The following is a 230686-nucleotide window of genomic DNA, read 5'->3' as shown; positions in this document are numbered from 1 at the left end:
GATCCATCACTGCTGTCGCTGCAGCGCCAACCTGACACCAAAGCCCAGCAACACCGTGCCGCACACGCGGTCCAGCCACTGCCCAAAGCGCGGGCGTGTCGTGAGCAGGCGATGGATATGCCCGCCGAGCAACGCCAGCATCATCGACCAGACCATACCGGTGCCGATGAAGCTCAGACCCAACACCAGCAAGCCGAGTTGGGGATGAGGCGCCTGCATCGATACGAACTGCGGCAGGAAAGCGAGAAAGAACAGCGCCACCTTGGGATTGAGCACATTGGTCAACATGCCCTGGCGGAAAGCGGCGCCCAGTCCCCGGCCGCGCGTCACAGTCGATTGCCGCGCGGTGGCGCGCGACAGCAGCATGCGCAGGCCGATCCACACCAGATACGCCGCGCCGAGATACTTCAGCACACTGAAGGCGATAGCCGATGTCATCAGGATCGCTGAAATGCCCAGCACTGCTGCCAGCGTGTGCACGATGCAGCCGGCATTGATGCCCAGTGCAGCGGCCACGCCGACGGAACGGCCTTCGCGGCCGCTGCGCGTGAGGATGTAGAAGGTATCCAGCCCGGGCGTCAGGTTGAGCGCGATGCAGGCGAGCAGGAAGGCGTCAAAATGCTGGATGCCAAGCGCAGTCATGTGATCCCGATCCCCATCAAGAGTGCAGCCATGGATGGCTGCTTTTGGATTCTCGCGATCAGGGATGATCGCACTCACTAAGCATTGCGATGCTTGCCGCGATACGGCGTGAACAATGCGCGAATCCGCACCATGTCGGCTTCATGATCCTCGGTGGTGCGCACCACGGGACCTAGCGTGAAGGTCTTGGTGGGATAGTCGATAAACAACGTCTGGATCGGCACGTTCGCGTCTTGCGCGATGCGCAGGAAGCCTGACTTCCAGTGCGTCACCTTTTTGCGCGTGCCCTCCGGCGTAATGCCCAGCCACATCCGCTCGCGCTCGGTGAAGCGCACCACCATCTGATCAACCACATTGAGCGCAGCCTTGCGGTTGATCGGGATCATGCCGATCGGGCGCAGGATGATACCCAGCGGTCCATCCAGCACCTCGCGCTTGATCATGATGTTGATGTCCACGCCCAGGCCGATCTTCATCAGCAGACCCCACACACCGTCCCAGTACGAAGAGTGCGGCGCGCCGATCAGAATCAGTTTGGGCACATCCGGCAGCTCGCCGACCAAACGCCAACCGGACAAGCGCAGCAGACTGCGCGCCAGCCACGGCCAGAATCGGCTGTTGAGCCGGGGTGCCGACGGTGGGGAAGGCGGCAGGATGGCTTGGCTCATTCGGGGCTCCATGAACGCGAACGCGTCTGCTTGATCTTGCCGCGTTGCTGCTTGCCGGCGAGGCGGCGTTCTTTTGAGGCGCGCGAGGGCTTAGTGGCGACGCGTGCCTTGGGGACCACCAGTGCGGCGCGGATGACCTCAACCAGTCGGTCGCGTGCATCCTCGCGATTGCGGCTCTGGTCGCGAAAGCGGCGAGCCTGGATCACCAGCACGCCATCGTCGGTCAGACGGCGGTCGCGCCTCGCCAACAAGCGTTCGCGCACAGCGTCCGGCAGCGACGGCGAGCGCGCTACATCAAAGCGCAGTTCCACCGCGCTCTCGGTGCGATTGACGTGCTGGCCGCCCGGACCGTCGGCACGCAGGAAGCGCTCGGTCAGCTCGGTTTCGGGCAGGACAATGGATCGGCTGATGGTGAGCATGGCGCGCAGTTTAGCGGGGGCATGGCCCGCCGCGCTTGCCCGGGATCACTCAGCGGAAGGCAGGGACCAGCCGAAGCGCTCCAGCACCCCGGTGAACGCCGGGTCTAAAGGCGCTTCGATCAGCATCGGCGCACCGCTTAGTGGATGACGGAAGCGCAGGCGCCAAGCATGCAGCAGCATGCGATGGCAGCTGAAATACTGCTTGTACAGGCGATTGTGATCACCGCGGCCGTGCTGGCAATCGCCGATCACCGGGTGATGGATGTGTGCCATGTGCTTGCGGATCTGACGGAATCGCCCCGTTTCCGGTTCGGCCAGCACCAGCGCATAGCGTTGCTGCGGATAGCGGCCCAGTGCGATGGGAACTTCCACCGTATCCAGCCGACGGAAACGGGTGCGGGCATCGCGACGCGGACCGGTTTCGCGGGAGCCGGGTAGGGCGTAGTCGATCAGTGCTTCCTCCGGCTCCGGCCAGCCGCGCACGACCGCGAGGTACTGCTTATGCACGTCGCGGCCCATGAACTGCTCACCCAGCGCGGCGGCGATCTCGCGGGATCGCGCTATCAGCAGCACGCCACTGGTCGCGCGATCGAGCCGGTGTGCCAGATAGGTGATGCCACCGACCTGCTCACGCAGCATGTCGATGAGGAATTCCTCTGCGTTACCGACCATCTTGGAGCGATGCACAGCGAGACCCGCAGGCTTGTTCACCGCGATCAGCGCGTCATCCTGATAAAGGATCGGTAGGAGCGCACCTTGTGCGCGACTGGAGCTGGTGTCGTCGTGGTCGCGCACAGGGTGCGCCTCTATAGGCTCAATCACGTTGCCGAGGCCAGCCGGCAACGAAGGCCAGCACGCCGGCCGCACCCAGACACAAAGGTGGCCATGCGCCATGTTGTGGCGCCATTGACCACAGCAGCGTTGCACTCACGATCAGGGCACTACCAAGTAGGCCGGTGCCGATCACGCGCTGTTGCCGGCGCGCATCCTCGCGCATCTGCGCCAGCGCCAGCGGGTCGCCAAGCTGCCGTTGCTCACCGCGCGCCACCTGGCGCAAGGCATCGCGGATCAGCTCAGGGAACTGCGGCGCGGCATGGAACCACTCCGGCAGGCGCTTGCGCACCTCGCGCAGCGTGCGGCGCGGACTGTAGCGTTCGAGCAGGATGCGCTTGAGTACCGGATGCGCCACCGCCCAGATATCGATCTGCGGGTCGAGCATGCGGCCCACGCCTTCGATGTTCAGCAGGGTTTTCTGCAGCAGGATCAGCTGCGGTTGCAACACCAGCTCGAAGCGGCGCGCGGTCTGGAACAGCTTGACCACGAGCTCGGCCAAGGAGATCTGCGACAGCGGTCGGGTGAAGTACGGCTCGCATACCGTGCGCACGGCAGCTTCCAGCTCATCCACCCGCACCGTGCCCGGCATCCATCCGGCATCGATATGCAGCTGAGCGATGCGCGCGTAATCGCGCTCGAACAAAGCGATGAAATTCTGCGCCAGCCAGTACTGGTCGGCCTCCGGCAGCGAACCCATGATGCCGAAATCGAGAGCGATGAAGCGCGGATCGCTGGGCCGGGTGATGTCGACCCAGATATTGCCGGGGTGCGCGTCCGCATGGAAAAAATTGTCGCGGAACACCTGTTCATAGAACACGCGCACGCCCTTGATCGCGAGCGCCTTGCGGTCGATGCCGGCAGCATCGATGGCAGGGATATCGTCGCAGCTCACCCCGCTCACCCGCTCCAGCGTCAGTACGCGCTCGTTGGTCAGTTCCCAATGCACCTCCGGCACATACAGGTCGACGCCGCTTGCGAAGTTGCGCCGGAGCAGGCTGGCGCTGGCGCCTTCGCGCTGCAGATCCAGCTCGTTCTCCAGCATCTTCTCGACTTCGGCCACCACGTCGAGCGGGCGGATCTTGTCGGCATTGGGATGCCAGCGCTGGGCCAGTTCGCCCAGCGAATGCAGCAAGCGGATATCGCGCGCAATGCGAGCATCGATACCGGGCCGCAGCACTTTCACCACCATCTCGCGGCCATCGGGCAACACTGCAGCGTGCACCTGGGCAATGGAGGCGGAGGCTAGCGGTGTCTCGTCGAAACGCGCGAACAGTTGCGTGACCGGCGCCTTCAGCGCGCGCTCCACGATCGCGCGCGCTTCGCTGCCGGGAAACGGCGGCACCTGGTCCTGCAGCAGCGCGAGTTCGTCGGCGATGTCCGCCGGCACCAGATCGCGCCGAGTCGACAGCACTTGCCCGGCCTTGACGAAGATCGGACCCAGTTCGGTCAGCGCCAGGCGCAAGCGTGCGCCGCGCGGCAGTTTGCTCACGTCCTCTCGCGGACGCGCCAGGAACGGACGCAGCAATTTAAGCGGGCGGAACAGATGCGCGGCATCCACCAGCTCGTCGAGCCGATAGGCCAACAGCACCGAGGCGACGCGCAGCACGCGCGGCACGACTTTCAGCGGCGTCACGCGGCGTTTCCTTTCAGTTTCTGCTCGAGTCGGGCCAGGCGGGATTCCAGGCGCTCGCTGCGTTCGCGCAGGGTGTCGACGCCGTCGAGGAAGCCTTCCACTTCACCCGGTGCCATGGCGACGCGCGCTTCTTCGCGCAGCCAGTCGGCGGTGTCCTCGGTCAGATGACCGGCGCTTTCGCGTGCATGAGCCAACCCCTTGCGCACCGCTTTGGCCAGCGGCACGCCGAGCACGTCGCCGAAGCTGCGCGCGAACGCTTCCTCGAAATCCGGTGCGAACTTGCTCGCAAGTTTTTCCAGGCGTCGGGCGAGCTCCGCGTCGCCGGCGATATCGACCTTGCCGGGCGCGACGCCGTCGTCATCGCGCTTCAGCAGCATCGCCAGCAGACTGCCCGGCGTCGCGCTGACGCGCAGATGGCTGTCGTCTTGCGCAGGGCCGACTTTGAGTCGGTTGTCTTCCACGCTGATTGCCAGCGTCAGGTTTGGCCCCTGCAAGTGCAGCTGCACACTGCGCCCATTCAGCGCGGCCAGGCGCTGCACTGTGTCGGGATCGAGCGAAAGGACATGGTTCAGCGCGGTCTCCAGCGCGTGGCCTGCGATAACCCGCAAGGGACGCGGCAGGAAAGAGCGGGAAGCGGGATCAGTCATGCCCGCATTGTAGCGGCAGGGCGGTGCGGGTCACTCGTCGATGCTGGTTTGCGTGACCTACAGGCCGACCAGATAAGGGCTGGGGTCGACCCGCTCGCCGCTGCGATGCACTTCGAAATGCAGGTGCGAGCCGGTGGAGCGACCGGTCGAGCCGACCCTGGCGATCGTGTCGCCGGCATGGATGACCTGGCCGGCCTTCACCAGCAACGTCGAGTTGTGTGCATAGAGCGTTCGGTAGCCATGCTCATGCTTGATCACCACCACCTTGCCGTAACTGCGCTGGGTGGTTGAAGTGACCACCACGCCGTCGGCGACGGCGCGCACCGGTGTGCCCCTCGGCGCGCCGAAATCGATGCCTGCATGGAACGCACGCTTTTGTTTGAAAGGATCGGTGCGATGGCCGAATTGCGAGGTGATGTGCGCGAGGTCGACCGGCATCAGGGTCACGATGGGATCGAGTCCGCCCAGGCCGTCGATCGCCAGCGGCTCGCTCGCGTCCTCGTGCCCATCGTCGCCCGGCACGATCCCGGCGAGCGCGGCCGGGCGGACCACCAGGATGTCGGTGCCAGTCTGTTCGCTCATGCTGGTCGGCTCGCCGGTCATTGCAGCCGCTTCCCGCAGTGTCGAGGCATTCGCGATCGCCAACGACACCAACAACAGCATGCCGAGGTGGAAAAGGGTGGATTGCGTCGGAGTGGCGGAGCGATGCAGGCGTTCGATCAAAGACATGGCGTTCTCCGCGCGCACGCGGCCGGTGCCCGGCATGGCCGGACAAGTGACGGTTCTCGATGAATGAGCTGTGCGGCGCCCCGGTTCCCGAGGGCCAGCGCCGGCCAAAGACCATCCCCGGCGCGCTAAGTATTTGAGCCGGAAAGGGCTCAGAGGGCTATGAGAAGAATCTCAAAAGACCGGCAGGCTTTCAGGCCGTGCCGGTGAAACCCAGCTGGCGCCACGCTTCGTAGACGGCCACGGCGACGGTATTGGAGAGATTGAGGCTACGGCTGTCCGGCCGCATCGGCAGGCGCAGGCGCTGCGCTTCGGGAATCGCATCGAGTACCTGGCCCGGCAGGCCTGCGGTTTCGCAACCAAACAACAGGGCATCGCCTTCGGCGAAACGCGCGTCGACATGCGCTACGCGTCCCCGTGTGGAGAAGGCGAATACACGCGGTTTGCCGATGCTTTCCAGGCAGCTGGTCAGATCGTCGTGCACGGCCAACTGCGCGTATTCGTGATAGTCCAGGCCGGCGCGTCGCAGGCGCGCATCGTCGAGCTCGAAGCCCAGTGGCCGGATCAGGTGCAGCGAGGCGCCGGTATTGGCGCACAGGCGGATCACGTTGCCGGTGTTCGGCGGTATCTCGGGGCGGAAAAGAATGACATGCAGCATCGGGCCATTATCAGGGCATCGTGGGCCGATGCGAAAACGGCGTATCGGCGATCAGCCGCCGATACGCGGGCAGACCACACCGTCCGGCGGCAGCATGCATTGTGCATGGGCCGCCATCACCACTTGGCCGGCGCTGCCATTGGCGGCCAGGCGAATTGCGTCGGGCGAGGCGGTGACCATCGCGCCCAGGATCAGTCCGCATACCAGCAGGCAGGCAACGAACAGGCCGCGCAACATCAAGGCTTCGAATTTCATGATCATGTCTCCGATGAATGAGTGGGTCCTACACCCCCTCTATGGCAAGCGCCGTGCCAACCCATTCGGTGATCACAAGGCATTGATTTGGCGACGATTGGCGTAAAGGCGTCGCCGCACTTGGCTGTCCGCGGACAGCGGCCGGCGCCGAGCGGACAGTGTCCGGACGCCGCCTTCATCCCTGTCGATCGTCATTTGCGGTTCCCCAACGCGACCACTAGCCTCGGGGGTTCCGTGAAACAGGAGGTTCCCATGCGCAAGCCCCTTGCCATGCTTATTGCCGGGCTACTGACGTTCGGTGGTGTGGTCTCGGTGCCGGCTGTCGCCGTGCCCGCGTCCGCCACCCAGACCACTCCCGAGATCGCTTTCACCCGCTTCACCTTGCCCAACGGTCTGACCGTGGTGGTGCACGAGGATCACAAGGCGCCAGTGGTGGCGGTCAGCATCTGGTACCACGTCGGTTCCGGCGACGAACCCAAAGGCAAGACCGGTTTCGCACATCTGTTCGAGCATCTGATGTTCTCCGGTTCGGAGAACCACAAGGGCACTTATTTCGCGCCGTTTGAACTGGCCGGTGCCACCGACATGAACGGCACTACCTGGTTCGACCGCACCAACTACTTCGAGACAGTGCCGACCACTGCGCTGGACATGGCGCTGTGGATGGAATCCGACCGCATGGGCCACCTGCTCGGCGCCATTGGTCAGAAGGAACTGGATACGCAGCGTGGCGTGGTGCAGAACGAAAAGCGCCAGGGCGAGAACCGCCCGTACGGCCGCGTAGACCAGAACATCCTCTCCAACACCTATCCCGGCAATCACCCCTATCAGCACGACACCATCGGTTCGATGGCTGATCTCGATGCGGCCTCGCTGGGCGACGTGAAGCAGTGGTTCCACGACTATTACGGCGCCGCCAACACCACCATCGTGCTGGCCGGTGACATCACCGTGGCCCAGGCCAAGGAAAAGGTAGCCAAGTACTTTGGCGATATTCCGGCGGGCCCGCCGGTGCCGCGCCAGCAGGCGTGGATCACGCCGTTGGAGAAATCCTCTCGCGGCGTCCAGCACGACCACGTTTCGCAGCCGCGCATCTATCGCACCTGGGTCGTGCCGCAGCTGGGCACCGACGATATGATCTCGCTCGACCTCGCCTCCACCGCGCTCGGCGGCGGCAAGACCTCGCGTCTGTATCAGCGTCTGGTCTATCAGGACAAACTGGTCGATGACGTCTCCGCCAGCGTGTCACCGTTCGCGCTGGCCAGTCAGTTCCAGATCCAGGCCGATGTAAAGGAAGGCGTGGATCCGGCCAAAGTCGAGGCAGCCATCGCTGACGAACTGAAGAAGTTCCTCGCCGAAGGCCCGACCCAGGACGAACTCGATCGCGCCAAGGTGGGCAACCGTGCCTCCTTCGTGCGCGGCCTGGAGAAGGTTGGCGGCTTTGGTGGCAAGGCGGTGATCCTGGCCGAAGGTCAGGTTTATCGCGGCGATCCGGGCGCGTACAAAAAAGATCTGGAGCGCATCGATACGGCGACCATCGCCAGCGTCAAGGCGGCCGCCGAGAAGTGGCTGAGCAAGGGCGACTATCTGCTCACCGTGCTGCCCGCGGGCAAGGACTTCAATCCCGAGTCGGAAGACGCCAAGGTGGCCGCGCTGGGCGATGCCACCGGCCGTCCGCAGGCGAAGCTGCCGGCCGCGCAGAACTACAGTGTCGGCAAGAACGACGTCGATCGCGCCAAGGGCGTGCCCGAGGTCAATCAGTTCCCTGACCTGAGCTTTCCCAAACTCGAACGCGGCAAGCTGAAGAACGGCATCGAAGTGGTGCTGGCGCAGCGTCATACCATTCCGGTCACGCACGTGCAGCTGCAGTTCAACGCCGGCTACGCCGCCGACCAAGGCCACAAGCTCGGCACGGCCAGCTTCGCCACCACGTTGATGAACGAGAGCACCAAGAGCCTCGACTCGGTGGAAGTGGCCAAGCGCAGGCAGCGCCTTGGCGCCATCACCAGCGTCGGTTGCGGCCTGGATACCTGCACGGCATCGCTCAACGCGCTCAACGATCAGTTGAAGCCGTCGCTGGAACTGTTCGCCGACATCGTGCGCAACCCGGCCTTCAAGGCGGACGACATCGAGCGCGTGCGCGGCCAGTGGCTGGCTAACATTGCACAGGAAAAGACCCAGCCCACCGGCCTGGCCCTGCGCACCTTGCCGCCGCTGCTGTATGGCGCAAACCACGCCTATGGCATTCCGTTCACCGGCAGTGGCACCGAGGCCGCGATCAAGTCGCTCACCGCGGCGGATCTCGCCGCGTTCCAGCATGCCTGGTTGCGCCCGGACAACGTGAAGATCCTGGTCGCCGGCGATACCACGTTGTCGCAGATCATTCCGCAGCTGGAAGCCGTGTTCGATGACTGGAAGGCACCGGCCACCCCGCTGCCGAAAAAGAACATCGCCACGGTGGCGGCACAGCCGAAGCCGCGCGTGTTCCTGATCGACCGCCCGGATGCACCGCAGTCGCTGATCCTGGCCGGCCTGCTGGCACCGTCGAGCAAGGCGCCCAACGACATCGACATCGATGTCGCCAACGGCGCCTTCGGCGGCAGCTTCACCTCGCGCCTCAATATGAATCTGCGTGAGGACAAGCGCTGGGCCTACGGCGCAGGCAGCTTCCTGCGCGATGCCCTCGGCCAGCGCCCGTTCCTGATGTTTGCACCGGTGCAGACCGACAAGACCGCCGAATCCGCCCATGAAGTACTCAAGGAATCGGTGGCCGTGGTCGGCGACAAGCCGCTGACCCAGCAAGAGGTGGACAAGATCAAGGCCGCCAACATCCGCGGCCTGCCCGGCAGCTTCGAGACCGCCTCGGCGGTGCTCAGCGCGGTCAGCGAGATCGTGCAGTACGGCCGTCCCGACGATTACGTGCAAACGCTCAAGCAGCGCACCGAAGCGGTGGAGCAGCCGTCGGCGGAAGCGGCGATCAAGGAGATTGTGCATCCGCAGGCGCTGACCTGGGTGATCGTGGGCGACCTGAAGAAGATCGAGCAGCCGGTGCGCGCACTGAAGCTCGGTGAGGTGCAGGTGATCGACGCCGACGGCAAGCCGGTCAAGGCGAAGGCCAAGTCCGGTAAGTAAGCAGGGCGACAGGCTCGGGATCGCGCCTGTTCAGCCGTGCTTGGGTTGTCGATGCATCCTCACGCTAGGATGTGGGCCGGGCAGGGAACTGCCCGGCTTTTCTTTATGGCTGATATCCGGAGTGACTCATGCGCAAGACCCTGCTGCTGCTCGTTCCCATCGCGCTGCTCGGCGCCTGCACCTGGGGTATCACCCTCGACGATGCGGCCAAGAACGTGCGCACCGCCTGGAGTGGCGACGTGTCCTCCTGCAAGGAGCTAGGCAAAGTCACGGTGTCGGTGATGAACCGCGTCGGCCCGGTCAATCGCAACGACATTACGGTGCGCGACGAGCTGGAAGTGATGGCCCGCAACGAGGCCGCCAAGATGCACGCCGACACCGTCAAGCCGCTGGCCGAGCCCTCCGAAGGCTCGCAGCCGTGGGGTGCTTACCAGTGTGGCGCCAACCGTCCGGCGCCGAGTCACCCGGCACCGCCGCCGGCAGGGCAATCGGCCACGCCGGGGAATGCGGAGACTTTCCCCGTAAAGGGCTAATGCCTGCTTCCGCTGGTCACCTATAGATCCAGGCAACGCAAAAGCGCCCCGCAAGGGGCGCTTTCTTTTTGCGCGCTTGCGAGCCGGCTTCGATCGGCATAATATTCACAAATTGATTGTACATTTATGTACTAAATACACAGTCGTCACCCAGGCCCATTCCCATGAGCAGCTTCCTCCCCACCGAACAGCGACTGGCGATCACCTGCCGGCAATACCCGGCCTTTCCGCGCGACCCGGCGGTGCTGGTGCGCCTGGTCAAGCACATCTACAAGCGTGTGCACGATGACGCCAACGCCATGCTCAAGCCCTGGGGCATCAACCACCCCGAGTACAACATCCTGATGATGCTGTACGGCACCGAGGGCTACACGCTCAACCCCTCGCAGCTGGCCGATGCGGCCGGCGAGAAGTCGGCCAACATCACGCGGCTTACCAATGAGCTGTGCGATAAGCGCCTGATCGAGCGCACCGCCAGCGACGAAGATCGCCGCAAGGTCACGCTCACCCTGACGGCGGAGGGGTTGGCGATGATCGAAGGCTTCCTGCCCGATGTCTGCGCTCTGCTGGAGCGACAGGCCGGCGGCCTGCAGCCGCGCGAAGCAGCGCAGCTGGAAAAACTGCTCAAGAAATTCCTCGATCACCTCGATCAGGCCTGAGCCCTATGTCCGCCGCGACACAAGCAACTCCGGCATCCGCACCGCGCTGGCCATGGCTGGCCGCGTTCATGGCGGAAGAGCGGGTCGCGTGGATCTTCGTCGCCAAGACCGTGCTGGCGATGTACATCACCTGCTGGCTCGCGATGTTGTTCCAGTTGGAGCAGCCGGCCACGGCGATGATCACCGTCTCCATCGTCATGCACCCGCAGAGCGGCATGGTGCTGGCGAAGAGTTTCTATCGCGCGCTGGGCACACTGGCCGGCAGCCTGTTCGGGCTGACGCTGATGAGCCTGTTTCCGCAACAGCGCGAACTGTTCCTGCTGAGCCTATCGCTGTGGGTGGCGCTATGTGCCGGCGGCGCCACGCTGTATCGCAACTTTGCTGCCTACGGCTTCGTGCTCGCGGGTTATACGGCCGCGATTGTCACGCTGCCGGCGGTAAGCAATCCGCTGGCGGTGTTCGACTCGGCGGTGATGCGCGTGAGTGAAGTGCTGCTCGGCATCATCGTCTCCGGCGTCGTCAGCGACGTGGTGTTGCCCGAACGGCTGCGCCTGCTGCTGCGGCGGAGCGCGCGCGAATACTTCGCGCATTTCATCGATTTCGCCCGCGGCAGCACCGGCGGCAGCATTCCCCGTCGCGAGATGGAGCAGGCGCACATGCGCTTTGTGCGCGCCGCCGTGCAACTGGAAGACCTGCGCGCATCGGTGATCTTCGAAGACCCGGAGGCGCGCGCCCGCAGCAGTCGCATGCGCCTGCTCAACCAGCGCTATATGGCGGCTTCGACCAGCTTCCAGTCCGTGCATCACTTGATCAACCGTCTGCAGCGCAGTGACCACGACAAGGTGGCGGCCGCGCTGATCGCTCTCTACGCACCCATCGGCGAAGCATTGTCGCCAGAGCCGGCCATGCAGCAGGATCCCGCCTCGCTGGCGCCGCGCTTGTTGGCCTGCGAAGAAGTATTGCCGCCACTGGCCGCGAACTTGCGAGCGAATCTGCCGCAAGCCACCTGGCTGGAATTCGACACCGGCGCCAACCTGCTGCGCCGCTTTGCCAGCGAGATGCGCGACTTCACCTCGCTCGAAGCCTCGCTGCGCGCCGGCAACCTGAGCGGCAGCGTGGAGACGGTGCACTTCCGTCGTGGCAACGATTATCTCGGCGCCGGCGTCAGCGTATTGCGTACCTTCCTGACCATGTCCGCGCTGAGCGTGTTCTGGCTGATGAGCGGCTGGCCGTTTGGCTCCAGCGCGATGCTGTTGGCGACCATCTTCAGCGGCCTGTTCGGTGCGTCGGCGCATCCGATGACGGGCATCGTCAATACCCTGATCGGTTATGTCGCCGGCATGGTCGCGGGTTACGTCGTCACCTTCTGGCTGCTGCCAGGCGGCGACGGCTTCACCATGCTGATCATCGCCACATTGCCGTTCCTGCTGATCGGCCCCTATCTCACCACGCGCAACGCACTGCCAGGCGTGGGGGCGGGCTACACGCTGGGTTACGTGTACATCCTCGCCCTGAAGAACCCGATGGTGTACGACCCCACCCACTTCCTCAACGACGCCATCGCGCAGGTCGTGGGTCTTGGTCTGACCGCGGTGGCGTTTGTGTTTGTACCGGCAGTGACAGGTTCAGGCTGGCAGCGCCGCCGCCAGCTGGTGCAGTTGCGCCGGCAAGTGGTGCAGGCCGCCACGGCGCCGCTGGAAGGTCTGCTTTATCGCTTCGAGAGCGTCAATCGCGACATCTTCCAGCAGGTGGTTGCGTATACCCGGCAGGACAGCGACGAGTCGCGCAGCCTGCTGGCCTGGGCCTTGTCGGTGCACGAATGCGGCCGCGCCGTGATCGAGCTGCGCCGGGACATGGCCCACGTGAATTTCCCAGCTGCCGTCGGCACGGTGGTGAGCGGCGCAGTGCAGGCGATTGCGCGCCTGTATCAGCAGCCTGGTGCGGAAGCCTGGCGGCAGGCGGATGCCGCAGTCGATCGTGCCATCGCCGTCACCTCGCAGCATCTGGAGCACGCGCGCGGCAGCTGCCAATCAGCGCTGGCGCATCTGCATTTGCTGCGCAGCGCGCTGCGCGATGACGAATCGGCCATGGCGCCTTACATCCAGTCCTCAGCGGAGCCTAACCATGCCTCGTGAAATCGCCCTTGCTGACGCCCTGGTGCCCGGCCTGCTGCTGGTGTTCGGGGCCTGCCTGCTGTTGCTGTGGCTGGTGGACACCCTCGTCGGCCGCTTCGGTCTCTATCGCTTCGTCTGGCATCCGCCGCTGTTCCGGCTTGCCTTATTCGTCTGCATGTTCGGCGCCGCCGGACTATGGCTATTCCATTGAGCTGCGTTACTGAGTCACGATCATGAAGATCCAATCACTGCTCCGTTTTATCGTCACCGCCGTTGTAGTTGTGGTCGCGCTGTTGCTCGGCCACGCGCTATGGCGTCACTACATGTATTCGCCGTGGACCCGCGACGGCCGCGTGCGCGCTGAAGTCGTGCGTATTGCGCCGGATGTGTCCGGGCTGGTCACCCGCGTCGCGGTAGTCGACAACCAAGTGGTAAAGAAGGGCGATCTGCTGTTCGCCATCGACCAGGAGCGTTTCAGGAACGCCGTCGCCCAGGCTGAGGCCAATCTCTCCGCCTCCGAAGCGAGCGCACGCGCGGCCGGTGCCAACATCAATGCCGCGTTGGCGAGCGCCGCCGCACGCAAGGCCGATTACGACATGCTCGCCGAGCAGGCGCAGCGCCGCCAGAAACTGGGTGACGTGGTGTCGATGGAAGTGCGCACCGATGCGCTGTCATCGGCCAACGCCGCTCGCGCCACCTGGCAACAGGCCCAAGCCGGCGGCAACCAGGCCAGCGCCTCGAAGCAGCAGGCCGAGGCGGCGGTGGAACAGGCACAGGTTGCGCTCGACCGTGCCAATCTTGATCTGCAACGTACCGAAGTGCGCGCGCCCGTAGACGGCTATGTGACCAACCTCGATGTGCGTGTGGGTGACTACGCCGCTACCGGCAGCCCGCGCCTCGCGCTGATCGACAGCCATAGCTACTACATCTACGGCTATTTTGAAGAAACCAAGCTGCCGCACTTGCGCGTGGGCGACCCGGTGACGATCCGCCTGATGGCCGGCGGTGTGCATCTCAAGGGCCAGATCACCGGCGTGGCGCGCGGCATCACCGATCGAGACAACCCCACCGGCAGCGACTTGCTTGCCGACGTCAATCCCACCTTCAACTGGGTGCGGCTGGCGCAGCGTGTGCCAGTGCGTATATCTATCGATACGTCCGATCTACCTACCGATGCGGTGTTGGCGGCCGGCATGACAGCGACGATCGAAGTGCAGCCGCGCGACGACGGCCGCAAGCAGGTGAACTAATACGCCGTTGTAGGAACGCACTCTGTGCGCGACAAACCGGCAGGACTGCCGGTTTGCACGGCGAAGCCGCCCGAAGGGCGAGGGCCATGGATGGCCCGAGTGAAAGCCCTGCGTAGTGGTGTGCGATCAGCCGGGCTGCCGCAACGTGCCGAGCCGCTCCAGCCGCATCCCCAACCAGCGCGAGACATCCGGCCACTCGCCTGCAAGGATGCTGTAACACACCGTGTCGCGCAGCGTGCCGTCGGGGCGGCGCTTGTGGGCGCGCAGTACGCCGTCCTTGTGCGCGCCGAGGCGTTCGATAGCGCGCTGGGAATCCTGATTTCGGCCATCGGTGTGGAACTCCACCGCCACGCAATCCAGGGCTTCGAAAGCATGTCCCAGCAACAATCGCTTGCAGGCGGTATTGAGATGGCTCTTCTGCCAGCGCCTGGCGTACCAGGTGTAGCCGATGGCGATGCGCGGCAGCTCAGGCGCGAAATCGTAATAGCGCGTGGTGCCGACGATCTCACCGGTGCTTTTTTCGCGCACCGCGAACGGCAGCATCACGCCTTTGGCCTCGCCTTCCAGCGCCGCGTCGATATAAGCCGCGGCTTGACCGGGTGCCGGGGCGCTGGTGAACCACAGCTTCCATAGCTCACCGTCAGCTGAGGCGGCTTCCAGGGCGGGGGCGTGTTCGGGGCGCAGGGGTTCGAGGGAGACGTAACCGTCTTCCAGGCGAGTCGGGACAAGAGCGGGCATGGGGAGTCCGGAGCGGAGACGCGTCAGGCGTCGAGATCGGGGATCAGCCTGCTTTCCAGGCGCGCGATGGCGTCTTTAAGCAGCAGTTTGCGCTTCTTCATGCGGGTGAGCTGCAGCTCGTCGCGGCCAATGATATTGGCCAGATGTTCGATGGCCACGTCCAGGTCGCGGTGTTCGACGCGCAGTTCGGCCAGCAGATGGGCAATCTCGGCGGGATCCTGGACCTGCATGGGCGACGGGCTGTCAGTCAATGGACGGACCCTGAGTGTAGCGCCGCCAGACCCCGGCCGGTCAGCCCGTTACAATGGGCAGTCTTTCAGTACGATTCACGCCCCATGTCCGCGCCGCCCGACCCCGCCCGCAAGCAGCTGTACGAAGCCGGCAAGCTGGCCAAGCGCCTGCGCCATCTGGTGGGCCAGGCCATTGCCGACTTCAACATGATCGAAGAAGGCGACAAGGTGATGGTCTGCCTGTCCGGCGGCAAGGATTCCTACACCTTGCTGGACTTGCTGCTCCAGCTGCAGGCGAAGGCGCCGGTGCGCTTCGAATTGATCGCGGTGAACCTGGACCAGAAGCAGCCGGGTTTTCCGGAGCACGTACTGCCGGATTACCTGAGCGCGCGCGGCATTCCGTTCCACATCATCGAGCAGGACACCTACAGCACGGTCACGCGGGTGATCCCCGAGGGCAAGACCATGTGCAGCCTGTGCTCGCGCCTGCGGCGCGGCGCGCTGTACCAGTGGGCGGCAGATAACGGCGTCACCAAGATCGCGCTGGGCCATCACCGCGAGGACATCCTCGGCACCTTCTTCCTCAATCTGTTCTATCAGGCGCAGCTCAAGGCCATGCCGCCCAAGCTGCGCTCGGACGATGGCCGCCATGTGGTGATCCGTCCGCTGGCGTATAGCAGGGAAAGCGATATAGCCGTCTATGCCGAGCAGCACCAGTTCCCGATCATTCCCTGCAATCTGTGCGGCTCGCAGGAGAATCTGCAGCGCAAGGCAGTCAAGCGCATGCTGGAGGATTGGGAAAAACAGCAGCCGGGCCGCAGCGAAAATATCTTCCGCGCGCTCGGATCTGTGGCACCCTCGCAGCTCGCCGATCGCAAGCTGTTCGACTTCGCTTCGCTCGGCACCCGCGACGGTATTTCCCGCGTCGATGCACACGACTGGCTCGCCGGCGCGCCGGACGAGTCGTAGCTTCACTTACTACCCCCTCCTTCACTAACCCCAATGAGTAACGCCGTGTCTCACTTTGCATCCGTTGAAATGACCCCGGGCGATCCGATCCTGGGACTCACTGAGGCCTATCTGGCCGACTCGCGTCCGGGCAAGGTCAACCTGGGCGTGGGCATCTATTACGACGAACAAGGCCGCATCCCGCTGCTCCGCGCGGTGCGCGAAGTGGAGCAGGCGCTGGCGCTGGAAGCCAAGCCGCGCGGCTATCTGCCGATCGATGGCCTGCCGGCTTACACCCAGGCCACGCAGAAGCTGGTGTTCGGTCCGGAGTCGCCGCTGCTGGCCGCCGGCCGTGTGGCGACCTCGCAGACCATCGGCGGCAGCGGCGCGTTGCGCATCGGCGCTGACCTGCTGAAAAAAGTCCTGCCCAAGGCCAAGATCGCCATCAGCAACCCGAGCTGGGAAAACCATCGCGTGGTGTTTAGCGCGGCCGGTTTCGAGGTGGTCGATTACGCCTATTACGATGCCGCCACGCATGGCCTGGACTTTGCCGGCATGCTTGCCGACCTCGGCAAAATGGAGCCGGGCACCGTGGTGCTGCTGCACGCCTGCTGCCACAACCCGACCGGCGTGGATCTCACCGCCGAACAGTGGAAGCAGGTGGTCGCACTGGTGAAGGACCGCAACCTGCTGCCCTTCGTCGATATGGCATACCAGGGCTTCGACAAGGGCATCGACACGGACGCGACGGCGGTGCACCTGTTTGCCGAATCGGGCATCGAGTCGTTCGTGGTGGCCAACTCCTACTCCAAGTCGTTCTCGCTCTACGGCGAGCGCGTGGGTGCGCTGTCCGTGGTCGGTGCCAATCGCGAGGAGGCACTGCGCGTGCAGTCGCTGGTCAAGCGCACCATCCGCTCCAACTACTCCAGCCCGTCCACGCACGGCGGTGCGCTGGTGGCCGGCGTACTCAACAGCGTCGAGCTGCGCGCCATGTGGGAGCAGGAGCTGACCGAGATGCGCGAGCGCATCCACGCAATGCGCGCCGGCATGGTGCAGAAGCTGGCCGCGAACGGTTCACCGCAGTTCGGCTTTATCCAGCAGCAGGCCGGCATGTTCTCGTACTCGGGCCTGAGCAAGGCGCAGGTGGACAAGCTGCGCGAGGACTACGCGATCTACGCCATCGGCACCGGCCGCATCTGCGTGGCTGCGCTGAATCGCGCGAACCTCGACACGGTGGTGTCTGCCGTAGCCGCGGTCAGCAAAGCCTGACCGACAGCGACAAGCGTCAAGCAGAAGGGCGGCCTTGGCCGCCCTTCTTTTTTATGCCGCGCTGTCGCGTACTCAGTAGTCGTAACTCACACTCAAACGCACATACCGCGGCAACTGCCGCGATGTCGGTGTTCCATACAACGGATTCGCCTTGTTCGGTGAGGACTCCGCATTCGGGAAAATCCCGATCACGCGCTGTTCGTTGAGCACATTGAACACGTTCGCATTGAGCGCCAGCCGGCTTGCAGCAAACGCCGGCCGATAGCTAACACCCAGGTCGATCTGGCGGACCCACGGCAGGCGGCCGTGGCTGCCGGGCGGTGACGGTTCGCCCAGGCAGTAGTGGTAGCTATTGCCATAGCCGGCCGGATCGGCGTGCGTGGGGCCGTAGTAGCCCAGGCAGGGCTTGGGCGCGCCGGAGATCAGGCTGAGATTGGCTGATGCCAGCCACTCGGGCGTGATCTGGTAGTAGCCGAACAACTTGATCTGATGTTTATGATCGTTGTTCTGCACACCATTGGTGTATTCCATGATGTACGAGTTATCCCAGTCCTGCGTGGTCGATACCGCGGTCTGGCCGGTGCCGCGCGACTCGCGATACAGGTCCGAACGCAGCTGCCCTTCGGTGTTGCCGTAGCTGCGTGAGAACACATAGGTGAGTTTGCCGTACCAGCGACCGTCGAACGGATGCTCGAGGAAACTCTCCAGGCTGTAGTAGCGGCGCTTCAGCTGCTCGAAGCCGAATTCCTTGTTGTTGAGCGGCACGTTGACGTAATGCCCGGAGGTGTCCACCAGCGTGAAGGTGTTGGCCTTGCCGGGGTTGAACAACCAGCAGCTCACCGGATTGCTATCGGTGGTGACGTCGTAACCCAGCGCCTTGGACTTCGCCAGTACCAGATCGATATCGCAGTAATCGTCGATCGCATTGCGCAGGATGCGCTGGGTCAGCTTGGCACCGTAGACCCAGTTCGGGCCGGCAGTCTTGGTAAAGCCGAGGATGAACTCGTCCTGGTATTCGGATTTCAGATTCTGCGCCGACACGGTCTTTGGATCAGGCAGGACACCGAACGCGTTGTTGGCCGAGACCGGTCCGGACATCTGGGTGAGTCCGGTCGGCGTACCGTCCGCGGCGATGCCGCTATAGGTGTAGTACTGCGAGGTGCTGACATAAGCGCCCGCCGCGTTGAGCGAGGGATTCAGCGGCAGGCCCAGGTAGTAGCGGCCGGCGTTGCCATACACCTTGAAGCTGGAATCGCCATTCACGTCCCACGCAAAGCCCAACCGCGGCGCCCACTGCGGCTTGTGCTGGGTGATGTAAGCGTTGCCGTCGCTGTTGAAATTCTTGAACTGGTCGTTGCGCACGCCGATCGAAACCAGCCAGCGGTCGCTCACCTGCCATTTGTCTTCGATGTACTGCGCGCGCTGGCTGGAGCGCACCGTGGCCAGGCTGGTGGCGACGTTCTTCACCACGTAATAGCCCTGCGCACCGTTCGGAAAGCCGATCGTGGCCGGCACACCCAGGCCGGTGGAGATCGGCGTGTTCGGATCACCTTGGCCGTAGCCCCAGTAATAGCCCGGACCCGACGTGGCCGAACCCTGGTTGATCGCCTTCGTCATCTGGTTATCGATACCCGCGCTGAGCGTGTGATCGCCCAGCTTGTAGCTCAGGTCGATGCGGGTGCTGCTGGTGCGGTTGCTGCGACCCGGATCGAACAACGACACGATGGTCTGGCTGTTGCCGCGACCCACGCCGCCGTTGAGCGCGGGATTCTGCGTGGTCAGGCCATCGACATAAGTGAGACTGGGGTCGTAGCCACCGGGCACATCGTAAGACGTGGTCTCCATCTTGCCGTACTGCGCGGTCAGGGTCAGCGCGTCGGTGAGATAACCGGTGTACTTCGCGGAGTAGGCATCGCCACCGTTCTTGATGTTGTCGTCCGCACCGATGAACGCGCCCCGCGTGTGATGCACGTAGTCGTAGCGATAGATCGAGCCCGACGTCTTGGCTTTGTCGGAAAGCCCGGTCAGTTCAAGGATGTGATTGTCCGTGATGTTCCAATCCAGCTTGGCGTACCAGCGCGGATCGTTCTGGCGGTACTGCACGTAGGGCTTACCGGAGAGGAAGCCACTGACCGGGTTGACGGTGTTGCCCTCCTGACGCTCATACTCACCGGCGAGGAAGAAGAACAGCTTGTCCTTGATCAGTGGGCCACCCGCGTAAGCGCTGACGGTAGTGGTCCATTGGCGATCCGCACTGTCCGGCGCGTACAGGTTGCCTGCGGTGGGCGTGGCCGGCAGGCCGTTGGCGTAAATACGGTCGCGCTGGCGTGCGCGGGCGAACGCCGGTTCCCACAGCACCTGTGTGCCGAAATGCCACTCATTGGTGCCGCGCTTGCCCACCACGTTGATCACGCCGCCGTCGGAGCGGCCGTACATGGCGCTATAGCCGCCGGTGTAGACCTCCTGCTGATCGATCGCACCGTACGGCAGGCTGAGGCCGCCGAAACCGCGCAGCGGATCGGTGGTGTTGAAGCCGTTGACGTAATACGCGTTCTCGCTCGCCGATGAACCGCCGAAGCTCACCAGCGAATTGCCGGTGGGTCCGGTGAAGCTGCCGCCGTTGTTGACCACGCCCGGCGCGAGCAGCGCGATCGCTTCCGAACTGCGGCCCAGCGGCACCTTGGCCAGCTGATCGGCGGTGACCACGGTGCGCGAGTCCACGCTGGACACGTCGATCGCCGGCAATGCGTTGGCGGTAACGCTGACACCCGTGAGATTTTTTGCAGCCTCCGCCTTCACGAAGGACACCTCGGTGCCCGCGCCCAGCTTGATGCTGATGTTGTCGCGCGTTTCCACCGGGTTGCCGCCACGCTGCAGGCTGACCGTGTAAGTGCCCAGCGGCAATTGCCCGACGCTGTAGCGGCCTTTGTCGTCCAGCGGCACTTCGCGGCTGAGGCCGGTACTGCTCTTGATCAACACGCTGTCGCCCTGGCCGGAAGCGACCTGGCCGAAGATGCTGCCGGTGGTGGACTGTGCCAGCGCGGTGTTCCCCAAACCCAGCGCGACGGCGAATGCCAGGCTATGCCTGACCCATGTGCTGCGGTTCTTCATGTGGTCTTGTTCTCCCCGTGATGGCTCGCCGAAAGGGGCTGACGCGGACAGTGACGCACCGCGGCATATCCTGCGGTTCGCGCAAGTGCCTGTAAGAGTCGTCAGATGCTTGGTGGAGTCGTCAGAACGCTACCGTAGGGCCTCTGGAGGCACGGTGCGCTCGAAGGAGCATGTCGCCGCAACTCGTTCCCTTCGATGCTGCAATGCGGCATGCAGGTCTGTTATAGCGAAATCTTTTTTGGATGTATAGATGTCCAAAACAGTTTCTTGCGAAACGCTTGGATCGCCTGGCGAAGATCCCGGTCGGGTGTCGAAAGTCGTTGCCGGGAGATTCCACCAGCGCCGCCGGCCGCCCGGGCAGGGGCGGGGCATCCGGTATGATGGTCGTTTCGCCGTGCCCGCTCCGCGGACATGGACCGACGTGGACCCGGATAAAAACCATCTATGTTTTTTCGCAATTTGACGCTGTTCCGCTTTTCCCCTGCCGTTGCCGAAGATCTGAACCGTCTCGATGAAGTCCTGGGCGAACACCGCCTGCGGCCGTGCGGCCCACTGGAAATGGGCACCAAGGGTTTCGTGCCCCCGGTGGGCCGCGGCGAAGAGGCCGCGCTGACCCACGCCGTCAAGGCCTGCACCCTGGTCACCGTGGGCAGCGAGGACAAGCTGCTGCCTGCCGCCGTGGTCAACGACGAGTTGTATCGCAAGGTGCAGAAGATCGCCGAGGAAGAAGGTCGCAAGGTCGGCGGCCGCGAGCGCAAGCGCATCAAGGAAGACCTGCTCACCGAACTGCTGCCGCGCGCCTTCGTGCGCAGCTCGCGTCTCTCAGCCTATGTGGATAAGCGCCACGGCTGGCTGGTGCTGGACAGCTCCAGCCGCAAGTCCGCCGAAAATGCCCTGACCCAGATGCGCGAAGCCCTGGGCAGCTTCCCCGCGGTGCCGCTGGCGCCGGAGGAAGGCCCGCGCGTGCTGATGACTGATTGGCTCGCCACCGGCAACCTGCCGGCCGGTCTGGCCCTGGGTGACGAGTGCGAACTGCGCGATCCCGCCACCGCCACCGGCGCTATCGCGCGCTGCCGCCGGCAGGAGCTGGACAGCGAAGAAGTCAAGGAACATCTGCGCAATGGCAAGCAGGTGTTCCAGCTGGGTCTCACCTTCGACGACCGCATGTCGTTTGTCCTGGGCGAGGACCTAGTGGTACGCAAGCTCAAGTTCCTCGACGTGGTGCTGGACGAAATGGGCGACAGCCACCAGGACGCCGCCGCCGAGATGGACGCCCGCTTCGCCCTGCTGACGCTGGAACTGGAGCGCCTGCTGGGCAAGCTGGAAGAGTGGTTCGGCCTGCCGCGCCCCGCCGACGCCTAAGTTCGTCTGTAGGAGCGCACCTTGTGCGCGAAAGCCCTGCAAAGCAGGGCCGCTTTTGCCACACGGGAAGTGAAAGACAGCCCTGCTTTGCAGGGCTTTCGCGCACAGGGTGCGCTCCTACACCCCTGATACCCGGGTGTTATTGCTCCTGAATAGCCTGAACAACACCTCGAAAAACGTCGAAGTGTCACCTGCCAGCCCCCGCCACTGCGTGTGTGCCGCCCCGCATCCCGCGCCACGCCTGATTCGGCCGCACTGAAGCCAGTCTGCAGGCGGCCTGCCACAGAAACCCCTGTTTTTACGGCCTCTGGTGATCGGCGCGTCACCGGAGAGTCTTGCTAAGTCTGCATGCTCTCCCCACATTGGCGGGGGGAGAATGGCGGCAGGAAGCGCCGGCAGAACCGACAGATAGCACACGGATAAGAGTAGGCAGGCGGTACCAAGTAGTAAGGCGGAATCATGGCGCAGCACCTGGAAGGCGATTGGCTGGAATTGGCGACAGCGAGCGGCGGCACGATTCGTGTGCTGAAGTCCGCGCATCCGCGCGCGCGCCGCTTGCGACTGACGGTGACGCCGAAAGGTGCGCGCGTGTCGTATCCGCATGGCACGCACCCCGCGCAAGTCAGCGCATTTCTGCGCAGCCATGTCGATTGGCTGGAAAAGAAACTCGACGAACTCAATCTCATCAGCAAGCCGTTACCGCCGTTGCGCGTGGGCTTCGCCACCGAGTTTCCGTTGCGCGGCGAACTCACTTTGCTTGACTGGGCCGAAGGTCCGTATCCCAAAGTGGAACACTACGACGGCGGCATCACCCTGGTGATACCGCGTCCGCACACGCGTGCCGTGCCGGTGGCGCGCGGCTTGCTCGCATCGCATTTCGAATCACTGATGCGTCGCGATGTCTCGCGCTGGATGGCGACCTACGTGCCGCAACTCGGTCTTGCACCTACCGCGCTCAAGATCCGTCCCATGAAAAGTCTGTGGGGCAGTCTCGATACACGCGATCGCATCAATCTCGATCTTGCCCTTGCGCTGGCACCGCCCGCGGCGTTGCGCTACGTGCTGGCGCACGAGCTGTGTCATCTGCGCGTGCGCAGTCATGCGCCGCGTTTCTGGGCGCAAGTGGAGAATCTCTTTCCCGACTGGCGCGAGCAGCGCGACTGGTTGCGGCAGAACGGTGCGATATTGAAAGCAGAGTTGGATCGTTTAGTGGCTGACGTCGCCGATTGATGATCAATCGTCGCTCTTTCGACGATTGAGACGGCTGATTCATGGTGGCCAGGGCAAAAGCAGTCATACTGCCTTGTGAACACTTCCCCCGATCCCTACGCCGAGCGCGTGGACCCTTCCGTCAGTTGCGATCGTTGCGAGGCAGTTTGCTGTCGTCTCACCGTCGTATTGATGCCCGACGACAACGTTCCCGACTGGTTGATCGACCGCCACACGCACGGCATGGAAACCCTCGCCAAAGGTGATGATGGCTGGTGTGTCGCCGTCGACCGCAACACTTTTCGCTGCACGATCTACGACCAGCGCCCCGGCATCTGCCGCAAGTTCACCACGGGCAGCCCAGGCTGCCGTTACGAGCGCGAGCAATGGTTCGACCGCCCGGCTCCTGTTGGGTCGTGGCGGACATAAAACGCCCGCTGTAGCGCGTTCCAGTTTCCCTCTTTGACGAAATCCTTTGACGATTTCCCTCTTTGACGAAATCGCGATGCGCTTCGCCCGGGTGGCCTGTTCGTGATCATCGATCACGCGGCCGAGGCCAGTTCGGACATGCGCGATACCTACGCTGCATCGCATCGATCCGGCCATCGTCAAAAAGCATGTCGAGGCGGCGGGATTCGTGTTCGATGGTGAGTCGACCGTGCTGCACCATCTGGCGGATACCCACACCAAGATGGTGTTCGACAAATCCATTCGCGGCCAGGCCGACCAGTTCATCTATCGCTTCCGCAAGCCGGCGACCTGACGGCACTCCGCGATGACCTTGTAGGAGCGCACCCTGTGCGCGACAAACCGGCAGGATCCCGGTTTGCACGACGAGGTCGCCCACAGGGTGGGCTCCTACAGAGGCGCGCCATCAAGCAGAACTCATGTTGTCCAAATCCCGGACGCTCGCGCGTCATAGGATAGGCGGCGCATCATGCCCGCCGAAACTCTATCGAGGAGAAGGCACATGCAGTACCTACTGATGACCTATGTGAACGAAGGCGGCTGGACCCAGCTGACACCGGCCGAGCAGGAGCAGGGCGTGGCGTCGTATAGAGCCTATGTCGAAGCCCTGGTAAAGGCGAATGCCTTCGTAGGCACCAATCGCCTGCAGCGCACGTCAGCGGCCACCACGGTGCGTGCCGTGAACGGCAAGACCCAGGTGCTGGATGGACCCTATGCGGATTCCAAAGAGCAACTCGCCGGCTATTTCCTCATCGATGTGCCCGACCTCGATGCCGCGCTGGCGTGGGCCGCGCGCTGTCCGGCGACGAGCCACGGTGTCGTCGAAGTGCGTCCTATCTGGGACATGACGGCGTAAGCCGATGAGCCCGCGTGCGAACGATGCGCAACGTACGGCGGATGCAGTAGCGCGCCACAGCTACGGCAAGCTCGTCGCCTTTCTCGCGGCACAGACCAGGGACGTCGCGGCGGCCGAAGATGCCTTGTCGGAAGCGTTCGCCGCGGCGCTGGCCACCTGGCCGCAAAGTGGTTGCCCATCGAATCCGGAGGCGTGGCTGATGACGGTAGCGCGCCGACGGCTGATCGACGGCGCCCGTCACCGTCGTAGCGGCGAGACGGTGGCTGCGCAATTACAGATTCTCGCAGGCGAACCGGAGGCGGTGGCGGCCCCGGAGATTCCGGACCACCGCCTCGCACTGATGTTTGCCTGCACCCATCCCGCCATCGAAGAAGGCATTCGCGCGCCGTTGATGTTGCAGGTGGTGCTGGGACTGGATGCCAAGAGCATTGCCTCGGCCTTCCTCACCTCACCGGCCGCGATGAGCAAGCGTCTCGTACGCGCCAAAGAAAAAATCCGTCAGGCCGGCATCTCGTTCAATATCCCTGAGCGCGAAGAACTTCCCAGCCGGCTCGATGCCGTGCTCGACGCCATCTACGCTGCCTTTGCGGAAGGCTGGAGCGATCCGGGCGGCACCGATGTGGCGCGCCGCGATCTCACTGAGGAGGTCATCTATCTCGCCCGCTTGATGACCGAGCTGTTGCCGCAATCCCCCGAAGTGCTCGGCCTGCTTGCGCTCATGCTCCATGCCGATGCGCGACGCAGCGCAAGACGCGACGCTTCCTGCGAGTACGTACCGTTTACCGAGCAGGACATCGCACGTTGGGATGCGTCGATGATCGCCGAAGCCGAAACCTTGTTGCGGCGTGCCTGTGCCATGGGCTCCATCGGCCGCTACCAACTGGAAGGCGCCTTGCAGTCGGCTCATGTCGATCGCCGTCGCACCGGCAGGGCCAACTGGGCGGAAGTCGTGCAGCTTTACGATGCGTTGATTGCACTCGCCGACTCGCCAGTGATGGTGGTCAATCGTGCGCTGGCTATCGCGGAACTGCACGGTGCCATTGCCGCGCTTCAGTCGATGCAGGCGCTGACGGCGGATACGCGCCTTGCCGAATATCAGCCCTACTGGGCCGCACGCGCTGAGTTGCTGGCCAAGACCGGCGCCTACGACGAAGCGCGCGATGCCTATGGTATGGCGATAGGTCTGGAGCGCGATCCGGCCGTCCGAAACTTCCTCCTGCAACGCCAGTCAGCATTACCCAACTGATTTATTTCAACGACGACGGTGCTGAGAGAGGCTTCGATCACCTCACCTCCCGCTGATCGCGTGGTCTGAAGCTCCTCCACTCACCTGCAAAAAGCCCCTGACGGTATCCAGCCGTCAGGGGCAAGGCTCGCTTGTTGCAAGCGATCAAGGCACGTTGATGAATTTCTTCCATGCCGTGAAGAGGTTCGAGGCGTTCACCGAGCCAAGGCCGGTGGCAAAACTCCAGCCCGGCTGGGTCGCATACGCTTCGGTCTTGGGTGTGAACTTGGTGGCGCTGGTGGACGTCAGGCCGACCTGGACCGGGCCGAAAAAGCCCAGGTAGTTGTTGACGGTGCCGTAGAAGTAGCAATCAGGCGTGACCATGCCAGGCAGCTGCTGGATGCACTGAGTAGTGATGCCGCTGGTCGTAATGTTGTGGAACACGCATTTGCCGGTTCCCTTGGGGCCGTTGTCGGCACTGCAGGTTTCGAGACTGGGCGGTGTGCTGCCCGTAGCGCCGCCGTATTCCTCCGCGGCCAGCGCATACAGCGTGGGTGCCGCATTACCCTGGCTGGCGGGCAATCCCTTCGCGGCGAGTCCCTGATCGATCAGGGCCTGGATGCCCGCAAACATGGGCGAGGACAGCGACGTGCCGCCGACCAGATACACCGGCGCGCTGAAGCCGGAGGTGCATGGGTAGGACGCCGTGCAGATGATCACCCAGGTGTAGGAACCATAAGAGCCTGCAAACAGCGATACATCCGGCACGTCACGTGACTGATCTTTGGCCGCGCCATGGACCTGACGCTGCCAGGCCGGCTTGCGATCGACGGAGGAGGGGCCACCGCTGCCGGCTTCCGAGGTGATGTAGTAACCGTACGGGTCGTACTTGAGGTACTCCTTGCAGAAGGCGAGCGCGGTGGCAAAGCCCATCGATTTGGCTGCCAGCGTGTTGCCGCAGGATTGGTTCCACGGGATTTCCGGCACGTATGAAAGTGCTGAGCCGTAGGCCGGGTTCAAGATCTGGCTGAAGTATTTTTTGCTGGTGCCCTGGAGTACATCGGCCGTATCCGTGCCACCTACCACGGTGACATTCGGCGACGTGCCGAACGAGTTGGCATCAACGCCGGCACCGCCAATCACGCTGCCGTTGAAGCTCGGATTGGAGCCCGAGTCACCACTGGAGACGAAGACCGAGATGCCTTCCGCATCGGCCTGTGCCCACATAAGGTCGATCGCCGTCTTGCTGGCCGCATCGGTGAAGCCCTCGCCGTAACCGTAGCTGGCACTGATCACATTCGGTCGCGACGTACCGTTGATCAGATTGGTGGCTGCGGTAAAGACGCCGCCGAAGAAGTTGGTGCCATTGGAGTCGTCGCAGCTGGCGACCTTGATGTTGGCGCCGGGCGCGATAGCGGTCGACCATTCCGCGTCGAGCAGCGTTTCAATGCCGTCTTCACCAGGGTTGGCGATGGTCGGGTCGATGCAATTGGTGAAGCCTGTGGCTTGCGGCTGGATCTGCGCAAACGTGCCGCCATAACTGCCGAGGCTGAACTGACTGACGAAGTTGTCCCAGTCGCCGGGCACCATGGAGGCGTCCTCGACCACGGCGATGGTGATGCCAGTGCCGGTGAGGCCGCTGGCGTAGAGCTGTTCGACGCCGTAGATCTTTGCCAGGTCATAGGGCACCAGGCCGCGCACGCCGCCGGTAAAGGAAACGGCCTCGGGGTTGGCGATCGAAGAAGCGGCTGCGGTAGCCGGCTGTTTGACCTTGAATTTCTGCTTGGAGGCGTCGAACTGGGCCACCTTGGGCGGTATATGCATGGCCTTCGGGTGCACATCGTTGAGGCCGGCAACGCCAGTGACGACGTCGCGCAAAGCGGCTGGAATGCTGATGTCGCTGGCGTTGGCGATGTGGCTGACCTGGTTGATCGTGTAATGGTTCTCCTGGGTGTGGAACGCGGCCTTCACCTGACCTGCGGTGCCACTGAAGTCGATCTGCATCTTGTTTGGATACACGCCATTCACCGTGAAACCCTGCGAGATCAGCCACGTTTTCGCCGCGGCGATATCGGCATCGGCAACACCGAATGCCTGGCCGTACTGCGCTGGCGTGAGCCAGCGATGGAACTTGACTGAGCTGGGATCGTGCTGTTCGGCAATCAGGGCTTCGAGCGCGGTCTGGCGCAGGGCGCTGCGCTTGAGCACGAGCTGCATATGGTTCATCGCTGTGTTATCAGCAACGGTTCCGGTGGATGCTGTCCGCGTAAGGAGAGGGAGGTGGCTTTGAGGGAGTGTTGTAAGAATTTTTGCATCGATCGTTTGCGCTACGCGCGGTGCTTCGGTGGTGTTGATGCCCGCGATGGCCGTGTTGTCCTCGGCAGTGGAGGTGGCATACACGGAGGCAGCAGTAGCGAAACCCAGAGCGATAACCAAGGCCTTGATAGGAAGATGGCTCGGCATGGCTGATTCCTCGAAAAGCAGGGACGAACGACCCCGATGAGGTCGCATGTACCCCATGACAGATCACGCCGCGCTCGCGCGCGGACCCGTTTGCTTCGATGGTTGCCCAGCGATCCCTCGAGCTTCGGCGAATGCTGCTCCCCCTGCATCTCCCTATGGCGGGCAATGCCGACGCAACGCTCGGACGACGCACGATTCCCACATCAAACGCGTCGTCGTGGAATCATTCGCCGCGTGCTCCCTGCAGCGAATGTCCTGGACCATATGCCTCGGCGTTGATAGACGTCAAGGCGAACAACATGACGCAGTTCATGAGTTCATCAAATGCCATGGCGTGAATGTTGCAGACGTTTAGACGTCTAAATGTTGATCATGTTGCGCATGAATATGCGGTGGCTTGTCGATGAAACTTGCGATGATCCCGCCGCAACGCGGCTGCGGAGCCTCTTATTTTGAGTGGGCGCCCGCGTCCGGTGCCTCGCGATGGTCACGCCATCGCCGTGGCAGCCGCACGTCGCTTCGCCTTGTGGCGCCGGAAGAAGCGATACACCCCATAGCCGATACCCGCCAGCACCGCGAGCGCGCCAACGAGCAGCGCCAGCAACACCCGGTTCTGGTTCATCATCACGAACATGCCGTGGGTGCTGTAGAAGCCGTTGAAGTCGGCAACGATGGCAGGCAGATCGAGCAGATCCTGCTTGCTCATGGGCAAGGCGCGTTCATCGGGATGGTAGGCCGTGCCCAGGCCGCTCAGTGCACCGTTTTTGTCCAGTTCGATATGGCCGCCCAGCACATAGCTGACCGGGCGATCCTTGAAGAAGTCCGCGACGCGGTGGGCGCTGGCCAGATCCGCCGCGCGATCTTCGATCAGCAGGCGTCCCGGCAATAGAAAGTCGCCGGAGAAAACCAGTCCGGTCTGACGATCGTAGTAGAGAACATGTGAGGCGTAGTGGCCGGGCGTGGGCAGCACATCAACCACGCGACCACCAAGGTCGAGTTGAGCCGCGCCGTTGGGCCAGTCGGTAAAGCCGAAGAATTGTTTGACGTGATCGAGATCCGTGCCGACGACCTGAGTATTCGGCTGCTGCGCAAACTGGCTATCGCCGGTGCGGTGATCCAGATGCCCGTGGGTGTGCACCACGATCAGGGGCAAGGTCGAGCCGTTCGCCTGTGGCAACAACGACATCACCGTGTTGCCCAATGGCACCCGTTGCGATTCGGCAACGTCGCCGGTGTCGATCAACAGAGCCTTGTCCGTACCGACCAGCAGGTACATGAAAGGCGCCTCAACGGTTTCGCACAGGCTTTCGCGCAGCACGAAGGTTGTAGCGTTGTACCGGTGTACCTGGAGCGAGGGTGGCGCCTTGGTCTCGCAATGCGTGGTGGCCGTACTCCACTGGACATCCATCGAGCCCGGCGCAAGCTGCGCGCGGGCCGGCGACATGAAACACAGCGTACTGATGACCAGCCCGGCGCAAACCAGTGACTTCATATGGATCTCCCCCGAACGATGGATGATGCGCGCATTCGGATGCGCGGATCATGGGGAGGGTATAGCGTCGTGGAGAAGTGTGAGTAGTACTGGTTCAAAGTGCCAGCGCATCTGCTCCTAGGGCAACCAATGCGCGAAGCAGGCAAGTTCTTGCGCGCGAGGAAAGCCTCCCCGACGATCAATGGGACAGAGCGAAACTCATCAGGATGCGCTCGGTTTCTTCCGGCTTTTCCACGATCGGCAAGTGGTTGCAGCCGTTGAGGATGGTGGAGCTGATCGCGCTGGCACGGGTAACACCATTACGCAAGTTGTCCAGGGCGAAAATGTGGGTGGCTTAGGCACCTTGCTGCAGAGGCCCAAGTTCTTAGCATGCGCATGGAAAGACACGGATTCATGACGTTAGCTGCCACTCCTTGGCAGTGCAATGCGCTACAGCGCAACATTACAGCGCTGTAATAAAAGTCTCATGGCATTCGCAAGCTTCGCGTATGCGAGGTGCTGCATATTTCCCCGAAATACCTCCTCTTGATCTCTCTAGCGGCTTTACCGGTGGATACGCGTCGCATGTGAGCGTTGGTCCGCTAACGTAAGAACTCCTGATCGTTCTTTTGGAGGGCTATGGGAGGCTTACGTAATGGAAAGGTAGATGCCCGTGGAAATAAGTCGTCGCCAGTTCCTCCGCATGAGCGGAGCGGTTGCCGCTGCATCGGTTTTGGGGTCGTGCGGTAAGGATAGTGGTCTCGTAAGCGGGGCGCCTCCAAATATCATCTTCTTTCTCGCTGATGATCAGCGGAACGATACGCTGGGTTGTACCGGCGATCGCATAGTGAAGACACCTCGCATCGATGCGCTTGCGTCTGCGGGCACCATCTTCGAGAACATGTTTGTTACCACGTCCATCTGCCCATCCAGTCGCGCCACGATATTCACTGGTGTGACCGAGACGAAACATCGCTTTACTTTTGGCACGCCCCCACTTTCGAAATTTTTATGTCAGTCGAGCTACCCAGCGCTTCTGAAAAAGGCCGGATATCACACTGGCGTTATCGGCAAGTTTGGTGTGGCGATGGATGGCGATATCCAGAAGACGTTTGTCGATCAGTTCGAGGATCGTGACCGGCCTTACACGCAAATCATGCCGGACGGCACAAAGAAGCACATTGACGAAATCAATGTGGAAAGCGCGCTGAAGTATCTCAAAGGATGTCAATCCGGCCAGCCCTTCTTGTTGTCACTTAATTTCAGCTCTCCACATGCTGAGGATAGCGATAGGGAGCATCAGTACCATCCGATAGATTGGGCCAAGGATATGTATGCGGATGTTGTTTTTCCGCCGCCAAAAATTAACGACAAAGAATACTTTGAAACCCAGCCGGATTTTCTGAAGCACTCTATGAATCGCGAACGCTATATGTGGCGCTTCGATACGCCGGAGAAGTATCAGAAAAACATGCGCGACTACTATCGGATGCTAAGCGGCGTTGATCACATGGTCGGCATAGTCATTGATGAACTGGCGCGCCTGAACTTGCTCGACAATTCGGTTGTTTTCTATGCCGCAGACAATGGCTACTACATGGGTGATCGAGGCTTCGCTGACAAATTCACTCACTATGAAGAATCACTGCGTGTGCCTTTGATCATGGCAGACTTCAGGCCTCATAGGGCGGCACCCACGAAGGTCGGGGAGATGGCACTCAATGTGGATATCCCAGCCACATTTCTTGAGCTGGCTGGAGTAGATCGTCCGGCCCATTATCAAGGGCGTTCATTGCTTTCGCTCGTCAACAGAACGTCGATGCAAGGATGGCGGAAAGACTTCTTCTGTCAGCACACGATGAACGAGCCGACGATTCCCAAGTGGGTTGGGGTTCGCAGCGAACGTTATATGTATGCTTGTTACTACGAGCAATCGCCACCCTTTGAATTTCTGCATGACCTCGTTAAAGATCCCACGGAGTTCAAGAATCTAGCCAGCGATCCCGCCTATGCTTCTGCTCTGAGTGAGCAGCGTGCGCGTTGCGATGCATTGCGGCAAAGCTTGAGCTGACAGACGCAATTTTTGACGATTGTCGGGTCGAGTCGATGAGTCTTGCTTCAGGAGGGTAAGTAACGTCGACTTGGCTGTGCCCGCGTCTCAATGCGACAGCGCGAAACCCATCAGGATGCGCGCGGTCTCCTCCGGCTTTTCCACGATCGGCATGTGGTTGCAACCGTTGAGGGTGGTGGCGCTGATTGCGCTGGCATGGCTGAGGCCGTTGCGCAGGCTGTCGAGTGCGGAGATGTCGGTAATCTTGTCGTCATGGCACCACACGCCCATCACCGGCATCTCGAGTTTGTCGAGGCGATTCTGCAGCGAGAGGTATTGCGAGGGATCGCGCAGCTCGTTGAAGGTGCGGTCGATGAAGGTGCGGTCCTTCTGGTTCTTCTTCACCAGCACATCGATGAAGCGCCCCGGAATCGGTGGGACCTTCTCAAAGGCCAGCGCAGTGGCGCGGGCGAAACCTTCGCGATTATCGAAGGTGAAGGGGTTCTTGCCGGCCAGCGCGTCGCGCGCAAAGCCGTTCTCGTTGGCCTTGAGGCCGAAGGAGTCGATCAGCACCAGCTCGGCCACGTGTTCCGGATGCTCGGCGGCATAGACGCCGGCGATGGCACCACCCATGGAGTGGCCGACCAGCACCACGCGCTGCAGGCGCAGCGCGGTGATGAAACCCTGCAGGCGCGCGACCTGCGCATCGACGTTGTAGCTGGCGCCCTCCACGCGGGTGGAGTCGCCCCAGCCCGGCAGGTCAGGTGCGATCACGTGGAATTGCGGCGTCAGCAGCTTGGCCTGTTCCAGCCACACATTCTTGTCGGCGGCGAAGCCGTGCAGCAGCAACAGCGTGGGACCCTGGCCGCCTTCGTAGTACGACCAGGTGGTGTCGCCCACCTGCACTGAGTGCTTCTCTACGTGTGCGGTCATTGCCTGCCGCGCGATCTCCGCGTGCAGCAGCCATTGCGGCGCGAACAGATAACTGCCGCCCAGCGCCACACCGATCACCGCCGCGACGATGGCGAGGAACTTGAGGCGACGGATCAACAGGCGCTGCCACAGCGGGCGGGCGTTCGGGGCGGTGGGCGTAGTCATCGGCACGGTTCGCTCTGGAGTGACACAGGCATGTCGGGTCGTGTGCCGCTCCGATCAAGAGCGGAGCGGCACACGCAGGCTTACTTCTTGGCCTTCTTCGCCTTGGCGAAAATGCCTTCGACGGCATCCTGGGTCATCGGGTGATAACCGGCCTTGGCTTTGGTGTAGACCTGCTCGGCATAGGCGAGACCTTCCGGTGTCTTAGCGAAGGCCTTGTACAGCGGTGTGGTGAGGTACAAGCGGCCGATGCGCGTCATGTGTTCGGCGGCGGCGCTCCACACATCCTTGTCGCCAGCGGCAATGGCGTGGCTATACCAGCGCATGCCAATCTCCGCGTTCGGCGTGCCGGTGAGATGCCATGCTGCATCGAGCTGCTTGAGCTTGTCGAGCGGAGCGACATCGGGCATGCCGTCGAGGAAGTACATCCACTCCTGCGTGTTCCAGCCCTTGGCGTCGAGCTTGTCGGCGACCAGCGTGCCGCCGAGGAAGGCGGTGCGTTCCTTGTCGATGGCATCAAAGCGCGGTGAATCCGGCAGCGGCGCATTCTTCGGAACGCCCGGCTGGTACACCCAGGCCTTCACCTCTTCCCAATCCATCTTGCCCGGGTTCTTGTCGAACAGATTGGCCTTGAGATAGTCCAGCATCTGCTCGGTGGTGATGCTCTGGAACGCGAAGTGGGCGAAGTAGCCCTTCAGGTAGGCATCGAAGGTTTCGCGGCCGAAGCGCTGCTCCAGCGTGCGCAGGAACCATGAGCCCTTGTCGTAGGCCACGCTGGACAGCGCGTCGTCGGCGTCAATGCCGCGCGGCTCCGGCGCGAGGCGCTGCGCGTTGGGCGACATGGTGCCGAGCTCTTTCTGCAGCGCGCGTGCGGAAAGCAGCGCTTCCTCGTCGGCCAGTGCCTTGCCGTACACGGCTTCGGTGATGCGGCCCTGCACGTAGGTGGTGAAGCCTTCATTGAGCCAGATGTCACGCCAGGCGGCGCTGGTCACCAGGTTGCCCGACCACGAATGCGCCAGCTCATGCGACACCAGCGAAACCAGGCTCTTGTCGCCCACCAGCACGGTCGGCGTGGCAAAGGTCATGTTGGGGTTTTCCATGCCGCCGAACGGGAACGACGGCGGCAGCACCAGCAGGTCGTAGCGATCCCAGGCATACGGGCCATACAACTTCTCGGTGGCCCCGATCAGCTTTTCGGTATCTTCGAATTCATGCGCGGCCTTGCCGACCACGCTGGGTTCCGCGTACACGGCCGAACGCGGGCCGGTTTCTTTCACCGCGAGATCGCCAGCGGCGATGGCCAGCAGATACGATGGAATCGGATGCGGCTGGTTGAAGCTGAAGTCACCATCCAGCGGATGCTTGGCGTCGTTGATGGCGCTCATCGTCACACGCACGTCCGTGGGTGCCGTGACGTGTGCTTTATAGGTAAAGCGGATAGCTGGGGAATCCTGCAGCGGCACCCACGAGCGCGCATGGATGGATTCGGACTGCGAGAACATGAAGGGCAGTTTCTTGTCCGCCGTCTGCTCCGGTGTCAGCCACTGCAGGCCAGATGCCGTCGGCGCGGTGGTGTAGACGATGCGCACCTGCGCCGGATGCTGCGGTGTGGCGATGGTGAGCTTGCTGCCGAGCTGCTTGTCGCGCGGCGCCAGCGCGTACTTCAGCGTCGTGGCCTTGCCGTTCGCGTCGAGCGCTTCGACCTTGGCGATCTTCAGGTCGCGCGTATCCAGCACCAGCGACTGCGCCTTGGGGTTCTTCCAGTCCAGCTTCAGCGTGGCCTGGCCGTCGAGCTGCTTGTGCGGGAAATCGACCTTCAGGTCCAGATCGAGATGCGTCACGCGCACCTGGTCGGGCTGGGCGTAGGAATGCGGGTCGGTGGCGAAGGCGGTCAGCGGCAGCGTGAACGCGCCGACGGCAAGGGCGGAGAGCAGGCGCATGAGGAAGCGACTCCAGAAACGGGAATGCCGAGTATGCCATCGGCGTTGCCGGGGAGGCTTGTGGCGGTGGTCACTGGGGCGCCCGTTGTGTTCTGCCTCCATGAGAGGTCACTGCTACTGGATTCCGGCCTACGCCGGAATGACGATAGATAGGCAGCTAGCACTTTTTGCTCGTCATTCCGGCGCAGGCCGGAATCCAGTAACGAAAACCTGCACTTGTGTGAAGCGCCTCAGCGCAACTCCCTGCCCGCATGCGGATCGATTGAATATGGGTACATCGTCGCCAAAAACTCCGGTTGCCCCTCCACCCGCGCCATCCACGCACGAAACTGCGGATAGAGCCCCAGCGCAAAGCCAGCTTCCTCCGCTCGGCTGGCATAGGCGAACACCGCGATGTCCGCGATGGTGTAGCTGTCGCCAGCAAGGAAAGGCCGCGTCGCCAGTTCGGATTCCAGGATGTCCAGCGCGCGCTGCCCCTGTCGGCGTTTCAGGTCGATCAACGCCTGCGGCCGGTGCGGCAGCTTGCCGGTGAGGGTCCAGAAGCGCAGCGAGCCGATCACTGACTCCACCCGTTCCTGTTCAAAGCACAGCCATTGCAGAACTTTAGCGTGTCCGAACGCATCGGCGGGCAGGTAAGGCGTGCCTTCGGCCAGATAGGCAAGGATCGCGTTGGACTCGGCCAGTACGCGGCCATCCTCCAGCCGGATCGCAGGCACGGTACCGGTAGGGTTGATGCGCAGATACTCCGCAGTCTGTCCCTCACCTTCGAAGATGCTGATTTGCACACTCTGGTAGGGTCTGCCGAGTTGTTGCAGCAACTGGCGCACCTTCCAGCCGTTCTGCGAGGGCAGGTAGTCGTACAGGGTCAGCATTGGGGGACTCCGCATGAAGAAACACAGTCAGTCTGACGAAAACACATGCCACCCGCTCTCCGTTTCTTGCGGCCTGGTGTCAACCGGATCGCGCCCGGCGCGTCATCTTTTGGACATCCGCTTGCACGACACCTCCATGCCGCCACGTTCTGTCGCGATTTTGAAATCCTGCCTCGGCCTGGCCGTGTTCCTGATGCTGCTTGGCGCCTGGCTGGCCTCCACCGCCCATGCGCAAACCGCGCAGCCGGCGAACTACAGTGGTGCATGGCGGCTGGATGATCGCAACAGCGACAGCGCCGACACCGTCACCGGCCTGATGCGCGACGCGGCACGCAAGGAAGCGCCGCCGTCAACGGACAGCACCCCGGCGACAACGCCCTCAGCCGATCACCCGCAGGGCGGGCACCGGGGCGGTGGTATGGGCCATGGCGGGATGGGCGGCGGTGGCATGGGTGGTGGTGGCCATGGCATGCGCGGTGGCAAGGGCGGCAAGTCCGCATCGACAGACGACAGCAGCGGTGAAAGCTTCCACAAGGACTATCCGCTGCCGCCGTTGCTGAAGACCGATTCGGTGCTGCTGGTGCAGCAGGATGCCAAGGCCATCCAGCTGCGGCTCAACGATGGCCAGGTACTGGACGTGAAGCTGGACGGCCAGACGCGCCAGGCCTTGAACGGCAACGCCATGGTCAGCGGCCGCCGCGAGGGTGATCAGCTGCTGATCTCATTCCGTTTCGCCGACGGCTCGCAGCTCAACCAGAGTTGGGCGATGTCGCCTGATGGCAAACAGCTGACCGTGTCCGCCGAGTGGCGCGTGCCGGATCTGCAACCGGTGAACTTCAAGCGCAGCTACGTCGTGCTGCGCTGAGATTACTTACTGTAGGAGCGCACCCTGTGCGCGACAAACCGGCAGTCCGTGCCTCAGCAGTAGCGGTCGGCCAGGTGGTCGGTGGCCTGCACCAGCACGTCGACGATCGCCGGCTCTGAGGCCGCATGACCCGCCAGCACCACATGGAAATCCGCCTCGGGCCATGCTTCCGCAAGGTCATAGGCGTTTTTCACCGGACAGATCAGGTCATAGCGCCCATGCACGATGGTGGCGGGGATGTGGCGTAGCTTGGCCGCGTCGCGCAGCAACTGGTCCGGTTCGAAGAAGGCGCCGTGGCGGAAATAGTGCACTTCAGCGCGCGCTTTGCTGATCGCCGAGGCTTGCGTATCGGGCTCGCTGGTGTCGTAGGGCGTGTCCTCCAGCGCGATGCAGCTGCTCTCCCACGCATCCCAGGCCAGGGCGGCGGCGAGGCGCACCTGCGTGTCTTCGCTATCGAGGCGCCGCCAATAGGCCTCCACCATGTCGCCGCGTTCCGCTTCGGGAATATGCGCTACATAGCGCTGCCATTCGGCTGGCCGGATTCGCGCGGCGCCGGCCCCCAGCTCGTTGAACCACAGGGTTTCTTCCGGACGCGCCAGATAGATGCCGCGCAGCACGAGACCCAGCACGCGCTGCGGATGCGTCTGCGCGTAAGCCAGCGCCAGCGTGGACCCCCACGAGCCGCCAAACACCACCCAGCGCTCGATACCCAGCGCTTCGCGGATGGTTTCGATATCGGCCACCAGATGCCAGGTGGTGTTGTCGCGCAGCTCGGCGAACGGCGTTGAGCGGCCCGCGCCGCGCTGATCGAACAGCACGATGCGATAGCGCTGCGGATCAAAGAAGCGGCGGTGATAAGTAGAGATGCCCGCACCCGGGCCGCCATGCAGAAAGATCACGGGCAGGCCGCTGGGATTACCGCATTCCTCCACATGCAATGTATGCAACGCATCGACGGCGATGCGTTGAGTGCGGTAAGGCTCGATCTCGGGATATAGCTCGCGCATGCTCAAACTCCGTGTGGCCTGCGCGAGCATAGCAATGCATGGCGCGCTCAGGCGCCGGGCGATACGCGGTGCCACACCGAAATCGCCGTGGCGGGATTGCCCGGTGTCGGCGGTACCTGGTAGCTGAGATCGTCGCCGTTAAGGGTGTAGGGCCGCGTTTGCATCGTGCCGTTCCAGTTCGGCGTGTAGTTGCCGCTCTCGTTCGAATGCGGCGAGTACGCCGCGTCGATGCTGAAAGTGAGCAGATGCTGCTGCGGATCCAGCGTGATGTGGCCGTAGTGCGCGCTCACCAACTGCGCGGCCTTGAATACCTTCGCGGGTTGTTCCTTGTCGGCTGGCTCGGCGCTGCCGCGATAGATCTGCAGGGTGTAGCGGCCGTTGGCATCCACGATGAGCCGTCCCTCTGCATTCGGGCCGAAGGCGGGCACGTGCTTGCCGTCGCTGGTGATCGATCCGGCGGCGGTCAGTGTCCAGGTGCCCTGGAGTGGTGATGCTTCCGCTGCGAGTGCGGGTCGCAGGGTAGCGAGGCCCAGAAGCAGGGCGGACACGGCGAGCGGCAGACGCATGGGGGGAGTTCCTCGGTGGGGTGATGACCGGGAACATCTAGCCAGTATGGAACGCACGCCGACAGGTCGTGGATTGAATATCAGTGATGACAAAAAGCCATCGTGCGGCGAAGCGGTGTTTCAAGGGCTTACCCCTCCCCAGCCCTCCCCTGCGAGCAGGAGAGGGAGTGCGTTATCGCGAGCTCTAGCTCCTCCCCCTGCTTGCAGGGGGAGGCTGGGAGGGGGTAAGCCCTTGCGACAACCTCTCCCCTCGACAAACTATCGCCCTGCCACCGCCGCATTCCGCATCGCCAGCGTCAACGGCCGGTTCTCATGCGACGTCTGCAACACGATCAAGGTGGTCGTGCTGATGCTGGAATGAATCTTGAGCAGGCGATCGAGCACCGTTTCCAAGTGTGGAATGGACATCGCCACCACCCGCAACAAAGCCGAGTCCTCACCCGCAAGGCGACGGCAATCCAGCACTTCGGGCACGTCCGCCACCAGCGCGCCGACGCGGGCACAGGTACCGCCGTCGCAACGCAGGCGGATCATCGCCTCGATCTCATAGCCGAGCCGGCGCGGATCGATAGCGGCTCGGTAGCCGGTAATCACGCCGGCCTCTTCCAGTCGCTTGACCCGCTCGGCCACCGCCGGCGCTGAGAGACGCACCTTGCGCCCCAATTCGGCGTAGCCCTGGCGGGCATCCTGTTGCAGGGCCTCCAGCAGCTGCCAATCCTTATTGTCCCATATGGGTTTCGATTCAAAGGTCAGTGCGTTCATTTTATCCTTCGATCGTTAGCGAAACATCCCCATCGTACGCTGATTCAATATTCCTGCATGCTCCTGCCAGAGCTACGATTTCGCACGTTTATTCCTACGGAATCATCCCTAATGTCCTCCCCGGAACGCCTCGACGGGCGTGCCCTTACCTATATCGGCATCGCCCTGCTTACCTGGTCGTCGGCTTATGCCGCGATCGCCTATGCGTTGGCTTCGTTCACCCCAGGCGAAGTGGCGCTGGCGCGTCTTTCCATTGGCACGCTGTGCTTCGCCGTGCTGCTCACCGTGAAGCGCGTTGCACTGCCGGCCCGTCGCGACTGGCCGCAGCTGATCGTGCTCGGTGTGATTGGCCTGACTACCTATCACCTGTGCCTCAATATCGCGGAGACACGCGTGGCCAGCGGCACGGCAGCCATCCTGATTTCGCTGGTGCCGGCGGCTACTGCCGCGGTGTCCGCGATCTGGGTGCGCGAACGTTTGTCGCCGCGCACCTTGACCGGACTTGGCGTAGCGCTAGTGGGTGTGGTGATGGTGGTGCTGGCCAGCGGCAAAGACGTGAAGTTCGAGCCGATGGCGGCGCTAGTGCTGGTGAGCGTGATGGCCTCAGCGATCTTCTTCGTCGGCCAGAAGCCGTTGTTTGCGCGTAACAGCATGCTGGGCGTCACCGGGTTTACTTTCCTTGCCGGCACGCTGGGCGCACTGCCGTTCGGGTTGGGTCTGCCGCATGCGCTGGCTGCGGCGCCGGCTTCGCATATCGGTGCGCTGCTGTGGCTGGGCATTGCGCCCACTTTTATCGGCTACATCGCCTGGAACGCCGCGTTGCAGCGCGCTACCGCCTCGCAGGTGAGCAGCTTCATCTACTTCTCGCCGCCGATCGCGGTGCTGATCGGCTGGGTGTGGCTGGGCGAGCGGCCGACCGTGCTGACCCTGATCGGTGGTGCGATCACCGTGGGTGGCGTGGTACTGGCCAATGCGCGCCGCCGTCCTCCGGCTCCCGCCGCGGCGGTGGTGGCGACGCCCGTCAAGCAGAGCTGAGCCATGGCGTTGATCCGTTTGAGCGAGGCGGCGGCACAGCTGCCGCAGGCCTGGTCATCCAGCGTGCTCGCACAGTTCGGCGAGGGGCGGCTCAAGCTGCTGCGCATGGACGCGCGCGCCTACCTGGAGGAGTGTCACGGCTACGCCGAGGGTCTGCTGGTATTGGACGGCGAAATGGTGCTGGAGATCGAGGGCGGTACCCAGCGGGTCGGCGCCGGCGAGATCTATCTCGTACCTGCAGGCGTGCCGCACAGCGTGGGCGAGGGCAGCTACGGTACGCTGTTGATCCTCGACACCTGACCGTGACGGAGCCCGTCGATGTACAAGCTCTACATCGCCAACAAAAACTACTCGTCATGGTCCATGCGGCCCTGGGTACTGATGAGCGAGCTGGGCATTCCATTCGAGGAACGCCTGGTGCCGTTCGGGCAGGGCAGCAATTGGGAAAGCTTCCGCACGTTCGCTCCCAATGGCAAAGTGCCGTGCCTGCATGACGGCGACACCGTGGTGTGGGATTCCCTTGCCATTACCGAATACCTGGCCGAGCGCCATCCCGGCGTATGGCCAGCCGACGCCACGGCGCGCGCCTGGGCGCGTTGCGCGGCGGCGGAAATGCATTCGGGTTTCGGTGCGCTGCGCCAGCATGCGTCGATGAACTGCGGCGTGCGCGTGCGGTTGCATCACATCGATGAGGCCTTCCGCACGGAACTGGCGCGCCTAGGTGAGCTGTGGAGCGAAGGCTTGCGGCGTTTCGGCGGCCCCTTCCTGGCCGGTGCTGCGTTCACCGCTGTTGATGCGTTCTACGTACCGGTGGCGTACCGCATCCAGACCTACGGTTTGCCGGTGTCATCGTCCGCCGCCGACTTTGCGCGACAGTTGCGTGAGCTGCCATCCGCTCGCCGTTGGTACGCCGACGCCTTGCGCGAAACCTGGCGCGATTGCGCGCACGAAGACGAAGCTCATCTCGCTGGCGAATGGCTGGAAGACCTGCGCAAAAGCTGACGGCTTACTTGGTCACTCGCGCCAGTGTCGCCATCGCCTGCACTGGCGCATCCGGTGACACTGCCGTGGTCAGGGTAAACACCAGCTTGGTGCTGTCGCCAGAACGCGCCCACGCATAGCTCAGCGTATGGATGGGACCGGTCGGCGCCATACCGTGATCGTCCTGCTCGCGTGATGACGTGAGTGGCGCAGGACTGGTAGCGACAAGCGCAGTGAACTGCTGCTCGACATTAACGGTGTCGGCGTACTGCGCGAACACCGCGCAAACACCATCGTCCCGCAGCGACACCACGAACTTGCCCTCGCCCGGCCCACGCTGCGGCCACGCCTTGCCTGGCATGCCGCCGAGGAAAGCGCGCGCAGTTTTGTCCGGCAGGGTCGGCGTCTTCGCGGCGGTGAACTCCGCACTAAGCGCTTCCGGCTTGGCGTAGTGCTTCATGCAGGTCGTGGTGTAGAGCTTCATGAAGAACGCGGAGACTTCAGCGTCCTGTGTCTTGGCGTTGGCCGATACCAAGAGCAAAGCGACAACAGCTGGCAGCGAATAGACACGCATGGCGATTCCCGTGGATGGCGATGGCCGCATCGCATTTTGCCGCAAGCCCATGACGACGTGTTTCAGGCTGGCTGCACGACGGTCCGCCGCGCCTGCCAGCGACCCAGGCTTACCAGCACCAGGGCCACTGCGATAAAGAACAGCAGTACCAGCAGGGCATCACCCACCACGCTGGCGTAGCCCAGCGCGGTCACGTCGAGAAACGGATAGGGATACCAGCTGTTGAACGCCCCGCGCACCAATACATACGCAAAGTAGCCTGCTGGATAAACCTGCCACACCAGCACCTGCGACCAGCGCAGCGACTGCTTGGGCACGGCCAGCCACCAGTACAGGAGGAAGATCAGCGGCATCGCGTCATGCAGCGTCATGTCGGCAAACAACTGCCAGCCTTCCGGGTTCCACAGCTTGCGTAGCAGCACGTTATAAATGACACCCACCACAGCGATGCTCATCGCGATAGCGGTGTTGACGCCGGGGCGGCCAAAGAAACGCGTGACCGCGCCGCGCGGCCCAATTGCGCCTGCGGTGAAAGCAAGCGCCACCAGGATATTGGTAAGCACCGTATAGAAGCCGAAGTAAGTCCACACGCCAGCCATCGCACCCTGACCGTTGGACTGGGTCAGCTGGATCGACAACAGCAATTGCAGAACAAGTGCGAACCAGCCGAGCACGGCGGCGCAGGTGGCGAACCAGCGATAACGCGTAGGCATATCGGCTCCGGAATTCAGGCGTTGTCGGGCGCCGTCTGCAAACGCAGCGCATGACGCCGGCCCGCCGCAGCATACAGCCGCACCAACACTGGAATCCCGAGAAACAGGAAGTCATTGAAGCCCGGTGCGAACCACGCCGCAATCAACGCCAACGCCGCCGTGGTCGGCATGCCCCAGGCACGCCAGCGCGTGGCGGCGACTTCTTCCGGCGGCACGCCTTCGCGCACGTAAGGGGCGCGCAGCGCCACCGCAAACAGCCACCGCTGCAACAACCCGGCCAGCAGCAAACTGCCTGCGTAGAAAAGCTGCGGCACCCGCGCCAACGGATTCGAACTCATCAGCGCCGTAACGAACGGCATGAATGCCACCACCATCAACAGCAGCATGTTCGGCCACATGATCTTCGGGCTGTAATCCGCCAGCATGCCGAACACCCGGTGATGCGCCATCCACAACGCGCCGATCACCAGAAAGCTCAACATGAAACCCATGATGTTCGGCTGCAGCTCCCGCAACGCCTGCCAGTAGGCCGCATCGTCCCGCACGCTCAGATGCGGCACATGCACCTCGATGATGAGCAGGGTGATGGCGATGGCGAAAACCGCGTCGGAGAAGAAGGTGAGGCGCTCGAGTTGTGAGGCGTTGGTGCTCATGGAGAAGGGCTGCTCCTAAGTTCGACACAGGATGCTGCGTTAGCTTGGGTGGGTTGTCTAGGGGATGATGGGCAGGAGGGATTTAACTACCTCCGTCCCATTTTCGGTCCGTTTTTGAATGCCAGCGTCGCTACGCCGCATTGCCTGAAAGTGGCTATTGGGTGCCAAGCCTTAGCGGGTGCATGATGCCGCCGGGAGGACCGACAAATGCATGGGATACCTCGTGTCAGGGTAGCTCGCGGCAAATCCGTAGCGATCCACCGCGCTGCCATCGCATGCATGTTGTGGCTGGTCTGCGCAGCATCGGCCGTCCATGCGCAGTCGGCCGAAGCATGGCGGGCACAACAGACTGCCGCCATGGAAAAGGCCGACGATATTCTGGCCCAGGCAGGCCGCCAGAAGGGCTTGCTGACGCAGTACCTGGTGATGCGCCGGGCCGCCGCGAGCAATGATTCGGCAGCGTTTCGCCTGATCTTTGGGCAGTACTTGAGTTGGTATCAGAGCTTTTTGGGCGACTATCCGGCTGCCGTAAGGAGCTTCTCGATCGCGCAGATCCCGCAAGCGGATGACCTGCCTTCGCCATTGACTGAAGGCGGCTATACGGCTCGTCCGGCGCTGGACGCCATTCCCGAGCTGGCCAGGAATTACCAGATCGTACTTCTCAACGAAGCGCACAACGTGGCGCTCACGCGCAGCCTGAGCGTGCAGCTGCTCAGCCGCCTGTATGCGGAGGGCTTTCGTTATTTCGCTGCCGAAACGCTGATGCAAAGCGATACTGGTTTGCAGGCGCGCGGTTACCCCACCGAAGACAGTGGCTTCTACACCGAAGAACCCATCTACGGGGAAATGGTGCGCATGGCGCTGAAGCTCGGTTTCAAAGTGATCGCCTATGAAGCGACTTCGGATGCCAGCAGCGCCGATGCGCGCGAGGCGGAACAAGCGCGGCACCTCTACGAGAGCGTATTCGCGCACGATCCGCGCGCGCGGCTGGTGGTCCAGGCCGGCTACGACCATATCGTGAAATCGGGCAGCTACCTCGGTGGCCGATCCATGGCAGAGCATCTGCACAAGCTCACGGCCGCACCGATGCTATCGATCAATCAGACCGCGATGTATCCGCGGCCCAAGAGCAAGAATGATCATCCCTACTACACGGCGGTAATGAAGCAACTGCAACCCGAGGCACCGATCGTCTTCATCGATGCGGAAGGCAAGCCGTGGTCGCTTGGCGCTGCTTATGACGTCACCGTGTTCTTTCCGCCGGAAAAGCTGCAGCGCGGACGCCCTACCTGGCTGAGCCTGGGCGGCTTGCGCCGTACACATCAGGTGAATGCCAATGCTTGCCACGGGCGGTACCCCTGCCTAGTCGAAGCGCGTTACGCCGGTGAAGGACCGGATGCGATACCCGCTGACCGCCTGCTGCTGGACTTGTCACGGGTCGCGCTGTCCATCGGCCCGATGGATGTGTACGGCAGCACGCAAGAGGCGCCTTCCGGCGAGCTCTATCTTCGCCCTGGTGGCTATCAGTTGAGCTTCATCGTCGACAAGGACAAGGCGCCGCAGCGGGAAACCATCGTGGTGCAGGACGCACCATCAAGGGAACCCGAGCAGCGCTAGTGCATCGCGCTTAAAGCTTGTACGCCCGATGGATCGCCACGATGCCATTGGTGAGGTTGCGCACCTCCACCTTGCCGAAGCCCGCACGCTCCATCATGCCCTTCAGCGTTTCCTGATCCGGATGCTTTCGGATGGATTCGGCGAGGTATTGGTAGCTGTCGGCATCACCCGCAAAGAGCTGGCCGAGTTTCGGCAGCACTTTGAAGGAATGGAAGTCGTAGAGCTTGCTGAAGAGGTCGCTCTGCACCTTGGAAAATTCCAGCACCAGCGCGCGGCCGCCGGGCTTGAGCACGCGGCAGATGTCGGCGAGCGCTTTGTCTTTATCGGTAACGTTGCGCAGGCCGAAGGCCATGGTGACGGCGTCGAAGCTGTTGTCGGGGAAGGGCAGTACTTCGGCGTTGAGTTGGGCCCAGCGCAGGCCGGAGACGAGGCCACGGTCGGTCATGCGATCACGGCCGACGCCGAGCATGGCGGCGTTGATGTCGCCGACGACCACTTCACCTTCGGCGCCGACGACGGGCTTGAGCAGCGCGGCGATGTCGCCGGTACCACCAGCCAGGTCGAGCACGCGGTCGCCTTTGCGCACGCCGCTGATGGCGACAAAGTGACGCTTCCACAGGCGATGCACGCCGAACGACATCAGGTCGTTCATCAGGTCGTAGCTGCGCGCCACCGAGGTAAACACCTGGCCGACCAGCTTTTGCTTGTCGCTGACGGGGACGTCGCGGAAACCGAAATGGGTGGTTTTGGGTTGCTGTTCGCTCATGCGCACATGCTACAGGATGGCCCTTGCCGGCGCCCTGGCCTGCGGTGATAGGCCGCCTATTCGCCCACTGTTGCGCCGTTCTGTTTGTAGACGACACCGTCCTTCATGACGAAGCTCACCCGCTGCATGGCGGTGATGTCGTCCAGGGGGTTACCGGGCACGGCGATCACGTCGGCATGGCGGCCGACGGCGATCTGACCCAGCTCGTTCGACTTGTGCAGCAGTTCGGCGGCATGGGTGGTGGCGGACTGCAGCGCCACCATGGGCGGGATGCCGGCCTCCACCATGTACTGGAATTCGCGCGCGTTCTGGCCGTGCGGATAGACCGCCGCATCGGTGCCGAAGGCGATCTTCACACCAGCCTTGTAGGCCTTGCCGGCGGTGGCCTGGATGATGGGGCCGACCTGTTTGGCCTTGGCCGCTACCTGGGGCGGGTAGTAGCCCGGTTTTTCGGCCATTTGCTGCACATATTTGCCGGCCACGATGGTGGGCACGTACCAGGTGCCGTGTTCCTTCATCAGCTTCATGTCTTCGTCGTTCATGAAAGTGCCGTGCTCGATTGAGTCGACGCCGCCGATGACGGCGCGGCGGATGGCTTCGGCGCCGTGCGCGTGGGCGGCCACGGTGTAGCCGTAGTCATGCGCGGCGGTGACCACCGCCTTGATTTCCTCGATGGTCATCTGGGCGTTGTCCACGCTGGCGCTTTCGTCCAGTACGCCGCCGGAAGGCATGATCTTCAGCAGGTCTACGCCTTCCTTGTAGTGCTGGCGCACGGTTTTGATCGCGTCTTCCGGGCTGTTGATGATGCCGTCCTTGCTGCCGGGGTCGCCGGCCAGATCCATGCGATAGCCGTCGGTGGGGTCGGCGTGGCCGCCGGTAGAGCCGATGGCTTTGCCGGCGGTGTAGATGCGTGGACCGGGGACGATGCCGGCGTTGATCGCGTTGCGCAGCGCGATCGATTCATTCTGGTTGTCGCCGAGATTGCGCACGGTGGTAAAGCCGGCCAAAAGGGTGCGCTTTGCGTAGACAGTGGAGCGGATGGCGTAGTCGGCGGTGTTCCAGCGGAACTGGTCGGTGTAACCAGTGGGGCTGGTTTCGGAGGTCAGGTGGGTATGCGAGTCGATCAGGCCGGGCAGGCAGGTGGCGTCGGTGAAATTGACGTAGCTGAAGTGGCCGCCGGTGGCGGCCTGGCGATAGGACTCGGGATCGACGGCGCCTGCGCGGATTTCCTTGATGCGATCGCCCTCGACGATCACCGTGGTCTCGCCCAGCATTTTTCCGGCCGAGGGGTCGAACAGGCGTGCGCAATGCAGCACGCTGATGTCATGACTGCTTGGAGCATCTGCACCCGTCGCGACAACGGGCAGGGCGGCGGCTGCGACAAGTGCAATGGCGAGACGTGCGGACATGGCGACCCCCTTGGCGGAAGCCGCATCCTAGGCAGACTCGCGGGCCGCCGTCACCCGTGACGAAAGTCAGCGTGCGTGGAATTTCATCTGCGTGGGCCGTTGGCCCCCTCCCCTGCTCGCGACGCGAAGCTAGTCCCGTGGGACAGGGGAGGGATGGGGGGGTGAGTACTTGAGAAAGCGTTTCAGGAGAGGCTTTCTCAAGGGCCTACCCCCTCCCGGCCTCCCCCTGCGAACAGGGGGAGGAGAAAGTCATTCGGCGCTAATCAGACTGCGTGGACTTAGGACCCGGGCGTTTCGCGCTCACCGTCTTTCGATTCGGCAGACGCCACATGATGCGCATGCGCTTCGTGCTCGGCGCGCACGTGGCGCTCGTGCAGGGCTTCGCTGGAGATGTCTGCTGGCAAGTGGTCAGCCTCGGGTGCCGGCGCGGGCGTTTCTTTCTCGCCGTCGCCGCCCGGGGTGATCTTGAGGATCGAGTGGCGCACTTCGCGGGCAAGGATCACGCGCGCATCGCGCACCATCACTTCCAGTGCGCTGTCGTAGTCGAGCTTGCCGGCTTCGTCGGTCCACACGATGCGGCTTTCGCGCAGCTTCTGGATGAAGCCGCGGAACAGCGCCTTGTCGAAAAATTCCGGTGCCGACAATTCGTTGAGCAGGGCCAGGCGCTGCGCGGTGAGCGTGCAGGCGTTTTCCAGCTCGGCGCCGGTGAGGGTGTGCGGGCCGTTCTTCACCAAGGCGGCGATGGTGATGTAGTAGCGCTCGAAGGCCTGGATCAGGCTGCGTGCGATCACCTTGAGCTGATACGCCGCATCGTCCTGGCCGGGGCCGCGTTCCAACAGGCGGCCTTCGCCGCCGGATTCGAGCAGGCCGCGGCGCACGAAGAAATCGATGGTGGCTTGTAGCTGTGTACCGAAACCTTCGGCATCCCACGGCAGGAACAACTCACCCTGGATGAACGGGTAAATGATCTTGCCCAGGCGCAGCACCGAGGCGCGCGACATGCGGCGGTTGTTGAGGAAGCAGCAGGCTACCCACGCCGCGGTGGCGGTGAGATGCAGCACGTTGTTGCGGAAGTAGCTGAGCAGTACCGCCTGCTCGCCTTCGGTCACCAGCACATCGCCGAGCGGGTGGCGCACGCGGCGGATCCAGCCCATCTGCTCGCCGTAGGCGATGACGCCGGCCGGGTCCATCGGGGTGAGCGTCATGCGGTCGGAGTAGGGCAGCTCTTCCAGCAGCGCCTTCATCAACTCGATCTGCGCGAGCAGGTCGTTCTCCGCCATCGCATGCTTGGGTGTGGCCAGCAGGGCCAGTGCGAGCAGGTTGATGGGGTTTACGTCGGCGGCGCGGTTGATGTTGATCTGGATCTTGTCGGCAAGATCGTCCACCACGCGGCCGAGCCATTCGGGCTTGGCATCCGGATCGGTGGTGGTCGCACGCCACTCGGCACTGGCCGCATCGAGCAGGGGGTTCAGTTCGATCGGTTCGCCGAAGTTGAGTGCGACGTGGCCGTAGCGCTGACGCAGCACTTTGAGGCCGCGCAGCAGTCCGATCAGCGATTCCTTTTCCTTCGGTTTGCCGGAGAGTTCGCCGGCGTAGCTCTTGCCCTCCATCAGCTTTTCGTAGCCGATGTATACCGGCTGGAACAGCACTGGTCGGCGCGGTGCGCGCAGGAAGGCGCGCACGGTCATCGCCAGCATGCCGGCGCGTGGCGCCAGCAGGCGGCCGGTACGCGAACGGCCACCTTCGATGAAGTACTCGATCGGCACGCCGCGGTCGATCAGCTGCGCGAGGTATTCGTTGAACACCACCGAATACAGCGCATTGCCCTTGAAGCTGCGGCGCAGGAAGAACGCACCGCCACGGCGCAGGATCGGGCCAATGCCGGGCAGGTTGAGGTTCACGCCGGCGGCGATGTGCGGCACCACCACGCCGGCCTGATGCAGCTGGTAACTCAGCAGCAGATAGTCGGCATGGCTGCGGTGGCAGGGCACGTACACCACTTCATGACCCGGCGCCGCGGCGCGGGCCTTGTCGAAGTGGTGCATGGCGATGCCGTCGTACAGCTTGTTCCAGAAGTTGGAGAGCAGGAACGACACCGAGCGCACCACCGGGTGCGAGTAGTCGGCGGCGATCTCCATCACCAGGCCCTGCGCCTTGCGCCAGGCTTTGGCGTGGCTGATGTTTTCTTTTGCGGCGGTGGCGGCAATGGCTTCGCGCACCGGCTCGGCGTTGAGTACGGCGTCGACCATGGTGCGGCGATGCGAGAGATCGGGGCCGATCACCGCCGCGCGGATGCGCCGGAAGTGGGTGCGCAGCACGCGGGCGATCTTGCGCGCGAAACGTTCGGGGCGAACGTCGCCGGCTTCGTTCAATACAGTGCGCAACGACACCGGCGCAGAGAAATGCACCACCGTGTCGCGGCCGTTGAGCAGCATGGCAAGCATGCGGCGGAAGCGGCCCACCATTACCCAGTTTTCGGAGAACAGCACGCTGAACCAGCCGGATTCGCGGTTGGGCGCGCGGCCGACATAGATGGAGACGGGCACGATCTGGATATCGCGCTCCGGATCGCCTTCCAGCGAACGCACCAGTTGCCCCAGCGGTTCGTTGGGCGCGCGCTTGCGGTTGCGGCCAAACAGCCAGCCGTCGCGGCGGGCCAGGGCGAACACCGAGCGCTTGCGGCGCGTGCCGCTGAGCGGCTGCATCGGGCTAGGCAGGCCAGCTTCGCGGCAGGCGCGCTCCAGGATCAGCGCGTCGGAAAAACCGTCGCGCTCGATCACGTAGCAAATGGGCGCGCCCGGCTGCAGCAAAGTGGCGGGCTCGGCCGGATCGCGCCGGATGCGCACCCAGGGTTCAAGCAGTTGCCCGGCCAGGTTGAACCACCAGGGCGCGCGGCTGCGGGCGGGAGATTCCGCGGTCGACATATTCAGCATCCGCGCATTGTACTGGGTGGGCTTAGCGCTTCGCTGCCGCCGCCGGTTTGGCTGTGCTGCTGGCGGTAGCCGGCGCCTGGGCGATCACGTGCGTGCTGCTGGCCGGGGCAGGTGTGCTGCCGGCGGATGCGGGTGCCATCAGCCGCGCATGCGCTTCTCGCACGTTTTGCAGCATGTCCTCGCTGTACCAGCGGCCGTCCTGCTGGATCAGGGTGGATTCGGTGCTGACCGGCTTGCCCAGCAGGGTGTAGTCGATCTTCACCCGGGCGTGGCCGTTGGCGTTTTCCAGGGTGCTGACCTTGACCGAGTTCAGGGTGTCGTCCACTGATAGGCCATAGATATTCAGCATGTCTTTCAAGCCGAGGTAGCCGACGTTGTACTTCTGCATGGCGGTGTCGAAATCCATCGCGCGCAGCTGGTCGGCACTCTTGAGATCGAGCTTGCGGGCGGTGGCGACGAAGATGCCGATCGATTGCTTGGCTTTGGCCTGATCGAACCACGGCACCTGCTGTGCCCAGGGCGCGACGATATTGAGGATGTCGGCGGCCTGCTTCTTCTGCGGAGCGCTCATGTCCTTGCCCTGCTCGATGCTGGCGCGGGCGATGCCTTGCATGATGCCGATCATCACCGGCAGCTGGTCGCTGTATTGCTGCTGCAGCTGGGTCAGCTTGACCTTGGCCTGGGCGGACAGCTTGTCCTCCGCGCCCGGCTCGGTGAATTCCTTGAGCTTGGCGGCGAAGTCGGCGCGGTCTTCAGCGCTCAGCGGCGGCTGGTCGGGACGCTCGCGCGGCCAGTCGGTGCGCAGGGTGGCGTAGTCGGCCGGTGGCAGGGCGTGCTTCCAGAAGCCGGCGAAATCGCCGGCCTTGATCAGAGCCACCGACTGCTGCACGGCAGCCTCCGGCGTTTCGCCGCCGGGCTGTGCGGCTTGCTGCTCTTTGTCCTTGTTGTGGCAGGCGGCCAGGGCCAGCAGGGCGAGCAGCACGTACAAGGTGCGGCGAAAGAAAGTGGGACGCATGGGGCGGATCTCGCGATAGGTGGCGGCAGACGCCAGGCGGGATAGGCGTGCGGTGAGCGGCGGAGCGTAAGCGGCGCGGCTGATGACAGACAAGGGCCACGCATCCGAGGTTCGACCGGGGCCACAAAAAAGAAAACCCCGCGGGCGTTTGGCCTCACGGGGTAATCCGGCAGAGCCGGAAGGGAAATGGCCTTGCCCGCAGAATTTTGAAGGTCAGCAGGTGTTGGCGGGGTCGATCTTAACCGCACCCGCAAAGCTAAGGCAATACTTTATGTTCTATCGCATAACTTATTGATTTATATGAATTGTAAATGTCAGTCGAAGCGTAAGCCATTGACCTTCAAGCGGTGACGCTCGTCGCGCGGCGCGCTCCAGTCGTTGTTGAACATGGCCGGCTCCCACGAGCCATAAGTGGCATTGGGTAGCACGAACCAGCGGCTGCCGATCCACGACATGTAGGGGGCCATGGCCTTCTGGCGGCCTCCAGCGTTATTGGCCAATACGGTCACAAAATCGCCGATCTGGTCGCCAAACTGCATCAAGACGCGGTATTTGCGGCTAACCAGCTGGCGGCGGCAACCCTTCTCGGTGCCGACCTGTTCGCAGTCCTGCACAAAGGTGCCCAGGCCTAGGAAGGCTTCGGGACCGGAAACCGGCAGGCCGGCCTTGCGCAGATTGCCCAGGGTGGCCTCGTCCAGATCTTTGGCGCGGTTGGAGATGTAGATGACGGCGATGCCGTGCTTGGCGGCGAACTGGGTGAATTCGACCACGCCGGGCAGGGCGCGGGCGTTTTGTTCCTTGCACCAGGCGGCCCAATCGGCTTCGTTGAATTCACCGCCGCTCTTGATCAGGCGGGCTTGATAGGGTGAGTTGTCCAGCACGGTCTCGTCGATATCCAGTACCACGGCGGGCTTGAGGCCCTTGGCCGGGGCGACGCGGTCGTCTTTGGGCAGGGCGTCCCAGGCCTTGTCCTTCATCGCGGCCAGCAAGCGGGCCTGGGCATCGCGATAGGTCTGCAGGTAGATCAGGTCATGCTCGATCGCGGTCTGGCTCCAGGCCACCGCGTTGAGATTGTCGTCCGCCACGGGCGCGGCTAGTGCGGTCGCGCTGGTCTGAGCGGCGGCGGCCGGCTTGACCGGCGTATGGGCCGAACAGGCGGCGAGCAGGGTGAAGGCGAGCAGCGTCGCCGGCAGACGTAGATGCATGAGGGTCCCTGTAGATGCGTGCAGACAAACAGAATCGCGGAAGTTTACGACAGGGCCATGTCCAGGGCGCCCGCCCCTGAACGTGCAATCGATAGGGGTAGCGGCTGCCACACGCTGCTGACAGACTGCGGGCTCCCCGGACTGCCGCAAGATTTCATGGAATCGTCGCTGCCCTTACCGCGCCAGCCCACGCCGGTGATTCGCGCCGTCACCTACGCACTGATGGCGCTGGCCCTGCTGCTGGTGTTGCACCTGCATCTGCTGCCGGCGCTGCTGGCGGGTTTGCTGGTGTATGAGTTGGTGCAGTCCACCGCGCCGCTGCTTGGCAAACGCGTGCCCAGCGACCGCGCCCGTGTGCTGGTGGTGGCGCTGCTGGCGGCCATCGTGGTGGGTCTGCTGACCTTGCTGATCCTTGGTGCGATCAGCTTCTTCCGCAATGAACTCGGCAACCCGGAACTGCTCTGGCAGCAACAGTTGATGCCGCTGGTGGAGAAGGCGCGCCAGCAGCTGCCGGCCGCGGTGGTCGGCTGGCTGCCGGACAGCGTGGACGATCTGCGCGTGATGGCGCTGGAGCTGACCCGCAAGCATTCGGTGAGCCTGCAATCGCTGGGCAAGGAAGCCGCGCGCGTGTTCGTGCACATCATCATTGGCATGGTGCTGGGTGCCATCGTGGCGCTGAGCCGGGCGCGCCCGCCGCATCAGGTGGGGCCGCTGGCCGCGGCGCTTGGCCAGCGTTGCCAACGACTGGCTGAGGCCTTCCACAACATCGTGTTCGCGCAGATCAAGATCTCGCTGATCAACACCGTTTTCACCGCGATCTTCCTGCTCGGCGTGTTGCCGCTGATGGGCATCCACATTCCGCTGGCCAAAACACTGGTGGTGATTACTTTCATCGTCGGCTTGCTGCCGGTGATCGGCAATCTGATTTCCAACACCGCCATCACCATCGCCGGCCTGTCGGTATCGCTGGGCGTGGGCGTGGCGGCGCTGGGCTTCCTGATTCTGATCCACAAGCTCGAGTACTTCCTCAACGCGCGCATCGTCGGCACACAGATCAAGTCGCGCGCGTGGGAACTGCTGATCGCCATGTTGCTGATGGAGGCCGCCTTCGGCCTGCCCGGCCTGGTGGCGGCGCCGATCTACTACGCGTATCTGAAGAGCGAACTGGAAGCGGAAAACCTGCTGTAGGTCTGCCGCCTCCTGCGCCTAGAGGACTGGCGCGGCTTCAGGAATGTAGCGGTGGTGGCGTGCCCGCGGCGGCGCCACGCCGCACGCTGCGATAGAAGACATGCATCCACAGCCCATAGCTGCCGACGATGCCGGCGAGCAGCACGATCACGCACAGCGTTGCCGCCACGCCGCCCGACAGGCCGAGTTGGGGCACCAGCAGATCCGAAGTCAGCACGAAGCAGCCATAGGACAGCAGGCCGGCAGACACCATGGCCGCCAAGGTGGCGCCTAACATGCGCCCGCCGTACACGGCATGCACGCCGCTACGCAAGCCAAGCAGCGCACCCACGAACGCGAGGACCACGGGCAGGATGGCGCTGCTCCAGTAAGCAAGCAGGCTCATGCCGGCATCGGGGATGGCGAGCGTAAGGGTCGGCAGCGCGAAAGACGTGGCGCAGAGCAAGACAACAGCCAGGCCCAGCGCGGCGAGACCGGCGATGCGCGGGGCCATGTTCGGCTGCGCCAGTGGCGGCAGCACATCGTTGCGCAGCAGTCGCGTGGCGATCGACCAGGCCAGCCAGATCCCGAGGGTGTTCAACAGCGGGGTCAGCAGGGTCGACACCACATTCATCAACGAGATGCTGCCGCCGGATCGATGCAAGGCCACAAAGGCGACCTGGTAAAACAAGGTGGTCAGCGCTATCCACACCAACAGGCCGACGGCGAAAGCGAGCATGAGGAGCGCGGGCCGGCGAAAAGCCAGTTCACCCCGCCGCTCACCCCTCCATTGGGCGATCAGAAAGGCGACCCACCCTTTGAACAGCAGGCCGCTGCCGAACGTTGCCAGCATGATCCACAACACCGCTGGATCCTGGCCTTCAGCGCGCCGGGCCAGCATGAATTTCAAGGTAAACAGGAACGGCAGTATCGCGATCAGTACAGCCGTAGCGGCGGCGAGCCAGGGCAGGTTGGTGCGTTGGAGCTGTGCGCGATTCATTGAACTTCCTTGTAGGGGCGAGTCGCCAGTGTCACATCAACGTGGCTGTGCGATCAGGGTTGTGTGTCTGCGATGGCATCGAGCAAGGGCGTATCCAGCAAGGGCTCGCCCCAGCGATTGCCGTGCATCAAGCTATCCAAAGGCAGGCGCGAGCGCCATCCGGCTGTTTCAAGTTCGGGGCGTGGCAGGAATTCCGTAACGTAACCGATGCACAGATACGCCACTGGGACGACGTTCTCGGGCAGACCAAGCAGATCGGCCAGCCGCGCGGGCGAGAGAATGCTGACCCAGCCCACGCCGATGCCTTCGGCACGTGCGGCCAGCCACAGGTTCTGCACCGCGAGGCAGGTGCTGAACAGGTCGGCGTCGAGCACGGTATCGCGCCCCAGTACATGCGGGCCGCCACGTGTACGGTCGCAGGTGATGCAAAGGTTGATCGGGCTGTCGACGATGCCTTCGAGCTTGAGGCGCCGATAAAGCGCGGCGCGTTCGCCGTCGTAATGGCCCGACGCTTCGGCGTTGGCATGGTCGTACAGCGCCTTGATCGCCTGCTTGGTCTCCAGGCGATCGATCACGATGAAATCCCACGGCTGCATGAAGCCGACCGAGGGTGCGTGATGCGCCGCGCGCAGCAGACGCGCAAGAACGTCGGGCGGGACTGGGTCGGGCAGAAATTGCGAGCGCACATCGCGGCGTGCGTGGATGGCGCGGTAAAGACCTTCGCGCTGCGGCTCGGGAAAAGCGTGCTTGCTCATGGGGTGTCCTCGCCGCGAGGGTTCAACCGCCCGCCAGCATCGCGGCGATCTTCGCCATATGCGATTCGGCGGTTTCGCGCACCACTTCCTTGTCCGCTTCGGGATCCTTGCCCTGCCAATGCAGGTCGTCCTGCGGCAGTTCGTGCAGGAAGCGGCTGGGCTGGTTGCTGTGCACTTCGCCGTAGCGCTTGGTCTTGGCTGACCACGACAGGGTGAGCATTTCCTTGGCGCGGGTGATACCTACGTACATCAGGCGGCGTTCTTCATCGATGCGGCCTTCGTCGATGGCGCCTTCGTGCGGCAGGGTGCCTTCTTCGCAGCCGACGATGAAGACGAAGCGGAACTCCAGCCCTTTGGCCGCGTGCATGGTCATCATGCGCAGCGCGTTGCCGGGTTCGTCGCGGTCGGCATGGCTGAGCAGTGCCAGCTGCGCGGCGAGGTCGCCGGCGTTGTTGCCCTTCTGCATGGCGCGGAACCAGTCGGCCAGTTCGCGCAGATTGCCCAGGCGGCGTTCGCGCATCGCGGCGTCGGTGGTGCTGGCGGCGATCTGCGCCGCGTAGCCGGTGCGCTTGAGCACGGTTTCGACCAAGTCGGCGGCGTTCTCGTGCAGCGAGGCACTGCGCAATTCGTCGAGCAAGGTGGTGAAGGATGCGAGCGCGGCGGCGGGGCGCGGCGTGAGCTGGCGCAACACGGCATCGCTGCGCGCGGCGTCGAGCAGCGATGCATTGCGCGTCTGCGCGATCTGGCCGAGCTTTTCCAGCGTGGTGGCGCCGATCTCGCGCTTGGGCACGTTCACCACGCGCAGAAAGGCGGCGTCATCGCTCGGGTTGGTAAGCAGGCGCAGGTAGCACAGCAAGTCCTTCACTTCGGCGCGATCGAGAAAGCTGAGTGCGCCGGTGAGGTGATAAGGAATGCGCGCCAGGCGCAGCGCTTTTTCCAGCGGGCGCGCCTGGAAGTTGCCGCGATACAGGATGGCGATGTCATGCCAGCGCGCCTTGTGCTTTTCCGCGAGCGTGGTGGCGATGGCGGCGACGCGCTCGGCCTCGTGTTCGTTCTCCTTGCACTCCAGTACGCGGATCTGCGGGCCTTCCGGGTGCTCGCTCCACAGTTTCTTTTCGTGCAAATGCGGATTGTTGGCGATCAGCTTGTTGGCCGCGCGCAGAATGCGCTTGCCGCAGCGGTAGTTCTGTTCCAGCTTGATCACGCGCAGGGTCGGCCAGTCCTTACCGAGCTGGTCGATGTTTTCCGGGTTGGCACCGCGCCAGGCATAGATGGACTGGTCGTCGTCGCCCACGCAGGTAAAGCCGCCGCGCGCGCCGGTCAGCGCCTTGAGCAGACGGTACTGCGCGTCGTTGGTGTCCTGGTATTCGTCCACCAGCAGATAGCGCAGGCGCTCCTGCCAGATGGTGCGGCACTCCTCGTCGGTTTCCAGGATGCGCAGCGGCAAGCGGATCAGGTCGTCGAAATCCACCGCGTTGAACGCAGCCAGGCGCGCCTGGTAGAGCTGGTAGATCATCGCCGCGTCCATCTCGCGCGGACTGCGCGCGGCGGCCTGTGCTTCTTCTGGCGACAGGCCCGTGTTCTTGGCGCGGCTGAGCAGGTTGCGGATGCCGAACAGCACGTCCGACTTGGCGCCCTTGGGGGCCAGTTCCTTGACGATGCTTTCGCTATCGTCCGCATCCAGCACGGAGAAGCCTTTGCGCAACCCTGCGCGTGCATGCTCCATCTGCAGGAACTTCAAGCCCAGCGCATGGAAGGTGGACACCGTGAGTGCGGCCGCGTCTTCCGTGCTGATCAGCTTGGCCACACGCTCGCGCATCTCCTTCGCCGCCTTGTTGGTGAAGGTGATCGCGGCGATCTTGGACGGCGACAGCTTCCGGCGCTGGATCAGGTACGCGATTTTCTGCGTGATCACGCTGGTCTTGCCGGAACCGGCACCGGCCAGCACTAGCAGGGGGCTGTCGCAGTGCTCGACTGCGGCCAATTGTTGGGGGTTGAGCATGGAGCGTGCGTGCGGTGAAGTGCGGTGCGTGATGGTAGCAGGGCCAGCTCTGACATAATCCCGCTGGGGGACGCTTCAGGGTTCGACCACTTAACGGGGAAGGGTATGACGGAACATACGGTCCAGGCCGCACAGGAATGCGACGTGGTGGTGATTGGCGGCGGCCCGGCCGGCAGTACGGCGGCGGCCATGCTGGCGCGCAAGGGCTACAAGGTGATCGCCTTGGAGAAAGACCGCCATCCGCGCTTTCACATCGGCGAGTCGCTGTTGCCGATGAATCTGCCGCTGTTCGAGCGGCTGGGCGTGATGGACAAGGTGCGCGCCATTGGGGTGTTCAAGCCTGGCGCGGATTTCGAAGCGGACAACGAACGCGGCTACAACACCTATGCCTTCGCGCGTGCGATCGGCAACAGCCCGCCGCACGCCTATCAGGTGTGGCGGCAGGATTTCGACAAGATGCTCTACGACCACGCGCGCGAATGCGGGGCGGATGCGCGCGAGGGGCATGAGGTAAAGCAGGTCGCGCAGGCTGGCCCGCGCGAGTCGGTGATCGATGTGGCTACCGATGCTGGTGAGAGCTACCGCATCCATGCGCGCTATGTCGTCGACGCGAGCGGGCGTGACGCCTTTCTGTCGTCGAAGAAAAAGCTCAAACGCAAGAACGACGAACATCAGAGCGCAGCCATTTTCGGCCACTTCCGCGGCGCTGAACTGCGTCCGGGTGAGGACGCCGGCAATATCAGCATTTACCGTTTCGAGCACGGCTGGATGTGGATGATCCCGCTGCCGGAAGGCGTGATGAGCGTGGGGGCGGTGTGTCGTCCCGAATTTCTCAAGCAGCGCAAGGGCCGCACGGTTGAATTTCTGCTCGAAACGCTGCGCCAGAACACTGACTTGTGGAAGCGCATCGAGCAGGCCGAGCTGATCGGCAACGAGGTGCGCGTCACCGGCAACTACTCGTATGACTCCAGCTGCATGGGCGGCCCGGGTTGGGTGCTGATCGGCGACGCGTTCGCGTTTCTCGATCCGGTGTTTTCCTCCGGTGTGTACCTGGCCATGAGCGGAGCCGAACAGGCGGTGACGCTGGTCGATGAATCCTTGCGTCACCCGCAGCGCGAGGCCGGCCTGTTGCGCCGGCTGGAGCGTCGTCAGCGCCGCGGCATGCGCCGTTTCGCCTTCTTTATCTATCGCTTCAACGGCCCGGTGATGAGCCAGATGTTCCGCTCGCCGCGCAATACCTGGCAGATCGAGCAAGGGGTGATCTCCATGCTGGCCGGCGATGTGTTTGATTCGTTCAAGGTATGGAGCCGTATCCAGGCGTTCAGGCTGGTGTATGCGGCGTGCGCGCTGCGCGACTGGCGGCGCTGGTGGAATGAGCGGCGGTATCGGCTGGGCCAGGCCCGGTCCCAGTTCACTGGCGGCAATACCCCGCTGGATCGGGCTTGAAGCACTGGGCGGGGTGACCGAGTAACATCGTCGCCCCGCCGAGAGAACGACCATGGCCAAGCTCTATTTCTATTACTCGGCAATGAATGCCGGCAAGACCACCACGCTGTTGCAGAGCGCCTACAACTATCACGAGCGCGGCATGCGCACGGTGATCCTTACGCCGGCGCTGGATAACCGCTTTGGCGACGGCGTGGTGGCCTCCCGCATCGGCTTGAAGGCGAACGCGCGGCGCTTCGGGGCTGAGGAAAACCTGTTTGCCCTGGTCGAGGCAGACATCGCGGCGCGTGGCCCGCTGCATTGCGTGTTCGTGGACGAGGCGCAGTTTCTTACCAAGGCTCAGGTGTGGCAGATCAGCGATGTGGTCGACCGGCTGAATATCCCGGTGCTGGCCTACGGCCTGCGCACCGATTTTCGCGGTGAGCTGTTCGAGGGCAGCAAATACCTGCTGGCCTGGGCCGATAACCTGGAAGAGATCAAGACCATCTGCCATACCGGCCGCAAGGCGACCATGGTGGTGCGCGTGGATGGGCAGGGGCGGGCCGTGACCGAGGGCCCGCAGGTTGAGATCGGCGGCAACGACCGCTATGTCTCGGTGAGCCGGGCCGAGTTCAAGAAAATTACCGAAGGACGCGGCCGGATCGAACTGCAGCAATCCGTTCTGCCGCTGGGCGAACACTGAGCCGCGGTGGAGGTGGCATGGCCGCTTCCGCGCTGCCCAAGCACATCACAAGGAAACCCCCGCATGGCCAACCCGATCACCATTCCCGCCTGGCAGCGCCCGCATTGGCAGCCCAGTGATGAAGAGATCGTTCTGCAGTTCTATGTGTTCGGCCAGTTCGAGGCAGTGCGCGTGCCCTCGGCCGATTACGGCAGCGATGGCCTGCCGCACGGCGTCGAGCTGACCAGCCATCACCATGCGGCGCTGCGCCAGTGGGAGGGCTATCCGCTCAAGGGCCAGATCGGCGACATGTTCAAGGAAGACGCGCCCGAGGCTTATCAGGCCGCGCTGGGCGCGCCGCAGGTGCTGGTGGTGCGCGGGCGCATCAAGGACAGCGGTGACGTCGGCTATTTGCGCGACACGCTGGGTGTACTGGCTGGCCTGCTCGATATCGGCGGCGTCGCCATCCTCGATCCGCAGATCCTGACCATGTTCGACGCGGTCACCTGGCGCCGTCATTACCTGGTGCGTGACGGTGCGCCGATCCGCAATCACGTGCTGATCCTGCGCGACGCTGAGGAAGCGGAAGGCCGCAACTGGATCCACACCCGCGGCATGCGCAAGTTCGGCCGCCCCGACGTGAGCATCCGCAACGTACCGGATAGCGATACCGACCGTGCCGGCATCCTCGGCGAACGGCTGGTGGAATTGCTGGCGTTGGGTTCGCATTTCAACGACGGCCAGCAGCTGGATGCAGATGGTGTGCTGGGTGGGCTGACCGCGAAGCTGGGCGGCGGCGAAGCCGATCCGGAGTTCAACAATACCTACGTCGAGTTTCGCTGGCCGGACTGAGCCTGGACGGCGAACAAAGGCGAGAGTGAAATGCGCGCTGGTGTCTGACGCCAGCGCGTTTTTATTTCTGGCACTTCGAGCACCAGAATGTTGAGCGCTGCCCCAGCACCACCTGCCGTATCGCCGTATCGCATACCTTGCACGGCTCGCCTTCGCGTCCGTACACCATCAATTCCCGGAAAAAATAACCGGGCAGGCCATCCGGTTTGATGAAGTCGCGCAGCGTGGTGCCGCCGCGCTCGATGGCCCAGGCCAGAATGCGCTTCACCTCAGCGGCCAGCCGCGCGTAACGGGCGCGGGACACTGAGCCGGCCGGGCGGCGTGGATCGATGCCAGCGGCGAACAGCGCTTCGCTGGCGTAGATATTGCCCACGCCCACCACGATCGCGTTGTCCATCAGGAACAGCTTCACCGCAGCGGTACGGCTACGCGATGCATGCCATAACAAGTCGCCATCGAAATCGTCGGTGAGTGGTTCCGGGCCAAGGTTCGCCAGCAATTCGTGCACCTCTCCCGGTGGCTGCCACAGCAGGCAACCGAAGCGGCGGGCATCGGTGAAGCGAAGCACGCGCGGGCCTTCGACTTGGGTGGGCTCGAGTTCGATATCGACATGGTCGTGCTTGCCGATCAGTGCATCCGGCGGCAACACTCGCAGCACGCCGGTCATGCCCAGATGCAGCAGCGCGCTGCCGATCTGCGTATGTAGCAGCAGATACTTGGCACGGCGCTCGACTTCTTCGATGCGCTGGCCGGGCAGCAGCTCGCTCACCTCCGGCGGGATCGGCCAGCGCAGATCCCGTCGGCGCAGGGTGACACCAGTGATGCGGCGGCCGATCAGGTGCGGAGCGATACCGCGGCGGGTGGTTTCGACTTCGGGGAGTTCAGGCACGAAGCATCGGCTCCTTACGCCCACTCCGCGTGGAAACTGCCCGGCTTGTCGACGCGCTCGAACGTATGTGCGCCAAAGTAATCGCGTTGTGCCTGCACCAGATTTGCCGGCAGCTGTTCCGCGCGATAGCTGTCGAAATACGCGATGGCGGAGGCAAAGCCCGGCACCGGGACGCCGGCCTGCACGGCCGCCGACACCACGTCGCGCAGGGCTTGCTGATATTGCGCGGCGATATCGCTGAAGTACGGATCGAGCAACAGATTGGCCAGTGCCGCGTCGTGCGCATAGGCGTCGGTGATCTTCTGCAGGAAGCGCGCGCGGATGATGCAGCCGGCGCGGAAGATCTTCGCGATCGTGCCGTAGGGCAGGTTCCAGTGGTACTCACTGGAAGCGGCACGCAGTTGCGCGAAACCCTGCGCGTAGGAAACGATCTTGCTGAGATACAGCGCGCGCCGCACGGACTCGACAAATGCCGTGCGGTCGCCGGCGAACGGTTTGCTGGCGGGGCCGTTCAGCACCTTGCTCGCGGCGACACGCTCGTCCTTCAGCGCGGACAGCAGTCGCGCGAACACCGATTCCGTAATCAGCGGTAGCGGTACGCCGAGGTCCAGCGCACTCTGGCTGGTCCATTTGCCGGTGCCTTTCTGCGCGGCGCGGTCGAGGATGATGTCGACCATGTCCTTGCCGGTCTCCGGGTCCTTCTTGCCAAAGATGTCGGCGGTGATCGAGATCAGGTAGCTATCCAGTTCGCCCTGGTTCCACTCTGTGTAGACCTTGGCCAATTCCGCGTTGGAAAGCCCCAGCACCTGCTTGAGCACGGCATAGCTCTCGGCGATCAGCTGCATGTCGCCGTACTCTATACCGTTATGCACCATCTTCACGTAATGGCCGGCGCCGTTCTCGCCCATGTAGGCCACGCAGGGCTCGCCATCAGGTGCGCGCGCGGCGATCTCGGTGAGGATCGGTGCCACCAGGTCGTAAGCGTCACGCGGGCCGCCTGGCATGATCGATGGGCCATGCAGCGCGCCCTCCTCGCCACCGGAGACGCCGGTGCCGATGAAATGCAGGCCGGCCGCGCTGAGTTCGCGCTCGCGACGGATGGTGTCCTGGAAAAAGGTGTTGCCACCGTCGATCAGGATGTCGCCCTTGTCGAGCAGCGGCTTGAGTTCGGCGATGGTGGCGTCGGTGGGTTCACCGGCCTTGACCATGAGCAGGATGCGGCGCGGCTTCTGCAGGCTGTCGACGAACTCCTTCAAGGTGTAGCCCGGTATCAGGCGGCGACCCGGATGCTCGGCGAGCACTTCGTCGGTTTTTTCGCGGCTGCGGTTGTAGATGGCCACCGTATGCCCGCGGCTCTCGATGTTGAGCGCGAGGTTGCGGCCCATGACGGCCATGCCGACGACGCCGATGACGGGGTGCTCGCTCATTTGGGTGCTCCGGGGGCGGATAGGGATTTCTTGAATATGGGGAAAGGGGGTGGTCATGCAAGGTGTTTTCTTCTTCTCCCTCTGGAAGAGGGCTCGGCCTTTGCGACATCCCCACCTACCCGTCATCCCTGCGTAGGCAGGGATCCAGTAGTGAAGCGCTTCGATGGTCGCGTCTGCGTGCCCTGGCTCGCCTGCCGCGGGCTTCCGAACCGCTGCCGCGGTCCGGGTCACTTTCTCTTTGCTGGCCCAAAGAGAAAGTAACCAAAGAGAAATGGCCTGAAGAGCGGGCGGTGTGCTCTGTAGCTACGCCTTTTCCAGTGTCAGACGTCGGGATAGTTCTCTTTTGCTCTGATCGTCTATTTCCCCATCGAAGCGCCACGCCTCCCGCTCCCCTCCGGGGAGAGGGTTGGGGTGAGGGGTGGGTGCTCGGGATATGGCGGCTACGTAGCGTTGTTGCTTTGAAGGACTGAATAGAGCGGCGTCCCGGCGATTCATTTCTACAACTACTGGGCCTTCTTCGCCTCGCTCTGCATGGGCCGTGGCGTATACCGCACGGAGACCAGTGCAACACGGTTGCCGCTGCGCACATAGCGCTGGGGGCCGGTCACCGCTGTTTCGCCGAATTCGAGGCGTTGGCCATCGAGGGTGAGGATGGCTATGGGTGGGTTGAGGCCGATTTTGGCGGGGTCGAAGTCGCTGGCGGGGCGCCAGCTCAGGACGTTGGCGGCGGCGATTTCGGTCAGCTCGGTGAGGCGGCCGTTGTCGGCGGGGGCGCCTGCGAGGGTTTGCCAGTGGCCGTCGTGTTTTGCGTAGTGCTCGACGGCGGCGCCTGCGAGTTGGAGGTCGATGCGCTGGATGGAGGCCGGCTCGGAGGAGAGCAGGGTGCCGGGGTCGGTTTGCTGGTCGTTGTGCCATTGCCAGCCGGCCAGTGCAGCCAGGGCGATGGCGCCGGCGATCAGGACCAGGTGCTGGCGCGTCGCGCGTTTCATGCGCGGCGACGGCGCCAGACGATGACGCCGCCGATGATCAGCAGCAGCAAGGGTAGGCCGATGAGGAAGCTGAGGGAGACGGCGTTGAGCTGGCCTTGGCTGATTTGCAGCATGCGGTCCGGTGCGCCGCGTGGCGGCAGGTTGACCAGAGCGTCGTCGCCGAGCAGCCAGTCGAAGATGCGTTCGCCCAGCGCGCGATTGCCGCCGTTGCCGAGGAAGGTGTTGGAGAGGAAGTCGCCGTCGCCGATCACCACCACGCGCTGTTCGCCTTTGTCGGGGCTGGGCGAGAGGCGGGTGAGGGCGAAGCCGAAGTCGAGCGGGCCTTTCAGTTCGCCGGCATCGGCGTTGTAGCGGATGTCGGAGGCGTGCGCATTGTCGATGGACTGGAATTCGGTCCAGCTCTGCGGGCCGGAGCGCAGGAAGGCGTTGACCTCCCAGCCGCTGCGGTTGACCTGGGCCAGCGCGGAGACCTGTGGAAACAGGGTGGTGAGGTTGAAGCCGCGCGTGATGGCGTGCCCCGGATAACCACCCAGCGCGATCATGCGTGGATCCTGCAGGCCCAGCGCCGCGCCCTGGCCGTCCACCAGCACGCCGGGCAATACACGCACGCCGAGGGCGTCGGCGAGCGGCTGCAGGCCGAGATCGTCGTTGGCGGGCTCGGTGAGCCACAGCAGGTTGCCGCCGTTGGCAACGTAGTCGGTCAGTGCTTTCACTGCGCCGGGCGGCAGCGCCAGCGTGGGGCTGGCGAGTACGACGAGGTCGGTGTGCTGCGGCACCGCGGTGACCTGCGAGAACACCAGCGGCACAGCGCGCATGCCCCGTGCTTCCAGCTGCGTCATGAAGGTGCCGAGATCGGCATTGGCCTTGCCATCGGCGCGACGCTCGCCGTCGCCACTGACGAAAGCGACGAGACGCTCACCGCTACGCGCGAGGCGTTCAAGCGCGTTGGTGAGGCTGCGTTCGGAGAGCTCGTCCAGCCGCTGTTCGCGCTTTTGGTAGTGGAGGATCAGTGCGCCGTCGACCGTGATCCCCAGTTCGCGCATGGCGGCCGGGTCCTGCTGCGGGTCGACGAAGCGCAGGCTGAGGTCGGGCTTCACCCGGCGATAGCGCTCGATAAAGCTGCTGACCGTCTGGCGCAGGTCGCCCTGCGGGTTGGCGTAGCTAACTATCTCGACCGGGCCGGCGAGCGTGGCGAGCACGGCCTGGCTTTCCGGTGACAGGCTGGCGCGGCCATCGTGTGTCCAGTCGGCCACATGATCGTGGCGCGCGGTGAGATAGCCGATGGCGCCCGCGCCCACCAGCAAGGCCAGCGCGAACAGCCAGCCATCCAGACGTTTGAATCCACGCGCCATCAGTCGCGCTCCTTGTCGGCCGCGAGACGGCGTGTGGCTAAGGTCAGTGCCACCGCGATCACCAACAGAAACCAGATCACGTCGGAGCTGGAGACCAGTCCGCGCAGCAGGGCTTCCAGGTGGGTGCTCAGCGCCAGTTCGTTGATCAGGCCGTTGTCGACGCCGGCCTTCTGCGCGGCAAGGTTCACCGTGAACAAGGCCAGCCCCAGCGTCAGCGCGGCGGTGGCGGCGATGGCCGGCAGCGAGGCGAAGGCGGAGCAGGCGATACCGATGGCACCCAGGGTGGCCAGTGTCAGCAACAGGCCGAGCGTGGCGGCGGCGAACTTGCCCCAATCCAGATGTGTGCCGTGGGCCAGGCTCAACGGCATGGCCACGGTGAGCACCAGCCAGAGCATCAGCCACAGCAGTACCGCGAGGTATTTGCCGAGCACGATCTTCGATGGTGCCAGGCCGCTGGCATACAGCAGCGGCAAGGTGCCGTTGACGCGGTCGCCGGCCAGCGACGACATGGTGAGCAGCGGCACCACCAGCAGCGCCAGTTCGGTCAGGCCAAATGGCAGGATGCCCACGGTGAGCGTGCTGCTCAGCAACGGCACGCCGACCAGATCGGTATAGCCCGGGCCGCCCGGCAGGGCGGCGAGCTTGATCTGGTTATCCAGAAAATTGCCGAGCAGCAGCACGAAGCGCCACGCAAGCTGGGCCAGGGTCAGTGCGGCGAGTACCCAGGCCAGGGGGCGGACGAACAGCCGGCGCAGCTCGAGCCGGGTCACCGCGAACATCGAACTCATGCGGCCTGGTTCCTTCCGTCATTCATGGCGATATCGAAGAAGGTGCGCTCCAACGCCTTGTGATCGACGTCGGTCACGGCGGCATCGTGGCGCAGGCCGCCCTCATGCAGGATCGCCACGCGATCGCACACGGCGGTGACTTCGGCCAGCAGATGCGTGGAAAGAATCACTGCGGTGCCGGTGGCGGCTTCCTCGCGAATCACCTTGCGCAGCGAGGCGACCTGCACCGGATCGAGCGCGTTCGCCGGCTCGTCCAGCACCAGCAGCGCCGGGCGATGCAACAGCGCGCAGGCCAGGCCCAGTCGCTGGCGCTGGCCTTGCGACAGCACACCCGCCAGGCGGCGCAGCAGCGGCGTCAGTTCCAGGCGCTGGACGATGGCGTCGCACGCCGGCTTGAGTGCGGCGCCGCGCAGGCCGTGCAGGCGGCCGTGCGTCACCAGATGTTCGTGGACGGTCAGTTCCGGCCACAACGGGGCACGTTCGGGCAGCCAGCCGATCAGGCGGGCCAGCTCCGGATGCTCCAGAAAGTCTTCGCCATTCAGCTGAATGCTGCCGCTGTCGGGGCGCAGCGCGCCGGCAATCATTGACAGGGTGGTGGACTTGCCGGCCCCGTTGACGCCAAGCAGGCCAAGGATCTGGCCCTTGTCCAGCGTCAGGCTGAGACGCTCCACGGCGGGTCGCCCGGCACGCTGCCGGCGAAGCTGATCAAGCTTTAACAGGGGTTGTGGCAAAGTCATTGCTTGATTGTCACGGTGCCCCCATGGTTAAACAACCAGTGGGGCCTGTTCCTGCGTGCGAAGACACGTTCCGTTCTGTCGCGCGAGGGAGTAGTGCGGCCGTGCTGGTGGGTATGGAAACCCTCAATTAGACTCGCTTTCAACCTATCTGAGTGTCTCTCATGCTCGACACAGTGCTGAACTTCCTGTCCAACGGCCTGACCGGTGCCAGTTGGGTCACCATGCTGGTCTACGTGCTGGTGATGACGCAGATCACCATCTTCACGGTGACGCTGTACCTGCACCGCAGCCAGACCCATCGCGGCGTGGATTTCCACCCGGCGCTGGCCAACTTTTTCCGTTTCTGGGGCTGGCTCACCACGGGCATGGTCACCAAGGAGTGGGTGGCGATCCATCGCAAGCACCACGCCAAGGTAGAGACCGAGGAAGATCCGCACAGCCCGCAGATCTTCGGCATCAAGAAGGTGTTCTGGGACGGCGTGTCGCTCTATCGCGAGGCCAGCTACAACAGGGCCGACATGGAGAAGTACGGCCGCGGTACGCCGGAAGACTGGTTCGAGCGCAAGCTGTTCAGTGGTCACCCGTACTGGGGGCCGACCCTGATGCTGCTGATCAACCTCGCCCTGTTCGGTGTGATCGGCGCCGCCATCTGGGCCGTGCAGATGATCTGGATCCCGTTCTGGGCGGCCGGCTTCGTCAATGGCATCGGTCACTGGTGGGGCTACCGCAATTTCGAGAGCGCCGACACCGCGCGCAATCTCTCGCCGTGGGGCGTGTGGATCGGTGGTGAAGAGCTGCACAACAATCACCACGCTTTCCCGAGCTCGGCGAAGTTCGCCCTGCGCAAGTGGGAGTTCGATATCGGCTGGGCGGCCATCTGCGCGCTGCGCGCCGTTGGTCTGGCCAAGGTGCTGCGCGTGGCGCCGACGCTCGACGTGCGCCCGAACGTGCACCTGCCGGATGCCGAAACGCTGAAGGCCGTGCTCACCCATCGCTTCCAGGCGATGACCGACTACTACCGCGGCGTGATCGTGCCGACCCTGCGCGACGAAGCGCAGCATGCCGGCGAGAACATCAAGTCGATGCCGCGTCGCCTGCGTCGCTCGCTCGCCGACGGTGGTCGCTGGCTCGACAGCGAAGGTCGCGATCGCATGCAGGCCGTGCTGGCCAAGCGTCCCAACCTGCGCGTGGTATGCGATTTCCGCACCCGCCTCGCCGACCTGATGGAACAGCGCGGTGCCGACCAGGCGCTGAAGGGTCTGCAGCAGTGGATCGCCGAAGCCGAGCAGAGCGGTATCCGCGCCCTGCAGGAGTTCGCCCAGCGCCTGAAGACCTACGCGGTCAGCAGTGCCGGTGCCAGCGCCGCCTGATTCACGACGCTATCAGTACGAACGAAAAGCCCGCCTTCATGGCGGGCTTTTTCTTTTGGTCGAGCGCTCAGTCGATAAAGCGCCACGCCTGTGTGGGATCAGGCAGCCGGCATTGAGCGCGCTTGCCGAACAGGCGGTAGCGATGCCGTGCGGTCCATCGATAGCCTGCATTGCGCAAGGCGCGAGGGACGGCCCGCATGGTGATGCCCGCCACACGCCAACCTGGCCCTAGCTGGCTCAGTACGCGCGCGATCGCATCGGTATCCGTATAACCGCGTTGGCCCTGCACCAGCAGGAAAGACGACGGGTCATCCGGCGAGAGGCCATGCGCCAGCAATAGCGCGCGCCCGTGCTCGCCTTGCATGGCGGCGAGGCGGAAGCGTCCCTCGCGATCGTGTTGCAGGATGAAATCCACCCAGCGGCTGCACAGCACGCATACGCCGTCGAACACGATGACGGGCGCGGCGTCAGCGCTCATCGGTGATCTCCAGCCAGCCGCGATACGCGATCAGTTGGCCGAGCAAAGGCAGTCGCGTGTCGATATGAAAGACATAGCGACCTTGCTCCGCGGTGCTGCGCGAAAGCACCTGGCCAAGCAGCGCCCGCGGCACGGGCAGGCCAAGAAAGCGCCCCTGTCGCAGTTGCCAGTCGATCGCTTCGCCGTCCCGGTGCAAGGTGAAGTACAAGGCTATTGGTCCCAGCTGTTCGCGCAGGCTCGCGCCGTCGGCGGTGCGTTCAAGTGTTGAGCGCATGCGTCCGTGTTCGAAATGCCGCGTCCAGATTTCGCGGGGTCCGTCGCGCTCGATCGTCAGTGCGAGCGGCTGGTCATCTCCTGGTTCGGGAAGTCCCAGCAAGCGTCGCAGCATGCGAGCAGGCCAATGATTCGCACCCTCGACCTTTGCGATGCCTCTGGCGTGGAGCAAAGGCGTGTCGTCATGCATGCGCTGCACGGCGGGCGCCAGGCAGGGCCAGTCGGCCGTGCCGATAAGGGCGGGGAACAGCGCAAGGGGTCGCATGAGGCGATCATGCGTGGCGGGCATGGTCCGGGCAAGTCGGATCCCGGCCACAAAAAAACCCGCCACAAGGGCGGGTTTCTCGGTAAGGCATGGATCAATTACTTGATCTTGCCTTCCTTGTAGATCACATGCTTGCGGACGACCGGATCGTACTTCTTGAACTCGAACTTTTCCGGCGTGTTCTTCTTGTTCTTCTGCGTGGTGTAGAAGTGGCCGGTACCGGCCGACGAGATCAGGCGGATCTTGTCTTGCTTGCTGTTAGCCATGACTTACTCCTCAGACCTTTTCGCCGCGGGCACGCAGGTCGGCGATCACGGCCTCGATGCCCTTCTTGTCGATGGTGCGCAGCGCCTGGTTGGAGACGCGCAGTTTCACCCAGCGGTTCTCGCTGGCGACCCAGAAGCGACGCTCATGCAGGTTAGGCAACCAGCGGCGACGGGTCTTGTTGTTAGCGTGCGAGACGTTGTTGCCGGTCTGCACACCTTTTCCGGTGACTTGGCATACACGGGCCATGATGACCTCCGTAGATTCGTTTACCGCCCGTTGGCCAGGGCGACATCGGCCCAGCGGCGCCTTGCGCCACGCGATGCTGGAGGGTGCTGCTTTCGGGGGCTGCCGTAAGGTCCGCATCGCGTCGCGAACGTGCCCGAAGAGTCGGGCCGGCATGGCCGAGCCGTGCATTCTCCCAGAAAAACAGGTCTGTGCGCAATCTTTGACCAACTGAGCTGCCAGGTCAGGGGGGCCTTTCCGCATGGCGGCTGGCGGGGATGTATGGAACAATCGGCCTCTTTGTCGTTTCCGCATACATAAGATAGCGAGGGGTTTCCGATGGCAGACGTCACCGCCAATGGCCAGGCTGGCCAGCCGCAGCTCGTGCTGCAGAAGATCTACGTCAGGGATGTGTCGTTCGAGGCGCCCAACGCGCCGCAGATCTTCCAGGAGATTGGCGAGACCAACGAGCAGCCGCAGGTGCAGTTGAACCTAGGCCAGAAGGCCACCGATCTCGGCAACGATATGTACGAGGTGGTGCTGAGCCTCACCCTGACCTGCACCCTGGGCGAGCGCACCGCTTACCTGGCCGAAGTGCAGCAGGCTGGCGTGTTCGGCGTGTCCGGTTTCAACGAGGCCGACCATGCCGGCATCATCGGCAGCTACTGCCCGAACCTTCTGTTCCCGTATGCCCGTCAAGTGATCTCCGCGCTGGTGATGGAAGGTGGTTTCCCGCCGTTCCTGTTGCAGCCGATCAACTTCGACGCACTCTACGCCGAGCAGGCACGCCGCCTGACCGACGGCGGCGAAACTCCGGTGCTCAACAGCTAAGTCCCCGACATGGCTGCATATCCGACTCTGGCGGTGCTGGGAGCCGGTTCGTGGGGCACGGCGCTCGCGGCGCTGGCCTCACGCAATGGGGTGCCTACTCGCCTGTGGGGACGCGACGCCAGTGCGCTGGCGGCGATGGCTGATGCTCGCGAGAACCAGCGCTATCTGCCGGACATTCAATTGCCGGTAGAGCTGCAGTACCAGAGCGATCTCGCCGCCGCCGTGCGCGGCGCCGGGATCGTGCTGCTGGTGGTGCCCAGCCATGCCTTCGCCAGCATGCTGGACGAGATCGCGCCGATGCTCGATCCCGGCACCAGCATCGCCTGGGCCACCAAGGGCTTCGAGCCGGGCACCGGCCGCTTCCTGCATGAACTGGTCGCGGAAAAGCTGCCCGGCCGCGCCGCGGCGGTAGTCACCGGGCCGTCCTTTGCCAAGGAAGTCGCCCTGGGCCTGCCCAGCGCGGTCACCGTGCATTCGGACGACGATGCCTTCGCGCACCAGCTCGCCCTGATGCTGCACGCGCCGAACTTCCGCGCGTATTCCGGCAGCGATGTGCTGGGCGCGGAACTGGGCGGTGCGATGAAGAACGTGCTGGCGGTCGCCACCGGCGTCGCCGACGGCATGAATCTGGGCCTCAACGCCCGCGCCGGCCTGATCACCCGCGGCATGAACGAGATGCTGCGTCTTGGCGTTGCCCTGGGTGCTCGCCCGGAAACGCTGATGGGCCTGTCCGGCCTCGGTGACCTGGTGCTGACCTGTACCGGCGACCTGTCGCGCAACCGCCGGCTTGGTCTGGCGCTAGGGCGTGGCATCGCCATCGACGAGGCCGTGCGCCAGATCGGTCAGGTAGTCGAAAGCGTCGTTACCGCCGATGAAGTCGCGCGATTGGCCGCCAAACACGGTCTGGACCTGCCGATCAGCAACGGCGTGCGCGCCGTGCTGCACGGTGAGGTCACACCGGTGGAAGGCCTGAAAGCGCTGATGGCGCGCGAGCAGAAGCCGGAATACCCGCAAGGCCTGTTCGGCCCGTTCTGAACCATCCCGAGCATCCCTGGCTGCCCGGTGTGAAAAACCGGGCGGCGAGACGCGCATCTGTGCATGGGCCTTGCTAAGCTCGGTCTTTTGGTTGCCCCGGCGGACCTCACGCGCATGCAGCAACCCGACGAGAAACAGCTTGGCGATCCCATGCCGCCGCGTCGCGACGACAGCGGTGAGCCGCTGCCGCCCGTGTGGTGCAAGCTGCTGGCCGAAACCGCGCTCGCTGCAGCGCATGAGCGTGGTGTGCTCGGCTTTTTCCTCGATGTGATTCCGGAAGAAGGTGTGCCCTTCGTGCGCATCGATGTGGCGCCGGTGTTGCTGGCCGTCGCTGAGCAGGGCCGTTTCGTGCGGCCGGCGCCGCTAGACAGCCGCCATCTCGCACAACTGCCGCTGGAGCCGCACGAACAGCGCCTCGCCGCCACCATGCTCGGCCTGCCGCAGTCCGTGCGCAAGAGCCGCAGCTATGCGCGGCTCGCCGGGCACGTCGGCGATACCTTGCTAGCGGAAATTCTCGACACCGCACCATGCTTTCTCGGCGGCCTCGCCGGCCTGCGCCTGTCGCGCGGCAAATCGCATCAGCTCAACTGGCACTGGCAACTGGAGAAGGACGGCAGCCAGCGCCTGCTGCCGTCACTGCCGCAAAATCAGCGCCTGCTGCGCGTCGATTCATTGTGGTATCTGGATCCCGAGCGCGCCGAACTCGGTCATCTCGAAGCGCCGGTGGAAGAAACGCACTGGCTGGATCTGCCGGCGCTGAAGCATGAGCATGGTCGCCGCCTGCGTGACGCGTTGCCGGGTAGCCGCTTGACGCATCGCATCCCGCTGCCGCAAGTCTTTGCCGAATTACGCCGTGCCGAGCTGGCGCCCAAGCCGATACTCATCCTGCATGCGCTGACTCGCCACGCGCGCCTCGCTGCGGGCACGCCGCCACTCGCTTATGCACGCCTGGCCTTTGATTACGCCGGCGAACGCCTGCCCGGTCGCGGCGGCGAGCCGCTGGTGCGCCGCGTGCGCAACGGTGTCCTGGTGGAAATCGCGCGCCGTCGTGCGGAAGAACTCACCGCGATGGAGCAGCTTGAACGCGCCGGCCTCACCCCCGGCGTGGATACCGAAGGCCTGCCGTGGGATCTCGCTGACACCTTGCCCGAAGACGCGTGGCTGTTCCCCGGCAAGGGCTACGCCGGTGCACTTGAAGTGAACACCCCGGCCCGCTGGCTCTCGCTGCGGCCGAAGCTCGAAGTCGAAGGTTTTCAGCTCGAATACGCGCCCAGTTTTCCATTTGAAGTATTGGAAGGCCCGGTGCGCTGGTATGGCAACGCGGTGGAAGACGCCGACGATCATGCCTTCGACCTGGAGATCGGCATCGAGGTCGAAGGCAAGCGTCACAACCTGTTGCCCGCGGTGGCGCAGGCATTGGCCGAACATCAGCTCAATCTCAGCCCCGCGCCGAACGAGCCGGAAGACGCCGTGTGGTACGCGCCGGTGGACGAGCGCCGCCGCGTGCCGGTGCGTCTGAAAGAATTGCGTGGCCTGCTGGCGCCGTTGGCGGAATACCTGGAAAAACCCAAGAAGAAGTTGCACCTGCCGCGCGTGCAGGCGGGTCGTCTCGAAGAAATCGTTGAAGCGCTGCCCGCTGGCGGTGCGCTGGAAGCGCCGGAACAACTGCGTGGTTTTACCGCGCGACTGCGCGACGCCGCGGAGCGCGCCAGCGATGCGGTGCCCGACGGAATCACCGTGGAGCTGCGTCCTTATCAGCGCGAAGGTCTGCGCTGGTTGAACGCGCTCGCCGAAGCAGGCGTCGGCGGAGTGCTCGCCGACGATATGGGTCTGGGTAAAACGCTGCAGCTGATCACGCACTTGCTTGCGCTGAAAGAGCGCGGCGCGCTGACACGCCCGGCCCTGATCGTGGTGCCGACCAGCCTGATCCCGAACTGGCAGGCCGAAGTCGCGCGCTTCGCCCCGTCACTGAAAGTGCTGGCCCTGCACGGCCCGCAGCGCGGCGGCGATTTCTCGCAGCTGGGTGCGCAGGACATCGTGCTCACCAGCTACGCGTTGTTGCCGCGCGACGTGGTGACCTTGCGCAAGCAGGCGTTCGAACTGATCGTGCTGGACGAAGCGCAGCAGGTGAAGAACCCACGTACCCAGGCCCGCCGTGCGGTGTTGAGCCTGCGCGCGCCGCGTTGCGTCTGCCTCACCGGCACGCCGCTGGAAAATCATCTCGGCGAACTGTGGTCGCAGGTCGATCTGGCCGTGCCCGGCCTGCTCGGCGATGAAGGCGCGTTCCGCCGCCACTATCGAGTGCCGATCGAAAAGCAGCGCGACACCGAATGCCAGGATCGCCTCAACCATCGCCTCGCACCGTTCATCCTGCGCCGTACGAAAGCCCAGGTTGCTTCCGAGCTGCCGCCGAAAACCGAGATCACACGTCGCGTGGTATTGGAAGGGCGCCAGCGCGAACTCTACGAAGGCCTGCGCCTGTCGCTGGCTGAAGAGTTGCGCGAAGTGATTTCCCAGCGCGGTATCTCGCATAGCGGCATCGTGGTGCTCGATGCGCTGCTCAAACTGCGCCAGGTTTGCTGCGACCCGCGTCTGGTGAAATTGGAAGCCGCGCGCGGTGTGCGCGATTCCGCCAAGTTCGAGCTGCTGATGGACATGCTGCCCGCGCTGTTGGCGGAAGGGCGCAAGGTGCTGCTGTTTTCGCAGTTCACCGAAATGCTCAAGCTGATCGCGCACGAACTCGATCGTCACCGCATTCCGTACGTCACCCTCACCGGCGAGACGCGTGATCGCGCCGAACCGGTGCGCCAGTTCCAGGAAGGCGACGTGCCATTGTTCCTGTTGTCGCTCAAGGCCGGCGGCGTGGGTCTCAACCTAACCGCCGCCGATACAGTGATCCACTACGACCCATGGTGGAATCCAGCCGCCGAAGCGCAGGCCAGCGACCGCGCGCATCGCATCGGCCAGGACAAACCGGTGTTCGTGTTCCGCCTGATCACCTCAGGCACGGTCGAGGAACGCATCGAGGAACTGAAGGCGCGCAAGGCCGAACTGGCCGAAGCTGTGCTGGAAGGCGGCGGTACGCGCGAGCGGTTGAGCTTCGATCAGGAGGACCTCGACGCGCTGCTCGCACCAGGCTGAATTCGTCCCCCTGCGGCGCTGCCTGATGCGCGTATTCTTTGCGGATACGTAGCTAGGTGATCACCATGGTCGACATCACGCGCAAACAACATTGGGAACACGCCTACGAAACCAAGGCGTCCGATGCGGTGAGCTGGTATCAGCGCCGGCCCGACGTTTCGCTGTCGATGATCCGGGACGCTGGCCTGCCGCTGGAAGCTCCGCTCATCGACGTTGGCGGTGGCGCGTCCACCTTGATCGATGCCTTGCTGGATGAGGGCCGCGACGATCTGTCGGTGCTGGATATTTCATCTGCCGCGCTGAGCACGGCGCAGGAGCGTCTGGGGTCGCTGGCATCCCGCGTCGACTGGATCGTGGCTGACGTACTCGGCTTTGCTCCGTCGAAGCGCTATGCCTTGTGGCACGACCGCGCGGTCTTCCATTTCCTGGTCGACGCGCATGACCGTAAGCTCTATCTGGAAACGTTGCAGCGCAGCCTGCTGCCGGATGGCCAGATGGTTATCGCCACCTTTGCGGAAGACGGCCCCGAGAGTTGCAGCGGATTGCCGGTGGCGCGTTATGGCGTGGCGAGTTTGCAGGCGATATTCGGTGCCGCCTTCGGGCTGGTAGAGAGCACCAGGGAAACGCATCACACTCCCGGCGGTGCGGAGCAGCACTTCACCTACGCAAGGCTGCAGCGGATCTGAGTCGCTCAGTGCGACTGGACGCGTGTGCGCAGCAAGGCATCCACCGCCTGCTGCCACTCGGGTGAACCCGGCTTCGACTGTGGCGCTTCCTGTCCCAGCTTGTGCTGCACGGCGAGGTTCCATTCGTCGGAACCAAAGTCCGGGCCATGCGCCTGGTCGTCGCTGACGCCAAGGCGCTGATCGACCCATTGATACCATTCGTGCGAGCCCAGTGAGGCATTGGCCGGTGCCGCGGCGGCGGCCTGTGGTTTGGGCGGCTGATCCGGTTGCGGTGCCTGCGGTGACGAACAGGCAGCAACGATCACGGCAAGCGGAAGACTGATAAGGGCGAGTCGGCGCATGATGCGGCTCCGGCCATCGGGTGGGGTCTTCGAGACTAGCGCGAGCCCGTGCTTCCGCGCTGAATCGCGCCTGACACGTGACGCGCGAACCACGCCGCGGCCGGGCTCAGGGCCTCGCCGCGACTTCGTCGATATGGCGCAGCAGGTCAGCCGGATCGTCATACACGCGGAATGCGCCGGAACGGGCCAGCTCGTCCTCGCCATAGCCGCCGGAAAGCAGACCGACACCCAGCGCGCGTGCACGCTGCGCGGCGAGCATGTCCCAGATACTGTCGCCGATCACCAGCGATTGCTGGATATCCACGCCAAGACGCTCGGCGGCGGCGAGGAACAGGTCGGGATCGGGTTTGGCATGCTTCACCTGGTCGCGCGTCACCACCGGTACTTTGGTCGGATCGACACCGAGCGCGGCGATATTGTGCGCGGCGGTCTGCATGCGGCCACTCGTGGCAATGGCCCAGGGATAGCCCTGCTCAGTGAGATAGGCGAGCAACTCGCGCGCGCCGGGCAACGGCCGCACCAATCCCTGCGTGTGCTGTCGGTTGAACGCTTCCGCGTGTCGCTGATGTAGCCGCGCCAGCCGTTCCTCCGTGATCTCCAGGCCGGTTTCACGCAGCAGGATGTTGGTGAACAGCCCGCCGCTCATACCGATCTTGCGATGGATGCGCCACACCGACAGCTCCACGCCCTCGGAGTCCAGTGCTTCCTTCCATGCCAGTACGTGCTGATAGACGCTGTCGACCAGCGTGCCGTCGAGATCGAACAGGAAGGCCGTGCTGCTGCGGGGCATGGGGAATCTCCAGATCAGTCGAACGCGAAGTGTCGCTTATCCCGCGTGACGGTAGCGACCACGTACTGATGATGATGGTAGGAGCGCACCCCCGGATCGAGTCCGGGGCAGGCTCTGCGCGCGACAAACCGGCAGTCCCGCCGGTTTGCACGGCAGAGAACGAGGGTATGGATGGCTCTGCGAACACCTGCGAGGCGTTTTGCCATGCCGGTCGCGCACAGGGTGCGCTCCTACAGGCTTCCGCCGAGGAAGCGATAACCCACACCGGGCTCGGTTTTCAGCCAGCGTGGCGCTGCCGGATCGTCACCCAGTTTCTGTCGCAATTTGCCGAGCACGATGCGCAGGTAGTGCGTGTCCTGCACATGGGTGGCGCCCCAGATCTCGCGCAGCAGTTGCTGCTGCGTCACCACGCGGCCGGCGTGGCGGAACAGCATGGCCAGCACGGCGTATTCCTTGCGGGTGAGCGAGAGTGGCTGGCTATCGAGATGCACTTCGCGTCGCGCCAGGTCGATGGCGAGGTGGCCATCGTCGTAGCGTTGCGGGGCCGGCTCGGGCTCGTCGGGACGATTGCGCAGCAGCGCGCGCAGGCGCGCCATCAGCTCCTGGATACCAAACGGCTTGGTGACGTAGTCATTGGCGCCGGCGTCGAGCGCGCGCACCTTTTCGCTCTCCGAATCGCGTACCGACAGCATCAGCACCGGCACCTGACTCCACTGGCGCAGTTCGGCCAGCACCTCATGGCCTTCACGATCGGGCAAGCCGATATCCAGGATCACCACGTCGGGCGTGCGCGTGGCAGCCTTGGCCAGACCCTCGGCCGCGTTCGCCGCCAGCACGACCTCGTAACCCTCGGCGCGGAGACCGATATCGAGAAACTTGCGGATCTGCGCTTCGTCGTCGATTACCAACACGCAGGGGGCGGCGGCAGTCATGGGGTTTCTTCAGGAGGTGGTGGCAGGGGCAGGGTGATGCGAATGGTGGTGCCGATGCCATCTCCGGGCAAGGCCTCCACGCTTCCCCCATGCGCGCCGATCATGCCGCGGCAAATCGCCAGCCCCAGTCCGGTGCCCTGTGGCGCGCGGTCACCGCGTGCCACCGAATAGAACATATCGAAGATAAGCGCACGCTCATCCTCGGGAATGCCCGGGCCGCGGTCGATTACATCGATCTGGAGTTTTTCCGCCGCGCTGCGCACGATCACCCGCACCGCCTCGCCCGGCGGCGAGAAGCGCGCGGCGTTCTCCAGAATGTTGAACAGCGCCTGCTCGATCAGTGCGGGGTGCACATAGAGCAGTACCGTGCCCGGCGGCAGCATGGTGTCCACCTTCAGCTCCGGGAACAGCTTGTGCAGGCGCGTGACGGCGGCGGCGACAATCTCGGCGACATCGGTCCAGTCGCGGTTGAGCTTGAGTGTGCCGTGCCCCAGCTTGGTCATGTCGAGCAAGTTCTGGATATAGCGATCGAGACGCTGTCCTTCGCCAAGGATCGCTTCGAGCAGCTCCTTCCGCTCGCCCGCCGGCAACTGATCGCCATAGCTGGCCAGCGTGCCGGCGGAACCGATCATCGAAGCGAGTGGTGAGCGCAGGTCGTGCGATACCGATGAAAGCAGCGCGTTGCGCAAACGCTCGGTCTCGCCCTGCACGCGTGCGCCTTCCAGTTCGTCGGTCAGGCGTGCGCGCTCCAGCGCCTGGCCGATGTCCTGCACCATCGCCAGCGCCAGGCTGCGCTGATCGGGCGACAGGTCGTGCGCTTCAGCCGGAAAGCGCAACGCGGCGACGCCGAGCCGATGATTTTCGCCGCCCAGCGGCAGCGCCCAACATGGCGCGGCATTCAAGGTGTCGGTGTAGCGGCCCGCAGGTTCAGCGTGCTGCTCGCACCAGTCGGCAGCGGCCAGATCCTGCGGCGTGAGCCGCACATCGCGCGGCGACGTGGCAACGGCGTGCAATACCCGGCTCGGGTCGCGCATCAGCACGGCCACGTCGCAACGCAGGGCGTGCGCCAGTGCACCGGCTCCAACATCGCGGATACCGGCCGCATCAGTACTGGTGGCCAGCCGCTGCCCGAGCGCAAGCAGGGCGCGTGCATGCGCGTGCGCCGCGCGCATCGATTCCACCTGGCTGGACAGCTGGGTTGCCAGCCGGCTGCACACCAGTGCAGCGACAAAGAACAGGCACACCGCCAGCACGTCGTCGAAGTTGGCGATGACCAATGTGTAGCGCGGCGGCGCGAAGAAAAAGTTGTAGCCGAGGAAACACAGCGTCGCGGTGTATACCGCTACCGCCATGCGTGTGCGCACCGCCACCACCAGTACGGCCGTAAGGAAGATCAGCGACAGATTGGCCACCGACAGATAGCGGTCGGCAACAAAGGAAAGGCCGAACGCCACCAGCGTGGCAAGGGTGGCGTAGATGTACTCGCTGCGTCGCCCGCGTCCACCCGGCATGCGCAATCGACGACGCGACTGCGCGCGTTCCGCCGGCGTCGCGATGATGGTCAGTTCCAGGTGCGCGCCACGGCGCAGCAACAACTGCGTCAGCGAGCGCCCCAGCATGCGCGCGAGCGGCCGCTCGCGTGTGCGGCCCAGGATGATCTGGCCGATGCCTTCACGGTCCGCGTGCGCAATCAGCTCGTCCGCGACGGCATGGCCGCGCAGCACGATGGTGTCGCCGCCCAAGCGGCGCGCGAGCCGCATGGCTGCATCGAGTTGTTCGCGGCGGGTCTTGTCCAGGGTGGCGCCGGTGTCGACAAAAGCCACGCTCCATGGCGCGCCACGCCGCTCGGCGATGCGTCGCGCCACGCGTACCAGGTATTCGCTCTGGCTGTGGCCATCGATGGCGGCGAGCACGCGCCGCCGCACCGGCATCGCGCCGCCACGCGCCAGCATGTGATCGCGCAGATCGCTGTCTACATGGCCGGCAACCGTGTCCACCGCCAGCTCGCGCAAGGCGGCAAGGTTGGTCGGAGAGAAAAACGCATCGAGCGCTGCGGCCGCGGTTTCCGGCACGTAGACCTTGCCCTGCTTCAAGCGCTGGATAAGCTCGCGCGGCGGCAGGTCGACCAGCACGATATCGCGCGCACGATCCAGGAACGCATCCGGCACCGTCTCGCGCACGGTGACGTTGGTGATGCGCCGCACCTGATCGTTGAGGCTCTCCAGGTGTTGCACGTTGAGTGCGCTATACACCTCGATGCCGGCGTCCAGCAGTTCGGCGATGTCCTGCCAGCGGCGCTCGTGCCGCCCCCCTGGCAAATTGCGGTGCGCCAGTTCGTCGACCAGGATCACCGCGGGCCGTCGTGCCAGCGCGGCGTCCAGATCGAACTCAGTGAAGTCGCGCCCGCGGTAGTTCACTTGCCGGCGCGGCAGTACTTCCAGTCCTTCCAGCAGTGCCGAAGTCTCGGTGCGGCCATGCGTCTCCACCAGGCCGACCACCACATCCACGCCTTGCCGCTTCAGTTCGCGGGCGGCGGAGAGCATGGCAAACGTCTTGCCCACGCCGGGCGCGGCGCCGAGGAAAATCTTAAGGCGGCGATGGCGCTCTTCCTGCACGCTGTCGAGCAGAGCGTCGGCGCGTGCTTCCCGGTTAACGTCGGACATGCTTCTTTGCCTGTGGAGAGCGTGCGTACTATCCCCGAGTAACCACCTGGAGACCAGTGTAGGAGCGCGCCCTGTGCGCTCCTACGGGAAGTCTCGGTTCAATGGGGCTGCAGCGCGTCCAGCGCCAGATTCAACTGCAGCACATTCACGCGCGACTCGCCGAGCATGCCCAGCTGCCGTCCCGACGTAGCCTCCGTCACCAGCTTCTGCACCTGCGCCGCATCGAGGCCGCGCGCTTTTGCCACGCGCATCATCTGGTACTGCGCGGCGGCCGGGCTGATCTCTGGATCCAGGCCACTACCCGAGGCCGTCACCAGATCGACGGGCACCGGCGCGTTGTTGCCGGGATCGGCAGCGCGCAATGCGTCGATGCGCTGTTTCACAGCATCGGTCAGCGCCGGGTTGGTCGGACCCTGGTTGGAGCCTGTGGAAGATGCACCATTGTTGGCCATCGGTGTGGTCACCGACGGCCTGCCCCAGAAGTACCTGGATTCCGTGAACGACTGACCGATCAGGCTTGACCCGACCGTTTTGCCGTCCTTGGTAATCAGGCTGCCGTTCGCCTGCGAAGGGAACAGCACCTGGGCCAGGCCGGTCGTGACCAGCGGATACAACACACCGGTGATGGCGGTCATCAGTACCAACATGACCAATGCGGGACGAATCAACTTGCTCATGGCCGTTGCCTCAGTAATGCAGGATCGCGTCGACGAGCGCGGTCACCTGATGGTTCTTGGTGCCGCCGTCGTAGGCGGGGAAGTCGTAGGCATGCTCGTAGCGCAGCTCCGGACGGATCTCCAGGTCCGGCGATACCCAGTGCGTCATGCCGATCGTGTGGCTCGTATAGCGCGTGGCGAAACCGGTGCGCTGTCCCTGCGCGTCCTTATAAAACTCGTTCCGGATCGACAGCATGTTGTTCGGGTTGAGTTCGATATTGAAATAGTTGACGACGCCATAAGCCGGGTTGTTGCCCAGCGGAAAGTTTGGCGCCTGACCCAGCGGGTAGCCCGGCACGCCAGTCGGAGCGTGTGACTGCGACGGGTCCGTGGCCAGGGCCTGGTCACGCACGTAAATGCGGTAGGCCTCGGTCAGCATGTGCACATCGGGGCTGAAGCGATGGCCCCAGGTAAGCACGAATTCCTGCAGGTTGTTGTAGGTCTGCTTGGAGTGGTTGTACGACTCCACGCAGGGATACAGCATGTCGTTGTTGGACTTGGACACCCAGCGCACGCAGCCCTGCACGGAGAGCCGGCTGGTCTTGTCCCAGATCGCCGAATCGTCGCCGCCATGCACACCCAGCTGTATCGTCCACTGATCGTTGAGCTTGGTAGTGGTGATGACGCCCATGTTGGTATAGGCATCGACGGTGTACAGGATCGAGTGCGTCAGCAAGTAGTTATTGGGCGAGAACTGCGCCTCGATGTCCGGCAGCGACAGATAGCGGCCCGCCGTGATCACCATGCCCTGCGCCACCCACGGAATGTACAGGTCGACGTAGGCAATCATCGGATCGTTGCCATAGACCTTTCCGTTCAACGCGCTGTTCGGTCGCGGGTTGTGCAGCAGCTGGTCGCTGGTGATGCCCTTCATGGTCGTGTAGTGGTAGTCGTAGCCATACAGATCGTCGAAGTGGAAGCCCCAGTCGATGTGATCCGTCTGCACCGTGTCGGGCACGCGCTGGATGCGGAACAGGAACTGGTCGAACTCGACCCGGTTCGGCCGCGTGGCGTACGACAGCGGGTAGTTCGTATGGCTCGACGAGCTGATGTTCATCGAAGGATTGATCCAACCGTACGTCTCAATGCGGTTGTCCTGCATCCAGTGGCCGAGCTTGGTGCAGGCGAGCGCTTTCTCCAGCGGGTACTGCGAGTTCTCGTTAGGCACGCCGATCGGGTAGTCGACGCCACCGAGCTGCCATTCGGCGGAGGGGAACGGTGGCGAAGAGAACGGCGAATCCATCCCACGGCGCTTCGCCGCCGGAGCATTCGGGTCGGCCGGCTGTGCATCTTCGCGGTAAGCCGCGGCCAGGCGCGAGAAGAAGCCACTGGAGCAATCGCCGCTGGCGACGGGTGACGGTGTCGCCGGCAACTCTGCCGCCGCGGGAATGGCTACCTGGTCGATCGCCGCCATGGCCTTGCCGGCCGGAGCCAGGGCAAGAAGAACGGCAAACGTAAGCGCCTTTTTGTATTGCATGACTATTCCTGAAATCCGGTCCGGGGCGGACCGCCTTATTGTTGATAACCGATAGATGAGAGGGTCGTGACGCCGGTCAGATGCCGGCGTAACCCCCAAGCACGTAGTCGTCGCTCTCGCCGCCCTGCGCCTTGGTATCGCCAGGTTGCTGGGTCACTTGAACTGTCCTGTTCGGCTGCATAGGCAGGGCGATGATCACATCGCACGCCGAATCATTCGCTGACAGCCGTAGCTCCATGTCGGGATGCGTGTCGTCAGGCAGTGAAACGGAGAGCTTGAGCGTCTGCATAGCGAAAACCTCTCTTAGGCCAAACCGCAAAGGACCAGCAGCATGTCGATCAGCTTGATGCCGATGAACGGCACCGCGATGCCGCCCAGGCCGTAAACCAGCAAGTTCCGGCGCAGCAGCGCACCTGCGCCCAATGCGCGGTACTTCACGCCCTTCAGCGCCAACGGAATCAGGAAGATGATGATCAGCGCGTTGAAGATCACCGCCGACAGGATCGCGCTCTGCGGCGTCGCCAGCTTCATTACGTTGAGCGTGTTGAGCGCCGGGTAGGTGGTAGCGAACGCGGCCGGGATGATCGCGAAGTACTTCGCGATGTCGTTGGCGATGGAGAAGGTGGTCAGCGAACCGCGCGTGATCAGCATCTGCTTGCCGATCTCCACTACCTCGATCAGCTTGGTCGGATTGGAATCCAGATCGACCATGTTGCCGGCTTCTTTCGCCGCCTGCGTACCGGTGTTCATCGCCACTGCCACGTCGGCCTGGGCCAGCGCGGGAGCGTCGTTGGTACCATCGCCGCACATCGCCACCAGACGGTTCTCGGCCTGGATGCTGCGGATCAGTTTGAGCTTGGCTTCCGGCGTCGCTTCGGCGAGGAAGTCATCCACGCCCGCTTCGGCAGCGATGGCGGCAGCAGTGAGCGGGTTGTCGCCGGTGATCATCACCGTCTTGATACCCATGCGGCGCATCTCGGCGAAGCGTTCGCGGATGCCGCCCTTCACGATGTCCTTCAGCTCGATCACGCCCAGCGCGGTGGTGCCTTCGGTGACGATCAGTGGGGTGGCGCCGCGGCGGGCGACATCCTCGGCCATGCGCTTCACCAGCGGCGGCAGATGGCTGCCGCCGCTTTCCAGGTAGCGCTCGACCGCATCCAGCGCGCCCTTGCGGATCTGGCGGTCACCGATGTTCACGCCGCTCATGCGGGTTTGCGCGGTGAACGGCACGAATTCGGCGTGGCCTTCTTCCAGCTGGCGCTCGCGCAGGCCGAAGCGCTCCTTCGCCAGGATCACCACGCTGCGGCCTTCCGGTGTTTCGTCGGAGAGTGAGGCGAGCTGCGCGGCATCGGCAAGGATCGATTCCTCCACACCCGGGGCCGGCATGAACGCCACGGCCTGGCGGTTGCCGAGGGTAATGGTGCCGGTCTTGTCGAGCAGCAGCACGTCGACGTCACCGGCGGCTTCCACCGCGCGGCCCGACGTGGCGATCACGTTGGCGCGGATCATGCGATCCATGCCGGCGATGCCGATGGCCGAAAGCAGAGCGCCAATCGTGGTCGGGATCAGGCACACCAGCAATGCAACCAGTACGGTCAACGTGATCGGGCTGCCATGACCGGTCACCTGCACGCTGTAGATGGAATACGGCAGTAAGGTGGCGCAGGCGAGCAGGAAGATCAGCGTGAACTTGGCCAGCATGATGGTCAGCGCGATCTCGTTCGGTGTCTTGCGCCGCGCGGCGCCTTCCACCATCGCGATCATGCGGTCCAGGAAACTCTCGCCCGGGTTGGCGGTGACGCGCACTACCAGCCAGTCCGACAGCACACGGGTGCCACCGGTAACGGCACTGCGGTCACCGCCGGATTCGCGGATCACCGGCGCGGATTCGCCAGTGATGGCGCTTTCGTCGACGCTGGCGGCGCCCATCACCACTTCGCCGTCGCCCGGCAACTGCTCGCCGGCTTCAACCAGCACAAAGTCACCGGTGCGCAGTTCGCTGGAGGGGGTGAAGGTGATAGCCGCGTTGCGATCGGCCTCGGTGAGCTTCTTAGCGATCACGTCTTTACGCGAGCTGCGCAGTGCGGCGGCCTGCGCCTTGCCGCGGCCTTCGGCCAAGGCTTCGGCGAAGTTGGCGAACAGCAGGGTGAACCACAACCACAGCGTGACCCAGAAGATGAAAGCGGTGGGCGCTTCGCCGTGACCGGCGAGGGCCTGAGCCCATAGCAGCGTGGTCAGCACGCTGCATACGAACACCACGAACATCACCGGGTTGCGAAACTGCTGCCGCGGCGAAAGCTTGCGGAACGAGTCCGCGATGGCCTTGAGGATCAGTTCGCGATCGAAACTGCGAACTGCATGCGTATGAGTCGTCATGAATCTATGTCCCGAAGGGTGCGATGGGCCGGATCAATGAGCCGACATCAGGAATTCGGCGATCGGGCCGAGAGCCAGCGCGGGCAGGAAGGTGAGCGCGCCCACCACAATCACCACGCAGGCCAGCAGGGTCACGAACAGCGGCGTATGCGTCGGCAGCGTGCCGGCCGACGGCGGCACATGGCGCTTGGCGGCCAGTGAGCCGGCCATGGCCAACATCGCGATGGCGAGCAGGAAGCGCGAGAAGAACATGCACACGCTCAACAGCACATTCCAGAACGGTACGTTGGCCGAGATGCCGCCGAACGCACTGCCGTTGTTGTTGGATGCCGACGAGACCGCGTAGAGGATTTCGCTGAAACCATGCGCGCCAGGGTTGGCGACCGCCGCCGTGCCGGCCGGGACCATCACCGCGATGGCGGTGCACACCACCACTAGGGCGCAGGGCACCAGCACGGCCAGGCTGGCCATCTTCATCTCGTGCGCTTCGATCTTCTTGCCGAGGTATTCCGGGGTGCGGCCCACCATCAGTCCGGCGATGAATACCGCGACCACGGCAAAGGCCAGCATGCCGTAAAGGCCCGAGCCGACACCGCCGAAAACTACTTCACCGAGCTGCATCAGCCACATCGGCACCAAGCCGCCCAGCGGAGTGAGCGAATCATGCATGTTGTTCACCGCGCCGCAGGACGCAGCGGTGGTGATAGCGGTGAACAGGCCGCTGGCAGCGATGCCGAAGCGCGTTTCCTTGCCTTCCATGTTGCCGCCGGCCTGCAGGGTGCTGGCTTGCTGGTCGATCGACAGTCCATGCAGCGCCGGGTTGCCGGCCTGCTCGGCGGCGACGGCGCCGATGGTGAGCGGGATAAAGATCAGCAGCATGGTGGCGAGGATCGCCCAGCCCTGCCGCCGGTCGCCCACCATGCTGCCGAAGGTGTAACAGAGACCGCCGGGGATCAGGAAGATCGCCAGCATCTCCAGAAAATTGCTGAAAGGCGTCGGGTTCTCGTACGGATGCGCAGAGTTCGCGTTGAAGAAACCGCCACCGTTGGTGCCGAGCTGCTTGATCGCGATCTGCGACGCGGCCGGGCCCATCGGCAGGGTCTGCGTATCGACCGGGCTTTCCTTGGTCACGTCGTGACCCTGGGCATCCTTGAGCACATTACCCGCGGCGTCCTTCATCTGCTCGACCTGAGTGATGTGCTGCGTAAGCGGCACGTCGACATAGGCCTTGAAGTTCTGCACGACGCCCTGCGAGGTCAGCAGCAACGCCAGGATCAGCGAGAACGGCAGCAGGATGTAGAGCGTGCTGCGCGTCATGTCGACCCAGAAGTTGCCGATCGACAGCGAGCTGCGCCGCGTAAAGCCGCGCACCACCGCGATCAGCACCGCGATACCGGTAGCTGCCGACAGGAAGTTCTGCACCGCCAAACCCAGCATCTGGGTCAGGTAGCTCATGGTGCTTTCGCCGCCGTAGCCCTGCCAGTTGGTATTGGAGATGAAGCTGATGGCGGTGTTGATGGCCGAGTCCGGCGTCACCGCACCGAAGTGCTGCGGATTCAGCGGCAGCCACTGCTGCGTGCGCTGCAGGATGTACACCGCCAGCATGCCGGTCATGTTGAATAGCAGCATGGCCAGCGCGTAGCGGCGCCATGTCATGTCGTCATCCTGGCGCACGCCGGCCACGCGGTAGAGCACGCGCTCGATGCCGCCGCCGAAACGCGTGACGCGGTTCGGCGTATCGGCGAACACGAGTGCCATATAGCTGCCGACCGGCTTGATCAGCAGCAGGAGTACGACCAGATAGAGGGCTATCTGGAGAAAGTCATTGGTGGTCATTCGAACCACTCCGGCTTGAGCAGGGCCACACACAGGTAGCCCAGCAGGGCTACCGCGATGACGGCAGCCACGGCGTAGAAAATGTTCATGGTGAGATTCCCGCGAAACGCGTGATCGAGAGAGGGCCGCCGCAGTGCGCGGCGGCAGTCGTCAGGGGCGCCGGCCCAGGCGGTCGCAGATCATCAGAAAGCCGATCGACGCCCCGCAAAGCACGAACGAGAAGAGTAGGTAGATGACATCCATAGGTCGCGAAACACCGTCATTGCAACGATGCGTATTGTCGAAACCGGCCTATAAGAAAGGGGTAGCGAATTGGGGTGGGGGCGTATAGAACGCGTAAATTTTGGAGAGCGTCGCAAGGGCTTGCCCTCTCTCAACCTCTCCCTGCAAGCAGGGGGAGGAGTTAAAGCTCGCGACACCCTGCTCCCTCCCCTGCTTGCAGGGGAGGGTTGAGCCCTTGCGACCCCCTTCATGCCAAAGGCTCTCCGCGCAACACATCTCCACTACGCTCCCCGCATGACGGAACCCGCCTACACGCCGATCCGACGTGCCCTCGAGGTCTTCGGCGTCTTCCTCCGCCTCGGCCTCACCTCCTTCGGCGGCCCCATCGCACACCTCGGCTATTTTCGCCGCGCCTTTGTCGAGCAACGTCGCTGGCTGGACGACACGCGCTATGCACAGTTGCTGGCGTTGTGCCAATTCTTGCCGGGGCCGGCGAGCAGCCAGCTTGGTTTCGCGCTGGGCCTGCAGCGCGCTGGATGGCTGGGTGGCCTGGCGGCCTTTATTGGCTTCACGCTGCCGTCGGCGTTGTTGATGTTTGCCTTCGCGGCCTGGGCGCCTTACTTGCAGGGGCGCATCGGCGAAGCGGTATTGCACGGTCTCAAGCTGGTCGCTGTCGTCGTGGTGGCGCAGGGCGTGCTGGGTATGTGGCGAACGCTTGCGCCGGATGCGCCACGCCGCGGCATGGCAGTCGCCACCGCAGTCTTGTTGCTGTGGCAACCCCACGCGTGGCTGCAGTGGCTGGCGGTGGCCACGGCGGCGCTGGCGGGGCAGTGGTTGTGCCGCGGCGTACCGACGATGCCTGCCGGCGATACTGGCGTCGCCTACGGTAGGCGCACAGGTGCCTCGTTATTGCTGGCTTATGTGTTGGTGTTAGTCATGGCACTGCTGGTCGGCGCGGATGGGTCGCCGTTGGCGCGCACGGTAGCGGCCCTGGCACGCGCGGGTGCGCTGGTGTTCGGCGGTGGGCACGTGGTGCTTCCGCTGCTCAAGCAATCGCTGGTGACGCCGGGTTTGATTGATGAGGGTAGCTTCCTTGCCGGCTATGGCGCGGCGCAGGCACTGCCCGGACCGATGTTTTCGCTGGCGGCCTTTCTCGGCGCGCATGTGGGTGGTGCGATGGGTGCGGCGGCTGGTCTTGTTGCCTTGTTCCTGCCAGGCCTATTGCTGGTCGCTGGTGTATTGCCGTGGTGGCAAACGCTGGCTGCGCGCGAAGGCGCCGTGTGCATGATCGCCGGCATCAATGCTGCCGTGGTGGGCCTGCTGGCGGCGGCATTCTGGGATCCGGTATGGCGCGGCGCGGTGCGTGCGCCGCTGGACATCGCCATCGTCGCGCTCGGCTTGCTGCTGATGATGCGGGTGCGCTGGCCAGCCTGGGCCATCGTGGTGTACTGCGTGGCTGCGGCGGTAGGTGCCGCAGCATTTACGTGAAGTTCTGTAAGAATCATGAACCTTTAGTGCCAGGCGTGGGTCCGAGACCGGTCCCCCACGCCGCGCCACCCGGAGCTTCTCCCATGCGTTTTGTCCCCGCTGTCTTGTGGCTGGCCCTATGCGCCGCCTCGCCGGTTTTTGCGCAGACCGCGCCAGCGCCGGCTACCTCGGTTACCAATCTCGAATCGGTGGTCGTCAGCGGCGTGCAACCCGGTCCCGGCCTGTGGAAGGTGAGCAAGGGCGATCACGTGATGTGGGTGCTTGGCACCTTGTCGCCGCTGCCGGATCACATGCAGTGGAAAACGGATGAAGTCGAACAGACCATTGCTGCTTCGCAGGAAGTGCTGAGCGCACCGTCAATCAGCATCAAGCCCAAGGCGGGCTTCTTTGGACGCATGTTCCTGTTGCCGTCGCTGATCGGCGCACGCAAGAACCCGGATGGCGTGACCTTGCAGCAGGCCTTGCCGGCGGCGGAGTACGCGCGCTGGGAGACGCTCAAGCAGCAATACATCGGCAGCGATCGCGGCATTGAAAGCTGGCGTCCGCTGTTTGCCGCCGTTGAGCTTTACGAGAAGGCGGTGAAGCGCAGCGGCATGAATGCATCGGGCGGGGTGAAAGACACCGTGCGCGAGCTGGCCAAGAAGCATGGCATCAAAATGACTTCGGCCCGATACGAAATGCTGATCGAGCAACCGCGTGCCGCGGTGAAGACGTTCAAGACCTCGACCATGGAAGACAAGGAGTGCTTCAGCCAGACCCTCAACACGGTTGAGCATGGTCTGGGTCAGGTGGCGGCGCGCGCGAATGCGTGGGCGGTGGGTGACATCGAGGCGCTGCGCAGTCTGCCGATGGGCGATCAGCGCGAGGCGTGCATCCAGGCGATTACGGGTGCGGGTTTTGCGGAGAAGCTGGGCTTTAAGGATGTGCCGCAGAAGGTGGAGGCGATCTGGATGAGTGCGGTGGATCGCGCGATGGGGAGTAATGCGCAGACGTTTGCGTTGTTGCCGATGGAGGAGGTGTTGTCGGCTAAGGGGTATTTGGCGAAGTTGAAGGCCAAGGGGTATGTGGTGCAGTCGCCTGAGGAGCAGGATGCGGCGGCGCCTTGAGCTTTTGCTTTGCTCCCTCTCCCTTTGGAAGAGGGTTTGTTCTAGCGATACCTTTTCCTACTCTGTCATTCCGGCGCAGGCCGGAATCCAGTGCCTTGTCGCTCGGTTGTCGCGTTATCGCGACCGGGCTCGCCTGCCGCGGGCTTCCGAACCGCTGCCGCGGCTCGGGTCACTTTCTCTTTGCTGGCCCAAAGAGAAAGTAACCAAAGAGAAATGGCCTGAAGAGCAGGCGGCGGGCTTTGTAGCTGCGCCTTTTCCAGTGTCAGGCGTCGGGATGGTTTCTTCGGGGCCTGATCGTCCGACCCTCACCGCTCCGAGCTTTTGCTCCCTCCCCTGCTTGCAGGGGAGGGTTGGGGAGGGGTGTGGGTGCTCGAGATAACGCTCCTACGGGTGTTGTCTGTCAGGCGCTGGCTTGATCCAGTTTCGCGATTTCATCGCGCGTGAGTTGCAGCTTCACCGCACCAAACAAATCGCTCAGCTGTTCGACGCTGGTTGCGCTGGCGATGGGGGCGGTGATGCTGGGGCGGGCGATGAGCCAGGCGAGGGCGACTTGTGCGGGTGTGGCGTGGTGGGTGGTGGCGACTTCGTCGAGGGCGGCGAGTACGCCGAGGCCGTGGGGGTTGAGGTATTTCTTTACGGCGCCGCTGCGTGCGGCGCTTTTGCCGAGGTCGGCTTCCGTGCGGTATTTGCCGGTGAGGAAGCCGCTGGCGAGGGCGTAGTAGTTGATGACGCCGATGTTTTCGGCGGTGACGAGAGGCTCGAGGTTGTTCTCGTAGTCGCCGCGGTTGACCAGGTTGTAATCGGGCTGCAGGGTTTCGTAGCGGGGCAGGTGGTGTTTGGCGGAGACGTTGAGGGCTTCGGCGAAGCGGTCGGCGTTGTAGTTGGAGGCGCCGATGACCCGCACCTTGCCTTGTTCGATCAGACGGCCGAAGGCACCAAGGGTTTCTTCCAGCGGCACGCTCGCATCATCCTCATGCGCTTGATAGAGGTCGATGTAGTCGGTCTGCAGGCGTTTGAGTGAGGCGTCGACGGCTTGCAGGATGTTGACTGGGGAAAGGCCGGGGTGTTCGGCCCATTTCGCCACCTTGGTCGCGAGCACGACCTTGTCGCGCTTGCCGCTCTGCTTCAGCCATTTGCCGATGATGGTTTCGGATTCGCCACCACGGTTGCCGGGCACCCAGGCGGAGTAGACGTCGGCGGTGTCGATCAGGTTGAAGCCGGCGTCGACGAAGGCATCGAGCAGTTCGTGCGAGCGCTTTTCATCCGCGCTCCAGCCGAAGACATTGCCGCCGAACGCGAGCGGGGCGACGGAAAGGGATGACTTGCCAAGTTGACGCAGTTGCATGAGGCGGTTCCTTGCGGGTGGATCAAAGCGTGTGAATCAAGCCGGGTTGGCGACGCGCACCAGCAGCTTGCCGAAGTTGCGGCCCTTGAGCAGACCGATGAAGGCCTCTGGCGCGTGTTCGAGGCCGTCGACGATGTCTTCGCGGTAGCGCACCTGGCCATCGCGCAGCCAGCCGCCCATCTCGCGCAGGAATTCCGGATAGTGCTGCACGAACTCGCGCTGGATGAAGCCGCGCAAAGTAAGGCTGCGCGTGAGCACGCTGCGCATCAGTGCGGGCAAGCGATCGGCGGCCACCGGCAGTTCGCCGTTGAAGCCGCTGCGGTAACCGTCATCGTTGTAGTGCGCGATCAGGCCGCAGACGGGGACGCGTGCGTATTCGTTGAGCAACGGCCACACGGCTTCCCAGACGGCGCCGCCGACGTTTTCGAAGTACACGTCGATGCCGTTGGGGCAGGCGGCTTTGAGCTGTTCGGCGAAGTCGGGCGCGCGATGGTCGATGGCGGCGTCGAAGCCGAGTTCATCGCGCAGGTAGGCGCATTTCTCCGCGCCACCCGCGATGCCTACGGCGCGAGCGCCGCGCAGCCGCGCGATCTGCCCCACGGCAGAGCCGACCGCGCCGCTGGCGGCAGCAACTACAAGTGTTTCCCCGGGCTTGGGCTTGCCGATCTCACGCAAGCCGGCCCACGCAGTGAAGCCCGGCATGCCATAGACGCCCAGCGCCGTGCTGAGTGGTGCGATGGCGGGATCGAGCCGACGCAGGATCTGTTTCGGCGTGACCACTGCATGGGTCTGCCAGCCAGAATGGCTCAGCACAAATTCGCCCGCGCGGTAGTCCGGGTGATTTGAGCGCAGCACCTGCGCGACGGTGCCACCTTCCATCACGGCGCCCAGCGCCACCGGCGCGGCGTACGACTTGGTCGCACTCATGCGGCCGCGCATGTAGGGGTCCAGCGACAGATAGAGCACGCGCAGCAGCATCTCGCCGTCGCCGGGCTCGGGTATGCGCACCGATTCGAGACGGAAGTTTTCCGGCGTCGGCTCGCCCAGCGGGCGCGCCGCGAGCACCCAGCGCTGCGCGGTGGTATCGGTCATCGGGTTCCCTGCCTGCTATACCCCCGCTGCAACAGCGCAGCGGTGTTGTCAGTTCGACGTGGTAGCAGGCCGGGACGGAATCAAGTCGGGACGCAGGCTTTCCCGCAAGGCGTGATCGGCGGCAGCACGCTGGCGGCGGCGTGCACTTTGAGCGGTGTGGCGCTGCGCTCGCGGCGGCCGCGCGGCTTGTCTTGCGGCATCGGCGCGTCGGCCAGGCGACGCGCCAGTTCGGGGCTGGCGATATGGCCATGCAGAAACAGCAAGTCGGTCCAGAGCGAACTCATGACGGCCTCCCAAGTAGTGTCTGCCATCAGGCAGGTGGCTCAAGATAAGAGCCTTGGATGGCGCCAAAAAGCGATATATTCGCAAGCCAGACTTGAGGATTATTCAAGATGGCGCGGATTTCCCTGGACCTCCTTCAACACTTTGTCGCGGCTGCCCGGCTGGGCAACCTGTCGCGTGCGGCGGAGCAGGCCAACCTTACGGTGAGCGCACTCAGCCATCAGATCCGCCAGCTGGAGCAGCGGGTGGAGCGCAAGCTGTTCGATCGTGGTCCGCGCGGCGTGCAGTTGACCGCCGAAGGGCGCCGGTTACTGGAAGCAGTGGGTCATCATTTCGAGGGCATCGATCGCGCGATGTCCAGCTATCGCTGTCGCCGCGAAGAGGCGCTCACGCTCAGCACGATTCCGGGCGTGATGTCGAGCTGGCTGGTGCCGCGCCTGGCGCGCCTGGTGGCGGCGCATCCGGAGTTGGAACTGAATCTGCAATCCAGCGTGACCCTGGTCGATTTCGAGCGCGATCCGGTCGACGCCGCCGTGCGTTACGGGCGCGGGGTATGGAGCGGTGTGGAAACCGAGCAGTTGTTCGGCGAATGGATCGCGCCGGTGGTTTCCACCGCCTTGCTTGAACGCATGCGCGACGCCGATTCCGGCGATCTGGGCAGCTGGCCGCTGCTTGGTGATCCAGGCAACCGCTGGCGCGACTGGTTTGAGACGTTCGGCGGCACGCCGCCGCGCCGCTACGTGGCGCAGTTCGACACGACGGATGCGCTGCAGCGCGCGGCATTGGAAGGCATGGGCGTGGCGCTGGGCCGCATGGTCACCGCGCGGCCGCTGGTCGAGGCAGGGTTGCTGCATGTGCTGGGCGAGCGCTACATGCATATCCCCGAGGCGTATTACCTGGTGTATCCGCCGCGCTCGCGCGATCACGCCGGGCTGCGCGTATTCCGCGACTGGATCCACTGCGAGGCGGAGGCGTATGCGCAGAGCATGGCGTACGCGGCGGGACAGCACGCCTGATTTCGGATCAATAGTACGGGCACATACCGTAAAATCGGCCGGCTGGCCGCCTATGGGCCGGCGTTTCCCCATGTATCGATACGCACGACTTTAAGGATTTCCTATGTCCAGTACCGCCATCCTGGTCGACGGCGCGTTTTTTCTTGCCCGCTATCGCAAGGTTTGGGGTGAGCGCGACGCCAATGACGCACGCACGGTCGCCAAGACCGTTTTCGGCATGGCGCTGGAACATCTCAAGGCGCTGGATCGCCCGCGCGAAGCGCTTTATCGCATCTTTTTCTACGACTGCCCGCCGCTGGAAAAAAGCTTTATCCGGCCGGTGAGTGGCGATACGTTCGATTTCTCGCGCACCGGTGCGGCGACCTTCCGCCGCGAGCTGCACGATCAGCTGCGCCGGCAGCGCAAGATGGCGCTGCGGCTGGGGCGTCTCGCCGAGCGCGGCGAGTGGAAGCTGAAGTACCACGCTTATCAGCAGCTGCGCGACGGCTCGCTGCAATGGGACGCGCTGGGCGATGAACACTTCGAGCCCGACATGCGCCAGACCCAGGTGGACATGAAGATCGGCATCGACATCGCCGCGCTCACCTATAAGAAGCTGGTCGATCAGATCATCCTGGTGGCGGGCGACGCCGACTTCATTCCGGCCGCCAAGCTGGCCCGCTATGAAGGCATCGATTTCATTCTCGACCCGATGTGGCAGGGCATCGCGCCGGATCTGCACGAACATATCGATGGTTTGCAGTCGGTATGCCCGCGGCCGTTCTGATCCGCGTCGGGCTGTCTATCCACCAAACGTATACGTGGCGACCACAAAATGACGTGTTAGCCTGCGCGGGCATTTGGGGAAGAGAACTGCAGATGAAACGCCATGTTGTCTTTGGCTTGACCGCCTTTTTGCTCGCCGCATGCAGCGGTAATTCCGTCCCGGCCAGCACCCTCGCCGCGCAGGACCAGCCCGTCGGCGGTCTGGTGCCGCCCACCAGCGCCAGCGATTTCACCTCCAGCCAGCTCGACACTGTGCTGGCCGGCAGCTGGCGCTCGGAAAAGAATCGCGCACGCGATACGTACCGCCACCCCAAGGCGACGCTGCAATTCTTCGGTGTGCGCCCCGACCTCACGGTGATCGAGATCACCCCGGGCGGCGGCTGGTACAGCGAGATCCTGGCGCCGCTGTTGCAAGACAACGGCAGCTATATCGCTGCGATCCAGAAGCCCGCCGACGTTGGCGAGGCGCGTCAGGACGCCAGCGGTCTGCATGCCAAGTTCGCTGCCGATCCGGCGCATTACGGCAAGGCGCAGATTGTGGAGTTCGACCCCAAGGCGCCGGCATTCGGCAAGCCTGGCGCGGCCGACATGGTGCTCACCTTCCGCAACGTGCATAACTGGGTGATGGCCGATACCGCGCCGGCGATGTTCAAGGCGTTCTACGCCGCGTTGCGTCCCGGCGGCGTGCTCGGCGTGGTCGACCATCGGGCCAGCGAAGGCGTCAAGCTCGATGCCATCAAGCAAAGCGGCTATCTGCCCACCAGTTACGTGGTGAAGCTCGCCACCGATGCCGGCTTCAAGCTCGATGGCGAAAGCGAGGTCAATGCGAATTCGAAGGACACCAAGGACTATCCCAAGGGTGTCTGGACCTTGCCGCCCACCTTGACCCTGGGCGATCAGGACAAGGCCAAGTACCAGGCCATTGGCGAGTCCGATCGCATGACGCTGCGCTTTGTGAAGCCGGAGACGCCGGCCGCGGCCGCGCATTGAGCGGCCCGCGCCGCGTATGCTGATCGCGCTCAACAAACCCTTCAACGTGCTGTGCCAGTTCACCGCCGAAGGCGGCAAGCGCACGCTGGCGCAGTTCATCTCGCAGAAGAACGTATATCCGGCCGGCCGGCTGGATTACGACAGCGAGGGCTTGCTGCTGCTGACCGACGATGGCCGGCTCGCGAACAAACTCACCGATCCGCGTCACAAGCAGCCGAAGACGTATCTGGTGCAGGTGGATGGCGCGGTTACCGATGAGGCGGTGGCGGTGTTGTGCCGCGGCGTGGTGTTGAACGATGGTCCGACGCTGCCTGCCGGTGTCGAGCATGTGGTGGAGCCGGAGTGGCTGTGGCCGCGGGATCCGCCGGTGCGGTTTCGTAAAAATATTCCGACCAGTTGGTTGAGTGTCACTTTGCGTGAGGGGCGCAATCGGCAGGTGCGGAGGATGACGGCGGTGGTGGGGTTTCCTACGTTGCGGTTGATTCGGGTGAGGGTGGGGGGATATGGGGTGGAGGGGCTTGCGCCTGGTGATATGCGGGTGCTTTTGCCTTGATTTTCTCCCTCTTCTTTAGGGGAGAGTTTGGCTCTTGCGACATCCCTTCCTACTTCGTCATCCCTGCGTAGGCAGGAGGCGCTTCACAACAGCGAAGCTGGTCATCCAGTGGCGTTATCGCTCGGTTTTGGCGTCTGCGTCCCTGGCTCGCCTGCCGCGGGCTTCCGAACCGCTGCCGCGGTCCGGGTCACTTTCTCTTTGCTGGCCCACGCACCCGCAGGAGCGGGTGCGAACAGCGCAGCTGGCCCGAAGGGCGGAGGGCATGGATGCCCGGAGTAAAGAGAAAGTGACCAAAGAGAAATGGCCTGAGAGCAGGCGGTGTGCTTTGTAGCTACGCCTTTTCCAGTGTCAGGCGTCGGATCGTTTTCTTCGAGGTCTGATCGTTATTCCCCGTCGAAGCGCCACATCTCCCTCTCCCTTCCGGGGAGAGGGTTGGGGTGAGGGGTGGGTGCTCGGGGTTGCGCTGCCACGGAAGTGGGTTGCGCACTACAACCCAAAAAACGCTTCCGCCGTCGCCGTGCTATTCGCCGCAGTGATTTCCACCGGCTCGCCACGGTCACGCGCGACTTCATAGCAAATGTGCCGCAAATACATCGGCTCATTGCGCCTATGGCTTGGTTGCGGTTTGACGGTGCGCGGTAGCAGGTAGGGGGCGTCGGTTTCGATCATCAAGCGGTTGGCGGGGATGTCGCGGACGAGTTCGCGCAGGTGGGTGCCGCGGCGTTCGTCGCAGATCCAGCCGGTGATGCCGATGTGGCAGTCGAGGGCGAGGTAGTCGCGTAGGGCTTCGCCGGTGTCGGTGAAGCAGTGGACGACGGCGGCCGGGACTTTGTCGCGGTAGCGGCGCAGCAGGGCGATGAAATCCTCGTGGGCGTCGCGCTGGTGGAGGAACAGGGGTTTCTGTACGTCCACGGCGATCTGCAATTGGCGCTCGAATACGGCGAGTTGCACGTCGCGAGGGGAGTAGTTGCGGTTGTAGTCGAGGCCGGTTTCGCCGACGGCGCGAACTTCCGGCTGCTGCGCAAGTTCATGCAGCAGCGTATGGGTGGTGTCGTCGTAGTCGATGGCGTGATGAGGATGCACCCCGGCGGTGGCGTAAAGCTCGCCGGGATGGCGGCGGGCGAGGTCGAGCGCGTGGGTGCTGCCGTCGCGGGAGGCGCCGGTAACGACCATGCGGGTGACGCCATGGTCGCGTGCGCGCTGCATCACGGCGTCAAAGTCGTGATGGAACGATTCGTGGGTGAGGTTGGCACCGATGTCGAGCAACTGCATGGTCTGGCCGATGGGGCAAAACATGCATTGTCCCAGAGCGCCGGGATCGATCAAACCGCGCTTGCGGCAGGCTCGCGACAGGGACGGTGACGTGGTTGTGATGACCGCGTGAATTTGCGAATGGCGCCGTTATTTCATGCGAGGATGAATTGCTGGCGTCAACTAGGGTGGGATCGACCAGGGTTACCCGGCATTCCATAGAAGGTCCACCTCTGGGGGTGGTGGCCGGTCCGTGCTCTGGGGAGGGCACGCTGGTTGGTTCCTGACGGATGACGGTGAGGGACGCCTTCGCTCAGCCAATCCATGTAGAGGGAGTTCGAATGAAACAGCGTTCGCAAGTGAAGTTGCTCGCCGCCTCGATGCTGCTGGCCTTGAGCCTGCCGGCCGCCGCCGCGGATATCTCGGGCAATATCAGCCGCTTCGATCTGAGTTCGGTCCAGGAAGGCGAGTCGTATAACCGTTTCATCGTGGTCTATCGCAATGGCAGCACGGAGCACGCCAATCCGTCCGCCGCCGTGCAGGCGGTGACGGTTGCCGCCGGCAAGGCCCAACTGATGGAACAGAGTGGCACCACGCTCTCAACCAACGCGCTGCGCTCAGGCGGCCGCATGCTGGGAGTGAACTACAATCGCAAGCTGGCTATCGGTGGTGATCTGGTAACCACCTCGCGGCGTCTATCCGCCACGGAAACGCGCCAGTTCGTGCAGCGGATCGCCGCCGATCCGGCGGTGGAATTTGTGCAGCCGGACTACATGCGTCATGCGTTGAGCAAACCGGTGCAGGCACAGCCGGCTGGTGCGGCCACCTTCACCACGCCGAATGATCAGTACTACGCCGCCTACCAATGGGATTACCTGGCGGCGAACGGTACGGCGTTCAGTGACAGTAGCCTCGGCACCTCGGTGGCCAACTGGGGCGGCGCCAATATCCAGCAGGCCTGGACCTTGGCCGACGGCACCGGCATCACCATTGCCAGCCTCGATACCGGTGTGACCAATCACCCGGATCTCGACCTGACCCTGGCTGCCTCCGGCTACGACTTCATCAGCACCGCGCTGGTCTCCGGTCGTGCCGCCGACGGCCGTGCGGCTGGCGGTTGGGATACCGGCGACTGGACCACCGGCAGCAAGTACCTCGCCAGCAACGGCGGCTGCGTGGATTCCACCCATCCGGCGGAGAACAGCAGCTGGCATGGCACGCATGTGTTCGGCACCGCTGGTGGCGAGAAGACCAACAACGGCACGGGCATGGTCGGCACGGCGTTCGGCGCCAAGGTGTTGCCGGTGCGCGTGCTTGGCCACTGTGGCGGCTACGACAGTGATATCGCCGACGCCATCACTTGGGCCTCGGGCGGTCATGTGAACGGCGTGCCGGACAACACGCATCCGGCGCAGGTCATCAGCATGAGCCTGGGCGGCAGTGGCACCTGCACCTCCAGCACCATCACGGGCAAGGCGATCTCCGGCGCGATCAGCCGCGGCGCCACCGTGGTGGTAGCGGCGGGCAACAGCAACGCCAATGTGTCCGGCTTCTCGCCGGCCAGTTGCCCGGGCGTGGTCGCGGTGGCTGCCACCGGCATCACCAGCCGTCGTGCGTACTACTCCAACTACGGCGCCGGCATCACCCTGGCCGCACCGGGCGGCGGTGTGTATGCCAACGACGGTTCCAGCGGCACGCAGGCGACCACCGGCTTCATCTGGTCGACCATCGACTCCGGCACCACGTCGCCATCGGGTTCGACCTATGGCGGCATGGCCGGTACGTCGCAGGCCACGCCGCATGTGGCCGGTGCCGTGGCACTGATGCAAAGCTATCGCCTCGCTCTCGGCAAGGCCCTGCTCACCTCGGCGCAGATCACGTCGCTGCTGAAGTCTTCGGCCACCAAGCCGCACGTGGCGGCCAGCCAGACCAAGCCGATCGGCGCAGGCATCCTCAATACCTATGCGGCAGTGCAGGCGGCGGGCGCGCAGCCCTGATCGCCATGGTTTGATCGGTGTACCAGGCAACCGGCGCCCTTCGGGGCGCCGGTTCTTTTTTCTTTCATATGGCGTGCCACCGTAACTTCACACGCCGGCAAATATCGCCCTTCAGAATCGGGCTTTCATGTGTATCCGCCGTCCAGTCTCGCAACCGTATTGGAGGATGTGCTACCAATGTGGGCTGATGCGCCCTCCAGGGGCGGTACCTCAGGTACCGTGGGCGAATATGGACTTGAGAAGTGCGGGGTGAGTGCATGTCGGCAGCGGCAAGGCCGGCGGCCAGCGAGGCAGGGATAGCAGGACAGGATCGCGAAACGGCGGTCTGCAATCTGCTGGTTGCGCGCGGACGCTTGAAAGACAGTGACCTGGCACGAGCCCGGCGGCTGCACGAGGAGTCGCCCGAAGGCACGTTGACGGCGCTGATGGCACGGCTTGGCCTGGTTTCCGAGCGAGACCTGGCCGAAGCCTGGTCCGAATTGCTGCACACGCCACTATTGGCCTCGCGCGAAGCGCCGGAGCTGCCGCCCGCCGAACTCGATATGTCGGTGCGCTTCCTCAAGATGCACCACGTGGTGCCGGTGCGCGACGGCGAGGATGGGGTGGCCTTGCTGGTCGCCGATCCGGCCGATGCGTATCCGCTGCAGGCGGTGGAGCTGGCTGTCGGTCGCCCGGTAACGCTGCGCATCGGCCTGCGTTCGGAGATCGATGATCTGATCGAACGCTATTACGGCTCCGGCCGCTCCGCCATGGGCACCATCGTCGAGAACCTCGACGGCAGCGCCGCGGTGGAGGATGACGTGGAGCATCTGCGCGACCTCGCGTCGGAGGCGCCGGTCATCCGCCTGGTCAACCTGATCCTGCAGCGTGCGGTGGAACAGCGCGCGTCGGACGTGCATATCGAGCCGTTCGAAAATCGTTTGAAAGTGCGCTACCGCATTGACGGTGTCTTGCACGAGGTGGAAGCACCGCCATCCAGCTCCACCGCTGCGGTGATCTCGCGCGTGAAGATCATGGCCAAGCTCAACATCGCCGAGAGGCGGTTGCCGCAGGACGGCCGCATTCAGTTGCGCGTGCAGGGCAAGGAGCTCGACCTGCGCGTATCGACGGTGCCGACCAGCTTCGGCGAGTCGGTGGTGATGCGTATCCTCGATCGCGAATCGGTGGTGTTCGATTTCGCCTCGCTCGGCTTCACCGACAATTTCCAGCAACGCTTCGTGGATGTGCTGGAGCGCCCGCACGGCATCCTGCTGGTGACCGGCCCCACCGGCTCGGGCAAGACCACCACGCTGTATACCGCGCTGTCGCAGATCAATACGCCCGACGTGAAGATCATTACCGTCGAGGATCCGGTCGAATACCAGATCGAAGGCATTAACCAGATCCAGGTGAAGCCGCAGATCGGCCTGGACTTCACCGGCGCCCTGCGCTCGATCGTGCGTCAGGATCCGGACGTGATCATGATCGGCGAAATGCGCGATCTGGAAACCTGCCGCATCGCGATCCAGTCCGCGCTCACCGGCCACTTGGTGCTGTCTACCCTGCATACCAACAGCGCCGCCGGTGGCATCACCCGTCTGCTCGACATGGGCGTGGAGGATTACCTGCTCGGCTCTACCGTCAACGGCATCCTGGCGCAGCGCCTGGTGCGCCGTCTCGATCAGGAAACGGCGACGCCGTATGAAGCGCTGCCCGAGGTGATCGAGCAGTTCGAGTTGCACAAGTACACAAATGAGCGGCCTATTCGCCTGTGGAAGCCGGGTAGCAGCACGGCCAATCCCACTGGCTATCGCGGCCGCCGCGCGATCATGGAATTCCTGGTGATGAGTGACCCGCTGCGCCGACTGGTGATGCAGCGCGCCGACGCCGGCGAAATCGAACGCCTGGCGCGCGCCGAAGGCATGCGCACCATGTACGAAGACGGCATTGCCAAGGCCGTGGCGGGCATCACCACCATTGAGGAGGTCCTGCGCGTTACGCAGGAGAGCTGATGCAGTTTCATTACCGCGCCGTCAGCGACGCCGGCGAGTTGCTTCACGGAGAGATGGAAGCTGCCAGCGTCGAGGAAGTCATCGCACGCCTGCAGGATCAGGGCCACACCCCGCTGGAAGCCAAGCCGGCTAACGAGGCAGTCAGCGGTAGCGGCTTGGCCGCCTTGTTCAAGCGTGGCCCCTTCACTGGCGATCAGCTGGCGCAGTTCACCCATCAGCTGGCGACCCTGCTGGGCGCCGGCCAGCCGCTGGATCGCGCACTTGGCATCTTGCTGGATCTGCCAGAAGGCGAACGTGCCAAGCAATTGATCGAGCGGGTGCGCGATCGCGTGCGTGGCGGCACGCCGCTGTCGCAGTCGTTCGATGAAGAACACGGCGTCTTCCCCAAGCTCTATATCAGCCTGGTGCGCGCGGGCGAAGCGGGCGGGTCGCTGGAAGATACCTTGCGCCGCCTGGCGGATTACCTCGAGCGCAGCCAGCAGCTGCGCGGCAGCATCGTCAATGCGCTGATCTATCCGGCCTTCCTGATGGTGGGCGTGTTTGGCTCGCTGGTGCTGCTGCTGGCCTATGTGGTGCCGCAGTTCGTACCGATTTTCGAAGATATGCAGGTGCCGATCCCGTGGATCACCCAGGCGGTGCTGGCGCTGGGCAACCTGTTGCAGTCGTGGTGGTGGCTGATGCTGGGAGTGCTGGTCGGCGGCATTGCTATGTGGCGAGCCCGCCTGCGCGATCCGGTAGCGCGGCTGGCCTGGCATGCCCGCCTGCTGCAGATGCGTCTGATCGGGCCGCTGCTGCTGAAAGTGGAGACGGCACGTATCGCCCGCACCCTGGGCACCCTGCTCAAGAACGGCGTGCCGCTGTTGTCCTCCCTGACCATCGCCCGCCAGGTCACCTCCAACCGCGCGCTGGACGAAGCGCTGGCCCATGCCGCGGAACAAGTGAAGGGTGGTTCGGGTCTCAGTCTGGCGCTGGCGCAGTCGCAGCGGTTCCCGCGACTAGCCCTGCAGATGGTGCAGGTGGGTGAGGAGGCTGGCCAGCTGGACACGATGTTGCTGAAAGTGGCGGACACCTTCGAACTGGAGAGCAAGCGTGCCATCGATCGCCTGCTCGCCGCCCTGGTGCCGGCGCTGACCATCGTGATGACGATTCTGGTGGCCATCATCATGGCCGCGATCCTGCTGCCGCTGCTGAGCCTGACCAGCAACATCCAATAACAACGTGGCCTGCCACTTCCATTCCACTTTGCCGATGACCAGAGGTTTCGCTATGCAACACAGGCACATCCGACTCCAACGCGCCGCCCGCGGCTTCACCCTGCTCGAAATGCTGGCGGTCATCGTGCTGATCGGCATCATCGGCGCGGTGGTGGTGACCCAGGTCGGCAAGAACGTGGACAAGGGCAAGTACGGTGCCGGCAAGGCGCAGCTCACCACGCTCAGCCAGAAGATCGAGAACTACGCGCTCGACAACGGGGCACCGCCGGCCCAGCTCAGCGACCTGATGGCCAAGCCCGCGAATGCGCGCAACTGGCAGGGTCCGTATGCGAAAGAGTCGGAACTGAAGGATCCGTGGGGCCATGCCTTTGGCTACAAGTACCCGGGCGACCACGGCAGCTTCGATCTGATCTTCTACGGCCAGGATGGCCAGCCCGGCGGCGATGGCTATAACGCCGACATGGGGAACTGGCAGTAATGAAGCGGGAGCGGGCCACGGCGAACGGGGAACGGAGGGCTGCCGCAGCGACGCAGCTTTTCGTTTTGCCCCGTGCTCTGTTCCCCGCTCCCTGTTCCCGGCGCGCTTCGCGCGCCCATGGCTTCACCCTGCTCGAAATGCTTGCGGTGATTCTGCTGATCGGTATCGCGGCGGCGGCGGTTTCCGTCTCCGTGTCGCAGGGATTGGCCAGTGCGCGCGTCAACGCCGCTAGCGGCGAACTGGCTGCCGCGCTGCGCGCCACGCGCGCGCAGGCGATCGTGCGTGGGCAGGAGCAAGTGTTTGACGTGGACACGCGCAAGAACACCTATCGCGGCAGCGATCAGCGCGACGTGCGCTTACCGCAGGGCATGCGCCTGAGCATCACCAGCGCCAAGGAAGATCAGCCCAACGCCACCACCGGGCGCATCCGTTTCTTTCCCGATGGCAGCTCCACCGGCGGGCATATCACGCTGCAGCGCGAACAGCGGCGCTGGCAGGTCAATGTGTCTTGGCTCACCGGCGCCGTGAGCGTGGTGGTGTCGTGAATCCCCGACAGGCTGCGCGAGCCAGGGGCTTCAGCTTGCTGGAGGTCATCGCCGCGATCCTGTTGCTGGCGATCACTTTTACGGCATTAATGCAGGTCGCGGGCGGTTCCATCGGCCTCACTAACAACGCTGCCGATTACAGCCGCGCCGCGATGTGGGCGCGTAGTGTGCTCGACACCGCGGACGTCATGGCGCCATTGCGTCCCGGTCACAGCGAAGGGCGCTTCGATGAGCAATACCGCTGGCGCCTCAGTGTCACGCCGTGGCGTCCCGCCGACGCCAGCCAGCAACCCTCGCCGCTGCAAATGGTAAAGCTCGACCTCGACGTGCTGTGGGGTAAAGGCAGTCGCGAACGCTCTGCGCATTTCAGTACTTTGCGGCTGATCGGGCAGAACAGCGGTAACCCGCCGGTGGTGACGCCGTGAACGGCGAGCGCGGCTTTAGCCTGCTTGAAGTGCTGGGCGCACTCGCGCTGATGGCGCTGCTGCTGCTTGGCGTTTACTCCGGTGTGCGCACGGCGACGCACAGTGTTCGCTCCGGCACGGCATCGGTCGAACAGCTCGACAAGCTGCGTTCCACCCAGCAATTCATGCGGCAGGAGCTGGCGCAGATCCAGGCGGTGCCGTTCGGGCGCGACGGCAATGGTGACAATCTTTATTTCAGCGGCGATGCGCAGACCATGCGTTTTGTCGCGCCCTTGCCCGGCTATCTCGGCAAGCTGGGGCCGCAATTGCAGGAATGGAAGATCGTCTCCAACGGCAAGGGTGGTTCGCAGCTGGAGGCAAGCTTCGCGCTGCTGCCGCCGGATGGCAGTCCGCCGCATGCATTGAGCGAGCCGGAAGTTTTGCTCGATAACGTGCGCGAAGGTCACTTCAGCTATCGCACGCCGGATACGCAGGAACAGCTCGGCACCTGGCAGGGCAAGTGGCAAGACGAACGCCTGCTGCCGCGCGTGGTGCGGGTTGAACTGAAACTGGATGGCCGGCAGGAGTGGCCGCGTCTGGATGCGCCGCTGCGCATCGATCCCACCGCCGCGCTCGGTCAGCAGATGGATCTGCTGCAAGGCATCCGCCGCCCGCAGGTGGTGCGATGAAGCGCAGCTTGCATCGGGCTGGCACGCACGCCCAGCGCGGCGTGGCACTGCTGGTGGTGCTGTGGGCCTGCACCTTGCTGGCCATCCTGCTCGGCGGCTACGCCACGCTTGCGCGCACCGAAGGCATGCAGGCGCGTTACCAGTTCGCGCAGGTGCGCGCGCACTACGCCGCGGAGGCGGGTGTGATGCGCGCGATCTATGCGATGCAGGATCCGTCCATCCGCAACCGCTGGATACCGGACGGACGCAACTACGATTTCCAGTACGACGACGCCAAAGTGAAGCTGGCTGTGGTCGACGAAAGCGGCAAGGTCGACATCAACGCGGCTTCGCCGGATGTGCTGCAGGCGTTTTTCCGCGCCGCCGGCCTCAACGACAACGCCGCCAACGAGCTGGCCAAGCAAGTGGTGAACTGGCGCAGTTTCGGCCGTGGGCCGGACGATCTGAACCGGGCTGCGGCCGCCTATACCTCGGCCGGGCGCGACTATGCTCCGCGCCATGCACCGTTCGCCAGCATCCAGGAACTGCAAATGGTGCTGGGTATGGACCCTGCCATCTATCGCAAGATCGCGCCGCAGGTCACTCTGTGGTCGGGCCGCAACGCGCCAGACCCGACCTTTGCGCCGCCGCTGGCGCTGCAGGCGATCCCCGGCATGACGCCGGAACAGGCAAACGCGCTGTATGCCGCAAGACAACAACGACAAGGGCCGACAGGCCTAGGCGGGAGTCAGGGAGTGACGCATAGTATTCGTTCGGAGGCGACATTGCCGGATGGCACGCGTGCGATTTTGCGCGCCACGGTACGTCTGCAAGGGGCCAGGGCGGGGGCACAGCCCTACGCGGTGCTTCGCTGGCAGGAGGGAGACGGGGAATGACCATGACGAGCTCGCTGCGACCGCAGCTCGAACGCGTACGCCGCGCATGGCGCGCTTCGCCGTTGCCGCGATTCTTTGCGTGGTGGGGTGGCGAGCTCGCCTTCCTGGTGCCCACGCGCTGGCATGCCCTGTTTGGCGGCGGTGCCGCGTGGCATTTACTGGAACGCGCCGGCGATGACTGGCGGCTGCGCCGCGCCGGCTCGCACGACACGCTGGCGCAATGGCCGGACAGCCTCGACGCAGCCAGTCAGCAGGTAGCGCTGGCCGATGGTCTGCGCGGGGTGGATCGTGAGGACTTGCGTCTGGCGCTGTGCCTGCCGGCGAGTGCCGTGCTGCGGCGCCCGCTGATGTTGCCGGCGGCGGCGCGCGACACCTTGCAGCAAGTGGGCGCGTTCGAGATGGATCGGCAAACGCCGTTCCGTGCCGAGCAGGTGCGCTACGACATCCGCGAACTCGACGCGCCCGCACCCGCCGGCCGTCTCGCTGCGGAACTGGTGGCGGTGCCGCGCACCACACTCGATCCTTTGCTGGCGCGCCTGGGCCAACTCGGCATCGCGGTGGATGCAGTGGACCTGGGTGTGGACGGTGGCCGCCTCGGCGTCAACCTGCTGCCGGCGGAACTCGCGCCGCGCCGCACGCATCCGCGGCAACGCTTGAACCTGGCACTGGCGGCGGCGTGCGTACTGCTGCTGGCGCTGGTGCTCGGCCAGTGGCTGCACAATCGCGAAAGCGCGCTGGCGCAAATGCAGACCCAGGTCGAAACCATGCGTGCCGAAGCGCAGGAAGTCGGCGGCTTGCGCCAGCAATTGCAGGACAACGCCGGCGCGGCCGGTTTCCTGGCCGCGCGCAAGAAGAGCACGGTTTCCGCACTGGCCGTATTGCAGGACATCACGCAGCGCCTGCCCATCACCGCCTGGCTCGAACGTCTCAGCATCGACAACGCGGGGCAGGTGGGTTTTCAGGGGCAGAGTCCGCAGGCCGCGCGACTGGTCGATGCGCTGAAAGACTCCACCGTCATCAGCAATCCCAATTTCCAGGGCACCATCCAGGCGGACCCGTCGACCGGCAAGGAGCGTTTCTACATGGTGGCGCAGATGCGCAAGCCGACAGCCGCCAAGGCCGCTCCCGCCGTGCCGGCGAGCAATGGGGGCAAGCCGTGAAGCTGGTCGCGCTGAAGCCGCGCGAATCACGCATCGCGGCGATCCTGTTGCTGTTGCTGGCACTGGTGATCACGTATTTCGTGCTGCTGCATTGGTGGTTCGTCTCGCCATTGCTCAATGTCCGCTCGCAGATGGCCGACCTGCGCGACACGCAGGCGCGCTTTGCTTCCGCCATCGCGGAAAAGCCGGCGCTGCAGCAACGCATCGCCACGCTCGGCCAGGGCCAGGCGGCGAGTAATGCATTCCTTCCCGAAGACGATCCGAACGCCGCGGCCGCTGGTCTGATGCAGCGCGTGGTGGACGTAGTGGCGGCGCATCCCGATGGCGGCAGCTGCGAAGTCAGTCAGAAGATGCCGGTACCCAATCCGCCTGCCGCCGATGGCGAGCCCTATCGCAAAGTGGCGGTGAGTATCAGCCTGCGCTGCGATATGCAGCCGCTGGCAGCGGTGATGCAACAACTGGAGCAGGGTACGCCGTACTTGTTCATCGATGACCTCAGCGTCTATCGCAATCCGGTCGCCGCACAGCAAGCCAGCGCACCGCCGCTGGAAGTGCAGTTCACCCTGAGCGGCTACGTGCGCCAGTCGCGCGGTGCCGCACCGGCTGCCGCCGCACCCGCGGGAGATGCCTCTTGAACGCCGCCGCGCAACGTCGACTGACGCCCGTGCTGGCCGGCGTAGCGATCGCATTGGCCGCGCTGCTGATGGTGTTACTCGCCGGTGTAGGTCGTGGTGTGCACTGGGATCCCTCGCGCCCCACGCCGCCGCTGCCGGACACCCGCGAAGGCAGCAACCTGCCGGTCCCGGTACCGCTCGCGCAGTTCGCTACGGTGTGGCAGCAGCCTGTGTTCAATCCCGATCGCAAGCCAGCGACGCGATCGGCCAAGGGTGGTGCCAGCCTGGGCGAGATGCAGCTCACCGGCATCATCCTTACGCCCGCGTTGCATATGGCCCTGCTGCATACGCGCGGCAGCGACAGCGATGTGCGTGTACGCGAAGGCAGTAGCCTGCCGGACGGCAGCTGGAAGCTGGTGGAACTGAAATCGCGCTCAGCGATCTTCGAGTCCTCCAGCGGCCGTACCGAACTGGAGCTACCCGCCGGCGCGCCGATCGACGCGCCGAAGAGCGACGCGCAGGCGCAGGCACCAAATCCGAATCAGGGCAGCGCCATGCCCGGACCCATCACCGTGCCCGCGGGCGCGATACAGCGTGTGGGTCCGGCGGGCAGCAATCCCGCCATACGCATGCCATTGAAACCCGGTGGCGAAGGCACGCCGCCGCCCAACGCCGACAGCAACGCGCCGCGTCCGCAGCAGGACGACGGCGCGCTGCAGGCCGAGCGTATCCGCCAGCTCAAAGCCGCCATCCAGAAGCGTCGCGCCGAACAGGCCGCCGGCACCCCCGAAGGAGCACACTGATCCATGTCCCGTCATCTCACCAAGCCGACGTTCCGCTACGGCACCCTCGCGCTGGCGCTCTGGATGGCCGGTTGCTCCACGCTGCCGGCACCACACGATGACGGAGCGCTGCAGCGCGAAGCCATGGCGGGGACGGAGAAGCCCGCGCCGGAGCCGCAGCCGCTCAACGGCGGGATCAATGCGCCCTCGGATACCCTGTCCCAGCCGCAGATCAGCCAAGGCAGCGGGACTTTCATTCATCCCTCCGCACTGGCCACGCCGCGCGCACCGGCGACCGGCGACGGCGCCGTGACCTTCAACTTCGAAAACCAGCCGGTGCAGGCCGTGGTGAAGGCGATCCTCGGCGACCTGCTCAAGCAGAACTACACCATCGCACCGGGCGTGCAGGGCAACATCTCCTTCGCCACCGCGGAGCCGGTGGATTCCAGCCAGGCCATGCCGATTCTGGAGACGCTGCTGTCGTGGACCGGCAATGCGCTGGTTAAGCGCAACGGCGGCTACGTGGTGATGCAGGCGAAGGAAGCCGTGGCCGGCAACCTCGTGCCGAGCCTAGGCGCTTCCGCGCCGCAGGAAGGTATGCAGGCGCGCCTGTTCCCGCTGCGTTACATCTCGGCTACCGAGATGCAGAAACTGATCAAGCCGTTCGCGCGGCCGGAGTCGATCCTGCTGGTCGACCCTTCGCGCAACGTGATCGTGCTGGCCGGCTCGCCGCAGGAATTGGCCAACTACCAGCGCACCGTCAGCACCTTCGACGTGGACTGGCTGCGCGGCATGTCGGTCGGCGTATTCAATCTGCAGCACGCCGGTGTCGCCGAGCTGATGCCCAAGCTCGACAGCATGTTCGGCGCCAAGGGCGATACGCCGCTGGCCGGCATGTTCCGTTTCATTCCGATCGAGCGCACCAACGCGCTGGTGGTAATCAGCACCCAGCCCAACTACCTGCAGGAAGTGGGGCAGTGGATCGAGAAGATCGATCGCGGCGGCGGCAACGAGCCGCAGTTGTTCGTGTATGACGTGCGCAACATCAAGGCGTCCGATCTGGCGCAATACCTGGGGCAGATTTACGCGAGCGGCAACGGCGGCAGCAACGCAGGTGCCAAGGTGGGGCCCGGTTTGAATTCCGGCACCCTGGGCAACGCCGACAATGCCTATGGTTCGGGTAGCGGCATGGGCAGTACGGCCGGCAGCTTCGGCAGCAGCACCACCGGTGGAATCGGTGGTGGAATCGGCGGCGGCATCGGTGGCAACTCGGGTCTCAATTCCGGCATCAACAGCGGCGCGGGCTTCGGTAACGGCACCGACAAGAGCAGCGGTTTCGGCGGCCCGGGCACCAGTATCGGCAGCACCTTTGGCTCCAATCCGAGTAGTGGTGGCGGTGCGCAAAGTCCGCAGCAGTTCGTCTCCGAAGACGGCAGCGTGCGCATCAGTTCGGTGGATGCCAACAACCAGTTGCTGGTACGCGCGCGTCCTTCGCAGTGGGCGGAGATCGAGTCGGCCATCCATCGCCTGGACAACACGCCGCTGCAGGTGCAGATCGAGACACGCATCCTGGAAGTAAAGCTGACGGGGGCGTTCCAGTTTGGTGTGCAGTGGTATCTGGAGGGGTTGCGCAACCTCAACCAGACGACAGACGCCAATGGCAACACCACTTACACACCGGTCGATACCTTCCGTCATCGGGCAATCGGCCTGGGCGGCGGTGGCAACAAGTTCAATGGCGAGCCGTTCTTCTATTCGTTCATGAACAGCAATATGCAGGTCGCCGTGCGTGCGCTGGAGACCAATGGCAACACCAAGACGCTGTCGGCACCATCGCTGGTGGTGTTGAACAATCAGGTCGCGCAGATCCAGGTCGGCGATCAGGTGCCGATCAACCAGACCAGCGTCAATCCCGGTGTCGGCACCGCGACCTACAACCAGGTCAACTACCTCAACACGGGCGTGATCCTCAACGTGCAGCCCCGCGTCAATCCGGGTGGACTGGTGTACCTCAGCGTCCAGCAGCAGGTGAGTCAGCCGAACTACCCCAGCGGTCAAACCAATCCCACCATCTCACAGCGTTCGATGGGCACACAGGTAGCTGTGCAGAGCGGGCAGACGGTGCTGCTCGGTGGTCTGATCCAGCAACAGAACACCGATGGCGACTCGGGCATTCCCGGACTGAATCGCGTACCGATACTCGGGCGCCTGTTTGGTACCACCAGCAAAAACCGAACGCGCACCGAGCTGATCGTGCTGATCACGCCCAAGGTGATCAGCAGCAGCGAGGAAGCCAAGCAGATTACCGACGAGTATCAGCAGAAGTTCGAGTCGCTGAAGCCGTTGCACGAAGGTATGGTGCCGCCTGCTCCAGCTCCAGCTCCGGCGCGCACATCGAAGGTCACGACCACGCCGATCAAGTGAGTCCCGCTGCGCTCCGCCGCCGACTGGCGGCGGAGCGCAGCTTTCGTTTAGAGGCAACAGCCGGCCCGGTATCATCGCCACGATGAATACCGCCGCCCCTTCCTTCCCCATCACCCCGTTGTTGCCGGATATCTGCGCCGCGCTTTCGGCGCAGCCCCGCCTGGTGCTCGAAGCGCCACCCGGCGCTGGCAAGACCACCCAAGTCCCGCTGGCACTGCTCGATCAACCCTGGTTGGGCACTGACAAAATCCTGATGCTTGAACCTCGGCGCATTGCCGCGCGCGCGGCAGCGCAATTCATGTCGCGCCAGTTGGGTGAAGAGGTCGGGCAGACCGTTGGCTATCGCATCCGCTTCGAGTCGAAGGTGAGTGCGGCGACGCGGATCGAGGTAGTGACGGAGGGCATTCTCACGCGCTTGATCCAGGATGACCCCGAACTCACCGGCATTGGCGCGATCCTGTTCGATGAGTTCCACGAGCGGCATCTCGCCGGCGATCTCGGCGCGGCGCTGGCGCTGGATGTGCAGGCGACGTTGCGGCCCGAACTGCGCATTGTGGTGATGTCGGCCACGCTGGATGGTGAGCGCATCGCCCAATGGCTGGATGCGCCGCGCATCAGCAGCCCAGGGCGCAGCTTTCCGGTGCGCGTCGAGTATCCGCCGGCGCGCACGCAGGAGAACGTGGAGCATCAGCTTGCCCGCATCGCCCGACAAGCGCTGGAGGAAAATGGTGGCGACGTGCTCGCCTTCCTGCCAGGACGGCGCGAGATCGCGCGCACCGAGGCGGTGCTGGCTCAGACGCTGCAAGATGATCATGTGGAAGTCGTCGCGTTGCATGGCGAACTGTCGCTGGCCGAGCAGCAGGCGGCCTTGAATCCTGCCGAGCCGGGCATGCGACGCATCGTGCTCGCCACCAATGTCGCCGAGTCGAGCGTGACCTTGCCAGGGATTCGCGCGGTGGTGGATAGCGGCCTAGCGCGCGAGCCGCGTTTCGATCCCAACTCCGGTTTTACGCGGCTGGAAACGGTGAATATTTCACAGGCCTCCGCCGATCAGCGTGCGGGTCGCGCGGGTCGCGTCGCGGAAGGCACGGCGTATCGCCTGTGGCCGCAAAGCAAGCGATTGGACGCAGCGCGTACAGCGGAGATCACGCAGGCCGAGCTGTCGGGGCTGGCGCTGGAACTGGCGGCCTGGGGCATCACCGCGGATAGCCGCAACGATCTGCCGTGGCTGGACACGCCGCCCAGCGGCGCGCTGGCGCAGGCACGCGAGTTGCTGATGGTGCTGGGTGCGCTCGATGCCGGTGGGCGCATCACCGCGCTCGGCCGCCGCATGCTGGAACTCGGCGCCACCCCGCGTCTCGGCGCAGCGGCCTTGCGTGCACCGCCGGAGCTGCATGCGTTGGTGGCCGATCTGCTCGCCTTGATGGAGGCGCGCTCGCCACTGCGTGGCGAGCAGGCGCGCAGCGACGATTTCCGCGCGCGCGTTACGGCGCTGCATGCATGGCGCGATCGCCGTACTGCTGGTGCGCGCGGCGGTGCCGACGCAGGTGCGCTGGCGGTGATCGAGCAGGCCAGCAAAGGCTGGCGCCGCCGTCTGGACGTGCGCACTGCGGCAAGTGGTGTGCCGGATAGTCATGCCGTGGGCGATCTGCTGTTGCATGCCTATCCCGATCGCGTGGCGCGCCGCGATGACAACAATCCGCTGCGCTACACGCTGGCGAATGGCCGCGGCGCACGTCTGCACGAAAGCACGGCCTTGCTTGGCGAGCCGTGGCTGGTCGCGCTGGATTTGCGCTTCGAGGCGCGCGATAGCCTGATCCTCGCTGCGGCACCGCTTGATTCGAGAGTCCTTGAGCGCGACTACGCCATGCAATTCCGGCGCGAACGCACGCTGCGCTGGAATGACGAACGCAACGCCGTCGAAGCTTTCGAAGAGCAGCGCTACGCCGCCATCGTGCTGTCGCGCCGCAGCGTGCCGGTGCAGCCTGAAGATGCCTTGCCCGCACTGCTCGCGGCGGTGCGCGCGAAGGGACTGGACGTGCTGCCGTGGAGCGAGAACGCGCGCCGCCTGCGTGCGCGCATGCAGGCGCTGCGCGCGTGGATGCCGGAACTGGGGCTGCCCGATATCTCCGACGAAGTCTTGCTGGATTCGCTCGAAGCGTGGCTCGCGCCTTACCTCAACGGTAAACGGCGACTGGATGCCTTGAGTGCCGAAGAGCTCTCGCAGGCACTGGCCGCACTGTTCGACTACGAGCAGCGCCGTTTGCTCGACGCGCAGGTACCCGAGAGCATCACGGTGCCCAGTGGCATGGCACGCCGCATCGAATATGTGGCGGGCGAGCCGCCGGTGCTCGCGGTGAAGTTACAGGAGCTATTCGGCCTGGCCGACACGCCGCGTGTGGGTGGCGGGCGTTTTCCGGTAACGCTGCATCTGCTCTCGCCGGCCGGCCGCCCGATCCAGGTGACGCAGGACCTCAAAGGTTTCTGGGAGCGCACCTATCCCGAGGTGAAGAAGGAATTGAAGGGCCGCTACCCGCGGCACCCATGGCCCGATGATCCGTGGAGTGCGACGCCCACGCATCGCGCGAAGCCCCGCGGCACGTAACGTCTCGAAGGACCTGTAAGAGCGCACCCCCGGATCAAGTCCGGAGCAGGCTCTGTGCGCGAAAAACCTACGAAGCGAGAACTCCGCAGCGTCTGTCGCCCACAGAGTGGGCTCCTACGCGTTGCTGCTGGGTAGCAGTGACTTGCCGCTTTCCAGCACCGCAATCGCCGCCGCACCCAGCAGGCCAGGCTCCGGATGCATCATCGCCACCGTCGGTACCTGCTGCATGGTTTCCTTGAAGCGACCCTTGGACTCGAACCGTTCGCGGAAGCCGCCGTGCTGCAGCCACGGCAGCAGGATCGGCAGCACGCCGCCAGTGAGGAATACGCCGTCCCAGCCGCCAAGGCTCAGCACCAGATCGCCAGCCACGCTGCCGAAGATGCCGGCCAACGTTTCCACCGTGCGCACGCACAGCTTGTCAGTGCCTTCGACCGCGCGCGCGGTGATGTCTTCCGGCGTGAATTCCTCGGCCGGCAGGCCTTCGATATCGGCCAGTGCGAGATAGAGATTCACGATGCCGTTGCCGCAGATCATGCGCTCGTTGGACACGCGGCCGAAGCGCGCGTTGAGGCGGTGCAGGATCTCTACATCCTCAGCGGTATGCGCAGCGAAGCCGGCGTGGCCGCCCTCGGTTTCCAGCACGGTCCAGCGGCCGTCGCGCAGCAGCAAGCCAGCAACGCCGAGGCCGGTACCGGGGCCCATCACCACGAAGGTCTGCGTCTGGTGCTCACCGGTGTTGGGCAGCTTCTGCGGGCCCACCGCCTGCAACTGTTCGTGACGCAGCAGCGGCACGGCCATGCCTTGCGCGGCGAAGTCGTTGACCAGGCGTACCGAGGTCAGCCCCAGCGCGTCTTGCAAACCATGCGCCGAGACCAGCCACGGATTGTTGGTCACCTTCACCGTTTCGCCGTCGACGATGCGGCCCGCGGCGGCAATCACCGCGCGCGAGGCCGACAGGCCGGTATCGGCAAAGTACTGGCGGATGGTGTCCGCCATCGAAGGAAAGTTGCTGACCCGGTAGCGCTTCACGCTGTCCAGCAGTAGCGGCGAAGCGAGCGAAGGATCGGCAAGGGCGAAGCGGACATTGGTGCCGCCAAGGTCGGCGAGCAGGGTCGTAGCGGCGCTAGAGGTAGAGCTCATGAACAATCCTGGCAACGGGTCACGCAAGCCTGCCGGTGGGGGGACTTATTCGTCCAGCACCGTACCGTTGCTCTCGATGACCTTGGCATAGAGTTTCGCCGTCGCCTTGGGCGTGCGCTTCTGCGTGGCGAAATCCACATGGTACAGGCCAAAGCGCTTGGAGAAACCCAGTGACCATTCCAGATTGTCCATCAGCGACCAGGCGTAGTAGCCCTTGAGGTTCACGCCGGCCTCGATGGCCTTGTGCAGCGCCCTGAGATGCTTGCGCAAGTAGTTGGTGCGCAAGGGGTCGTCGAGTACATCGCCTTCGGCCACCGGCGGATCGTAGAAGGCCGAGCCGTTCTCGGTGATGTACAGCGGGATGTCGCCGTAGCGCTCCTTGAACCAGGTGAGGGTGTCGGTCAGGCCCTGCTCGAACACTTCCCAACCGGTCTCGGTGTAGGTCTTGTTGGGCTGGCGCACCGGCGAGGCCTTCAGCGGGTACTGCGCCGGGTCGTTCTTCACCACGGCGCGGGTGTAGTAGTTGATACCGACGAAGTCGACCTTCTGCTGGGTCAGCTTGAAGTCGTCCGCGGGGAAATCCGGCCACGCGTCACCGAAGATTTCTTTCAGTTCGGGCGGGTAGCTGCCGAGCAGCGCCGGGTCCGCGAACTGCTCGTTCATGTAGGCATGCGCGCGGCGGGTGGCGGCCAGGTCTTCCGGACTCTGTGAGTGCGGGTACTTGGGCTCGATGTTGAACACCACGCCGATCTGATGTTTGCCGTGCGCGCGGTACGCCTGGATGCCGGCGCCGCTGGCGCGCATCAGGTTGTGCGCGGCGATGGGCGCCTCGTACTTGCTACGGTGGCCGGGGGCCAGCGCGCCGTGCAGATAGCCGCCGTCCGTCACCACCCACGGTTCGTTGAGGGTGGCCCAGCGCTGCACGCGGCCGTCCAGCGCCTTGAACATCACCTCGGCGTATTCGGCGAACCAGTGCGCACTGTCACGGTTGAGCCAGCCGCCGCGGTCGTCCAGCGCCGCCGGCATGTCCCAGTGGAACAGGGTGGCGTTCGGCGCGATGCCGTTCTCCAGTAGCTCATCGACCAAGCGCCTGTAGAAATCCAGACCCTTCTGGTTGATGCGGCCGGTGCCCTCGGGCAGCACGCGTGCCCACGCGATGCTGAAACGGTAGCCGTGCAGGCCCAGCGCCTTCATCAGCTGCACGTCGCCCTGGTAGCGGTTGTAGTGGTCGCAGGCGATGTCGCCGGTGTCGCCGCCCACCATCATCCCCGGCGTATGCGCGAAACGTTCCCAGATGCTGGGGCCGGCCCCATCGGCCAGCGGCGAGCCTTCGATCTGGTAGGCGGAGGTGGCAGCACCCCAAAGAAAGCCTTCGGGAAAACGGTAGCTACGAGTCATGGCGGGAATCTCGATATGCCGCATCGCGGCTTGATGTAAACGTTTACATTGGAGAATATCCGAATGTTTCCCGCTTGTGCAGCCCGGTTGGTCACAAGCTGGCCCCACCCCCGCCGATGTGGTTCGATCCCGCCGGCCCCAGGAGAGAAATCCGCATGGCCCAGGTCCGCCTCGACAAACTGCGCAAGGTCTACCCGAACGGTCACGTAGGCGTGGCCGAGGCCAGTTTCGAAATTGCCGACGGCGAACTGCTGGTGCTGGTGGGGCCGTCCGGCTGCGGCAAGACCACCCTGCTGCGGATGATCGCGGGGCTGGAATCGATCAGCGGCGGCACGCTGTCCATCGGCGATCGCGTAGTGAACGACGTGGCGCCGAAGGATCGCGACATCGCCATGGTGTTCCAGAACTACGCGCTGTATCCGCACATGACGGTGGCCGAGAACCTCGGCTTCGGCTTGAAGCTGCGCGGCCAGGCCAAGGAGCAGATCGAACGTCGCGTGGCCGAGGCGGCGAAAATGTTGGAGCTCGACCAGCGGCTGGATTCAAGGCCCGCCGCGCTGTCCGGCGGCCAGCGCCAGCGCGTGGCGCTTGGGCGCGCGCTGGTGCGCGACCCCAAGGTGTTCCTGCTCGACGAGCCACTGTCCAACCTCGATGCCAAGCTGCGTCTGTCGATGCGCGTGGAGATCGCGCGCATCCACCAGCGCCTGAAAGCCACCATGGTCTATGTCACCCACGACCAGATCGAAGCGATGACCCTGGGCCAGCGCATCGTGGTGCTCAACGGCGGCGTGATCCAGCAGATCGACACGCCGATGAACCTGTACGACAAGCCTGCGAATCTCTTCGTAGCCGGCTTCCTCGGCAGCCCGGCGATGAACCTGCTGCGCGGCACCCTGCATGTGGATGGCGGCTGGAAACTCGCTACGGCACAGGGTGTGCTGACGCTCGGCGAACTGCCGCAGAGTGAGGCACTGGAAGCGTGGCGCGATCGCGAGATCGTGATGGGTGTGAGGCCGGAGGATTTGCTCGCGCGGGCGGACGTCGGCAGTGCCGTGCTCAGTGCCGAACTGGAAGTGGTCGAGCCGGTAGGCAACGAGATCTTCCTCAACCTGCGTCACGGCGATCAGGCGCTGGTATCGCGTACGGCATCGCGCCATTTACCGGCGGCGGGCAGCACGCTGCATTTTGACTTTGTGCCGGAGCGGCTGCATTTCTTCGATGCGGAGAAGGGGACGCGCATCGTCGCTTAGAGCTAGCTCAATATTTCCTGAGCATCGCTGTGAGTCGCACACTTCGACGAACGTGGTCAAACCGTCCAGTCTCGCCTGATGCTTTGGTTTCCTGACCAATAACACCACTGCTTATTTGCCAAGCATGACCATCTCTGGCGGCACCTCGTCTGACGAGCAGACGTGTTGCTCCTGGAGAATTCTTGCGGATATTGCAAATTGTGGGAGGGAGGCGAGGGAGGCTATGGTCGGTCAAGCGATGGCTCGCTGCACCTCACGTCGCGAGCCATTGCTTCCAAACCAAGCAAATGCCAGGAGATGCGTCATCGCGGCCAACTCAAAGTGCATCAGAACGGCGTAGGCAGGTTTGGCTTGGTGTTTGCAGTTAGGAACAGCGATTGATCAAGGAGCTATCCGTAAAAAAACAAACTGTTTTCACCTCTCTGTTGGCAATATCCTCCCTCGCCATCCCTTCTTTAACTTTGAGCGAAACGCCAGCCTCAAAGGCTCCCGCCACCAGCTCGTACAACCAGAAAACCATAGTCTTTAGTCCAGGAGCAACTGGCTATGAGGCATGGAAGACTTGGATCGACGCGCAGAATCAAAAGAACCCCACCCTGAGGCGCGGCGATGGGACCACCGCAGTCGGTCCTGTCGGACAGATAACAGTTAATTCTGGGATAGAGGCTTCCACAAGCATCGATCAAGTTTCGGCACTATCAGTTCCCCCTGACAATGGCCCTCCCACTCCTCTCCCTACGACAGGTAGTCCGGGACAGAAGCTCACCATCAAAAATCAAACAGAAACCCTCTATCAGCAGTGGACATTTGTTTGGGTGGCTGGTGACGCTGGTTTTGGCGGTTGGGATCAACAAGGCTATTTCGCGAATACCTGCGCACCAAAACCTGGAATGACTGGAGTCTTATGTGCTCCGTCGATAAATTGAGCGCGATAATCCAATCAAGGAAGCAATGGCGCTCGGAGGCGCCATTGCTTCCTTGGGCGCGCTGAACACCCCTTTGTGCTGACGCCCTCTCGCCGATCGGGCAAGTGTGAAATACGACGTGAGCAGGCGGAACTCGCGCAGTGACAGGTAGAGATCGCCATCGCCATCGTCACGCGGCGGGCTGCAACGCCTTCAAGGCCTGAAGCATCGCCTGTCCATTCGGCGTACCGAGTCCGGTGCAGGCATCCCAGCCCGGGCCCGCCTGATACGCGCCGTTGTCGCCCTCCGTGATATCGCGGAACGCGCCGCCATTCACCTGGTACAGCGCTGCATGCGCATCGCCTAGCGGCGCGCCGAGGGATTGGTTGAAACACGCCACGAGCGCCGCCCACAACGGTGCTACCGCACTGGTCCCGCCGATCACTTGGTCCTGGCCATCCACGCGCACCTGATAGCCGGTCATCGGATCGGCGTTGCCGGCGACATCCGGCACGCCGCGGCCGACGAAACCGCCGGGCGCGGTCGGCACACCGGCATTCTGCTGAAACGCGGGCCGCGCATAGTCCATGCTGACGCCGCCGCCGGTGGCGCCCTCGTTGGTTGCGGTTTCATTCCACACCGTTTCACTGGCGATGGTGGTGCCGCTGGCGTCGAGGCGGGTGCCGCCGCAGCCGAGCGTGTAGACGCTGGAGGCGGGGTAATCCACATGCGGCTGTCCATCCGTTTCGCCATCGCCTGAACCGCTGTCGCCGCTGGCCGCGGTGATGGTGACGCCGAGTGCGGCGGCATCCTGTAAGGCCGTCTCCATCGCGGCAAGGGTGGAGGCGCTCCAGCTGTCTTCCGGGCCGCCCCAGCTGATCGAGATCACCGAAGGGTTGTGCGTGGTGTCGTGCGCCGCCTGCGAGATGGCTTCGTAGAAACCTTGGTCGGTGTTCGGTGCGAAATAGATGACGATGTTTGCGCCGGGCGCCAGTGCGCCGATCACTTCGGCATCCAGCATCACCTCCGCATCGGCAGCGCCCGTGGTGCTCTTGCCGCCGGCTACCGAGACGATGGTGACCGAGGGTGTCTTCGTGACGCCGAGTGTTTTGAAGTACTGCGTGAAATCAGTCTGGTTGAACGCGCCGCCCAGCTCGATTACTGCAATGGTCTGGCCCGTGCCGTCGGCACCATTGGGAAATTGGTAAAGCTGGCCGACCTGCATGGGCGTGTAAGTGGTGCCAGGCTGAGCCATGGGGCGCAGGAAATGCGGGCGCGCCACCGGACGATGATCGAGGCCCAGCACGGCGATGACAGAAGAGGAAATGGCGCCAGATAGCGCGGGTGGATGACGACAACCCATCACGGTGTCGCCGGAAGGCAGCAGCTGGTACCGCCCCAGTTCGACGCCGAAGGCCCGCTGCATCGCCTGCGGCGTGCCACGCAGATGCATGACGCGGCGGCAGGTATTGCAGCCGGTTTCCTGCAGTCCGTGTTGGCGGGCAAAGCCGCGCAGCTCGTCGACTTCTTGCGTGTCGGCGCCGTAGGCGCTGTCGAAGTCCTTGCGTTGCACGGCTGCCGCATGCGGCCACACCGCTGCCTGCGGGTGGGCGCCTTTGCGGCGCATGACCAGGGTGACATCGATCGGGCTCGTATCTTCGTGCGGTCCGAGGTAGCGCGATTCGGTGGCCAGCGGCCAATGCGTGCGCCGGATGAAATGAGTGCCTGCGCTCATGGTGCGCTCCTTCTGCAAGGGGCTGCAGGCTGCACCGTCCGACGTTTCGAGAACGTGTTGAGCGCGCTAAGCGTTTGCCAACGCCGCGGCAAAGTGACCGGGCACGCGGCGCCACGCCGGTGTGGCGCTAAAATGCCGGTTATTGCCCCGAGAGAATCCGCCATGAGCTTCCCTGCCATCCGCATGCGCCGCATGCGTCGCGATGCCTTCTCCCGCGCACTGATGCGCGAACATACCCTGTTGGCGAGCGACCTGATCATGGTCGCGTTCGTGATCGAGGGCGAAGGGCAGCGCGAGCCGGTGCCGTCGATGCCGGGGGTGGATCGGCTTTCCGTCGATGAGCTGCTGAAGCTGGCCGGCGAATGCGTGCGTCTGGGCATTCCGGCGCTGGCGTTGTTCCCGTCGCCCGGTGCGTCGGTGAAGACCGAGGATGCGCGCGAAGCGTGGAATCCGGATGGCCTGATGCAGCGCGCCACCCGTGCATTGAAGGCGAAGTATCCCGAGCTGGGCCTGATCGGCGACGTGGCGCTGGACCCGTACACCACGCACGGCCAGGACGGCCTGATCGACGAACACGGTTACGTGATGAACGAACCCACTGTCGAAGCGCTGATCAAGATGTCGCTGGCGCAGGCCGAGGCCGGCATGGATTTCGTGGCGCCGTCGGACATGATGGACGGCCGCATCGGCTCGATCCGCGATGCGCTGGAAGAGGCCGGCTATATCCACACGCGCATCCTGGCTTATTCCGCCAAATATGCCTCCGCGTTCTATGGCCCGTTCCGCGATGCGGTGGGCTCGGCGGCGAATCTCGGCAAGGGCAACAAGCACACCTATCAGATGGATGTGGGTAACAGCGACGAAGCCTTGCGAGAGGTGGAGCTGGATATCACCGAGGGTGCGGATGCGGTGATGGTGAAGCCGGGGATGCCGTATCTGGATGTGTTGCGACGGGTGAAGGATGCGTTCGGGATGCCGACGTTTGTGTATCAGGTGAGTGGTGAATACGCGATGTTGAAGGCGGCTTCGCAGAATGGGTGGTTGGATGAGCGGGCGGTGGTGTTGGAGTCGTTGACGGCGTTCAAGCGGGCGGGGGCGGATGCGATTCTTACTTACTACGCGGTGGATGCTGCGCGCTGGTTGCGCGGGGAGTAAGTACGCGCTTTTCTTCCTCTCCCGTCGGGAGAGGGCGGGGTGAGAGTCTGGCCCTTGCGATATCTCTTCCTACTTCGTCATTCCGGCGCAGGCCGGAATCCAGTGGCGTTGTCGCTCGGTTGTTGCGTCTGCGTGTTCTGGCTCGCCTGCCGCGGGCTTTCGTCCTCCTGCCGGAGGCCGAGTCACTTTTCTTTGCTTGCCCACGCAGCCGCAGGAGCGGCTGCGAACAGCGCAGCTGGCCCGAAGGGCGGAGGGCATGGATGCCCGGAGTAAAGAAAAGTAACCAAAAGAAAAGTAACCAAAAGAAAAGGCACCCCTCTTGCGCGCCCTCCGGCTACGCCTGCGGGTCCGTGAGGCTTGGCCGGGCTTTTCGACACGACGTCCCTGTCGTGTCGAAAAGGGATCGGCATCCATGCCGATCCCCCTGCGGGCCTTTTCGTCCAACCCTCACCGCTCCACAGGGGACCCGTGCACGGCTCGCTTCGCATCGCCCTGCAAGAGCAGAAAAGCCGTGCTCCCTCTCCCCTCCGGGGAGAGGGTTGGGGTGAGGGGTGGGTGCTCGGCATAGCGTTGCTACTTGCTGGGTTGATGCACCTGCACGCATCAGTCAATCACTCACACGTACTGCGCAATCCCATTCCCAAACGACCAGTTCTCTTTTGCCGTCTCAAGCAGATTGATGAAGAGATCTTCCGGCCTCAGCCCCGGCTCTTCCGCAAGCACTTCCGCCATGCGTTTGTAGAACGCCTGTTTCTGTTCGACGGTGCGGGTGTTGTTGCAGGCGATCTGCACGATCACGAGCTTGTCGCTGCGTGAGATGCCGAGGTAGTTGGGGTCGTAGTCGAATTCGTCGGGGTCGTGTTGGTTGATGAGGATGAAGCGGTCGTTTTCAGGGACGTTGAAGGTTTCGCGCATGGCGCGGTAGATGCCGTTGCGCAGCGCGGCGAGGTATTGCGGGGACTGGCCGCGGCGGAGGGCGATGCGAACGAGTGGCATGGAAGAGGACTCCTAGGGTGTGAGTTCAGCGAGTGTGCGCTGGGGCAGGGAGACGTGGCCGACGTCGTAGAGCTGGCGATGGTCGCGTGCCAGTTCGGCGCGCAGTTCGCCCCACAGGCGAAAGCGGATCAGGTTCCACTGGGTGGGTTCGAAGGCGCTGACGGCGGCGAGTGCGCCGTCAGCGATGTCGTTTTGCGCGAGCTGGCGTTCCTGTTCGCGCAGTTCATCGAGATCGGTATAGGGCGGGATCGCGACGATGTCGCGCGAGGCGCAGATGGCCTGGGTGGCATCGGGCGAAACGTGGGCATGCCATACCGACCACATTTGTATGGTGGGCCAGCCGAAGGCCTGGGTGAGGCCGGCGAAGCCGCTGCTGCCGAGGAAAGCGTTCATGCCGTCGCTGTGGTTCCACAGATAGAACGGGGCATACAGGTTGTGCCGGGTGCTCAGTCTGCCGCCGCGCCGGTCGGCGCTGAGGTAGGCCTTGAAGCCAAGGCCGGGGAAGTGGTCGAGTAGATGGCCTTTGTCCGCGATGCGCTGGCGGATGACCGCCATGTCGTAGTCGGCGGGCAGGACGAAGCTGTATTGCATGGCGAGCATGGGGAAGCCCTTTCGCGGCATTGACGAGGCGTACCGTAGCGCGGCAATGTTGTCCTGAAAATCGGGAAATATGGGATTGATAATCCATTAATTTGGGATGGTCATGACACGGCGGATTCATTTCGACCTTGACGTACTGCGCAGCTTCGCGCTCGGCGTGGAGCTGGGCAGTTTCGCCAAGGCGGCCGATCGGCTTGGCCGCTCCACCTCGGCGGTGAGCGCGCAGTTGAAGAAGCTGGAGGAGCAGGCGGGTACGCCGCTCTTGCGCCGGCAGGGCCGCGGCATGGCGCTGACCGACGCGGGCGAAACCATGCTGGGTTATGCGCGCCGCCTGCTCGAACTCAATGACGAAGCCGCGGCCGCGATTCACGGTGCGGAACTCGAAGGCTGGATACGGCTGGGTCTGCAGGAGGATTTCGGCGAGTCGTTGTTGCCGGATGTGCTCGGCCGTTTCGCACGCGCGCATCCCAAGGTGCGCATCGAGGCGCGCATTGCGCGCAATGCGGAATTACTCGATCGGGTGACCACTGGTCGGCTCGATCTGGCGCTGGCATGGGATGCGGGCGTCGCTACTCCGTATGTCGAGTGTCTCGGCGAGACGCCGATGTGCTGGATCGGTGCGGCGGATGGTGAGCCTGGCTGGTCGCGCGATAGCGGTGAACCGTTGCCGCTGGTTTCGCTGGATGCGCCATGCCTGATGCGGACGGCGGCGACGGCGGCGCTGGATCGCGCGGGGGTGCCTTGGCGGATTGCGTTTACCAGTGCGAGCCTTGCCGGGATATGGGCGGCGGTGGCGGCGGGGTTGGGGGTGGCGTTGCGGACGCGGGTGGGGTTGCCGGGGGCGGTGCGGGTGTTGGAGGTGGGGGAGGTGGGGCTTCCTGTGATGCCGGTGCTTGGGCTTTGTTTGCATCGGGCGGAGGCGGAGTTGGCGCCTGCGGTGGCGCGGTTGGAAAGTATTTTGAGGCAGCGGTTGGACGGGTTTCCTTTGCACGGTTGAGCGGTGCTGGCGATAATCCAGTGGCGTTGTCGCCTGGTTGTCGCGACCGGGTTCGCCTGCGGCGGGCTTTCGTCCTCCTGCCGGAGGCCGAGTCACTTTTCTTTGCTTGCCCAAAGAAAAGTAACCAAAAGAAAAGGCACCCCTCTTACGCGCCCTCCGGCTACGCCTGCGGGTCCGTGAGGGTTGGCCGGGCTTTTCGACACGACGTCCCTGTCGTGTCGAAAAGGAACCGGCATCCATGCCGGTTCCCCTGCGGGCCTTTTCGTCCAACCCTCACCACTCCACAGGGGACCCGTTACGGGCTCGCTTCGCATCGCCTTTTAGAGCCGTGCTCCCTCTCCCCTCCGGAGAGAGGGTTGGGGTGAGGGGTGGGTGCTTGGGATGACGCTTCTACCTGGTCATTCCGGTGTGCAACGGAATGACACGCGGCGCGCAATTTCATGCGCCCTCGGCGTTCGCTGTGCGCAGCCGCGTGGAATAATCACCTTATCCCTCCGCTGTCGGGCGAGTACGTGGAAAGCCATTCTTTTCTCAATGCCGCGCTGGTGTTTTTGCTGGCGACGGTGATTGCCGTGCCGCTGACCAAGCGCTTCCGTTTGGGCGCGGTGCTGGGCTTTTTGTTGGCGGGTATGGCGATCGGGCCGCAGGTGCTTGGGTTAGTCAGTGACACCGAGGGTGTGGCGACGATCTCTGAGTTTGGTGTGGTGCTGATGCTGTTTGTGATCGGCCTGGAGTTGTCGCCGCAGCGTTTGTGGGTGATGCGGCGTTCGGTGTTTGGTGCCGGTGTATTGCAGGTGCTGTCTTGCGGTCTGGCGATTGGCCTGGCCTGTTTTTATCTGTTCGGCCTCACGGCCAATGCCTCGGCTATTGTCGGCGGCAGCCTGGCGCTGTCGTCCACCGCGTTTGGTTTGCAGATTCTGGCGGAGCGCAAAGAGGCTGGTTCGGCTTATGGGCGGCAGACCTTCGCCATTCTGCTGTTTCAGGATCTCGCCGCTATTCCGCTGATCGCGATGGTGCCGCTGTTGGCGAGCTCCGCCTCGCCGCACGGTTTGGACTCGCGAGCGATCCTGCAGACGATCGGTGCGATCGTGGCGGTGGTGGTAGGTGGCCGTTATCTGCTGCGTCCGGTGTTCCGCTTCGTGGCGCGTGCGAATGCGCAAGAGGTCTCCACCGCGACAGCCTTGCTGGTGGTGTTGGGCACGGCGTGGTTGATGGAAGAAGTTGGCGTGTCGTCGACGCTGGGCGCGTTCCTGGCCGGCGTGCTGCTGGCGGATTCGGAGTATCGGCACGAGCTGGAATCGCATATCGAGCCGTTCAAAGGCCTGCTGCTTGGTCTGTTCTTTATCAGCGTCGGCATGTCGATGGATGTGGCGACGCTGCTGCACAAACCCTTGCTGGTGCTGGGCCTGACCCTGGGCGTGCTGGCGGTGAAGGGGCTGCTGCTGTGGCCGCTGGGGCGCATCGTCGGCGCGCTCAATAACGCCGATACCCTGCGCATGGTGGTGTTGCTGGCCTGCGGCGGCGAATTCGCTTTCGTGGTGTTAAAGCAGGCGGCGGAACAGCGTTTGATCGGCGAGTCGCTACAGAACCTGATCGTGCTGGCGATCACCTTGTCGATGGCAGTGACGCCATTGCTGGTGGTGATGATCGCCAAGCTGATCGACGTGAAGGCGAAGAAGCCGGAGCGCGAGTACGACACCATCGAAACCGACGCGCCGCGTGTGATCATCGCCGGCTTTGGCCGCATGGGGCAGATCGTCGGCCGCGTGCTGCGCGCGCAACGCATTCCGTTTGTGGCGCTGGAGTCGTCGGTGGAGCAGATGGATACGCTGCGCCGCTTCAACAATACGTCACTATTTTTCGGCGATCCGGCGCGACCTGACCTGCTGCGTGCGGCGCAGGCCGATCAGGCCGAGGTGTTTGTGCTGGCGACGGATGATCCGGAAGCCAATCTGCGTATCGCGCGCCTGGTGCGCCGCCAGTATCCGCACCTGAAGATCATCGCGCGGGCACGCAATCGCCAGCACGTGTTCCGTCTGATGGACCTGGGGGTGGAGGAGCCGGTGCGCGAGACCTTCCACTCCAGCCTCAAGATGACGCGCAAGACCCTGGAGGCGCTGGGCCTGTCCAGCGAGCTGGCGGCCGACCGCGTGGAGCGCTTCCGTCAGCACGATGTGAAGCTGCTGAAGGCGCAGTACTTGGTTTACGACGACGAGACCCGTCTGGTGCAGACCTCCAAGGAAGCACTCAACGACTTGCTGCATCTGTTCGATGCCGACGAGGAACCCACTGCCAAGCAGGAACTGGAGCAGCCGCCGGCGGAGCTACTGCGGGATCAAAGCTGAGCGTGAATCCGCGCTGATGGCGCGGCAAATTGCGTTATTTCCGTAACTCATTTCGACACATAACGGGTAAACATAGCGGGGTCGCGAAGCCGTGCTGCCGGGGGGTAGGCCGCTTCCGGGTCGGGCCGGTCCCGATGCTTGCATGTGTCCCGTGTGCCTATGCCTGCAACCCAATCTCCGGTAGTCATCCGGTTCGGTCGCCTCGGCGACACGGTGATGTTGCAGCCGCTGTTGCACAAGCTGCGCCAGCGCTACGGCGCGCCCTGCCGCCTGGTGGCGATAGGCGATTGGTCTCGGGTGTTGTACGAACCCAATGACGACGTGGGTGAAGTGCTGCATTTTCCGAGTCAGCACGGATCGCTCTGGTTACATCCGCAGCGTCTGCGCGTCGCCCTGGCATTGCGCCAAGTGAGTGACGCGCCGTTCTATATCTGCGAGCCCGATGTGCGCACTCGCACCAAGGTGCGTCCCATGCTGGCCCTGGCGCGCGTGCCGCCAGAGCAATGCGTGTTCATCGAGGACATTCCAATGCAGGAGGGCGAGCATTGGGTGGACTGGCTGCTGCGTTTCGCCGATCGGACACCTGCGGCTTTCGAGGGCACCGCGATGTGCCAGGCTGTTTTATCGGCTGCGCCACAGCTCCTTCCCACGGCAAGTGAGCGTGCCGACGTACGCGTCTGGCTGCGCGCGCAGGGTATCGACGGCCGCCCGCTGGTGCTGCTGCAACCCGCGAACAAACGCACCATGCGCTGGAACGGCGTGCGTGCCGCTAACGACGACGACAAATCATGGCCGGTCGAACGCTGGGCGGGGCTGGCGCGCGCCATCCTGCAATGGCACCCGGAGGCGCGCGTGTTGCTATGTGGTTCGGCGGCGGAAGCGGGTTATCTGGAGACGATCCGCTACGCGACGAATCACCCGCATGTGATCGCACCCGCCGGCGGCCTGCCGCTGGGCCATTTGCGAGGCCTGCTGGAAATCGCGCACAGCATGGTTTCGGTGGATACCGGGCCGGCACATCTTGCCGCGGCCGTTGGCTGCCCCTTGGTGGTGCTATTCGGCAATCGCTGGCCTTGCACGTGGGCGCCACGCAGTGGACGCGGCAGTGCCGTCACGGTTATCGGCGGCCTGCCGAAGACTGGCCGGATCGATCAGATCGACATGGAAACCGTCGTACAGGCCTGGTGGCACCTACCTGTGGGAGCGCACCCAGTGCGCGATGCGGCCCCCCGTGAGGGCCGTGCTCTTGCCTCGTAATTGCATCCAACACAGCGGCCCTGGCGGGCCGCATCGCGCACAGGGTGCGCTCTTACCTTAATCGGCTGGTTGGGCCGGCTGACGCAGGGTCTGCCGCACGCTGGGCATCGCACCGCTGCGCGCAGCGAGTTCGTGCGCGATATCGACAAAACCAAGCTGGCGCGCCACGTCCGCGGCAGAGCGGCCGAACGCATCGACTGCCGCGCGGTCGGCGCCGCGCGCAAGCAGCACGCGGGCCGGCGGCAACAAGGCGTGCATGGCACACGCGTGTAGCGCGGTGACGCCGCGCTGATCGGCGTGCTCAAGACGCGCGCCGGCATCCAGCAGCACCGGCACCAGGGCGCCGATGTGGGTGGCATCGCAGTCGCTGCCCGGGCGCATATGCGCACCGAGCAGCAACAGCAGTGGTGTCTTGCCTTCGGCATCGGCGCGGTTCACGTCGGCGTCGCGCTTGAGCAGCGTGTCGAACAGGCGGCGCGCGCGTAGGCTGTCGTTGTGTTCAAAACCGAACTGCGCCGCGGCATGCAGTGCGCTATGGCCGCGCGCGTCGACGGCGTTGACGTCGGCACCGGCATCCAGCAATTGCTCGGCGATCTCGGGGTAGCCCATCGCCGCGGCCACCATCAGTGCGGTGGCGTCGCCGGGCAGGCGCTGGTCGGCGGCTACGTCATGCGCCATGAGCAGGCTGACCAGGGTGTCACGACGGGCGGCGACGGCAGCGGCCAGCGGCGTCATGCCATTGGCGGCAGCGAGCGTGGTATCAGCGCCGGCATCGAGCAGGCGTGCGGCGATGTCGCGATGGCCGGTGCCGCAGGCGTGCAGTAGTGCGCTGGCGCCCTGGCGATCCTGTGTGTTCACCGCGTAGCCGAGATCGAGCAGGCGTTCTACCGCGGCCAGAGCGCCAACGGCAGCCGCGGCCGGTAGATCGTCCGCGCGTAGCGGTCGGCGCGGGCGTGTCCAGTCGCCCCAGTCCAGCCAGCGCTCGATTTCGTCGTGTTCAAAGGCCAGGCCCAGCGGCGTTTCGCCGTTGGCGTCGGTGGCTTCTGCGTCGGCGCCATGCGCCACCAGTGCGCGCACCAGCGGCAGGGCCTTTTCACCATGCTCCAGCGCGGCGAACAGTGGCGTGCGGCCTTGCGTGTCGCGCGTGTTTGGATTGCAGCCGCGCGTGAGCAGCGCCTGTAACACCGGCAACTGTCCCTGCGCGGCGGCGAGATGCACCGGTGTGCGCTCGCGCGTATCGGTGCCGAAGGGATCGGCGCCGCGTTCGAGCAGATTCAGAGCCAGCGCGATAGTGGCCGCGCTGTTGTTGTCGAGGCGTTGCAGTGCCTGGGCCAGCAGTCCCGTACCCGCCGGCGTGGCGCCGGCATCGAGCAAGTCCTCGATGGCTTCGCTGGATGCGGGCAATTGCAGCAGCAGGGCATCGAACAGGCGGCGGCCGAGTGGCGGCAGCGCGGCGTGCGGCACGCCTTCGGCGACTTCGGCATCGTCGACCAGTTGCGGTTGCAGGCGTGCCTCCGGCGACAGTGCGTGGTCGAGCAGCCAGCGGCGGGCGCTGCCGAGACCGGGGCCGGCCAAATCCAGATAAAGCTGGGCCAGCTGCGATTGCGGCCATTCGCGCACGCGCTGGGTAAAGGTGGACACCACCGCCCAATGGCCAAAGCGCAGCGCGTCGAGCAGATGTGCCGGCGTGTCGGCGCCTTCGGGCATGGCTTCGTCGAAGCGCAAGTTGGTGGGCAGCGGCGTTTCCGGATCGAGCAGCGTCACCAGATCCCAGCGACCCGCGGCGGCAGCGTGGTCGAGCGCACTGCGGCCGTCGCTGCCGACCGCCTTGGGCTCGGCGCCCAACGACAGCAGCGCGCGCACGGTTTCCGCATGCGCGTGCGGCGACTGGCAGGCCAGGGTCAGCGCGTCGCGTCCGTGGCTGTCACGCACGCGCGCATCGGGCTGCGCTTCGGCCAGCAACTGCACGATGCCGACGGCGCCGGCACGTGCGGCTTCCATCAGCGCGGTGCTGCCGCGATGGTCGGCCAGTACGACGTCGGCACCGGCGCCGCGCAATACGCGGGCGATCTGTTCGTGGCCTTCGGCGGCGGCTTCCATCAGGGCGCTGCGATGGCGCGCATCGACCGCATTCACCGCGGCGCGATGCTTGAGCAACAGGCGCACGCCTTCCACGTCGTCATCGGCGATGCCGGCGGCGGCGACCAGAGCCGGCTCGCCATCCGGCGGTGTCGGCTTGGCGCCGTGTTCGAGCAGGAATTTCACCAGCGGCCAGTTGGCCGCGCGGCAGGCGGCAGCGAGTGGGCTGACGCGGCTGCGATTGAGCGCGTTCACCGGCGCGCCGGCGTCCAGCAGCATTGCCGCGACCATGGGCTCGCCGGTGAGCACGGCGCCGTGCAGCGCGGTGTTGCCGTCGGCATCGGTGACCAGCGGGCTGGCGCCGTTGGCGAGCAAGGTCATGACGGCTTCGGCGCGGCCGTGCCAGCTATCCCGCGTCACTGCGAGCAGCGGCGTGAAGCCGCCACTGGTGCGGTTGACGTCGGCGCCCTTGGCGATGAGCGCGCGCAGCAGCCGGGTGTCGGGCAGCAGCGCGGCGAGCATCAGCACCGGGCGCTGGTCGCGGTCGCTCGTGGGTGGGGCGGTGTTCGGATCGGCGCCGGCTTCGACCAGCGCAAGTGCGCGTTCGATGTCGCCGTCGCGCGTAGCGGCAAGCAGGGCCTGCGCCTGTTCGGGCGTACCGGCGGTGCGTTCCTGCTCATTCAATACGGGCGGAGCGGGCTTCGGTTTCGGCGCTGGCGTAGGGCGGGCCTCTTCGACGCCCGCGGCCGGCTGGCGCAGCGGACGCCGGCCTTCGCACAGCAGCGCGCGCAACGTGCGGTTGGCGATGACCAGGCAACCCAGCGGCAACAGCACGACGCCGTAGATGGCCAGCGCGGTGATGCGCAGCTCCGGCGGCAGCACGCCATACAGGCCGGACAGTACGATGGCGGTGAAGGCCAACACCAGCAGCGCGAACGCGGCCGGCAGGTAATGGGTGAAGAAACGCTCTTCGCGCGACAGATGGCGGCCAAAGGCCACGCTGCGCGCGGTCGCGGTGAAGATCCACGAACCGTCGCTCTGCGGCGGGTAGGCATCGTCCCAGACATAGACCAGTCCGAACGCGGGCCAGACGCGCCATAGCGCGGTCAGCGCGATCACCAGTGCCGCGGCCAGCATCAGGGTCGCGCCGAGGCTGTGTTCCTGGTTCAACTTCAGCATCGGCCAGGCGATCAGCACGAACACCAGCACGACATAGCCGGTGAACATCACCAGATGCGCCGCGCCCCGCCGTAGCACCGTGCGCCCGTACTGCGGCTCCGGATCGAAGCCGATCGCGTGGCACACCGCCGCCATGGTCAGCGCATTCGCCAGCAGCAGCGGTATCAGCGAAAGCGGATGCGCGCTGAGGGCAGCTACCGCCACGGCCAGCAGACCGGGGACGAACCAGAGCAGGGCCTGCAGGAAAGGCGGCGGGCGACGCGTTTTGGAATAGGACATAGGCGGGGAGTATAGGAATCGTCAAAACGGCAGAAGGTAACCCGGCGTTAACGGCGGCCGGATACGGACGAATTCATTCGTCGTCGCTGTCGTGCGGTGTGTGATGCGTGTAGGCCGGATGGTTGGCGGCGGCCAGCGTTTCCGACGGCGGTAGCTGCAAATGCCAGCCTTGCGCAACGAGGTGTTCGACTACGGTGCGGGTGTCTTCCATCGGCAGGCGGCGCCCGGGGTGCAGCTCCACCTCCAGCACAAAGCGCAGGTCGCCCAGCATTAGCACCAGGGATTCGGGCAGCACGCCGAAATCGTCGCGGCGCGCCAACCATAGATAGGTATCGACCTTGCGCAGGCTAGCGTAGACAAAACAATGCATGGGACACCCGGCGACTAAAACTAGGAAAGGCGCACGTGTATCGGCGCAAACGGCAGACCGACATAGTCCTCAGATAAGTCACTGCGGTCAACGCGTGGCGTCGTTATCTCCCGGCATTGGATGGCAAACGGTGGGTAATGGCATGTATCGCCTCGCAGATTGCTGCGACCGCACTTGCAAGCCCTCTATCGAGCCGGCACAGTGCCGGCCGGGGATGTCAAACGCGCGTATGAATTTTCTTGCCGGTCAGCCCCTTACTGTGACCCGATTCGGACCAACGATAAGCAGGAGCTATCCGATGCAGAAGTCTTTCCGTTCCTTTTCGCGTGCGGCGCGTCCGCTCGCGTTCGCCGCGCTGAGCCTGGCCGTCGTCGGTGCCCTGACCGCACCGAAGAGCGCCGAAGCCAGCGCGTTCCAGCTGCATGAGAACAGTGTGAAGGGTATGGGCCGTGCCTATGCCGGTTCGGCGACAGCCGGTGACGATGCTTCCGTCGTGGTGAACAATCCCGCGGCGATGAGCGACCTGAAGGGCACCTACTTCCAGGCAGACATCACCGCGATCAATTTCGGTGCCAAATTCAGTGGCTCCGCGCACGACGCGCTGGGTCGCCCGATCAGCGGCGGCAACGGCGGCGACGCCGGTACCACGCTTCCGGTTCCCTCGCTGTACTTCGCCACCCAGGTCGGTGACCGCTGGCACGTCGGCGGTGGTTTCTCGGTGCCGTTCGGTTTCCAGACCGAGTACGACAAGAACTGGGTCGGCCGCTACAACGCCGTCAAGACCAAGCTCGAATCCCTGGATGCCACGCTATCGGCGTCGTATGACGTCACCGATACGTTCGCTTTGGGCGCCAGCGTGGTCGCGCAGCGCACCAGCGCGACGCTCACCAGCGCCATCAACTTCAATAGCGTGGGCCTTGGCGTGGTCCAGCAAGCCGCTGCGGCCGGCAAGATCACCCCGGCGCAGGCGCAGGGGCTGGCTCAGCAGGTCAGTGTCATCGTGCCCCCGGGTTCGGACGGCTACGCCACCATCAAGGGCGATGACTGGGCCTATGGTTGGCAGTTGGGTGGTTACTGGAAGCTCAGCCCGAATGATCGGCTGGCGCTGAACTACCACTCCAAGATCTCGCACACGATCCAGGGCACCGCCAACTTCACCGTCCCGACCAACGTGCAGGCCCTGCTGGCCAGCCCGCAGGTCGGCGCGCTGCTCGGCGGCGCCGTGCCGTTCCAGCACACCGGCGGTACGGCCGCGCTGACCACGCCGGCTTCGGCGACGGCCAGCTATTGGCATCAGGAAGAGAAGTTCGGCCTCGGCATGGACGTGGCATGGACCAAGTGGGATGTGCTGAAGCAGCTCACCGTGAAGTACGACAACCCGGCTCAGCCGCCGACGGTCGAGCCGTTCAACTGGCGCAACACCTGGTACATCTCGGTGGGTGGCGATTACTACGTCAACGAAAAGCTCACCCTGCGCGCCGGTGTTGCGGTGGATACCACCCCGACCCGCGCCAGCAACCGCGATCCGCGCGTGCCTGACTCGACCCGTCAGCTGGTTTCGCTGGGCGTTGGCTACAAGGCCAGTGAGCATTTCGAGATCAATGCCGGCTATACGCATATCTTCGTCAATAGCGCGCACGTCAATGGTTCGGTCAGCTCGACCGGCGATGTGTTGACGGGTAGCTATGACGATTACGGTAACTTGCTGGGTGTTTCGGCGCAGTACAAGTTCTGATCGCGATTTAGCGGTTGGAGTTTTGGATGGATGAAGCCTCCCCGCGAAAGCGGGGAGGTTTTTTTGTGCTGTGTGAAATGTTGTGGATTTCGTGGTGGTGCTTTGCCTTCGCCCACCGGGAGAGGGTCGTGAGGGTTCGGTCTTGAGCCATTCCCCCTACCTCGTCATTCCGGCGAAGGCCGGAGGAGCTTTTCAACAGCGAAGCTGGTCATCCAGTGGCGTTATCGCTCGGTCTTAGCGTCTGCGTGCCCTGGCTCGCCTGCCGCGGGCTTCCGAACCGCTGCCGCGGCTCGGGTCACTTTCTCTTTGCTGGCCCAAAGAGAAAGTAACCAAAGAGAAATGGCCTGAGAGCAGGCAGTGTGCTTTGTAGCTGCGCCGTTTCCAGTGTCAGGCGTCGGGATGGCTTTCTTCTAGAACTGATCGTCGAACCCTCACCGCTACGCAAGGCGTCGGTCACGGCTCGCTTCGCGTTTCAGTGCTTTTGCTCCCTCCCCTGCTTGCGACGCGAAGCTAGTCCCGTGAGACAGGGGAGGGTTGGGGAGGGGTGATGGGTGCTCGAGACGGCGTTTTGCTCAACCGCGTTTGAGCATGATGCTCAGCATGTGCTTGAAGCGCTCGCCATATGGCGGGTTGAGTAGACCGGCGCCGTTAAGGCGCGCCTGGTGGAAGACGGGTTTCATATGCGAGAAGGTGCGGAAGCCGGCTTCGCCGTGGTAGCCGCCCATGCCTGAGGGGCCGACGCCGCCGAAGGGGAGTTCGTGCTGGGCGATGTGATACAGCGTGTCGTTGATGCTGACGCCGCCGGCGAGGGTGCGGGTGAGGACGTTGTCGATGATGCGGCGATCCTGTTCGAACAGATATAGCGCCAGGGGATGGGGGTGCGCGGCGACGTAGGCGATGGCCTGGTCGATGGTGTCGTAGGGCACCAGCGGCAGTAACGGGCCGAAGATTTCTTCCTGCATCACGGTCATGTCGTCGTCGACATTAGTGAGCATGACGGGCATCAGGCGGCGGCGCGCGGGTTGGTCGTTGCCTTCGCCGAGCGGTTCGGCGCGGGCACCGTCGCGCAGGGCGTGGTCGCGCAGCGTGGCGAGTCGTTCGTATTGGCGGTCGGAGACGATGCTGGCGTATTGCGTGTTGTCATGTAGCGCTGGATAGAGACGCGCGACGGTGTTGCGCGCGGTGGCGACGAACGCTTGCAGGTGTTCGCGCGGCAGTAGCACGTAGTCGGGGGCGATGCAGGTCTGGCCAGCATTGAACAGTTTGCCGAGCAGGATGCGTTCCACCGCATGGTCGAGCCGCGCGCCGGGACCGATGATCGCCGGTGATTTGCCGCCGAGTTCGAGGGTGACGGGCGTGAGGTTCGCGGACGCTGCGCGCATCACGTGGCGGCCGACGGCGGTGGAGCCGGTGAACAGCAGGTGATCGAAGGGCAACGCGGAAAAAGCCTGCGCGACGCTGGCGTCGCCGTTCACCACGTGCACTTCGTCGGGCTGGAAATAACGCTCGACCAGCTTGGCGAACAAGGCCGAGAAGTTCGGCGTGAACTCACTCATCTTCACCATCACGCGATTGCCGGCGGCAAGCGCGTCGACCATCGGGCCGATGGCGAGATAGAGCGGGTAATTCCACGGCACGATCACACCCACCACACCCAGTGGCTGTGGGCGTACTTCATTGCGCGCGGGCATGAACAGCAGGCCGGGCAAGCTGCGCTTCGGTTTCATCCAGCGACGGCCGTGGCGTAGCGCATGGCGAATCGCGGACAAACTGGGAAACACTTCCAGCAGATCGGTTTCTTCCGCCGGCCGGCCGCCGAAGTCGTCATTGATCGCTTTGGCGATATCGCTGCGATGCTCGGTGATCAAGGCTTGCAGAGCACGCAGTCGCGCAGCCCGCGCGGACCACGCGGGCATGGGGTCGCGCGCATGGGCATCGCGCATGCGTTGCAGCGCGCTGGTGAGCATCGGAGTGGTCTGGTCGATATCGTTCATCGTGTTTTAGAACTTGGCCCGGAGTTCCACGCCCCACATGCGCGGTGGCGTGATGCTGGCGTAGGGGGTGCCGAATACGGTAGAGCTGATGTTATCCACGCCCCTCACGTAGCGGTTGTTGAACAGGTTGCTGGCAAACAGCGCGACGCCCCAGCGATCGCCGGCCGAACGCCAGTCGATCCGCGCGTCGGTGCGCTGCTGGCTTTCGCCGATCTTGAAATTGGGGCTGATCTGGCAGGTGCCTTGCAGCAGTGAATCGTTATTGCAGCGGGTAGGGCCGCGGTAGGCATAGTTGAGGTCGAATTCCAGCGAGCCGTTCGCCACGTTGCGTATGGTGTAGGCGAGGCCGGCGGTGTACGAGAAACGCGGTTCGCCGGTGGGCTGGCCAGTCAGGTCAGCGCCGGAATCCGCCACCGCTTTACGATACGTGGCGTCGATGTAAGCACCGGTGAAATTGAGGCGGAGATCGGTGATGGGCTGCCACTGTGCTTCCAGTTCCAGGCCCTTGGCCTCCTGGTTGGTGCTGTTGACCAGGTAGCGCGGTACGCCGGAGCCGGCGCTGTTCGGATCGAGCGTGAGCGACTGCTTGTTGTCGTAGCGGTAGTAGTACACCGAGCCGTTGAGCAGCAGGTTGTATTCGGGAAGCGTGGTCTTGAGGCCCGCTTCGTAGTTGATGACCTTTTCCGGCGCGAAGCGCGAACCCACCTGCACGCTGTTGTAGCCGCCGGCCTTGTAACCCTTGGTCACCGAGGCGTAGCCCATGATGTCCGGCGTGAACTTGTAGTCCACCACCACACGCGGGCTGAAATTGTTCCAGGTGTTCTTGAATCGCACCGGCACACCGACGGCGTCGGTGAAGATGATGTTGTTGCCGAACGCGGCCAAAGCCATCTGCGCTTCCGGCGGCAGTGCGGCGAGGATGCCGGCCTGGTCCAGAGCCTGCACGGTGCCGTCGAACTGCGGCGCGCTGCGCGGCATGTTGTACCAGCTGAAGGTCTTCTGGTCGCGCGTGTAGCGGATGCCGGTGGTGACATTGAAGCGGTCGTTGATATGCCAGATCACGTCGCCGAAGGCCGCGTAGGCTTTGAACTTGCCGACGTTGCTGATCGCTTCGTGCCACGGGTCGCCGAGCAGCGTATAGGGCAGGCCCATGCCGGCCAGCGCATTGCTGATATCGGTAAGCGGCGTGCCCACGCCCATCACGTTGTTGGCGAGCGTGTCGAGGCTGTCGGTGAAGATGTTGGTCTGGCTGGTCTGGCGCGCCTGCTCCTGGTAGTAGCTGACGCCACCGACCCAGTCGGCGATGCCGGTGGTGCCCGACAGTTTGAACTCCTGGTACCAGCTGTTGTTGTGCTCGATGTTGGTGGTATCGAGATAGCTGACGATGTGGTTGGTGCCGTCGTAATCGCCGCGGTTGAACGTGTCGAAGCCACGCCATGCCGTGGTGGAAACCAGGCTGCCCCAACTGAAGGAGTGATCCAGCGACAAGGTCACACCGTCGAAGGTGCGTGACTCGCGACCGCCCACTGCGTCGTTGTATAGCGGTGCGTGCAGCGGGTTGAGATAGGTGGTCGGATCAGGCGGGAAGGGCGGCCGCTGGTTGGTGTCGTTGGAGAGCGGAATCAGGCCGATCGCCGGTTTCGGCGGCTGATTGAGCTTCTCGTGATCCCACGACAGCAGCATGCGGGTATCCGGCGTGATGTTCCAGCGGAACACGGCGCGAGTGCCCCAGTCATTGTCTTCGCCATAGCGCTTGCCGGTGGTGGCGTCTTTGATCCAGCCGTCGCTCTGGTTGTCGTAGGCGCTGACGCGCAGGGCCATGTCCTGGTTGATCGGCAGGTTGATCAGCGCGTCGCCGTAGACCTTGCCGTAGTTGCCGACGCGCAGGCGCGCCTTGCCTTCGAAGCGGTCGGTGGGTTCGTTGGTGATGATGGAGATGGCGCCGGCTGCCGCGTTACGGCCAAACAAGGTGCCCTGCGGACCCTTCAGCACTTCCACGCGTTGCAGGTCGTTGAAGGCGAGCAGTGCGCCGCCGGAGCGCGCGGCGTACACACCGTTGATGTACACACCCACGGCCGGTTCCGTACCGACGCCGAAGTCGCTGGTGGAGATGCCGCGCAACTGATAGTTCGGCTGCGTCGGCTGATCCGCGCTGACCACCAGGCCGGGCACGAACAGATCCATCTTGCTGAGGTCGGTGGCCGCCAGCATGTCCACCTGTTTCGCAGTGATGATCTGCAAGGGGATCGGCACCGACTGCATTTCCTGGTTACGGCTTTGCGCGGTGACAGTGATGTTGCCGAGCAGCTTGGCCTTGGCCGGGTCGGCGGTATCGTTCGGGTTGGCCGGTGGCGTGCTCTGCGTCTGGTCGTCAGCGAACGCGGGTTGCATGCAGAGCAGCAGGGCGGTGCCGCCCAGCAACTGACGAAGGCTGATGGACAGCGGACGTGGACGGATGCTCATCACCGGTTTCTCCCCTCGATGGTGAAGCCGTGGCAAGACGGCCTCGATGCGTTTTTCGTTAGTGGTGCTGCAGGCCTCGCCCGTGGTTGGGCGAGGCATCACTTCAGTGAATCGCGACGCAGCTCCCCGGCTGCGCAGCGATCCATGCCTTGATCAGTTCAACGCCTTCGCGATGCACCGTGCTGCGTCCGATCTCCGGCATCATTTCGCCGGGGTCGGCCGAGTTCATGCGGTACGACAGGATCGAGTCGTCGGGCTTGCCGGGCACGATGTCGAACATGTGGTCACCGGTACCGCGGCCCGCGGCCACCGGCGGTTTGCAGATACCCAGGTGGCGGTCTTCCGGCGCGCTGGCGTCCAGCGTCAGCGCGGTGGTATTGGCCGCGCCTTTCGGGTTGTGGCAATGCCCGCAGTTGATGTCGAGGTAGGCACGCGCGCGGGCGTCGAGCGATGCGTGCTCATCCGACCAGTTCGCGTTGCTGGGTGCCTGCGCGGGCGCCGGGGCGCCAGTCAGGTAGCCCACCTTCATCAGGTGCTCGAGCTGGTTCTCGTCGCCACTGGCGTAGTGATAGTTGCGATTGAGATGGCGCGCCTTGGGGCCGATCGGGTGGATCTTGCGCGTGACCCAGTCTTGCGCGTGGCAGCTGGAGCACTGGCTTTCGTCAGGCACGACGTAGTTGAAGTCCTCACGCGAACTGTCCGTGGCGACCAGGGTCAGCGGCAGCACGGCGCCGGTGCGTGCGAGGTCGGCTTCGGTCTGTGCGTCGTTCCACACATAGGGAATCGCGGCCCAGCCATCGGCGCGACGCACCAGGATGCGTGTTTCGACCAGATGGACCTGGACGAGATCCAACCCTTCACCGGCGAAGTCGTGCGAGCTGTCGTAGGTGCGGGCAACATCGCCGGCTTTGCCGTCGGCAGTCTTCGGGTAATAGAACGTCTTGCTGATCACCGTGCCGACCGGGAAATCAAACGTGTCGTTCGAGTCGTACTTCGCCGCGACGCCCTTGGGCATCCAGATCGTGCGCAGTTTGTGGGCGTAGTCGGTGAACAGTGGCGTGTTGAGGTCGTAGGGCACCACGCCCTGGTTGAGTTGCAGCTTGCCGTCGCGCACTTCCACCACATGCCAGTCGCTGAGTTTCGGTGGCCGTCCATCAGCGTGGAAGGCCACCGGATCCATGCCGCTATGGCAGGCGCTCAGGCAAAGCACGGCGAGCAACGCGGTGACGCGTATCAAGAACTTCTTCGACATCGATACGCGCCTCAGGCTTTCGGTGCTGGTTCAAGTACGACCGGCGGCAGCTTGGGCAGGGTGCACTCGTAGGCCTTGGTGTCGGTGCTGGGATTCTTGTAGTCGTTGGGGCCGTCGGCGTTGATCACACCGTTGGCGCCCTGGATGCAGATGCGGTCCTCGGCCGGCAGCTGGCCGTTCACCATCGACTTGGCGTCGGTGTAGCCATCCCACAGCACGTCCGGGAATTTGCCGCTCATGCCGTACACGGCGGTCTTGAGCATCTTCAGCTTCATACCGTCCGGCGATTCGCCGCCGCCCTTGAAGCGGTTGTCGTAGACATAGATGCCCTTGGGGTACGGGTTGTAATCCGCCGCAACGCCCTTGGTGTTGTAGTAGTTGGTGGAGAAGTAGCTGGAGATGATTACGTTTGCCGTCTGGTGGTTGGCGACGTCGTTGTCGAAGATCTCCACCTTGTCGTTGGAGTTCACCACCACGCCCGAGCCGGCCGGCACGCTGGCTACCGCCGCACCCTTGGCGGCGAAGTTGCCCAGGTTGTTCTCGATCACCTGGTTCTTGAACACGCGCGTCGCTTTGCCCGCTTGCGACAGGTTGGGCATGTTGAACACCAGGATGCCGCCGGTGTTGTGGGTGGCGACGTTCTCGTAGACATCAGCGTTGATCGAGTTCTCGATCTCGATGCCGGCCACGTTCTGCTCGGCGCGGTTGTGGCGCACGATGATGTTGCGCGACTGGCCGACGTAGATGCCTGCATCGGAGGCGCCGATCACCACCGAGTCTTCGATCAGCACGTTCTCGGTCTTCACCGGGTACAGGCCGTAGGCGCCGTTGGTGGTCTGCGGGCCGCCGGTCCATTCCACGCGCACGCCGCGGATGGTGATGTTCTTGCCCTGGTTGATCTTGAGCGCGTCGCCCTTGGTGTCTTCCAGCGCGAGGTTCTCGATGGTGAAGTCGTTGGCATTCACCAGCAGGCCTTCCGGCCCCACCACCTGGCCCTTGAACGACAGTACGGTTTTGTCCTTGCCGGCGCCGCGGATGGTGACGCCGTCGGTACGCAGGCTCAGCCCACGCTTGAGCGAGTAATGGCCGGCGGGAATCTCGATGACGCTACCGGGCTTGGCGTCCAGCAGCTGCTGCTGGAGCTTGGCCTGGAAAGCGTTGTCGGCTTCGCTCTGTGGTGCGCCTCGATCGTGGCTGCCGCAACCGGCAAGAGCCGCGCCCAGCGCGGCGGTGAGTAGCAATTTGCGCATGTCCGGTGAACCTCCCCAGGAACCGAAAACATAAGGTGCCGCGCGGATGCGGCCCAGCTGTCACTGTTGCGCATCGCGCCCGGGGGAGGGAGGGCAAAACGGCCAACCACAGGGGGGCAAATCGGCCAGATTCGTCCCGATGGGGGCTTTATGCGGCAGCCCTTCGCGCCGCCTGTGGCGGCATGCCGGTCCAGCGCTTGAAGGCACGGCGGAACTCGCGCGGGTCGCTGAAACCCAGTTCGCTGCCGATATCGGCCACGCTCAGTGCACCGGCTTGAAGCAGTTCAAGCGCGCGCTCGGCGCGCACGCGATCGTGGATCTCGCGGAAGATGCGCCCGCTCTCGGCGAGTTTGCGGCGCAGTGAGCGCTCGCTGAGGTTGAGTGTGCGTGCCACGTCCTGCAGCTTGGGCTGCTCGCGCAGCTGGCTGCGCAGCAGGCGTTCCACCGCGGCCACGATCTCCTGGTGCGGCTCGCCACCGTCCGGTGTCATCTGCTGCGCGCACAGCGCCAACGCCTGTCTGGCGGTAAGCGGGTTGTGGCCGGGCAGCGGGCGGGCCAGCCATTGGGTATCGATCACCAGGCGGTTCTGCGGCATGCCAAAACGCACGTCGCTTTCGAACAGCCGCTCGTATTCGGCGGCGTAGGACGGCCGCGGATAGCTGAATTCCACGCGCACCGGGTGCAGCGCGGGGCCGACCAGCTCGCGCGCGATCATCAGGCAACTGGCGAACAGCTCCTCGCAGAAAAACGGCAGCAGTTCGGTGTCGCCGAAGCGCGGCCATGCGACCAGCGCCACCTCGCGCTCGCTCAGCGCCTCAAAGTTCAGATCCAGCAGGCAGCCGCAGATCTTGTGATGCGCGACGCCGGCCATCATGGCGTCGCCCAGCGTGCGCGACGTCATCATGGCCAGCCCGAGCAGGCCGAAACCGCCGATGGTGCCCTCGCGGCCGATGCGCAGGCCGGCGTCCGGTACATCCAGTGCCTGCAGCGCGCGCCGCACGAAAAGGCAGGCCTGGCGATACGACACGCGCAGCGCCGGGTCCGCGATCTGCGCACGCGTCAGCGCGAGCCCGCCGTACCAGGTGCGGCTGTCGATGCCACGGGCGTCGGCCAATTGCACCAGATACAACAGCTTGTTCGGCGGAAACTCGGCCGCGGTATAGCGGGGGTCGTCCGCGAGCAACGGATGACTGTCGGTCGGCGTTGAGCCGACCAGGGCGGCGGGACGTGCCATCGTGCCTTGAGCTCCAACGCGATGCCGGCGGGCGCCGGCGAGGAAGCCGTTTCTATAGCACGCATACTGCGCTGCTGTTTGCGCGATGCACAACAGGCATCCTGCTGCTGGCGCGTTTTGCCTCTTGTGAGACAGTCGCTAGGGCTGCTGTCATAACCCTCACCATAGACGGAGCAGGCCATGCGCAAGAACACGTTCTTATCCACGCGCCATGGCGCGGCGGTACTTTTGGCATTCGCCCTCGTGGGCTGCGCCGCGCCGCAGGCCAGGGCGCCTGCGCTGGCCGCCACAAAGAGCGACGACAAGGGCTATCTCTCCGATGCCAGCGCGCTGCGTATGGCTGAGGTGTTGCCGACAGCGCCCAAGCCGGGGTCTGCGCGTTACGAAGCTGATCGCCGGGTGTTCCGTGAGACACGCAAGCTGGAAGGCACGCCACGCTGGGCGCTGGCGACCAGCGACGTGAATCTGGACGTGCCCGACATGCTGCACGACTTCAGCTGTGCGATGGGCGTGTCGATGGATGCAGCCCATCTGCCTCGATTGGCCGCGCTGCTCAAGAAAGTGGACGACGATGGCGTGCGCGTCACCGAGCCTGCCAAGAAGGCCAACCAGCGGCAGCGTCCGTTTCTGATCGACGAGGGTGCGGTATGTCAGTCGAAGGAAAAGCTGGCGCGCAGTTTCGATTACCCCTCTGGTCACGCCACCTGGGGCTGGACCGTGGGCCTGATCATGACCGAGCTGGCGCCTGATCGCGCCAACGACGTGCTGCTACGCGCGCGGTCTTTCGCCGACAGCCGCGTGGTGTGCGGCGCGCATAACCTCAGTGCGATTCAGGCGGGGCAGATCAATGCTTCGGCCATTGTGGCGAGGCTGCATGCGGAGCCGGCGTTTGCGGCGGATATGGTGGCGGCGCGCAAGGAGCTGGATGCCTTGCGTGCATCTGGTGCGCCGGTACAAGGTGCGCAGTGCACGGCGGAGCGGACTTTGATTGAGCAGGCGCCGTACTGAGATGGTGTTTTCATGCTGGGGAGGGGGTAAGCCCTTGAGCTAACCTGCCCGTAAAACGAAGACATAAAAAAAGCCCCGCGCGGATCCGCGCGGGGCTTTCTTCCATCAGCGTTTATTCGCCGATCGTCAGCAACGATGCGTTACCGCCCGCCGCCGTCGTATTGATGGTGAGCGTGCGCTCGCCGGCGAAACGGAACAGGTAGTGCGGGCCACCGGCTTTCGGACCCGTACCCGACAGACCTTCGCCACCGAACGGCTGCACGCCGACCACCGCGCCGATCTGGTTGCGGTTGACGTAGCAGTTACCGACGCGGGCACGGCTCTGGATGAATTCCACGGTGTCGTCGATACGGCTGTGGATGCCCAGGGTGAGGCCGTAGCCGGTGGCATTGATGTCGTCGACGACCTTGTCGAGCTCATTGCCGTTCCAGCGGATCACATGCAGCACCGGGCCGAACACTTCGCGGGTCAACGTGGATAGCGACGGGATCTCATAAGCGCGCGGCGCGAAGAAGGTGCCGTTACCGGTGGCGGCGGGGTCGAGCGCGACTTCGCCGATCTTCTTCGCTTCCTTGTCCATACGCGCGGCGTGGTCGACCAGGATTTTCTTCGCATCCTCGTCGATCACCGGGCCTACGTCGGTGGACAGCTGGGCCGGGTCGCCCACCTTCAGCTCGGTCATCGCGCCGGCCAGCATCGCGCAGACCTTGTCGGCGATGTCTTCCTGCACGAACAGCACGCGCGCAGCGGAGCAGCGCTGGCCGGCGGACTGGAAGGCGGAGGAGATCACGTCCTTGACGATCTGCTCGGGCAGGGCGGAGGAGTCGGCGATCATCGCGTTCTGGCCACCGGTCTCGGCGATCAGCGCGGCGATCGGGGCGTTGCGAGCGGCGAGCGCGCGATTGATCGCCCAGGCGGTTTCGGTGGAGCCGGTAAAGGCGACGCCAGCGATGCGCGGGTCGCGGGTCAGCGCGGCACCGACGGTGGCGCCGTCGCCCGGCAGGTACTGCAGCACGTCAGCCGGCACACCGGCGTCGTGCAGCAGCTTCACCGCGGCGTGGCCGATCAGGCTGGTCTGCTCGGCTGGCTTGGCAATCACGGCATTGCCGGCAGCCAGTGCGGCGCTGACCTGGCCGAGGAAGATCGCCAGCGGGAAGTTCCACGGGCTGATGCACACGAACACACCGCGGCCGTTGAGGAAGAGCTGGTTGCTCTCGCCAGTCGGACCAGGCAGCTGCTCCGGCTGGCCGAAGTAGCGGCGCGCCATGGTGGCGTAGTAGCGCAGGAAGTCGGCAGCCTCGCGGATTTCGGCGATGGCGTCGGGCAGACTCTTGCCGGCTTCGCGCACGCACAGGGCGATGAATTCGCCGCGACGCGCTTCGAGCTGCTCGGCGGCGTGCTCAAGGATGGCGGCGCGGCTGGCGGCCGGCAGGCGATCCCAGCCATGCTGCGCGGCGACCGCGTTGCTCAATGCCTTCTCGACGGTGGCGCTGTCGGCGGTGACATAGCTGCCCACCACCTGGCGGCGATCGGCCGGGTTGGTCACCTGCACGGAAGCGCCGGTGCTGTTAGCGCCTGGCACCAGCGGTGCAGCCGTCCACGGACCGGACTTCGTGTTGACCGCCTCGGCGAGGGCCTTCAATTCGTTGTCGTTGGAGAAGTTAACGCCCATGGAATTCTTCCGAAGTTCACCGTAGAGATTCACCGGCAGCGGAATGCGCGGGTGGGGGATGGAGGCGAAGGAACGCACCGTTTCGCAGGGATCGGCGACCAGCTCGCGCACCGGCAGGGTTTCGTCGACCACTCGATTGACGAAGCTGGTGTTGGCGCCGTTCTCGAGCAGGCGACGCACCAGGTAAGGCAGCAGGTCTTCGTGCGTGCCGACCGGTGCATACACGCGGCACGGCACATCGAGATTCTGCTTGCCGATCACTTCGGCATACAGATCCGTGCCCATGCCGTGCAGGCGCTGGTACTCGTAAGGACGGTTCTTGGCGAGGTGATGGACAGCGGCAATGCTGTGCGCATTGTGCGTGGCGAACTGCGGGTAGATCAGTTCGATGCCGGCGTCGAACAGTTTGCGTGCGCAGGCCAGATACGAGACGTCAGTGTTCGGCTTGCGCGTATACACCGGGTAGCCGGGCAGGCCGTTTTCCTGCGCGCGCTTCACCTCGGCGTCCCAGTAGGCGCCCTTCACCAGGCGCACGTACCAGCGGCGGTTGGCGGCGCGCGCGGTTTCGATCAGCCAGTCGATGACGAACGGGGTGCGCTTGGAATAGGCCTGCACCACGATGCCGAGACCGTTCCAGCCTTGCAGTGAGGGATGCGCGAATACATCGCCGAGGATGTCCAGCGAGAGTTCGAGGCGGTCGGCTTCTTCCGCGTCCACCGACAGCGCGATGCCATACTTCATCGCCAGCTGCGAGAGCTCCAGCAGCTTGGCGGTGAGGTCGCGGCGGGCGATCTCGCGCTTGGCCACTTCATAACGCGGATGCAGCGCGGAGAGCTTGACCGAGATCGACGGCGCGTCGGTGTGATTGGCGAACGGGCCGCGCGCACCGATGGCGGCGATGGCGTTGCGGTAATCCTGCTGATAGCGCTCGGCCGTCTCGCCGGTCAGCGCGGACTCGCCGAGCATGTCGTAGGAATAGCGATAGACCGCGTATTCCTTTTGTGCGCAGCGGTCCAGCGCTTCGCCGATGGTGCGACCCATCACGAATTGGTGGCCCATGATGCGCATGGCCTGGCGTACCGCGAGGCGGATGGCCGGCTCGCCGGCGCGGCCGACCAGGCGGCGCAGCGCGCCGGTGAAGTCGTGGCGGGTTTCTTCGGACAGCGTGACCAGCTTGCCGGTCAGCATCAGGCCCCAGGTCGACACGTTGACGAACAGCGACTCGCTCTGGCCCAGGTGCTTCTTCCAGTTGGCGTCACCCAGCTTGTCGCGGATCAGCTTGTCGGCCGTGGTGTTGTCCGGAATGCGCAGCAGCGCTTCGGCCACGCACATGAGAAGCACGCCTTCCTCGCTGGAAAGATCGTACTGGCGCATGAAGGATTCGACCGCGCTCTGGTCCTTGGCGCGGGCGCGCACGCGGGTTACCAGGTCGGCGGCAAGGTCGATCACCTTTTCGCGCTCGGCCGGCGGCAGGGTGGCCTGGGTGAGCAGGTCGTTGACTGCTTCGGTCTCGTCGCGCAGCCAGGCGGCAGTGATGCGCGCGCGGGCCGGCTCGGCGCCGGTGGGGAGTTCGGGGCTGAGAATAGGCTGGGTCACAGGGGCGTCAACAAGGTGGGAAAGCGCGGAAATTTCCGGATTGTACGCGCTCGCCAAGAGCGGACGCACCCGTACGTGAGGTTTTGCGCTGGCCACTGATGTTGTGTCGGTGCGATGTCAAGCACCTGCGTCATTCTTGCCCGTTCGGACGCTGCGGCCTATCATTCGCGGGTTCCAGGCACGCCGGTATTCCCATGATCGTGCTTCGACCAGCTGCGGCCGGCCTGCCGTGCGCGACGATGTGGCTCAAGCCCAATCGCGCTCTGAGCCGGCGTGATCTGCGTCGGCTGATCGGGGTACTGGCGGCTTTGGCGCTGACGACGGCCGGGTTGGGTGCGTGGCAGGGGAATGTGTTCGCCCCGTTGTTCGCCCTGGTCGAGTCCTCCGCGGTGGCTTTCGCCTTGGGCGTGGCCTGGCGGGCTGGCGATCGCAGCGAGCGCATCACCCTCGACGCTTCGTCGCTGGAGGTGCAATCCCTGCCAGGCCGGCGCTGCACACGCTTCCAGTCGTATTGGGTGCGGGTGCAGCTGAAGGACGGGACGGATCGCCGTCGTCTGCTGCTGACGTCGCATGGGCGCGAGCTGGAGATCGGGGCCTTTCTCGCCGATGAGGAGCGCGCCGAGTTGTCGAAGAAACTCATGGTGCTGCTGGCCGATCTCAACCGCCAGCCGCGCAGGTAGGTTCAACAAAGGTGCAAGACATGACATCTGGCGGCATCAAGCGAGCAGTCACAGCGTTGGCAACGATCGCCTTCGCGTTGTTCGGCGGCGTGGTTCAGGCGAACCCCGAGCCCGGACAACTGAACATGCCACGCGGCGTGACCACGTATTCACACGTGCCGTATTTCCTCAATAACGTCGCCCTTGGCGTCTGCGTCGTCATCGGCATCCTGGTGTTCGGCGCGATGTTCATCGCCATGTTCCGCTTCCGCAAATCGCGCGGCGCGGTGGCGGAGAAGTGGTCGCACAACACCACGCTCGAGATCGTGTGGACCACCATCCCGGTGATCATCCTGATCGTGCTGGCCTACCTGGCCACCGGCGGCCTCAAGACCTTCGCCGACACCACCGGCTCGCAGATGACCGTCAAGGTCACCGGCTACCAGTGGAAATGGCGCTACGACTATGTGGACTATCAGGGCAAGGCGATCGACAAGGTCGGCTTCATGTCCAAGCTGGACCGTGAGAGCGACGAGACCCGCCAGCTGAAGTCGGGCCTGGACCCGAGCGCGGTCAAGGTCGACGGCTACAACACCTACCTTATTAATGTGGATGAGCCGCTGGTCGTGCCCATCAACACCAAGATCCGCTTCGTGATCACCGCTGGCGACGTTATCCACTCCTGGTGGGTGCCGGCGCTGGGCTGGAAGATGGACGCCATCCCGGGCATCGTCAATGCGGCCTGGACCAACATCAATGAGCCGGGCGTGTACCGCGGCCAGTGCGCCGAGCTGTGCGGCCAGGATCACGGCTTCATGCCGATCGTGGTGAAGGCGGTGCCGAAGGCCGAGTTCGAGCAGTGGCTGGCTTCGAAGCAGCAGCAGTCGGCGCCGCCGGCTCCGGCCGCTGCTTCCACCGCCGCTGCGCCTGCCACGGCTCAAGTTGCTCCCGCCCCGGCCCCCAAGGGTTGATCCGGCTGCTCACGCAGTTTCACGTTATTCGCATTAGGTAGAGGTGCAAGGCCATGGCCCACGCAGCCACTCACGATCACCACGACGACCATCACGGCGCGCCGAAGAATTTCTTCGTGCGTTGGTGCATGTCCACCAACCACAAAGACATCGGCACGCTGTACCTGGTCTTCTCGCTGCTGATGTTCTTCATCGGCGGCAGCTTCGCCATGGTGATCCGCGCCGAGCTGTTCAAGCCCGGCCTGCAGCTGGTGCAGCCGTACTTCTTCAACGAAATGACCACGATGCATGCGCTGGTCATGATCTTCGGCGCGGTGATGCCGGCCTTCGTGGGCCTCGGCAACTGGATGATCCCGTTGATGATCGGTGCGCCGGACATGGCGCTGCCGCGCATGAACAACCTGTCGTTCTGGATCCTGCCGTTCGCCTTCGCGCTGCTGCTGTCCACCCTGTTCCTGCCGGGCGGCGGCCCGGCCGGCGGCTGGACCATGTACCCGCCGCTGTCGCTGCAGGGTGATTCGGTCGCCTACGTGGTGTTCGCGGTGCACTTGATGGGCATCAGCTCGATCATGGGCGCGATCAACATCATCGCGACCATCCTCAACATGCGCGCGCCGGGCATGGACCTGCTGAAGATGCCGGTGTTCGTGTGGAGCTGGCTGATCACCGCCTTCCTGCTGATCGCCGTGATGCCGGTGCTCGCCGGTGCGGTGACCATGCTGCTCACCGACGCCTACTTCGGCACCAGCTTCTTCAATGCCGCCGGTGGCGGTGACCCGGTTCTGTTCCAGCACATCTTCTGGTTCTTCGGGCACCCCGAGGTCTACATCATGATCCTGCCGGCCTTCGGCCTGGTCTCGGAGATCATCCCGACCTTCGCCCGCAAGCCGATCTTCGGCTACAAGGCGATGGTGTACGCGATTGCCTCGATCGCCTTCCTGTCGTTCATCGTGTGGGCGCACCACATGTTCGCGGTGGGTCTGCCGCTAGGCGGCGAAATCTTCTTCATGTACGCGACGATGCTGATCGCGGTGCCCACGGGCGTGAAGGTGTTCAACTGGGTCAGCACCATGTGGGGCGGCTCGATGACCTTCGAGACGCCGATGCTGTTCGCGGTCGCCTTCGTCATCCTGTTCACCATCGGCGGCTTCTCCGGCTTGATGCTGGCGCTGGCCCCGGCCGACTTCCAGTACCACGACTCGTACTTCGTGGTGGCTCACTTCCACTATGTGCTGGTGACCGGCGCGATCTTCGCCATCATCGGCGGAACGTACTACTGGCTGCCGAAGTGGACCGGCCACATGTACAGCGAGTTCTGGGGCAAGGTGCATTTCTGGAACAGCGTGATCTGGGTGAACGTGCTGTTCTTCCCGCAGCATTTCCTGGGTCTGGCCGGCATGCCGCGCCGTATCCCGGACTACAACGTCGCGTTCGCCAACTTCAACATGATCAGCTCCATCGGCGGTTTCCTGTTCGGCGCCGCGCAGCTGATCTTCCTCGGCGTGATCGTCCACGCGGTGTGGTTCTCCAAGAAGAAGGCCGCCGACCGTGTGTGGGAAGGCGCCAAGGGTCTGGAGTGGACCGTGCCGTCGCCGGCGCCGTATCACACCTTCGAGCTGCCGCCGGTGATTCACGACGACGAGCTGGCTCACGGCCACGTTGAAGACTGATCAATGAAAGATGCTCCGGCCCGGGCCGGAGCATCCGGAAACTGCGTTCCATGACTCAGCAACATCTGGATTCGATCAAGGAAGCACGCCGAAAGGGCGTGAAGCGCACCGCCCTGGTGGTGGGTGCCATCGCCTTCGCGATCTTCCTGCTGTCGATCTATCAGGCGCTGCGAGTCAGGTAAGCCAGTCATGTTTTGCATTTCCCCGTGCTGTACGGCGGGGTGGAAGTAACAAGAGAAAATCCACGGGGATTTCACCATGGGTCATCAGCAAGGCGCTTATTTCGTTCCGTCCAAGAGCTATTGGCCGATCGTGGCCGCGGTCGTCATGTTCATCACCGTGTTCGGTGCCGCGCACTGGCTGAACGCGCAGCCCGGTGAGGCCGGCTTCGGCAAGACCGCGCTGACGATCGGTTTCGTCGGCATCCTGCTGATGTTCTTCGGCTGGTTCCGCTCGGTGATCCGCGAATCACTTGCCGGCAGCTACAACAGCCAGGTGGACACCTCGTTCCGCATGGGCATGATGTGGTTCATCTTCTCCGAGGTGATGTTCTTCGCGGCCTTCTTCGGCGCACTGTTCTACGCGCGCATGTTCTCGGTGCCATGGCTGGGTGGCGAAGGCCACGGCGTGCTGACCCATCAGTTCCTGTGGAGCGAATATGCCGCGGCATGGGGCGCCAACGGTGGTGGCGGCCCAGCCAAGATCGGTGGCGATTTCCAGACGGTGCTGCCGTGGGGCCTGCCGCTGCTGAACACGCTGATCCTGCTCAGCTCCAGCGTCACCGTGACCATCGCGCACCACGCGCTGAAGGCCGGCCATCGCGGCAAGATCCTGGTGTTCCTGGGCCTGACCGTGCTGCTGGGCGCCACCTTCCTGTACTTCCAGGCCCACGAGTACATCGAGGCCTATAAGGACCTCAACCTGACCCTGCAGAGCGGCGTCTACGGTTCAACGTTCTTCATGCTCACCGGCTTCCACGGCATGCACGTGACGCTGGGTACGATCATGCTGGCGATCATCTGGCTACGCTGCGCCAAGGGCCATTTCACCAAGGAACACCACTTCGCCTTTGAAGCGGTGGCCTGGTACTGGCACTTTGTGGACGTGGTATGGCTGGGCCTGTTCATGTTCGTCTACATCCTCTGAGGCGCCTGGGCGCCACAGCAAAAAGCCCGCCTTCCGGCGGGCTTTTTTGTTCCTGTAGGAGCGCACCCTGTGCGCGAACCTCAGGCCATCGCTTCGTAGGTTTTTCCGCGCACAGGGTGCGCCCCTACAAGGGCGCCTTGGCCGCGACATCGCGTGCGAGGCGCTGGGCCTGACGGCCCGCTACAATTACTGACCCACGCCGTGCGGGTGCAGCCAGCCCATCCAGATGCCGAACACGACCATCAGGATGAGCAGCAGCGAGAGTCCGATACGGCGGGTCAACGCCCATACCGTGCGCTTGCTGCCGTCCTTGTCGGTCATCATGAAATACAGCGCTTGACCGAGATTGAACAGCACCACCAGCAGCAGGATCACCAGCGCATATTTGTAGATGGTTTCCACGTGATTGGTCCAAGCGACGACGATATCCGCAGTATAGCGTTCGCCTGTGGTGGCTCTGTATGAGCCTGCTGCGGCGTCCTGCCTGGTGGGCCGTGCTGCTGACGCTGGCCGGAACCTTGCTGTTCCTGCGTTTGGGCGTGTGGCAGCTCGATCGCGCGAACGAGAAAGAGCAGCTTCTGCGTCGCTATGCCACGTCGGCGACTGCCCCTGTGCGCGAATTTGCCGCAGCGGTGGATACGTCGACGGCAGACGCTTATCCGCACGTGCAAGTGCATGGCGAATACCTCGCCGATCGCATCTATCTGCTCGACAACCCCAAGCACGATCAGCGCGGTGGGGTGGAGGTCTACGTGCCGTTCCGGATGTCCGGCCAAAGTCGCCTGCTGCTGGTCGACTTGGGCTTTCTGCCAGGCAATGGCACGGATCAGGCGCCGCAACTGCCGCCGCTCCCCACGGGTGAGCGCGAACTGCAAGGTCTCTATCAGCCGCCGCCGGGTGTGGGTTTCGAGATGGGCGGTGATGCGCTCGCGCGCCAGTCGAGCTGGCCCAAGACCACGGTTTATCTGGACGTGCCACAACTGTCCAAAGACCTCGGTGCGCTGCTCTATCCGCACGTGCTGTTGCTCGATGCCGATCCTGCCGCGATCTACGTGCGCGAGCACACGCCCGACTTCAGTTCGATGCCGCCGGCGCGACACCGGGCCTATGCCTTCCAATGGTTCACCTTCGCCGTTGTGGCGGTGGTGATGTTTTTCATCCTGCATCGCAGGCGCAAACCGAAAGCCTCGGACTCGCCATGACCCAGCCAGCCAGCGCGGCACAACGCAGTAGCCGCATGAAACTTCTTTTGATCATGGCGGTGTTTGCCGCGCCGATCATCGCCGCCGGGCTGCTGACTTTCAGCGGCTGGCAGCCGACCGGCAAAGCCTATGGCGAACCGATCATGCCGCAGCGCAACTTCGCGGACGAAAATCTGCGGGTGCAGACGGCGGACGGCCAAACCTGGACTTGGCGTGCCGCCGAACCGAAGCTCACCCTGATCGCGCTGCCGGGTCCGGGTTGCGCCAAGCAGTGTATGGATACGCTGACCAAGATGGCCGCCGCCCGTATCACGCTCAATCGCAACGCACCGCGCCTGCGCCTGCTGTTCATCGGCACGCCGCCTGCCGATGCCGACAGTGACGGCATGAAAACCTTCTGGCAGATCGGCAACGACAGCGACGGCAAACTCGCCAACTGGCGCCCGGCCACGCCGGACAGCGTGAGCGCGCTGCTGGTCGAATCCAACGGCACCGCGCTGGCCTTGTATCCTGCCGGCTTCGATCCGACCGGTCTGCGCAAGGATCTGCAGAAGGTGATCCGCTGATGTCGTCCCGTTCCGTGAAAATCCTGCGCGGCCTGGCGCTGCTCGCCGCTGTGTTCGCGTTCGGCGTGGTGATGTTCGGCGCCTTCGTGCGCCTGTCCAACGCCGGTCTGTCCTGCCCGGACTGGCCGACCTGCTACGGCAAGGTCAGCTGGCCGGAACACCAGCATGAAATCGCCCAGGCCAACCAGGCCTTTCCCGATCGCCCGTTCGAAACGCATAAGGCCTGGCGCGAACAGGTGCATCGCTTCCTCGCCGGCACGTTAGGTGTGCTGGTGCTGGCCTTGGCGCTGATCGCAAGCTGGCGGCGCCCGTGGGCGCGCTATGCGGTGATTCTCGGCGCGATCTTCGCGGCTGGCGGCATCAGCTTCTATATGCATGGCGAGCACATGTGGTCGTCGGTGCTGTCAGCCTTCGCCATCGGTTTGCCATTGTTGGCTGCCATCGGGCTGGATCGCCCCGGCGCGTGGCGCATCAGCGTGCTCGCGCTGGCGGTGATCATCTTCCAGGCCATGCTCGGCATGTGGACGGTCACCCTGTTGCTGAAGCCCATCGTGGTGATGGGCCATCTGCTGGGCGGCATCACTACATTCGCATTGCTCGCTTACGCAGCGATGCGTTTTGCGGGCGTCGGCGCACAAAGCGATAGTCACGCTGCGCTGCGTCGCCTGGTAGCGATCGGTATCGTGCTGTTGATCGCGCAGATCGCTTTGGGCGGATGGACGTCCGCCAACTACGCCGCGCTGGCCTGCGGCACGGATTTCCCCAAATGCCTGGGCCAATGGATGCCGCCGACCGATTTCAAGGAAGGCTTCGTGCTGTGGCGCGGCATCGGTGTGAACTACGAAGGCGGCGTACTCGATATGGCCGCGCGCAGCGCGATCCAGATCGCGCACCGCATCGGCGCGCTGGTGGTGTTCTGCTATCTCGCCTGGCTGGCGCACAAGGTGTCGCGTCGCGGGCTGCGTGGTTTCGGATTCTCCATTGCGGTGGTGCTGGTGTGCCAGGTACTGCTCGGCGTGAGCAACGTGCATTTCGGCCTGCCGCTACCGGTGGCGACGCTGCACAACGGTGTGGCGGCACTGCTGTTGTTTGTATTGCTGGCCACCCTGGCGCGCACGCAGCGCAAACCGAGCGACACCATGTTCCAGAACCTGGGACGACCCGTATGAGCCGTTTCAACGAATACCTGGAATTGACCAAGCCGCGCGTGGTGGCGCTGCTGGTGTTTTGCGCCGTGATCGGCATGTTCCTCGCCGTGCCGGGCATCCCGCCGTGGCGTGCATTGGTGTTTGGCACGCTGGGCATCTGGCTGGCGTCGGCTTCGGCGGCGGCGTTCAATCATCTGATCGATCAGCGTATCGACAAGCTGATGGCGCGTACTGCTCATCGGCCGCTAGCCACTGGGCATCTCACGCCGAATCAAGTGATGACTTTCGCGTTGGTGCTGGGCGTCGTTTCCATGCTGGTGCTGGTGTTCCTGGTGAACCCGCTGACCGCGTTGCTTACCTTCGGCGGGCTGATCGGCTATGCGGTGGTCTATACCGCCTACCTCAAGCGCGCGACGCCGCAGAACATTGTGATCGGCGGCCTCGCTGGTGCGATTCCGCCGGTGCTCGGCTGGACTTCGGTGACCGGAGAGATGCACGCGTTCGCGTTGCAGCTATGCCTGATCATCTTCGTGTGGACGCCGCCGCATTTCTGGGCGCTGGCGATTTTCCGTCGCGACGATTACTCGCGTGCGCAGGTGCCGATGTTGCCGGTGACGCATGGCGTGGTGTACACGCGCTGGCATGTGTTGTTCTACACGATCCTGCTGGTGCTGGTGACCTTGTTGCCGGCACTCACGGGTTATAGCGGGATGGTTTATCTCGGTGGGGCGGTGGTGCTTGGCGCGGGCTTTCTTTATTACGCGATCCGGTTGCTCAATCCGCCGGATGAGTTGTTTGCGATGAAGGTGTTCAATTATTCCATCGTGTATTTGATGGCGTTGTTTGCTTTTCTGTTGGTGGACCACTGGGTGGTGGAGCCGTTGGTGCAGCAGGGGTTGGCGTTTCAGCGCGCGGTTTGAGGTCGGTTGTCGTATCCAACTTTGGGTTGGCATTCGTCATTCCGGCGTAGGCCGGAATCCAGTGGCGTTGTCGCTTCGATGGTCGCGTTGTCGCGGCCGGGCTCGCCTGCCGCGGGCTTTCGAACCGCTGCCGCGGTCCGAGTCACTTTCTCTTGTTTGCCCAAGAGAAAGTAACCAAAGAGAAGGGCACCCCTCTTACGCGCCCTCCGGCTTCGCCTGCGGGTTCGTGAGGGTTGGCCGGGCTTTTCGACAGGACATCCATGTCCTGTCGAAAAGGCATCGGCATCCCTGCCGACGCCCCCTTCGGGGCCTGATCGTCCAACCCTCACCGCTCCACAGGGGACCCGTCACGGGCTCGCTTACGCATCGCCTTTCGGAGCAACTGCTCCCTCTCCCCTCTGGGGAGAGGGTTGGGGTGAGGGGTGGGTGCTTGGGATCGCGTTGCCTTGAGAAGTTGGGTTCACCAACAACACTTCCCGCAAAAACTTTCGTCACCCAATTCAGTCGCTTTGGGTTGACACTCCCGCAATGCAGCAAGACAATGCGCGCGCCACTCGGCGCGCTGCGTCCCGTGGCATCCCTGTCCGACCAAACCAAGGCATATGGACGTTTACCCTAGTCGCAACGTCGACATCCGCGAGCATCGGGTGCCGGCATTGCATAACAAGCTGATTGCCTGCGGCGACCGCCTGCGGTCGGCTGGTGCTTTCCTAGACTAGGGAAGACCGGCCCACTCCTGACGGCTGCCAACGGCGCCGTTACGAGGAGATGGGCTATGAAGCTCCTTCGCGATTTTTTCCGTCTGCGCACCGCGGGTCGTGCTCTATTGGGCCGCCGTGATGCTTCCCGTCGTTCCTGGACCATCACCGTGCCCGAGCCGCTGGTGAAGCCGGTGCCGAATAACGTGATCGACATGCACTGGAACGCCGACCCGGCCCGTGGCCGCCCGGTCGCGCATTGGCATGACCATGCCGCGTCGCAAGCACGCGGTCATCTGCAGCTGGTATCTAGTCACTGATGTCGACATCAGCGATCAGCAAGGCTGCGCCCCGCAAGGGATGGCCCCCGCCAGTGCCCTGGTGTGGACCGCAAGTGCGGTCGTAGCAAGGCGTCAGTGCACGCGGGCGAGGCCCGCCGACTCGCTGATCTGCCCCAGTACCAGGAAATCCACGGAAGCGAGTCATGATCAAGCATTCCACCCAGACCGTCGCCAGCAAGACGGCCGGCAAAGGCGCAGCCGCACCGGTTCGCGTCTCCGTTGCCATGGAAGCGTTCCGCCACAACGAGGCCTTGTTCGCCGCGTTGGATACGAGTGCCGCCGGCCTCAATGAAGAGCAGATCGCTGAGCGGCTGGACCGCGACGGCATCAACGAGGTGTCGCACGAGAAGCCGCCGCACTGGTCGTACCAGCTGCTGCGTGCATTCAAGAACCCCTTCATCATCGTGTTGTTGGTGCTGGCCGCCGTGCAGTTGTTCACGGATGGCGAGGACCTCACCGGGCCGATCATCATCGCGGTGATGGTGAGCATCAGCGTGCTGCTGAGCTTTACCCAGGAGTACCGTTCCTCGAAGGCCGCCGAGAAGCTCAAGGCGATGGTGCGCAATACCGCCACGGTGACGCGCCGTGCTTCGGACGGCCATAGCGAGCGCATCGAGGTGCCGGTAGGCGAGCTGGTCGCGGGCGACATCGTGCACCTCGCCGCGGGCGACATGGTGCCGGCTGATCTGCGTCTGTTCAGCGCGAAGGACCTGTTCATCAGCCAGGCCATCCTCACCGGCGAATCGCTGCCGGTGGAGAAGTCCGCACCGACGCCAGCGCAGACCAGTGACGAAAGCGCGCACAACGCGCTGGACAATCCGCTGGACCTGCCCACTGTCTGCTACATGGGCACCAACGTGGTCAGCGGTACTGCCAGTGCTGTGGTGGTGGCGACCGGCTCGCGCAGCTATCTCGGCTCGCTGGCGCGCACCATCGTCGGTCAGCGCGTGCAGACCAGCTTCGACCGCGGCGTGAACAGCGTCAGTTGGCTGCTGATCCGCTTCATGGCGGTGATGGTGCCTATCGTTTTCCTGATCAACGGCCTCGACAAGCACGACTGGCTGCAGGCGTTCCTGTTCGCACTTTCCGTGGCGGTGGGCCTTACGCCGGAGATGTTGCCGCTGATCGTCACCGCCAACCTCGCCAAGGGCGCCTTGGCGATGTCCAAGCGCAAGGTGGTGGTGAAGCGCCTCAACGCGATCCAGAACTTCGGCGCGATGGACGTGTTGTGCACCGACAAGACCGGCACACTGACGCTGGACAAGATCGTGCTGGAACGCCACCTCGATCTGTACGGCGAGGAGTCGGATGAAGCACTGGAGTACGGCTACCTCAACAGCCGCTTCCAGACCGGCCTGAAGAACCTGATGGACAAGGCGGTGCTGGAGCATCGCGACCTGGAGCAGGCGGCCGCGCACTACCGCATCGTCGACGAGATCCCGTTCGACTTCCAGCGCCGCCGTATGTCGGTGGTGCTGGGTAACGGCGACGGCAACGATCTGCTGGTGTGCAAGGGTGCAGTCGAGGAAATGCTGTCGATCTGCGACTACGCCAAGGCCGGTGACGAGATCCTGCCGATGACCGACGCGCAGCGCGCCGACATCAAGGCGATGACGCGCGGCCTCAATGAAGACGGTCTGCGCGTGCTGGTCGTGGCGATCAAGCATCAGCCGCCGGCCGGCCGTGCCTACGGCGTGGCCGACGAAAGCGGGCTGACCGCGATCGGCTGCCTGGCCTTCCTCGATCCGCCGAAGGACTCGGCCGCCACCGCGATTGCCGCACTCCACCACCACGGCGTGGAAGTGAAGGTGATCACCGGCGACAACGAAGCGGTGACGCGCAAGATCTGCCGCGAGGTAGGCCTGGACGTGGAGCATTCCGCACAAGGCAAGCACATCGAGCCGCTGAGCGACGAAGAGCTGGACGTGCTGGTCAAGCGCACCACCGTGTTCGCCAAGATGTCGCCGCTGCAGAAGGCGCGCGTGGTGAAGTCGCTACAGCGCCAGGGCCACACCGTGGGCTTCCTCGGCGACGGCATCAACGATGCGCCCGCACTGCGCGAAGCCGACGTCGGCATCTCGGTGGATACCGCCACCGACATCGCCAAGGAGTCGGCGGACATCATCCTGCTCGAAAAGAATCTGATGGTGCTGGAGGAGGGTGTGATCGAAGGCCGCATCACCTTCGGCAACATCATCAAGTACATCAAGATGACCGCCAGCTCCAACTTCGGCAACATGTTCTCGGTGCTGGTGGCGAGCGCATTCCTGCCGTTCCTGCCGATGCTGCCGCTGCAGATCCTGGTGCTGAACCTGTTGTACGACATCTCGCAGCTGTCGATTCCGTTCGACCGCATGGACGATGACTATCTGCGCAAGCCGCGCAAATGGGACGCCAGCGACATTGGCCGTTTCATGGTGTGGATCGGCCCGGTGAGCTCCATCTTCGACATCACCACCTTCCTGCTGCTGTGGTACCTGTTCGGCGCCAACAGCACGGGTCACCAGTCGTTCTTCCAGTCCGGCTGGTTTGTGGAAAGCCTGCTTACGCAGACGCTGATCGTGCACATGATCCGCACCAAGCGCATCCCGTTCCTGCAGAGCGTGGCGGCGGCGCCGGTGCTGGCGCTGACTACCGCGATCATCATCATCGGCATGCTGGTGCCCTATAGCGGGCTCGGCGCGAAGATCGGCATGGAGCCACTGCCCGGCGTGTACTACGTATGGCTGGCTGCCACGGTGCTGACGTATTGCGTGCTGACCCAGCTGGTGAAGCTGATCTACATCCGCCGCTACGGGCGTTGGCTTTAATCTCGCCTACCTGTCGACTTGGCATGGCTTAGCGCCAAGTCGCGGCTACAGAAGCGATCGGCTCCCTCCCTGCATGCAGGGGGAGGAGTAAGTCGCGCCATAGGCATCTACTTTTCAAGGAGCGGCACATGAAAGGCACTTTCGCCTTGCTCGACATTGCCGGCTACGTCGCCCTGCTGCTGTGGGGCACGCACATGGTCACCAGCGGCGTGCTGCGTGGCTACGGCAGCATGCTGCGCCGCTGGCTGGGGCGCTACCTCGGGCATCGTCCCGCGGCGTTCGCTTTTGGCATTTGCATCACCGCGCTGTTGCAGAGCAGTACCGCGGCCGGCCTGATGGCCACCTCGTTCGCCGCCAGCGGCTTCCTTGGCCTGGCGCCGGGGCTGGCGGTGATGCTCGGCGCCAACGTCGGCACCACGCTGATCGTGCAGGTGATGTCGTTCGATATCTCAGTGGTGGCGCCGATGCTGATCCTGCTCGGCTTTGCGATTCATCGCCGCAGCGATGACGCGCGCTACGAAAACCTGGGCCGCGTGGCGATCGGGCTGGGCCTGATGCTGCTCTCCCTGCATCTGCTGGTGACTTCGCTGGCGCCGGTGGAGAACGCGCAAGTCATGCGTGCGATCGTGCAAAGCCTGGCTTCCGAGCCGGTGCTGGCCGTACTCGTGGCGGCGCTGCTGACTTGGCTGTTCCACTCCAGCGTCGCCATGGTGCTGCTGATCGCTTCGCTGGCCAACGCGGGTGTAGTGGACGCGGCCGGTGCGCTAGCGCTGGTGCTTGGCGCCAATCTCGGCGGCACGCTTCCGGCACTGCTGGAAGCGCACACGCCGATGGCGCGGCGCCTGCCGCTGGGTAACCTACTGGTGCGCGCGTTTGGCTGCATCGTCTGTCTGCCGCTGTTGCATCCGTTGACGCAGTGGCTGGCACCGCTCGGCGCGTCGCCAGCGCGCATGGCCGTGAACTTCCACACCGCCTTCAATCTCGCTCTGGCGGTGTTGTTCATCCTGCCGGTCGAGCGCATGGCGCAGTTGCTGGTGCGTCTGCTGCCCGATCCGCCGCGTCCGGATGATCCGGGTGTGCCGCAGTACCTCGACGAAGGCGCACTGGAATCCGCCAACGTGGCGCTGGCCAACGCCGCGCGCGAATCGATGCGCATGGCTGACATGGTCGAGGGCATGCTGAAGGGCTTGGTGGAGGTATTCGGCAAGGACGACCGCGCCCGCGCGGCCTCGATCAGCCGCATGGACCCGTGGCTCGACCGCCTCGGCATGGCCATTCGCGAATACCTCGCGGACCTGGGCAGTGAAGCCTTGAACGAAGAGGACGGCGAACGCAGCCAGGAAATCCTGGCCTTCGTGATCAACATCGAACACATCGGCGACATCACTGCCAACAACCTGATGGAGTTCGCCGCCAAGAAGGCGGAGCGCGGACAGGATTTCTCCGCCGACGATATCCAGGACCTGGCGGCGATGTACAACCTGGTGATGGAAAGCCTGCGCCTTGGGCTCACCGTGTTCCTGCGCGGCGACCTGCGCGCGGCGCAGCAGCTGGTGGCACGCAAAGAGGCGCTGTGGCGGCTGGAGAACGAAGCTTCCGAGCGGCACATCCGCGCGCTGCGCGAGCGCCGCGATGGCGGCGGCGGTGGCGATGTCTACCTGCGCATCCTGCGCGATCTCAAACGCATTCACTCGCATCTGGCGGCGCTGGCTTATCTGCCGCTGGAACGTGCAGGCCTGCTGCAAGACCGGCTGGTGCGTGAATCCGTCACACCGCGCGCAGCCGTCTGAGCGGCCCCGACGAACAAGGAGAGATCCGACCTTGGACTCAGACTCTACAAGTAGCCATTCAAGCCTGAATCACCGATCGCACTGAACGTCGCCTCCGCGCAGCTCTCATGAGCCATCGCTCATGAATGCAGCCCGGACGCGGCGGCCGGTGACGGTCCGACCGCGGACGGGTAGCGCCCGCAGCCTGAATCGGGCTGCCAGCTTTCCCTTCTGCACGCATGCCTTGTGGTCATACGGCCACGGCAGGCTTGCGCGTGCCATATGCCTATAGGGGAAACCCCATGCTGTTCCGCTCAAAGAATCATCCGGCCCGCCCGATTTTTGCCCTCGCACTGTCTGTCTTGTTGAGTGCGTGCGGGCACGGTGACAAGCATCAAGAAGCCGCTCCCGCGGTAGTCGACGATCACGGTGTGCTGCGCGTGCCGGAGAAATCGCCGCTGCGCGCGCGCCTGAAAATACAGCCGGTGGAGCAGCGCGACCTCGCGCATCCGCTGTCAGCACCCGCCATGGTCGAGGCCGATCCAGCCCACACCGTAAACATCCTGCCGCCCGTGACCGGACGCATCGCGGAGTTGAAAGTAGGGCTGGGCGACCGCGTGACGCGCGGCCAGGTGCTCGCGGTGATCGCTTCGGGTGACTACGCGCAGGCGATGTCCGACCGGCAGAAGGCGAGCGACGCGCTCGCATTGGCAAAGAAGACGCTGGATCGCGCGGAAGGCGTGAAGCAGGCCGGCGGCGCGGCGCAGAAGGATCTGGAAACCGCACGCAGCGCGTTCGTGCAAGCACAGGCCGAATACGACCGTGCCGACACGCGCCTGACCTCGCTGGGTGCGCTGGCCCTGGGCAAGGGTACGGCGCATTGCATGGTCGTGGTCGCGCCAACCGACGGCAGCATCACCGCGCTGTCCGCGGCGGCCGGCGCATTCGCCAACGATCCAAACGCGCCGCTGATGACCATCACCAACCTCGACCACATCTGGGTCACCGCCAACGTTGCCGAGAACGAAGCCCGGCAGATCGCGCCGGGGCAGCAGGCCGACGTCGTGCTGCCGGCCTGGCCGGGTCGCAGCTTCCACGGCACGGTGCAATCGGTCAGCGACGTGCTCGACGCCGATTCGCGCCGCGTCAAGGCACGCATCGTCATGCCGAATGTCGACGGCGCGCTGAAGACCAACATGTTCGCCACGGCCACCTTCCAGGTGCCGCAGCCGAAGGTGCTGCTGGTGCCGCAATCCGCGCTGCTGATGAACAACGACAGCGTCACCGTCTTCGTCGAAATATCGCCGTGGGCGTTCCAGCGTCGTACTGTCGAGCTGGGTCAGGACGAGGGCGGCGAGACACGCATCACCAAGGGCCTGCAGCCGGGCGATCGCGTGGTCGCGGCGGGCGGAGTGCTGATCAATGATTGATAAGCTCATCGCATGGTGCCTGCACAAGCGCACGCTGGTGTTCGGCGTGGCGATCCTGGTGATGATCTACGGTCATTACGCCTGGACCCAGCTTGCGGTGGAGGCCTATCCCGAACTCAGCGACGTCACCGCCCAGGTCACCACCCAGGTGCCGGGCCTCGCCGCGGAAGAGATCGAACAGCAGATCACCATTCCACTGGAGCGCGCGCTGGCCGGCACGCCCGGCGTGGTCTCGACACGTTCGAGCAGCACCTTCGGCCTGTCGCTGATCACCCTGGTATTCCGCGACGGCGCGGAGGACTACTGGTCGCGCCAGCGCGTGATGGAACGCATCGCTGGTGTCACCCTGCCGGCCGGTGTGACACCTACACTGGATCCGGTTTCTGGCCCGGCCGGCGAGATCTATCGCTACACGCTCGAGTCCGATACCAGGAACCTGATGGAGCTGTCGGAAATCCAGCGCTGGAAAGTGATCCCAGCGCTGCAGCAGGTGTCCGGCGTGGCGAATGTCGACAACTTCGGCGGTTTCACCAAAGAGTTCCAGCTCGAGGTGGATCCGCAGAAGTTGTTGCAGTTCGGCGTCGGCATGAACGACGTGATCACTGCGATCAGCGCCAACAACACCAATGCTGGTGGCGGCCGCGTGACACGCGGCGAGCAGTCGTACGTGATCCGCGGCGAAGGTCTGATGCGCACGCTCAAGGACATGGGCGACATCGTGGTGACGCAGCACAACGGCAACCCGATCCGCGTGAGTGACCTTGGCAAGCTGCAGTACGGCCACCAGATCCGCGAAGGCATCCTGGGCAAAGACAACAACCCGGATACCATCGAAGGCATCGTCAACCTGCTCAAGTACGAGAACCCCTCACTGGTGCTCAAGGGCATCCACGCCAAAGTGGATGAGTTGAACAAGCGGCTGGACGCGCAGGGCGTGCGCATCGTGCCCTTCATCGATCGCGACGATCTGGTGCAGGCCACGGTGAGCAAGGTCTCGCACACCGTGATCGAAGGCGTGGGCCTGGTCTGCATCGTGCTGATCCTGTTCCTGGGCAGCCCGCGCAGCGCGCTGGTGGCGGCGGTGACCATTCCGTTCGCGCTGATCACTGTGTTCATCGTGATGCATTTCACCAAGATGCCGGCAAACCTGTTTTCGCTGGGCGCGATCGACTTCGGCGTGATCGTGGATGGTGCGATCGTGGTCACCGAGGCGATCCTGCGCAAGCGCGAGGCGCGCCCGAATGCCTACCTGCACGAGGCTGACGTACTCGGCGCGACCAAGCAGGTGGCGCGGCCGATTTTCTTCGCCACGCTGATCATCATCACGGCGTATGCACCACTGCTCGCGTTCGAGCATGCCGAAGGCAAGCTGTTCTCGCCGATGGCGCATACCGTGGGCTATGCCTTGCTTGGCGCACTGCTATGCGCGATCACCCTGGTGCCGGCACTGGCCTGGCTGGCGCTGCGCAAGCCGCGCAAGATGTTCCACAACAAGCCGCTGGAGCGTTTGCAGGCCGCTTACCGGCGCATGCTGGAACGCCTGCTCGGGCGTCCGCGCATCACCTATGGCATCGCCGGCATTGCCCTGGTCGCGGTGATCACGCTGGGCATGAGCATCGGGCGCGAATTCCTGCCCGAACTCGACGAAGGCTCGCTGTGGGTGCAGGTGCAGCTGCCCAGCGGCCTGTCGCTGGAGAAGGCGAGCGAGATGGCCAGCGAGTATCGCCGCGTGGTGGGCGAGTTTTCTGAGGTGAGTTATGTCGTCACCCAGCTTGGCCGCAATGACACGGGCAGCGATCCATGGACGCCGTCGCACATCGAATCCGGCGTGGGCCTCAAGCCTTACGACGAATGGCCGTCGGGCGAGAGCAAGGCCGAGTTCGTGCGCCGCCTCAACGCGCGTCTGCAACAGATTCCCGGCATCAGCGTAGGCATCAGCCAGCCGATCATCGACGGCGAGAACGACATGGTCGGCGGCGCGCACAGCCCCCTGGTGCTGCGCATCTACGGCGATGACTTCAAGGAACTGCGCCGCATCGGCGGCGAGATTGTCGATGTGCTGAAGAGCGTGCGCGGCACCGCCGACGCGTCGATCTTCCAGGAGCCGCCGATCCCGCAGCTGACGGTGAAGGTGGATCGCGATGCCGCCGCGCGCTATGGCATCAACGTGGCGGATATCAACACGCTGATGCAGACCGGTGTGGGCGGCTCGCCGATCACCCAGGCTTATGTGGAAGATCGTGTGTACAACGTCACGGCGCGGGTGCCGCATCAAGTCGCCGCCAATCCCGAAGCGCTCGGCAAGCTGGTGCTCACCGCGCCGTCTGGCGCACGGGTGCCGCTGGCTATGCTGACGCGGATCACCCTGCAGTCCGGCGAAAGCACCATTGCGCATGAGAGCGGGCATCGCCAGATCACCGTGCGCATCGACAACCGCGATCGCGCGCTTTCCGAATACCTGGCCGACGCGCAGGACAAGATTGCCAGCACGGTGCATTTCGACGCGCAGCAGTACCGCCTGGAGTGGGCCGGCCAATTCGAGAACCAGCAGCGCGCGCAGTCGCGCCTTGTACTGGTGATGGGGCTGGTGCTGGCGGTAATGGCGGTGTTGCTGTTCGCCGAGTTTGGCAATCTGCGTCAGGCCTTGCTGGTGCTGGCGGTAGTGCCGTTGGCGACGCTGGGCGGCCTGATCTCGCTGCACGTGAAGGGCGAGACCTTGAACATCGCCACGGCGGTGGGCTTTATCGCGCTGTTCGGCGTGGCGGTGCAGAACGGCATCATCATGGTAGCCAACTTCAATCGCATGCGGCGCGAAGGCCATGGCGTGCGCGACGCCGTGCTGCTCGGCGCCACCGAGCGTTTCCGCCCGGTGCTGATGACCGCCACCGTAGCAAGCGTTGGCATGCTGCCCGCCGCGCTCGCCACCGGTATTGGTACCGATGTGCAGCGCGGTCTCGCCACGGTAGTGGTGGGCGGCCTGGTGATCGCCACCTTGCTCACGCTGTTCATTCTTCCCGCGTTCTATGACGTGCTGGAGCGCTTCGTCGAGCGCCGCCTGCGCCGTCACTCGCATCCGGCCAAGGAGATCTGACCATGCGTATCGCATCCATGACGTCGAACGGATGGCAGGGCGGTCGCGCCCTGCTGGCGCTGGGCATCGCCATCGCGCTCGGCGGCTGCGCCGTCGGTCCCGATTACCGCCGGCCGGAGGCGCCCAAGGCGCAGACCTACGCAGCCACGCCGCAGGCGGAGACAACAGCTTCCACTTCCGCGCCGGGCGGTGAGGCGCAGCGGCTGGTGAAGTCGATGGACATCCCAGGCCAGTGGTGGACGCTGTTCCATTCCGAACCGCTCAATGCCTTGATCGCCGACGCGCTCAAGCACAACGCGGATGTCGACGCGGCGCATGCCGCGCTGCAAGTGGCGTGGGAGAACGTCTATGCACAGCGCGCCGCGTACTTCCCGTCGGTGAGTGCGGGCGTCAATCCGACACGGCAGGACATCGCGAAGGATCTGGCCAGTCCGGCCGCGTCGGGCGCGAGCCTGTATAGCCTGACCACGGCGCAGGTGAGCGTGTCCTACGCACCCGACCTGTGGGGTGGCAATCGCCGCCAGGTGGAATCACTGGTGGCCGACGCCAACGCGCAGCGCTTCCAGCTGGAAGCTACCTATCTGACCCTGACCAGCAACTTGGTCAACGCGGCGATCGGAGAGGCCTCGCTGCGTGCGCAGATCGACACCTCGCAACGGATCATCGATCTGCAGACGCAAGTGCTCGACACGCTGAAGCGACAGTACGCGCTCGGCGATGTGGCAGAGACGACGGTGGCCGCGCAGGTGGCCACGCTCGAGCAAAGCCGCGCCACCTTGCCGCCGCTGCAAAAGCAGCTGGCCCAGCAGCGCGATCTGATGGCGGCGCTTAGCGGACGCACGCCGGACCAGGCGATCGATGCGAGCTTCACCCTGGACAGTCTGCAACTCCCCGCCGAGCTGCCGATGAGTCTGCCGGCGCAATTGGTCGAGCAGCGCCCCGATGTGCGCGCGGCAGAAGAGCAACTGCACGCGGCCAGCGCGGATGTCGGCGTCGCCATCGCCAACCGCCTGCCGAATGTGCAGATCAATGCGAGCTTCGGCCGTGCTTCGGAGAAGGCCAGCCAGCTGTTCTCTGGCGGTGCCGGTTTCTGGAATCTTGGCGGCAGCATCACCCAGCCGCTGTTCGACGGCGGCGCGCTGAAGCACAAGCAACGTGCCGCTGAAGCCAGTTACCGGCAGGCGGCGGCGCAGTACCGCGGCGCGGTGCTCGGTGCGGTGCAGAACGTGGCCGACACGCTGCATGCGATCCAGGCCGATGCGGACGCACTGGTAGCAAACGAACGGGCCGAGCGCGCGGCTGCACGCAGCCTGGACATCGCCAGGCGCCAGCTGGCGCTGGGCGATATCAGCGAAAGCGCCATGCACACCGCCGAGCTGACCTGGCAGCAGGCCAGCCTGGCGCTAGTGCAGGCCAGGGCGGCGCGTTATGCCGATACGGTGGCGTTGTTTCAGGCGCTGGGTGGCGGCTGGTGGCATCGGGATGATGCGACGGCGTTGACGTCAAAGGCAGAGTGAGTAAGCAAGGTGTCCGGCCTACGGGCCGGGCACCTTCGCCTGCTGCGCCGTCGAGGGCAAGTCGGTGAACTCCTCGTTGATCCAGGCCGCCAGCACTTTCATGTCCTGCGGGCGGCCAAGGAAGTTTTTCACCAGCTCAGCCGCGGGTCGCGTCGCGCCGGGCTCGATCACGGTTTGCCGGTAACGCGCGGCGACCCAGCTGTCGAAGGGATGGCTGGTGTCGAACTGCCGGAAGAAGTCCACGGCGATGACCTTGTCCAGCAGATAGGTGTAGTAGTTGGAGGTATAGCCGGTTAGATAGGTAAAGCTGGCATAGGGATGCGCTGCGGGCAGGCTCTCATACGAGGCGAAGCGCTTCTCGTCGTCCATCCAGACCTTGCCGAAATCGATCTTGTTCGCCGGCAGATCGTGCATCTGCAACGAATAGGTGGCGTAGACCATTTGTTGTTGCAGCCATGATCCGCGCCCGTAGGCCGTCGAGCGATTCATGGCCTGGATGCTGGCCAGTGGCAGCACTTCACCGGTCTTGTAGTGCCTGGCGAAGCCTTGCAGCACGGAGGGTACGCGCAAGAATTCCTCCAGCATCTGCGACGGTGCCTGGATGAAATCACGCTCGACATAGAAGGCGGACTGCGCGGACCAGCGCGTCTGGCTGCCGAGGATATTCTGCATCTGCAGGCCGACGTCGTGGAAGAACGCGACTACGTCGCCATAGTCCATCAGCCCGGGGTCGTCCGCGTTGCCGCCGGCAACATTTCCAACCACGACTCCTTCCGGCGGCTGCCGGCCGCCGATGCCCGGTACGAGGGCCCAGGCGGAGGCTCCCTGATACTTGCCGTCACGCGGGTGCATGTCGAGATAAATGCGGCCGATCTTTTTCTGGCCATCGAGCACATCGAAGGCAGTCACGCTTGGGTGCCACACGATGGCATTGCTCACCGGATGGAAGCTGACATGGAAGATGCGCGAGGCGGTGTCGAGCACGCCCGCCTGTACGGCCTGGAATGGGAAGTACGGTCGCATCGTCTGCGCGTCGAAGTCGTACACGGCTTTGCGATACTGCTCCTGCCAGTAGCTGAAATCGGCGCGGGTGATGTGGGCGTCCGGTTTTTTGCCATGCACGAAGTCGCGTAGAAGCTTGGCTTCGCGGTCAGCGGCGGGACCGGCTGCCGCCTGCAGCCGGTCGAGAAACTGCATGGCTCCGGCCTTGCTGCCGATCATCTGATCCGCCATCGCCAGGTCGGCATACGTATCGAACTTCAGCAGATGAGCCAGCGCTTCGCGTGATTGCAGCAGCTCGCGCAGCACCTTGTCGTTGGCTGGCCAGCCGCGATTGAGATAGGCGGTAGTCAAATCGTTGCGCAGCTGCGCATGACTGGCGAACTTCGCTACGGGCACCACATCGGGCTGGTCAGTGGTGAGGATGACGTGGCCGCTGGCATCCGGCTTGTGTTGAGCGATGAAGTCGCTGGGCATGCCCGCCAACTGGTCTGGAGTCACACTCAGCGTGCGTTTGTCCTCCTGCACATGGCGGCTGAAGCTCAACTCCAATGCGGCGATCCGGTCGCGCAGTTGCCTGATGTGTTCGCGGGTGGCGGCATCGCGATCGACGCCGGCCAGCCGGAACTCGAGCAGGCTGTGATCCAGATAGTGCCGCGTCGCGGGATCGGCGGCTTTGCCCTCACTCGATTCCGATAGCGCGCGCAATGCCTGGTAGATGGCGACGTCGAGCGTGATGTCGGTATCGACCGACGAGAGGGTTTGCTGCAGTTCCTCCCCCTTGTCGCGCAGGGCCTTGTCGGCGCTCAGGGCGTTGAGCATATGCGCCTGCCCAAAGGCGAGGGCGAGCTGATTGAGTGCCTCGTCATAAGGCACCAGCGTGTTGTCGATCGTGCGCTGGCCCTGCACGGCATGCAGCTTCGCGATCTGCGCCTTGATGCCGTCCATCCGGGCGTGCACCCACGCATCGAGACTGGCGCTGTCGCCGCCAGTCCAGCCGTGTAGCGGGTCGGTGGAAGGAGCCGCCTGTGCGCCGGCGGTAACAAGCAGCGCAAAGGTTGCGCCAAGCCACGGCCTCGTTTTCATCCGGCGGAGCCTAGTGCGCGGGCGACGGCCAGTGCCATGTGTCCAAAGACATGGGCGGCTTGATGCGCGCAAGTTATAGCGATCTGCATCAAATGGACTTCCAGACGTCCAAACCAGCGAAACTTTCGCGAGACTGTCGCAATAACTTTCGACACCTCTGTCCCCGTTATGTGCGCCCTGTCACGGGTAGAGAGGCCCCCGGTCATACCCTTGTCAGCTGGGCAAGGAAGATAAGCCCGGGGGAATTCTTCATACGACTGGGGAAGGGTACATATGGAATTGAAGCGAATGATGGTGGGCGGTCTGCTGGCCGCCGGCATGATGGTGCTCACACCGGTGATGGCCGGCTCACTGCCGGATCACGAGGAGTTCGAAGCGGCGCTGCATGTGCCGTTCAACGCCACCGGGGCACGCAATATCACTTTGCACTTCTCGTATCCCGGTGCGGCGCAGGGCACGCCGGTAGCCTGGGAAGTCGAGCTGCTCAGCCCTAACGGCGCCGTGGTACGCAGCTGGCAGGGCCAGGGTGCGATCCGCGCGGGCGGCACGCAGGCGCAGGTGGCCTGGGACGGACGCGATGCTTCGGGCCACGCGTTGGCGCCGGGCTACTACACGGTGCACATGCGTGCGGTTGCGCTGGACACGAATGCGGTCGGCGCCATTGGCACCGGCTTGCCGCAGAACGCGCTGGCCGCGGCTCGCAGCAAGGCGCCGCAACTGATCGAAGAGCAGCGCTACGACATCCTGATCGGTTCGGTCGCCGCACCGCAGATGCCGCACTTCACTGCGCTGCGCCACGCCGGCAGTGCCAGTGCGGGTCCGATGATCCAGGCGCAATCGGTGGGCGCGGGCGGTCTGCCGTACACCATCTACTACGGCAACCTGCACAGCCAGACCAACCACAGTGATGGCGGCGGCGACCTCTCCACTTGCGTGGGTGCGCAGAACCCGCAGAGCTCGGCCTATGGTCCGGCGGATGCTTACCAGTACGCCTTGAACGACGGCCTGGACATCCTGATGACGTCTGAGCACAACCACATGTACGACGGCTCGACCGGCACCAACACCTCGGCCAGTCCGACCACCGCGCACAACCTGTTCCAGTCCGGCCTGCAGGCCGCCAGCACGTTCAACGCCGCGCACTCGAACTTCCTGGCGATCTATGGCCTGGAGTGGGGCGTGATCAGCAACGGCGGTCACCTCAATATCTTCAACACACCGAGCCTGCTGGAGTGGGAATACAACAGCTCCAATCAGCTGATCGGCGACGTGTTTACCGCAAAGAGCGATTACGGTTCGCTGTATACGCTGATGAAGAACAACGGCTGGGTCGGCCAGTTCAACCATCCGGCCAGCAGCGGCCAGTTCAACGTAGGCGGCACGGATCTTGGTTATTCCGCCGACGGTGATCAGGTGATGGCACTGGCGGAAGTGCTCAACAGCTCGGCGTTCTCGCACAACACCACCGAGACCGAAACCAGCCACACCAGCTACGAGACGGCCTTCAACATCCTGCTCGAGCGCGGCTATCACGTGGCGCCCAGCTCCGACCAGGACAACCACTGCGCCAACTGGGGCGCCAGCTACACCAACCGTACCGGTGTGCTGATTCCCAACGGCACCACGCTCAGCCTCAACGCCTTCCTCGACGCCGTGCGCGCCCGTCGCGCGTTCGCCACCGAGGACAAGACCGGCCAGATCGTGCTCACCGCGAATGGCCATGTGATGGGCGAGCGCTTCAGCAACAGCGGCACGCTGACGCTCACTGTCAACTACGCCAGCAGCGCCGGCCATACCGCCCAGCGTGTGCAGGTGTTCGAAGGCGTGCCGGGCAGCAACGGTACGGTGGCGACCACCTCCAGCACGGCGACCACCACCATCACGCCGAGCAACGGCGATCACTTCTACTACGCCAAGATCACCCAGGAAGACGGCAAGCAGTTGTGGTCCGCGCCGGTATGGGTGACCCAGGGTGCGGGCGGTGGCGATACCACACCGCCGACGGTGAGCGCTTCGGAAAGCGGCAGTTCGGGCACCATCACGCTATCGGCGAACGCGACCGACAACGTGGGCGTGACCAAGGTGGAGTTCTATGTCGACAACGTACTCAAGTCGACCAGCACCACCTCGCCGTACCAAGCCTCACTCGACTCCACCACGCTGAGCAACGGCTCGCACTCGTTGGTCGCCAAGGCTTATGACGCAGCCGGCAACGTGGGCACCAGCAGCACGGTGAGTTTCAGCGTGTCCAACAGCACGGGTGGCGATACCACGCCGCCAACGGTGAGCGCTTCCGAAAGTGGCAGTTCGGGCACCATCACGCTGTCGGCCAATGCGTCCGACAACGTGGGCGTGACCAAGGTGGAGTTCTATGTCGACAGCGTACTCAAGTCGACAAGCACCGCTTCGCCGTACCAGGCCTCGCTCGACTCCACCACGTTGAGCAATGGCTCGCACTCACTGGTCGCCAAGGCTTATGACGCAGCCGGCAACGTGGGCACCAGCAGTACGGTGAGCTTCAGCGTGTCCAACAGCAGCGGCGGCGGCGCCACCGAGTTGGTGACGAACAATGGCTTCGAAAGCGGCACCACGCCGTGGACGCAGACCAGCGGCGTGATCAACAACAAGAGCGGCGAGGCGGCTCATACGGGTAGCTATAAAGCCTGGCTGGATGGCTACGGCAGCGCACATACGGACTATGTGCGCCAGTCGATCACCATCCCGGCGACCGCCACCAAGGCGACGCTCGATTTCTTCATGCACATCGACACCGCCGAGACCGGTACCACGGCCTATGACAAGCTCAGCGCGCAGGTGATCACCTCGGCAGGCAAGTACGTGACGCTGGCCACCTGGTCCAACGTGGACGCCGCTACCGGCTACCAGGAACATACTGTCGATCTGTCGGCCTATATCGGCCAGACCATCCAGATCAATTTCTACGGTGTGGAAGACAGTTCCAACCAGACCTCGTTCGTGATCGACGACGTCAGTGTGAAGGCGCAGTAAGCGGAACAGCGGGAGGCCGTTTGGCCTCCCGCTTTGCCGGTATTCCGGTGCGGGGCATCGCGCCCGAGCGGCATCAGAACGCAGTTGCAGCCGCTACGGATTCCCACGCGGCGAGATCCGCCAGCAGGTTTTCCGAGTGCGCGCGGATCGCATCTACCGAGTCCTGGCCGAGCTGAAGGCGCAGCGGCGTGTTCTCCGCTTCGATCGCTTTGGCGATGGCGGCCGCTGCCTTCAGCGGATCGCCTTGCTGGGTGTGGTGCATGGTGTGGGCGAATTCGCGGGTGGCGCCGACGGTATCCCGATAGGCTTCGTTGGCCGGCATGTGACGCATGGCGCCACCGGCAAGATTGGTGCGGAACTGCCCCGGTTCCACGATCAGCACCTTGATGCCGAACGGCGCGACTTCGGCGGCGAGTGCTTCCGACAGGCCCTCCAGTGCGAACTTGCTGGCGGAGTAGGCGCTGAAGCCGGCGAAGGACATCTGGCCACCCATGCTGGAGATATTGACGATGGCGCCGGCGCGTTGGGCGCGCAGGATCGGCAGGGCCGCGCGGATGACTTCCGCCGCGCCGAAGAAATTGGTGTCCATCAGCGCGCGCAGTTCTGCGTCGGGTGTTTCTTCCACCGCGCCGACTACGCCGTAGCCGGCATTGTTGATCAGCACGTCGATGTGGCCGAAACGGTCCACTGCAGCCTTGAGTGCGGCATCAGCTTCGCCATGACGGGCCACATCCAGGCGATGCGCTAGCACGCGATCAGGCGCCAGTTCGACCAGCGATTGCAGCCGGACTGTATCGCGCGCGGTCGCAACCACACAGTGACCTTGCGACAGCGCATAGCGCGCGAAGGCATCACCGAAACCGCTCGATGCGCCAGTAATGAACCAGACCTTGGACGACATACCGCTCTCCTTTGGGGGGGGCGCCCCGCGCGCTCCGGAGGCCGGATGCTAGCCGGGCCCCATGACGGCTGTGTATGGGCCGTCTGGCAGGGTACTCAGGGTTCGGGGCTCTGCTCGTACTTGCCCAGGGTTAGCCAGATGCTGTCGAGTTCGCGGGCCACGTCTTTGCGGTCGATGTCGCTGATATTGGTGATCAGGATGCGGCCCGTACTGGTGATGGAATTGAACCGCATTTCCGCGGTGATGCCCTGGTCACCGCCCGAGTGACCGAGCTCGCCATGCACCGAGCGCTGCCAGAAGAACGCATCGTCGAGGCCGCCGCCGGGACGCACGCCCTTGGGCTGCTGTTGCTTTGGCCATTGCGGCGTGAACATCTGGTGGAACGACGCCGGTTTCAGCAGCCCGGGTTGTCCCTGGTAGCCGCGAATCATCGCGGAAAGAAAGCGGCCCAGATCATTGCAGGTCGTAATGAGTCCGCCATCGGGGTAGCTGGGAGACGTGTAAGGAGCCATAGGATTGCGCTGCTTGTCGTAGAGCGTCGCCCCCGGCTGCTTGATCTCGCCGGGCGCCCATCCGGTCGACTGCATGCGCAACGGATCGAAGATATGTTCCTGCGTGTAGGCGCGGTAGGTCGTGCGTGCCTTGGTTTCGATCATGAGGGCGGCCAGCGTCGCGCCGAGGTTGCTGTATTTGTAGGTGGAGCCGGGGCGGGCCTTGATGAAGTTGGCCGGTTGGTAGCTGGCGCCTTTGGGATCCAGATACGACTGCAGGAAGGTTTTGATGTCGAAGGCCGTCTGCGCGCCTTTGACGTAGCTCTGGTTATAGAACGGTTCGCGGTCGGTGATGCTGGAGGTATGTGTCGCCAGCTGTCTTAGCGTGATTGGTGTTGCCGCGAAGCCTGGATTCCTGACTGCGAACGGCAGCGCCGTGTTGACGTCGGCATCCAGCGTGAGTGCACCGCTTTCCACCAGCTGCATGGCCGACACCCCGATCAGGGTCTTGCTGATCGAACCGACCGGCTGCGGAGTATCCGCGGTGTAAGGGCGCCTCTGCGTGATGTCCGCATAGCCAAAGCCCTTGGCATAACGCACGCCGCCGCCATCCACTACCGCCACGCAATAACCGGGCAATATCGATTTGGCCTGCATGGAGGTCAACGCGCGCTCCAGCGTCATCGGCCCCTGCTGCATCTTGCCGGCTGCCTGCGCGGGCAGGCCGATGGAAAGGGTGGCCCAAACGGATAAAACCAAAGCAGCAGACTTGCCCATACGTCGTTTCCTTCACATCCATCGTGTTGTTCACCCATGCGGCCGGGGCACGGCCGCGCGGTCCTGCCGGGCTGGGCTCTACTCGTGTCCTTCTCTGCCGTTACGTAGCCGGCTGGCGCGAATCCCGCGCTATCGGCAGTCGTATCCCTGGGTGCAGAGGGCTCTAGTCTGCCGTCTGCCGCGGTCCGCGGCTAGGACGTTTTTGTGACGGCATCGTTGCGCCCGGCCCGAGGGACCCTCTGATCTATTCCACGTAGGCGGCATGATCTCCCGAAGGCGCGCTGCGGCCACCGCGTGGTGAAGCGCCTGACTGGCCGTCAGGTCGAGCCGCGCGGTGACCGCAGCGCGCCTTCGGGAGATCACCCATTCATCTAAAAAAGTTGGGCCGTTGTTGTTTGCGCGTAGCTCGCCGCCGCGCTGGCTCGACAGACATCCAGTCTGCCTTCGCCAACGCAACGGCCATCTGCGTGCAAACAACAACGGTGACGCCTGCGTGGAATAGATCAGAGGGTCCCTAAAACAGCTTGCGATAGACGATAAAGCCGGATTTCTCGGCCACCTGGTCGTACAGCTTCATTGCGGTGGCATTGGTTTCATGGGTCTGCCAATAGACGCGCGGCGAACCCTCGCGCTGGGCGCACGCGTAGACCTCGTGGATGAGTGCGCGCCCCACGCCCTTGCCGCGGGCCGCTTCCGTAGTGAACAGGTCCTGCATGTAGCAGCTCATGTCGATCTGCGTGGTGCTGCGATGAAAGAGATAGTGCGCGAGGCCGAGCAATTGGTCATCGCTTTCGGCGACCAGGGCATATACCGGTTCGTTATCGTCGAAGAAGCGAGCCCAGGTCGTCTGGGTGATCTCGTCTGGCAGGGCCGTTTCACCGATTCTGCCGTAGAAGGCGTTGTAGCCATCCCAGAGTGGTTTCCAGGCGGCGAAATCCTTGTGGGCGACGGGGCGGATGATGACGGGATGGCTCACGGCGATAGCTACCGGTGGACGCGATATGTGAGTCCATAGCGTAGCGATAAGCAGGGCGAGGCGTAGCCTTCCTCGTGTGGTTCAGTCCGGTGCGTCCTGCCGCACCGGACTGAATTCATGTGGCATCAGAGGATGGTGAGCGTGGCGGGGCCGCTGGCATTGGCGACGCCGGCCGGCGAGCTGCACAGGTTGTTCAGCGTTGCGCCGAGATTGAGCAGGATAAATTCCGCTTCCGCGGTGCGGCCGCTGTAGCGCCCGGCCGTGATGCTGCCGGGTGCCGTCACGACGAGATTTCCGCCTTGCGGAATAACGGTTGCGGTGAACGTGAAGGAGCTGGTGCTTGGGGTACCACCATCCTGCCAATGAATGGTCCAGGTGATCGGCGCTGTCGAAAAGAGATTGGAGCAGGAGAACGGTGCCGAAAACTGTTCGTGTGAGGATGCGGTGGCGATCAGGCTGTAGGGAGTAAGAAGCTGCGTACAGGTCCAGCTCGTGTCGGTTGTCACGGTATGCATGGCAACGGTATTGGTGACGCCCGGTGCCCAATTGGCTTGATGGTTGCCGATGGCGCAAACAGCGACGTTAGCGTGCGCGTTCGCCGGTATGAAGGCGCTGAAGGTAATCCCAAGTAAGGCCACAAGCAGGAACAGGGAACGTGAACCGAAAGCCGACCTCATTGCATGTGATGCGGACATGGCAGTCTCCTAGCGATGACGGTTACGTGATTGGCACGGTGGCTCGATAAGCCTTCTCACCCTTTTCTGTGGCGCGCCGGGTGTCTGGCGCGATCTGCCTGGGGCGCGTTTGCGCTCAAGGCGGGATACGTGCGGCGATGCGGCTCAATGCAGGGAAGCGGCGTCCCGCGTGCTGGTGGAGGCCACGCTTACCGAGGGGTTGGCGCTTCTAACTTTGCCGGTCAGGAAGTCGCCTAGCTCGCTGGCGTCGTAGGCGTTCTCCCAATGCTCCACGATGAGACCGTCGCGAAAGCGCCATAGGCCGCAGAACGGCATGCCGATGCTGCTGCCGTCGCGGTGTGTGCGCAGGATGCCGAGTACAGCGCCGAAGTGGTCGTTGGCGATGATGTCGTGGACTTCCATTACCAGCGTGTCGCCGCTCAGGCGGATCAGGTCCAGCTCCTTCGCCTTGACGGCTGCTTTGCCGATTACTTGCGCGGGTCCGCCGGAGGCACCGCGATCGGCGGTATGCAGAACGACGTCGTCGGCGACGTAGCGATCGATGCAGCGCAAGTCGGCATAGATGGCGCGCAGCTTTTCGATATTAGGGTGCGGGTTCGACATGCTGGCGATTCCTTTGAGAGTGGATCGACGATGGATGTTCAAAGTCAGCTGACTCGAAACGTAGTGTTCGTCTCCGGCTTGTGACCGACGACGGCGCCGTTGGCGGCAGGCGCTTCGAAGCGGATGGTTTGCAGGCCGGTGAAGCCGACAGCGGCGAGCCAGCTGCGGTATTCCGCGGCGGTGTAGTTGCGGCCCCAGGTTTCGATGAGCATGTTGAGGCTCATCAGCGCGGCGTCGACGGGGCCATCTTTGTTGTCATCGACGAACAGGTCGGTGACGACGATCTGCCCGCCCGGAGGTAGTGCCGTGAAGCACTTATGGAGGATGGTGAGGCAGTCGCTCTCTTTCCAGTCGAGCAGGATCTTCGACAGGAGGATGGCGTCGTGTCCGTCAGGCAGCGCGGCGTCGGCAAAGAAATCGCCTTCAGCCAGATCGATCCGGTCGCTCAATCCAGCCTGCTCGATCTTTGGCCGGGTCAGCGCACAGACAAACGGCAGGTCGAACACGGTAGCCCGCAAGTGCGAATGGCGCCGGCATAGCGCGATATCGTTGGCGCCGCCACCACCGCCGACATCGAGCAAGCGGGTCACGCCGGAGAGATCGACTGAGTCGGCCAATACATCGGCGGTGGTGATGGAAAGCGCATACATAGCCTCCCAGAAAGTAGCTACGAGTGCGGGATCCTCACCGTCGAACAGCGACGCCTGGCGATCGGGGTCCCAGGTAAGCGGGCGGTTGCTGTGCAAGGCCTCTTTCAGGTGTAGCCAGGCCGGATACTCGCGGCGATCGGCCATGGCGATCCATCCGCCGAAGTAGAGCGGCCGGCCGCGAACCAGATAGGTTTCGGCCAGGGGCGTGTTGCCGTAGTGCTCGCCGTGCCGCTCCAGTAGCCGCAGCGCGGCGCACGCCGTCAGCAACATCTCGGCGGGGCGGTGCGCGATGCGATAGTGCGCCGCGCATGCCTCGATGGTGATGCCGGCGGTGCCGGACAGGTGCGTGAACAGATCCAGTTCGTGCGCCAGCGCGAGCGTTTTCGATGCCCACAATCCTGTCACGAGCGCCATCAATGGCCGGGCATCCTGTGGGGGCTCCGGCGGTTGGTGTGGACTCGGCGGCGAGCGATCAGGAAGCGAGGCGAGCATGTTCTTGTGTCCCGTTGGCGGTAGGAGCGGGAGCTTGCGCGGCACGATCGGGGCGCCAGGTCGGCAACTGTTCGCGATCCACCGCTTCCACGATGGCGCGCATGTCGGCTGGGTCTAGTTCGACGCTGACGGCCGCCGCGTTTTCGTCAAGATGCTTGATCGAGGTGGTGCCTGGGATCAGCAGCGTGGCGGGCGAGTGATGCAGCAGCCACGCGAGCGCCAGCTGCGAAGCGGTGAGGTTGTAGCGCTTGGCGATGGGCGCCAACGGGTTGTCCGCGCCGACCAGGCCGCCATGCCCGAGCGGGAACCATGGAATGAAAGCGATGTGCTGTTGCTCGGCGTGGCGGAGCACATCGTCGTCCGCACGGTCGGCGATATTGTAGAGATTTTCGATCGCCACGATGTTGGCGTACTGCTGCGCCTGCATCAGCTGATCGATGCTTACGCCCGGCTGGTTGGACAGGCCGAGGTGATGGATCTTGCCCTGCCTTTGCAGACGCACCAGTTCGCCGAGGGTGTCAGCCAGCGGCACCATCGGGTCGATGCTGTGCAGCTGATAGAGGCTGATGCGCTCCACGCCCAGGCGGCGCAGGCTCATTTCCACTTGCTGGCGCAGATATTCCGGCCGGCCCAGCGGCATGATGTAGGGCGCACCAGGCGCGCCATGGATCCAGTCGAGCTTGCCGGAGCGAAGCATGCCGCCCTTGGTGGAAATCACCAGGTCGGCGGGGTACGGATACAGCGCTTCGCGGATGATCTCCTCGTTGTCGCCGGGGCCGTAGGAGTCGGCGGTGTCGATGAAATTGATGCCGAGATCGTGCACGGCATGACGCAGCAGGGCGATCGCCCCTTTCTTGTCATCGGGCGGTCCCCACATACCGTAGCCGGTGAGGTGCATGGCGCCGTAGCCAAGACGATTGACTGTAAGGTCGCCGCCGAGCGTGAACTGTTTGCTGTTGAGTTGAGGGTGGTTCGCGATCATGTCATCGCCTCCTTCATGGCGAGGTTCAATGCATCGGTAACGGAAGGTGCAGGGTGGGTGGCCCAGGTGCCGAGCGAGATCTCGGCGGTGATGCCGGGACCGAAGCCGGCGACGATGCCTTGTGCACCGTCATGTACGGCACCGGCTTCAAACAGGCGCCGCAGTGCGTCGAGGACGACGGCGGACGCGATGTTGCCGTACTCGGTGAGCGTGGCCCGGCTGTAGCGGAACATCGCCGGATCGACGCCGAGGTAGTGCGAGAGATCGTCAAGAATGCGCGGACCGCCCGCGTGGATGATGTAGAAGTCGAGATCGCTGGCATCCCAGCCGAACTCGCTGGCGACGGCGCACAGTTCGGGCGCCAGTTGCTCCATGGTTCCCGGCACACGGCGATCCAGGCAGAAGTGAAAGCCGGTGGCTTTGACGGCGTAGGAAATCCAGTCCTCGGTACCGAGCACCAGTCGCGAGCCGTTGCCGATCAGACGCAGGCCGGTGCCGCCGTTGCCGCGCACCACGGCGGCCGCGACGGCGTCGCCGAACAGGCCATTGGAAAGCAGGTTGCCGACGCTCAGGTCGGTGGGCTGATAGCACAGCGAGCAGAATTCGCAGGCAACGATCAGTACATGTGCCCCGGGATACGCGAGGCAGAAGTCGTGGGCGCGATTGATGGCCGCACCACCAGCGGCACAGCCTAGCTGGGCAATAGGCATCTGCCGGGTGTCGCTGCGAAAGCCCAGCTCATTGATCATCCATGCGATGGGCGAAGGCATGGTAAAGCCGGTGCACGACACATAGATGATGGCGTCGATGCGATCAGCGGTCAGCTCGGCGTTGGCCAGCGCTTGCTCGACGACGGCGGGTACGCGCGCTCTCGCTTCGCGCACATAGGCCAGATTGCGTGCTTCGAAACCGGGATGCCGCAGTGTGATGTCGATGGGTTGCACGATGTGGCGCCGTGCCACCCTGGTGTTCTTGATCAGCCGCAGCACCAGAGGCAGCTGTTCGTGCTGCGCATGCAGGCTGCGTGCGAGGTCCAGTGTCTCTTCCAGACTGATGGTGTGTTCGGGGACGGCGACAGCGGGACGGCAAAGGGTGGGCATCACACGTTCTCCGGTGTGAATAAACATCGCGCAGGAGGGAACGTCGCAGGGACGTTACGTCCTGCTGTCCAGGGGATAATGGAAGGGGTGCGACGAGATAATCCTCATCCATGGATGAGGATTAATGTGGATCTTGTGATTACTTCATCGTAGTCGGCCGAATGGACCACGATGGCTCAGGGCGGGATTGATCAGTGATTCCATCAAAATAATTTCACTGAGCACGGTCTTTCTTGAAAACAAAATTTGGTGATTGTGTTGTCGGCTCATGACGGCGTGTGCGGTCATGTTTTGCAAGGCATGAAGGGCGTACCAGGACACGACGAAAGTAAGCTGGCCCGGCCGCCGGCGCCGATGTGCGCGTATGGCGGCCATGGTCCTGCACAAGCACGCGCGAATCAGCCGGAACAGCATGGCAGCGATTCCCCTTGAGACTTCGAGAGTACTCAAATGCGTAAAACCAATCGTTTGGTTTTATACGCGGGCGCTACTCGACATGTATCTATTCCGCGTCAAGATAAGTGTGAATGCGTGGAATATGTGATGCGGGTCGCGATTCGTGATTTATTTCTTCGCGTTATGGCGAATGGCAGATTTTTTGCCGTCAATTAATCGCCGAGCTCAATATCGAGGCTGTCGAGCAGTGCGATGGCATCGGGCAATGAGAATTTCGCGCCCTTGATGTCGTTATTGAAGATATTGATACGGTAGTTCTGTGCTTCGGAGAAATTGGCACGGGCGAGACGCGTCTTGCGGAACAGCGCATCGCGGAAGTCCGTGCGGCGAAAGTCGGCGTCTTCGCAGTTAGTGTCGGTGAAGTCGGCATCGAAAGCGCGGCTATCGATCAGCTTCAATTCGCGCAGGTCGAGGCCGAAGAAGCTGCAGTCGTTGAGTACGCAGCGATCGAACGCCAGCGCGCCGGGAATGCGCACGGCCGACCAATAGGCCGCGGTCCAGTCGACGCCGACCAGCTTGCAGCCGGTGAACGTCACGTTGGTGAAGCCGCTGCCGGTCAGCCGGGCCAGGCTGAGGTTGCAGTCGATGAATTCGCAATTGTGGAAGCGGCAGCGCTGCAGGAGAATTTCGCTGAAGTTGCAGCGGGTGAAGCGGCAGTCGTGGCATTTGACCGACTCGAGCGTTGCGCCTTGCAGGTCGAGTTCGCGGAAGTCTTCGTCCTCGTACTCGTGCTGGTCGGCGATGCGCGATGACATGAGTGAGTCGCCGACGCTGTGCTGTTACTTGGATTCGTTCGCGGCGCGCCGCTTGTGCCGCCACCACAGCACCAGCACCACCAGCAGTACGATGCCGCCGAGTACCCACAGACTGCTCTGGCCGCGGCGAATCCACATCACCAGCCATTCGTGGTTGTTGGCGCCGAAATAGCCCAGGTAGACCCAGATCGGCACACTGATCAGTGCCGCAAAACCGTCCAGCAGAAAGAAGCGCAGGAACGACACGCGGTGCGTGGTACCTGCGGTGATGTAGACGGCGGTGCGCATACCGGGAAGGAAGCGGGCGATGAACATCAGGCGGTTGCCGTAGCGCTCGAACTTCTCTTGCACTTTGGCGTAGCGCTCGGGCGTGAGTACGCGCGCGACTACGCGCCATTGCAGGATGCGTGCGCCGTAGTGGTGGCCCAGAAGAAACATGCCGGCGTCGCCCAGCAGCACGCCCACCATCGACACCGCGAACATCACGTGCACGTTGGCGTAGCCCAGGCCGGCGATGACACCGCCGGCGACCAGGGTGATGTCCTCTGGCAACGGCGCGCCGGCACCGCACAGCATCAGTGCGATGAAGACAGCGGCATAGCCGTTTTCGGCAAACAGCGTGATCAGTCGTTCAAGCAGGTCCATCTACATCCTTGCCTGTCGTGTCCGGCCCACCGGGGCAACGAGGGGGCGATGATCCCACAGGCCGGCGACTCCATGTGCGCCGGCCGGTGAGTACGGAACGGTCAAGGATAACCGCATGCCGGTTTCAGTCCGAAGCCACCGGGCGCTGTACCCGTGCGGCCAGTAATTCGCGCAGCTCGGCTTTCTCGGCGCTGTCGAGTGCGCCTTCGCGGCTCTTGGTGGTGAGTAGCGTGCGGCGCTGCTCGATCACTTGTTGCTCCATGCGTTGCAGCGCATCGAAGAACTCGACACGTTGCGTTTCCGGCTCGCCGACGACGGTGGCGGCCATCAATTTTTGCAGTGCGGGATATTCCGGACGCTCGGCGTAGTGCTCCACCAGCATCGCGGGATTGATGCCGGGCCGCGAGCGGGCCTGGTCGATCAAGTCGGCGAGCAGGTCCACGCCGGGCTTGTCGAGGCGAAGGAAGCGATACGGGCGCTCGACCTGATCGGCCATGCCGGGCTGTGCCAGTAGCAGGGCGATCGCACTGCGTACCAGGCTGCGCTGCACCGCGACCGGGCGCTGCACCGGGCGTCGCGCAGCGGCGTCAGGCTCCAGTAGGGCGCGGGCGCCGGTGCGTTTTTCCAACTCCTGCGCCATCAGATCGCGGAAGGCGCCGTCGGGCAGACGCGCGATCAGCGGCCGTGCGCGTTCGGCGAGACGTGCTCTGCCATCGAGGCTGCCGGTATCGACGTCGTGCGACAGCTCGCCGAAGAAGTATTCGGACAGCGGCGTCGCGTTTTTCAGGCGCTGCTCGAATCCTGCCTTGCCTTCCTTGCGGATCAGTGTGTCCGGGTCCTCGCCATCGGGCAGGAACAGGAAGTAGGCCTGGCGTCCGTCGCGCAGGCGCGGCAGCGCGGATTCCAGTGCTTTCCACGCAGCGGCGCGGCCGGCGCGATCACCGTCGAAGCAGAACACCACGTCAGGCGCGGCGCGGAACAGTACTTCGGTATGTTCCGGCGTGGTGGCCGTGCCCAGGGTGGCTACCGCGATGGGCAGGCCGGCCTGGTGCATGGCGATCACGTCCATGTAGCCCTCGACTACCACGATGCGGGCGAGGCTGGCGTTGGCCTGCCTCACCTGCCACAGCGCGAACAGCTCGCGGCCCTTGTGGAAGAGGGGTGTTTCCGGTGAGTTGAGGTATTTCGGTGCTTGATCCGGCTGTAGTACGCGCCCACCGAAGGCAATGACACGCCCACGGCGATCCAGGATCGGAAACATCAGCCGCTCGCGGAAGCGGTCATATTTGCTGCCGCGTTCGTTGCTGGCCACCATGCCGGCTTCGTTGAGCAGCTGCATGCGCCGCGCTTCATGCGCACCCAGCGCCTTCATCACGCCGTCGTAGCCGGCTGGCGCCCAGCCGATGCGGAAGCGTGCGATGGTCTCGGCATCGAGGCCGCGTTTCTTGCAATACGCCTGTGCGTCGGCATTGCGCGGCAACTCGCCTTCATACCAGCGCGCGGCGGCATCGAGCAGGCTGTAGAGATCGGTCTTGTCTTCGCGCGGCGCGTTGTCGCGGCCGCCTTCGAAGGGGACTTTCAGGCCGACCGACTGCGCCAGTTCTTCCACCGCATCCGGAAATTCCAGGCGGTCGTAATCCATCAGGAATTTGATCGCGCTGCCGTGCGCGCCGCAGCCGAAGCAGTGGAAGAATTGTTTGGTGGGGCTGACGTAGAACGAGGGCGTGCGCTCGTTGTGGAACGGGCAGCAGGCGGTCCATTCGCGCCCGGCTTTTTTCAACGGCACGCGCCGCTCGATCACGTCGACGATGTCAACGCGGGCAAGCAAGTCGTCGATGAAGCTGTCAGGGATACGGCCGCGCATAAGAGGCTTAGTCTACCGGGGGTGGCCCATGCTGCGGGGACTCGCCTTATGCTGCGTGGATACTCGGGGAGGGGTGTTCATGGCAGCTAGTGCGCAGATCCGTTTTCGACCAGCCAGTGCCAATGACGTCGAGGCGGCGGTGCCGCTGATCTACAGCTCCGGACCTGCCGCTTTTGATTATGTGTTTGCGGTGCCGGGGCGCAGCGATGCTCAAGCTTTCCTGCGACATGCCTTTGTCGATGGCGCGGGTGAGTTTGGCTGGCGCAACCACTGCGTGGGTGAGTTCGATGGCCAGGTGGTGGTGGCGGGTGCGGGCTTTGGCGCCGAGACGCACTGGCCCTTCACCCTGGCGGCGGCGCGCCAGATTCTTGGGTATTACGGGCTGCGGCACGCGCTTGGTGTCATGACGCGCGGTTTGCGGGTGGAGTCGGTGATTCCACCGCCTTCGGGCGATATGCACTACCTGGCGCATCTCGGTGTGGCGCCGACGTTGCGCGGGCAGGGCATTGGGCGCGCGTTGATCAACTATCTGGTGGCTGCGGCCCGAAGGCAGGGGCGGGAGCGCATGGTGCTGGATGTGGCAGTCAGCAATCCGCGTGCCGAGGCGCTCTACGCGCGCTGCGGCTTCACGGTGACGGGCGAGCGGCTGTCCGAGTTATCGAACGCGCAAGGCAGCGTGCCCGGCCACCGGCGCATGGAGCGGTGGTCGGGCTGAGTTGCCGTCTACACGATATGAAACAGGCCGATCGCCGCCAGCACGGCGATGATGAACAGGATCAGGAAGATCGCGAACAGGATCTTGGCGATGGTGCCGGTGACGCCTGAAATCTGCGAAAAACCCAGCCAGCCGGTGACCAGCGAGATAATGGCGAGGATGATGGCCCACTTGAGCATGCTTGCCTCCGTCATGCTGTCATGCCGTCGAACGGCGGACGCTCACGGTGTAGCGGGCAGGGTGTGAAGAGGGTGCCTCGATAACGCTTGCGCGGCGTCATGACGCGCCGCGGGCTTCACGATCCATTCGAGGAGATGACGATGTTGCTGACGTTGGTGTTGCTGCGCGCACAGCGTGACATCGTGCAGCACTTCGAGCAGGCCGGCGCGACGGCGGCCGATAGTGCCCGCACGGCGGACGAGCTGAACTTGAAGCCGGGCATCGCCTGGCATCAGCTAGTGGGACATGTCGTGCTGCGTTGCCCCGGTGAGGGGCGCTATTACCTGGATCTGGCGAACTGGGAGCGCCTGCGCCGGCAGCGACGCCGCAGTGCCTGGATGGTCGGCGTCGCGGTGCTGGTGCTGCTGGCGCTGCTGTTCTGGCTGCGCGCGGCGGCGGCCTAAAGCGGTTAACCCGCCAGGCGCGCCTTGATGCGTGCCGAGACGGCGCCCATGTCGGCGCGGCCGGCAGCCTTTTCCTTCACGGCGGCGACCACCTTGCCCATGTCGCGGGCGGTGCTGGCGCCGGTGTCGGCGATGGCGGCGGTGATCAGCGCGTCGACTTCCTCGTCGCTGAGCTTGGCCGGCAGGTAGGCCTCGATCACCACCATCTCGGCGCGCTCGATGTCGGCCAGGTCAGTGCGGTTGGCGGCGTCGTACTGGCTGATCGAGTCGCGGCGCTGTTTGAGCATCTTTTCCAGCACGGCCAGGGTCTGGGCATCGTCCAGCTCGATGCGCTCGTCCACTTCGCGCTGCTTGACCGCGGCCAGCATGAGGCGGATCACCGCCAGGCGCTGCTTGTCGCCGCCGCGCATGGCGGTCTTCATGTCTTCGGTGAGCTGCTGCTTGAGGGACATGTCACTCTCCGTCGGGGTGGTGGCGTGAAGGAAACGCATAAAGCCGGCGTTGCACAGGGCAACGCCGGCCTATGTTGAAGCGGAAGGCAGCGGCGGCGGATAAACGCGCCAGCTGCCGGGCCGTGTCTGTAACCTTGAGGCTGGGCGCCGGTGGCGCCTGCACTCTGGATCGTCCGCTGGGCGGACGAAAGGCTCAGTACAGGCGGGTACGACGCGAAGTGTCGCGCGAGAGACGACGCAGGTGACGCTTCACCGCGGCGGCACGCTTGCGCTTGCGCTCCTGGGTCGGCTTTTCATAGAACTCGCGCTTGCGGGTCTCGGCCAGAACGCCGGCCTTTTCGCAGGTGCGCTTGAACCGACGCAGGGCAAGCTCGAACGGCTCGTTCTCGCGAACTTTTACGCTGGGCATGGAAACTCCGAATGGTAAACTAGCCCGTCTGATCGGGCGAGCCGCGAAGTATAGCGTGGACACGAAGCAATTTTCAAAGCCCATTCTGGGCATCGAGACATCCTGCGACGAAACCGGCGTGGCCCTGCTGCGCTGGGAGCCGGCTGCGCCGGGCCGCGGGCTGCTTTCCCACGCGCTTTACAGCCAGATCAAGCTGCATGCCGACTACGGCGGTGTGGTGCCGGAGCTGGCCAGTCGCGACCACGTACGCAAGCTGCTGCCATTGGTGCGCGAGGCCCTGGCCGAAGCCGGCCTGACCCCGCAGGACCTGGGCGGCGTAGCTTACACCGCCGGCCCCGGTCTGGTCGGTGCCCTGCTGGTGGGGGCGGCGGCGGCACGGGCTATGGCCTGGGCGCTGGGGGTGCCAGCCATCGGTGTGCACCACATGGAGGGCCATCTGCTGGCCCCGTTGCTGGAAGATGACCCGCCCGAGCCGCCGTTCGTGGCCCTGCTGGTGTCCGGCGGCCATTCCATGCTGGTGGAAGTGAAGGGTGTCGGGCAGTACCGCATTCTGGGCGACACGCTGGACGATGCGGCCGGCGAGGCCTTCGACAAGACCGCCAAGATGATGGGCTTGCCATATCCAGGCGGCCCGGCGCTGGCCGCACTGGCACAGCAGGGCAGACCGGGTGTGTTCCGTTTCTCCCGGCCCATGACCGACCGGCCGGGGCTGGATTTCAGCTTTTCGGGCTTGAAGACCCAGGTGCTGCTGGCCTGGCAGCAGTCGGACAAGAGCGAGCAGACCCGCGCGGACATCGCACGCGGCTTCGAGGAAGCCATCGTCGACACCCTGGCGATCAAGTGTCGCCGCGCGCTGCAGGCCTCCGGCGCCAGGCGGCTAGTGATTGCCGGCGGCGTGGGCGCCAACAAGCGCCTGCGCGAGGAGCTGGCGGAGGCCGGGGCGAAGGAAGGCTTTCGCGTGTATTTCCCGCGACTGGAATTCTGCACCGACAACGGCGCGATGATCGCCCTGGCCGGCGCCATCCGCCTGGCCCATGGCCAGCATCAGGATGAAACGGTGCAGGTATTTCCGCGCTGGGATCTGGAAAGCCTGCCAGCCGCCGTGTAACGGCGCTTGCATCGGGGCGGCTTCTTGCCGACCCTAACCGCATGGATATCGTTTTCATCGAAGACCTGCGCATCGACACCGTCATCGGCATCTACGACTGGGAGCGGCGCGTGCGCCAGACCTTGTCGTTCGATATCGAGATGGCGTTCGACAACACCCGTCCCGCCGCGACGGACGACATCGCCGACACGCTCAACTACAAGGATGTGTCCAAGCGCCTGATCGATTACGTCGGCGCCTCCAGCTTCGGCCTGGTGGAGACGCTGGCGGAGCGCTGCGCCGCCATCATCCGCGAAGAATTCGGGGTGAGCTGGGTACGCCTGAAACTCTCCAAGCCCGGAGCAGTGCGTGGCTCCAAGGCGGTGGGAGTACGCATCGAACGCGGGCAGCGGCCGGACTGATGGCGCGCGCCTATTTGAGTCTCGGCTCCAATATCGAGCCGCAACGCTACCTGCGTGCCGCGCTGGATGAGTTGCGCGCGCGCTTTGGTGCGATCGTGGTGTCGCCGGCCTATCGCAGTAAATCGGTGGGGTTCGACGGGCCGGATTTCGTCAACCTCGCGGTGGGGCTGGATACCGATCTTTCGCCGGAAGCCTTGAACGACTGGCTGCATGCGCTGGAAGACCGCCATGGCCGCCGCCGCGATGTGCCTCGTTATGCGGACCGCACGCTCGACGTGGACATCGTGCTGTACGACGACCTGGTGCGGCAGGGCGCGGGGCATCTGGAGATCCCACGCAAGGAGCTGAAGCACGCCTTTGTGCTGCGTCCCATCGCCGACATCGCCCCGGAGCTGCGCCATCCCGTAAGCGGCGAACGCATGGCGGCGCTGTGGGCGGCGTTCCCGGCTGAGCACGAGCTGCTGACACCTGAGCCGCTCTGAACCTCGCACTATCGCCCATCACGCGCGGGTGCTAGAACACGCACCTCAATCACCACGGAATGAGGTAGGGGGCATGGCTGGGAAGTTCGCACGTAGTTGGAGTCTGATGAGGTCGAGCGCGGCGGTACTGCGTTCCGACAAGTCGCTGATGATGTTCCCGTTGCTGTCGGGTCTTTGCTGTCTGCTGGTGGCGGCAAGCTTTTTGATCCCGATCGGCATGGCGATGATGGGCGCGGAGCGCGCGGGCGTGGGTGAGCGCGGGCTTTCCGTCGGTGCCTATGCGGCGCTGTTCGTGTTTTATCTGGTGCAGTACTTCGTGATCATCTTCTTCAATACCGCGTTGGCTGGCGCGGCGCTGCAGCGGCTGCGTGGGGAGCCCACCAGTCTTGAGGCCGGTTTCGCGGTGGCGAAGTCGCGCGTGGTCAGCATCTTCGGCTACGCGCTGATCGCAGCCACGGTGGGTCTGGTGCTGCGTGCATTGCAGGAGCGCCTGGGGCTGATCGGTCGCCTGGTTGCCGGCTTCCTCGGCCTGGCCTGGACCGTGGCTACTTTCCTGGTGGTGCCGGTACTGGCCAGCCAGGACATCGGTCCGATGGACGCGGTGAAGCGCAGCGTGGAACTGCTCAAGCAGACCTGGGGCGAGAACCTGATCGGCAACGCCGGTCTCGGCGTGGTGTTCGGCATCGTTACCTTTGTCGCGGCATTGCTCGCCGTGGGCCTGGTCGTGGCAGCAGCGAGCATGCAATCGGCCGCCGTGTTGATTGCGGTCATCGCGGTGGTGGTGATCAGCTTCACGCTGCTCGCGTTGATCCAGGCTTCGCTGCAGGGCATCTATGCCGCTGCGCTGTATCAGTACGCGGAAGAAGGCAAGGTCGGCGGCGGTTTCGATCAGGCGCTGCTGGAGCGGGCGTTCCAGCCGAAGAGCTGAACTCAGCGGTGACACGATGAAAAAGGGCGGCAGCGATGCCGCCCTTTTTTTATACGGCGAGCGAGCGACCGCCGTCGATGCGGATGATCTGTCCGGTGACAAAGGGCGCGTCGCGTAGCAGCCACAGCACGGCGCCGGCGACATCGTGCGGCGAGCCAGCGCGTTGCAGCGGCGTGCGCGCGAGCATGGCTTGCTGATCGTCGTAGGGTTTGCCGTCGCTGGGCCACATCACAGCACCAGGTGCGATGCCGTTGACGCGGATGTCGGGGCCGAGATCGAGCGCGAGTGATCGTGTCATGGCGGCCAGCGCAGCTTTCGCCATGCAATAAACCGGGTGCCTGGCGAGCGGTAGTTCCGCGTAAATGTCGACTAGGTTGACGATGGCGCCGCGCGACTCGCGCAAGGCAGGCACGGCGGCCTGTGCCAGAAAGAATGGCGCCTGTGCATTGGAGGCGAACAGCTCGTTCCATTGTGCGGATGTCGCCGTGCCGATCGGTGTCGGGTAGAACGCGGACGCGTTGTTGACGAGTGCGTCGAGACGGCCGAATTGCGCGACAGTGGTATCGACCAGCGCTGGCAAGGCATCGAGATCGGCGAGCTCCGCCTGCAGCACCAGGGTGCTGTTCGAGCGTCGCTGCTCCAGTTCGGCAGCAAGCGCGCCGGCTTCGTCGACCGAGCGGCGGCAGTGCAGGGCGAGGTCATAGCCTGCCGCATGCAGCGTGCGTGCGATCTCCGCGCCCACCCGTTTGCCGGCGCCGGTAATCAGCGCGACCGGACGTTCCTGGTGTGAGTTCATGCGCGGCTCCTGCGTGCGTCGGATCAGCGCGCAGCTTGCCGCAAAGCGCCTGGGGCGTCATCCCGCAGGCGCACGCGAAGTGCAGCTATTTGGGCGGATGCTCGCGCTTGACCACTTTGCGCGCGACACGGCCGACAGTGTGCACCACGCCGCGCTTGGGGTGCTCCTTCGGCAGGACGGCTGTTGGAGCCTCATCGACTTCCGTATCGAAATCGCCGCCGAACATGGCGATCGCCGTACTCGCGACCTGTCCGGTGTCGTAGTACGCGTAGGCGCCGACGCCAAGCGCGCCCACTACCGGCAGCCAGCGCGACAGACCTTTGCCAACGGTGCGCTGGGTGACTTTCACGCCGATGCGTTTGGCGACGCGCTCGGCCACCGCGTAGGACATGCGCCGGAACAGCAGGCGATCGCCCATGCGCACCACCAGATCGCGAAACGCCTGCGCGGCGGTGTGACGGAACAGGCACCACAGCATCTGCTCGCGGCCCAGCGCGGGGTGTTTGCCGTAAGCGGCGGCGATATCGCTGACCATTTGTGCCTGGATTTTCCAGATGGCGATCAGCTCGGGCAGCACGGTAAGCCAGCCCAGCGGCCCCGGCGGCAGCGCCAGCGAGCCGGCGGTGAGCGCGGCGCGTTGTGCTGCGCGATTGGCCAGCTTGCGAGCCTCGGCCTCGGGATCGCTGCTGGTGTCCACCTTGCTGTGCGGGATCTGACTGACGAAATCCAGGATCGCCTGGGTGATGCGGCTGTGTTCGTCCGCACCGATCACGGCGGGAAGCTGCTTGTTGCCCTCGGTCATGCGGGAGCTCCTGACGGTCGCGCGCAAGGGAGTCTAGGTGGCTTTGATGAAAATATGGCGAGTGGGGGCTGGGGGAGAGCGGTATCGGTCAGGTTGGGGTGTTTGGACGTCCGCAGACGATTGTTTTCGCAAGATTATGCGACGCAGAGGGTGACTTCTGGGGCAGGCGTTGAGCTTGGTTCAATGGCAATGTTATAACGTATCGAAAAACACAGCCCCCTTCCCGCCCGAGTCCCCGATGAAGCCCACTCTGCTTGCCTTCAGTCTTGCCGCCGCGTTGGCTGCCGTATCTGCGCATGCGACGGAACCCACCGCGCAAACCCCCGATACCGCCAGCCCTTCCGTGAAAGACGACGCTCCGGCGGATGCCGCGAGTGGCGCTACCCGCAACAAGCCAGCGAACAAGGTCCAGCAACTGGGCGCGATCGATGTGACGGCGGCGCTGGATCAGGCACGCAATGCACTGTCGCCGGATACCGGCAGCAGTCAGTACGTGATCGACCAGAAGGCGATCCAGGCCATGCCGCTGGGCGAATCGACGCGGCTGAACCAAGTGATCCTGCAGGCGCCGGGCGTCGTGCAGGATTCGTACGGCGGACTGCATGTGCGCGGTGATCACGCGAACCTGCAATACCGCATCAATGGCGTGATCATTCCCGAATCGATTTCCGGCTTCGGCCAATCGCTGGACGCGCGCACCATCAAGAACGTCAAGCTGCTCGACGGCGCGCTGCCGGCGCAGTACGGCCTGCGCACGGCGGCGGTGGTGGACATCACCACCAAGAGCGGTCATGACCTGGGCAACGGCGGCAGTGTCGGCATCACCGGCGGTTCGTTCGGCACGCTCAATCCCAATGCTTCGGTGTGGGGCAGCAGCGGCGCGTGGAGCGGTTTCTTCACGGCCAACTATCTTGAAAACGATGTCGGTATCGAGAACCCGACCTCCAGCCGCAAGCCGATCCACGATCACACCAATCAGGTGAAGGCCTTCGGCGACATCTCGTACCTGATCAACAACGAGACCCGATTGAGTTTTCTGTTCGGTGTCAGCAACAACCGCTTCCAGGTGCCGAACAATCCGAACCAGACGCCGCAGTTCGGTTATCTCGACACGGTCGACTTCGACTCGGCCAAGCTCAACGAACAGCAGCGGGAAAAGACGCGCTTCGGTGTGCTTGCACTGCAAGGCAAGCTGGGCAGCACGGACTATCAGGTGTCGGTGGGGCAGCGCTACACCAGCGTGAATTTCCAGCCGGACTTTATCGGCGACCTGATGTTCAAGGGTGTCGCTTCCGACGTCACGCGCACCAATCGGGCCAGCACGCTGCAGGCGGATTTCGCCACGCCGATCGGCGACAACAACACCTTGCGCTACGGCGTCTACGGCAGCTTCGAGCACGCCAGCAGCGGCAACAACGCCTGGGTCTTTCCGGTGGATGCCAACGGCAACCAGGCCAGCACCACGCCGTTCAACATCATCGACAACAACCGCCTGACTGCGAAAACCTGGTCTGCCTATGTGCAGGACGAATGGAGCATCGGCGAGAAGTGGACGGTGAACTACGGCGTGCGCGGCGACAAGTACACGCTGGCGCGCACCGAGAGCCAGCTGAGTCCGCGCCTGGGTGTGGTTTATCAGGCCACGGACAGCACGACAGTGCATGCCGGCTACTCGCGCTACTTCACGCCGCCGGCGACGGAGATGGTTACCATCTCCAATATCGCCAAGTTCGATGGCACCACTAACGCCGTGTCCAATCCGGGCAACGCCACGCCGCTGTCGGAGCGCTCGGACTATTTCGACGCTGGCATCGCGCAGAACGTTACCCCCGCACTGACCCTCGGTCTGGATACCTACTACCGCAAGGTGACTCGTCTGCAGGACGAGGGGCAGTTCGGCGCTGCGCTGGTGTACTCCACCTTCAACTATGCGCGTGGCCATATCGGTGGCGTCGAGTTCACTGCGAACTACGATGAGGGTCCGATCTCCGCCTACTTCAATTTTGCCTACAACCGTTCGATGGGCAAGAAAGTCCTCACCAGCCAGTACAACTTCTCGGTCGACGATCTCGCCTATATCGACAACAACTACATCCACCTCGACCACGACCAGAGGTACACCTCGTCGGGTGGCATCAGCTATGCCATCGACGGTGCCACCAAGGTGGGCGCGAACTATCTCTACGGCAGCGGCCTGCGCCGTGGCGGCGCCGTGCCGAACGGCGACTCGATGCCGGACTACTTCCAGCTCAACCTGAGCCTGTCGCACGACTTCAACTTCGACAGCGTGGGCACGCTGCATACGCAATTGGCGGTCATCAACGCGCTGGATCGTACCTACCAGCTGCGCGACGGCACCGGCATCGGTGTGGGTGCGCCGCAGTTCGGGCCGCGGCGCGGGTTGTATCTGAGTCTGCAGAAGGACTTTTGACCGGCCAGCCCCTCTCTCCGCCGAGGGAGTGAAGGGCCGCTTCGGCTATCCTTGGCGGGATGAATCCAAGCAAGTCATCCCGTCTGCCTGCCCCGGGTGCCGAAGAGCGCGAGCACTCCGACCGTCTATTGCAGCGCCTGCGCGAAGAGATCGCCTCACACGGGCCGATGCCGTTCTCGCAATACATGGAGCGTTGCCTCTATATGCCGGGGCTGGGCTACTACAGCGCGGGCGCGACCAAGTTCGGCGAGGCTGGCGATTTCGTCACCGCGCCCGAACTGGGGCCATTGTTCGCCCGCTGCGTGGCGAAGGTCGTAGAGCCGGTATTGGAAATGCTCGGCGAGACGGCCGATTTCCTGGAGCTGGGCGGCGGCAGCGGAGCGTTCGCGGAAGCCGTGCTGTTGGCACTGCATGCGGAGAACGCCGCGCCACACCGTTACTTGATCCTTGAGCCGAGTGCGGACCTGCGTGAGCGCCAGCACGAACGCCTGGCTGCCGCTTTACCTCCCGCGCTGTTCGCAGGTGTGCAATGGCTGGATCGCCCGCCGGAAGAAGACTGGCAAGGCGTGCTGTTCGCCAATGAAGTGATCGACGCCTTGCCGACGACACGATTTTCCATGCGCGACGGCGAGGTCTATGAGGAATACGTAGCGCTCGATGGCGAGGGACGCCTGATGCGCACGGATCGTCCGGCCGACGCGCTGGTTTCCGGTGCGGTACGTCACGTCGAGCGCGATATAGAGACCGAATTCGCGGATAGCTATCGCTCCGAGATCCTGCCGCAATTGCCCTACTGGATGCAGGCGGTGGCCGCATCGCTCACAAGCGGCATCATGCTTTTCATTGACTACGGTTACGTGCGGCGCGAGTTCTACCAGCCCGGCCGTACCGACGGCACGCTGATGGCGCACTACCGCCACCATGCACACAACGATCCGCTATATCTGCCCGGTCTCAACGACCTTACGGCGTCCGTGGATTTCACTGCACTGGCCGAAGCCGGTAACCAGGCCGGCTTTGGTGTCGCCGCCTATCTGCCGCAGGCGCATTTCCTGATCGCCGCCGGCCTGCAAGAGGTGTTCGAGCAGGCCTACACCGAGACCGATGACGAAGCGACGCGCTACCGGCTATCGCAGCAGGTGAAGCGTCTTACCCTGCCGGATCAGATGGGCGAGCGTTTCCAGGCCATGGTGTTTGCACGTGGCATGGATATGGTGCCGTTGCCGGCTGACCTGTTGGCGGCGGATCAGGGTGAGCGGCTATAGGCGAGCCGCATCTCGCCGGTAGCGTTGCCAGGTTTCCGCCACCATCGCCCAGGGGTGGAAGCGAAATTCCAGCGTGTGCTGACCTGCCGGAACGCACACTGCCCGGAACATACCGTTGGCACGATGAATCGGTAGTGGTGCGCCGTCGACCTGTGCATGCCAGCCTGGAAAATCGAGTTCACTTACCACCAGCCAGCCAGGGCCCTCTTCAGAGCGTGTCCGAACCGTCAGTGATGTTGGCGTGGTGGTGGCGTCCTGCAGCTGCAGGCGCTGGTTGCAGCTGGATGACTGAGCTTCCGCAAGTTGGCGATCTTGTGCGTCACGAGGAGTCAGCCAGAACGTCTGGTTGAAGTCGGTTGAGGCGAACACCTCCGGTGATGGTGGTGCCTCGGATGTGCGCATTTCAACGGGCGTCAGGAGGCGCGGATAGGCACGGCTATTCCGCCAGACCTCACCGTGGCGTCCAGTGAAGACGCGCTCGTAGCCGGTGGATGGCATCCATAAGGCCGACTTGAGGGTGGTGTCCCGCACGAGGTACTCGGCTCCAAGCAATGCGCTCATCGCGCTACCTGGCGCTGTGTTGTAGAGAGTAACGGGCCAGGCCTGATTGCTGCTTTCGCGCGCGCCATACCACTGCTCGTAGAGCGCATAGCGCAGCGGATTGTAGCCTTGGGTGGAATGCAGGCCGCGAAGCGCAACCAGGTTGTCCCAATACGGACGGGTGTCCACCGGTTCGACGCGGGGAGGCAGCAGCCTGCCGGCGGCGCGGGTCTGATCTGTGATGAATGCGGCTGCATCGTCCCGCATCCATGCACGGACGCTATCGGGAGCTTGATTGAACACGCCGTTGAGATTGAAGCACCGGTAGTCGACCACCAGCAGTGCCAATAACCATGTGGCCCGACCCGCGTTGGTAATGCCGGAGCGCCGAACCCGCCACAACGCAATTATGGCAAACAGTGAAGCTGCCAGAGTGGCTGTCTGCCAGCGCGCATGCGCGTCGCGCATAGCGAAGCTGGCGAGCAGTAACCACGCGGCGGCAACCATCAGCAGCCACGTGAGGTGACACCGCGATTCCAGCTTGAAGTGTGAGGCGGATAGGCCGACAACGATCGCGAAAGAAAAATTGAGCAGGTAGGCCCCGTCCGAGGGGCGTCTGAATTGCTTGATCCCCGGCAACCATGAGTACAGCCATCCATAGAAAGGCGTGTTTACGCCAAGCATGTACAAGATGGCGATCAATCCCACGACGCCAAAGAACAGCATCTGCCGACGTTGTTGCGGTTGTCGCCAAGCCAGTCCACATCCTGCGAGCAGCAGCATGGGCATGACGCCAATGTAGAGATAAGCCTCAACTAGAGAGGTCGGCCCTGCATAGGTGCCACGCAATGCATGCAGTGCATTGGGGTTGAGCAACGTGAGGAAGGCGCGCAGATCCAGCGATGCTGGAGCCGCGGCGGCCAGCGGCAGTTCCGCACGATTCGACAGGACGGTGAACGCGAGGCTCAGGACAAGCTGCGGTAGTCCTACGGCAAGCGCAAGCAGGAGCGCGAGGCCCATGCCCGTGCACCATTGCCGGCGATCACGGGGGGTGTAGTAACGCCAATGTGCCACGGTTGCCGCCGCACCGTACGCCGCAAGCATGAGTGCCAGGAGATAGGTGAGCTGCACTAGCTGTGTAAGCATGGCTCCCGCAGTCAATCCAAACACCAGGCCACGCTGCCATCGCGGCCGCGCTAGGAAATGGCGAAGCGCGAGCAGTACGACGGGCGCGTAACCGTAGGCCAGGACAATGGGTACATGCTCAAGGCGCGATGCAGCGACGCCACCGGCCATAAAGACCGTAGCGCCCATCAGGCCACCGAAGGGGTTGGCACCCATCTGACGCAACAGGGCCAGCACAGCAGCGCCGCCCATCAGGACATGCAGCAATACACCCCACGCAAACCAAGTGCTGCCCGGAGAGGAGGGCAGCATCATCCATGACATCAGCAGTGGCGAGAAAAGCATGCCCTGTGGATCGGCGATCTGCGGATAGCCGCCGTAGATGTGCGGATTCCACCAGGGCGCCAAACCGTGACGCAAGCTGTGCGCGTTGAAATAAACGGTGGGATAGAACTGATCGCTGGCATCCCATGGCAAGACCTTGATACCCGCCAGCACCGGCAGATTCAGAAGCAGCCATATCAGCAACAATGCGCCGAATAGGCGAGCGCCAGGACGTTGCCACCAGGTCATGAATATCCCTTTCTTGATGGGCGCGTCGCTACGCGCCCTCCTCGAAGGCGTGTAGCGACGTCCGGCGGTTTAGCGTGAGACAGGCGTAGCTTCAGCGGGATTCTGGCTGGTGTCCAGGAGCGGTTGCACCGGCGTGCTGTCCTCCTTGCGCCGCCCCAACTGCTGGTTCTTATACATATGCGCTGCCACCTGGTAATACGCAGTGGCCTGATCCACCAGCGACTGATCGACCGGGTGCACTGGGGTGCCGTCGCCGGTGTCGAAGTCGGGTTTCATCTGTTCCAGGCGGCGCTGCGGCTCGAGCACGGTGAGGATGTCGCCGTGCAGGTAGCCAAGTTTTTCGTAGGTGGCGGGGAAGGCGCGTTCGCGGCCGGGTTCGAGCTGGAACAGGTCGTAGCCGAAGAAGCGGCTGCGGTAGCTGAAGTTCAGCAGGCCGAGCACGGTGGGCACGATGTCGATCTGGCTCATCAGCCGGTGCACGCGCTGCGGCTGGATGTGCTTCGGCGCATAGATCCACAGCGGGATGTGGTAGCGGTTGATCGGCACGCTGGTGCGGCCCGCGCTGGAGGAGCAGTGGTCGGCGGTGATGACGAAGATGGTGTCGTCGAAATACGGCTTGCTGCGCGCGCGCTTGATGAAGTCGGCGATGGACCAGTCGGTGTAGGCCACGGCGGCTTCGCGCGTGCCGTTCTTCTGCGGCACGCGGTCGGCGGGCACGGTGAATGGGCGGTGGTTGGAGGTGGTCATCACGTGCAGGAAGAACGGCTTGCCTTCCGCGTAGCTGTTGTCCATCTGGTGCAGCGCGAGTGTGTACAGATCCTCGTCGGCCACACCCCACACGTTTTCGTGGTGGATGGGGTCGCTCTTGGCGATGTCGTTGCGGTCCACCGCGCGATAGCCGTTGTGGTTGAAGTAGTAGTTCATGTTGTCAAAGTAGCCGTAGCCACCATAGACAAAATCGGACTGATAGCCGCGGTCGTTGAACACCGTGGCTACTGAGAACAGGTTTTCGTTGTTGTGCGCCTTCACCAGCGAATCGCCCGGCGTCGGCGGGATCGACAGCGACAACGCCTCCAGGCCACGAACGGTGCGTGTGCCGTTGGCGTACAGGTTGTCGAAGAACAGGCTCTGGTCGACCAGTGCGTCGAGGTTGGGTGTGATGTCGCGCTTATCGCCAAAGGTCTTCATGAAATCGGCGGAGAGGCTTTCCACGCTGATCAGCACCACGTTGAGGTGTTTCTCCGGTCCGGCGTGGCGAATCTCGCGGGTAAGATCGCGCGGATCGTCGCTGACGAAGGTGGCCTCGGGCGTCTTGATCAGGGCGCGCACATCGCGGAACGCCCGTTCTTCCGGCAACGTGGTGTAGAAGCGCGAGTAGTCGAGATGACTGCTGCGGAAGGCGGCGAAGAATTCGTAGATGCCGTTACCGGAGAGTTCGTTGACGAAGACGTTGTCGGTGCGGTCTTTCAGCGTGCCTTTGAACGCAAAAGAGATCAGCACGGTCAGTACCAGCCAGGTCAGCACTACCTTGCCGCGCTGCAGGAAGCGGGTGCCGCTGTCGCGCACACACAGTCCCTTGCGGCTGAGTACCAGCACCACCAGCACGGCGAGGGCGAGCAGGCCCAGCCACGCGCCCAGCGGATACGACTCGCGGATATTGCCGATCACCTCGGTGGTGTAGACGAGATAGTCCACAGCGATGAAGTTGAAACGTGTGCCGAACTCGTTCCAGAACACCAGTTCGGAGACGGCGACGAACATCAGCCAGTACAGCAGCACCGCGCCCAGCCCATACAGCACCCACTGGCCAATGCGCGATACATAGGCGCGTTGCGGCATCAGCCACAGGAACAGCACCAGCGGCCAGGCCACGTAGATGAAGGTGACCAGGTCGTAACCCACGCCCACGCCGAAGGCATAGGCCCAATACAGCGGGTTATGCGGCACACCGCTGCCAGCCATGCCCAGGAGGACAAGGCGGGTAATGGCGCCGAGCAGCACGTAGACGATGCCGAGCCACCACAAAGGGCGAAAACGCTGGCGCAGCGGCGAAGCAGAAAGAGTAGTGGCTGACAAAGGAGGCTCCGGGCGCAAGATCATGAGAACGCCCGACTTTACCGAAAAGTGCCAGGCAGCCGCGTTTTATATAGCGGATTGGCTTAGCGGACGCTGGATTTGACCCCGGCAATGGCCGCTACGCGGGCTTTTTCCAGCGCGGCGCCCACTTCCGGCCCCTGCAGTCCCTGGGCCACGAAGGCCGCGGCGCCGATCCCCGCTGCCGCCGCACGGGCCGCGCGCAGATAGTCAGCCTGGGGATAGTTGTCGTTCTCGTGACCCAGGCGGCCACGCTTGTCCGCCTCGCAGGCGGCCAGGAATACATCCAGCCGCTCGGGGCGGCGCAATGCATCCAGCGCGCTCAGCAGGCGCAGCACAGTTGCCGGCTTCAGTTCGAGGGCGCGGTGCGCGTTGAGGTGTTCGCGGCACACCTGTTCGGCCAGCGCCGCGTAGTCGGTGGGCACGCGCAGCCGCGCTGACAGTTGGCGCAACGGTGCGATGCCGGCCTGTTCGTGGCCGATATGCCGCGGCAGGACATCGGCTGGCGTCAGCGCCTTGCCGAGATCATGGGTGAGCGCGCAGAAGCCGACGAGGTCGTTGCCGGGCGCGATGCGCGCGGCCATGTCGAGCACCATCTCCAGGTGGATGCCGGTGTCGATTTCGGGGTGGAATTCTGCGCGTTGCGGCACGCCATACAGGGCGTCGATTTCAGGAAACAGCACCGCCAATGCGCCGCTTTCGCGCAGCACCTGCAGGAAAGCCGAGGGACGCGGTTCGGCGAGTGCCTTGCGGGTTTCCTGCCATACGCGCTCCGGCACCAGATGATCCACTTCGCCATCGCGCACCATCTTCTGCATCAGGGCCATGGTTTCGTCGGCAACGTTAAAGCCGAGAGGTGCGAAGCGGGCGGCGAAACGTGCCACGCGCAGCAGGCGCACCGGGTCTTCGACGAAGGCCGAAGAAACATGCCGCAGCACGCGTTGCTCGATATCGCGCACGCCGTGGAAAGGGTCCGCCAATACGCCGTGCTCGTCTTCGGCGATGGCGTTGATGGTGAGGTCGCGCCGGGCCAGATCCTGTTCCAGCGTCACCGAGGGGTCGGCCTGGAAGGCGAAGCCGTGGTAGCCGCGGCCGGTTTTGCGCTCGGTGCGGGCGAGTGCGTATTCCTCATTGGTCTGTGGGTGCAGGAAGACGGGGAAGTCTTTGCCCACGGGTTTGTAGCCAAGTGCGAGGAGGTCGTCGGGCGTGGCGCCGACGACGACGTGGTCGTGGTCGACGACGGGGCGGCGGAGCAGTTTGTCGCGGACTGCGCCGCCGACTAGGTAGGTACGCATGAGGGGATTCTGCCACGTTGCTTTGCTCCCTCTCCTCTTGTGAGAGGGCTGGGGTGAGGGTTTGGCTCTTGCGATATCCCTACCTACTCGTCATCCCTGCGCAGGCAGGGATCCAGAGTGGTGCGCTCCGATTGTCATGTCTGCGTGCCCTGGCTCGCCTGCGGCGGGCTTTCGAACCGCTGCCGCGGTCCGAGTCACTTTCTCTTTGCTGGCCCAAAGAGAAAGTAACCAAAGAGAAATGGCCTGAAGAGCAAGCGGCGGGCTTTGTAGCTACGCCTTTTCCAGTGTCAGACGTCGGGATAGTTTTCTTCGGGGCCTGATGGTCCAGCCCTCACCGCCGTATAGAGGGAAAGGTGGTCAAGGGCAAAAGCGGCGCGCTCTTAGCGCGCGCGGTAGGTGATGCGGGCTTGGTCTAGGCGGCGTTGGCGGATTGATCCTTGCAGCAGCGCAGGCAGCCATGGTGTGAGGGGTTGGGGGTGGATGCCCAGGGTGGCGTAGCCGTCTTGTTTGCCGACGGAGTCGGTGCGCAGGGAGAGGAAGTTGTCGCGGGAGAAGGGTTTGCCGGGGAGGAGTTCGGCGAAGGTGGCCTGCAGCCGGCCCAGGCTGTCGGGTAGGGGTAGGATGGGGGTGTGCAGGCCGGCGGTGTCGCGGATGTTGCGCACGATCTCGCCCAGGGTCAGGACTTCGGGGCCATAAAGTTCGAAGGTGCGGTCGATGCTTAGTGCGTCGTCGGCGACGCAACGGGCGATGGCTTCGGCGACGTCGCCGACATAGGTGGGCGCAAGCCGTGAGGGTGCGCGTGCGAGCGGTAGCACGGGCATGCTTCGCAGCAGTTTGGCGAAGCGGCTGACGAGGCCGTCGCCAGCGCCGAACATCACGCTGGATTGGTAGATGGTCCAGTCGAGGCCGGATTGGCGCACTACGGTTTCGGCTTCGCCGCGCGTCTTCAAGTATCGCGACAGGCCCTGGCCGGCTTTGAGCGAACTCATCAGGTGCAGGCGCGACACATTGGCGGCCTGGCACGCAGCGATGACACGCCGTGGCAGATCCACGTGTGTTTCCTGGAAGGTGTGACGGCCTTGCGGGTTGAGGATGCCGATCAGGTGGATGACCGCATCGGCGCCTTCGAACTGGCGCCGCAGAGCATTGCCGTCGTAGACGTCGGTGCTGCGGATTTCCACCTGGGGAAGCACGGAGAGTTCACGGTGGCGCTCGCGGTTGCGCGAGAGCAGCACAATGCGGTGGCCATCGGCAGCCAGACGCGGTACCAGGTAGCTGCCGAGGAAGCCGGTGCCGCCGAGAATGACAAGTTGCTTGGGTTTCATGGCGATTGCACCTTCATGCTTAACGCGCGGCATCGGTAGCCGCTCCCGGATTGGCCGCCACCGGAGCGGCAACGGAGCTGGTATCGGCCGGCGCAGCGGGCGCGGGTGTTACCGGACAGGCGGCCACGCGTCGTGGCGTCTGGCCATCCGGAAGTCTATACGCCTGATCGATCGCCGGCATGCGTTCGGCCAGCGGCGTGGCCTTGCCGTTGAGGCGCCAGTCGTAGATCACGGCGAAAGCCATCACGCGCGCCACGTACTCGCGCGTTTCCTTGAACGGCATGCTCGCCACGAACAGGTCGGGTGCCAGTGAGCCGCGTGCGGCCAGCCATTGATCGACGCGGCCGGGGCCAGCGTTGTAGGCGGCACTGGCCAGCCATGGCGCGCCGTTGAAGCGCTCCGCCATCTGGCCCAGGTAGCGGGTGCCGAGTTTGATGTTGACCACGGGATCGTAGAGCGAATCGCCGCCGCTCCAGTCCAGCCCGTTGCGCTTGGCGACCAGGACCGCAGTGCTGGGTAGCAGCTGCATCAGGCCGCGCGCGTCGGCGCCGGATCGCGCATCGGACATCCAGGCGCTTTCCGCGCGCAGGATGGCGTAGGCCCAGGACGGATCGATGCCGGATTCGCGCGCCTGCGGTACCACGCCATCCTGGCTGGCCAGCGGAAAGCGTTGCTCGTAGTAGCGCAACGCATCGCCATTGTTGAAAGTGAACACGGCACGGTCGTACCAGCCGCGGCGATAGGCGAGATCCACGGCCTGTTTCAACGTGGCCTGGTCGGCGCCATCCAGGGCCTGCGTCCACTCGCGGCGCGCTGGCTTTGGCAGATCCACTGCGTACAGCTCGAACGCGCGCTGCAGGCTACGGTTGGCCAGCAGCGCCTGCTCGCGCTGCGAATCCGTGGTGAGGGTGAGCGGGCAGATACCGTAAGGAGCATCCAGGCGATCGGCGGCGAGGAAGCCGAAGTACGTGGGTTCCAGCGCCAAGGGGGCGAGCAGCTTGCGTGCTTCGGCATCGCGATCCAGTGCAGTCAGTGCGCGCGCACGGAACCAGCGCCACTCGCCGTCCTGCTGCTGTGTGGCGGGCATCGCGTCGATAGCGGCGAGTACGGCCTTCCAATCCTGCTGGGACAGTGCAACGCGCACGCGCCATTCGCGGCTGGCATCGTTCTGCGCCGCGGCTGGCAGGGCGGTGAGTCGTTGCAGGGCGTCCGCATCGAAATCGGTGGCGTGGAACACCGCCAAGGCGTTCAAGATGCGCCCGTGTTGTTCGGGGGTGAGGCTGAAACGGTTCTGCAGTTTCTGCCACGCGGTGTCGGCCACGGCGGACTGGCGTCGCGCCAGGCGTTCGAGTGCGAGCATGGCGGCTTGCCGATGACGCGGCGTGTCGGGCCAGCTATTGGCTGCTACGACGGCGCCGCCTGGATCGCGCAGCGCCATGGCCAATCGCTGTCCGGCCTGCACTTCATCCGCCGGCAGCCAGCCGGCGAGCGCGGCGATGGTGCCGCCCTGGCCCGCGTCCGCGGCGCGGTCGATGCGTGCCCATACGCGCGGGCCGGTCAACAGGCCCTGATCATGTGCCGTGCTGAGTACGGGGTCGCAGGCATTGGGCAGGTTGGGTTTGTTCCACAGCGTGGACAGGTCTCGGTCGAAATTCAGCGTGCCGCCGTTGGCCAGTTGAGCCTGCAGCGCGTAGCAGCTCAGCGCATCGCCCATGCCGGGCTGATAAAGCGAGAGGAAGTTGCCCCAGTCCTTGCGGCGCGCCAGCTCCAGCAGATAGTCGCGGCGCAAATCGTTGGCGGGGATCAGATCCGGGTAGCGCTTGAGGTACGCGTCGACCGGCGCACGATCGAGTTGGCGCAGGTCGTGGGTCAGCGCGGCCGCTTCGAGGTAGGGATACAGCGGATAGTCGGTCAGTCCCCTGGCGACATTGCGCCAGCCATCACCGCCTTGCTGGGCGGCGGCATAGGCCTGCTTGAAGGCAGCGCGCTGGGCGGCGCCGGGTTCGGCCGCTGCGACGGCGCCGACGGCCAGCAGGCAGATCGAGGCGAGAGCGAACAGTGGGCGAGAAAGGCGCCGCGGCGCTGCGGGATGGGGCATAACAACTCCTTGAACCGATCGAGGCGCAGTGTAGATCGCCGGCCAGCTCCGGGCCGCGACGTCGAACGCGCCCGGCAGAGTGGCAAAGGGCCGCTGAGCGTGGCGTTAAAACACGGCGGGCGTGACGCTGGCAAAAAGCCTTGCCCTGCTAGACTTCCGGGCTTTCCAGGCGCCGCGGCTGGCGCAAGCCCTATAGGTAGCGCATGTCGTCATCGCCCTCGTCGTCATCCCGTGTGCGCTTTTGCGTGTGGCTGGTGCTGGTGTCTGCCACGGTCGCGGGTGCGTTGTGGTGGTGGCTGATCGGCCGGCCGGTGCAGATGCCGGAAGCGCAGTCGGCGCGCATCGCCTGCGTGTCGTATGCGCCGTTCCGCGAACTGGGCGAGACGCCGTACGACTTGAATGCCTTTATCAGTCCCGAGCGCATCGACGCGGATCTGCGTGCCTTGTCGGAGCGCTTCGATTGCGTGCGCACGTATTCGCAAGGCCAGGGTCTGAGCGCAGTGCCAGAGATCGCCGGGCGCTACGGCATGAAAGTGATCATGGGCATCTGGCTGGGTCGCGATCCGGTGGCCAATGCCAAACAGGTCGAGCTCGGTATCGCTTCGGCCAAGGCGCACCCGGAAGTCCTGCGCGGCGTGATCGTCGGCAACGAGGTGTTGCTGCGTGGCGAGCTGTCGTCGAAGGCTTTGACGGAGTACGTGCGCCAGGTACGCGAGGCGCTGCCGAAGTCGGTGCTGGTGAGCTATGCCGATGTGTGGGAGTTCTGGCTGCGCTATCCCGAGATGGCGAATGCTGTGGACTACCTCACGATCCACATCCTGCCGTATTGGGAAGACGAGCCGGTGCCGCCCGAGCACGCGGTACGTCACGTCGCCGAGGTGTATCAGTGGGTGAAGCAGGCGTTTCCTGGTCGCCAAGTGATGATCGGTGAAACCGGCTGGCCCAGTGCCGGACGTCCGCGCCGTGCGGCGAGCGCCAGCGTGGTGAACGAAGCGCGCTATCTGCGCGAGTTCCTGCAGTACGCCGGCAGCGTGTCGATGCCGTACAACGTGATCGAAGCCTTCGACCAGCCATGGAAGCGCGCGCAGGAAGGCACGGTCGGCGGTTACTGGGGCATCTTCGATGTCAACGCGAAGCCGAAGTTTTCGATGCAGGGCCCGGTGACCGAAGAGCCGCGCTGGTGGCTGGGCTGGGTGGCTGGCGTGGTGGGCATGTGGGTGTTTGCGGCAGCCGGGTTGTGGCGGCGCGATTGGCGTGGCCTGCGTGGCTGGGCGGCGTTGAAGTTCGCCGGCTTTGCCAGCGGCACCGCGCTCGCCTGGCAGTACCGGCAGATGCTCTATGCCTGCCGCAATGCCTTCGAATGGGTTCTTTCCATCAGCGCCTGTCTAGTCGCGCTGGGCACGGCGATCATGCTTGCGCGCTGGATCGCCGGTTGGCTGGCCGGCGCGACGCGCCGTGCGGCACCGGGTAGCTGGTTGCGGTTTGGATGGCTATTTGTTTTGGCGCTGGAAGGTTTGCTGCTGGTATTCGACGGTCGCTATCGCGATTTTCCGCTGGGCCTGTTTGCGCTGCCGTGCATCGGCTTCGCGCTGGTCGGCTGGCTGGCTGGCTGTCGCGAAACGCCTGGCTTGGCCGTAGAGGAGCGCTTCCTGGCGTTCTGGCTGCCCGCGCTGGCGGCGGTGGTCGTGTTTCAGGAGCTCGGACTGAATACGGTGGCCTGGTTATGGCTGGGTCTGAACGTCGCGATCGCCTTGCCCGTCCTCGTCGGCTGGCGACGTGCCCGCCTGCTGGCGCAATAGGCGAAGGCAGCCCACCAGCACGGCAAACGCGCCCGCTTCATAGCAATACATCTGCAGCGCGAACAGGCCGGCCGCCGCGGCCAGCCACGCGGTAAACGGATGTTTCCAGGCCAGCGCCAACAAGGCGGCTACCAATGCAGCCCAGCCATAGCCATAGTTGAGAAAGCCCATCACCGCAGCCTGCCGCCACTGGCACCAGGCCGGGTTGGTGGCAGCGCCGTCGCACAGATGCGCCATGTCGCTGGGTTCGATCAGGCCGTAACGCAGGGCGACAGCGAGCAGGCCAACGACGGCGAGCAACAGCCAGGGCAGGGACAGGCGTAGCAACGAAGGTTTCATCGGCGAAGTTTATGGGCGCGCGGTGCGACGTGAGTGGGCAGGCGGATTTCAGCAGCCAGCGGCAAGTGATCCGAGAAGGCCTGGGGCAGCGCCCACAGCTTATCCAGATGGATCGCTTCGGAAGTGAGGATGTGATCCAGCGCGCGACGCGGCTTCCAGCTTGGGAACGTCGGCGTGGGCTGTACAGGTGCGATCAGGCTGCACTTGGCGAACAGGTGCCGCATCTCGGCGCTGTTCGCCTCGGTGTTGAGGTCGCCCATCAGGATCGCATGCGGATAGTCCTGCAGCACTTCGGCGATAAAGGCGAGCTGGCGCGCGCGTGCCGGTGCGCTGAGCGAAAGGTGCGCGATCATCACCGCCAGCGAATCATTGCCTTCGCCGAAGCGCGCCAGCAGCGCACCACGACCGGGGATACGGCTGGGCAGTGGATAGTCCAGCACGGTGCTGGGCTCCAGGCGGCTGATCAGGCCGTTGGCTGAGTGCGCCAGGCGCGCCATCGGCCGATTCGGCTGGTGGCTCCAGAACGGCATGCCGGCGGTCTCGGCCAGGTAGCGTGTCTGGTTGAGGAAGCCGGAACGCAGGCTGCCGGCGTCGGCTTCCTGCAGGCCGATCACGTCGAACTGCGGCAACACTTCGGCTAGGCGGTCGAGGTTGTCCAGCTTGCTGCGACCGGGCAAGACCGCGTTGATGCTGCGTGTGACGTATTCGCTGTAACGCTGCACGCTCGCGCCGGCGAGAATGTTGCAGCTCAGCAGCCGCAGGCGGCGTTCGGTGGTAGCGGCTTGGGCGGGGGCGGCGCGGGTCATCGGGTCACGGTGCACGGAGTGAGGCGGAGCATCGGTAATGCCGGCAAGCATGCCCACCCGGACGTGAATGCGGAGCCGTCAGGCGACGGCCCCGCGCGGCGCGGCTTACTTGCCGTTGAGTTCGCGCTTGGCCAGCCACTGGGTGAGGGCGGCCAGCTGATCCAGCGTCTTCACGGTGTTGCTGCGGTACTTGCCGTCGACCACGATGGTCGGCGTGCCGTCGATCTGCCACTTCTGCACGAAGGCCATGTCGCGCTTGATCTGCGCGGTGACTTCGTCCGAGCTGGCGATGCTGAGGAATTTGGCGCGGTCCACACCTTTGGTGGCGTAGAAGTCGGCCAGTTCGTCCAGGGTCGAGATCGGATAGTGGTCGCCGAACTTCGCCTGGAACAGCGCCAGATGGGTCTGATCGAGTGCGCCGAGTTTCTGTGCCGCGTAGAAAGCGCGCGCGAACGGCACCCACTGATCGTTGAACGCCGCCGGCAGCAGCTTGAACACCACGCCAGCCGGTAGCTGCTTGCGCATCTCCTCGGCGATCGGCGCGAAATGTGCGCAGTGGATGCAGCCGTAGGAGAAGATCTCGACCACTTCCACCTTGCCATCACTGCTGTAGCGCTGCGCGGGGGCGGGCAGGGTCACGTACTCGGTGCCCTCGGTGTAGGGCGCCGGTGCTGCGGAGTTGGACGCCGTGCAGGCGCTGGCCAACAACAGGCCGCCGAGCAGGGCGGCGATGCGCAGGCGGGCGAAACGCTTGAACATGGATATCTCTCCGGAAAAGCGGGACTGGGTAGCCATACGTGTGCCTTACTTGCCGGCGGCTTCTTTGGCGATCAGCCACTTGGTCAGCTCGATGATCTGCGGATAGCCACCTGCGCTGGTGACGTCGTAGCGGTACTTGCCGTCCACGATCATCGTTGGCGTGCCTTCGACACCATAGGCCTTCACCAGTTCATCGGCGCGCTTGGCTTTGGTGTTGATGGTGAACGAGCTGGCGACTGCGACGAATTCCTTCGGGTCTGCGCCAAACTTGGCATAGACCTTGGCGGCATCCTCAAGCGTGGGCAGCGCCGACATCGGCTTCAGACCCTGGCCGCCGGGCTTGTACGAGGTGAGCTCGCCGCTCTTCCACACGGCGTCGTACATCGCGTCGTTGGCCTTGTCCGCTACGCCGAGCGCCTGCGCCGTCAGGAACGCACGCTGCAGCATCGGCCAGTTTTCCTGCGGGATGAACGAAGCGGGCAGGTAAGCCATCACCGCATTGGCCGGCAAGCTTGAGGCCAGCTGGTTCACCGTGGGATGGAACTGGTTGCACGCCGGGCAGCCGTACGAGAACACCTCGACCACTTCGACTTTGTCGGTGTTGGTGATCTTGGGTTGTGCCGGTTCGATGCGGAAATAGTTCTTGCCTTCGACCCACTTGCCGTCGTCAACGAACGGCTCGGTCTTGGCAGCGGCGCTGGGAGTTCCGGCGGGAGCGGCGTCCGGCTTGGCGCTGTCGCTGGCCGGTGTGGTTGCAGCGGTGCCGGTGGCTGCCGGTGCGGGCGCAGTGGCAGGCGTCGCCGGTGCAGTAGCGGGCTGGGCGGGTGCGCTGGCGGCAGGCGTCGGCGCGGGCGACTGAGCAGCCCCGCTGGTATCGCTGTTGTTGCTGCAGGCGGCGAGCGCGAGCAAGGAGACGCACAGGAGGGGCAGACGCTTCAGCATGGATACCTCGGGAACAATGTGGCGTAAAAACGATAACGCCGGCTCGGGGCCGGCGTTGGTCGATCAGGGCGTGGCCGGCTTGCTGCTGGTGCCCTCGGCGGCGTGCAGGCCTTCGATATAACTGGCCAGCGCGGCGATGTCTTTGGGATCGAGCTTCTGCGCAATGCCCGGCATGATCTTGGCGTGGGCATCGTCGCCCCAGCTGCCGCCATCGTGCATGGCTTTCAGTGTGGCCTCGATGTACTGGGCGTGCTGGCTTGTCAGCTGCGGATACATGGCGCCCGGGTTGCCGCGGCCATCGACGCTGTGACAGGCCATGCAGGCCGGAATGCCGCGCGTGTTGTCGCCCTCGCGATACAGCTTCTGGCCCTGCGCGACCAGCGCGGCGTCGGCCACGCCCGGCAGGGCGGTCTTGGTGGCGAAGTAGGCGCCGATGTCGCGCATGTCCTGCTCGGACAGCGGGGTGGCCATGCCCATCATGATCGGGTTCTGGCGCTTGCCGCTCTTGAAGTTGGCGAGCTGATGGGCGATGTACTGCTCGCTCTGGCCGGCCAGCTTGGGGTACTGCGCGTCGCTGGAGTTGCCGTCCATGCCATGGCAGGCACCGCAGGCGGCAGCCTTGCCGGCACCGGCGCTGGCGTCGCCCAACTGCACGCCAGCGGGCGCCTCAGCCGCGGGCGCGGCGGCTTTTTCGGCGCTGGCGGCAGCTGGCTGTGCAGCGGTGGCCGCGGCGGCGGGCTTGGCTTCCTGCGCCGAAACGACACCGGCTGCAAGTGCGAAGACGAGGGCTACGGCATAACCAAAAACAGCGGGCCGGGAACCAGCGGGCCGAAAACTCATACACTTGTCTCCAGAAAAACTGCTATGGCTGCACGGCGCGCGGCGTGGTGGCGCCCGTAACTGGCAGAAACCTTGGAATTATCCCTGCCGCATCGTAGCCGGTCAAACCAGAAGAATCCTCCAAATGAGCCCCAATCCTCTTCAGGGCGCCCAGTTCGTGCTGGCCGCCCATCGCATCAATCAGTTGCCTGCCGATGACGGCGGGGAAGTGGCGTTCGCCGGGCGCTCCAACGCCGGCAAGTCCAGCGCGCTGAACGCGCTCACCGGACACAAGGGGCTGGCGCGCACCTCGAAGACGCCAGGCCGCACGCAGCAGATGGTGGCGTTCTCGCTGCCGCCGCTGGTGCAGGGTGAAGGGCAGCCCCCGCTGCAGGTGCGGCTGATCGATCTGCCGGGCTATGGCTATGCGAAGGTGCCGCCGGAGCTGCGCGATCATTGGAAGCAGGAGATCGATGCCTACCTGCACCAGCGCCGCAGTCTGCGCGGTGTGGTGCTGATCGCGGATATCCGCCATCCGTTGAAGGAGTTCGACCGGATGATGCTGGAGTTCTGCTTCCAGACGCACTTGCCCTGCCTCTTGCTGCTGACCAAGGCCGACAAGTTGTCGCGCAACCAGGCTTCGCAGGCGCTGGCAGCGATGCGCAAACAGTTCGCGGAGCAAGGATTGCAGGCGACGGTGCAGGTGTTCTCGTCGTCTGAAGGGACGGGCGTTGAGCCTGCCCGCGAAGCTGTTATGACGTTGCTGCGTCAGCCACGCGAGTTAAGAAGTTAGCCGTTCACGGCCTGCATAAAGACCGCACACAGCGCTTCCATGCCGGCGCGGTCTTCGTCGTCGAAACGGGCGACCAGCGGGCTGTCCACATCCCATACGCCGAGCAGGCTGCCATCGGCCTTGACCAGCGGCACGACGATTTCCGAATTCGACGCGGCGTCGCAAGCGATGTGCCCTTCGAACTCATGTACGTCGCGTACCAGCTGGGTCTGTCGACTCTGCGCCGCGGTTCCGCATACGCCGCGACCGATCGCGATGCGCACGCAAGCTGGTTTGCCCTGGAACGGACCGACCACCAGCTCCTCGCCGTCGAACAGATAGAAGCCGGCCCAGCTCAGATCCGGCAGGCTGTTGAAGACCAATGCGGCGAAGTTCGCGGCATTGGCGATCAGATTGGGTTCGTCGGCCAGGATGCCGCGCGCCTGCGCACATAGATCTTCGTAATGTTCGCGCTTGCTGGCATAGGTTTGCGTGGCAACTTCAAACATGGCGCGGGTCCGCACGGAAAGGCCGTATTATGCGCTCACGAAGGGCGAGGGCGCAGGCATGAACGCGATCGTGCACCGGGAGGGCGTGGAGGCCGGACGCCTGGATATGTTCGTGGACGGCGCGTTCGCCTTCACCCTGACCCTGCTGGTAATCGGCGGCGATGTGATTCCGGACAGCACCGCCAAGTTGTTGCATGCGCTGGGTGGTATTCCCGCGTTCGCCGCCTGCTTCTTCCAGATCGCCTTCTTCTGGCACGGTCATGTGCATTGGCGCGAACGCTGTCCGGAAAGCGACGCACCGAGCCGCTGGCTGTCGCTATTACTGGTATTTTTCGCGCTGATCTTCATCTACCCGCTGCATATGGTGTACGCCAGCGTATTCAACGGCATCAGCCCGATCTTCCCCAGCGAGTTCCGGCCGGCGAACACGTCGGACATGCGCATCCTGTTCACTTGCTTCGGCCTTTGTTACGCCTGCATGGCGGGAACCCTGACCATGCTGTTCCGTCACGCCGCCAAGCGTGCGGAGCGCGAAGGTTTCGATGCGCGTTTCGCGCAATTGGGTCAATGGAAGTGGAGCGTGCCGGCGGCGATTGGTCTTGCCTCCGCGCTGGTGGCCCTGCTGATTCCTGATAGCGCGCCAGGCATTTTGTGGATGCTGCCGGGCACGATGTACGCCTTGTTGTTCCTGATCGGCCCGGTCACCACGCGGTTCCGCCGCAGGCACGGTCTGGCATGAACGCGTCGGCCGTCTTTATCGCGGGCACCGATACCGGTATCGGCAAGACGCACGCCGCGTGCGCGCTGTTGCATGCGCTGCGCCGCACCGGCGATTCCGCGTGCGGCATGAAGCCGGTGGCGAGCGGCTGCTTTCCTACGCCGGACGGCCCGCGCAATGAAGACGCGCTGGCGCTGCAGTCCGCCAGCAGCGTGCCGGTGCCGTATGAGCTGATCAATCCGATCGCCTTGCGCGAGCCGCTGTCGCCGCATCTCGCCGCCATGCACGAAGGTGTGACGATCTCGCTGCCGCCGCTGCGCGAAGCGTTCGAAGCCCTGCTTGCCAGTCACGACAAAGTTGTCGTCGAAGGCGTCGGTGGCTGGCTGGTGCCGCTGGCCTGGGGGCTCTCTGCCGCCGACATACCGAAGGCGTGGCGCCTGCCGGTGATCCTGGTGGTTGGCCTGCGCCTGGGTTGTCTCAGCCATGCCTTGCTCACTGCGCGAGCGATTGTGGAGGACGGTTGCGAATTGCTGGGCTGGATCGGCAATCGCGTCGATCCCACGATGGCGGCGGTAGAGGAAAATGTGGCGACACTGCGCGAGCTGTTGCCGGCGCCGTGTCTGGGCGTGCTGCCGCACGGCGTCGAGCCAGCGCTCGCGGCGCGTCACCTCGATGTGGGCGCGTTGGTCGATTAGGTTTCAGGTATCTCAGCGGAGGAATACAGCCATGGCGGGTCGCAATCATTACTTTCTTTCCATCGACGATCTGGCCCACGCACGCGGTCCGGAGCCATCGCTGAGCTACGACGGCGCCGGCCCCAGCGATTTCGCTGCTGCGCTGCAGGAGGCGCTGCGCTCACCCGTGCTGTTCGAGCGCTGGCGCGCCATGCAGCCGGAGCCGGACGAAGTGGACCCCACCCTGGGCGCCACCGATCCGGCGGCCGAGTCGAGCGCTCGCGTAGCCGACCTGCACACCGACGTCGACCTGATCACCAGCCTGCCGATGCGCATCGTGCGACACCGGCTGAACCTGCTGATTGGCCCCGGCTGGCAACTGCGCGATATGCGCGCCGCCTGACCTCGCTGACTTCATGCCGTTGACTTCTGGCTCTTGGAAGAAAGCGCCGGCTGTGGTTAGAGTCGAGGGCTGTCATATCAGCGCCCGTGCCGCGGGCGTGCCACCCTGGGAAGCCTGATGCCTCGTCTCCGCGCACTTGTGATCGCCACTTCGATCGCCCTCGCTGCCTGCTCGCAGCCGTCCAACGACACCGCCAAGACCGCCGGCACGCCGCCGGCGGCAGCCTCTACGGCGCTGACGGTCGCGGCTGCTTCCACGGCCAATCCGTTCTTCGTGGCCAGCACGTTGCCGTTCGAGGCACCGCCGTTCGACAAGATCAACGAAGCCGATTACCAGCCGGCGATCGAGGCGGGGATGAAACAGCACCTCGTCGAGATCGAAAAGATCGCCGATAACTCGGAAGCGCCGACCTTCGACAACACTTTTGTGGCGATGGAGAAGTCGGGTGCCTTGTTGACCCGCGTGCAGCACGCCTTCGATGCCATCACCAGCGCCAACACCAGCGATGCGCTGCAGAAAGTGCAGGAAGAAGAGGCGCCCAAGCTGGCCGCGCACCAGGACGCGATCTACCTCAACGAAAAGCTGTTCAAGCGTGTCGAGACGATCTACCAGCAACGCGAGTCGCTGAAGCTCGATCCGGAATCGCTGCGTTTGGTGGAAGTGACTTATAAGAACTTCGTGCACAACGGCGCCAAGCTGTCCGAGGCTGACAAGACCAAGCTGAAGGAACTCAACAAGGAAGAGTCCACGCTCAGCACGCAGTTCACCAACAAGCTGCTGGCCGCGACCAAGGCCGGTGCGGTGGTGGTGGACGACAAGGCGAAGCTGGCCGGTCTTTCCGACGGCGACCTCGCCGCGGCCGAGCAGGCCGCCAAGGAGCGCAAGCTCGACGGCAAGTGGGTGCTGCCGCTGCAGAACACCACTCAGCAGCCGGAACTGCAGAGTCTGGACGATCGTGCAACCCGTGAGGCGATGTTCAAGGCTTCGTGGGAGCGCGTCGAGCATGGCGACGCCAACGACACCCGCGCCATCATCGAGCGCGTTGCGCAGCTGCGCGCGGAGCAGGCCAAGCTGCTCGGCTTCCCGAACTACGCGGCGTGGAAGCTGGAAGACCAGATGGCGAAGACGCCGGAAGCGGCCATCAAGTTCATGCAGAACCTGGTGCAGCCGGCTACGGCGCGCGCGCAGACCGAAGCCAAGGACATCCAGGCGGTGATCGACCAGCAGAAGGGCGGCTTCAAGGTCGCGGCCTGGGACTGGAGCCATTACGCCGAGCAGGTGCGCAAGGCCAAATACGATCTCGACGAGTCGCAGATCAAGCCATACTTCGAACTCGACAACGTGCTGCAGAACGGCGTGTTCTACGCTGCCAACCAGCTCTACGGGCTGACCTTCAAGGAGCGCAAGGACATCCCGGTGTACCAGTCGGATGTGCGTGTGTTCGAGGTGTTCGACAAGGACGGCACTTCGATGGCGCTGTTTTATTGCGACTACTTCAAGCGCGACAACAAGAACGGCGGCGCCTGGATGAGCAACTTCGTCGACCAGTCCAAGCTGCTCGGCACCAAGCCGGTGATCTACAACGTTGCCAACTTCACCAAACCGGCACCGGGCCAGCCAGCGCTGCTGTCGTTCGATGATGTGATCACCATGTTCCACGAGTTCGGTCACGGCTTGCACGGCATCTTCGCTGACTCTGAATATCCGAGCCTGTCGGGTGCCAACACCGCGCGTGATTTCGTGGAGTTCCCGTCGCAGTTCAACGAACATTGGGCGACCAACCCCAAGGTCTTCGCCAACTACGCCAAGCACTATCAGAGCGGTGAGCCGATGCCGCAGGCGCTGGTGGACAAGATCAAGAAGGCTGCCACCTTCAACAAGGGCTACGACATGACCGAGCTGGTGGCTGCCGCCCTGCTCGACATGAACTGGCATAGCCTGAGCGCGGATGCGCCGAAGCAGGATGCCGACAAGTTCGAAGCCGACGCCCTGAAGAAGGACAAGATCGACCTCAGCTATGTGCCGCCCCGCTACCGCTCCAGCTACTTCCAGCACATCTGGGGTAACGGCTACGCCGCCGGCTACTATGCCTACCTGTGGACGCAGATGTTGTCCGACGATGCCTTCGAGTGGTTTAAGGAGCACGGCGATCTGACCCGCGAGAACGGCGATCGCTTCCGCGCCATGATTCTTTCGCGTGGCAACACGGTGGAGCTGGGCAAGCTGTATCTCGATTGGCGCGGCAAGGAGCCGAGCGTCGAGCCGATGCTGATCGACCGTGGCCTTAAGACCGAAGCGCCGAAGAAGAAGTAAGTATTTTGGCGATGGATGGAAAAGGGCCGGCTTATGCCGGCCCTTTTTTTGTGTGCGTGGCGTTGTTACGCAAAGGCAGCGGCAAACACAGGCCATCTTGCGCGACCTCTACAGGGCCGCTATAGATCGCGCGGATGATGCGCAGCGATTCCGGCAAAGCTTGCTCGGAGCGCTGCATCAAATGCGAAAGCAGCAGGCGCCGCGTGCCCGCGCGTTGGGCCAGCGAGGCGATGCGGGACGGCGGCGCATGCAGGCGTGACGCGACGCTGTCATTGCTGTGCTCGGAAATCGCCAGGTTGGCGATCAGCAGGTCGGCGCCCTGCGCCAGTTCGAGCAGGGCAGGTGCCTGCGCATCCGTGTCGCCGAGATAGACCACCGAGCGTCCCTGTACATCGATGCGCCAGGCGAGTGCTGGGATCGGTCCGTGTTTGACGGGTGTTGCGCGTACGCTGAAATTGGGACCGGTGAATACCGTGGCGATGTCGCCATCGCTCAGTTGCAATGTAGCGGGTCGAAGTCGATACGCAGCGCCCTCGGGTTGCAGGAATCCAGCGAGATATGGATAGGCGGCGTGCTCGCCGGTGAAGAGTGCGGCGAGCCAGGCTTCGAGCGAGGGGAATACGTTATTGCCGGGTGGTCCGAGGATGGGTAGATCGCGTCGTCGTTCGCCGAAGAAGGAGGCTTTGACATAGGCGGGCAGGTCCGCACTGTGGTCGGTGTGCAGATGCGACAGTGCGATCAGATCCAGGTCCTCGATACGCCCTCGCGCCTTGCCGAAGGCGACGGCGGTACCGGCGCCGGTATCAAAAACCGCGCGTGCCTTGCCGTCGATCCAAAGTACATGGCCGCTTTGCGCGCGCTGGTTGAGTTCCGGGCCGCCGCTACCTAGCACCTGCCAGGCAACGCCGTGGTCGCATGCGGAAGGAGCCTCTGATGCTGTTGCGGATAGCGCGATCGATGCGAAAGCGAGAACACATGTAAGGCGGCGTAGCGTCCAGGCCATCATGCCGCTCGCGCTTCCGCTCGCACACTACCAGGGCTGACACCGCTCACGCGTTTGAACAGTCGGCGGAATGCAGCCTCGCTGCCATAGCCCAGCCGCTCGGCAATGGTCGCGACGGACAGTTGTCGGTCGCGCAGCAGTTGTTCGGCGAGACTGACCCGCCACTGCGTGACGTACTGCATTGGCGGCATGCGCATCAGCTGGGTGAAGCGTTCGGCGAAGGCCGAGCGCGACATGCATGCCAGCGCGGCCATCGATTGCATGGTCCAGCCCTTGCCCGGCGCCTCGTGCACGGCATGCAACACCTTGCAGATGCGTGTGTCCGCCAGCGCAGCGAACAGGCCGCAGCGCTCGGTGTTGCGGCTGGCGTAGTCGCACACGGCCAGGGTGAACAGGGTATCGGCCAGTTTGTTGAGCAAGACCTGGCGGCCGGCCAACCCCGAACTGGAGACCTCGACCATCATGGTTGAGAGCTGGCGAAAGGTGGAGCCAGCTTCGCGCGAACGCACCACAAAGCAGGCGGGCAAAGCATGGCTCAGCGGATGATGGGCGCGGGTGGAGAAATGCAGTTCGCCGCAGATGAGGCTGGTCGCATCGGGATGCGCGCCACCGGCGGCACTGAGGCGATGTGCATGGCCATGCGGCAACACCACCAGATCACCGGCTTCCAGATGCAGCGCGCGCGCCAGCGCTTCGCTTTCGACCCGGCACTCGCCGGCGCCGACGAGGTGAAACAGGCCGCAGTCGAAGCGTGGTTCATCGAGGAACCAGGAACCGCAATGCGCTTCGTCGGCCACGATATCCACGCGCAGCGTCGACTGGTTCAGCAAGGCCTCGAGGGCCGGCGCCACCGATGAGCCGATGCCGGATGGCTGGGGAGAAGAGCCGGTTGCGGCGAGCATGAGCGTCCCTTTCGTTGATCGTCTAAGCGTTCATTCGAAGGGGAAGGGCTTGGGGTTACCTGTGGGTATGCCGATTTCTTCTGAGCGGGTCACCCATCCAGCGACCAGGACTGGATCAGCCCGGCCTCCAGCCATCCGTGGAGCAAGGTGGCGAGGCGCGGCATGGCTTGCTCCGCATCGCTCAGCCCGGCCAGTCGGTCGCACAGGGTCGCTACGGTTTCGCCACGTGCGGCGCTTCCCAGCAGCTGGCGCTCGTCGTCGGTGATCCAGCGATAACGCACGGCTAGCGCCTGGCGCCATACCAGCAGGTGACGCGGATGCTTGAATCGGCGCAGATGCGGGCGTGGTCCGCTCTGGTCCGCAGCGCGGCGGAAAGCATCGGCATTGCAGGAGAGCATCAGTATCTGCAGGTTGATTTGCGGTTGCAGGGAGAGGGACGCCCAGCGTTCCGGCGGAATCGAGGCGAGGTCGGCAGGAGCGACGCATGCCTCATCGGCCGCGTCGAAGGCGGTGGAGATGGCCCAGTCCAGTCGCGCCATGTCAGCCAATTCACGCCGTTGCAGCCAGGGGTGCGCATAGTCGAGGAATGCGGCGAGACCCGCGCCGTGCCAGCGGATGTTGTAGTGCGTGGACGGGTGGGCCTCGATGTAGCGGTCCAGCAGGGAGTTGAAGCGGCGACTGGCGAGGCAACGCAGACCAGGGAATTCACTGGCAAGCGCGTCGCGCAGGCGTGCGCGGTAGCCATGCCGATAAATGCTGAGCCTGGCTTGTGCGTCGGCGCTGGTGTCGCCGCGTATGTCATCCAGCTGCAGCGGTTTGTCCGCCAGTACAGCCTGCGCCATACGCTGTTGCAAAGCTTGCAGGCTACTCATGCCGCGTTCCTCAACAGCGGTTCGGCCAAGGCGCGAGCTTGCGCCAGTTCGGCGAGCAACTCGGCGAGCGGCGGCATATGGTCGTCGCGTTCGATCATGGTGGAGACTGCGCCGAACCGGCGCACCGCTTCCGCGTAGAGTTCCCACACGGGCGAGGCGACCGGCGCGTCGTGGGTATCGATGATCAGCGCCTCGCCCTGTTCATGCCCCGCAAGGTGGAACTGCTGCACGCGATGCGCGGGGATGCCATCGAGATAGCGCAGCGGTGCAAAGCCATGGTTCTTCGCGCTGACATAAATGTTGTTGATGTCGAGCAGAATCAGGCAGTCGCCGCGCTCAGCCACGGCGGCAAGAAACTCCCATTCGGTGAGTTGTGCATCAGCGAAGCTGACATAGCTGGAGACGTTCTCCAGCAGGATGCGGCGACCGAGACGGTCCTGCACCTGCTTCACGCGCTCCACCACGTGGGCGAGTGCTTCTTCGGTGTACGGCAGTGGCATTAGATCGTGCAGGTTTACGCCTTGCACGCCAGTCCAGCAAAGGTGGTCGGAGATCCACGCCGGTTCGATACGGCACGCCAGTGCGGCGAGGCGCGACAGATAACCTTCGTCCAGTGGATCGGTGCTGCCGATGGACATCGATACGCCGTGCATCGCCAGCGGGAAACGTTCGCGGAAGCGTTCCAGCCAGACCAGGGGCAGGCCGCCAGGCACCATGTAGTTCTCGGACACGATCTCCAGCCATTCGACGCCTTGTGGATGTTCGAGCAGTTCCTGGTAGTACTCGACGCGCAGGCCCAGGCCATAACCAAGCTGAGGCAGGCGGGCGGAGATATGCATGGCGCGGTCTCCTCGATGAAGAAAAACTGGCGGGGTTTCGCGTAAGTCGAAACCCCGCCGGGACTATCAACCAGCCTTCTTGGCTTCTGCCTGGGCAGCGTCGCAAGCCTGCTGGCTCTTCTGCATGGTGAAGCCCTGGCCCTTGCAGGCGTTCTGGCCCTTACAGGCATTGCTAGCCTGCTTGCAGGCGCCGTGGCCCTTACAGGCCGACGAGTTCATGCATTTCACCTCGGCCTTGTCGCCGGCGGGGGACTGGTCAGCAGCGACAGCGGCGGTGGCTGCGGTCATCGCAAACAGGCCTGCCACCATCGCGGCCATCGCACCACCATTGAATGTCTTGGTCTTCATCTGTGACTCCTTGGAAATGTCAGGGCCGCGGCTTGCGGCGGAAATGTCTCGTCCGGCATGGGGTGATGGGTTCCGGTCTCGACGCAGGCATTGTGCGAAGCGAAAAAGACGCCGGCTGCTTCCGAGCATCCCGCGTTTATGACTAATCGTCCGAATGCGCAGCTTAGCCAGCAGGACAGGACGGCGGGCAAGAAAGCGCGGACGGTGGGACATGGAGACGGCTATCTGCAGCGGACATCATGCGGGAACTCTCTCCAAGGAACGAAAACGATGCGACAGTTCATTGCCACACGCGCTTCGCGCCTGCTCGATGCTTTGTATGCGGTGCGCTGGACCGGCCCGTTGGTGCTACGACTAGTGTTCGGTTATTTCTGGCTCGAAACCGGCATTGGCAAGGTGCAGCACCTGGATGGCTTCACCCAGCGCTTCATCAGTTGGAACATTCCGTTTCCTGTCTTCAGCGCGACGCTGTCAGCGTGGACCGATCTGATCGGTGGCGTGCTGTTGATGCTCGGCCTGTTCACTCGGCTCGTTTGTGTGCCGATGATCATTAACATGATCGTGGCACTCGCGCTGGTCGTATCGATGGATCTGGCAGGGATCGACGATCTGGTGGAGACCTCAGAGCTCACTTACATCCTGATTTTCTTCTGGCTGCTGGTGGCAGGGCCAGGCAAGGTCAGTGTGGATACGTTGTTGGCGCGCTGGCTGGGCATCCGCACGCACACATAAAAAAGGCGGACCTCTCGGTCCGCCCTTTTGATTTATTGCGGCAGGTGAATTCGCTTAGTACGCGAATTCGCGAAACACCGGATCGACGCTGCCGTTCCATGCGCCATGGAACAGCTCCAGCTTGCGTTCGGCCGGCGTCTGATTGGCTTCGACGATTTCGATCAGCGGTTCGAGGAAGATGCTTTCATCCGCGCCGTTGCGATTGAGCTTCTGCCGACGTTTGAGGCCGTGCGCCGCGATCTTCAAGGTTTCGGCAGCCAGTTCGCGCACGGTGTAATTGCGGAACGGCAGCTTCAATGCGTGCTTTGGCACGCCGTCGCGCAGCGCATGACGTTCGGCGCGACTGAAATCCTTCACCAGATCCCAGGCGGCTTGCAGTGCTTCGTCGTCATAGAGCAATCCCACCCACAGCGCGGGCAGGGCGCACAGCCGATTCCATGGACCGCCGTCGGCGCCACGCATTTCCAGGTACTGCTTGAGGCGCACTTCGGGGAAGGCGGTAGTGAGATGGTCCGCCCAATCTTTCATGGTGGCCTTCACGCCGGGCAGGCCCGGCAGGTCGCCTTGCATGAAGCGCTTGAAGTCCTGGCCGGAGAGATCGATGTAGCGGCCGTCCTGGTAGCTGAAGTACATCGGCACGTCGAGGATGTAATCGACATAGCGCTCGTAGCCGAAGCTGTCTTCGAATACGAAGTCGAGCATGCCGGTGCGGCCGGCATCAGTGTCGGTCCACACATGGGAGCGGTACGACAGGAAGCCGTTGGGTTGTCCTTCCTTGAACGGCGAATCCGCGAACAGCGCGGTGGCGATCGGTTGCAGTGCGAGGCTGGTGCGGAACTTGCGCACCATATCCGCTTCGCTGGAGAAATCGAGATTGACCTGCACGGTGCAGGTGCGCGTCATCATGTCCAGGCCGAGCGAGCCGACCTTAGGCATGTACTCACGCATGATCTTGTAGCGGCCCTTGGGCATCCATGGCATCTCGTCGCGACGCCACTTGGGCTGAAAGCCCATGCCGAGGAAGCCGATGCCGAGGTCATCGGCGATCGAGCGCACTTCCTCGAGGTGGGAATTCACTTCGCAACAGGTCTGGTGGATGGTTTCCAGCGGTGCGCCGGAAAGCTCCAGCTGGCCGGCGGGTTCCAGCGTGATCGAGGCCTTGTCGCGCGATAGCGCCACCGGGTTCTCGCCTTCGCGCGCCACATCCCAGCCGTAGCGTTCGGCCAGGCGTTCCAGCAAGACGCGGATCCCGCGTTCGCCATCGAAGGTGGGCGGACGCAGGTCATCGGTCAGGAAACCGAATTTTTCGTGCTCGGTGCCGATGCGCCAGTCCTCACGGGGCTTCTCGCCGGCGGCGAGATAGTCGGTGAGCTGCTGGCGGTCGCCAATGGGCGTGCTCTTGACGGCACTGGGTATAGACACGGGTGGCTCCTTCACGAGGGTCGCCCCACTTTGGGGGTGTTCCTGCCATTTTCAAAGTGCCAGGTTTCAGCTTGTAGGTGAGGAGCGCCGGGCATCGCTCTCCATGGCCGGAAAGTCGATACGCATGCGCGTGCCGCGGCCGCAGCCGCCGTCGAAGATGCTGAAGGTGGCGCCATGGGCGCGGGCTGATTCGTCCACGATGGACAGACCCAGGCCGCAGCTGTCGTTGCCGCTGTTCTGGCCGCGATAGAAGCGTTCTTTGACGCGTTCGCGCTCCTCCGGCGGAATGCCGCTGCCGGTGTCGTCGACCTCGAGGAATGGCTGGCTCTGTACCACGCCGCAGCGCAGTGTGATGTGACCGCCGGGTGGCGTATAGCGAATGGCGTTGTCGACCAGGTTGGTCAACAGCTCATGTAACACCCAGTACACGCCGGAAACGTCGGCGGGCTGGCAGTCGGCGCCCAGGTCGATGTCGTGCGCCAGCGCGCGGTCGAGCGACGCGCCGATCACCTCGGCCACCAGATTGGACAGATCCACCGGCAGGAAATGACTGGAGCCGTGCGCCGATGGCTCGGCGCGAGCGAGCGCCAGCAACTGGTTAGCGGTGTGGGCGAGCCGGTCGATGCCGCCGTGCAATTGATCGATGCGCGCCTGCAAGGGCGAGCCGCTGGTCTCGCGGCCGAGCACTTCGAGTTGGGCTTTGAGCCCGGTCAGCGGTGTGCGTAGCTGGTGTGCTGCATTGGCGAGAAAGTGCTGTTGCGACAGCGCCGATTCGCGCACGGTAGCGAGCAGGGTGTTGAGCGAATCGACCAGCGGCAGCACTTCACTCGGCACCCGCTCCGTCGGCAAGGCGGTGAGGATATGCGCAGGGCGGCCGGTGATCTGGTCCCGCAAGCGTTGCAGCGGACGTAGCGCCACACTGATGCCAAACAGGGCGATGCCGAACACCAGCAGCATCTGTACGCTGTCGTTGATACCGAAGGACACATCCATCCGATGCACGGCGAGATCGCGGCGATGCGGTGTCTCGCCCGCCGTGATGACCAATGCTTCTCCCGCTTCGGTGAGGCGGTAGCTCACGAGGCGCAGATCCATGCCGTGGTATTCGGCATCCTGATAGGTGAATTCGTCGTTGCGGTGGGCGGGCACAACAGGGAGATCGGCCGAGCCGGCCAAGGTGGCGCCCTGCTCATTGCTGACGCGGTAGAAGAATTTCTCTTGCGGCAGCGCGCGCAACGGCGGCGGTGGGCGGTCAGGCAACATGATGTCTAACTGCCCGCCGGGCTGCCGATGAATCTGCGCGGCAATGGCCAGCACGGCGCGCGACAGCGACCGGTCGAAGGCGGCGTAGATCGGGCTGACGATGGAGTGGTGATCGACGGCCACTCCGATCACCAGCATCAGTGTCAGAGGGGCCAGCAGATAGCCCAGCAGACGGCGGCGGACGCTGGGACGGAACCGCTTGATATCAGTTGTCCTCGAGGCGATAGCCGAGTCCGCGGATGCCGCGTATCGAGGCGGACTCGCCGAGCTTGCTGCGCAGGCGCGAGACATGCACCTCGATCGCATTGCCGGAGATGTCCTCGCTCCAGCCGGCGATGGCCTGGGTCAGGCGTTCCTTGCTCACCACTTTGCCGCTGTGATGGGCCAGGCATTCCAGAATCGACCACTCGCGGCGGGTCAGTTCCAGCGCCTCACCAGCGGCATTGATCGCACGGCGTCCGGCCAGGTCGATGCGCAGCTTGCCAACCGTCAGCTCGTTGGAGGTGGCGGCGCTGGCGCGGCGGATCAGGGCACGGCAACGCGCGGCCAATTCCGGCAGGGCGAACGGTTTCACCATGTAGTCGTCGGCGCCCAGGTCCAGCGTGCCGACGCGGTCGTCCAGGCTGTCGCGAGCGGTGACGATCAGCAGGGGCAGGGCCTTGCCGGCGCGGCGCAGCCGGCGCACCAGGCTGAAGCCGTCCTCGCCGGGCAGGCCAAGGTCGACGATGGCCAGATCGTAATGAGCGCTTTCCATCATGCCGGAGACTGGCTCGGCCATGGCGGTGTGGTCCACTACATAACCCTCGCCGGAGAGGCCGCGGACTATGCCATCGGCAACCAGGGGATCGTCTTCGACTAACAGGATGCGCATACGGGACACAGTGGACGGATTCCGCGCCATGCTAGCAGTTGCGCAGGCCAGCGAAATAGCGGGGGCGGAGCGTCCAGTGCAAACGAAAGGCCGGCGCAAGGCCGGCCTTTCGGAGTGCGGCGATAGGCGGTGGCCTCAGCGCTTCATGGAGTTGAAGAACTCGTCGTTGGTCTTGGTGTTCTTCATCTTGTCCAGCATGAACTCCATCGCCGACAGCTCGTCCATCGGATGCAGCAGCTTGCGCAGGATCCAGATCTTGGCGAGCAGGTCCGGATCGATCAGCAGGTCTTCGCGGCGGGTGCCGGAGCGGTTGATGTCGATGGCCGGGTACACGCGCTTCTCGGAGATGCGGCGGTTCAAGTGCACTTCCATGTTGCCGGTGCCCTTGAACTCCTCGTAGATCACCTCGTCCATCTTGCTGCCGGTGTCGGTCAGCGCGGTGGCGATGATGGTCAGCGAGCCGCCTTCCTCCACGTTGCGCGCGGCGCCGAAGAAACGCTTCGGACGCTGCAGGGCATTGGCGTCGACACCACCAGTGAGCACCTTGCCGGAGCTGGGTACCACGGTGTTGTAGGCACGGGCGAGACGGGTGATCGAATCGAGCAGGATCACCACATCTTTCTTGTGTTCGACCAGGCGCTTGGCACGCTCAATCACCATTTCGGCGACCTGCACGTGGCGCACGGCCGGTTCGTCGAAGGTGGAGCTGATGACTTCGGCGCGCACGGTGCGGGCGATTTCCGTCACTTCCTCCGGGCGCTCGTCGATCAACAGCATGATCAGATGGACGTCCGGGTGGTTGTACTGGATGGCCTGCGCGATGTTCTGCAGCATCATCGTCTTACCGGACTTCGGCTGCGACACGATCAGGCCGCGCTGGCCGCGACCGATCGGCGCCACCAGGTCCAGGATGCGGCCGGTGATGTCTTCGGTGGAGCCATTGCCGCGCTCGAGATGGAACGCCTTGCGCGGAAACAGGGGCGTCAGGTTCTCGAACAGCATCTTATTCTTCGACGCTTCCGGCGGATCGCCGTTGATGTCGTCGACCTTCAGCAGCGCGAAATAGCGCTCGCCTTCCTTCGGGTGGCGCACGCGTCCGGTGATGTAGTCGCCGGTGCGCAGGTTGAAGCGACGGATCTGGCTGGGCGAGACATAGATGTCGTCGGGGCCGGCCAGGTAGGACTCGTCGGCCGAGCGCAGGAAGCCGAAGCCGTCCTGCAGGATTTCCAGCACGCCCTCGGCCCAGATGCCGCCGCCGGAGCGGGCGTGGGCCTTGAGGATGTTGAACACCACGTCCTGCTTGCGGGCGCGGGCGACACCTTCCTGGACGCCCAGCGACTCAGCGAATTCCATCAGCTGGATCGCGTTCTTGCGCTTGAGCTCGGTGAGGTTAATCAGGCGATCGTTGCTACCGGCGTCGGCGTACTCGTCGTCCACCGGCAGGCCGTTGTTGTTGCGCGGATGCTGTTGCTGCCCGCCGCCACCGCCACCGCCACCGCCACCGCCACCACTTGGGCCGCCGCGCTGCTGGTTGCGCTCGTGGCGACGCCGACGGCCACGGTCGTTGCGGTCATTGCGACGATCGTTGTTGTTTGGGTTATTCGGGTTGCCGCCCTGGTTGGGCTGGCCACCTTCGCGCGGCTGCTGTGGTGCAGTGTCGCGCGGCGTGCTATCGCCTTGAGAGGAACCACCGCCATCCACCGGCAGGCTGGCCTGCACAGGGGCTTCGTAAGACGGGGCTGGCCGCTCGACCGGAGGCAGCGGCGGCGGAGGGGTGTACTCCGGCTTATCCGCCTTCGGTGCGCTATCGGCGCTGGCCGACGCGGCAGCCGACTTGCGTGGCGCTCGCGTACGCGGCGCGTCGGCCACGGTCTTGGGTTCGGCGCTCTTGGCGTCGGTCTGGTCTTTGCTTTCGATATCGGACACGGGCAAACCTCACGGGGCGCCGTTGATTACAGGAGGGAGGTGCGCTCAAAGCGCGGAGGGCGCGGGGGACAGCGTCCCAACAGGCCAAGTGAATCTAGCACCCGCCGCGTAACGCCGTAAAGCGGTGCGGCGGATGCGAGGAGGCGAATCAGATCGCCTTGTCGATCATCTGGGCCAGCTGCCCCTTGCTCACGGCGCCGATCTGGGTGGCCTCGACCTTGCCGTTTTTGAACACCATCAGGGTGGGAATGCCGCGCACGCCGTAATTGCGCGGGGTCTTCTGGTTGTGGTCGATATTGATCTTGGCGATGCGCAGCTTGCCTTCGTACTGCTTGGCCAGGTCGTCCAGGATTGGCGCGATGGCCTTGCAGGGGCCGCACCATTCGGCCCAGAAGTCGAGCAGGACGGGGGTATCGGACTTCAGCACTTCCTGCTCGAAGGCGTCATCGCTTACATGGGTAATCAGGTCGCTCACCGGGGTCTCCGAATCTGGGCGGGGGGGAAGGTTTGACGACCGCGCGGCCAGCATCGGCTACACTGGGGCGCCCATGAAGCGCGGGTCGGACCGGAAAAAGGAAGTGGTGCCGTTGCGGCAAGCCTCCATTCCAACGTAACTCAGGGCACGATTCAAGCGATTCAAGGGCTGCATCGGACAGTTCCGTTGATATAGGTGAAAAGGCTCCCGTACAGCCTGTTCACCTATGTCAGCGGGACTGCCGGTTCCAGAGCCCGCCACCTCGGCGCCAGCCGCGAAGCGTACCGCGATCCACCGCGGCCTTTGCCGCTGCCCGGCCATCATTCGCTTTTGGCCCGCGCCGCCTCATCCACCCGTCCCGGGCTGCCGACCGCCGCGGGGCTGGGCGCGCCGCTATCGCGGCCGCCCTACCGCTGACTACATATCAATGTCCCAAACTGTACTGACCGATACCTTCTTTACAAATTTTGAACTTCATCCGCTGCTGCAGCAGGGTCTGGACGAAAGCGGTTTCACCCGCTGCACACCGATCCAGGCGCTGACCCTGCCCATGGCGCTGACCGGCCGCGACGTCGCCGGCCAGGCCCAGACCGGCACCGGCAAGACCTGCGCCTTCCTGGTCGCGATGATGAACCGCCTGCTGACTCGCCCGGCCGTGGCCGAGCGCAAGGACAGCGACCCGCGCGCCCTGGTGATCGCGCCGACCCGCGAGCTGGCCATCCAGATCGACAAGGACGCGCGCAACATCGGCCGCTACACCGGCCTGAAGACCGCACTGATCTACGGCGGCGTCGACTACGACAAGCAACGCCAGCAGCTGCACGATGGCTGCGACATCATTATCGCCACTCCTGGCCGCCTGCTCGACTACTACAAGCAGAACGTGTTCGGCCTTAACGGCGTCGAAGTGATGGTGATCGACGAGGCCGACCGCATGTTCGACCTCGGCTTCATCAAGGACGTGCGCTTCATCTTCCGCCGCCTGCCGGCGCGAGAGCAGCGCCAGGTGCTGCTGTTCTCCGCCACGCTCAGTCATCGCGTGCTGGAGCTGGCCTACGAGCACATGCACAACGCCGAGAAGCTGGTGGTGGAGACCGAGAACGTCACCGCCGACCGCGTGCGCCAGCAGGTCTACTTCCCCTCCAAAGAGGAGAAGATGCCGCTGCTGCTCAACCTGCTGGAGCGTACCAAGCCCAGCCGCAGCATCGTTTTCGTCAACACCAAGGCCGCGGCCGAGCGCATCACCGATCGTGTGAAGCGCCAGGGCTACCGCGTGGGTGCCCTGTCCGGCGACGTGCCGCAGCTGAAGCGCCAGAAGCTGTTGCAGCGCTTCCAGGAAGGCCAGCTCGACATGCTGGTGTGCACGGACGTCGCTGCGCGCGGCCTGCACATTTCCGCGGTCAGCCACGTCTTCAACTACGACCTGCCGCAGGACGCCGAGGATTACGTGCATCGCATCGGCCGCACCGCGCGCCTGGGTGCCGAAGGCGACGCGATCAGCTTTGCCTGCGACCTGTATGCCATGTCGCTGCCGGACATCGAGACTTACATCGGCCAGCGCATCCCGGTGGCCAGTATCGATCCCGAGCTGCTGGTGATGCCGAAGCCACGCGAGATCGACCCGCAATACGCCGCGGAAGCAGCGGCCGACAGCGCGGCTTTCGGCGACAAGGTCGAGAACCGCGAAAAGAAGGAAGGCGGTTCGCGCGGTCGTTCGCGCAGCCGTGACGGGCGCGAGGGCGAGCGTAAGCCTCGCGACGGCCAGCCGCGCAAACCGCGTGCGGAGCAGCCGGCCAAGGCTGTCGCTGCGAGCGAGCCGGTTGAGGCAGTACCCGCAGCGGGCCAGGACGCAATCACTGGTGAGGGCGAGCAGAAGCGTCGTCGTCGCCGTGGCGGCCGCGGCCGTCGCCGTGAGGGTGCGCCGGGCCATAACGAGCATGGCGCCAACGTCACCGCACCGAACGAGAACGGTCACGGCGCGCGCGGCGAGCGCCGTCCGCCGCGCGAACGCGGTGGTGCCGATGCCAACGGTTCCCGCCCGTCGCGCCAGGTTGCCCTGACCGCCGGTCACAACGCGGAAGCGGCGCCGAAGAAGCAGGGCTTCTTCCGTCGCCTGGCGCGGCTGTTCACCGGCCGCTGAACCGAACTCCGCCGCGCGTAGAAAACGCGCGGCGGGGGATCACCTTGGCGGCGCCATCCCTTATCCTTGCCGCCAGTGCGGCATCAGGGATCGAGGAAACGCAGTGATCCGCTTCGACCAAGTCAGCAAACGCTACGAGGGCGGCCATGAGGCGCTGTCGCAGCTTTCCTTCCATGTCGCCCCCGGCGAAATGGCGTTCGTGACCGGACACTCGGGCGCGGGCAAGAGCACGCTGTTGAAGTTGCTCGGCCTGATCGAGCGACCGTCGCATGGCGTGATCACCCTGGACGGGCAGAATCTGTCCAAGATCGGCCGTGGCGGCATTCCTAAGTTGCGCCGGCGCATCGGCATGGTGTTCCAGGACCATCGCCTACTGATGGACCGCACGGTGTTCGCTAACGTTGAACTGCCGCTGGTGATCGGTGGCATCGCGCCAGTCGAGCGCGGCCGTCGCGTGCGCGCGGCGCTGGAAAAGGTGGGGCTGCTCTCTTATGAGCGGCAACTGCCGGTCACGCTGTCTACCGGTGAGCAGCAGCGCGTGGGCATTGCTCGCGCCATCGTCGCCAAGCCGACCCTGCTGATCGCCGACGAGCCTACCGGCAACCTCGATCCGCAGTTGGCGGTGGAGATCATGGGGCTATTTGCCGAATTCCAGCAGGTCGGTACCACGGTATTGATCGCCAGCCATGATCTGCCGCTGATCAAGCGCATCAAGAAGCGGGTGGTGGTGCTGGATCACGGCCGCCTGGTCGCCGATGTCGCCGCGCAGGAGGTGCTGTGACCACACAGCCGGAATTCCCTAACGAGATGCCGATCGTGCCCGAGGCCGCGCCGCGGGTAGAGCGCAGTCGCGCGCGGCCCGTGGCGAGCTGGCGTGAGCATCATGGCTGGAGCGCTGCGGCCAGTCTGCGCCGCCTGATGTCGCGTCCAGTCGGCACTTTGTTGACCGTGGCCGTGATGGCGCTGGCGCTGGCATTGCCGCTGACCTTCTACTTGTTGCTCGGCAATGTGCAGAAGCTGGGCGATGTACTGGGGCAGAATCAGACGGTCTCGGTGTTCCTGCAGCCCAGTCAGAGCGGTCCGGCGGTGGAGCTGCTTGCCACCAAACTGCGCGAGCGTGCAGACGTGGCGACAGTGACGGTGAAGACCCCTCAGCAGGGCATGGATGAGCTGGCCAAGATGCAAGGCTTCTCCGGCGCGCTGCATACCCTGGACAACAACCCGTTGCCCTACGCCATCGAAGTACTGCCGAAGCAGGGCCTCGATGCGGACGCGGTGGCGCGCCTGGTTGATGAGCTGCGCGAAACGCAGGGTGTGGATCTGGTGCAGGACAGCGGTACCTGGCGCCAGCGTCTGGATGCCTTGCTCGGCGTCGGAAACCGCGCCGTACTGGTGCTGGCCGTGCTGCTGGCGCTTGCGGTGTTGCTGGTAGTGGGCAATACCGTGCGCGTGGACATCGCCAGCCGCAGCGAAGAGATCAGTGTGCTGATGCTGGTTGGCGCGAGCCGGGCGTTCGTGCGGCGGCCTTATCTTTATGCGGGTATCTGGTACGGCCTGTTCAGCGGCGTGCTCGCTGCGGGCGTGGCGGTGCTGGTCGAAATGGCGCTGGCCGAACCGGTGACACGGCTCAGTCATGTGTATGACGGCAAGCTACAGGTCGGCGCGTTGCCGCTGTGGGTGCTGGGCGCTGTGCCGCCGGTTGCGGCCTTGCTGGGCTGGCTGGGCGCGCGCCTGGTCAGTGCCTGGCAGTTGCGCAAGGCCGCCTGAGTGGAGCCGGACCGGTAGAGGTGACGCCGGTCGCAGGCACCGCACCGACATCGGTGCAAGATGCCTGGAATGCGGGGCGCAGGGGGCGTCCGTCGAATCTTCGGCACGGACGCTACGAGACGCGTGGATGGGTGGGAATGAGTGCAGGTTTCAGTAACCGTATCGTCAGCGCTGCACCGCGTGTGCTGGTGGTGGACGGTTCCAAGGTAGTGCGACAACTGATCAGCCGCGTGCTGCAGGCAGAGTTGCCTGCGGCCGAGGTGATCGGCTGTGCGTCGGGCGCCGAAGCGCAACAGCTGCTGGAAGGCGGTGTGTTCGACTTCATCACCATTGCGCTGCGGCTGCCCGATATGGATGGCCTGGAGCTGGCGCGCTATGTGCGCGAATCGGCACCGCAGATCTATGTGCCGATCGTGGTCGTGTCCGGCGACGTCGATGACCGCCTGCACCGGCGCGTGCTGGGCGAACACGTTACCGACTACTTCGACAAGTCGCTGGGCTTTCAGGCGCTGGCCGAATTCATTCGTGGCTACGTGAAACCGGAAAGCAGCGCCGAAGGCGAAGTGCTCTACGTCGAGGATAGTCGTGTGGTGGCCTTGGCGACGCGCCGCATGCTGGAAAAATATGGCCTCACCGTACGCCATGTGATCAGCGCTGAAGATGCGCTGGCCTGGCTGGAGACGGCGCACGCACAGGATCAGGTGGGTGCCGATATCGTGCTTACTGACGTCAGTCTCAAGGGTGAGCTCACGGGCGGCGATTTGCTTGAGCGCATCCGTCGCGAATACGGTTACAGCAAAGGGCGCCTGCCCGTGCTGGTGATGACCGGGGATGAGAACCCCGTCAACCAGGCGGCATTGCTCAAGGCCGGTGCCAATGACCTGGTCGAGAAGCCGATCGAGGAGAAGCTGTTGATCACCAAACTCCTGTTCCAGTTGCGTGTTGCGCGGCACCTGCGACTACGCGACGAAGCGGTATGAACGAAAGTCGCGTCAAGCTGGAGCCTTCCTGGAAGGAGCGCATCGGCGGCTATCTCGAGCGGCCCGAGATGCAGGCGTTGTCGCAATTCCTGCGCAAGGAAAAACAGGCCGGCAAGGTGATCTATCCACCGGGGCCCGAGATCTTCGCCGCGTTCGATCACACGCCGTTTGACGCCGTGCGTGTCGTCATTCTCGGCCAGGACCCGTACCACGGTCCGGGGCAGGCGCATGGTTTGTGCTTCTCCGTAAGGCCGGGCGTACAGCCGCCGCCCTCACTGCAGAACATCTTCAAGGAAATCCAGCGCGATCTCGGCATCGCACCACCCGACCATGGCTGCCTCACGCCCTGGGCGGATCGCGGCGTGCTGCTGCTCAATAGCGTGTTGACGGTGGAGCGGGGATTGGCGGCTTCCCACCAGGGCAAAGGCTGGGAGGGGTTCACCGATGCGGCCATCGATGCCCTCAACCGGGAGCGCGAAGGCCTGGTGTTCATGCTGTGGGGCTCGTATGCCCAGCGCAAAGGCCAGCTGATCGACGCGGGGAGGCACCACATTCTCAAGTCGGTGCATCCGTCCCCCCTCTCCGCGCACCGCGGCTTCCTCGGTTGCGGCCACTTCTCTGCCGCTAACAGCTATCTGGAAGCCCATGGCCAGGCGCCGGTGGACTGGTCGTTGCCGCGGCGCGCTGAGTTGATGCAGTCGGCGACCTCTTCAACGTGAATCCGTGGGCCGTGGTTGGCTAGGCAAATCGGCCGGCAAGTACAATGAAGGACTGCCACGATGCATGCGTGGACCCACGGACAGATTGAGAGATGCGGCGCGTATGAGCGGAGTAGACCCAGTGGCCGGTAGTTCGGGCAGTGTGCCCATAGCAGCAGGAAGGCCGAAGGTCGTCGTTTGCATGACGACCCACGAGCGTGCGGATTGCGCCCGGATCAACATGGAAATCGTCAAGCTCAATTACCCGGAGCAATGGCCGATCGTGCATGCCTGCTCGGGCTCTTCCTACGAGAAATACATCGAGGACGAACTGGTCTCGTGCCAGCCGCTGACCATCATCGATGGCGCGCTGAATCTGGTGAGGAAGTCCTTCCGAGCCGCGGCCGACAAGTACAACCCGGACTACATCATTCATCTCGATGCGGACACCTGGGTTTTCGACCAGGGTCTGTTGCAGCGTTATATCGAGCTGCTCGCTCGCGACGACAAGGCGATCATCGCGGCTTCGTCGTGGAGCACCGACCAGCGTCCGAAATGGCGGCAGTCGAAAAATCCGTTGGTGCGCCTAAAGGGTCACCTTGCCAAGCTTATGAATGGCGTCGGGATCGATTTCGGCATCAGGCGCAAGGACACGCTGTCCACGCAGTTCTTCATCGCGAAAAACGATCCGCGGTTTCTGGAGCTGCTGGAAACGCTGGCGCCGGTTGAAGGGCATACGCTCGAAACGGACTTCTACGCCGCCGTGGTCAAGAACTTCGGGCCCAAAGCCATCATCGGCATGGTCGAGCGGGAGCCGGTCCATCCGGAGAACCGGCACTGGTGTCCCCAGATGACCTTGCATTGCCAGCATTGGCCGGAACAACTGCCGCGCCCGGCTGGCATGGCCGCCGGTGTCGTGGCGGATGGCAGGTATGCTGACGGCGTCTCAGGGCAATACGATATTCCCGGCAAGAAAGACGTCCTGAAGGCCCGCGGTTTCAGTCACCTGGGACCGGCCATGCGCCGCCTGCTCGAATCGACCGATCTGAGCTACTACAACGCCAAAGCCAAGCGCTATTGATCGCCGGGCCTCGTGCCCCCAGGGTGGTGTGGCCGACGATGGACGAACCTATCTGATTCGTGTACTATTCGGTTCACTAAAGCGGCTGGAACTCTTGGCCGCTTTAGCACTCTCATCCCCAGAGTGCTAAGCTGACCCCATATCAGGAGGTTCCACACATGTCTCAAGCCTTAGTGACCGCCAACCTGCCGGTTCCTAGTGTCGTTGGCAGTCTGGATGCCTATATCTCGGCGGTGCATCGGATTCCGGTGCTCAGCCAGGATGAGGAGCAGGCGCTGTCGCGCCGCTACAACGAAGAAGAAGATCTGGCCGCCGCCAGGAAGCTGGTGATGTCGCATCTGCGTTTCGTGGTGCACGTGGCCCGCGGCTACAGCGGCTACGGACTGCAGATCGCCGACCTTATCCAGGAAGGCAACATCGGCCTGATGAAGGCTGTGAAGCGCTTCGACCCCGACCAGGGCGTGCGCCTGGTGAGCTTCGCGGTGCATTGGATCCGTGCCGAAATGCACGAGTTCATCCTGCGCAACTGGCGCATCGTCAAGGTGGCCACCACCAAGGCGCAGCGCAAGCTGTTCTTCAACCTGCGCAAGAGCAAGAAGCGCCTGGGTTGGATGAACGCTGAGGAAGTGCGCACCGTGGCGAAGGAGCTGGGCGTGCCGGAAGCGACGGTGCGCGAGATGGAGTCGCGTCTGTCCGGGCGCGATATCGGTTTCGAAGCGCCGGCCGATGCCGACGATGATGCGAAGCCGGCACCAGCGGCTTTCTTGATTGACGAGGGCGCCGATCCGTATGAGAACGTCGCTGACGCCGATCATGCGGACAACCAAATGGAAACCCTGTCGGCTGCGCTACAGAACCTGGATAAGCGCTCGCGCGACATCATCCAGCGCCGCTGGCTTAACGAAGAAAAGGCCACGCTGCAAGATCTGGCTGACGAATACGGCGTTTCCGCCGAGCGCATTCGCCAGGTCGAGGCGAATGCGATGAAGAAGATGCGCGGCCTGTTCGCCGCCTGATCGCCAGCGCAGGCGTTACCATGCCAACGGCCCCGCAGCGGGGCCGTTGGTTTTTCCGCTTTCCATATTCGTAATTTCGCCATGCCCAGAGTGCTGGTCATCGAAGACGACGAAGTCACGGCCCGCGAGATCGTGGCCGAGCTGAGCGTGCACGGCATGACCGCCGAATGGGTGGCCGATGGCAAGGAAGGCCTGTCGCGGGCAACCGCGCAAAACTACGATCTGATCACGCTCGATCGCATGCTTCCCGGCATGGACGGCATCGAAGTGGTGGCTGGCCTGCGCCGCCAGCAGATCGACACGCCGGTGCTGATGATCAGCGCACTCAGCGATGTCGACGATCGCGTGCGCGGCCTGCGTGCTGGCGGCGACGATTACCTCACCAAGCCGTTCGCCCCGGACGAGATGGCCGCTCGCGCCGAAGTGCTGCTACGCCGCCGGCAGCCCCAACAGAACGACACGCGCCTGCGCGTCGGCGATCTTGAGCTGGATCTGGTCCGCCACGTCGCCTACCGCAACGGCCAACCGCTGACCCTGCAGCCCACCGAATACCGATTGCTGGAATGCCTGATGCGCAACTCCGGCCAGGTGTTGACCCGCAGCATGATTTTCGAAGCCGTATGGGGCTTCCACTTCGATCCCGGCACCAACGTGATCGACGTGCATATCGGCCGGCTTCGGCGCAAGATCGACGGTGCCGGCCAGCCACCGCTGATCCGTACCGTGCGCGGCACCGGCTACATGATCACCTCGGCCCCCCAGAACGCATCGGCCCCACCATGAACGCCCGTCCCAGCGCCTGGCGCTCCGCCACCTCTCGACTAATCCTGATCTACGGCGCGTTGTTTGCCGCGTGGGGTTTGGTGTTAGTCGGCGTGATTCAGTGGGAAAGCGCGCGCTATCTCAACACCGTGATCGACCAGATGCTTGAGCAGCGCATGCATTATCTGGAGGCCACCGATGCGCAGCGTCTGCCGGCAACGGTGGATGCGGCGAGCACCATCGACCCGCACGGCATCATGTCAGTGGGTCTGTTCGACGCCGGCGGACACGCGATTGCCGGCAACATCGCTCACATTCCCACAGAGCTTGCCATCGATGGCAAGGTGCGCCTGCTGGCGCAAGGCATGCCGCGCCCCGACCGCGATGCGACGCGCACGCGTGCCCGCGCGATGGCGACACGTCTGCCCGATGGCCGCCTGCTGGTGATCGCCAAGGACACCAGTACCCTCGACGGACTCGGCACCATCGTATGGCGCGCGCTGCTGTGGGCTCTCTCCCTGACCATCATCCCGGGACTGCTTGGCGGCTTCCTGCTGCGGCGCGGACCGGAAAAACGCATCCGTGAGCTGCAACAGGCAACCGACCCGATCCGCCAGGGCGATCTCTCCAAGCGCTTGCCTATGAATGGGCGTGGTGACGAACTGGACATACTTGCCGGCATCGTCAACACCATGCTCGGCGAGATCGAGCGCCTGATGAACGAAGTCAAAGGTGTGTGCGACAACATCGCACACGACCTGCGCACGCCGCTGACGCGCCTGCGCGCGCGTCTGTATCGCGCGCAGCAGCAACTGTCGGGGCAGTCCGAGGCGGCACTGGTGGAAGCGAGCATCGTCGACATCGATGCAGTGCTGGGACGCTTCCGCGCCTTGCTGCGTGTTTCCGAGCTGGAAGACAGCCATCGCAACGCCTGCTTCGCCGAAGTGGATCTGGGACAGGTCTTGCAGCAGGTGCATGAGTTTTACGCACCCGTAGCGGAAGATCGAAGCCAGCCGTTCGTGCTGGAGGTCGAGCCCATGACCGCCGTGCGCGGCGACGCACACCTGCTGTTCGAAGCGCTGGCGAACCTGGTGGGCAATGCCATCAAGTTCACCCCGAACGGCGGCCAGGTGCGTCTGCGCGCGCGCATGGACAGCCGTGGCCCGCGCGTGGACATTCTCGACAGCGGTCCCGGCATTCCCTCGAACGAGCGCGACGCCGTGACGCGAAGGTTCTATCGCGGCGATAACAGCCGCACGACACCGGGTTCGGGTCTTGGCCTGAGCATCGTCAGCGCGATCGTACGCCTGCATGGCTATGCCCTGGATATCGGCGATGCGCCCGGTGGCGCGAGGATTACGCTGTACTGCTATCCGGTGGCGCCGGGTGAAGTGCCGGGCACCTGTCTTTCGCGCTCGGTTACCGCGTAGCTCACCTGCTGGTGATCGCTGAGGGGTGTCGAAAGTCATGACATCCCCATGACGCCAAGTGCCGCGCAGAGTCTGCCGAGCTGGGCGCATCCAAAATGAAAATATCTTCATCCGTTTAGCCGGCCGTTCCATCAGGCCACATGCGAAAATTTGTGGCGACGCATCATTCGCGCACGGAATCCCCCGCATGCTTGGCATCGTCCGGATCGCGCTTTCGCGGCCCTACACCTTTGTCGTTCTCGCGTTGTTGATCCTGATCATCGGCCCGCTGGCTGCGGTCAGAACACCGACGGATATCTTTCCGGA

At 64.0% G+C, this 230686-nt stretch carries 204 protein-coding genes and 1 pseudogene (1 of these 205 running past the window's edge); 97 read left to right on the top strand and 108 right to left on the bottom strand.

The window, feature by feature from the left end; genetic code table 11:
- Positions 1–6 precede the first annotated feature (6 nt).
- The 9 genes from BM338_RS04400 to BM338_RS04360 form a co-directional block, all read right to left on the bottom strand.
- Positions 7–642, bottom strand: coding sequence for a LysE family translocator (locus BM338_RS04400; RefSeq protein ID WP_090449594.1), 636 nt, complete (start codon positions 640–642; stop codon positions 7–9).
- A gap of 77 nt (positions 643–719) precedes the next feature.
- Positions 720–1310 (bottom strand): 1-acyl-sn-glycerol-3-phosphate acyltransferase, encoded by a 591-nt coding sequence (locus BM338_RS04395; RefSeq protein WP_090449593.1) that lies wholly within the window; start codon positions 1308–1310, stop codon positions 720–722.
- Complete coding sequence (gene arfB, locus BM338_RS04390) at positions 1307–1729, bottom strand: alternative ribosome rescue aminoacyl-tRNA hydrolase ArfB (RefSeq protein WP_090449592.1); 423 nt, start codon at positions 1727–1729, stop codon at positions 1307–1309. Before arfB ends, BM338_RS04395 begins: the two co-directional genes overlap by 4 nt.
- A 45-nt stretch (positions 1730–1774) precedes the next feature.
- The gene (locus BM338_RS04385; RefSeq protein WP_090449591.1) at positions 1775–2524 is read right to left on the bottom strand and encodes a pseudouridine synthase; all 750 of its coding nucleotides are present in this window, start codon (positions 2522–2524) and stop codon (positions 1775–1777) included.
- Between the two features lie 19 nt (positions 2525–2543).
- On the bottom strand, positions 2544–4196 hold the full coding sequence (gene ubiB / locus BM338_RS04380; RefSeq protein WP_090449590.1) for a ubiquinone biosynthesis regulatory protein kinase UbiB: 1653 nt from the start codon (positions 4194–4196) through the stop codon (positions 2544–2546).
- Positions 4193–4843: a ubiquinone biosynthesis accessory factor UbiJ gene (locus BM338_RS04375; RefSeq protein WP_090449589.1), complete on the bottom strand. Its 651-nt coding sequence runs from the start codon at positions 4841–4843 to the stop codon at positions 4193–4195. The genes ubiB and BM338_RS04375 overlap by 4 nt, the downstream gene beginning before the upstream one ends.
- 57 nt (positions 4844–4900) lie before the next feature.
- Positions 4901–5572 (bottom strand): M23 family metallopeptidase, encoded by a 672-nt coding sequence (locus BM338_RS04370; protein WP_143109238.1) that lies wholly within the window; start codon positions 5570–5572, stop codon positions 4901–4903.
- Positions 5573–5762: 190 nt separating this feature from the next.
- A complete protein-coding gene (gene trmL / locus BM338_RS04365) occupies positions 5763–6227 on the bottom strand; it encodes a tRNA (uridine(34)/cytosine(34)/5-carboxymethylaminomethyluridine(34)-2'-O)-methyltransferase TrmL (RefSeq protein WP_090449587.1) in 465 nt (154 codons plus the stop codon).
- Between the two features lie 51 nt (positions 6228–6278).
- Positions 6279–6482: a hypothetical protein gene (locus tag BM338_RS04360; RefSeq protein ID WP_090450107.1), complete on the bottom strand. Its 204-nt coding sequence runs from the start codon at positions 6480–6482 to the stop codon at positions 6279–6281.
- Between the two features lie 252 nt (positions 6483–6734).
- On the opposite strand from BM338_RS04360, the gene BM338_RS04355 reads away from it, so the two are divergent.
- From BM338_RS04355 to BM338_RS04330, 6 genes are all read left to right on the top strand, one after another.
- On the top strand, positions 6735–9614 hold the full coding sequence (locus tag BM338_RS04355) for a M16 family metallopeptidase (RefSeq protein WP_090449586.1): 2880 nt from the start codon (positions 6735–6737) through the stop codon (positions 9612–9614).
- Positions 9615–9742: 128 nt separating this feature from the next.
- Positions 9743–10147 carry a DUF4156 domain-containing protein gene (locus BM338_RS04350; protein WP_090449585.1) on the top strand — a complete coding sequence of 135 codons (405 nt, stop codon included), beginning with the start codon at positions 9743–9745 and terminating at the stop codon, positions 10145–10147.
- A gap of 164 nt (positions 10148–10311) precedes the next feature.
- On the top strand, positions 10312–10806 hold the full coding sequence (locus BM338_RS04345) for a MarR family transcriptional regulator (RefSeq protein WP_090449584.1): 495 nt from the start codon (positions 10312–10314) through the stop codon (positions 10804–10806).
- A gap of 5 nt (positions 10807–10811) precedes the next feature.
- On the top strand, positions 10812–12941 hold the full coding sequence (locus BM338_RS04340; RefSeq protein ID WP_090449583.1) for an FUSC family protein: 2130 nt from the start codon (positions 10812–10814) through the stop codon (positions 12939–12941).
- On the top strand, positions 12931–13131 hold the full coding sequence (locus BM338_RS04335) for a DUF1656 domain-containing protein (protein ID WP_090449582.1): 201 nt from the start codon (positions 12931–12933) through the stop codon (positions 13129–13131). Before BM338_RS04340 ends, BM338_RS04335 begins: the two co-directional genes overlap by 11 nt.
- A gap of 22 nt (positions 13132–13153) precedes the next feature.
- Complete coding sequence (locus BM338_RS04330) at positions 13154–14170, top strand: HlyD family secretion protein (RefSeq protein WP_090449581.1); 1017 nt, start codon at positions 13154–13156, stop codon at positions 14168–14170.
- 126 nt (positions 14171–14296) lie between these two features.
- Here BM338_RS04330 and BM338_RS04325 read toward each other — a convergent pair whose 3' ends face one another.
- Together BM338_RS04325 and BM338_RS04320 are read right to left on the bottom strand one after the other, a co-directional pair.
- Entirely contained in the window at positions 14297–14908 is a 612-nt protein-coding gene (locus tag BM338_RS04325; RefSeq protein ID WP_090449580.1) for a GNAT family N-acetyltransferase, read from the bottom strand.
- A gap of 23 nt (positions 14909–14931) precedes the next feature.
- Positions 14932–15138: a YdcH family protein gene (locus tag BM338_RS04320; RefSeq protein ID WP_090449579.1), complete on the bottom strand. Its 207-nt coding sequence runs from the start codon at positions 15136–15138 to the stop codon at positions 14932–14934.
- Positions 15139–15243: 105 nt separating this feature from the next.
- On the opposite strand from BM338_RS04320, the gene ttcA reads away from it, so the two are divergent.
- Positions 15244–16107, top strand: coding sequence for a tRNA 2-thiocytidine(32) synthetase TtcA (ttcA, locus tag BM338_RS04315; RefSeq protein WP_090449578.1), 864 nt, complete (start codon positions 15244–15246; stop codon positions 16105–16107).
- A gap of 45 nt (positions 16108–16152) precedes the next feature.
- Entirely contained in the window at positions 16153–17355 is a 1203-nt protein-coding gene (locus tag BM338_RS04310) for an amino acid aminotransferase (RefSeq protein ID WP_090449577.1), read from the top strand.
- Positions 17356–17427: 72 nt separating this feature from the next.
- Here BM338_RS04310 and BM338_RS04305 read toward each other — a convergent pair whose 3' ends face one another.
- Positions 17428–20466 carry a TonB-dependent receptor gene (locus BM338_RS04305; protein WP_090449576.1) on the bottom strand — a complete coding sequence of 1013 codons (3039 nt, stop codon included), beginning with the start codon at positions 20464–20466 and terminating at the stop codon, positions 17428–17430.
- Positions 20467–20910: 444 nt separating this feature from the next.
- On the opposite strand from BM338_RS04305, the gene BM338_RS04300 reads away from it, so the two are divergent.
- From BM338_RS04300 to BM338_RS04275, 6 genes and pseudogenes are all read left to right on the top strand, one after another.
- Complete coding sequence (locus BM338_RS04300) at positions 20911–21828, top strand: recombination-associated protein RdgC (RefSeq protein WP_090449575.1); 918 nt, start codon at positions 20911–20913, stop codon at positions 21826–21828.
- Between the two features lie 459 nt (positions 21829–22287).
- On the top strand, positions 22288–23058 hold the full coding sequence (locus BM338_RS04295; RefSeq protein ID WP_090449574.1) for a M48 family metallopeptidase: 771 nt from the start codon (positions 22288–22290) through the stop codon (positions 23056–23058).
- Positions 23059–23133: 75 nt separating this feature from the next.
- Positions 23134–23466 carry a YkgJ family cysteine cluster protein gene (locus tag BM338_RS04290; RefSeq protein ID WP_090449573.1) on the top strand — a complete coding sequence of 111 codons (333 nt, stop codon included), beginning with the start codon at positions 23134–23136 and terminating at the stop codon, positions 23464–23466.
- 75 nt (positions 23467–23541) lie between these two features.
- A pseudogene (locus BM338_RS04285) lies at positions 23542–23800 on the top strand (methyltransferase); the annotation flags it as partial.
- Between the two features lie 207 nt (positions 23801–24007).
- Positions 24008–24361: a YciI family protein gene (locus BM338_RS04280; protein ID WP_090449572.1), complete on the top strand. Its 354-nt coding sequence runs from the start codon at positions 24008–24010 to the stop codon at positions 24359–24361.
- A gap of 4 nt (positions 24362–24365) precedes the next feature.
- Positions 24366–25607 (top strand): RNA polymerase sigma factor, encoded by a 1242-nt coding sequence (locus BM338_RS04275; protein WP_090449571.1) that lies wholly within the window; start codon positions 24366–24368, stop codon positions 25605–25607.
- A 144-nt stretch (positions 25608–25751) separates the two neighbouring features.
- Here BM338_RS04275 and BM338_RS04270 read toward each other — a convergent pair whose 3' ends face one another.
- The 3 genes from BM338_RS04270 to BM338_RS21725 all read right to left on the bottom strand — a co-directional run bounded on the left by BM338_RS04270 (position 25752) and on the right by BM338_RS21725 (position 29848).
- Positions 25752–28049: a S53 family peptidase gene (locus BM338_RS04270; RefSeq protein ID WP_177229215.1), complete on the bottom strand. Its 2298-nt coding sequence runs from the start codon at positions 28047–28049 to the stop codon at positions 25752–25754.
- Between the two features lie 487 nt (positions 28050–28536).
- On the bottom strand, positions 28537–29541 hold the full coding sequence (locus BM338_RS04265) for an MBL fold metallo-hydrolase (RefSeq protein ID WP_090449569.1): 1005 nt from the start codon (positions 29539–29541) through the stop codon (positions 28537–28539).
- Between the two features lie 178 nt (positions 29542–29719).
- Positions 29720–29848: a hypothetical protein gene (locus BM338_RS21725; RefSeq protein WP_343124151.1), complete on the bottom strand. Its 129-nt coding sequence runs from the start codon at positions 29846–29848 to the stop codon at positions 29720–29722.
- Between the two features lie 339 nt (positions 29849–30187).
- Between BM338_RS21725 and BM338_RS04260 the strand changes: the two genes are divergently transcribed.
- Positions 30188–31591 carry a sulfatase-like hydrolase/transferase gene (locus BM338_RS04260; RefSeq protein ID WP_090449568.1) on the top strand — a complete coding sequence of 468 codons (1404 nt, stop codon included), beginning with the start codon at positions 30188–30190 and terminating at the stop codon, positions 31589–31591.
- 87 nt (positions 31592–31678) lie between these two features.
- Here BM338_RS04260 and BM338_RS04255 read toward each other — a convergent pair whose 3' ends face one another.
- The 3 genes from BM338_RS04255 to BM338_RS04245 all read right to left on the bottom strand — a co-directional run bounded on the left by BM338_RS04255 (position 31679) and on the right by BM338_RS04245 (position 35477).
- Positions 31679–32668, bottom strand: coding sequence for an alpha/beta fold hydrolase (locus tag BM338_RS04255; protein ID WP_090449567.1), 990 nt, complete (start codon positions 32666–32668; stop codon positions 31679–31681).
- Positions 32669–32748: 80 nt separating this feature from the next.
- Positions 32749–34605, bottom strand: a complete 1857-nt coding sequence (locus tag BM338_RS04250) for a M1 family metallopeptidase (protein WP_090449566.1) — start codon at positions 34603–34605, stop codon at positions 32749–32751.
- Between the two features lie 230 nt (positions 34606–34835).
- Positions 34836–35477, bottom strand: coding sequence for a glutathione S-transferase family protein (locus BM338_RS04245; protein WP_090449565.1), 642 nt, complete (start codon positions 35475–35477; stop codon positions 34836–34838).
- A gap of 136 nt (positions 35478–35613) precedes the next feature.
- Between BM338_RS04245 and BM338_RS21310 the strand changes: the two genes are divergently transcribed.
- Positions 35614–36342, top strand: coding sequence for a hypothetical protein (locus BM338_RS21310; protein ID WP_143109236.1), 729 nt, complete (start codon positions 35614–35616; stop codon positions 36340–36342).
- A 53-nt stretch (positions 36343–36395) separates the two neighbouring features.
- Here the strand turns inward: BM338_RS21310 and pip are convergent, their stop codons facing one another.
- The 3 genes from pip to BM338_RS04225 all read right to left on the bottom strand — a co-directional run bounded on the left by pip (position 36396) and on the right by BM338_RS04225 (position 38677).
- The gene (pip, locus tag BM338_RS04235) at positions 36396–37349 is read right to left on the bottom strand and encodes a prolyl aminopeptidase (protein WP_090449564.1); all 954 of its coding nucleotides are present in this window, start codon (positions 37347–37349) and stop codon (positions 36396–36398) included.
- Between the two features lie 47 nt (positions 37350–37396).
- A complete protein-coding gene (locus BM338_RS04230) occupies positions 37397–37915 on the bottom strand; it encodes a lipocalin-like domain-containing protein (RefSeq protein ID WP_090449563.1) in 519 nt (172 codons plus the stop codon).
- A gap of 258 nt (positions 37916–38173) precedes the next feature.
- Positions 38174–38677, bottom strand: coding sequence for an Lrp/AsnC family transcriptional regulator (locus BM338_RS04225; protein ID WP_090449562.1), 504 nt, complete (start codon positions 38675–38677; stop codon positions 38174–38176).
- Positions 38678–38788: 111 nt separating this feature from the next.
- Here BM338_RS04225 and BM338_RS04220 point away from each other — a divergent pair, with 111 nt between their 5' ends.
- The 3 genes from BM338_RS04220 to BM338_RS04210 are packed head-to-tail and all read left to right on the top strand — an operon-like array spanning position 38789 to position 40714.
- Complete coding sequence (locus BM338_RS04220) at positions 38789–39712, top strand: DMT family transporter (protein ID WP_090449561.1); 924 nt, start codon at positions 38789–38791, stop codon at positions 39710–39712.
- Between the two features lie 3 nt (positions 39713–39715).
- Complete coding sequence (locus BM338_RS04215; protein ID WP_090449560.1) at positions 39716–40012, top strand: cupin domain-containing protein; 297 nt, start codon at positions 39716–39718, stop codon at positions 40010–40012.
- Between the two features lie 18 nt (positions 40013–40030).
- Positions 40031–40714 (top strand): glutathione S-transferase N-terminal domain-containing protein, encoded by a 684-nt coding sequence (locus BM338_RS04210; protein WP_090449559.1) that lies wholly within the window; start codon positions 40031–40033, stop codon positions 40712–40714.
- Positions 40715–40718: 4 nt separating this feature from the next.
- Here BM338_RS04210 and BM338_RS04205 read toward each other — a convergent pair whose 3' ends face one another.
- The 3 genes from BM338_RS04205 to BM338_RS04195 all read right to left on the bottom strand — a co-directional run bounded on the left by BM338_RS04205 (position 40719) and on the right by BM338_RS04195 (position 42633).
- Positions 40719–41267: an NMCC_0638 family (lipo)protein gene (locus BM338_RS04205; protein WP_090449558.1), complete on the bottom strand. Its 549-nt coding sequence runs from the start codon at positions 41265–41267 to the stop codon at positions 40719–40721.
- A gap of 62 nt (positions 41268–41329) precedes the next feature.
- Complete coding sequence (locus BM338_RS04200; protein ID WP_090449557.1) at positions 41330–41980, bottom strand: Pr6Pr family membrane protein; 651 nt, start codon at positions 41978–41980, stop codon at positions 41330–41332.
- Between the two features lie 14 nt (positions 41981–41994).
- Positions 41995–42633: a TMEM175 family protein gene (locus BM338_RS04195; protein WP_090449556.1), complete on the bottom strand. Its 639-nt coding sequence runs from the start codon at positions 42631–42633 to the stop codon at positions 41995–41997.
- A 357-nt stretch (positions 42634–42990) separates the two neighbouring features.
- Between BM338_RS04195 and BM338_RS04190 the strand changes: the two genes are divergently transcribed.
- Entirely contained in the window at positions 42991–44250 is a 1260-nt protein-coding gene (locus BM338_RS04190) for a hypothetical protein (RefSeq protein ID WP_255367183.1), read from the top strand.
- A 10-nt stretch (positions 44251–44260) separates the two neighbouring features.
- Here the strand turns inward: BM338_RS04190 and ubiE are convergent, their stop codons facing one another.
- The 5 genes from ubiE to BM338_RS04165 all read right to left on the bottom strand — a co-directional run bounded on the left by ubiE (position 44261) and on the right by BM338_RS04165 (position 51578).
- Positions 44261–45016, bottom strand: a complete 756-nt coding sequence (ubiE, locus tag BM338_RS04185) for a bifunctional demethylmenaquinone methyltransferase/2-methoxy-6-polyprenyl-1,4-benzoquinol methylase UbiE (RefSeq protein ID WP_090449554.1) — start codon at positions 45014–45016, stop codon at positions 44261–44263.
- A 56-nt stretch (positions 45017–45072) separates the two neighbouring features.
- Positions 45073–46425: a metal-dependent hydrolase family protein gene (locus tag BM338_RS04180; RefSeq protein ID WP_090449553.1), complete on the bottom strand. Its 1353-nt coding sequence runs from the start codon at positions 46423–46425 to the stop codon at positions 45073–45075.
- A 278-nt stretch (positions 46426–46703) separates the two neighbouring features.
- Positions 46704–49358, bottom strand: coding sequence for a glycerol-3-phosphate 1-O-acyltransferase PlsB (gene plsB, locus BM338_RS04175; protein ID WP_090449552.1), 2655 nt, complete (start codon positions 49356–49358; stop codon positions 46704–46706).
- Between the two features lie 22 nt (positions 49359–49380).
- Positions 49381–50466, bottom strand: a complete 1086-nt coding sequence (locus BM338_RS04170; protein ID WP_255367182.1) for a hypothetical protein — start codon at positions 50464–50466, stop codon at positions 49381–49383.
- A 221-nt stretch (positions 50467–50687) separates the two neighbouring features.
- A complete protein-coding gene (locus BM338_RS04165; protein ID WP_090449551.1) occupies positions 50688–51578 on the bottom strand; it encodes a 5'-nucleotidase, lipoprotein e(P4) family in 891 nt (296 codons plus the stop codon).
- 156 nt (positions 51579–51734) lie between these two features.
- Here BM338_RS04165 and BM338_RS04160 point away from each other — a divergent pair, with 156 nt between their 5' ends.
- Positions 51735–52766, top strand: coding sequence for an AI-2E family transporter (locus BM338_RS04160; RefSeq protein ID WP_090449550.1), 1032 nt, complete (start codon positions 51735–51737; stop codon positions 52764–52766).
- Between the two features lie 37 nt (positions 52767–52803).
- On the opposite strand, the gene BM338_RS04155 is transcribed toward BM338_RS04160, so the two are convergent.
- Genes BM338_RS04155 through BM338_RS04145 form a run of 3 tightly spaced genes read right to left on the bottom strand, consistent with a single transcriptional unit; the run spans position 52804 to position 56502 of the window.
- Positions 52804–53745 (bottom strand): hypothetical protein, encoded by a 942-nt coding sequence (locus BM338_RS04155; RefSeq protein WP_090449549.1) that lies wholly within the window; start codon positions 53743–53745, stop codon positions 52804–52806.
- 53 nt (positions 53746–53798) lie between these two features.
- Positions 53799–54500, bottom strand: coding sequence for a 5,6-dimethylbenzimidazole synthase (bluB, locus tag BM338_RS04150; RefSeq protein ID WP_090449548.1), 702 nt, complete (start codon positions 54498–54500; stop codon positions 53799–53801).
- 22 nt (positions 54501–54522) lie between these two features.
- A complete protein-coding gene (locus BM338_RS04145) occupies positions 54523–56502 on the bottom strand; it encodes a UvrD-helicase domain-containing protein (RefSeq protein WP_090449547.1) in 1980 nt (659 codons plus the stop codon).
- 63 nt (positions 56503–56565) lie between these two features.
- On the opposite strand from BM338_RS04145, the gene BM338_RS04140 reads away from it, so the two are divergent.
- The 3 genes from BM338_RS04140 (at position 56566) to BM338_RS04130 (ending at position 59461) form a co-directional block, all read left to right on the top strand.
- Entirely contained in the window at positions 56566–57948 is a 1383-nt protein-coding gene (locus BM338_RS04140) for an NAD(P)/FAD-dependent oxidoreductase (protein ID WP_343124152.1), read from the top strand.
- Positions 57949–58000: 52 nt separating this feature from the next.
- On the top strand, positions 58001–58630 hold the full coding sequence (locus tag BM338_RS04135; RefSeq protein ID WP_090449545.1) for a thymidine kinase: 630 nt from the start codon (positions 58001–58003) through the stop codon (positions 58628–58630).
- A 63-nt stretch (positions 58631–58693) separates the two neighbouring features.
- Positions 58694–59461, top strand: a complete 768-nt coding sequence (locus BM338_RS04130; RefSeq protein WP_090449544.1) for a hypothetical protein — start codon at positions 58694–58696, stop codon at positions 59459–59461.
- Between the two features lie 61 nt (positions 59462–59522).
- Here the strand turns inward: BM338_RS04130 and mutM are convergent, their stop codons facing one another.
- From mutM to BM338_RS04100, 6 genes are all read right to left on the bottom strand, one after another.
- A complete protein-coding gene (gene mutM / locus BM338_RS04125; protein WP_090449543.1) occupies positions 59523–60350 on the bottom strand; it encodes a bifunctional DNA-formamidopyrimidine glycosylase/DNA-(apurinic or apyrimidinic site) lyase in 828 nt (275 codons plus the stop codon).
- Positions 60351–60364: 14 nt separating this feature from the next.
- The gene (gene gndA / locus BM338_RS04120) at positions 60365–61777 is read right to left on the bottom strand and encodes an NADP-dependent phosphogluconate dehydrogenase (protein WP_090449542.1); all 1413 of its coding nucleotides are present in this window, start codon (positions 61775–61777) and stop codon (positions 60365–60367) included.
- 503 nt (positions 61778–62280) lie between these two features.
- Complete coding sequence (locus BM338_RS04115; protein WP_090449541.1) at positions 62281–62766, bottom strand: hypothetical protein; 486 nt, start codon at positions 62764–62766, stop codon at positions 62281–62283.
- The gene (locus BM338_RS04110; protein ID WP_090449540.1) at positions 62763–64118 is read right to left on the bottom strand and encodes a GldG family protein; all 1356 of its coding nucleotides are present in this window, start codon (positions 64116–64118) and stop codon (positions 62763–62765) included. The genes BM338_RS04115 and BM338_RS04110 overlap by 4 nt, the downstream gene beginning before the upstream one ends.
- Positions 64118–64906, bottom strand: coding sequence for an ABC transporter permease (locus BM338_RS04105; RefSeq protein WP_090449539.1), 789 nt, complete (start codon positions 64904–64906; stop codon positions 64118–64120). The genes BM338_RS04110 and BM338_RS04105 overlap by 1 nt, the downstream gene beginning before the upstream one ends.
- On the bottom strand, positions 64903–65643 hold the full coding sequence (locus BM338_RS04100) for an ABC transporter ATP-binding protein (protein WP_090449538.1): 741 nt from the start codon (positions 65641–65643) through the stop codon (positions 64903–64905). Before BM338_RS04100 ends, BM338_RS04105 begins: the two co-directional genes overlap by 4 nt.
- Positions 65644–65804: 161 nt before the next feature.
- On the opposite strand from BM338_RS04100, the gene BM338_RS04095 reads away from it, so the two are divergent.
- A complete protein-coding gene (locus tag BM338_RS04095) occupies positions 65805–67013 on the top strand; it encodes a DesA family fatty acid desaturase (RefSeq protein WP_090449537.1) in 1209 nt (402 codons plus the stop codon).
- A gap of 67 nt (positions 67014–67080) precedes the next feature.
- Here BM338_RS04095 and BM338_RS04090 read toward each other — a convergent pair whose 3' ends face one another.
- The 4 genes from BM338_RS04090 to rpmB all read right to left on the bottom strand — a co-directional run bounded on the left by BM338_RS04090 (position 67081) and on the right by rpmB (position 68542).
- Positions 67081–67491: a thiol-disulfide oxidoreductase DCC family protein gene (locus BM338_RS04090; RefSeq protein WP_090449536.1), complete on the bottom strand. Its 411-nt coding sequence runs from the start codon at positions 67489–67491 to the stop codon at positions 67081–67083.
- A complete protein-coding gene (locus tag BM338_RS04085; protein ID WP_090450105.1) occupies positions 67481–68029 on the bottom strand; it encodes a DUF4166 domain-containing protein in 549 nt (182 codons plus the stop codon). Before BM338_RS04085 ends, BM338_RS04090 begins: the two co-directional genes overlap by 11 nt.
- A gap of 98 nt (positions 68030–68127) precedes the next feature.
- Positions 68128–68295 carry a 50S ribosomal protein L33 gene (gene rpmG / locus BM338_RS04080; protein ID WP_008211962.1) on the bottom strand — a complete coding sequence of 56 codons (168 nt, stop codon included), beginning with the start codon at positions 68293–68295 and terminating at the stop codon, positions 68128–68130.
- Between the two features lie 10 nt (positions 68296–68305).
- Entirely contained in the window at positions 68306–68542 is a 237-nt protein-coding gene (gene rpmB, locus BM338_RS04075) for a 50S ribosomal protein L28 (RefSeq protein ID WP_090449535.1), read from the bottom strand.
- A gap of 315 nt (positions 68543–68857) precedes the next feature.
- On the opposite strand from rpmB, the gene secB reads away from it, so the two are divergent.
- The 4 genes from secB to BM338_RS04055 all read left to right on the top strand — a co-directional run bounded on the left by secB (position 68858) and on the right by BM338_RS04055 (position 74211).
- A complete protein-coding gene (secB, locus tag BM338_RS04070; RefSeq protein ID WP_090449534.1) occupies positions 68858–69349 on the top strand; it encodes a protein-export chaperone SecB in 492 nt (163 codons plus the stop codon).
- Positions 69350–69358: 9 nt separating this feature from the next.
- Positions 69359–70384, top strand: coding sequence for an NAD(P)H-dependent glycerol-3-phosphate dehydrogenase (locus BM338_RS04065; RefSeq protein WP_090449533.1), 1026 nt, complete (start codon positions 69359–69361; stop codon positions 70382–70384).
- A gap of 114 nt (positions 70385–70498) precedes the next feature.
- The gene (locus tag BM338_RS04060) at positions 70499–73525 is read left to right on the top strand and encodes a DEAD/DEAH box helicase (RefSeq protein WP_090450104.1); all 3027 of its coding nucleotides are present in this window, start codon (positions 70499–70501) and stop codon (positions 73523–73525) included.
- Positions 73526–73590: 65 nt separating this feature from the next.
- Positions 73591–74211 carry a class I SAM-dependent methyltransferase gene (locus BM338_RS04055; RefSeq protein ID WP_090450103.1) on the top strand — a complete coding sequence of 207 codons (621 nt, stop codon included), beginning with the start codon at positions 73591–73593 and terminating at the stop codon, positions 74209–74211.
- Positions 74212–74216: 5 nt separating this feature from the next.
- Here the strand turns inward: BM338_RS04055 and BM338_RS04050 are convergent, their stop codons facing one another.
- The 10 genes from BM338_RS04050 to kdpF all read right to left on the bottom strand — a co-directional run bounded on the left by BM338_RS04050 (position 74217) and on the right by kdpF (position 85431).
- Positions 74217–74552, bottom strand: coding sequence for a hypothetical protein (locus BM338_RS04050; RefSeq protein ID WP_090449532.1), 336 nt, complete (start codon positions 74550–74552; stop codon positions 74217–74219).
- Between the two features lie 106 nt (positions 74553–74658).
- Positions 74659–75342, bottom strand: coding sequence for an HAD family hydrolase (locus BM338_RS04045; protein WP_090449531.1), 684 nt, complete (start codon positions 75340–75342; stop codon positions 74659–74661).
- A gap of 230 nt (positions 75343–75572) precedes the next feature.
- On the bottom strand, positions 75573–76274 hold the full coding sequence (locus tag BM338_RS04040; RefSeq protein ID WP_090449530.1) for a response regulator: 702 nt from the start codon (positions 76272–76274) through the stop codon (positions 75573–75575).
- The gene (locus BM338_RS04035; protein ID WP_090449529.1) at positions 76271–78937 is read right to left on the bottom strand and encodes a sensor histidine kinase; all 2667 of its coding nucleotides are present in this window, start codon (positions 78935–78937) and stop codon (positions 76271–76273) included. Before BM338_RS04035 ends, BM338_RS04040 begins: the two co-directional genes overlap by 4 nt.
- Positions 78938–79035: 98 nt before the next feature.
- The gene (gene kdpC / locus BM338_RS04030) at positions 79036–79614 is read right to left on the bottom strand and encodes a potassium-transporting ATPase subunit KdpC (RefSeq protein WP_090449528.1); all 579 of its coding nucleotides are present in this window, start codon (positions 79612–79614) and stop codon (positions 79036–79038) included.
- A gap of 10 nt (positions 79615–79624) precedes the next feature.
- Positions 79625–81130, bottom strand: coding sequence for an outer membrane beta-barrel protein (locus tag BM338_RS04025; RefSeq protein WP_090449527.1), 1506 nt, complete (start codon positions 81128–81130; stop codon positions 79625–79627).
- A 76-nt stretch (positions 81131–81206) separates the two neighbouring features.
- Complete coding sequence (locus BM338_RS04020) at positions 81207–81419, bottom strand: hypothetical protein (protein ID WP_090449526.1); 213 nt, start codon at positions 81417–81419, stop codon at positions 81207–81209.
- 14 nt (positions 81420–81433) lie between these two features.
- A complete protein-coding gene (kdpB, locus tag BM338_RS04015; protein WP_090449525.1) occupies positions 81434–83506 on the bottom strand; it encodes a potassium-transporting ATPase subunit KdpB in 2073 nt (690 codons plus the stop codon).
- 33 nt (positions 83507–83539) lie between these two features.
- The gene (gene kdpA / locus BM338_RS04010) at positions 83540–85342 is read right to left on the bottom strand and encodes a potassium-transporting ATPase subunit KdpA (protein WP_090449524.1); all 1803 of its coding nucleotides are present in this window, start codon (positions 85340–85342) and stop codon (positions 83540–83542) included.
- Positions 85339–85431 carry a K(+)-transporting ATPase subunit F gene (kdpF, locus tag BM338_RS04005; RefSeq protein ID WP_090449523.1) on the bottom strand — a complete coding sequence of 31 codons (93 nt, stop codon included), beginning with the start codon at positions 85429–85431 and terminating at the stop codon, positions 85339–85341. The genes kdpA and kdpF overlap by 4 nt, the downstream gene beginning before the upstream one ends.
- A gap of 427 nt (positions 85432–85858) precedes the next feature.
- Between kdpF and chrA the strand changes: the two genes are divergently transcribed.
- A complete protein-coding gene (gene chrA / locus BM338_RS04000; protein ID WP_090449522.1) occupies positions 85859–87052 on the top strand; it encodes a chromate efflux transporter in 1194 nt (397 codons plus the stop codon).
- A gap of 83 nt (positions 87053–87135) precedes the next feature.
- Entirely contained in the window at positions 87136–88158 is a 1023-nt protein-coding gene (locus BM338_RS03995) for a TraB/GumN family protein (RefSeq protein ID WP_090449521.1), read from the top strand.
- Positions 88159–88558: 400 nt separating this feature from the next.
- Here the strand turns inward: BM338_RS03995 and BM338_RS03990 are convergent, their stop codons facing one another.
- The 3 genes from BM338_RS03990 to BM338_RS03980 all read right to left on the bottom strand — a co-directional run bounded on the left by BM338_RS03990 (position 88559) and on the right by BM338_RS03980 (position 90879).
- Entirely contained in the window at positions 88559–89503 is a 945-nt protein-coding gene (locus tag BM338_RS03990; RefSeq protein WP_090449520.1) for an aldo/keto reductase, read from the bottom strand.
- A 36-nt stretch (positions 89504–89539) separates the two neighbouring features.
- Positions 89540–90595, bottom strand: coding sequence for an NADP-dependent oxidoreductase (locus BM338_RS03985; protein WP_090449519.1), 1056 nt, complete (start codon positions 90593–90595; stop codon positions 89540–89542).
- 80 nt (positions 90596–90675) lie between these two features.
- Positions 90676–90879, bottom strand: coding sequence for a hypothetical protein (locus BM338_RS03980; protein ID WP_090449518.1), 204 nt, complete (start codon positions 90877–90879; stop codon positions 90676–90678).
- Between the two features lie 108 nt (positions 90880–90987).
- Between BM338_RS03980 and BM338_RS03975 the strand changes: the two genes are divergently transcribed.
- The 4 genes from BM338_RS03975 (at position 90988) to BM338_RS03960 (ending at position 94201) form a co-directional block, all read left to right on the top strand.
- On the top strand, positions 90988–91893 hold the full coding sequence (locus BM338_RS03975; protein WP_090449517.1) for a LysR substrate-binding domain-containing protein: 906 nt from the start codon (positions 90988–90990) through the stop codon (positions 91891–91893).
- Between the two features lie 103 nt (positions 91894–91996).
- Entirely contained in the window at positions 91997–92659 is a 663-nt protein-coding gene (locus tag BM338_RS03970; RefSeq protein ID WP_090449516.1) for an NYN domain-containing protein, read from the top strand.
- A gap of 92 nt (positions 92660–92751) precedes the next feature.
- Positions 92752–93648 carry a class I SAM-dependent methyltransferase gene (locus BM338_RS03965; RefSeq protein ID WP_090449515.1) on the top strand — a complete coding sequence of 299 codons (897 nt, stop codon included), beginning with the start codon at positions 92752–92754 and terminating at the stop codon, positions 93646–93648.
- A gap of 16 nt (positions 93649–93664) precedes the next feature.
- A complete protein-coding gene (locus BM338_RS03960) occupies positions 93665–94201 on the top strand; it encodes a pseudouridine synthase (protein WP_090449514.1) in 537 nt (178 codons plus the stop codon).
- 486 nt (positions 94202–94687) lie between these two features.
- Here the strand turns inward: BM338_RS03960 and BM338_RS03955 are convergent, their stop codons facing one another.
- On the bottom strand, positions 94688–95473 hold the full coding sequence (locus BM338_RS03955) for a TatD family hydrolase (RefSeq protein ID WP_090450102.1): 786 nt from the start codon (positions 95471–95473) through the stop codon (positions 94688–94690).
- 320 nt (positions 95474–95793) lie between these two features.
- Here BM338_RS03955 and BM338_RS03950 point away from each other — a divergent pair, with 320 nt between their 5' ends.
- The 13 genes from BM338_RS03950 to hrpB all read left to right on the top strand — a co-directional run bounded on the left by BM338_RS03950 (position 95794) and on the right by hrpB (position 111230).
- Positions 95794–97449: a S8 family serine peptidase gene (locus BM338_RS03950; protein WP_090449513.1), complete on the top strand. Its 1656-nt coding sequence runs from the start codon at positions 95794–95796 to the stop codon at positions 97447–97449.
- 257 nt (positions 97450–97706) lie between these two features.
- Complete coding sequence (gspE, locus tag BM338_RS03945) at positions 97707–99440, top strand: type II secretion system ATPase GspE (protein WP_090449512.1); 1734 nt, start codon at positions 97707–97709, stop codon at positions 99438–99440.
- Positions 99437–100654: a type II secretion system inner membrane protein GspF gene (gene gspF / locus BM338_RS03940; protein ID WP_090449511.1), complete on the top strand. Its 1218-nt coding sequence runs from the start codon at positions 99437–99439 to the stop codon at positions 100652–100654. Before gspE ends, gspF begins: the two co-directional genes overlap by 4 nt.
- A gap of 52 nt (positions 100655–100706) precedes the next feature.
- A complete protein-coding gene (gene gspG, locus BM338_RS03935; RefSeq protein WP_090449510.1) occupies positions 100707–101132 on the top strand; it encodes a type II secretion system major pseudopilin GspG in 426 nt (141 codons plus the stop codon).
- Between the two features lie 65 nt (positions 101133–101197).
- Positions 101198–101677, top strand: coding sequence for a GspH/FimT family pseudopilin (locus tag BM338_RS03930; protein WP_255367181.1), 480 nt, complete (start codon positions 101198–101200; stop codon positions 101675–101677).
- Entirely contained in the window at positions 101674–102102 is a 429-nt protein-coding gene (locus BM338_RS03925) for a type IV pilus modification PilV family protein (protein ID WP_090449508.1), read from the top strand. The genes BM338_RS03930 and BM338_RS03925 overlap by 4 nt, the downstream gene beginning before the upstream one ends.
- Entirely contained in the window at positions 102099–102770 is a 672-nt protein-coding gene (locus BM338_RS03920) for a prepilin-type N-terminal cleavage/methylation domain-containing protein (RefSeq protein WP_090449507.1), read from the top strand. The genes BM338_RS03925 and BM338_RS03920 overlap by 4 nt, the downstream gene beginning before the upstream one ends.
- Positions 102767–103645 carry a type II secretion system minor pseudopilin gene (locus tag BM338_RS03915; RefSeq protein ID WP_090449506.1) on the top strand — a complete coding sequence of 293 codons (879 nt, stop codon included), beginning with the start codon at positions 102767–102769 and terminating at the stop codon, positions 103643–103645. The genes BM338_RS03920 and BM338_RS03915 overlap by 4 nt, the downstream gene beginning before the upstream one ends.
- Positions 103642–104805 (top strand): PilN domain-containing protein, encoded by a 1164-nt coding sequence (locus BM338_RS03910; protein WP_090449505.1) that lies wholly within the window; start codon positions 103642–103644, stop codon positions 104803–104805. Before BM338_RS03915 ends, BM338_RS03910 begins: the two co-directional genes overlap by 4 nt.
- Positions 104802–105440, top strand: a complete 639-nt coding sequence (gene gspM / locus BM338_RS03905; protein WP_090449504.1) for a type II secretion system protein GspM — start codon at positions 104802–104804, stop codon at positions 105438–105440. Before BM338_RS03910 ends, gspM begins: the two co-directional genes overlap by 4 nt.
- Entirely contained in the window at positions 105437–106222 is a 786-nt protein-coding gene (locus BM338_RS03900) for a hypothetical protein (protein ID WP_090449503.1), read from the top strand. The genes gspM and BM338_RS03900 overlap by 4 nt, the downstream gene beginning before the upstream one ends.
- A 3-nt stretch (positions 106223–106225) precedes the next feature.
- Positions 106226–108625 carry a type II secretion system secretin GspD gene (gene gspD / locus BM338_RS03895; RefSeq protein ID WP_090449502.1) on the top strand — a complete coding sequence of 800 codons (2400 nt, stop codon included), beginning with the start codon at positions 106226–106228 and terminating at the stop codon, positions 108623–108625.
- A gap of 82 nt (positions 108626–108707) precedes the next feature.
- Positions 108708–111230 carry an ATP-dependent helicase HrpB gene (gene hrpB, locus BM338_RS03890; protein WP_090449501.1) on the top strand — a complete coding sequence of 841 codons (2523 nt, stop codon included), beginning with the start codon at positions 108708–108710 and terminating at the stop codon, positions 111228–111230.
- 114 nt (positions 111231–111344) lie between these two features.
- On the opposite strand, the gene glk is transcribed toward hrpB, so the two are convergent.
- The gene (gene glk, locus BM338_RS03885; protein WP_090449500.1) at positions 111345–112370 is read right to left on the bottom strand and encodes a glucokinase; all 1026 of its coding nucleotides are present in this window, start codon (positions 112368–112370) and stop codon (positions 111345–111347) included.
- Between the two features lie 45 nt (positions 112371–112415).
- On the bottom strand, positions 112416–113768 hold the full coding sequence (locus BM338_RS03880; RefSeq protein ID WP_090450101.1) for a GH1 family beta-glucosidase: 1353 nt from the start codon (positions 113766–113768) through the stop codon (positions 112416–112418).
- A gap of 155 nt (positions 113769–113923) precedes the next feature.
- On the opposite strand from BM338_RS03880, the gene ugpC reads away from it, so the two are divergent.
- Positions 113924–115018, top strand: a complete 1095-nt coding sequence (gene ugpC / locus BM338_RS03875) for an ABC transporter ATP-binding protein (protein WP_090449499.1) — start codon at positions 113924–113926, stop codon at positions 115016–115018.
- A 377-nt stretch (positions 115019–115395) separates the two neighbouring features.
- Positions 115396–115944: a hypothetical protein gene (locus BM338_RS21305; RefSeq protein ID WP_143109235.1), complete on the top strand. Its 549-nt coding sequence runs from the start codon at positions 115396–115398 to the stop codon at positions 115942–115944.
- Positions 115945–116113: 169 nt separating this feature from the next.
- Here BM338_RS21305 and BM338_RS03870 read toward each other — a convergent pair whose 3' ends face one another.
- On the bottom strand, positions 116114–117658 hold the full coding sequence (locus BM338_RS03870; protein ID WP_090449498.1) for a S53 family peptidase: 1545 nt from the start codon (positions 117656–117658) through the stop codon (positions 116114–116116).
- 162 nt (positions 117659–117820) lie between these two features.
- Between BM338_RS03870 and hemB the strand changes: the two genes are divergently transcribed.
- A complete protein-coding gene (gene hemB, locus BM338_RS03865; RefSeq protein WP_090449497.1) occupies positions 117821–118813 on the top strand; it encodes a porphobilinogen synthase in 993 nt (330 codons plus the stop codon).
- Between the two features lie 615 nt (positions 118814–119428).
- Here the strand turns inward: hemB and BM338_RS03860 are convergent.
- Positions 119429–119809: a tautomerase family protein gene (locus BM338_RS03860; protein WP_090449496.1), complete on the bottom strand. Its 381-nt coding sequence runs from the start codon at positions 119807–119809 to the stop codon at positions 119429–119431.
- A 12-nt stretch (positions 119810–119821) separates the two neighbouring features.
- Positions 119822–120409 carry a DUF4865 family protein gene (locus BM338_RS03855; protein ID WP_090449495.1) on the bottom strand — a complete coding sequence of 196 codons (588 nt, stop codon included), beginning with the start codon at positions 120407–120409 and terminating at the stop codon, positions 119822–119824.
- Between the two features lie 103 nt (positions 120410–120512).
- Between BM338_RS03855 and BM338_RS03850 the strand changes: the two genes are divergently transcribed.
- From BM338_RS03850 to BM338_RS03840, 3 genes are all read left to right on the top strand, one after another.
- Positions 120513–121406, top strand: a complete 894-nt coding sequence (locus BM338_RS03850) for a LysR substrate-binding domain-containing protein (protein ID WP_090450100.1) — start codon at positions 120513–120515, stop codon at positions 121404–121406.
- A 512-nt stretch (positions 121407–121918) separates the two neighbouring features.
- Positions 121919–123751, top strand: a complete 1833-nt coding sequence (locus tag BM338_RS03845; protein ID WP_090449494.1) for a monovalent cation:proton antiporter-2 (CPA2) family protein — start codon at positions 121919–121921, stop codon at positions 123749–123751.
- A 159-nt stretch (positions 123752–123910) separates the two neighbouring features.
- A complete protein-coding gene (locus tag BM338_RS03840; protein ID WP_090449493.1) occupies positions 123911–125008 on the top strand; it encodes a glycosyltransferase family 9 protein in 1098 nt (365 codons plus the stop codon).
- A gap of 57 nt (positions 125009–125065) precedes the next feature.
- Here the strand turns inward: BM338_RS03840 and BM338_RS03835 are convergent, their stop codons facing one another.
- Positions 125066–128545, bottom strand: a complete 3480-nt coding sequence (locus BM338_RS03835; protein WP_090449492.1) for an ankyrin repeat domain-containing protein — start codon at positions 128543–128545, stop codon at positions 125066–125068.
- A 73-nt stretch (positions 128546–128618) separates the two neighbouring features.
- A complete protein-coding gene (locus tag BM338_RS03830) occupies positions 128619–128915 on the bottom strand; it encodes a YcgL domain-containing protein (protein WP_090449491.1) in 297 nt (98 codons plus the stop codon).
- A 298-nt stretch (positions 128916–129213) separates the two neighbouring features.
- Between BM338_RS03830 and BM338_RS03825 the strand changes: the two genes are divergently transcribed.
- Positions 129214–130650 (top strand): OmpP1/FadL family transporter, encoded by a 1437-nt coding sequence (locus BM338_RS03825; RefSeq protein WP_090449490.1) that lies wholly within the window; start codon positions 129214–129216, stop codon positions 130648–130650.
- Between the two features lie 572 nt (positions 130651–131222).
- Here the strand turns inward: BM338_RS03825 and BM338_RS03820 are convergent.
- The 5 genes from BM338_RS03820 to BM338_RS03800 all read right to left on the bottom strand — a co-directional run bounded on the left by BM338_RS03820 (position 131223) and on the right by BM338_RS03800 (position 138843).
- Entirely contained in the window at positions 131223–132644 is a 1422-nt protein-coding gene (locus BM338_RS03820; RefSeq protein WP_218156289.1) for a coniferyl aldehyde dehydrogenase, read from the bottom strand.
- A 6-nt stretch (positions 132645–132650) separates the two neighbouring features.
- Entirely contained in the window at positions 132651–135107 is a 2457-nt protein-coding gene (locus tag BM338_RS03815) for a TonB-dependent receptor (RefSeq protein WP_090449489.1), read from the bottom strand.
- Between the two features lie 103 nt (positions 135108–135210).
- Positions 135211–136359, bottom strand: a complete 1149-nt coding sequence (locus BM338_RS03810) for an SO2930 family diheme c-type cytochrome (RefSeq protein ID WP_090449488.1) — start codon at positions 136357–136359, stop codon at positions 135211–135213.
- 11 nt (positions 136360–136370) lie between these two features.
- A complete protein-coding gene (locus BM338_RS03805) occupies positions 136371–137609 on the bottom strand; it encodes a parallel beta-helix domain-containing protein (protein WP_090449487.1) in 1239 nt (412 codons plus the stop codon).
- Positions 137610–137757: 148 nt separating this feature from the next.
- Entirely contained in the window at positions 137758–138843 is a 1086-nt protein-coding gene (locus BM338_RS03800; RefSeq protein ID WP_090449486.1) for an AraC family transcriptional regulator, read from the bottom strand.
- A gap of 180 nt (positions 138844–139023) precedes the next feature.
- Here BM338_RS03800 and BM338_RS03795 point away from each other — a divergent pair, with 180 nt between their 5' ends.
- Positions 139024–139851: an acid phosphatase gene (locus tag BM338_RS03795; RefSeq protein ID WP_090449485.1), complete on the top strand. Its 828-nt coding sequence runs from the start codon at positions 139024–139026 to the stop codon at positions 139849–139851.
- A gap of 112 nt (positions 139852–139963) precedes the next feature.
- Here the strand turns inward: BM338_RS03795 and putA are convergent, their stop codons facing one another.
- A complete protein-coding gene (putA, locus tag BM338_RS03790; protein ID WP_090449484.1) occupies positions 139964–143119 on the bottom strand; it encodes a bifunctional proline dehydrogenase/L-glutamate gamma-semialdehyde dehydrogenase PutA in 3156 nt (1051 codons plus the stop codon).
- Between the two features lie 239 nt (positions 143120–143358).
- Between putA and BM338_RS03785 the strand changes: the two genes are divergently transcribed.
- The 5 genes from BM338_RS03785 to BM338_RS03770 all read left to right on the top strand — a co-directional run bounded on the left by BM338_RS03785 (position 143359) and on the right by BM338_RS03770 (position 147565).
- On the top strand, positions 143359–143799 hold the full coding sequence (locus BM338_RS03785) for a DUF2244 domain-containing protein (protein ID WP_090450098.1): 441 nt from the start codon (positions 143359–143361) through the stop codon (positions 143797–143799).
- Between the two features lie 20 nt (positions 143800–143819).
- Positions 143820–144749, top strand: coding sequence for a cytochrome c oxidase subunit II (coxB, locus tag BM338_RS03780; protein ID WP_090449483.1), 930 nt, complete (start codon positions 143820–143822; stop codon positions 144747–144749).
- 53 nt (positions 144750–144802) lie between these two features.
- Positions 144803–146419 (top strand): cytochrome c oxidase subunit I, encoded by a 1617-nt coding sequence (gene ctaD, locus BM338_RS03775; protein WP_090449482.1) that lies wholly within the window; start codon positions 144803–144805, stop codon positions 146417–146419.
- 50 nt (positions 146420–146469) lie between these two features.
- On the top strand, positions 146470–146601 hold the full coding sequence (locus BM338_RS21720; RefSeq protein ID WP_255367180.1) for a hypothetical protein: 132 nt from the start codon (positions 146470–146472) through the stop codon (positions 146599–146601).
- A 76-nt stretch (positions 146602–146677) separates the two neighbouring features.
- Entirely contained in the window at positions 146678–147565 is an 888-nt protein-coding gene (locus BM338_RS03770) for a cytochrome c oxidase subunit 3 (RefSeq protein ID WP_090449481.1), read from the top strand.
- Positions 147566–147751: 186 nt separating this feature from the next.
- On the opposite strand, the gene BM338_RS03765 is transcribed toward BM338_RS03770, so the two are convergent.
- Positions 147752–147967: a twin transmembrane helix small protein gene (locus BM338_RS03765; protein ID WP_090449480.1), complete on the bottom strand. Its 216-nt coding sequence runs from the start codon at positions 147965–147967 to the stop codon at positions 147752–147754.
- Positions 147968–148026: 59 nt separating this feature from the next.
- Between BM338_RS03765 and BM338_RS03760 the strand changes: the two genes are divergently transcribed.
- The 10 genes from BM338_RS03760 to BM338_RS03715 all read left to right on the top strand — a co-directional run bounded on the left by BM338_RS03760 (position 148027) and on the right by BM338_RS03715 (position 163057).
- A complete protein-coding gene (locus BM338_RS03760) occupies positions 148027–148767 on the top strand; it encodes an SURF1 family protein (RefSeq protein WP_090449479.1) in 741 nt (246 codons plus the stop codon).
- 35 nt (positions 148768–148802) lie between these two features.
- Positions 148803–149333 carry a hypothetical protein gene (locus tag BM338_RS03755; protein ID WP_255367179.1) on the top strand — a complete coding sequence of 177 codons (531 nt, stop codon included), beginning with the start codon at positions 148803–148805 and terminating at the stop codon, positions 149331–149333.
- A complete protein-coding gene (locus BM338_RS03750; RefSeq protein WP_090449477.1) occupies positions 149333–150502 on the top strand; it encodes a COX15/CtaA family protein in 1170 nt (389 codons plus the stop codon). Before BM338_RS03755 ends, BM338_RS03750 begins: the two co-directional genes overlap by 1 nt.
- Positions 150499–151401 carry a heme o synthase gene (gene cyoE / locus BM338_RS03745; RefSeq protein WP_090449476.1) on the top strand — a complete coding sequence of 301 codons (903 nt, stop codon included), beginning with the start codon at positions 150499–150501 and terminating at the stop codon, positions 151399–151401. Before BM338_RS03750 ends, cyoE begins: the two co-directional genes overlap by 4 nt.
- A 775-nt stretch (positions 151402–152176) precedes the next feature.
- Complete coding sequence (locus BM338_RS03740; RefSeq protein ID WP_090449475.1) at positions 152177–152419, top strand: hypothetical protein; 243 nt, start codon at positions 152177–152179, stop codon at positions 152417–152419.
- A 164-nt stretch (positions 152420–152583) separates the two neighbouring features.
- Positions 152584–155250, top strand: coding sequence for a magnesium-translocating P-type ATPase (gene mgtA / locus BM338_RS03735; protein WP_090449474.1), 2667 nt, complete (start codon positions 152584–152586; stop codon positions 155248–155250).
- Positions 155251–155378: 128 nt separating this feature from the next.
- A complete protein-coding gene (locus BM338_RS03730; protein WP_090449473.1) occupies positions 155379–157040 on the top strand; it encodes a Na/Pi cotransporter family protein in 1662 nt (553 codons plus the stop codon).
- Between the two features lie 281 nt (positions 157041–157321).
- Entirely contained in the window at positions 157322–158449 is a 1128-nt protein-coding gene (locus tag BM338_RS03725; protein WP_090449472.1) for an efflux RND transporter periplasmic adaptor subunit, read from the top strand.
- Positions 158442–161540 (top strand): efflux RND transporter permease subunit, encoded by a 3099-nt coding sequence (locus BM338_RS03720; protein ID WP_090449471.1) that lies wholly within the window; start codon positions 158442–158444, stop codon positions 161538–161540. The genes BM338_RS03725 and BM338_RS03720 overlap by 8 nt, the downstream gene beginning before the upstream one ends.
- A gap of 2 nt (positions 161541–161542) precedes the next feature.
- Positions 161543–163057, top strand: a complete 1515-nt coding sequence (locus BM338_RS03715; protein ID WP_255367178.1) for an efflux transporter outer membrane subunit — start codon at positions 161543–161545, stop codon at positions 163055–163057.
- 18 nt (positions 163058–163075) lie between these two features.
- Here the strand turns inward: BM338_RS03715 and BM338_RS03710 are convergent, their stop codons facing one another.
- Positions 163076–165142 (bottom strand): M3 family metallopeptidase, encoded by a 2067-nt coding sequence (locus BM338_RS03710; protein WP_090449470.1) that lies wholly within the window; start codon positions 165140–165142, stop codon positions 163076–163078.
- 273 nt (positions 165143–165415) lie between these two features.
- Here BM338_RS03710 and BM338_RS03705 point away from each other — a divergent pair, with 273 nt between their 5' ends.
- A complete protein-coding gene (locus tag BM338_RS03705; RefSeq protein WP_090449469.1) occupies positions 165416–168151 on the top strand; it encodes an Ig-like domain-containing protein in 2736 nt (911 codons plus the stop codon).
- Positions 168152–168224: 73 nt separating this feature from the next.
- Here the strand turns inward: BM338_RS03705 and BM338_RS03700 are convergent, their stop codons facing one another.
- The 11 genes from BM338_RS03700 to dnaG form a co-directional block, all read right to left on the bottom strand.
- On the bottom strand, positions 168225–169052 hold the full coding sequence (locus tag BM338_RS03700; protein ID WP_090449468.1) for an oxidoreductase: 828 nt from the start codon (positions 169050–169052) through the stop codon (positions 168225–168227).
- Between the two features lie 95 nt (positions 169053–169147).
- The gene (locus BM338_RS03695) at positions 169148–170320 is read right to left on the bottom strand and encodes a serine hydrolase domain-containing protein (protein ID WP_090449467.1); all 1173 of its coding nucleotides are present in this window, start codon (positions 170318–170320) and stop codon (positions 169148–169150) included.
- Positions 170321–170834: 514 nt separating this feature from the next.
- A complete protein-coding gene (locus BM338_RS03690; protein WP_090449466.1) occupies positions 170835–171296 on the bottom strand; it encodes a GNAT family N-acetyltransferase in 462 nt (153 codons plus the stop codon).
- A 125-nt stretch (positions 171297–171421) separates the two neighbouring features.
- A complete protein-coding gene (locus tag BM338_RS03685; protein ID WP_143109231.1) occupies positions 171422–171991 on the bottom strand; it encodes a hypothetical protein in 570 nt (189 codons plus the stop codon).
- A gap of 144 nt (positions 171992–172135) precedes the next feature.
- Complete coding sequence (locus BM338_RS03680) at positions 172136–172594, bottom strand: nuclear transport factor 2 family protein (protein WP_090449464.1); 459 nt, start codon at positions 172592–172594, stop codon at positions 172136–172138.
- Between the two features lie 44 nt (positions 172595–172638).
- Positions 172639–173658, bottom strand: a complete 1020-nt coding sequence (locus BM338_RS03675) for a methyltransferase (RefSeq protein WP_090449463.1) — start codon at positions 173656–173658, stop codon at positions 172639–172641.
- Positions 173659–173716: 58 nt separating this feature from the next.
- Positions 173717–174718, bottom strand: a complete 1002-nt coding sequence (locus BM338_RS03670; RefSeq protein WP_090449462.1) for an aldo/keto reductase — start codon at positions 174716–174718, stop codon at positions 173717–173719.
- Positions 174715–175818: a type III polyketide synthase gene (locus tag BM338_RS03665; RefSeq protein WP_090449461.1), complete on the bottom strand. Its 1104-nt coding sequence runs from the start codon at positions 175816–175818 to the stop codon at positions 174715–174717. Before BM338_RS03665 ends, BM338_RS03670 begins: the two co-directional genes overlap by 4 nt.
- Positions 175819–176426: 608 nt before the next feature.
- The gene (locus tag BM338_RS03655) at positions 176427–177029 is read right to left on the bottom strand and encodes a pentapeptide repeat-containing protein (RefSeq protein WP_090449459.1); all 603 of its coding nucleotides are present in this window, start codon (positions 177027–177029) and stop codon (positions 176427–176429) included.
- 24 nt (positions 177030–177053) lie between these two features.
- Entirely contained in the window at positions 177054–177674 is a 621-nt protein-coding gene (locus BM338_RS03650; protein ID WP_090449458.1) for a DedA family protein, read from the bottom strand.
- Between the two features lie 124 nt (positions 177675–177798).
- Positions 177799–179538: a DNA primase gene (gene dnaG / locus BM338_RS03645; protein WP_090449457.1), complete on the bottom strand. Its 1740-nt coding sequence runs from the start codon at positions 179536–179538 to the stop codon at positions 177799–177801.
- A 79-nt stretch (positions 179539–179617) separates the two neighbouring features.
- Here dnaG and BM338_RS03640 point away from each other — a divergent pair, with 79 nt between their 5' ends.
- On the top strand, positions 179618–180253 hold the full coding sequence (locus BM338_RS03640) for a GNAT family N-acetyltransferase (RefSeq protein ID WP_090449456.1): 636 nt from the start codon (positions 179618–179620) through the stop codon (positions 180251–180253).
- Between the two features lie 8 nt (positions 180254–180261).
- Here the strand turns inward: BM338_RS03640 and BM338_RS03635 are convergent, their stop codons facing one another.
- Positions 180262–180432 (bottom strand): DUF1328 domain-containing protein, encoded by a 171-nt coding sequence (locus BM338_RS03635; RefSeq protein ID WP_090449455.1) that lies wholly within the window; start codon positions 180430–180432, stop codon positions 180262–180264.
- A gap of 141 nt (positions 180433–180573) precedes the next feature.
- On the opposite strand from BM338_RS03635, the gene BM338_RS03630 reads away from it, so the two are divergent.
- Positions 180574–180876, top strand: coding sequence for a hypothetical protein (locus BM338_RS03630; protein ID WP_090449454.1), 303 nt, complete (start codon positions 180574–180576; stop codon positions 180874–180876).
- A gap of 5 nt (positions 180877–180881) precedes the next feature.
- Here BM338_RS03630 and BM338_RS03625 read toward each other — a convergent pair whose 3' ends face one another.
- A complete protein-coding gene (locus BM338_RS03625) occupies positions 180882–181328 on the bottom strand; it encodes a GatB/YqeY domain-containing protein (protein WP_090449453.1) in 447 nt (148 codons plus the stop codon).
- Between the two features lie 193 nt (positions 181329–181521).
- The gene (gene rpsU / locus BM338_RS03620) at positions 181522–181737 is read right to left on the bottom strand and encodes a 30S ribosomal protein S21 (RefSeq protein ID WP_014404075.1); all 216 of its coding nucleotides are present in this window, start codon (positions 181735–181737) and stop codon (positions 181522–181524) included.
- A gap of 55 nt (positions 181738–181792) precedes the next feature.
- Between rpsU and tsaD the strand changes: the two genes are divergently transcribed.
- The 4 genes from tsaD (at position 181793) to BM338_RS03600 (ending at position 184656) form a co-directional block, all read left to right on the top strand.
- On the top strand, positions 181793–182845 hold the full coding sequence (gene tsaD, locus BM338_RS03615) for a tRNA (adenosine(37)-N6)-threonylcarbamoyltransferase complex transferase subunit TsaD (protein WP_177229214.1): 1053 nt from the start codon (positions 181793–181795) through the stop codon (positions 182843–182845).
- Between the two features lie 41 nt (positions 182846–182886).
- Positions 182887–183246 carry a dihydroneopterin aldolase gene (folB, locus tag BM338_RS03610; RefSeq protein WP_090449452.1) on the top strand — a complete coding sequence of 120 codons (360 nt, stop codon included), beginning with the start codon at positions 182887–182889 and terminating at the stop codon, positions 183244–183246.
- Positions 183246–183728, top strand: a complete 483-nt coding sequence (folK, locus tag BM338_RS03605) for a 2-amino-4-hydroxy-6-hydroxymethyldihydropteridine diphosphokinase (RefSeq protein ID WP_090449451.1) — start codon at positions 183246–183248, stop codon at positions 183726–183728. Before folB ends, folK begins: the two co-directional genes overlap by 1 nt.
- A gap of 106 nt (positions 183729–183834) precedes the next feature.
- Positions 183835–184656, top strand: coding sequence for a DUF6159 family protein (locus tag BM338_RS03600; RefSeq protein WP_255367177.1), 822 nt, complete (start codon positions 183835–183837; stop codon positions 184654–184656).
- 49 nt (positions 184657–184705) lie between these two features.
- Here BM338_RS03600 and BM338_RS03595 read toward each other — a convergent pair whose 3' ends face one another.
- Positions 184706–185452: a pteridine reductase gene (locus BM338_RS03595; RefSeq protein WP_090449449.1), complete on the bottom strand. Its 747-nt coding sequence runs from the start codon at positions 185450–185452 to the stop codon at positions 184706–184708.
- Between the two features lie 85 nt (positions 185453–185537).
- On the bottom strand, positions 185538–186254 hold the full coding sequence (locus tag BM338_RS03590) for an EcsC family protein (RefSeq protein WP_255367176.1): 717 nt from the start codon (positions 186252–186254) through the stop codon (positions 185538–185540).
- A gap of 238 nt (positions 186255–186492) precedes the next feature.
- Between BM338_RS03590 and BM338_RS03585 the strand changes: the two genes are divergently transcribed.
- Entirely contained in the window at positions 186493–188685 is a 2193-nt protein-coding gene (locus BM338_RS03585) for a TonB-dependent receptor (RefSeq protein WP_090449448.1), read from the top strand.
- Between the two features lie 59 nt (positions 188686–188744).
- Positions 188745–189950, top strand: a complete 1206-nt coding sequence (locus tag BM338_RS03580; protein WP_090449447.1) for a class I SAM-dependent methyltransferase — start codon at positions 188745–188747, stop codon at positions 189948–189950.
- On the opposite strand, the gene BM338_RS03575 is transcribed toward BM338_RS03580, so the two are convergent.
- The 5 genes from BM338_RS03575 to BM338_RS03555 all read right to left on the bottom strand — a co-directional run bounded on the left by BM338_RS03575 (position 189945) and on the right by BM338_RS03555 (position 199000).
- Positions 189945–192188 carry a YfhO family protein gene (locus BM338_RS03575; protein ID WP_090449446.1) on the bottom strand — a complete coding sequence of 748 codons (2244 nt, stop codon included), beginning with the start codon at positions 192186–192188 and terminating at the stop codon, positions 189945–189947. The genes BM338_RS03580 and BM338_RS03575 overlap by 6 nt on opposite strands.
- 69 nt (positions 192189–192257) lie before the next feature.
- Positions 192258–194288, bottom strand: coding sequence for an LTA synthase family protein (locus BM338_RS03570; protein ID WP_090449445.1), 2031 nt, complete (start codon positions 194286–194288; stop codon positions 192258–192260).
- A 59-nt stretch (positions 194289–194347) separates the two neighbouring features.
- A complete protein-coding gene (locus tag BM338_RS03565) occupies positions 194348–195577 on the bottom strand; it encodes a multifunctional CCA addition/repair protein (RefSeq protein ID WP_090449444.1) in 1230 nt (409 codons plus the stop codon).
- A 380-nt stretch (positions 195578–195957) separates the two neighbouring features.
- Entirely contained in the window at positions 195958–196902 is a 945-nt protein-coding gene (locus tag BM338_RS03560) for a complex I NDUFA9 subunit family protein (RefSeq protein ID WP_090450095.1), read from the bottom strand.
- Between the two features lie 19 nt (positions 196903–196921).
- A complete protein-coding gene (locus BM338_RS03555; protein ID WP_090449443.1) occupies positions 196922–199000 on the bottom strand; it encodes a transglycosylase SLT domain-containing protein in 2079 nt (692 codons plus the stop codon).
- A gap of 203 nt (positions 199001–199203) precedes the next feature.
- Between BM338_RS03555 and BM338_RS03550 the strand changes: the two genes are divergently transcribed.
- Positions 199204–200799: a glycoside hydrolase family 17 protein gene (locus BM338_RS03550; protein ID WP_090449442.1), complete on the top strand. Its 1596-nt coding sequence runs from the start codon at positions 199204–199206 to the stop codon at positions 200797–200799.
- On the opposite strand, the gene BM338_RS03545 is transcribed toward BM338_RS03550, so the two are convergent.
- The 5 genes from BM338_RS03545 to BM338_RS03525 all read right to left on the bottom strand — a co-directional run bounded on the left by BM338_RS03545 (position 200722) and on the right by BM338_RS03525 (position 204485).
- On the bottom strand, positions 200722–201138 hold the full coding sequence (locus BM338_RS03545) for a hypothetical protein (protein ID WP_090449441.1): 417 nt from the start codon (positions 201136–201138) through the stop codon (positions 200722–200724). The two genes, BM338_RS03550 and BM338_RS03545, sit on opposite strands and share 78 nt — an antisense overlap.
- Entirely contained in the window at positions 201135–201944 is an 810-nt protein-coding gene (locus tag BM338_RS03540; RefSeq protein ID WP_090449440.1) for an endonuclease/exonuclease/phosphatase family protein, read from the bottom strand. Before BM338_RS03540 ends, BM338_RS03545 begins: the two co-directional genes overlap by 4 nt.
- Positions 201945–202049: 105 nt before the next feature.
- On the bottom strand, positions 202050–202703 hold the full coding sequence (locus tag BM338_RS03535; protein ID WP_090449439.1) for a thiol:disulfide interchange protein DsbA/DsbL: 654 nt from the start codon (positions 202701–202703) through the stop codon (positions 202050–202052).
- 45 nt (positions 202704–202748) lie between these two features.
- Positions 202749–203645 (bottom strand): thiol:disulfide interchange protein DsbA/DsbL, encoded by an 897-nt coding sequence (locus tag BM338_RS03530; protein WP_090449438.1) that lies wholly within the window; start codon positions 203643–203645, stop codon positions 202749–202751.
- A 63-nt stretch (positions 203646–203708) separates the two neighbouring features.
- Entirely contained in the window at positions 203709–204485 is a 777-nt protein-coding gene (locus BM338_RS03525) for a c-type cytochrome (protein WP_090449437.1), read from the bottom strand.
- 124 nt (positions 204486–204609) lie between these two features.
- On the opposite strand from BM338_RS03525, the gene yihA reads away from it, so the two are divergent.
- Positions 204610–205257 carry a ribosome biogenesis GTP-binding protein YihA/YsxC gene (gene yihA, locus BM338_RS03520; protein WP_090449436.1) on the top strand — a complete coding sequence of 216 codons (648 nt, stop codon included), beginning with the start codon at positions 204610–204612 and terminating at the stop codon, positions 205255–205257.
- Here yihA and BM338_RS03515 read toward each other — a convergent pair.
- On the bottom strand, positions 205254–205745 hold the full coding sequence (locus BM338_RS03515) for a GAF domain-containing protein (RefSeq protein WP_090449435.1): 492 nt from the start codon (positions 205743–205745) through the stop codon (positions 205254–205256). The two genes, yihA and BM338_RS03515, sit on opposite strands and share 4 nt — an antisense overlap.
- Before the next feature lie 58 nt (positions 205746–205803).
- Here BM338_RS03515 and BM338_RS03510 point away from each other — a divergent pair, with 58 nt between their 5' ends.
- The 4 genes from BM338_RS03510 (at position 205804) to dcp (ending at position 209853) form a co-directional block, all read left to right on the top strand.
- Entirely contained in the window at positions 205804–206484 is a 681-nt protein-coding gene (locus BM338_RS03510; RefSeq protein WP_090450094.1) for a TMEM175 family protein, read from the top strand.
- Positions 206481–207158 (top strand): dethiobiotin synthase, encoded by a 678-nt coding sequence (gene bioD / locus BM338_RS03505; RefSeq protein ID WP_090449434.1) that lies wholly within the window; start codon positions 206481–206483, stop codon positions 207156–207158. The genes BM338_RS03510 and bioD overlap by 4 nt, the downstream gene beginning before the upstream one ends.
- A gap of 31 nt (positions 207159–207189) precedes the next feature.
- Positions 207190–207540 (top strand): hypothetical protein, encoded by a 351-nt coding sequence (locus BM338_RS03500; protein WP_090449433.1) that lies wholly within the window; start codon positions 207190–207192, stop codon positions 207538–207540.
- Positions 207541–207657: 117 nt separating this feature from the next.
- On the top strand, positions 207658–209853 hold the full coding sequence (gene dcp, locus BM338_RS03495; RefSeq protein WP_090449432.1) for a peptidyl-dipeptidase Dcp: 2196 nt from the start codon (positions 207658–207660) through the stop codon (positions 209851–209853).
- Between the two features lie 31 nt (positions 209854–209884).
- Here dcp and BM338_RS03490 read toward each other — a convergent pair whose 3' ends face one another.
- From BM338_RS03490 to BM338_RS03470, 5 genes are all read right to left on the bottom strand, one after another.
- Positions 209885–210859: an MBL fold metallo-hydrolase gene (locus BM338_RS03490; protein WP_090449431.1), complete on the bottom strand. Its 975-nt coding sequence runs from the start codon at positions 210857–210859 to the stop codon at positions 209885–209887.
- Positions 210856–211758, bottom strand: coding sequence for an AraC family transcriptional regulator (locus BM338_RS03485; protein ID WP_090449430.1), 903 nt, complete (start codon positions 211756–211758; stop codon positions 210856–210858). Before BM338_RS03485 ends, BM338_RS03490 begins: the two co-directional genes overlap by 4 nt.
- Positions 211759–211847: 89 nt before the next feature.
- Positions 211848–212630 carry an HvfC/BufC family peptide modification chaperone gene (locus BM338_RS03480; RefSeq protein ID WP_090449429.1) on the bottom strand — a complete coding sequence of 261 codons (783 nt, stop codon included), beginning with the start codon at positions 212628–212630 and terminating at the stop codon, positions 211848–211850.
- Positions 212627–213469 (bottom strand): MNIO family bufferin maturase, encoded by an 843-nt coding sequence (locus BM338_RS03475; protein WP_177229213.1) that lies wholly within the window; start codon positions 213467–213469, stop codon positions 212627–212629. The genes BM338_RS03480 and BM338_RS03475 overlap by 4 nt, the downstream gene beginning before the upstream one ends.
- A 66-nt stretch (positions 213470–213535) precedes the next feature.
- Positions 213536–213817, bottom strand: coding sequence for a BufA2 family periplasmic bufferin-type metallophore (locus tag BM338_RS03470; protein WP_090449428.1), 282 nt, complete (start codon positions 213815–213817; stop codon positions 213536–213538).
- A gap of 270 nt (positions 213818–214087) precedes the next feature.
- On the opposite strand from BM338_RS03470, the gene BM338_RS03465 reads away from it, so the two are divergent.
- Positions 214088–214549, top strand: a complete 462-nt coding sequence (locus BM338_RS03465; protein WP_090449427.1) for a DoxX family protein — start codon at positions 214088–214090, stop codon at positions 214547–214549.
- A 54-nt stretch (positions 214550–214603) separates the two neighbouring features.
- Here BM338_RS03465 and BM338_RS03460 read toward each other — a convergent pair whose 3' ends face one another.
- The 5 genes from BM338_RS03460 to trxA form a co-directional block, all read right to left on the bottom strand.
- Positions 214604–215971, bottom strand: a complete 1368-nt coding sequence (locus BM338_RS03460; RefSeq protein ID WP_090449426.1) for a glutamate--cysteine ligase — start codon at positions 215969–215971, stop codon at positions 214604–214606.
- Between the two features lie 66 nt (positions 215972–216037).
- Positions 216038–217372, bottom strand: coding sequence for a sensor histidine kinase (locus BM338_RS03455; RefSeq protein WP_177229212.1), 1335 nt, complete (start codon positions 217370–217372; stop codon positions 216038–216040).
- 67 nt (positions 217373–217439) lie between these two features.
- Positions 217440–218105, bottom strand: a complete 666-nt coding sequence (locus BM338_RS03450; protein ID WP_090449424.1) for a response regulator — start codon at positions 218103–218105, stop codon at positions 217440–217442.
- Positions 218106–218240: 135 nt separating this feature from the next.
- On the bottom strand, positions 218241–220031 hold the full coding sequence (gene rho, locus BM338_RS03445) for a transcription termination factor Rho (protein ID WP_090449423.1): 1791 nt from the start codon (positions 220029–220031) through the stop codon (positions 218241–218243).
- A gap of 148 nt (positions 220032–220179) precedes the next feature.
- Entirely contained in the window at positions 220180–220560 is a 381-nt protein-coding gene (gene trxA / locus BM338_RS03440) for a thioredoxin TrxA (RefSeq protein ID WP_304529039.1), read from the bottom strand.
- A 373-nt stretch (positions 220561–220933) separates the two neighbouring features.
- On the opposite strand from trxA, the gene BM338_RS03435 reads away from it, so the two are divergent.
- From BM338_RS03435 to BM338_RS03390, 10 genes are all read left to right on the top strand, one after another.
- On the top strand, positions 220934–222646 hold the full coding sequence (locus BM338_RS03435) for a DEAD/DEAH box helicase (RefSeq protein ID WP_090449421.1): 1713 nt from the start codon (positions 220934–220936) through the stop codon (positions 222644–222646).
- A 103-nt stretch (positions 222647–222749) separates the two neighbouring features.
- Positions 222750–223427, top strand: coding sequence for a cell division ATP-binding protein FtsE (ftsE, locus tag BM338_RS03430; RefSeq protein WP_090449420.1), 678 nt, complete (start codon positions 222750–222752; stop codon positions 223425–223427).
- Between the two features lie 26 nt (positions 223428–223453).
- A complete protein-coding gene (gene ftsX, locus BM338_RS03425; RefSeq protein ID WP_090450092.1) occupies positions 223454–224413 on the top strand; it encodes a permease-like cell division protein FtsX in 960 nt (319 codons plus the stop codon).
- Between the two features lie 137 nt (positions 224414–224550).
- Entirely contained in the window at positions 224551–225393 is an 843-nt protein-coding gene (locus BM338_RS03420; RefSeq protein WP_090449419.1) for a response regulator, read from the top strand.
- The gene (gene ung, locus BM338_RS03415; RefSeq protein ID WP_090449418.1) at positions 225390–226112 is read left to right on the top strand and encodes a uracil-DNA glycosylase; all 723 of its coding nucleotides are present in this window, start codon (positions 225390–225392) and stop codon (positions 226110–226112) included. Before BM338_RS03420 ends, ung begins: the two co-directional genes overlap by 4 nt.
- A gap of 181 nt (positions 226113–226293) precedes the next feature.
- Entirely contained in the window at positions 226294–227172 is an 879-nt protein-coding gene (locus BM338_RS03410) for a hypothetical protein (RefSeq protein ID WP_090449417.1), read from the top strand.
- Between the two features lie 158 nt (positions 227173–227330).
- Complete coding sequence (rpoH, locus tag BM338_RS03405; RefSeq protein ID WP_090449416.1) at positions 227331–228188, top strand: RNA polymerase sigma factor RpoH; 858 nt, start codon at positions 227331–227333, stop codon at positions 228186–228188.
- Between the two features lie 81 nt (positions 228189–228269).
- Complete coding sequence (locus BM338_RS03400; RefSeq protein ID WP_090449415.1) at positions 228270–228971, top strand: response regulator transcription factor; 702 nt, start codon at positions 228270–228272, stop codon at positions 228969–228971.
- The gene (locus BM338_RS03395; RefSeq protein WP_090449414.1) at positions 228968–230380 is read left to right on the top strand and encodes a sensor histidine kinase; all 1413 of its coding nucleotides are present in this window, start codon (positions 228968–228970) and stop codon (positions 230378–230380) included. Before BM338_RS03400 ends, BM338_RS03395 begins: the two co-directional genes overlap by 4 nt.
- 187 nt (positions 230381–230567) lie before the next feature.
- Positions 230568–230686: the beginning of an efflux RND transporter permease subunit gene (locus BM338_RS03390; RefSeq protein WP_090449413.1), read on the top strand. 3088 nt of this gene lie beyond the right edge of the window; 119 of the gene's 3207 nt are visible here — the first part of the coding sequence; its start codon is at positions 230568–230570; its stop codon lies off the right edge, out of view.

Source organism: Dyella sp. OK004, from assembly GCF_900114495.1.
Lineage (GTDB): Bacteria > Pseudomonadota > Gammaproteobacteria > Xanthomonadales > Rhodanobacteraceae > Dyella_D.
This window is presented reverse-complemented; position numbering and strand designations above follow the sequence as displayed.

What these genes read in the sequence shown, in the direction of transcription:
- gspD (WP_090449502.1), top strand. Translation starts at nt 106,226, where the DNA reads ATGTCCCGTCATCTCACCAAGCCGACGTTCCGCTACGGCACCCTCGCG.
- BM338_RS04400 (WP_090449594.1), bottom strand. Translation starts at nt 642, where the DNA reads ATGACTGCGCTTGGCATCCAGCATTTTGACGCCTTCCTGCTCGCCTGC.
- BM338_RS04325 (WP_090449580.1), bottom strand. Translation starts at nt 14,908, where the DNA reads ATGCCCGCTCTTGTCCCGACTCGCCTGGAAGACGGTTACGTCTCCCTC.
- BM338_RS03395 (WP_090449414.1), top strand. Translation starts at nt 228,968, where the DNA reads ATGAACGCCCGTCCCAGCGCCTGGCGCTCCGCCACCTCTCGACTAATC.
- BM338_RS04200 (WP_090449557.1), bottom strand. Translation starts at nt 41,980, where the DNA reads ATGCCTACGCGTTATCGCTGGTTCGCCACCTGCGCCGCCGTGCTCGGC.
- BM338_RS04160 (WP_090449550.1), top strand. Translation starts at nt 51,735, where the DNA reads ATGGAATCGTCGCTGCCCTTACCGCGCCAGCCCACGCCGGTGATTCGC.
- BM338_RS03535 (WP_090449439.1), bottom strand. Translation starts at nt 202,703, where the DNA reads ATGTTCAAGCGTTTCGCCCGCCTGCGCATCGCCGCCCTGCTCGGCGGC.
- BM338_RS03435 (WP_090449421.1), top strand. Translation starts at nt 220,934, where the DNA reads ATGTCCCAAACTGTACTGACCGATACCTTCTTTACAAATTTTGAACTT.
- BM338_RS04230 (WP_090449563.1), bottom strand. Translation starts at nt 37,915, where the DNA reads ATGCGTCTGCCGCTCGCCGTGTCCGCCCTGCTTCTGGGCCTCGCTACC.
- BM338_RS03685 (WP_143109231.1), bottom strand. Translation starts at nt 171,991, where the DNA reads ATGTCCGCATCACATGCAATGAGGTCGGCTTTCGGTTCACGTTCCCTG.
- BM338_RS03555 (WP_090449443.1), bottom strand. Translation starts at nt 199,000, where the DNA reads ATGCCCCATCCCGCAGCGCCGCGGCGCCTTTCTCGCCCACTGTTCGCT.
- BM338_RS03730 (WP_090449473.1), top strand. Translation starts at nt 155,379, where the DNA reads ATGAAAGGCACTTTCGCCTTGCTCGACATTGCCGGCTACGTCGCCCTG.
- BM338_RS04145 (WP_090449547.1), bottom strand. Translation starts at nt 56,502, where the DNA reads ATGCTCAACCCCCAACAATTGGCCGCAGTCGAGCACTGCGACAGCCCC.
- BM338_RS04195 (WP_090449556.1), bottom strand. Translation starts at nt 42,633, where the DNA reads ATGAGCACCAACGCCTCACAACTCGAGCGCCTCACCTTCTTCTCCGAC.
- mgtA (WP_090449474.1), top strand. Translation starts at nt 152,584, where the DNA reads ATGATCAAGCATTCCACCCAGACCGTCGCCAGCAAGACGGCCGGCAAA.
- ctaD (WP_090449482.1), top strand. Translation starts at nt 144,803, where the DNA reads ATGGCCCACGCAGCCACTCACGATCACCACGACGACCATCACGGCGCG.
- BM338_RS04130 (WP_090449544.1), top strand. Translation starts at nt 58,694, where the DNA reads ATGGCCAACCCGATCACCATTCCCGCCTGGCAGCGCCCGCATTGGCAG.
- BM338_RS03880 (WP_090450101.1), bottom strand. Translation starts at nt 113,768, where the DNA reads ATGACTCGTAGCTACCGTTTTCCCGAAGGCTTTCTTTGGGGTGCTGCC.
- BM338_RS04155 (WP_090449549.1), bottom strand. Translation starts at nt 53,745, where the DNA reads ATGAATCGCGCACAGCTCCAACGCACCAACCTGCCCTGGCTCGCCGCC.
- BM338_RS03990 (WP_090449520.1), bottom strand. Translation starts at nt 89,503, where the DNA reads ATGCAACTGCGTCAACTTGGCAAGTCATCCCTTTCCGTCGCCCCGCTC.
- BM338_RS04060 (WP_090450104.1), top strand. Translation starts at nt 70,499, where the DNA reads ATGCAGCAACCCGACGAGAAACAGCTTGGCGATCCCATGCCGCCGCGT.
- BM338_RS03835 (WP_090449492.1), bottom strand. Translation starts at nt 128,545, where the DNA reads ATGTCCTATTCCAAAACGCGTCGCCCGCCGCCTTTCCTGCAGGCCCTG.
- BM338_RS03485 (WP_090449430.1), bottom strand. Translation starts at nt 211,758, where the DNA reads ATGCTCGCCGCAACCGGCTCTTCTCCCCAGCCATCCGGCATCGGCTCA.
- BM338_RS03515 (WP_090449435.1), bottom strand. Translation starts at nt 205,745, where the DNA reads ATGTTTGAAGTTGCCACGCAAACCTATGCCAGCAAGCGCGAACATTAC.
- BM338_RS21310 (WP_143109236.1), top strand. Translation starts at nt 35,614, where the DNA reads ATGCCGCCACGTTCTGTCGCGATTTTGAAATCCTGCCTCGGCCTGGCC.
- BM338_RS03960 (WP_090449514.1), top strand. Translation starts at nt 93,665, where the DNA reads ATGCTGATCGCGCTCAACAAACCCTTCAACGTGCTGTGCCAGTTCACC.
- BM338_RS04050 (WP_090449532.1), bottom strand. Translation starts at nt 74,552, where the DNA reads ATGCGCCGACTCGCCCTTATCAGTCTTCCGCTTGCCGTGATCGTTGCT.
- hemB (WP_090449497.1), top strand. Translation starts at nt 117,821, where the DNA reads ATGAGCTTCCCTGCCATCCGCATGCGCCGCATGCGTCGCGATGCCTTC.
- folB (WP_090449452.1), top strand. Translation starts at nt 182,887, where the DNA reads ATGGATATCGTTTTCATCGAAGACCTGCGCATCGACACCGTCATCGGC.
- trxA (WP_304529039.1), bottom strand. Translation starts at nt 220,560, where the DNA reads ATGCTGGCCGCGCGGTCGTCAAACCTTCCCCCCCGCCCAGATTCGGAG.
- BM338_RS04345 (WP_090449584.1), top strand. Translation starts at nt 10,312, where the DNA reads ATGAGCAGCTTCCTCCCCACCGAACAGCGACTGGCGATCACCTGCCGG.
- BM338_RS04215 (WP_090449560.1), top strand. Translation starts at nt 39,716, where the DNA reads ATGGCGTTGATCCGTTTGAGCGAGGCGGCGGCACAGCTGCCGCAGGCC.
- BM338_RS03470 (WP_090449428.1), bottom strand. Translation starts at nt 213,817, where the DNA reads ATGAAGACCAAGACATTCAATGGTGGTGCGATGGCCGCGATGGTGGCA.
- ugpC (WP_090449499.1), top strand. Translation starts at nt 113,924, where the DNA reads ATGGCCCAGGTCCGCCTCGACAAACTGCGCAAGGTCTACCCGAACGGT.
- BM338_RS04025 (WP_090449527.1), bottom strand. Translation starts at nt 81,130, where the DNA reads ATGCAATACAAAAAGGCGCTTACGTTTGCCGTTCTTCTTGCCCTGGCT.
- BM338_RS04190 (WP_255367183.1), top strand. Translation starts at nt 42,991, where the DNA reads ATGGAAAAGGCCGACGATATTCTGGCCCAGGCAGGCCGCCAGAAGGGC.
- BM338_RS03740 (WP_090449475.1), top strand. Translation starts at nt 152,177, where the DNA reads ATGAAGCTCCTTCGCGATTTTTTCCGTCTGCGCACCGCGGGTCGTGCT.
- BM338_RS04360 (WP_090450107.1), bottom strand. Translation starts at nt 6,482, where the DNA reads ATGAAATTCGAAGCCTTGATGTTGCGCGGCCTGTTCGTTGCCTGCCTG.
- BM338_RS03565 (WP_090449444.1), bottom strand. Translation starts at nt 195,577, where the DNA reads ATGCGTACCTACCTAGTCGGCGGCGCAGTCCGCGACAAACTGCTCCGC.
- BM338_RS03640 (WP_090449456.1), top strand. Translation starts at nt 179,618, where the DNA reads ATGGCAGCTAGTGCGCAGATCCGTTTTCGACCAGCCAGTGCCAATGAC.
- BM338_RS04250 (WP_090449566.1), bottom strand. Translation starts at nt 34,605, where the DNA reads ATGCGCCTGCTCTCCGCCCTTGCCGTCGGCGCGTTCACGCTGCCGCTG.
- BM338_RS03670 (WP_090449462.1), bottom strand. Translation starts at nt 174,718, where the DNA reads ATGATCGCGAACCACCCTCAACTCAACAGCAAACAGTTCACGCTCGGC.
- BM338_RS03450 (WP_090449424.1), bottom strand. Translation starts at nt 218,105, where the DNA reads ATGCGCATCCTGTTAGTCGAAGACGATCCCCTGGTTGCCGATGGCATA.
- trmL (WP_090449587.1), bottom strand. Translation starts at nt 6,227, where the DNA reads ATGCTGCATGTCATTCTTTTCCGCCCCGAGATACCGCCGAACACCGGC.
- hrpB (WP_090449501.1), top strand. Translation starts at nt 108,708, where the DNA reads ATGAATACCGCCGCCCCTTCCTTCCCCATCACCCCGTTGTTGCCGGAT.
- rpsU (WP_014404075.1), bottom strand. Translation starts at nt 181,737, where the DNA reads ATGCCCAGCGTAAAAGTTCGCGAGAACGAGCCGTTCGAGCTTGCCCTG.
- gspE (WP_090449512.1), top strand. Translation starts at nt 97,707, where the DNA reads ATGTCGGCAGCGGCAAGGCCGGCGGCCAGCGAGGCAGGGATAGCAGGA.
- BM338_RS03480 (WP_090449429.1), bottom strand. Translation starts at nt 212,630, where the DNA reads ATGAGTAGCCTGCAAGCTTTGCAACAGCGTATGGCGCAGGCTGTACTG.
- BM338_RS04210 (WP_090449559.1), top strand. Translation starts at nt 40,031, where the DNA reads ATGTACAAGCTCTACATCGCCAACAAAAACTACTCGTCATGGTCCATG.
- BM338_RS03725 (WP_090449472.1), top strand. Translation starts at nt 157,322, where the DNA reads ATGCTGTTCCGCTCAAAGAATCATCCGGCCCGCCCGATTTTTGCCCTC.
- BM338_RS03570 (WP_090449445.1), bottom strand. Translation starts at nt 194,288, where the DNA reads ATGATCTTGCGCCCGGAGCCTCCTTTGTCAGCCACTACTCTTTCTGCT.
- BM338_RS03915 (WP_090449506.1), top strand. Translation starts at nt 102,767, where the DNA reads ATGAAGCGCAGCTTGCATCGGGCTGGCACGCACGCCCAGCGCGGCGTG.
- BM338_RS03720 (WP_090449471.1), top strand. Translation starts at nt 158,442, where the DNA reads ATGATTGATAAGCTCATCGCATGGTGCCTGCACAAGCGCACGCTGGTG.
- ftsX (WP_090450092.1), top strand. Translation starts at nt 223,454, where the DNA reads ATGCCGATCGTGCCCGAGGCCGCGCCGCGGGTAGAGCGCAGTCGCGCG.
- BM338_RS03630 (WP_090449454.1), top strand. Translation starts at nt 180,574, where the DNA reads ATGTTGCTGACGTTGGTGTTGCTGCGCGCACAGCGTGACATCGTGCAG.
- BM338_RS03635 (WP_090449455.1), bottom strand. Translation starts at nt 180,432, where the DNA reads ATGCTCAAGTGGGCCATCATCCTCGCCATTATCTCGCTGGTCACCGGC.
- BM338_RS03530 (WP_090449438.1), bottom strand. Translation starts at nt 203,645, where the DNA reads ATGCTGAAGCGTCTGCCCCTCCTGTGCGTCTCCTTGCTCGCGCTCGCC.
- BM338_RS04300 (WP_090449575.1), top strand. Translation starts at nt 20,911, where the DNA reads ATGTTTTTTCGCAATTTGACGCTGTTCCGCTTTTCCCCTGCCGTTGCC.
- BM338_RS03590 (WP_255367176.1), bottom strand. Translation starts at nt 186,254, where the DNA reads ATGACCGAGGGCAACAAGCAGCTTCCCGCCGTGATCGGTGCGGACGAA.
- bluB (WP_090449548.1), bottom strand. Translation starts at nt 54,500, where the DNA reads ATGAGCAAGCACGCTTTTCCCGAGCCGCAGCGCGAAGGTCTTTACCGC.
- secB (WP_090449534.1), top strand. Translation starts at nt 68,858, where the DNA reads ATGGCAGACGTCACCGCCAATGGCCAGGCTGGCCAGCCGCAGCTCGTG.
- BM338_RS04065 (WP_090449533.1), top strand. Translation starts at nt 69,359, where the DNA reads ATGGCTGCATATCCGACTCTGGCGGTGCTGGGAGCCGGTTCGTGGGGC.
- BM338_RS03575 (WP_090449446.1), bottom strand. Translation starts at nt 192,188, where the DNA reads ATGACCTGGTGGCAACGTCCTGGCGCTCGCCTATTCGGCGCATTGTTG.
- BM338_RS03805 (WP_090449487.1), bottom strand. Translation starts at nt 137,609, where the DNA reads ATGCGCAAATTGCTACTCACCGCCGCGCTGGGCGCGGCTCTTGCCGGT.
- BM338_RS03795 (WP_090449485.1), top strand. Translation starts at nt 139,024, where the DNA reads ATGCGCAAGAACACGTTCTTATCCACGCGCCATGGCGCGGCGGTACTT.
- BM338_RS04270 (WP_177229215.1), bottom strand. Translation starts at nt 28,049, where the DNA reads ATGCCGAGCCATCTTCCTATCAAGGCCTTGGTTATCGCTCTGGGTTTC.
- BM338_RS03545 (WP_090449441.1), bottom strand. Translation starts at nt 201,138, where the DNA reads ATGAAACCTTCGTTGCTACGCCTGTCCCTGCCCTGGCTGTTGCTCGCC.
- BM338_RS03490 (WP_090449431.1), bottom strand. Translation starts at nt 210,859, where the DNA reads ATGATGGCCTGGACGCTACGCCGCCTTACATGTGTTCTCGCTTTCGCA.
- BM338_RS04330 (WP_090449581.1), top strand. Translation starts at nt 13,154, where the DNA reads ATGAAGATCCAATCACTGCTCCGTTTTATCGTCACCGCCGTTGTAGTT.
- BM338_RS03650 (WP_090449458.1), bottom strand. Translation starts at nt 177,674, where the DNA reads ATGGACCTGCTTGAACGACTGATCACGCTGTTTGCCGAAAACGGCTAT.
- BM338_RS04105 (WP_090449539.1), bottom strand. Translation starts at nt 64,906, where the DNA reads ATGAGTTCGATGTTCGCGGTGACCCGGCTCGAGCTGCGCCGGCTGTTC.
- BM338_RS03870 (WP_090449498.1), bottom strand. Translation starts at nt 117,658, where the DNA reads ATGAGCGCAGGCACTCATTTCATCCGGCGCACGCATTGGCCGCTGGCC.
- folK (WP_090449451.1), top strand. Translation starts at nt 183,246, where the DNA reads ATGGCGCGCGCCTATTTGAGTCTCGGCTCCAATATCGAGCCGCAACGC.
- BM338_RS04280 (WP_090449572.1), top strand. Translation starts at nt 24,008, where the DNA reads ATGCAGTACCTACTGATGACCTATGTGAACGAAGGCGGCTGGACCCAG.
- pip (WP_090449564.1), bottom strand. Translation starts at nt 37,349, where the DNA reads ATGCGCGAGCTATATCCCGAGATCGAGCCTTACCGCACTCAACGCATC.
- BM338_RS03680 (WP_090449464.1), bottom strand. Translation starts at nt 172,594, where the DNA reads ATGTCGAACCCGCACCCTAATATCGAAAAGCTGCGCGCCATCTATGCC.
- BM338_RS03840 (WP_090449493.1), top strand. Translation starts at nt 123,911, where the DNA reads ATGCCTGCAACCCAATCTCCGGTAGTCATCCGGTTCGGTCGCCTCGGC.
- BM338_RS03410 (WP_090449417.1), top strand. Translation starts at nt 226,294, where the DNA reads ATGACGACCCACGAGCGTGCGGATTGCGCCCGGATCAACATGGAAATC.
- BM338_RS04220 (WP_090449561.1), top strand. Translation starts at nt 38,789, where the DNA reads ATGTCCTCCCCGGAACGCCTCGACGGGCGTGCCCTTACCTATATCGGC.
- rpoH (WP_090449416.1), top strand. Translation starts at nt 227,331, where the DNA reads ATGTCTCAAGCCTTAGTGACCGCCAACCTGCCGGTTCCTAGTGTCGTT.
- BM338_RS04320 (WP_090449579.1), bottom strand. Translation starts at nt 15,138, where the DNA reads ATGCAGGTCCAGGATCCCGCCGAGATTGCCCATCTGCTGGCCGAACTG.
- BM338_RS03455 (WP_177229212.1), bottom strand. Translation starts at nt 217,372, where the DNA reads ATGCTGGTGATCGGAGTGGCCGTCGATCACCACTCCATCGTCAGCCCG.
- ttcA (WP_090449578.1), top strand. Translation starts at nt 15,244, where the DNA reads ATGTCCGCGCCGCCCGACCCCGCCCGCAAGCAGCTGTACGAAGCCGGC.
- BM338_RS04245 (WP_090449565.1), bottom strand. Translation starts at nt 35,477, where the DNA reads ATGCTGACCCTGTACGACTACCTGCCCTCGCAGAACGGCTGGAAGGTG.
- yihA (WP_090449436.1), top strand. Translation starts at nt 204,610, where the DNA reads ATGAGCCCCAATCCTCTTCAGGGCGCCCAGTTCGTGCTGGCCGCCCAT.
- BM338_RS03785 (WP_090450098.1), top strand. Translation starts at nt 143,359, where the DNA reads ATGTGGCTCAAGCCCAATCGCGCTCTGAGCCGGCGTGATCTGCGTCGG.
- kdpF (WP_090449523.1), bottom strand. Translation starts at nt 85,431, where the DNA reads ATGAACATTTTCTACGCCGTGGCTGCCGTCATCGCGGTAGCCCTGCTG.
- BM338_RS04255 (WP_090449567.1), bottom strand. Translation starts at nt 32,668, where the DNA reads ATGACTACGCCCACCGCCCCGAACGCCCGCCCGCTGTGGCAGCGCCTG.
- BM338_RS03625 (WP_090449453.1), bottom strand. Translation starts at nt 181,328, where the DNA reads ATGTCCCTCAAGCAGCAGCTCACCGAAGACATGAAGACCGCCATGCGC.
- BM338_RS03850 (WP_090450100.1), top strand. Translation starts at nt 120,513, where the DNA reads ATGACACGGCGGATTCATTTCGACCTTGACGTACTGCGCAGCTTCGCG.
- rpmB (WP_090449535.1), bottom strand. Translation starts at nt 68,542, where the DNA reads ATGGCCCGTGTATGCCAAGTCACCGGAAAAGGTGTGCAGACCGGCAAC.
- BM338_RS04335 (WP_090449582.1), top strand. Translation starts at nt 12,931, where the DNA reads ATGCCTCGTGAAATCGCCCTTGCTGACGCCCTGGTGCCCGGCCTGCTG.
- BM338_RS03705 (WP_090449469.1), top strand. Translation starts at nt 165,416, where the DNA reads ATGGAATTGAAGCGAATGATGGTGGGCGGTCTGCTGGCCGCCGGCATG.
- rpmG (WP_008211962.1), bottom strand. Translation starts at nt 68,295, where the DNA reads ATGGCTAACAGCAAGCAAGACAAGATCCGCCTGATCTCGTCGGCCGGT.
- BM338_RS03540 (WP_090449440.1), bottom strand. Translation starts at nt 201,944, where the DNA reads ATGACCCGCGCCGCCCCCGCCCAAGCCGCTACCACCGAACGCCGCCTG.
- BM338_RS03715 (WP_255367178.1), top strand. Translation starts at nt 161,543, where the DNA reads ATGCGTATCGCATCCATGACGTCGAACGGATGGCAGGGCGGTCGCGCC.
- BM338_RS03675 (WP_090449463.1), bottom strand. Translation starts at nt 173,658, where the DNA reads ATGGCGCTCGTGACAGGATTGTGGGCATCGAAAACGCTCGCGCTGGCG.
- BM338_RS03980 (WP_090449518.1), bottom strand. Translation starts at nt 90,879, where the DNA reads ATGAGTTCGCTCTGGACCGACTTGCTGTTTCTGCATGGCCATATCGCC.
- BM338_RS04135 (WP_090449545.1), top strand. Translation starts at nt 58,001, where the DNA reads ATGGCCAAGCTCTATTTCTATTACTCGGCAATGAATGCCGGCAAGACC.
- BM338_RS04305 (WP_090449576.1), bottom strand. Translation starts at nt 20,466, where the DNA reads ATGAAGAACCGCAGCACATGGGTCAGGCATAGCCTGGCATTCGCCGTC.
- BM338_RS03760 (WP_090449479.1), top strand. Translation starts at nt 148,027, where the DNA reads ATGAGCCTGCTGCGGCGTCCTGCCTGGTGGGCCGTGCTGCTGACGCTG.
- BM338_RS03420 (WP_090449419.1), top strand. Translation starts at nt 224,551, where the DNA reads ATGAGTGCAGGTTTCAGTAACCGTATCGTCAGCGCTGCACCGCGTGTG.
- BM338_RS04045 (WP_090449531.1), bottom strand. Translation starts at nt 75,342, where the DNA reads ATGCCCCGCAGCAGCACGGCCTTCCTGTTCGATCTCGACGGCACGCTG.
- BM338_RS04110 (WP_090449540.1), bottom strand. Translation starts at nt 64,118, where the DNA reads ATGGCGCGTGGATTCAAACGTCTGGATGGCTGGCTGTTCGCGCTGGCC.
- BM338_RS04020 (WP_090449526.1), bottom strand. Translation starts at nt 81,419, where the DNA reads ATGCAGACGCTCAAGCTCTCCGTTTCACTGCCTGACGACACGCATCCC.
- BM338_RS03465 (WP_090449427.1), top strand. Translation starts at nt 214,088, where the DNA reads ATGCGACAGTTCATTGCCACACGCGCTTCGCGCCTGCTCGATGCTTTG.
- BM338_RS04275 (WP_090449571.1), top strand. Translation starts at nt 24,366, where the DNA reads ATGAGCCCGCGTGCGAACGATGCGCAACGTACGGCGGATGCAGTAGCG.
- BM338_RS04035 (WP_090449529.1), bottom strand. Translation starts at nt 78,937, where the DNA reads ATGTCCGACGTTAACCGGGAAGCACGCGCCGACGCTCTGCTCGACAGC.
- kdpC (WP_090449528.1), bottom strand. Translation starts at nt 79,614, where the DNA reads ATGAGCAAGTTGATTCGTCCCGCATTGGTCATGTTGGTACTGATGACC.
- kdpA (WP_090449524.1), bottom strand. Translation starts at nt 85,342, where the DNA reads ATGACCACCAATGACTTTCTCCAGATAGCCCTCTATCTGGTCGTACTC.
- BM338_RS03525 (WP_090449437.1), bottom strand. Translation starts at nt 204,485, where the DNA reads ATGAGTTTTCGGCCCGCTGGTTCCCGGCCCGCTGTTTTTGGTTATGCC.
- BM338_RS03695 (WP_090449467.1), bottom strand. Translation starts at nt 170,320, where the DNA reads ATGGGCAAGTCTGCTGCTTTGGTTTTATCCGTTTGGGCCACCCTTTCC.
- BM338_RS03550 (WP_090449442.1), top strand. Translation starts at nt 199,204, where the DNA reads ATGTCGTCATCGCCCTCGTCGTCATCCCGTGTGCGCTTTTGCGTGTGG.
- BM338_RS03815 (WP_090449489.1), bottom strand. Translation starts at nt 135,107, where the DNA reads ATGAGCATCCGTCCACGTCCGCTGTCCATCAGCCTTCGTCAGTTGCTG.
- BM338_RS04055 (WP_090450103.1), top strand. Translation starts at nt 73,591, where the DNA reads ATGGTCGACATCACGCGCAAACAACATTGGGAACACGCCTACGAAACC.
- BM338_RS03475 (WP_177229213.1), bottom strand. Translation starts at nt 213,469, where the DNA reads ATGCATATCTCCGCCCGCCTGCCTCAGCTTGGTTATGGCCTGGGCCTG.
- chrA (WP_090449522.1), top strand. Translation starts at nt 85,859, where the DNA reads ATGACGGAACCCGCCTACACGCCGATCCGACGTGCCCTCGAGGTCTTC.
- BM338_RS03595 (WP_090449449.1), bottom strand. Translation starts at nt 185,452, where the DNA reads ATGAACTCACACCAGGAACGTCCGGTCGCGCTGATTACCGGCGCCGGC.
- BM338_RS03970 (WP_090449516.1), top strand. Translation starts at nt 91,997, where the DNA reads ATGTCCAGTACCGCCATCCTGGTCGACGGCGCGTTTTTTCTTGCCCGC.
- BM338_RS03600 (WP_255367177.1), top strand. Translation starts at nt 183,835, where the DNA reads ATGAGGTCGAGCGCGGCGGTACTGCGTTCCGACAAGTCGCTGATGATG.
- BM338_RS03985 (WP_090449519.1), bottom strand. Translation starts at nt 90,595, where the DNA reads ATGACCGATACCACCGCGCAGCGCTGGGTGCTCGCGGCGCGCCCGCTG.
- BM338_RS03965 (WP_090449515.1), top strand. Translation starts at nt 92,752, where the DNA reads ATGAAACGCCATGTTGTCTTTGGCTTGACCGCCTTTTTGCTCGCCGCA.
- BM338_RS03820 (WP_218156289.1), bottom strand. Translation starts at nt 132,644, where the DNA reads ATGAACGATATCGACCAGACCACTCCGATGCTCACCAGCGCGCTGCAA.
- BM338_RS03855 (WP_090449495.1), bottom strand. Translation starts at nt 120,409, where the DNA reads ATGCTCGCCATGCAATACAGCTTCGTCCTGCCCGCCGACTACGACATG.
- BM338_RS03500 (WP_090449433.1), top strand. Translation starts at nt 207,190, where the DNA reads ATGGCGGGTCGCAATCATTACTTTCTTTCCATCGACGATCTGGCCCAC.
- cyoE (WP_090449476.1), top strand. Translation starts at nt 150,499, where the DNA reads ATGAGCCGTTTCAACGAATACCTGGAATTGACCAAGCCGCGCGTGGTG.
- BM338_RS03950 (WP_090449513.1), top strand. Translation starts at nt 95,794, where the DNA reads ATGAAACAGCGTTCGCAAGTGAAGTTGCTCGCCGCCTCGATGCTGCTG.
- BM338_RS03825 (WP_090449490.1), top strand. Translation starts at nt 129,214, where the DNA reads ATGCAGAAGTCTTTCCGTTCCTTTTCGCGTGCGGCGCGTCCGCTCGCG.
- BM338_RS04180 (WP_090449553.1), bottom strand. Translation starts at nt 46,425, where the DNA reads ATGTCCGCACGTCTCGCCATTGCACTTGTCGCAGCCGCCGCCCTGCCC.
- BM338_RS04395 (WP_090449593.1), bottom strand. Translation starts at nt 1,310, where the DNA reads ATGAGCCAAGCCATCCTGCCGCCTTCCCCACCGTCGGCACCCCGGCTC.
- BM338_RS04040 (WP_090449530.1), bottom strand. Translation starts at nt 76,274, where the DNA reads ATGACTGCCGCCGCCCCCTGCGTGTTGGTAATCGACGACGAAGCGCAG.
- ubiE (WP_090449554.1), bottom strand. Translation starts at nt 45,016, where the DNA reads ATGAGCGAACAGCAACCCAAAACCACCCATTTCGGTTTCCGCGACGTC.
- BM338_RS03830 (WP_090449491.1), bottom strand. Translation starts at nt 128,915, where the DNA reads ATGCATTGTTTTGTCTACGCTAGCCTGCGCAAGGTCGATACCTATCTA.
- BM338_RS03400 (WP_090449415.1), top strand. Translation starts at nt 228,270, where the DNA reads ATGCCCAGAGTGCTGGTCATCGAAGACGACGAAGTCACGGCCCGCGAG.
- BM338_RS04340 (WP_090449583.1), top strand. Translation starts at nt 10,812, where the DNA reads ATGTCCGCCGCGACACAAGCAACTCCGGCATCCGCACCGCGCTGGCCA.
- kdpB (WP_090449525.1), bottom strand. Translation starts at nt 83,506, where the DNA reads ATGACGACTCATACGCATGCAGTTCGCAGTTTCGATCGCGAACTGATC.
- BM338_RS03975 (WP_090449517.1), top strand. Translation starts at nt 90,988, where the DNA reads ATGGCGCGGATTTCCCTGGACCTCCTTCAACACTTTGTCGCGGCTGCC.
- BM338_RS03700 (WP_090449468.1), bottom strand. Translation starts at nt 169,052, where the DNA reads ATGTCGTCCAAGGTCTGGTTCATTACTGGCGCATCGAGCGGTTTCGGT.
- BM338_RS03655 (WP_090449459.1), bottom strand. Translation starts at nt 177,029, where the DNA reads ATGTCATCGCGCATCGCCGACCAGCACGAGTACGAGGACGAAGACTTC.
- BM338_RS04100 (WP_090449538.1), bottom strand. Translation starts at nt 65,643, where the DNA reads ATGACTTTGCCACAACCCCTGTTAAAGCTTGATCAGCTTCGCCGGCAG.
- ung (WP_090449418.1), top strand. Translation starts at nt 225,390, where the DNA reads ATGAACGAAAGTCGCGTCAAGCTGGAGCCTTCCTGGAAGGAGCGCATC.
- BM338_RS03800 (WP_090449486.1), bottom strand. Translation starts at nt 138,843, where the DNA reads ATGGCACGTCCCGCCGCCCTGGTCGGCTCAACGCCGACCGACAGTCAT.
- BM338_RS03510 (WP_090450094.1), top strand. Translation starts at nt 205,804, where the DNA reads ATGAACGCGATCGTGCACCGGGAGGGCGTGGAGGCCGGACGCCTGGAT.
- BM338_RS04165 (WP_090449551.1), bottom strand. Translation starts at nt 51,578, where the DNA reads ATGCATCTACGTCTGCCGGCGACGCTGCTCGCCTTCACCCTGCTCGCC.
- BM338_RS04205 (WP_090449558.1), bottom strand. Translation starts at nt 41,267, where the DNA reads ATGCGTGTCTATTCGCTGCCAGCTGTTGTCGCTTTGCTCTTGGTATCG.
- BM338_RS03710 (WP_090449470.1), bottom strand. Translation starts at nt 165,142, where the DNA reads ATGAAAACGAGGCCGTGGCTTGGCGCAACCTTTGCGCTGCTTGTTACC.
- BM338_RS04260 (WP_090449568.1), top strand. Translation starts at nt 30,188, where the DNA reads ATGCCCGTGGAAATAAGTCGTCGCCAGTTCCTCCGCATGAGCGGAGCG.
- BM338_RS04350 (WP_090449585.1), top strand. Translation starts at nt 9,743, where the DNA reads ATGCGCAAGACCCTGCTGCTGCTCGTTCCCATCGCGCTGCTCGGCGCC.
- BM338_RS03770 (WP_090449481.1), top strand. Translation starts at nt 146,678, where the DNA reads ATGGGTCATCAGCAAGGCGCTTATTTCGTTCCGTCCAAGAGCTATTGG.
- BM338_RS03910 (WP_090449505.1), top strand. Translation starts at nt 103,642, where the DNA reads ATGACCATGACGAGCTCGCTGCGACCGCAGCTCGAACGCGTACGCCGC.
- BM338_RS04115 (WP_090449541.1), bottom strand. Translation starts at nt 62,766, where the DNA reads ATGAAACGCGCGACGCGCCAGCACCTGGTCCTGATCGCCGGCGCCATC.
- gspG (WP_090449510.1), top strand. Translation starts at nt 100,707, where the DNA reads ATGCAACACAGGCACATCCGACTCCAACGCGCCGCCCGCGGCTTCACC.
- BM338_RS04225 (WP_090449562.1), bottom strand. Translation starts at nt 38,677, where the DNA reads ATGAACGCACTGACCTTTGAATCGAAACCCATATGGGACAATAAGGAT.
- bioD (WP_090449434.1), top strand. Translation starts at nt 206,481, where the DNA reads ATGAACGCGTCGGCCGTCTTTATCGCGGGCACCGATACCGGTATCGGC.
- BM338_RS04090 (WP_090449536.1), bottom strand. Translation starts at nt 67,491, where the DNA reads ATGAGCGCTGACGCCGCGCCCGTCATCGTGTTCGACGGCGTATGCGTG.
- dnaG (WP_090449457.1), bottom strand. Translation starts at nt 179,538, where the DNA reads ATGCGCGGCCGTATCCCTGACAGCTTCATCGACGACTTGCTTGCCCGC.
- BM338_RS03860 (WP_090449496.1), bottom strand. Translation starts at nt 119,809, where the DNA reads ATGCCACTCGTTCGCATCGCCCTCCGCCGCGGCCAGTCCCCGCAATAC.
- coxB (WP_090449483.1), top strand. Translation starts at nt 143,820, where the DNA reads ATGACATCTGGCGGCATCAAGCGAGCAGTCACAGCGTTGGCAACGATC.
- BM338_RS03955 (WP_090450102.1), bottom strand. Translation starts at nt 95,473, where the DNA reads ATGCAGTTGCTCGACATCGGTGCCAACCTCACCCACGAATCGTTCCAT.
- dcp (WP_090449432.1), top strand. Translation starts at nt 207,658, where the DNA reads ATGCCTCGTCTCCGCGCACTTGTGATCGCCACTTCGATCGCCCTCGCT.
- BM338_RS04295 (WP_090449574.1), top strand. Translation starts at nt 22,288, where the DNA reads ATGGCGCAGCACCTGGAAGGCGATTGGCTGGAATTGGCGACAGCGAGC.
- BM338_RS04095 (WP_090449537.1), top strand. Translation starts at nt 65,805, where the DNA reads ATGCTCGACACAGTGCTGAACTTCCTGTCCAACGGCCTGACCGGTGCC.
- gndA (WP_090449542.1), bottom strand. Translation starts at nt 61,777, where the DNA reads ATGAGCGAGCACCCCGTCATCGGCGTCGTCGGCATGGCCGTCATGGGC.
- BM338_RS03560 (WP_090450095.1), bottom strand. Translation starts at nt 196,902, where the DNA reads ATGAAACCCAAGCAACTTGTCATTCTCGGCGGCACCGGCTTCCTCGGC.
- BM338_RS03810 (WP_090449488.1), bottom strand. Translation starts at nt 136,359, where the DNA reads ATGTCGAAGAAGTTCTTGATACGCGTCACCGCGTTGCTCGCCGTGCTT.
- BM338_RS04265 (WP_090449569.1), bottom strand. Translation starts at nt 29,541, where the DNA reads ATGAAGTCACTGGTTTGCGCCGGGCTGGTCATCAGTACGCTGTGTTTC.
- BM338_RS04355 (WP_090449586.1), top strand. Translation starts at nt 6,735, where the DNA reads ATGCGCAAGCCCCTTGCCATGCTTATTGCCGGGCTACTGACGTTCGGT.
- BM338_RS04370 (WP_143109238.1), bottom strand. Translation starts at nt 5,572, where the DNA reads ATGTCTTTGATCGAACGCCTGCATCGCTCCGCCACTCCGACGCAATCC.
- BM338_RS03995 (WP_090449521.1), top strand. Translation starts at nt 87,136, where the DNA reads ATGCGTTTTGTCCCCGCTGTCTTGTGGCTGGCCCTATGCGCCGCCTCG.
- arfB (WP_090449592.1), bottom strand. Translation starts at nt 1,729, where the DNA reads ATGCTCACCATCAGCCGATCCATTGTCCTGCCCGAAACCGAGCTGACC.
- BM338_RS21720 (WP_255367180.1), top strand. Translation starts at nt 146,470, where the DNA reads ATGACTCAGCAACATCTGGATTCGATCAAGGAAGCACGCCGAAAGGGC.
- BM338_RS04375 (WP_090449589.1), bottom strand. Translation starts at nt 4,843, where the DNA reads ATGACTGATCCCGCTTCCCGCTCTTTCCTGCCGCGTCCCTTGCGGGTT.
- BM338_RS04085 (WP_090450105.1), bottom strand. Translation starts at nt 68,029, where the DNA reads ATGCGACCCCTTGCGCTGTTCCCCGCCCTTATCGGCACGGCCGACTGG.
- BM338_RS03665 (WP_090449461.1), bottom strand. Translation starts at nt 175,818, where the DNA reads ATGCCCACCCTTTGCCGTCCCGCTGTCGCCGTCCCCGAACACACCATC.
- glk (WP_090449500.1), bottom strand. Translation starts at nt 112,370, where the DNA reads ATGAGCTCTACCTCTAGCGCCGCTACGACCCTGCTCGCCGACCTTGGC.
- BM338_RS03755 (WP_255367179.1), top strand. Translation starts at nt 148,803, where the DNA reads ATGAAACTTCTTTTGATCATGGCGGTGTTTGCCGCGCCGATCATCGCC.
- plsB (WP_090449552.1), bottom strand. Translation starts at nt 49,358, where the DNA reads ATGCTGAATATGTCGACCGCGGAATCTCCCGCCCGCAGCCGCGCGCCC.
- BM338_RS03585 (WP_090449448.1), top strand. Translation starts at nt 186,493, where the DNA reads ATGAAGCCCACTCTGCTTGCCTTCAGTCTTGCCGCCGCGTTGGCTGCC.
- BM338_RS03580 (WP_090449447.1), top strand. Translation starts at nt 188,745, where the DNA reads ATGAATCCAAGCAAGTCATCCCGTCTGCCTGCCCCGGGTGCCGAAGAG.
- BM338_RS03750 (WP_090449477.1), top strand. Translation starts at nt 149,333, where the DNA reads ATGTCGTCCCGTTCCGTGAAAATCCTGCGCGGCCTGGCGCTGCTCGCC.